We start from the raw sequence: 228258 nt of genomic DNA, 5'->3' as shown, positions 1-228258 counted from the left end.
GGTGACCGTTCTCGGCGTCGTCGTCTGCGCGTTAAAGTCGCCAAAACGCATGATCGGCCCCGCCACCAGATGCGGGAAGAAGGTCATGAACAGCCCATAGTCACGCAGATTTTTGGTGGGCGTGATGCGCTTCTTGTAAACGTCGACGATGTAGGAGATCGACTCAAACGTATAGAACGAGATGCCGAGCGGCAGCACGATGCCGAGGTCGATGGGCTTGTAGGTAACGCCGATGAGCGCCAGCCACTCGATTGCGGTGTTGGCAAAGAATTGCGCGTACTTGAAATAGCCGAGCAGCGACAGGCTCGCGATGATCGATGCCCAGAACCAGCGTCGCCGCGTGGTGTCGCTTGTCGCCGCATGGATGCGTTGCGCCGCCCACCAGTCGAACACCGTGGTGAAGGCCAGCAGAATCAGGAAAAACGGGTTCCACGAGCCGTAGAACACGCAGCTCGCGGCGAGCAGCAGGTTCTTGCGTCCGTTCCACGAACGCAGCAGAACATAGACGGGGAAGACGATCGCCAGAAAGACGGCGAAGGTGAGGGAGTCGAAGGTCATTGCGACTCAATGCTAATGTAGAGCGCATGCCCAGCTCCCGCCCGCAACAGCGCATTCCGGTGCTCACCTGGCACGGCTACAACGTCTTCGGCGACCGCTATGACAACAACGACCTGATCGCATTCGCCGCTGATCTGCGCGTGATCGATGACGCCGGTTTTGCGGTGGTGCCGCTGGTCGAGGTGGCGCGCTGGGTGCGCGGCGAGCGCAATGACTTCGCTGATCTCGCCGGTGGTGCGCGACCCGTAGTGGCGCTGTCGTGTGACGACGGCACCGACTACGACTGGCGCAATGTCATCCATCCCGAGCACGGCGCGCAGACCAGTTTTGCCGAATCGATACGCAGCTTTCAGCGCGAACGGCCAGGGCAGCAGCCGGCGCTTTCGCTCACCAGTTTTGTCATCGCCAGTCCGTCCGCGCGGCGCCAGATCGACCTCGGTGCGATGGCCGGGCAGGGCGCGCTGAACGATGACTGGTGGCAGGCGGCGAACGCCAGCGGCCTGATGCCGATCGAAAGCCACGGCTGGGACCACAATCACCCCACCGTGTCGCCGGTGGTGCAGCGCGAGCAGCGCAGCGGCGATTTTTTTGCGATTGATACCTTCGCCGAGTGCGACATGCATGTGCGGGCCGCAGCGAATTACATCGATTCGCGCGCGGGCCGGCGGCCGTCGCTGTTTGCCTACCCGTGGACGCAGGCGTCGGGGTACATGCGCTATCGCTACATGCCCACCGTCGCCGAGCCGCTCGGCACCATCGCCGCGTTCGGCGGCCAGAGCGACTACCTCACGCGCGACAGCGATCGCTGGTATTTGCCGCGATTTGTCTTCGGGCCAGACTGGAACAGCCGCGACAGCCTGCTGGCGTTGCTTGACGGCGCCTGCTGACTACAGGGCCTCGGCGCAGCTCGGCTCAGAAGGGCCCGAGCTTCATCGCCTCGGCAATGCGGCGCTGCTTGCCTTCTGCACTGATCGGCTTTTGCCAGATGGCGAACAGATAGGGCTCAGCGACTTTCTCAAAGCCGACGCGGCGATCCACCGCCTCCGCCTGCTTGTCACCGATGTAGCCCCAGATGGTGGCGCCATCGGCGAGCGCAGCGTGAGCGTGGCGCATCATGATCTCGGCGATACCGCCACGCTCGCGCACCCACGCACGCTGCAGCGGCGACAGCGCGCGATACACGCGATCGTCGGTGCAGAGCCCGCCGCAGAGATAGTCACCCTGCCATGCGGTGTAGTGCACGTAGCCAGCGCAGACGTCACCGGCCAAAGCGACGAAATGGCGCGGGAACTGCGGAATCTCCTGGCCGAATTTGCGGCGGAACAGTTGGGCGGCGATGGCCGGATCGTCAATTTCGACGATGCGGATGGTCCCGTCGAGCGCCGGGCGGTCGCGCATGGCGGCACGCGCCTGCTCGATGGCGGCGATCTGGGCTGGGTCTGGCGTGTCTTCGGCGGTCGCTTTTTCGCTACCGCCGCGCCGCTTCCACCAGTTGGCGAGTTGCTTCAGCATTGATCAGCTTTTCGCTGAAATGCCCATTCGGTGCGGGCGCAGATGGCAAAAAGACCAATTATCGACATTTGATGAAATGACCGCCTTAGCCCAACGCAGTTGCGGATTCGCCCAAAAAGCTGCTACTCCATTCGCGTCCACGTTTGCGTCCGCCCGAACAGTGGCGTGCCCATGTAGCCCCGCACTTCCAGCTTTTTGTTGTCGGCGCTGAGACTGAGGCGAACCCGGTACACCTTGCCGTTGGCGGCGTCGAGGATGTCGCCGCCCTCCCAGTGGCCTTCGCCTTTCTTGACGTTACGCATGATGGTGAGCCCGACTACCGGCTTGCCCTTGCGGTCGTCCGTGCACTCGTCGCACTTCGAGTCCTGCTTGGCCGGGTCGAGCAATTTTTCGATCTTGCCGGTGAATACGCCATTGGCCTCGGTGATGCGGATCACCGCCTTCTCCTTGCCGGTGGCATCGTCCACGGTCTTCCAGGCGCCGGTGGGCGTCTGGGCTGCCACAGTTGCCGCGGCGAGCAGACCAATCAGTGCGAAAAACAGTTTCATGCGTCCTCCTTGATCCGGGGCGGGCTTAGCCGCCGATGAAGTCGCGCTTGCCCAGCGGCACGCCGGCCTGGCGCAGCAGGTTGTACGCCGTAGTGGCGTGGAAGTAGAAGTTGGGCAACGCAAAACCGGTCAGGTACGGCAGCCCGACGAATTCGGCCGGCGCGCCGGCAATGGTGATGTTGATGGTGCGGTTCTCGGCGCCATCAAACTGCTCCGGCTTGAGTGTGGCGAGGAAGTCGCGCGTCTTCTGGCAACGCGCCTTGAGCTCGGCAAAGGTCTTCTCGGAATCTTCGTATTTCGGCACTTCGACGCCGGCCAGTCGCGCCGACGCGCCCTTGGCGAAATCTGCCGCGATCATGATCTGGCGCAACATCGGAAACATGTCGGGGTAAATCCGCATGCCGGTGAGCACCGTGTCGTCTATCTTCCGCTCTGCAGCATAGGCCGCGCCCTTGTCGAGAATGTTGATCAGGTTGCCGAGATAGCGATCAAACACCGGCACCGAGAGGGCGTACATCGAAATAGTCACAACAAATCCTTTGCGCAACGAGGGGGTAAAGCGTCAGCGATTGTAGGTGCGCATCCGCGCTCCGCAACCGTTTCGAACGCGATGTTGCGCACGGGGCATGGAGGAGCAATCATGGAGCGTCGCGATTTCCTGTCCGGGGGCATTGGTGCCGCCGGCGCGCTGGCTGGCCTGGCATCGGTCACCGCCGCAGCGCAGAACCTGCCGGCCGTCAACTGGCGCCTGGCGTCGAGCTTTCCGAAGTCACTCGACACCATCTACGGTGGCGCCGAACAGTTCGCCCGCATTGTTGATGCGGTGACGGGCGGCAAGTTCAAGGTATCGATCGTCGACAACGCCTCGATTGCGCCGGCAAAAACGGTGTTCGAGGCCGTGCAGAACGCCAATGTCGAATGTGCGCATACGGCGGGCTACTACTTCCTGAGCGTCAACAAGGCGCTCGCCTTCGACACCACCCTGCCGTTCGGCCTCAATCAGCGGCAGCACAACGCCTGGGTCTATCAGGGCGGCGGGCTCGAGCTGCTGCGCGAACTCTTCGCCCAGTACAACATGGTCAACTTCCCGATGGGCAACACCGGCGCCCAGATGGGTGGCTGGTACAACAAGGAAATCCGCACGCTTGACGACGTCAAGGGCCTGAAGATTCGCATCCCCGGCTTCGGTGGCGAAATCTGGAAGCGGCTCGGCGCCGAGCCCATGGCCCTGCCAGGCGGCGAAATCGCCGGCGCATTGAAGGACAAAAAAATCGATGCCGGCGAGTGGGTCGGGCCGTACGACGATGACAAGCTCGGCTTGCCGGCGGTGGCGCGTTTTTATTACTACCCGGCCTGGTGGGAGCCGTCCGCGGCACTGAGCCTGTATGTCAACAAGGCCGCCTATGACGGGCTGCCGGCCGCCTACAAGGAGGCCGTCAACGTCGCCAGCGGCTGGGTCAATCAGTGGATGATGGCTGCCTACGACACCCGCAACCCGGCCGCCTACAAGCGCATGATCGGCAGCGGCACACGCGTGCAATTGTTCCCCAACAACTTCATGATTGCCGCCTATCGCGGCGCCTTTGCCATCTACGACGCCGAGGCCGCTGGCAACCCGGCATTCAAGAAGATTTACGACCCGTGGAAACGGTTCCGCAGCGAGATCAACGAATGGCACAAGACGGCCGAGGCGGCGATGACCAATTTCCTCGGCAACTGGCGCGCGGAAGGCTGATAAACTGCGTTTTGAATCAGGAGAAGCGCGCGGGCTACCCGCTCTCGCGCTACCGTAGGCGTAATCCCCGGAAGATCGCTCAGGTACCGTACTGATTCACGGCGTCGGTTCGCAGGAATCGCTGCCGCACATCTGGAGAGCGAGGCAGCCAACACACTGGCGAGAGCCTCCGCCGAAGGGGCAAAACCGCCGCAAAACCGGCGGTTGAAACTCTCAGGCTAAAGGACAGATCCGGGACGTTACCTTCCACTCAGGAGCCACGTCCCGATGTCTGAGCCCGTTTCAGAGAAACTTCTCCGCACCCCGCTGTACGACCTGCATGTGAGCCTCGGCGCCCGCATGGTGCCCTTCGCTGGCTACGACATGCCGGTGCAATATCTGCTTGGCGTACTCAAGGAGCATCTGCACACCCGCGCCCACGCCGGGTTGTTCGACGTCTCGCACATGGGGCAGGTGGAGCTGCACGGGCCGGACGCCGCGAAAGCGCTGGAAACACTGGTGCCGGTGGACGTGCTCGGGATAGCGGCCGGCAAGCAGCGTTACGCGCTGTTCACCAACGAGCAGGGCGGCATCCTTGATGATCTGATGATCTTCAACACCGGCAGCTATCTGCACGTGGTGGTGAATGCCGCCTGCAAGGCGCAGGATATTGCGCATCTGCAAAAGCATATTGGCAATCGCTGCGACATCCGCGTGCGTGATGACCTTGCGCTGCTGGCGCTGCAGGGGCCAGGCGCGGAGGCTGCGTTGAAAGGCATCGCTGCCGGCGAAGTGCCGCAGACGTTCATGGCCGGTGGCCGTTTGAATCTGGCTGGCATCGATTGCCTCGTCACGCGCTCGGGCTATACCGGTGAGGACGGCTTTGAAATCAGCGTGCCGGCGGCACAGTGTGAAGCGCTGGCGAAGGCCTTGCTCGCGCAACCAAATGTGCAACCAATCGGCCTCGGCGCCCGCGATTCGCTGCGCCTTGAAGCGGGCCTCTGCCTCTATGGCCACGACCTCGACACCACGACCACGCCGGTCGAAGCCTCGCTCACCTGGGCAATGCAGAAGGTGCGTCGCACCGGCGGCGAGCGCGCCGGCGGATTCCCGGGCGCGGGCGTGATCCTCGGTCAACTCGACGACGCGACAAAGGTCAAGCGCAAGCGAGTGGGCCTCAAACCCGAAGGCCGCGCGCCGATCCGTGAAGGCGTGGAGCTGCAGGATGCTGCGGGCAACAAGATAGGCGTTGTCACCAGCGGCGGCTTCGGCCCCACGGTGAACGGGCCGGTCATCATGGCCTATGTCGATGCCGCACACGCCGCAGTCGGCAGCAAGATCAACGCGATGCTGCGCGGCACGCCGACGCCGGTGACGGTGGTGGCGATGCCTTTTGCGCCGCATGGGTACAAGCGCTGACGCGCTTGAGGACGAATGACCAATGACGAATGACGATAACCAGAGATAACCCAGCGACGATTCGAAGGTATTTGAGAGGCGTGCGCTTGCGTTTCGTCACTCGTCCTTCGTCTTTCGTCCTTTTTCTGAAAGAAAAACCATGACCACCCGCTACACCGAAGACCACGAATACATCAAGATGGACGGCGATATCGGCACCGTCGGCATCACCCATTTCGCGCAGGACAAGCTGGGCGATCTCGTTTACGTTGAGCAGCCGAAAGTCGGCCGCAAACTCGCCGCGAAGGAAGACGCCGCGATCATCGAGTCAGTCAAGGCGGCGGCCGAAGTGAAGTCCCCGGTCGATGGTGAAGTCATTGAAGTGAACGAGGCCGTCGTCGCCGATCCGTCGCTGGTCAACACCGATCCGGAAGGCGCTGGCTGGTTCTTCAAAATCAAGGTCAGCAACGCCGACGCCGTGGCCAAGCTGCACGACGAAGCCGCCTACAAGGCAATGATTGCCTGATTACCTGCAGGAGCGGCTCCGCCGCGACCCGGTGTCTACACCAATTGACGCTGGTCGCGGCCGAGCCGCTCCTGCAAAAACAAGATGACCATCTCCGTTCGCCCCCTCACTCCCACCGACCGCACCCAGTGGCAGCCGCTGTGGAAGGGTTATCTCGATTTCTACAAGACGTCAGTGCCGCCCGAGCAGTACGACCTGACGTGGTCGCGCTTCCATGATCCGGCGGAGCCGATGTTTGTGCTGGGCGCGTTCGAGGGCGAGACGATGCTCGGCATCGTGCACTACATCTTTCATCGGTCGTGCTGGACGGCCGGTCCGTACGTTTATCTGCAAGACCTGTTCACCAGCAGCGATGCGCGCGGCAAGGGCGTCGGCCGTGCGCTGATCGAGGCGGTGTACGCGGCCGCGAAAGCCGAGGGTGCAGCACGTGTGCATTGGCTGACGCACGAGACCAACGCGCGCGCGATGGTCCTCTACAACGATGTCGCTGATCGCAGTGGCTTCCTGCAGTATCGAAAAGTTTTGTGATCAAGCCGTTGGCGGCGACTTTATGACTTTCCCGTTCGTGGTGAGCCTGTCGAACCATGAACGCATTTAACTGAACGGTCGTTGTGGTTCGACAGGCTCACCACCAACGGCATGGATAAGCGCGATTCCTCATGTCTGATTTTCTCCCCCGCCACATCGGCCCCAATCGTGAAGAGCAGATGGACATGCTCGCTCAGGTCGGCGCAACCACGCTCGAAGACCTCGTCGCGCAGGTGGTGCCGTCGACCATCATCGGCGGCCGGCGGCTTGCCCTGCCGCAGGCACAGAGCGAGGTTGAGGCGCTGGCTGAACTGCGCGGCATTGCGCAGAAGAACCAGATCTTCAAGAGTTTCATTGGGCAGGGCTATGTCGGCACGGTGACGCCCGGCGTCATCCTGCGCAACATCCTTGAAAACCCGGCCTGGTACACCGCCTACACGCCGTACCAGCCCGAGATTTCGCAGGGCCGGCTGGAAGCGTTGCTCAACTACCAGACGATGATCTGCGACCTCACCGGCATGGACATCGCCAACTCGTCGCTGCTGGATGAGGGCACCGCCGCTGCCGAAGCGATGACGCTGGCCAAGCGGCAGGCGAAGTCAACCAGCAACACCATCATCGTTGCTGGCGACTGTCATCCGCAAACGATCGAAGTGCTGAAGCAGCGCGCCGAACCGCTTGGCATTGAAGTCAAGGTCGGCATGGCGCACCAGTTGATGATGGAGGGCGACTACTTCGCCGTGCTCGCGCAGTACCCCTCCACCAGCGGCCAGATTCACGACATGGGCCGCTACGCCGATTTTGTGCACGCGAAGGGCGCGCTGTTCATCTGCGCTGCCGATCCGCTGGCGCTGGTGCTGCTGAAGGCGCCGGGCGAGTGGGGCGCCGACATCGTGATCGGCTCGTCGCAACGATTCGGTGTGCCGATGGGTTACGGCGGTCCACACGCTGCCTTCATGGCTGTGCGCGATGCCTACAAGCGCAACATGCCGGGCCGTCTGGTCGGGGTGACGATTGACGCGCAGGGCAAGCCCGCGTACCGCCTGACCCTGCAGACCCGCGAGCAACATATTCGCCGCGAAAAGGCAACCAGCAACATTTGCACGGCGCAGGTGCTGCTCGCCGTAATGGCCAGCATGTACGCGGTCTATCACGGCCCCGAAGGCTTGCGCCGTATCGCCACCCGGGTGCACGGCCTTGCCACGCGTTTTGCCGCCGGCCTGAAAGCGATGGGCATCGCGCCGGCGGCGGGTCAGTTCTTCGACACCGTCACCTTCAAGAATGACGCGCATGCCGCGATCGTTACCACCGCGCGCAATGGTGGCATGAATCTGCGCCACTATGCGGAATGGGCAGCAGTCGGTGTCACCTTCGACGAGACGCACACCGACGCCGACGTTGATGCCGTGCTGTTTGCGATTTCAGCCGAGACCGGCATTCGCGCACCGATGTCGATTGACCCGGCACCATCGGCGATCCCGGACGCGCTCAAGCGCGAGAGCGCCATGCTCACCCATCCGGTGTTCAACACGCATCACAGCGAGACCGAGATGCTGCGCTATCTGCGCCGTCTGGCCGACAAGGACCTCGCGCTCGACCGCACCATGATCCCGCTGGGCTCGTGCACCATGAAGCTCAACGCCACCACCGAGATGATCCCGGTGACCTGGCCGGAGTTCGGCAACCTGCATCCGTTTGCGCCGGCCGAGCAGGCGAAGGGCTACGCCGAGCTCAACAAAAATCTCGAAGAGATGCTCTGCCGCATCACGGGCTTTGATGCCGTCACGCTGCAGCCGAACAGCGGAGCGCAGGGCGAATATGCGGGCCTGCTGGCGATCCGTGCCTATCACGCCAGCCGCAACGAGGCACACCGTAACGTCTGTCTGATCCCCTCCAGCGCGCACGGCACCAACCCAGCCAGCGCGCAGATGTGCGGCATGGACGTGGTGGTGACCAAGTGCGACGACAACGGCAACGTTGATGTCGCTGACCTGCGCGCCGCTGCGGAGAAACACTCCAGCAAACTTGCCGCGTTGATGATCACCTATCCGTCCACGCATGGTGTGTTCGAGGAGGCGATCAAGGAAATCTGCGCCATCGTGCATCTGCATGGCGGTCAGGTCTACATGGACGGCGCCAACCTCAACGCGCAGGTGGGCGTCACCTATCCGGCCGAGCTCGGCGCCGATGTCAGCCACATGAACCTGCACAAGACCTTCTGCATCCCGCACGGCGGCGGCGGGCCGGGCGTCGGGCCGATCGGTGTGCGCGCGCATCTGGCGCCCTTCCTGCCCGGTCGCGGCAAGGTTGGCCCGGTCAGCGCAGCGCCCTACGGCAGCGCCAGCATCCTGCCGATCCCGTACGCCTACATCCGCATGATGGGCGCCGATGGTTTGCGCGAAGCGACGGCAGTAGCGATCCTCAACGCCAACTACATCGCGAAAAAACTGGCGCCGCACTTCCCGATCCTCTACACCGGGCACGGCGGCTTTGTGGCGCATGAGTGCATCGTCGATGTGCGGCCGATCAAGGACGTGTGCGGCATCAGCAACATGGACGTCGCCAAGCGCCTGATGGACTACGGCTTCCATGCACCCACGGTGAGCTTCCCGGTGGCCGGCACGCTGATGATCGAGCCGACCGAGAGCGAACCGAAGGTCGAGCTCGACCGCTTCATCGACGCCATGATCGCCATCCGTGAGGAGATCCGCGCGGTCGAAACCGGTGTCTGGCCGAAGGATGACAACCCGCTGGTCAACGCGCCGCACACCACCGAGGTGCTGCTCACCGAGACCTGGAACCACGCCTACACCCGCGAGCAGGCGGCGTATCCGCTACCCGGCCTGCGCCAGAGCAAATACTGGCCACCGGTCGGACGTGTAGACGACGTTTACGGCGACCGCAACATCATGTGCACCTGCCCGCCGCTGGAGAGTTACGCGAGCGCGTAGGGGGGATGTAAAGAAAGTCTCTCCTGCATCGCAGGGGAGATGTCGGCGCCTCGCCGACAGAGGGGTTGGTGGCAGCGGCAGCGATGGTTAGTTCGGTGGCAAACCCCTCCGGCGCTGCGCACCACCTCCCCTACTGCGCAGGGGAGGCTTCCGCTCAGATAATCTTCACCGCCCGCCCGATGAACAAAATCGGGCCGGTGGGGCGATCCAGTGGCGAGCCGTTGTACGGTTCCAGCGTGATCTCGAAGAGTTGGTTGGGTTCCAGCGGCGGCAGCTTGTCTAGCGACACTTCTTTCGATTCGCCGGGGCGCACCAGACCCAGCGAGACGGGGCCTTTCCAGTCGTTGCCCTTGGTCCAGAACTGCAGCGACTTGTCGGCGGGCACGTCCACCTTGCCGAGCGGAATCAGCCGCGCCTGTTGCGAGTTCGTCCCGGCCTGCACCACCCAGCCCGGCGACTTGTCCTGCGGTCCGACCAGTACCACCATGTAGCCTGGCCCCGGTGGTTGCGCCAGCTTGCCGACCACCACGATGCCCATGAAGGCGGTGGCCGCGAAACCGGTCGCCGCGAGGCCACGCCACAGGCGCAGACTGTTCCACCAGCTACTCGCCGCTGCGGTGGGCATCGCCGCCGCAGGGCGCACGCCTTTGTCCGCTGCCACCTGTGCGGCAACGGATGTTTCAATGCGCGACCACAAGGCAGGCGACGGCTCCACCGGCGCTGCCAGCGCGTTAAGTGGCAGGAGCTTGTGTTGCCACTGCTCCACCGCAGTGCGCAGCGCAGCGTCGTTGCTCATGCGCGCCTCCACCTCGGCGCGGCGCGCAGCCGGGAGCGTGCCGAGCACGTATTCGCCGGCGAGGACGTGCAGGTCGTCGGCGTTCATGCCATGCACTCCCGGAGCGAGAGCAGGCCGCGGCGCACCCAGGCTTTCACACTGCCCAGCGGCGCATTGAGCCGTTGCGCGATTTCGCCATGTGAGCAGCCGTCAACATAGGCGAGCAGGATGCTGTTGCGCTTTGCCGTGTCAAGCCGTTCCAGGCATTCGTCAAGGCGGCCGAGATCGGCATTGATCTCAAAGGCCTCAGCCATCGGTGCTGCGTTGGCTACCGCTTCGGCTTCAATGGCCGCGATGGCGTCTTCGTCGGCTGACACTTCGCGGCCGCTGGTACGCACGGCCGAGAGCGCCTGATTGCGCACGATGCTGTGGATCCAGCCGCGCCCTTCGCCACGCGTGGCGTCAAAACTGGCGGCTTTGGTCCAGAGGTTCATGAAGGCGTCGTGCAGCACGTCCTCGGCGCGGGCGCGGTCACGCACGATGCGCAACGCCACACCGAGCAGACGGCGGCTTTCATGTTGGTAGATGCGATGCAGGGCCGCGCGATCACCCTTCGCGCAGTCCGCGAGGGCGGCTTCGTAATCAAACGTGGAGGAGGCGGCAGGCAAGGCGGGCGTGGTCCAGAAAATCGGAGCAGACGTTCGTCAGCGGATCGCGCCGCCCGTCGCGGAGGAGAGACGGCAGGCAGCGGCAAGCAAAGACGATGTTACCCGCGCTCTTCCCGGATCGCGCACCGCCGAGCCTGCCTTTGGTGGCAGCACGACCGGCGGGTGGCCATGCTCACCCGCGCGAACGGGTGAGTGATGCGGCTGGTCAGCGCGGCTTACATCGCCTTGTAGATGATGTAGTCCGCCTGGTACTTCACGATCTCTTTTTTGCCCTTGCTGGTGGCGTCACAAGCGGTTGCCGGCGCCACGCCGCCTTTGGTGGCCACGCGCTGGATGAAGGTCACGCCAGTCATGGCGCCGTTGCCGGTGGCCGGATTGGCCTTGACCAGCTGCAGCGGGATGTTGCCGGCGCTGGTGGGGGAAACCGCAACCTGCGTCGCCGTGACTTTCGAGCCGTCTGAGCTTTGCCAGGTGGCCGGCGGGCCGAAGTATTTGCCGACAGCCTTGCCGCTGCGATCATTCAGCACCGCATCGGGACCGACGAACACCCACTCAAACTGACCGGCGGCGTCTTTCTTGTCGCGGCATTCGTAGGTGATCTCGCCGACGCCGACGGTCTCCATTGCCACCTTGTTACCAGCGGGCACCTTCACGGCATCGGGCAGCATGGACTGGTCGAACGCGGCTTGCGCCATTGCGGACGGCGCCCCGGCAGCGAACAGCGCAGCGGCAACGGCGGACAAAAGCAATACGGGCGATTTGCGGGACATGACAGGACTCCTTGGATCAGTGTTCAGTGAATTGCAGATTGCGGGCCTCGCGCCGCATTCGTGCCGGCGCGGAGGTTCCTGCCTTCACTACGCCCGAGACCAGCGAATGGATGCAGCAATCGAGGGAATTTTTCTGTTCATTCATCTTTTCGTCATAACCCTTATTCCATAAGGGCTCAACGGGCACAAAGCACCAAAGTCGACTATCAGTAAAACAAGCCTTTAAGCCCAATTCAAATAAGCGTTTAACGAAAAAGCCAATGCGCGCCACCCCGGCGCCGGGCCAGTCAGACGCTGTCCTGTGGCGACAACGCAACGCTGGCGCACCTTGTTTTCTGCAAGAAAATTGCCAACGTCATGGCAATTCAAGTTGGCGATCACTATCCGCTGGTGCCTTATGCCAAAGCCATGCTTCCAACATTCTTAGGTCGGTAAGGGCAAAAATTTGATTTGATGAATGACAATGCGGCGGGGTAAGATAAATCCATAAGAACCGGAGCCCCGACGCCTGCTGGCGTCGGGGAAACAAGCGCGGACCGTCGCGCAAAGCACACGATCGAGGTATCCATCATGCTCAAACGAACCCTCACTGCGGCGCTCGCTGCCACCGGCCTGGTGCTCACTGGCGTCGCTAGTGCACAGCAAACGCTCACCTTCGCCGTCAACGAGGGCGTGACTTATCGCGGCAATGACAACGCCCGCCAGAACTACAAGCTGATTGCCGACGACCTGGCCAAGCAGCTCAAGGTGAAAGTCAACGTCGAGATCGTCACTGACTACGCCGCGCTGGAGAAGGGTCTCGCTGCCCGGGCGTATGACCTCGCCTTTGTCCATCCCACCCACATCGCGCTGGCGCCAGTCAAGCGTGGTGAGTACACGCTGGCGGCGGTGTCGAAGGCGCACACCGGCTACAAGGCCTCGTTCCTGTCGAAGGTGAATGCCCCGGCAGCCACGCCCGCCGATCTCGGCAAGACACTGGCCAGCGGCAGTAAACCGGTTGCCTCACCGGATGCCAACTCGATCACCGCGTGGCTGATCCGCGCGACGCTGCGCGACGCCGCAGCTGCCGCCAAGACCACCACGCCGCCGCTGAAGTACACCCGCTATCAGGAATCCATCCCCTATATGGTCGAAAACGGCTTCGTCGATGTCGGGGCCACTGCGTCCGAAGCGATCATCAGGGACTGGACGGCGGCGGGTGGCAAGGTCATCGCCTCGTCGCGCGCCGTGCCGATCAAGAACCTGATCGTCGCCAACTCGCTCGGTAAGGAGCAGCTCGACACCATTCGCAACTACTTTGTCGATATGGCCAACAGCGCCGATGGCCAGGCCAAGCTCGAAAAGATCGGCCTCAAGCAGGGCTTCATCACCTACGACCAGAACAACTACGTGGCCATCGCCGCCTGGCTAGGGCTCTGAACCTCCGCCCGGCCTGTCGTCAATCGTTACAGCAGCCGCACGCGCACCGTCTTGCCCTTGATTTTGGTCGAGGACAGGTGGCGCAGCGCGGCTTTCGCCACATCACGCTGAACGGCGACATAGGTTGAAAATTCGGCAATCGTGATCTTGCCGACCTTGTCGCCGCTGATACCCCCGTCGCCGGTGAGTGCGCCCAGCACGTCGCCAGCGCGAATCTTCTCCTTGCGCTCCACCTGAATCTGCAGCGTCGCCATCGGCGGCACCAGCGGTTCACTGCCCGCGGGGGTGAGCGTCGCCACGTCGGCCCACTCCATCTCGCGCCCCTGCTCGTCCTCGATGCGGGTCACGCGCAGCATCTCCTTCGCGCTGGCCAGGCTCAGCGCCCAGCCTTCGTGCTCCCCGCGGCCGGTGCGGCCGATGCGGTGAATGTGCTGCTCCGGCTCCTGTGTCACGTCAACATTGATCACCGCTTCGAGCTGCGCGATATCCAGCCCGCGTGCCGCCACATCGGTCGCCACCAGCACCGAGCATGAGCGGTTGGCGAACTGCACCAGCACCTGATCGCGATCCCGCTGTTCAAGCTCGCCGTGCAGTGCCAGCGCGCTGAACCCTTGCGCTTGCAGCGCCTCCACCAGATCACGACAGCGCTGCTTCGTATTGCAGAACGCCAGCGTGCTCACCGGCCGATAGTGCCGCAGCAATTTGCTTACGGTGTCGAGCCGCTCGGCATCGGTAATCTCGTAAAACCGCTGGCGAATCTTGTTGTGCTCGTGCTGCGCCTGAACAGTCACCCGCTGCGGATTTTTCATGAACTGCGCCGCCAGCTTCGCAATGCCGTCGGGGTAGGTCGCCGAAAACAGCAGCGTTTGCCGCTGCGTCGGCACCCGTCTGGCGACATAGGCGATGTCATCGTGAAAGCCCATGTCCAGCATGCGGTCCGCCTCATCGAGCACCAGCGTCTTCACGGCGCCCAGCTCCAGATTGCCGCGATCCAGCAAGTCCATGATGCGGCCCGGCGTGCCCACGGCGATATGCGCGCCATGCTCAAGGCTTGTGCGCTGGCCGCGCATCATCACGCCTCCCGCCAGCGTCAGGATCTTGACGTTGTCCTCGGCACGGGCCAGGCGCCGCAGTTCCTGCGTCACCTGTTCAGCCAGTTCACGGGTAGGGCAGAGCACCAGCGCCTGCACATCGAGGCGCGCGACGTCCAGTTTCGCCAGCAACGGGATGGCGAAGGCGGCCGTCTTGCCGCTGCCGGTTTTTGCCTGCGCGATGAGGTCTTTGCCGGCCAGTGCAAGCGGCAGTGCCGCCCGCTGGATGGGCGTCATGGTGCGATAGCCCAGGCGGTCGAGATTGGCGAGCATCGCCGCTGACAGCGGCAACGCGGCAAAGCCCTGATCGTCGGCGCCGGTGGCCGCGCCGTCTGCTGATATTTGCTTCATTGATGAATGTTATGTCTGATATGACGAGAGCCCACTTCCTACATGCCGCGACACAGTACAAAATGGAGGATGACAAAAAAATCAATATTCATCGCTCCCGCACAATTCGACAACGCCGACGCCGCCCTGGCCCAGGTCAAACTTATCTACAACGCCTCCATCGCGCACCTGCGCGAATCGTTGCAGGCATTCGTCGCCGGCGAAGACATCGGCAATCACGTCCGCGCCTGCTACCCGTTTGTCCGCGTGCACACGCGCACGGTGGCCCGCGCTGATTCACGGCTCTCCTACGGCTTCGTGCATGGCCCCGGCGTCTACGAAACGACGCTGACGCGGCCCGATCTCTACAGCCACTACTACCTTGAGCAATTCCGCCTGCTGCTGAAAAACCACGGCACCACGCTGGAAGTTGGAACCAGCGCGCAGCCAATCCCGGTGCACTTTTCGTTCGCCGAGAACGATCACGTTGAGGGCAATCTCAGTGCCGAGCGCCGGCAACTGATGCGCGACGTGTTCGACCTGCCCGACCTCTCGGTGATGGACGACGGCATCGCCAACGGCACTTATGAGCCACCGCACGGCGCCCACCAGCCGCTGTCGCTGTTCACCGGCCCGCGTGTGGATTACTCGCTGCACCGGCTGCGCCACTACACCGGCACCCTGCCCGAGTGGTTCCAGAACTTTGTGCTGTTCACCAACTACCAGTTCTACATCGACGAATTCGTGCGCATCGGCCATGAGTTGATGAACGACCCGAACAGCGAATACATCGCCTTCGTCGAGCCGGGCAACGTGGTCACCCGCCGCAAGGGCCTGCCGCCGGAAGCGATTGACGCACTGGGTGCGCCACCGCCGCGTCTGCCGCAGATGCCCGGCTATCACCTGCTGCGAGCCGATCACTCCGGCATTACGATGGTCAACATCGGCGTCGGCCCGGCCAACGCCAAGACCATCACCGATCACATCGCCGTGCTGCGCCCGCACGCCTGGCTGATGCTCGGTCACTGCGCCGGCCTGCGCAATTCGCAGTCGCTGGGCGACTACGTGCTCGCCCACGGCTACGTGCGCGAGGATCACGTGCTCGACGAAGAGCTGCCGCTCTGGGTGCCGATCCCGGCGCTCGCCGAAGTGCAGGTTGCGCTCGAAACCGCGGTCGCCGATGTCACCAAGCTCAAGGGCTACGAGCTGAAGCGTGTGCTGCGCACCGGTACCGTCGCCAGCACCGACAACCGCAACTGGGAGCTGCTGCCCTCGCGCGGCGCCGCTACCTCACCCGAGTTGCGCTTCTCGCAAAGCCGTGCCATCGCGCTTGACATGGAGAGCGCCACCATCGCCGCCAACGGCTTCCGCTTCCGGGTGCCCTACGGCACGCTGCTCTGCGTCAGCGACAAGCCGCTGCACGGCGAAATCAAGCTGCCCGGCATGGCCAACCACTTCTACCGCGAACGCGTCAACCAGCACCTGCTGATCGGCATTCGCGCCATCGAGCTGATGCGCCAGGCCGGCGCCGATCACCTGCACAGCCGCAAGCTGCGGAGCTTTGCTGAGGTGGCTTTCCAGTAGGCGAGGGCGCAGTAGCGCCCAACCCAACCCAGCCCGTTCGTGGTGAGCCCGTCAAACCATGAACCCATAAGAAGTCGTAGGGTGGGTTTCAACCCACCCAAATTGATACCAGCGAAGAGTGCTCGTGGCAACGTTGGCTGATCCCCACCACGCGCCGACAGCCATAGTCTCGGCCAACCACTTCTTACGACAAACTCGTGACGCGCCATCAAGCGATCTCGACTAAGCCCCGTTGTAAGCCCGCTCCAGCGCCGCCACATCCAGCTTCACCATCGTCATCATGGCGTCCATCACGGCCTTCACCTTCTTGGGGTCGTTATCGCGGATCAGCTCGGTAAATCGCCTCGGCACAATTTGCCACGAGAGGCCAAACGGGTCCTTGATCCAGCCGCACGCCGTGGGCGTTGCGCCTGCCTTCAGCAGCTTGTCCCAGTAGTCATCCACTTCCGCCTGATCCACGCAGTCCACGTAGAGCGATACACCCTCCGAGAAGCTGAAGTACGAACCGCCGTTGTAGCCCATGAAGCGCTGACCGCCGACGACGAACTCAGCAGAACTGATCGGGCCATCCGCACCCGTGCGGGCGACGTTGAGCACCGCCGAGCCCGGAAACGTCGCCGTGTAGAACTTGATCGCCGCTTCCAGCTGATCGTTGAACATCAGGAAGGGGGTTACTTTGTTCATGGGGGTTTTTTCTCTGTACATGCGACGATTGCGCTAGTGTGGAGGTCACCGGCGCTGTGCGGCTTTATCGCGCAGCGTCGGGTGGACCGCAGGGTTATGCGTCGCTTGTGCACCTACCTATCAGACGCAACTCTATGCCGGGCTGCCAGCAGAACAGCCAACGTAGCCTTGGCGTCGTCAAGCGCTCGGTGTGTCGGCACCGCTGCCCCTACGTGCTGCGCCAGCGTAGCCAGTTTGTACGAGGCAAGCGATGGCCAGGCCTGCCTCGCCAACGGCAGCGTGTCGTGGACTGGGTTGACGAACTTCACCCCGGTCTGACCCGCCGCCTTCTTGATGAACACTTGATCGAACGGTGCGTTGTGGAAAAAGACCGGATGCGTACCTACAAACGCTGCGAACGCCTTCATCGCATCAGCTGGTCGCTGACCTTCGCGGTCAATGGCATCCTGCGTGATTCCCGTTAACCGAGTAATTTCGGCTGGAACGAGCCGTGATGCACGCACTAGTGTCGAGAACTCGTCGGCTATGCCGCCTTCTGGTGTCACGAGTATGGCGGCGAACTCGATCACCTCATCGGTATTGGCGCTTAATCCGGTGGTTTCGAGGTCGGCCACGATAAACGGCTGGCGTGTTGCAGCCCAAGCCCCGTCTAGCATCGTGGCGAGTTCGGTCACGTAGGCCTGACGTTTGGCAACACGCTCTTGCGATTCCTTGAAGTAACCGATGTTTCGTCTGACTAGCTCGTTCAGCCACTCCTGCATTGTCCTCTGACGCAGGCCCAGAGATTTCGCGTTGTTGTTGGAACTGCGCAGTTCACTCCAGCAGTAGCGGGCCACGGCATTGCGCCGTATGTGCGGCCACCGTGCATCGAATGACTCATGTTCGGCAGGTTCGCCGAAGGCCTCGACAAGCCACTTTACGTCGGTCTTGGACAGCGATTCGATGCATTGGTAACCCATGGCCACGAAGTCAAGCTTGATCGGACGAAGTTCATTGATATCGACGAAGCGAGCCATGTAATGCGGCTGGGCACCTTCAAACTTCAGTGATGCCGAGAGATCCGCAACGACGCACATACAGTAAAGTGCCTTTAACAGTTCTGGGCATGGCTCTTTGGCTTTGCGGCGTTCCCGGATGAGCACGCGCAATTCCTTTGCTATCGCACCTGCGCTGTGCGGCCCCCACTCCTGCGCGGCTTGCAACTGTTCAAGCTTGGCGATTTCGACCGAGACGAAGGGAAGCACCCACGCATAAGCCTTTTCCGGGCTCTCGCGTCGTCGGCGTCTATGTGTGTCTTCATTCCACCACTGATCGGCGGCTTCGAGCACAGGTGGGTCGGTGGTTAGTACGAAGGCGTACTCGAGGACGCGCTCCGCGACCTCGGCATCCGATACCTGAACTGACGGGCCGGCCGGGCCTGTAATCGTGACAGTGATGCCCGCATCCATTCGTGACTGAACCACTGCTGCGGGAACAGTCACGGGAGTAGGCGTTGGGCCACCGGTGAGCTTTGAAAACAGCTTGTCGAACAGGCCCATACCGGCTGCATCTCCTCAAATTCGCGAATGCATTCGATTCGACGCATAACGCGCTTTATGCGCGCATCGCGCGTATAACTTTTTAATAGTGCATCTCGCGATTTGCACGTTCATGCGTCAAGTCATTGATTGTCTGTGGTGTTGCAAGTTATACCTCCGCGTGATCGGTATAACAACGCGCACATCCATCAAGTCCGCGTATGCCCACGGGGGGGTTCGTAGCCGGCAACGCCGAACGATCAGAAATCGGGCCGATGGGTTCGCGGTGGGGTCGCCCTGAGCAGTACGGTGGTGGAGCGCACGTACGGTAGAGTGGCTGGTATCAATTTGGGTGCGCTGAAAGCGCACCCTACGTTCGGCACGGATTCGTGGTTCGACAGGCTCACCACGAACGGCGTACAGCGTGATCACCACGAACAGTGACGCGCCGCGCTATGCTTCACAAAACACTTCCCGCGCCGCCCCATGCCTGCCACTACCGACCTCTGTGATGCCAACGAAGCCAAGCTTGCCGACGGCACGCTGCGTGTGCTGGCGCCCAACTTTCACCGCTACGGCAAGCACACGATGTTTGCTGGCCGGGTGAAGACCTTGAAGGTGTTTGAGGACAACTCGCTGGTGCGCACTGCGGTGGAGACTGCGGGCCACGGGCAGGTGTTGGTGGTGGACGGTGCGGCGTCGCTGCGCTGCGCGTTGCTCGGCGGCAATCTGGGCAAGCTGGCCGAGAAAAATGACTGGGCGGGTGTGGTGCTCAACGCACCGATCCGCGATGCCGACGAGATTGATGCCTGCGCGATTGGCGTGCGTGCGCTTGGCACCTGCCCGGTGAAGAGCAAAAAGACTGGCGCCGGTTCATTCGATGTGCCGCTGGCGTTTGGTGGCGTGACCGTCAAGCCCGGCGACTGGTGCTACGCCGACCGCGACGGCGTACTGTTTTCTGATGTGGAGCTGGCATGATTCCCACCCCTGATCGTCGCGCCAATGTGGTGGTGCCCATTGGTGACGCCACGCGCAACATGGTGGTGCACGACTGGGGCGACGAGCGCAATCCGCGCGTCGTGGTCTGCGTGCATGGCCTGTCGCGCAACGGTCGCGATTTCGATGTGGTCGCCCCGGCACTGGCGGACGGCTATCGCGTGCTGTGCCCCGACATTCCCGGTCGTGGCGAGAGCGACTGGTACGCCAGCGCGGCGGATTACACGATCCCGAACTACATCGCGGCGATCAACGCAATGTTCACGCAGTTGGGGGTGTCGCGCTACGACTGGATCGGCACCTCGATGGGCGGGCTGATCGGCATGGTGATGGCTGCCACCCCCCGCTCGAAGATGCGCCGCTTCGTCATCAACGACATCGGCCCGGTGATCGAGAAGGCAGCGCTCGACCGCATCGCCTCCTACGTCGGCCGGGTGCCCACCTTCCCAAGCTACATGGCGCTATTCGAGGCGGTGCAACCGATCAATTCCAGCTTCGGCCCGCTCAGCGACGAGCAGAAGCATCACATGGTGAAGACGGCTGTACACCAGCGCGCTGATGGCCAGTGGGAATTCAAGACCGACCCGAAGATTGGCGATGCCTTCCGCGATGGGCTCAAGCAGACGGCGATGGACATGTGGCCGCTGTGGGCCGCGGTCACGCAGCCGGTGCTGGTGTTGCGCGGCGCCGAGTCAGACTTGTTGAGCGCGGCGACCGTCGAGAAGATGCTGGCTGCGCATCACGGCGCCGGTCGCATCGCCGAGGCATTGACCATTGCCGACACCGGTCACGCGCCAATGATCATGGACGATCCGACGATTGCCGCGGTCAAGCGCTTTTTGCATGCGTCGCCGTGGGAGGCCGCATGAGTGCTGCGCCCGACACTCCGAGCGTCATCTCACTCGCACCGACCGACTTCACGGCGGACGAGATGTACTTTGTGTTGCGCGACGCCATCATCCCGCGCCCGATTGCCTGGGTGTCGAGCATCGACGCGCAGGGCAACACCAACATCGCTCCGTTTTCGTTTTTCAACGTCTGCTCGCCGACGCCACCCGTGCTGGGCTTCAGTTGCGGACCGCGTGGCGAGGATCGCAGTAATGATGCGTGGGCGCTGAAAGACACTTGGGCCAACATCCGCGAGACGCGCGAGTTCGTCATCAATCTGGTGCCGGAATCAATGGCCGACGAGATGGTGCGCACCAGCGACCCATTGCCGCCCGGCGCCAGCGAATTCGCGCATGCCGGTCTGATCCCTGTCGCCTCCACGAAGGTGAAGCCGCCGCGCGTGGCGGGTGTGCCGGTTGCCTACGAATGCGTGCTGCGCGAAGGCATCGCCCTTGGGCGTAGCACCTGGGTGATGGGCGACGTGGTGCAGGTGCATATTGATGCGCGCTGCTACGCGGGCGAGAAGCGTGGCTTCAAGCATCGCGTGGATGTGCTGTCGCAGGTTGATATGCGACCGTACGCCCGGCTGGGCAGCAATTTCTACGCACGTCTCCGCGAGATCGAGACGCTGCAGCGACGCGATGGAGGGCAGCGTGGCACGTAGTGTTTTGTGTGCTGCCCGCGCGCTGGCGGCCGGTGCAATTTTCACGTTGAGTGGAGTCAGTGTGGCAGCCGATATTGATGCGCTGTGGGACTACGCCAAACCAGCTGAAAGCGAAGCGCGCTTTCGTGAGGCGCTGAAGACCGAGACGGGCGACGCTGCGCTGGAGATCGAAACGCAGATCGCGCGCACCTTTAGCATGCGGCGCGATTTTGTGCGTGCCAATTCGACGCTGGATGCCGTCGCCGCCCGAACCTCGGGCAACACGGCGCCGCGCGTGCGTATCCGCTACCTGCTGGAGCGTGGCCGCACGCTCAACTCATCCGGTCAGTTCGAGAAGGCGAAGCCGCTGTTTTCGGATGCCTTTCAGTTGGCGCAGCGCGAGAACGAGGTGTTGCTCGCCATTGATGCGGCGCATATGTTTGGCTTCTCGAAGAACCTTGACGAAGCGATGTCATGGAACCAGGTCGCGATGCGCCTCGCGCTCGCGAGCGAGCTGCCGCGCGCGATCCGCTGGCGCGCGTCGATCGCCAACAACATGGGCTCGACTGAGCGGGATCGCGGCAATCTAGACGCTGCTGCCCGACACTTCGACGCGGCGCTAAAGGCACATCAGGCCAACGGCACGCCGCTGCAAGTGCGCATGGCGTGGTGGCAGGTGGCCAATGTGAAGCGTTTGCAAGGCAAGCTCGATGACGCGCTCGCCATCCAGCTGCGGCTGGAGCAGGAAATGCTCGCCGCGAAGGAGCCGGACGAATACGTTTACGAAGAGCTGGCCGCGTTGAACACGGCCCTGAAGCGACCCGATGAAGCGGCGAAGTACGCCGAAAAGCAGAACAGCTTGAAGCGGAAGCCCTGATCTGACGTGGTGGCCTTGCGACCGCCCGTAGACTCGATGCAACGAAGTGGAATCGAGGGCCGCCGTCAGCGACCCACAAATGCCTCGATTGCGCTGCGCTCCATCGAGGCTACGACTTTCACGGCCAATCAGGCCGCTGCGAGCAGCGCATCCCCATAGCGACCCAGATGCCAGTCGGCATCACCAAAAGTGACGCTGATCATGGTCAGGCGCTTGAAGTAGTGTGACGTGTTCAGTTCGTGCGTCACACCGATACCGCCATGCAATTGCACGGCGTTCTGCCCGACGTAGCGGCAGCCCTGGCTGATCAGCGTCTTTGCCGCTGAGATCGCTTTGGCCCGCGCGGCGGCATTTGTGTTGTCACAGGCTACCGCTGCTTCCATTGCCATCGAGCGCGACATTTCGACGTGCATCAGCATGTCCACCGCGCGGTGCTGCAGCGCCTGGTTCATGCCGATCACGCGCCCGAATTGCTTGCGCGTCTTCAGGTATTCGACGGTGATCTTGTGCAGCTCTGCCATCGCGCCCACGGCTTCTGCGCAGAGCGCAGCGCAGGCGACGTCGAGCGCGTAGTCAATCGCGGCGGCTGCCTGGCCGCGTTCGCCGATCAGCGCGTCTGCACCCACTTCGACGTTCGCAAATTCAATATCGGCACCCCGCTGCGCATCCTGCATCGGGTAAGCGAAGCGCTTGATGCCGCTTGCGCCTGCCGGCACCACGAACAATGACGGTCCGGCATCACCGGCCACCGTCGCCGACACCAGCAACTGATCCGCTGCATCGCCACCGAGCACCGAGACCTTCTTGCCGTTCAGTACGTAACCGTCACCTTTGGTCGTCGCCGCGAACGCGACGGCGTTGCGCTCATAGCGCTGGCCCGGCTCGGTGTGTGCAAAGGCGTACCGTGTTTCGCCGCTGGCGAGCCCTTCACTCAACGTGGCGCGTTGCGATTCGTTGCCCGCAGCCTTGATCAGTGCAGCGGGCAGGACGACGCAGCCGAGATAGGGCTCGACAACGAGACCGCGCCCGAGCTCTTCCATCACCAGCATGGTGTCGACGCCAGTGCCGCCGAGGCCACCGTCCGCCTCAGCGACCGGCAGTGCCATCAGGCCGATTTCGGCAAGCTGGTTCCAGTGTTTGCGTGACCATCCTTCGGCGGTCTTGATGATCTTCCAGCGATCGTCGAACGTGTAGTCGCGGTCGATGAATTTGGCGAGTGAATCCTTGAGCGCGTTTTGCTCGTCGGAGAGATTGAAGTCCATGTGTTTTCTCCTGTCGCCTTTGCCTTACAGCCCCAGAACCATTTGCGTAATGATGTTGCGCTGGATTTCGTTCGACCCACCGTAGATCGTGGTCTTGCGGAAGTTGAAGTAGTGACCCGAGGCGAAGCGGAACGCCTCGTCGGACAGCCACGGCACATCGGCCGCGCCATGCTCGCCCTCGCGCACATAGGGCAGCGCGGCCGGGCCGGCGGCCATCATGGTCAGCTCGGTCAGCGTCTGCTGGATCTCGGAGCCCTTGATCTTGAGCAGCGAGGCCTCGGGGCCCGGGGCGCGCTTCTCGGCCTCGGCGGCGAGCACGCGCAGCAGCGTGATTTCAAGTGCGCGCAAATCGATCTCGACCTGCGCCAGTTTGTCGCGGAAGCGCACGTCCTCAATCAGCGGGCGACCGTTGGATTTCGCCTGTTTGGCGACGTTCTGCAGGCGCTTGACGATGCGCTTGCAGCGGCCCACGCCGGCGATACCGGTGCGCTCGTGGCCGAGCAGGAACTTGGCGTAAGTCCAGCCCTTGTTCTCTTCGCCGACGCGATTGCTGACCGGTACCTTGACGTTGTCGAACCAGACTTCGTTCACCTCATGCTCCTGATCGAGCATGATGATGGGCCGCACCGTGATGCCGGGCGTCTTCATGTCGATCAGCAGGAACGAAATGCCTTCCTGCTGCCGGCCTTCGCTGGAGGTGCGCACCAGGCAGAAGATCCAGTCGGCGTATTGGCCCAGCGTGGTCCAGGTTTTCTGGCCGTTGACGATGTAGAAATCGCCCTCGCGCTCGGCCTTGCACTTGAGCGACGCGAGATCGGAGCCGGAGCCCGGCTCGCTGTAGCCCTGGCACCACCAGCTTTCGCCGGAGAGAATTTTCGGCAGGTGATAGTCCTGCTGTTCCTTGTTGCCGAACGCCATGATGACCGGAGACACCATGCGCAGCCCGAACGGAATCAGTTGCGGCGCGCCTTCGTCGGCGGTGACTTCGTCGAAGATGTGCTGCTGCGTGGAGTTCCAGCCGGTGCCGCCGAACTGCTTTGGCCAGCCGACGCCGACCCAGCCCTTCTTGTGCAGCGCACGATGCCAGCCAAGATAGTCTTCGCGTTCGAGACGGGAGCCTTCGAGCACTTTGCGGGCTACTTTTGGATCGAGGTTGGCGCGGGTAAATTCGCGTACCTCTTTTTCGAAAGCCTGTTGCTCCGGTGAATAATTCAAGTCCATACTTGCCTCAAAAATGATGGGCCGCTGTGCGGCTTCTCTATGATCTGTCCGTGTCCTTTGGCTTGCAGGCTAGTGTAAGCAATCTCCACCATGTCAATACCCGCTTTTTTAGAGAACAAACTCAGTTTGCCGGTGATCGCGGCACCGCTGTTCATCATCTCGCATCCACCGCTGACGCTGGCGCAATGCCTCGCCGGCGTCATCGGCGCCTTTCCCGCGCTGAACGCGCGCCCGAAGGAGCAGCTTGATGACTGGCTGGCCGAGCTGACCGAGAAGCTCGCCGCCGCGCAGGCGGCCGAGCCGAAGCGTCGTATCGCGCCCTACGCGGTGAACCAGATCGTGCATTCGAGCAATGACCGGCTTGATCACGACATGCAGCTTTGCGAAAAGTACAAGGCACCGATGCTGATTACTTCATTGCGCGCGCCCGGCGACGTGGTGAAGCAGGCGCATGCCTGGGGCGGTGTGGTGTTCCACGATGTGATCTCGATTCGCCACGCCGAAAAGGCGCTGGAGGCGGGCGTTGACGGGCTGATTCTCGTGTGCGCTGGCGCCGGCGGTCATGCGGGCATGCTGTCGCCATTTGCGCTGGTGCGTGAAGTGCGGCGCTTCTACGATGGCCCGATCGCGCTCTCGGGCGCAATCGCCCACGGCGCCAGCATCCTGGCGGCGCAGGCGATGGGCGCGGACTTCGCCTACATGGGCACCCGCTTCATCGCGACCGAAGAGGCGCGCGCTGTTGAGGGCTACAAGCAGATGATCGTCGATTCCACGGCGCAGGACATCGTCTACTCATCCTTGTTCACCGGCATTCACGGCAATTACCTGAAAGAGTCCGTCCGCAAGGCCGGGCTCGACCCCGACAATCTGCCCAGCGCTGACAAGACGGCGATGAACTTCGGGCAGGGCGCCGTGAAGGCATGGAAGGACATCTGGGGCTCAGGGCAGGGCGTGGGCCAGATGGACGACGTGCCGGCGACGGCTGTGCTCGTTGAGCGACTGAAAGCGGAGTACCGCGACGCCGTTGCCGCTACGCAGCAGAAGACGGCGGCGTTTGCGTAGCGGAAGCATCCGCGCGCCTGACCCTCTTTTTATCGAAAGCCTTATTCAATAAGGGATTAGCGCCAGAAAGTGTCAAAAGTCGGGTTTCCGCGTTTTGACCGCGTAAGCCCATTACAAATGAGGGTTTGAGCGAAAAGCTGATGAAGCCTACTGCTTCTTGTTGAGCGCCGCCCGCGCCATCGCGTCCACCCGCGCTGGCGCGATCAGCTTCAACCAGCGCCCGAGCTTGCCCTTGAAGCTCATCACCTCGTCGCGCTTGCGTGAACGCATCGCCGCCACGATCAGGCCGGCGCATTCCTCCACGCTCATCGCCTTGTCCTCACTCAGACCGGAACTGCCGGCCCGCTCACCGGCGGCATTCCAGCCGTTGCGCCGGATTTCGGTCGCGACCACACCCGGGTAGACGATGGTGACATCCACGCCCTGCGGCTGCAGCTCGGTTCGCAGCGCCTCGAAAAAGCCGGTCTGCGCGAACTTGGTGGCGCAATAGGTGGTGCGGCCCGGCACGCCCACCAGCCCGGCCAGACTGGCCACCGCGACGATCAGCCCTTTGCTCGCCTTCAGATGCGGCAGCGCAGCATGCGTTGGCCACACACTGCCCATCAGGTTGATGCGCATCAGGTTCTCGTAGACAGCGGTGTCGCTGATCTCGTCGAAGTTGGCGTGCATGGAGACGCCAGCGTTGTTTACCAGCGCGTCGATGCGCCCGAACTTTGCGACGGCCGCCGCGATCAGCGCCCGGCAGTCGGCCTCGATCGATACGTCCGTCGGCACGATCAGCGTGGTCGCGCCGAGTGCCTCACATTGACTGGCCACTGCCTGTAGCGCTTCACGTCGGCGCGCAGCAAGCACCAACTTTGGTTTTTCGCGTGCCAATTGGCGTGCCAGCTCGGCGCCAATGCCGTCAGAGGCGCCGGTAATCACGATGGTCTGGTTGGTGAATGACATGCCTGTCTCTGGTGGTTGACGGAGCGACTTCGACGGTTCAACGCTGCACTGGCGCCGCCTACGCGGTCAAGCTGAATATTTTGTGAACAACGTCAAAAGCGGCGGGAAGTTGATATATAAAACATCCATGGTCGCGTTGCACGGCGTTTCGCCTGACGCGATTTTTCTTTTTGCCGGGGGTAATCAGGATGTTTGAAAAGTTCGCGCGCGGCGCGGTGGTGGCTGGCATTTCAGTCGCCGCGCTATGGATGGGCGGCGCGGCCCATGCGGTGATGGCGCCAGAGCCAGATGCCGGTGCCAAGGGATCTGGCGCGCCCATGCGCATGCTGGATGCACGGGTCAACGCCAAGGATGCGTGGCAGCGCTCAATCGCTGCCCGCCCTGGCGCGGCGGCGGCACTGCAGGCGGCGCGCGGTAGCGCGACCAGCATCGCTGCGGCGATCGCTGACCAGCGACGCAGTACGCCGGGCCTGTCGATCAAGGTGTCCGGCGTTACCGGAGCGCCTTCGTCAATCGTCAATACCGCGGGGGCGCTGACCACCGCAGTCGCCGGCAAAGCCACGGAGAATGTCGTCCGTGACTATCTGCGTGGCCCGGCTGGCGCCATGCTTGGCTTGTCGTCCGCAGACGTTGATGATCTGCACGTGCTGGGCGACAGTGCGGGCGGCTACAGCGGCATGCGCATGTTGCGTGTCGAGCAGCGCGTCAATGGCCGGCCCGTATTCCAGAGCGAATCGCGCTTCCTGGTGGATCGTGATGGCCGCCTCAGCAAATATGTTGGCCTGATCGTGCCGCAGGCTCGCGCCATCACGCCGGCTGACCCAGTTGGCAAACTGAGCGCACCGGCGGCGGCATCGCGCCTGTTCGCCAGTCTTGGCAAGAGCATTCCCGATGCCGGCTTCGTTGCTGGCGCCACGGTGAATGATCGCGTTGAGTTGACCGCCAGCGACAGCTTCGTGGCCGGCCCGGTCAGCGCGCGTGAGGTTTACTTCCCGCTGGCTCCTGGCGTGCTGGTGCCGGCGTGGTCGCTGGTGGCATTTACCTCGGGCAAGGAGGACTGGTACTCGATTGTTGATGCGCAAACGGGTGATGTGCTCTGGCGCAAGAATATTCGTGCCTACGCATCGACGCATGAGGCGCGTTTCCGCGTGTACGTGCAGGCCGATGGCAAGACGCCGGCTGACAGTCCGGCGCCGCTGTCGCCGACCACTGCCACGCCTGGCTCCGGCTTGCAGGCCACCGGCATCGCGCCGACCATCGTCAACATGTCTGCCGTGCAGGATCTGCTCGCGAGCCCCAATGGCTGGATCGACGACTGCCCGGCCGGCGGCTGTACGGCGAACCAGACCCAGACGCTGGGCAATAACGTGCTGGCATGCCTGGACCGAACTGGCGGCGCCGACGTGAACGTTTGCGATACCGACGCGGCCAGCGTTCTTGACGGCAACGGGCGCCCCACCGGTAATCCCGACGCCAATGGCCGCAATCGCGATTTCCTTGGTACTGCGCCGCGGGACTTTCAGACCAACTTCCTGCCGCCGCCGCAGGGCGGCAATCCGGAGGCTGGACAGACGGCTACCGGCAGCGGCAACAACGGCACGCTGGCCATCGACCAGTATCGCCGCGGTGTCGTCACCCACCTGTTCTACCTGACCAACTGGTACCACGATCAGACTTTCCGTCTGGGCTTCGACGAAGCATCCGCCAACTTCCAGCAGACCAATTTCTCCGGAAACGGCGTCGGTGGAGACCGTGTGCTGGCCGACGCTCAGGATGGCGGCGGCACCAACAACGCCAACTTCGCGACGCCGCCGGATGGTCAATCAGGGCGCATGCAGATGTATCGCTTTACCGGGCCGACCATCGATCGTGACGGCAGTCTCGATGCCGAAATCGTTCTGCACGAACTGACGCACGGCCTGTCCAACCGCCTCGTGGGCAATGCGGCCGGCCTTAACTGGGATCCGGCCGGTGGCATGGGTGAGGGCTGGAGCGATTTCTATGCACTCTCGCTGCTCAACAACACCAGCACCGATGATCCAAATGGCAAGTACGCATCGGGCGCCTACGCCACCTACAAACTCGGCGGCCTGCTCGACAACTATCTTTATGGCATCCGCCGCTTCCCCTACTCGACCGACATCTCGGTCAATCCGCTGACCTGGGGTGATGTCGACGATGTCACCTACAACCAGAGCGGTGGCATCGCAGCGTCGCCACTGGGCTTCGAGCTCAATGGCGCGATGGAGGTGCACAACATCGGTGAAATCTGGGCCAATACCCTGTGGCAGATGCGCGCCAATATCATCGCCGACCCGGCGGGAGCCAACGGCGACGTACCCACGGGCAATCGCACGGCACTGCAACTGGTGACTGATGGACTGAAGGCGACGCCGATTGATCCATCGTTTACTGACGCCCGCGATGCACTGATCGACGCTGACTGCGCGACCAACGCGTGCGCCAATGAACGGTCGATCTGGCTGGCATTTTCCAAGCGCGGCTTGGGCTGGGGTGCGCGCACGCCGTACAACAAGGCGTTTGGATACCCGGCGTCATCGCACACGGCCGTTGCCGAGTCTTTCGCGATGCCCTACCTCTCGGTCAACGACGAGACCGTTGATGTTGTCGTGAATGACAGCGCGCCGGGCAACGCTGTCAATGGCGTTGTCGATCCGGGCGAAGCGGTGCGCCTGTCGGTCACGCTGTTCAATCCGTGGCGCAGGGCCTCGCAGGCAGCCAGCGCGATCACCTCGACCCTGACGACCGCGACACCAGGTGTCACCATTCATGCCGCGACATCGGCCTACCCGAATATCGCGGCTCAGGGCTCTGCCGCAAACACCACACCGTTTGTCATTTCGGTGTTGCCGTCGGTTGCAGCGGGTGCACCGCTCGACTTCACGCTGACCACAACGTCCAGCCTCGGCACCACGACGACGACTTTCCGTATGCGCGTCGGTACCCGGTCGGGAACGCTGCCCGTCGTCACCTACCAGTCCACGATTGCGCCGGCACTGGCCATTCCCGACAACCGTCCGCGTGGCGTGACCAATACGCTGACGGTTACTGATGACTACGAAATCGCTGATCTGGACTTCCGGGTTGACCAGATCACGCATACCTGGACGGGCGACGTGACCGTGATGCTGCGTTCGCCGGACGGCACCGGAACTGATCTGATCGGTTTGATCGGCGCATTGGCTGCCGATCGGGGCAACGGCGACAACATCGTGAATATGGTGATCGATGACAGCGTCGCGGCGACAGCTGCCAACGACATGGTGCAGGCAACCGCAGCTGCTGCACCGTTCACGAAAACGTGGCTACCGGTGTACAACGCGCCGTGGACCGTGCCGGGCCTGGGTGTTCCGCCGGATTCGATTGGCAGCCTGTCGCGCTTCAATGGGCGCAGCACCAAGGGCACCTGGACGACACTTGTATCTGACGGGGCTGCCGGTGACACCGGCACCATGGCCGGGTGGTCAATGCTGGTGACGCCGGTTCGCTTCGTGACAGCTGCAGTCATACCGTCGGTTGTCATGGCGGCGACCAAAACGGTCAGCGGCACCTTCCGTGTTGGTGGCACCGTTACCTACACGGTCACGCTGACCAACAGCGGCAACGGCGTTCAGGCTGACAACGCGGGCAACGAATTCACCGACACCTTGCCGTCGAGCCTGACTCTGGTCAGCGCCAGTGCGACCAGTGGAACGGCTACTACTGCTGGCAACACGGCGAACTGGAACGGCTCGCTGGCACCGCTGGGTGGCAGCGTGACGATCACCATCACCGCCACGGTGAATGCCGGTGCCCAGGGCACCACGGTCAGCAATCAGGGTACGGTGTCGTTTGATGCTGACGTCAATGGCAGCAACGAGTCGACGCTTCAGACCGATGATCCGGGTGTGGCGGGTGCGGCCAATCCGACCCAGTTTGTTGTGCAAAACGCCGCAGTGACAGCGACCAAGACGGTCGCCGGAACCTTCGCGCCGGGCTCGACTGTGACCTATACGGTGACGATCAGCAATACCGGCAGCGGTGCAACGGCGGATAACCCGGGCAATGAGTTCACCGATGTGCTGCCCGCCGGCCTGACGCTGGTCAGCGCCACCGCATCGAGCGGCACGGCAGTGGCAACCGTTGTCACCAATACCGTGACCTGGAACGGCGGCATCGCCGCTGGCGGCTCGGTCACCGTCACCATCACGGCGACTGTCACCGGCGCCGTGGGCGCGGTCATCTCCAATCAGGGGACCGTGTCTTTCGACGCCGATCTGAACGGCAGCAATGAGTCGACGGTTCAGACCGACGACCCGTCTGTTGCTGGGGCGGCGAATCCGACGACGTTCACCGTTCGTGGTGCCGTGGTGGCGGCGACCAAGACTGTCAGCAGCGGCCCCTACAAGCCGGGCTCGACCTTGACCTACACCATCACGCTGACCAATACCGGCAACGCGGCTACCACGGACAACCCGGGCAATGAAATGACCGATGTCCTGCCTTCAACGCTGGGCTTGCAAAGTGCGACTGCGACGGCTGGGATCGCAACGGCAACGGTGGCGACCAACACGGTCACCTGGAACGGTGCGATCGCGGCAGGTGGCTCGGTGACCATCACCATCCAGGCGTGGATCCTGCCGACGGCGGCCAACCTCGCGGTCTCCAATCAGGCGACGTTTGCTTATGACGCCGACCTCAATGGCACCAATGAGACCACCGGTTTGAGCGACGACCCGCGAGTGGCTGGCAGCGCGAACGCTACCGTGTTCCTCGCGGAAGCGCTACCGATGGTACCGACGGTGAACGACTCGATGCTGCTGCTGATTGCACTGGCGCTGGGCCTGTTCGGTGTCGGCACGGTGGTGCGTCAGCGTCGCGGTTAGTGAGTCGCTGATTGCCGGCGCCCACGCGGTGCCGGCCAAATAAAAAACGGGGCATTGCCCCGTTTTTTATTTTCGGCCCCGACGCTGGCGTTGCAGCCAGGCGGTGCCGGTCGGACTCAGCTGCGCCTATGACCCCCGGCTCGCGATCGCGTACAGTTGGTCTTTCAGATGCAGCCGCTGTTTCTTGAGCGTTTCCAGCGCGTCATCGCTGATCGGGGTAACCCCGGTTTCGCTCTTGGTGATCTCGGTATCCACGGCGTCGTGCTGGCCGAGCAGGTTGGCGAAGTGGTGATCGGTGGCTTTGAGCTTCGCGATGGCATCAGCAAGCTCGGGAAATTCGCGGTTGAGTGCGTGCGGTAGCAAGTCGGAACGCATGAAAAACATACCTCAGTAAGTGATCGCGCTTGCCATTGCCAGCGCGAGCGGTGGAGTAAACCGCAACCCAATCGTAGCAGTCGTCGTTGCCGTGATATTGACGTGCCGCAAGCGGGGGGCACGCACTCAGCGCGGTTTCAGATATCGGGCGTCGTCAAACGTCGACACCCACTGCGGCCGATAGACCACGCCAAGCGTCACGATCATCCCGGTCAGCATGGCCTCGCCAAAGCCAAGCTGGATCAGGTACGGGCCGTACTGCCCGAGTGCCTTGCCGACAGGGACGTCGCTCACTGCGGCGAACGCGAGCAGTGCAAGCAGGCCGGCACAAACAAGCGACAGGGCAGTGCCAAGGAACGCCACTACGAAGATGTAGATAAAAAAGTTCGGCGGCAACCAGCGCTCCGCAGCCCGCAACACGGCACCAGTCGTCAGAATCGCGCTTGCGCACAGGGTCAGCCACACCACCGCCAGATTGGCCCACTGGCCGCCATGAATGCCGATATGCACGGCCACCACCAGCGCGGCGCTGATCATTGCCAGCGGCACACCGAGCGTCAACGTCAGGCCGGCCATTCCCAGCAGATGGAAGGTAAAGTTGCCGGACACCGTTGCCTGCATGCTCCACAGCACGACAGCGGTAGCGATGCCGCCGTGCCACACGTGGGTCGGGAATCGTTCGGTCAGCTGTGTCCATTCCACGCGTCGCGCATGCAACAGCAGCAGCACCAGCGCCAGTGGCCATGCGAGTACGGCCCAAGTGTCAGGCAGGTCCAGCGCGCTCAAATCCATCGTCGCAGTTTATGCGGCGGTGTCGCACGGGCGTTGATGTCGGTCAGGTGACGCGCACGCGGTGTGCTGTTGGCATAGTTGCACAGCAATTCATGCCGACAGCATTACGCATGCGCTTTGCTGCGCTGCGGTGGCATTTTCATGCGACAGAAACTTCCGTTTTAGAAAAAAAGGTATGTACATCTCACGTGATTTGCGTTGAAATCGGCGCGAGCCGCAGATAACCAGAACAACGATCAATCGTGCTCGACCGCTGGCGGTTTCAGGGGCCAGGATGTATCGGAAAAAGCGAGGAGAGAAGTCATGTTGTCACGTACGCTTCGGTGCGCATTCGGCGCGCTGTCGGGGGTTGGGTTGCTGGCAGTTGCTGCCGCGCAGTCGCCCGGTGTAACCGCAGACGCACTGGTGCTTGGCCGCGTGTTGCCGCGCACTGGCGTGCTCGCCGGTGAATCAAAAATCTACGCCGAAGGCATGGATGTGCTGTTCGAGCGCATCAACAAGGCCGGTGGCATCAACGGGCGCAAGATCGTGGTCAAGGACTACGACGACGCCTACGCGCCCGACAAGGCTGCCGTGGCAGCTAAAACTGCGCTTGAATCCGATCAGGTATTGATGATGATTGGAGGATTGGGTACGGCGAATGGCCTGGCCATTGCCGCCGTCTCGGAGGCGAACAAGGCAGCGCTGGTCGGCACTACCACCGGTGCCGTCGCCTTCCGCGAGCCCGCTCGCCGCTATGTATTTCCGGTGTGGCCAAGCTACAGCGATGAGGTGAACCGCATGGTGGCCATTGGCGCCAAGATCGGCTGGGAAACCTATGCGGCGGTGTTCCAGGATGACGCCTTCGGCAAGGATGCGCTGGCCGGCCTGCAGGTCGGCGCAGCGAGGGAGCGCGCCAACGTGATCGCCACCATCCCGGTCGACCGCGCCGCGCCCGACCTCGGCGCCGCTGTCGCTGCTGTCAACAAGGCGCGGCCGAGTGTGGTGATGGTGTTTCTGCCACCGGGGCCGGCGACCAAATTCATCAGGACACTGAAGGAATCAGGCTACACCGGCGCCGTAGCGTCGCTCTCGATCAACGGCATTCCGGCGGTGATCAAGGGCATCGGTGACAAGAGCCGTGGACTCGCGGTGCCACGCGTATTGCCGCGTCCGAATGACTCGACCAACCTGCTGGCCGCTGAATTCATGAAAGTGATGAAAGAAGCGGGCAAGGCGGATCAGCAGCCCGGCCACTTCTCCGCCTTCGTGGTGGGCAAGATCACGGTTGAGGCACTCAAGCGCGCGGGCCGCAATGTCAATCGCGAAGCGGTGGTCGCCGCGCTGGAGAGCTTCGGCGAGCTGGACATCGGCAACTACACCATCGCCTACGGCCCGAACAGGCAGCGGCAGGGCGCAAGCCCGAGCCGCATCGAACTGCAGGTGGTCGGCAAGGGCGGCGGCTTCGTCTACTGACGAGGGCGCAGCGCAAGCCGGCAACGCTGGCGGTCAGGCCTGTGCCACCCGTGCGCGGGCGTCGCTGTCGAATGCGCCGATCCAGCGCGTGACTTTGCCATTCTTCACCTGGAAGTTGTGCAGCCAGTCTGACGTGAATTCCTTGCCGGTCTTCGCGTCAGCGGTGCGTTCCCAGCCAATCACCGTGCAGTGATCATCGCCGCCGAAAAATTCGCGCGGCTCGAACTCGCGGATCACGTCGTTGGCGGCGATCATGCCGAACCAGCGCCCCACGCCCTCCTTGCCCTTGAACGTGCCGGCGTAGTCCATGCCTTGCGGTCCGACCTGCGTCCACTCCACGTCGTCGCTGCACGCGTCAAGGATGCAGGGCACATCGCCGCGCCCGAACGCAGCATAGAGCTCCTGAATCAGTTGAACCGGGGTCTTGTCTGTAGCCATGAAAATGCCTCCCTGAGTGTGATGGATGAATTGCACAAATGTGCAGACTCGGCCATACGCGGCGGGGCGGTGATTGGTTTTGTGGAGGGCCGGATTGGGAACTACGGGGTGTGATCCGGAGGCGCGAATTGCCTTCGGCGGAAGTCACGGGAACCCGGACGCGCTTCGCTTCTCCGGGCTACTCCGGTATTCCCAGGTCCACGGACGACGCCCAATCAATCGTGAGCAGACCGTCGCGCACGAAACGGTGAAACGACGAATGCGGCCAGTCGGCCGGTCGTGCGGCGTGTCCATGTTTCACCGGGTTGTAGTGGATGTAATTGACGTGATTTTCAAGATCACGTTCATCGCGGATCGTGTGTTCCCAGAAGCGACGTTGCCAGACGGGCAATTCACCGTGATTGTTCGCGGCGAGATGCCGGTCACTCAGTGCGAGAGATCGCGAGAATCGTGCCTTGATCAATGCCCATGCCAATGAATAGTCGGCATCGCCAGCGGGCATCGTCCAGATTGCATGCAGATGGTCTGGCATGACACAAATGGCAACGGTTTCAATCTCCCGTTCGGCGACCACGGACCGGTAAGCGGCACGCAAAAGGTCAACGCGATCCACCAGCACCGCAGAACGCCGATCCGCCAACGTCACCGTGAAGAAGAATGTACCGCCAGGAACGTAATTGCGCCGATACATGACCATGCCGCAATCCTATCCCGTGATGCGGTAGCCTTGAGAAGCGAAGCGCGTCAAGGCATTTGTTCATCGAACCGTGGTGGTGAAGTGCCTTCGGCGGAGATCACGGGAACCCGGACGCGCTTCGCTTCTCCGGGCTACTTGCTAACGCGCTACTCGGGATCCCTGTGAAATTGCAGCGCAATCACTCTGTGCTCGAACGGTTCACCGGAGGCTGGAGAGGCGATGTCACGGCACACCACGAGAAAGTTGACAGTCTGACCCGGTTTGACCGTTCGATAGTCGACCACGTCCGAGCACTTGTTTACAACGACCCCCTTCGACAAGAGATCCACTCGTATCTCGGTGACGTCCCAGTCTTTCGTGTCTGTGTTTCGTACCGAACCGCGAACGGCGAAGTTAGGCACGTTAGGGACCACGGAAGTCTCTACAACGGCTCCGTCAGGGAGTGGTTTGGAAAAACTCATCGGGCGATGCGGTCTTTTTGACTCTTCACGAAACGCTTTCTCAACGACCCAAGCTGTGCCGGCGACGCCAACGACCAGAAAAATACCGGATACGAGCGACACAAATGCATTAACGATCAGCTGTTTCAAGAAGCCCTCCAATGCTGCCAAAAAACTCGGGCTCCCGCAGGAGCCCGATCTTGGTTATTTCTTCTTGTCGTCCTTGACTTCAGTGAAGTCCGCATCGACGACCTTCGCATCGTCGCCGGGCTTGCCGCCTCCGCCGCCTGAAGCACCTGCCGCTTCCGCGCCGCCGCCAGCCGCTGCACCCGCCGCTGCCTGTTCAGCCTGCGCCGCTGCGTACATCTTCTCGCCGAGTTTCTGCGAGACGGTGGACAGCGATTCGAGTTTGGCGTCGAGCGCTTCTTTCGTTGCGTTCTGATCCTTGAGCAGTTCCTCCGCTTCCTTGAGTGCCGCTTCGATCTTCGACTTTTCGTCGGCTTCGATCTTGTCGCCGTACTCGCCGAGCGATTTCTTCACGCTGTGGGCGAGCGTGTCGAGGTTGTTGCGCGACTGCACGAGCTCCAGACGCTTCTTGTCCTCGGCCTCGTTGGCCTTGGCGTCGTTGACCATGCGTTGAATTTCTTCTTCGCTCAGGCCGCTGTTGGCCTTGATGGTGATCTTGTTTTCCTTGCCGGTGCCCTTGTCCTTGGCGGACACATGCAGGATGCCGTTGGCGTCGATGTCGAACTGCACTTCAATCTGCGGCATGCCGCGCGGTGCCGGCGGAATGCCTTCGAGGTTGAACTGGCCCAGGCTCTTGTTGCCCGAGGACACTTCGCGCTCGCCCTGCAGAACGTGAATCGTCACCGCGCCCTGATTGTCGTCGGCGGTCGAGAAGACCTGCGATGCCTTGGTCGGGATCGTGGTGTTCTTCTGGATCAGCTTGGTCATCACGCCGCCCAGCGTCTCGATGCCGAGCGACAGCGGGGTCACGTCGAGCAGCAGCACGTCGGTGCGGTCACCGGCCAGCACGCTGCCCTGAATGGCGGCGCCCACGGCCACGGCTTCGTCCGGGTTCACGTCCTTGCGCGGCTCCTTGCCGAAGAACGCCTTCACCGCTTCGATTACCTTCGGCATGCGCGTCTGGCCGCCGACCAGGATCACGTCGTCGATCTTGTCGACGCTGACGCCCGCATCCTTGAGCGCGATACGGCACGGCTCGATCGTCTTGTTGATCAGGTCTTCCACCAGCGATTCAAGCTTGGCGCGCGTCACCTTCATCGTGAGATGCTTCGGGCCAGTCGCGTCCATAGCGATGTAGGGCTCGTTGATCTCCGATTGCTGGCTCGACGACAGTTCGATCTTGGTGCGTTCTGCTGCGGCCTTGATGCGTTGCAGCGCGATCGGGTCCTTGGTCAGGTCGATGCCGCTCTGCTTCTTGAACTCGTCGCAGAGGTAATCAACCAGGCGTTGATCGAAGTCTTCGCCGCCCAGGAAGGTGTCGCCGTTGGTGGCGAGCACTTCAAACTGCTTTTCGCCATCCACGTCGGCGATCTCGATGATCGACACGTCGAAGGTGCCGCCGCCAAGGTCATACACGGCGAACTTGCCGTCTTTCTTGACCTTGTCGATACCGAATGCGAGTGCGGCTGCCGTCGGCTCGTTGATGATGCGCTTGACCTCGAGGCCTGCGATGCGGCCGGCGTCCTTGGTCGCTTGACGCTGCGAGTCATTGAAGTAGGCCGGCACCGTGATCACGGCCTCGGTCACTTCATGGCCGAGGTAGTCCTCAGCGGTCTTCTTCATTTTGCGCAGCGTCTCGGCAGAAACGGCCGGCGGCGAGATCTTCTTGCCGCGAACTTCGACCCAGGCGTCGCCGTTGTCGTTTTTGACGATGGCGTAGGGCATCAGGCCGATGTCCTTCTGCACTTCCTTTTCTTCAAAGCGACGACCAATCAGGCGCTTTACCGCGTAGATCGTGGCCTTGGGATTGGTCACGGCTTGCCGTTTGGCCGGCGCGCCGACGGTGATCTCGCCGTCTTCCATGTAGGCGACGATGGACGGCGTGGTGCGCGCGCCCTCGCTGTTCTCGATGACTTTCGGCTGCCCGCCTTCAATGACGGCAACGCACGAGTTGGTGGTGCCGAGGTCGATACCAATGATCTTGCCCATGATGTGTTTCTCCGTGGAGAGTGTTGTTGTTATGTAAAGTTTGTTGCGGTTCGTTGACGTTCAAGTGGCGTTACCGAGGACGACGGGGCTTCGCCCCTAAGACGCCGCCGCGTCGCTTCGCTTGCGGCTAGGACGACGCGACTCGCGTTGCTCGTCGCTAGGACGCAAGGCTAGGTTGTGAGCGATCTTCTAAACAGGATCAGTTGTTTGCGTACGTTTTCGATCTGATTGTTGATTTCAGTAGCGTCACCGGTCATGTTCAGCCGGATTGACAGGTCAATTTGTGTTTCCAGTTCGGCGAGCGATCCCAACGCGATGCCCAGAAAATGCGCCAACTCGCCAGTGCTCGAACGGCCTGCGCCCTCGGCGATGTTGGACGGCACGGACACGGCGGCACGGCGAATCTGTGACGTCAGACCAAAACGCTCGTCCGCCGGGAAGCCGGCACTCAAGTCATAAACGGATTCGGCCAAATCCATCGCCGCCTTCCAGACCGGAAAGTCCCGATGGGAGCGACGCGGCGCATCAGCAGAGTTCACGCGGCAACCCCTCGCGTCCTAGCAGCGAGCAACGCGAGCCGCGTCGTCCTAGATGCAAGCGAAGCGAGCATCGTCGTCCTAGGCCTGCGCCGCAGGCGCAGCGCCGTCGTCCTTGGGTGCGGGCGCCGTCGCAACAGCCACCATCGCCGGCCGCAGCACGCGATCGGCGATCGTGTAACCCTTCTGGAAGACCTGCAGCACAGTGCCCGGTGCTTCGGTGGTCGATTCGATCTGGGTCATCGCCTGATGTACGTTCGGGTCAAACTTGGCTTTTTCGGCCTTGACCTCTTTCACCTTGGCGCGTTCGAAGGCGCTGACGAGGTTCTTGAGCGTCATGTCCACGCCCATCTTGATCTGTTCGGTGGTGCTTTGCTGGTCTTTCAGCACCATTTCCAGCGTGTCCTTCACCGCCAGCAGCGAGAAGGCGAAATCCTTGGCCGCAAAGTCGCGGGCATTGGCGATTTCCTGCGCGTTGCGCTTGCGCAGGTTCTCCATCTCGGCAAGATTGCGCAATTGCTGGTCTTTGAGCTGCTCTTTGAGGGCAGCGATTTCGTTCTCGGCGGCGGCGAGCTTTTCTTCGGGAGACGCCCAGGCGGGCGCTTCCTGCGCCACCGAGGCGTCGGCGGATTGTTCCGGGGCGGTGGATTGTTGTTCGTCTGGCGTAGCCATGATGTGGTCGTAACTTCGAATGACTGTTGGTCGATTAACAAGCAGCAGTTAGGGGGCGGTTTCCCTATTTCAAGTGCGGGTATCGCAAAACATCAACTTTTTGCACAAAGCCCATTTGCAAAGGGCATGAGGGCCGATTTCGCATAAAGTCGACATTATGCAATTCTGCCTACTTAGCCCATTGCCGACGCCATTTGCCAGAAAAGTTGATAGCCGACGTGAGTGACAGAATGCTGCTGGCTACCGATACCGCAGCCCGCGCGTCGCCGCCCGTTTCCGCGACTCGCGCCAGAAATTTCCGTCTTGGTCGCGGTGGGCTAGCCAACGGCGGTCGCGCAACGCAGAATCGCGCCCTGTTTTCCCGTCGCTCGCGACATTCTTTCCTTACCAGGAGCATTCATGAACTTTCGCCACTGGCTTACGACGCTTACCAGCGCCAGCCTGATCGCGGCAACGGCGGTATCTGCCCAGGCACAGCCCGCCAGGCAGTACCCCCTGCGTGACTTTTTCAAGAACCCCGAGCAGGGCTATTTCCGCCTCTCGCCCGATGGCAAGATGCTTGGTTTCATGCAGCCGTATGAGTCGCGCATGAACATCTTTGTGCAGCCGATCGACAAGGCGGGCAGCAAGGAAGGCGTCAAGCGCATCACCGCCGAGACGGCGCGTGACATCTCGAACTATTTCTTCAAGGGGCCGCAGCACGTCCTCTACACCAAGGATTTCGGTGGCGACGAGAACTTCCATGTGGTGATGGCCGACATCACCACCGGCAAGGTGCAGGACCTGACGCCGCATGAGGGCACCCAGGCCAGCATCCTCGACGCGCTTCCGGATGACGACGATCACATCCTCGTCACCCACAACAAGCGCGACAAGCGCCTGTTCGACGTCTACCGCATCAACATCAAGACCGGCGCTGAAACGCTGGTTGCCCAGAACCCCGGCAACATTACCGCGTGGAATACCGACCACGCCGGCAAGGTGCGCGCCGCTGGCGCGACCGACGGCGTCAACAAGACGCTGCTCTACCGTGAGACCGAAGCGGAGCCGTTCAAGCCGCTGCTGACCACCAACTTCCGCGAAGCGGTGGATATCGTGGGCTGGACGCCGGACAGCAAGCTGATGTACGTGGCCTCCAACCGTGGCCGCGACAAGGCGGCGCTGTTCGAGTTCGACCCGAAGACGGCGAAAGAAGGCAAGCTGATCTACGAAAACCCGAATGTGGACGTTGATTCGCTCGGCTGGTCGCGTGCGCGCAAGGTCATCACGCAGACGATGGTGAACTTTGAAAAAGCCGAACCCGTGTTCTTCGACAAGGAATCCGAGCGCGTCTACAAGGCGCTGAAGGCGAAGCGGCCGGGTTACCAGATCGGCGTGCAAAGCATGACCAAGGATGAAAACCTGCTGATCGTGGCCGCCAGCAACGATCGCACGCCGGGCACGCGCTACGTGTACGACGTGAAGGCCGACAAGCTGACCAAGCTGGCGGAGATCAACCCGGCCCTCGCCGAAGCCGATATGGCCGAAGTGAAGCCGATCAGCTACACGGCACGCGACGGCCTCACCATCCGCGGCTACCTGACGCTGCCGAAAGGCGTGCCGGCCAAGAACCTGCCGGTGATCGTCAACCCGCACGGCGGCCCGTGGTATCGCGACAGCTGGGGCTACAACGGTGAAATCCAGTTCCTCGCCAATCGTGGTTACGCTGTGCTGCAGATGAACTTCCGTGGCTCGGTGGGCTATGGCCGCAAATTCTGGGAAGCCTCGTTCAAGCAATGGGGCCTGGCCATGCAGGACGACATCACCGACGGCGTCAACTGGCTGATCAAGGAAGGCATTGCCGACCCGAAGCGCATCGCCATCTACGGCGCCAGCTACGGTGGCTACGCCACGCTGATGGGCGTTACCAAAACGCCTGATCTGTACGCTGCAGCGGTGGACTATGTGGGCGTCTCGAACATGTTCACTTTCATGAAGTCGATCCCGCCCTACTGGAAGCCGTTCCTCGAAATGATGACCGAAATGGTGGGCGACGCCGAGAAGGACAAGGCGCAACTCACCACCACGTCACCCGCGCTCAACGCGGAGCGCATCAAGACGCCGCTGTTCATTGCCCAAGGTGCGAAAGACCCGCGCGTGGTGAAAGCCGAGAGTGACCAGATGGTCGAGGCGCTCAAGAAGCGCGGCGTTGCCGTCGAATACATGGTCAAGGACAACGAAGGCCACGGCTTCCGTCTGCAGGAGAACCAGTTCGAATTCTACGAAGCGATGGAGAAATTCCTCGGCAAGCATCTGAAAGCCGCGAAGTAGGCGCGCGGCCCGCACAACCGTATTGCCAATCCTCGCCGGGCGGCTCGCCCGGCTTGTAGCCGCAGCCGGCGTTCGCCAAAGAACGCGATGGCTGCGGCTTTTTTTATCCGCGCAGGATGGCCTCGACAGTTCGTCCGGTGGCGAGCAGCTGGTGATCTGCTGCGTGACGACCGATCAATTGCAGGCCCACCGGCGCGGGACCGTGCGCGTGGCAGGGCAGGGTCAGCGCACAGCCGTCCATCATGTTCACCCAGGCCGTGTTGCGCAGGATGAGCTGGTTGCGGGCGAAGAACAAGGCGTCGTCAGCGAGCAGCGGCGCAATCGGCGGCGGTACGCAGGCAACCGTGGGGGCGATCATCGCGTCGAAGCCCGACAGCGCCTCGTGCATGCGATGCTTCCACAGGCGCAGCCAGGCAATTGCCTGCGACACCTCGGCGCGGGTGACGTCGGCGCCAAGCTGGATGCGGTGCCAGACGCGCGGATCGTAGCCCGCGCCATCCACGCCGATGTTGGCCGCATGCCAGTCGAAGGTTTCTGCCAGCCGACCCATTACTCGCTTGTCTGGAGGCAGATTGCCGGCAGCGAACAGATCCTCCAGCGCGTCACACCTTGCTTCGACGATGGTGACGCCAGCGTCACGCAGCTTTTGCATCGCCCGCTGACAAGCTGCGCTGACTTCGGCGTCAAGACCATTCCACAAGGTACCTGACGGACACAGCAGCCGTAACTGCTGCGCAGGTTTTTCCGGCATCGGGTTGAAGAACTCACCGGCCAGCACTGCGTCAATCCTTGCGCAGCAATCGACTGAATTGGCCAGCGGACCGACTGAATCGTGCAGGAACGACAGCGGTACAGCCCCATTCACTGGCACCCGGAACGCGGTGGGTTTGAAGCCGACCAAACCATTGAAGGCGGCAGGGATGCGCACGCTGCCGCCGGTGTCGGTGCCGAGTGCCGCAACGCACATGCCGTCGGCGACACTGACGCCCGCGCCGCTGGAAGAACCACCTGGCACGTGGCCGCCCGCGTCTTCGCGCTGCCAGCGGTTGCGCGGGGTGCCATAGTGCGGATTGATGCCGACGCCAGAAAACGCGAACTCGACCATGTTGGTGCGACCGAAGAGCACCGCGCCCGCGGCACGCAGGCGAGCCACTGCGGGCGCATCGGCGGTGGCCGGCGCGCGCGATCGCAACACCGTGGAGCCGGCGGTGGTCACTTCTCCGGCGACATCGAACAGATCCTTGATCGAAATCGTGATGCCTTCCAGCGCGCGTGGCCCGGCAGCGCCGCCGGCCAGAAAGCGCTCGTCTGCGTGCGTGGCTGCGACACGGATCGCTTCGTCGCTCAGTGCCAGAAATACGCGCACACCTTCGCCAGCCGGGTCAAGGGCGAGTTTGAGCTGCCGGCTGGCGAGAGCGGACGGTTGGTCGGTGCCAGCGGTAAAGGCTTGCTGCAAGTTGGCGATAGTGGTCATGATTGAGCGCGGTAACGTTTGCTTGCATTATGCGTTGCGGTCGCCGTACCGATACCGCTACATTGCGCCCATGAAAATGCTGAACCATTACCCGTATCGACTGATGCGCCGGCTGTTGTCCGCCACCGCGCTGCTGGTTGCCGTCATCGCGCACGGGGCGCCGCAAGTGATCGACCTCGACTGGAACGACACCGCGCGCGGTCGCAGTCTGCCACTTAAGGTACGCGTCCCCGACGGGGCCGACAAGGTACCGCTGGTGATCTTCTCGCACGGCTTGGGCGGCTCGCGTGAAGGCGGCAAAGCCTGGGGTGAGCACTGGGCGCAGCACGGCTATCTGGTCATTCATGTGCAGCATCCGGGCAGCGACGATTCGCTCTGGAAGGGCGCAGGCAGCGGTACACCGAAGCAGCGGCTGGCGCGCGGCGCGACGGCGGAGCAGATGCTCGGCCGCGTTGACGACATCCGATTCGTGCTCGATGAAATCACCCGCCAGCAGGCGAAGGCTGACGCGCCAGCGTGGACCAAACGGATCAATCTTGCCCGGGTCGCCATGACCGGCCACAGCTTTGGCGCCCGGACGACAATGGCACTGGCAGGCGAGCGCTTCCCGGGGCCGATCCGTTCACTCGCTGAACCCCGCATCTCGGCCTTCATCGCCTTTAGCCCGACCACGCAAGGCCTCAAGCGCACCTGGCCGGAACGCTACGGCAGTATGGCAGAGCCATTCCTGAGTGTGACCGGCAGCATTGACGGTGATGTGATGGGCACTGGCAGCACGGCCAGCAACCGCGCAGCAGTATTTGATGCGCAACCGGCGGGTAACAAATATCGTGTCGTCTTTGCAGAGGGCGACCATTCGGTGTTTGGTGGCGGCGATCTGCGCGACGCGATGTGGCTTGATCGGGTAACTGGGCAAGCCAACGATGCCACCCCGCCGGCCGTTGCCCGAATCATTCACGACAAGACGCGACTGGTCACACTCAAATTTCTCGATGCCTGGCTCAAAGAGGATGCTGCAGCGCGGCGATGGCTTCAGACCGACGCCGCTGCGGCTATAGGTGCCACCGGCGAATGGAGCGCGAAGTGAGCGTTCAGCCGCGCAGCAATGACGCGATGCGTCCCAGTGCGTCGGTCGTTTGCGCCGTGGCGAGCTGGATCAGATTCTCACGGTATTCGCGCGAAGCGCCAGCGTAGTAAGGCAGCCGCACCCGGAACAGATAGTCGGCATCGACGGCTTCCGCGTCGATGATGGCGCGGCGCTCGGCGTCGCGCTGCCGCCAGGACTCAGGTGCACGCTCCGGTGTGTCATCGAGGAATGCTGACACATCGACTGCGACGACACGAGTGGCGCCAAGTTGCCGCGCTATCCGGATTGGTACCGGTGAGACCATGTCGCCGTCTTCATACTCGACATTGCCGATCGTGGTTGGCAGGAACATCGATGGCAGAGCTGCCGAGGCACGCACGGCAGCGCCAGTATTGCCGCGGGTGAACGCCACCAGTTCTTTGCGGCCAACGGGTGCCGCAACAGCGCAGAAGCGGCGCGGCAGCCGTTCGATGACACGGTCGCCCACAGCGACGTTGATGAAGTTCTGCAGCGCGCGGCCAATGAAGCGATTGGGTCGCAGAAACGCCGGGTCGGCGATGTCGGTGACGCCGAGTGAGAGGGCGCGTCGCTCGATCTCGACGGCGGCTATCCGCGCAGCGTAAAGCGACCCGGCGATGGCGCCCGCGCTTGAGCCCACCACCAGTGCCGGCTCGATGCCGGCTGCCTCCAGCACCTTCAGTACGCCAATGTGTGCAAAGCCACGCGGACCACCGCTACCCAGCACCAGCGCGGTGCGGGGCCGGTCATCCGGCCACGCGATCGGGCCGGTGCCCGGCGTGGCAATTTCGTCGTAGCCAGTGCCGACTTCCGCGCAACCGGAAAGCAGCGCCGTCGCAGGCAATACCGCCGTTGCTCCAAGCACCGATGGCATCACCTGCAATATCCGCTGCAGCGCGCCGCGCCGGTCCATCAGGCGGTGGCTCCCAGCGCCCTCGCGCGAGCCGTCTGCGCCACGAGCTCGGTGGTATCGGGCGGCGCCTGCCACCAGCCTTGCATGTGGTTGATCGCCAGATCGGTCAGCATCTGAATCAGAGCCGGATGGTCGTTGAGCGCCGGGATGTAGTCGTAGGATTGGCCGCCGGCGTGCAGGAAAGTTTCCTTGCCCTCAATCGCGATTTCTTCCAGCGTTTCCAGACAGTCGGACGGGAAGCCGGGGCAGACGACATGGACCCGCTTGATGCCTTGCGCCGGCAGCGCCTGCAAGGTCGCGTCGGTGTACGGCTGCAACCACTCGGCGCGGCCGAAGCGCGACTGGAAGGTGAGTTGCCACTGTCCGTCGGTCAAGCCGAGCTCGCGGGCCAACAGACGCGCCGTCTTGTGGCAAAGGCAGTGGTATGGATCGCCCTTGGTCAAAGTAAATTTTGGGACGCCGTGAAAGCTCATGATCAGCTTGTCCGGCCGGCCGTGCTGCTTCCAGAAGCCATTGACACGGGCCGCCAGCGCCTTGATGTAGGCAGGATCGTCGTGCCAGCTTGCAATAGTGCGCAGCGCCGGCATCGATCGGTCCTGCATCAACGCCTTGAACACGGCGTCGCAGGCCGTTGCTGTGGTGCTCGCAGCGTATTGCGGATACATCGGCAGCAGCAGGATGCGATCACAACGGGCGGCCTTGAGCTTGGCCAGTGCGCTGGCGATCGACGGATTGCCGTAGCGCATGCCCACCTCAACTTGCACCAGATCTGGTGGCAAGCCTTGCCCCTTCAGGCGTTCGCCCAGCGATCCGCGCAGGTACTGTGCCTGCCGTTGTGTCCACACCATAAGCGGAGAGCCATCTGGCGTCCAGATACTCGCGTATTTCTTCGCGCTCTTTGCCGGACGGGTACGCAGGATGATGCCGTGCAGGATCAGCTTCCACAGCATGGGCGGTATTTCGACCACACGGCGATCACTCAGGAATTCGGCGAGATAGCGGCGTACCGCGGCCGGCGTGGGCGCATCCGGTGTGCCGAGATTGACCAGCAGGATGCCGATTCGCGGCGGTTGCCCGTGTGTAAATTGACTGTTTGCCATGACCGGCGATTGTAGGAGTGCCGCGCCTGCGGCGCGACCGCCCCGACTCCACGATTTTCAACCGGGATCGGCCGTTATCGACTGGATTCGCGAAAACATTATTTACAGGAGGGGGTTGCTTTGAAATTCTTGTCTGTTGCGCTTGCCAGCGCGTTACTTGCCGGGCCATTGATGGCGGAAACCGTGAACCGCTACGCTGTGGCGCATACCCGTCGTCGCGATGCCAATATGGTGATCGTCAAGATTCACCCGCGCTTCTTTGACGCATCGCTCAATCAACAGGAGCGCTGGTACACCGACATACAGCCTGCGTGCGCAGCGTCAAGCTGGCGGGGACGGTGGTGATCGTTAATGACGCCAATAACCGCGTTCGCTACTACGGCCCCAAGTCGTGGCACAACTTCCTTAGCACGATCGACATGAAGTGGGTCAATGCACGCGTCAACAAAGAGATGACCTGTCACTTCTAGGGCCGCATCAGGCCTGCATTGGCCGGCGAGCGGTGGCGCAGTATCAGCCGGCGTCGCCCATCTCGCGCTGCATGGCTGACGACAGCAGCTTGGCGGTGAGGTCAACAATCGGGATCACCCGATCGTAGGCCATGCGCGTTGGTCCGATCACACCGAGGGTGCCGATCACCTGGCCGTTGACCTGATACGGTGCCGTCACCAGCGAGAACTCGTCAAGCGGCACCACTTGCGATTCGCCACCAATGAAAATCTGCACGCCGTCCGCCTTGTTGGCCTGGTCGAACAGATGCAGCAGTTGGGTGCGTTGCTCGAAAAGATCGAACAGTTGCCGCAAACTGCCAACATTGCCAGCGAGATCCTGCGAGTGCAGCAGGCGCCGCTCTCCCGATACGATCAGGCTGTCGCTGGACTGCTGTGCCACCTCGGTGCCGGTTTCGACCGCCGTCGTCATCAGCACCACGATGTCTTCGCGCAGGCGCTTCAGCTCATCGGTGAGCCGCACCCGGACCTGATCCAGCGGCAGGCCGGCGAAGTGCTCGTTGAAAAAATTCGCCGCCTCGACCAGTTGCGCTGGTGAGTAAGGGCGATCAGTATTGAGGATGCGGTTCTGCACGTCGCCATCGGGTGCCACCAGCACCATGAGCAACCGCCGCTCGCCGAGGCGGACGAACTCGATATGGCGAAAGCCGGGTGTCTTGTGCGGTGCGGCCACCACGCCGGCGAACGACGACAGGTCGGACAGCATGCGCGCCGCAGCGCTGATCAGCTCCTGCGGTTGCTGCCCCTGAATCTGTGCTTCCGCGTCGCGCAGCTCAATCTGCTGCAGCGGCTGGGTCACCAGCAGCGTATCAACAAAGAAGCGGTAGCCGCGCGGTGTTGGCACCCGCCCGGCCGAAGTGTGTGGACTGGCGATGAAACCGAGCTCTTCGAGATCGGCCATCACATTGCGGATGGTCGCCGGCGACAGCTCAAGACCACTCTGCTTCGACAGCGTGCGCGAGCCTACGGGCTCGCCGTCGGCGATATAGCGCTCGACGAGCGCTTTCAGCAGGATTCGGGAGCGAGGGTCCAGCATATTGCCGATTGTAAGCAGTGCGCTGCGCGTCACCAGTGCCGTCAACACCCTGTGATTAAATCGGCGCATGCCTGCCGCCCTTGCCCCATGCTCTGTTGCGATCGCCGTACGGCCGTCGCAGCGTGACGGCACGCGCGAGACCAATCACGAGCTGCGCACCTGGGTGGATTCGATTGCCGATCTGCTGGCGGATAGCGGCTATCACCCGGTGGTGGAGCGGCGCAGTGCCGACGAAATCGGCGGTACCGGCCTGCCGGTGTTGACTGCTACGGAAATCGGCGCGCAGTGTGGCTTGGCCATTGTGCTCGGCGGTGACGGCACGCTCATTTCGGTGGCGCGTCAACTGGCGCCGTATGGCGTGCCTATCGTCGGCATCAATCATGGCCGCCTGGGCTTCCTGACCGATCTGAGTGAAGGCACCGTGCATGATCTGTTGCCGCGACTGCTCGCCGGTGAGTATCACGAGGAGGCGCGGGCGCTGATCAGTGCCGAAATTTCCACCGACGCCGGTGTTGAACACTTTGCCATGAACGATGTGGTGGTTAATCGTGGTACCACGGCGTCACTGGTGGACCTGGAGATCTCGCTCAATGAACGTTTCGCCTACGGTTTTCGCGCCGATGGCGTGATCGTGGCAACGCCTACCGGCTCCACCGCCTACGCGCTTTCCGCGGGTGGCCCGATTCTGGCGCCCACAGTCAACGCCTTCACCCTGGCACCGATCGCGCCGCACGCGCTGACCATGCGCCCGATTGTGGTCGCCGACGATTCGGTGATCCGCATCACGGTGGCGCGCGCCCGCGAGGCGGTGGCCAGTATCGATGGTCACCACAGCATGCCGCTCGCCGAAGGTGATTCAGTGCTGTTGCGCCGTGCCACAACCAACGTGCGGCTCTGGCACCCGCTGGAATACGACTATTACCACACGCTGCGTCACAAACTGGGCTGGACAGAAACGCCCGAGGGTCTGTCGCCGCGCAAGCGTTAGTTGCCGTGCTCAAGCAGCTCTCCATCCGCAACTTTGTCCTGATTGACCGCCTCGACGTTGAATTCGAGAGCGGCATGACCGCGCTGACCGGCGAAACCGGCGCCGGCAAATCAATCGTGCTTGATGCGCTCGGCCTGGCGCTCGGCGCCCGTGCAGAGAGTGCGATGGTGCGCAGCGGTGAGAAGCAGGCCGACATCACCGCAGAGTTTGATCTCTCGGCCAATGCCGCTGCACGCGAATGGCTGGCGGCGCAGGCGGAAAGCGACAGTGATCACGTGGTGCTGCGCCGGATCGTTGATGCGGCTGGCAAGAGCCGCGCCCAGATCAACGGCCGGCCCGCCTCGGTGACCGAGTTGCGTGAACTGGGTGCCACACTGCTCGAGTTGCACGCGCAGCATGAACATCAGGCACTGCTGCGCAGCACGACGCAACGGGAGCTGCTGGACCGCTTTGCTGATGCCGGTAGCGAGTTTCGCGCGGTGCAGGCGGCATGGCGCAACGCCCGTGATGCGCGGGAAGCGCTGACGCACGCAAAAAGCGCCGCCGATGCCATCGCCCGCGAGCGCGCGGCGCTCGAAACCGATCTGCAGGACTTGCGTGCGGCCCGGCCAAACGCCGAGGAATGGGCGGCGTTGACGCAGGAGCAGTCACGCCTGAGCCACAGCAAGGAATTGCTGCAGACGGTCGAATCCACCCGCGCCGCGATTGCCGACGACGATGGCGTGGCGGAGACGCTGGCGTCGCTGGCGGTCGCCCTCGCTGGTGCCGAACGCATCGACCCGACGCTCGGCGAGGCCCGGCAATTGGTCGAGTCGGCCAGTGTGCAGCTTGATGAAGCGGCGCAGTCGCTACGACATTACGCCGGAAAGCTGAACCTTGACCCCGATCGCTTGCAGGAGATCGAGACACGGTTGTCAGCGCTGTTCAATCTTGCGCGCAAGCTGCGGGTACGCCCCGATGAGCTGCAGGCGCACTGGCAGGCGATCGAGTCGAAGTTTGAGCAGCTGGCCGCGGCGCAGGATATCGCCGCACTCGAACGCGCCGCGCTGGCCGCAGACGGCGCTTTGACTGCCGCGGCGGCGACGCTCACGCAGAAGCGCGCCGCTGCTGCGCGTCGCCTGGCAGATGCAGCGACCGCCGAATTGCCGGATCTGGCGCTCGCCAACGCCGCTTTCGCCATCAACCTGATACCGCTGCCCGCCGTTGAATCGACCGGCGCAGAGGGCGTCGAGTTCGCCTTCCGCTCGCACACCAGCCTGCCCTTTGCCCCGCTCGCGAAAGTGGCGTCTGGTGGCGAGCTGGCCCGATTGTCGTTGGCGATTCTCGTCATCTGCGGCGACGCTGCGGCGATGCCGACGCTGGTGTTTGATGAAGTCGACGTCGGGGTCGGCGGCCGGGTGGCGGCGCAGGTCGGTCGCAAGCTGCAGACGCTGGCGACTGCGCGGCAGGTGCTATGCGTGACCCACATGCCACAGGTGGCCGCGCACGCCGATCACCACTGCACGGTGCTGCGCGACAACAGCGACAGCCCGACCACGCGCATTACGATCCTCGACCGCAAGGCCCGTCAAGCTGAGATCGCACGCATGCTGGCTGGCCATGAGGTCGGTACCGCCACCGAGAAAATGGCGAAGGAACTGTTAGACACTTCGCAACGTGTCCGCACGTGAAAGCGAAGCAGCTTGCTTTGACGATTCTCGCGACGGGTAGTGTCGGAACACTCTTGTTGCTTGGTCTCGAACGATTGGCCCATGCGTTGGAAGCGGTGCCACTGCGAGCCGTCAGCTTAGTCGTGCCGTTCTACTTGTTGTTCGCTGCGGTCGCGTGGAAGGTAATCGGTAGGCTCCAGCGGTTTTGGAAAGATCGCAAAACGAAGACTAGCGCCGCTTCTTCTTGCTGACCGCTTTGCCGGCCTTGTTCTTGCCGGCTTTGGCCCCCTTGCGGGCCGCTTGCGGCTTTGGAATCGCGAGCACTTCGCCGGTTTCCATCCAGGTCTTTACGCGCTGGGCATCGCCGATGCGCGAGAACTTGCCGACCGAATCGAGCAGCACCAGCACCACCGGGCGCTGCGCGATCTGCGCCAGCATCACCACGCAGCGGCCAGCCTCACGGATGAAGCCAGTCTTTTGCAGTGAGATGTCCCAACCGCCGGATTTCACCAGCGCATTCGAATTGTTGAAGTGCAGGGTCTTGCCGGTCGCCGGAATCTGCACGTATTCCTCAGGCTGGGTGCTGAATTCGCGGATCAGCGGATAACGCTGCGCGGCCTGCACCATCACCGCCAGATCACGCGCGGTCGATACGTTTTCCGGCGACAGGCCGGTGGTATCGACATAGCGGGTGTTGTTCATGCCCAGCGCCTTCGCCTTGGCATTCATGGCCGCGACCGCCGCGCTGAGGCCGCCCGGATAAAAACGGCCCAGCGAGCTGGCTGCGCGGTTCTCGGAAGACATCAGCGCCAGCCGCAACATTTCGCGGCGGGTGAGCTCACTGCCGATCGACAGCCGTGAGCGACTGGCCTTCAGGAAATCGAGGTCGTCGAGGTCAACTGTCAGCGTTTGATCGAGGTTTTGCTGCGCGTCGAGTACCACCATCGCGGTCATCAGCTTGGTGATGCTGGCGATCGGGGTGACGTTGTTGGCGTTCTTGGCAAAGATCGGGTCGCCGGTGCGGGCGTCAACGATCAGCGCAGCCTGTGACAGCAGATTCGGCCCCTGCGCGTGGACGGCGGACGTCAGCGCAGACACTGCTGACAGCGCAGCAATGGCAAAAAAGCGAACAAAAACAAGGCGACCGGTCATATTTTTCATAGGGCACATCAATTTTACGGGGTATTGGCCACGCCGTAAGCAATGAAATACCACTCTGCAAAATCTGCGCCGTCAGCGTTGCGCCGGCGCCACGCCTTGCGGACTTGCCTGTATCCCAGCGCCGGTGCGGCTCTCCGACCCAGGGATCAGTCGACCCGGGCGCCGCTTTCCTTCACGATGCGGGCGTATTTCGGCAGTTCCTTGCCGATGAAGGTCCGAAACTCCTCCGGCGTGCTGGCTGCCGGTTCGGCGCCGCTGGCCAGCCACTTCTCGCGCAGGTCCGGTGCTGAGAGCGCCTTGCCGATCTCGACTGACAGCCGTTTGACGACTTCCGGCGACGTACCGGCGGGCGCGAACACACCCCACCAGGTGAACACGTCGAAGTCCTTCACGCCAGCCTCGGCCATCGTCGGCAGGTCGGGCGCCAAGGCGCTACGCTTCGGCGTGGTCACGGCGAACGCTTTCAGCTTGCCAGCCTTGATCTGCGGCAGCGCAGAGGCCATGTTGTCGAACATCATCTGCACCTGGCCGCCCAGCAGGTCCGTCATCGCCGGGCCACCGCCCTTGTACGGCACGTGCGTCACCGGTGCGCCGGTCGCCAGCTTGAACAATTCGCAGGCGAGATGCCCGGCACTGCCGTTGCTGCCACTGGCACAGTTGACCTTGCCGCTGGCCTTGGCGGTGGCGATGATGCCCGCCACGTCGGCCGCCGGCAGCGCCTGCGGATTGGTCACCAGCACGTTGGGCGTGACCACCACCAGCGACACCGGCGCGAAGTCCTTCACTGCGTCGTAGGGCATCTTCGGGTACAGCGCCGGATTCACCGCGTGGGTGGACAGCGCGCCCATGCCGATCGTGTAGCCGTCCGGCGCCGCTTTGGCAATCGCGTCCATGCCGATATTGCCGCCAGCGCCGGGCCGGTTATCGACGACCACCGGTTGCCCGAGCTGCTCGGCGAGCTTTTGCGCCAAGCCGCGCGAGGTGGCGTCCACTGAGCCGCCGGCGGGAAAGGGCACCACCAGACGGATCGGCTTTGCCGGCCAGGCTGCAACCGGCTGCGCGTTGATCGGTTGTACAACGGTGGCCAGCGCAAGCGGTATCGCTAGCATGGCAACAAAGCGGCGACGTGGCCGCTGTGGCAGCGGGCGGGTGGCGGAAGAAAGCAGTCTGTTCATGGCCGGTTGGTCAGGTGGAGATGGCATCGGTCGTACATGATACGGAACGGGCATGTTGCTCGTCCGTGCAGTTTCGGTGCCGCTCAATCGGGTCCGGAATTGCGGGAACACCAGCACGTCAATTGTTGTCATACAAGCGCATAATCGCTGGCGTTTGAGGGGTTGCGCGAGCACGCGCGGGAATTCATGAAGAAAACGGTTTACGGCATTGTGGTGGCTGTGCTTGGCGCTGTACTGGGCGCCGGAGCGATGTTCCTTTTTGGTCTTGGCAAGCCGGCAACGCCAGCACCTGCGCCGCAAGCGGCCGCGCCGGCGCCCGCAGTGAAGTCGGGCGAGGGTGAAAAGAAGGCTGCCGACGGTGGCGCCAGCAAGGGCGCGGCGCCCGCAGGCGCCGCGGGTGGCGGTAGTGGCACGCCAGTGGAGCTCGGCAAGCCGGAAAAACTCAACTGGCCTAAGAGCGTGACGGCGGTGGGCAGCTTGCGCTCTGATGAATCGGTAATCGTGCGCGCCGAGCAGTCGGGCCGCATCACTGCGCTCAACTTCAAGGAAGGCCAGCCGGTGAAGGCAGGGCAGGTGCTGGTGCAACTGGACGATTCGCTGGCCCGCGCCGAGCTGGAGCAGGCGAAGGCCAACCAGAAGCTGGCCAAGGCGAAATTCGACCGCGCCGTCGAACTGCAACAGAAGAACTTCATCTCGGGGCAGGCGCGTGACGAAGCCGAGAACGCATTGCGCGTGGCGGATGCCACGGTATCGCTGGCCGAGGCAAAGCTGACCAAACTGGTGATCAAGTCACCCTTCTCCGGCACCGTCGGGCTGCGCTCGGCGAGCGTCGGCGACTATGTGAAGGATGGGCAAGACATCGTCAATCTGGAGAAGACCGACCCGATCAAGGTGGACTTCAAGGTGCCCGAGCTGTTCCAGTCCAAGATCAGTGTCGGGCAGGCGCTCTCGGTCTCGCTAGACGCCTTGCCGGGCAAGCCGTATTCCGGTCGCGTCTATGCGGTGAATCCGCAGCTTGATACTGCTGGCCGCGCAGTGGTGCTGCGGGCGCAGATGGACAATCACGGCGGTGCACTGAAGCCGGGCATGTTTGCCCGCGTGCGGCTGACGCTGGCCGACACTGGCGACACCGTGGTGGTGCCGGAGCAGTCGGTGGCGATGCAGGGCGAAGAGCAGATCATGTTCAAGGTGGTCGATGGCCGCGCCATGCGCACCAAGGTCGAAGTGGGCCAGCGCCGTGATGGCAAGGTGGAAATCGTCGAAGGCATCAGCGGCAGTGACACCATTGTCGTCGCCGGCTGGCAGCGCTTGCGTGATGGCGCCGCGGTGCGACCGGCGAGCGGTGGCAGCCCCGCCGCTGGCGGTGCCGATATGGCCAAGGCTGGTCAGGCGCCGAAGCCAGGTGCCGCGACACCCGCACCATCGGCGGCGCCCGCCACAGAAAAAAAGAGTTAGCGGCTTTTTGTTGAAAGCACTATTTCACGCGGGCTGAGAGCGCATTCTTGTGAAAGTCGATAATCGGCTTTTTCGACTGCTCAGCCCTTGTCAAATGGTCGTTACGTCGAAAAGCTGATCGTTTTCTGATCGCCGGGTTACGGCGATCCGGCGCCCTCCGCCGCAAGTCCCTGGAGTCGAAATCATGAACTTCTTCGATCTCTGTATCAAACGTCCGGTGCTCGCCACGGTGCTCTCGCTGGTGGTGGTGCTGCTCGGCCTCATCGGCTATCAGCGCTTGTCGGTGCGCGAATACCCGAAGATCGACGAGCCCATCGTCAGCGTCAGCACCGGCTACAAAGGCGCCTCGCCCGAGGTGATCGAGTCGCAGATCACCAAGACGCTGGAGGATTCGCTGTCCGGCATCGAAGGCGTCAATCTGATCACCTCGAACTCGCGCTCGGAGCGCAGCGATATCACTGTCAGCTTCAAGATCACCAAGGACCCGGACGTCGCCGCCGCCGAAGTGCGCGACAAGGTCGCCCGCGTACGCGCGCGCCTGCCTGAGGCTGCCGATGAGCCGGTGATCGCCAAGGTCGAGGCCGATTCATTCCCCGTGATGTGGTTTGCGCTGACGTCGGAGACGCACAATTCACTGCAACTCTCGGACGCGGTGAACCGCATCATCAAACCACGCCTGCTGGTGTTGCCTGGCGCGGCGGATCTGCGCATCTTCGGTGAACGCAAGACCTCGATGCGCATCAACATCGAGCCGACCAAGCTCGCGGCCTACCGGCTGACTGTGGCTGATGTCGAGAGCGCGCTGCGTGCACAGAACGTGGAAATTCCGGCCGGTCGCATCGAAAGCCGCCTGCGTGAGTTCAACGTGCTGGCGCAGACCGATCTGCAGACGCCGGAGGAATTCGGCGCCATCGTCGTCGCCCAGTCGGGTGGCTATCCGATCCGCATCCGCGATGTGGCGAAGGTTGAGGTGGGTGCCGCCGAAGAGCGCGGCTTCCAGCGCTTCATGGGCAAGACGGCGGTGGGCTTCGGCATCATCCGGCAATCCACCGGCAACCCGCTTGAGTTGTCGAAGGCCGCGATCGCCGAGATCCCGCGCATTCAGGAGTCGCTGCCCAAGGGCATGAAGATTGAGCTGAACTACGACAGCTCCGTGTTCATCGCGCAGTCGATCAAGGCAGTGTTCTCGACCATCGGTGAAGCGGTGGTGCTGGTCGCCATCGTCATCTTCTTCTTCCTGCGCAGCCTGCGCGCCACCATCATTCCGCTGATCACCATTCCGGTGGCGCTGACCGGTGCCTTCTTCATCATGTACGCGTTCGGTTTCACCATCAACACGCTGACGCTGCTGGCCATGGTGCTCGCGGTCGGGCTGGTGGTGGACGACGCCATTGTGGTGCTCGAAAACATCCATCGCCACATCGAGAATGGCATGGGGCGGCTGCAGGCGGCGCTGATCGGCACCCGCGAGATCGGCTTCGCGGTGGTCGCCATGACACTGACGCTGGCGGCCGTGTTCGCGCCGCTGGCCTTTGCGACGGGCCGTACCGGGCGGCTGTTCATCGAGTTTGCGCTGGCACTCGCGGGCGCCGTGGTGGTATCGGGCTTCGTGGCGCTGACGCTGTCGCCGATGATGTGCTCGATGTTGCTGACGCACCAGACCCGGCACTCAAAAATCTACAACTGGATCGAAGACGGTTTCAACGCGTTCACCCGCGGCTACAAGCGGTTGCTCAACGTGGCGCTCGACAACCGCCTGATCGTGGTTCTGGTGGCACTGATCGTTGCCGGCGCTGCCGGTCTGCTGTTCAAGATGACCAAGACGGAGCTGTCGCCGCTGGAAGATCGCGGCGTGATCTTCGGTTTCGTCTCGGCGCCGGAAGGCTCGACGTCCGACTATCTGATGAAGTATGTGCAGCAGATCGAAGGCATCTACAAGACGCTGCCAGAAACCAACGTCTACGGCGGCAACGGCGGCTTCCCGAACGTGGCGGACGGCACCGCGCTGCTGCGCCTGAAGGACTGGAACGACCGCAGCCGCTCGCAGGCCGATGTCGCCAAGGAGCTGATGCCGAAGTTCCAGGGTATTGCCGGCGTCCAGGCCTTCCCGTCGCAACCGGGTTCTCTCGGGCAGAGCCCACGCGCGAAGCCGATTGAATTTGTCATCCTCGCCGCGGTGCCGTACGAGCAGATGCAGAGCTTCGTGCGCGCCATGCAGAACGAGATGCAGAAGAATCCCGGCTTCCAGAATATCGATACCGATCTGCGCATGAACACGCCAGAGCTGCGCGTGCGCGTCAATCGCGACAAGGTGCTTGATGTCGGTGCCAACGTCGACGTCGTTGGCCGCACGCTGGAGACCATGCTCGGTGGCCGTCTGGTGACCCGCTTCAAACAGGATGGCGAGCAGTACGACGTTATCGTGCAGGTCGCCCGCGACGGTCGTGACACGCCGGAGCGCATCAGCGAGATCAACGTGCGTAACCGGGCTGGCGACATGGTGCCGCTGTCCAATCTGGTCACCGTGCGCGAGGGTGTCAGCCCGCGCGGCATCGCCCACTTCCAGCGGGTGCGCGCGGCGACGGTCAACGCTAACCTGGCGCCGGGATTCACCCAGGGTGAAGCGCTGGCCTACATGAACGAAGCCGCCAAGCGCGTGCTACCGTCCACGGTGCAGACCGATCTGTCCGGTCAGGCGCGCGAATTCCGCGACTCGTCGAGCGACATTTACTTCGTGTTCCTGCTGGCACTGGGCTTCATCTATCTGGTGCTGGCGGCGCAGTTCGAGAGCTTTGTCGATCCTTTCATCATCATGCTCACGGTGCCGCTGTCGATGACCGGCGCCTTGCTGGCCCTGCAGTTGACCGGCAATACGCTGAATATCTATTCGCAGATCGGTCTGATCACGCTGGTGGGCCTTATCACCAAGCACGGCATCCTGCTGGTCGAATTCGCCAATCAGTTGCGCGATCAGGGCCGGGGCATCCGCGAGGCGGTGGTTGAAGCCTGTGAGCTGCGTCTGCGGCCTATCCTGATGACCACCGGCGCCATGGTGCTTGGTGCCATCCCGCTCGCCCGCGCGGTCGGCGCCGGCGCCGAAAGCCGACAGGTGATTGGCTGGGTGATCGTTGGCGGGCTGATGCTGGGCACCGTGCTCACGCTGTTTGTGGTGCCGACGGCGTACACTCTCTTCGCTCGACAACAGAGGGGCGAGCGCGCACGGGAGGTGGCAAGAGCGGAACAGCTCGCCCAGCAGCCCGCGCATGTGGCCGGGGAGTAGTCCACTGACGGAGCTGGCATGAGCGTAGGCGTATCGATCAAACAACTGGAGCCCACTCACGGCGGTATCTACCGCGCGTTGATGCTCCGGGGGTACAGTGAACACGACACAGCGTTCACCTCCACGTTCGAGGAACGGGCCACCAAACCGATCGAATGGTGGTCAAAACGTCTCGCCGACCCGACCACGGCGACGCTGGGCGCATTCGACGCCGCCGATGCGCTGATCGGCACCGTACGTCTTGAGGCTTTCCAGCGCGTCCGCGAGCGTCACAAGGTCGCGTTGACGGCGATGTACGTGATGAAAGACTTCGCCAACGGTGGCATCGGTCGTCGCCTGGTCGATGAGGCGCTGGCGGCGGCGCGGCGCATGCATGGCATCGAGATCATCAACCTGACGGTGACGGCGGACAACTTGCCTGCGGTACGCCTGTACTCGCGGCAGGGCTTCCAGAGCTTTGGCCGTGAAACGCGCGCGGTGAAGACGGCGGGCGCCTATCTCGACAAGCTGCACATGTGGCGGCCGGTCAGCGCCGACTACATTCCCTGATCGGTCGCACAGGTGGTGGCTGCCCGGGTTCGGGCAGCGCTCTGGCCAAACGCTAGGCCGAAAGCACCTTCCACAGCAGTTGCGCGAGCAGTGCCTGCTGGTCTTCCGTCAGCGCGTGATTGACACGCTGTTCCAGTGCCGTGCTGAGCGCGGACGGATACGGCAGCACTTCCAGCGATTTGTCGGTCAAGGCAAACTTTGACGGCCGCTCGCCCAACTCACGCACCCAGCCCCGCCCCGCCAACCGGTTCATCAGCACGGTTGTTTGTGACGGAGAACGGTAAACCCGCCTGGAAATCTGGGAAATGGTCGGCTCACCCAGCGTGAATATCGCCGCCAGCGCCTGCCATTCGAGCATGCTCAACTGATGTCGCCACAGCACGCTGTCGAGCGCAACAAAACAGGCGTGACCAAAGCGGGCCAACGCCGGGCTCAGCGCCTGATCTTCAGGTGCGGCATTCTTTTCAGCTTCGCCCTTGCTGGCGCCGCGTGCACGCGGCGGACGCATCAGTGTTGGATCGCTGTCATCTGACATCATGCGGCCTTATATCACGGGCTCTGCAAACGGCGCCCGACTGGGCTTTGGCGATGAGACCGCCGGCTGCGGCGGCTACAGTGCAATGCTGCGACCACCATCGACATTGATCGTGTGGCCGGTCACAAAGTGCGCGTCACAGATCAGGTATTTCACCGCGTCCGCGATCTGCCCGACGCCACCTTCGCGACGGAGCGGCACCTGCGCCAGGATGCGCTCGCGCTCGACTGGCGAAATCTGGCCGTCATCCGGCCACTCAATCGGCCCTGGCGCCACCGCGTTCACCCGGACTGCCGGCGCGAGATCGCGCGCCAGCGCATGGGTGAGGCCGCGCAAACCGGCCTTGGCGACGTTGTAGACGACATAGTCCGGCATCGGTCGCTCGGTGTGGATATCGGTGATGTTGACGATGCTGCCGCCACTGGTTTTCAGATGCGGCGCGGCCGCCAGCGCCAGAAACAGCGGCGCCCGCAGATTGCTGCCCATCAGCGCCTCCCAGTCCTGCATCGCGATGTCCCCTATCGGCGTCGCGTAGTAGGTGGAGGCATTGTTGACCAGTGCATCAAGCCGACCGAAATGTTCGACCACGTGGGCAACAAGCGGCGCCAGTGCCGCTACCTCAAGCAGCTCCGCCGCAACGGTCAGTGCCGAGTTGGGCCGTATGGCGTTCAGTTGATCGGCCAGCGCGGTGGCCTCCGGCTGCGATGCGCGATAATGAATCGCAACCCGCCAGCCCTCGCGGTGCAGGCGTTGCACAATGGCGGCACCCACGCGTCGGCTGCCCCCCGTCACCAGCACTACCGGTTCATTGCCCGTCACGATGGCTACGCCTCACCCTGCCCTGCATCCGACCGAAGCCGGACTGCCACCACCTTCACCCGTCGCTGCCGAACACGGTGCGCGGGTGCTCGCCCATCTGCGTGCGCAAATCGCGCAGGCACCGGCAACGGGCAATGCAGAGCAGACAATTTCATTCGCCGATTTTATGCAGCAGGTGCTGTACGCGCCGGGCCTTGGTTACTACGCGGCGGGCGCCACCAAACTGGGCGGCGCGGGCGATTTCGTCACCGCACCCGAACTGTCATCCCTGTTCGGTGCCACCCTCGCCGACGCCTTCGCGCCGCTTGGTGACTGCGTCGTGATTGAGCTTGGTGCCGGCACCGGCAAGCTGGCGCGCGATTTTCTTGCAGCTGCGCCGTCGCAGACATATCGCATTCTCGAAGTGAGCGCCGACCTGCGCGAGCGCCAACGGCAAACGCTCAGCGGCCTGCCCGTCACCTGGCTCGACGCGCTCCCCAAGCGCATTGACGGCCTCGTGCTCGCCAACGAAGTACTCGATGCAGTCCCCTGTGAGGTGGTGCGCTTTGCCGATGACCACTACCAGCAGGCTCGCGTTACGATGATTGACGATCACTTCGAGTGGCGCTGGCAGCCGCTGCTGGACGGCGCGTTGCTGGCGGCGGCGAAGCATCGCGTGCCGCCGGTCGAGGGTTATCAGAGCGAGATCAATCTCGAAGCAGAAGCCTTGGTCGCGACGCTGGCATCCCGGCTGGGCGATGGCGCGCTCTGCTTCATCGACTACGGCTTTCCGCGCCGCGAGTATTACCTCGCCGAGCGCCGCAGCGGCACGCTGGCGTGCCATTATCAGCAGCGGGTGCATTTTGACCCGCTGATCCTCGCCGGATTGCAGGACGTCACGGCGCATGTGGATTTCACCGCGATGGCAGAAGCGGCGGTGGACGCCGGCGCCAGCGTGATCTGCTACGCGACACAAGCGCAGTTCCTGTTGCACGGCGGATTGCTGAACCGCTTGCAGGGAGCGCAATTCGCCAGTGAGGCGGCACACGCCAATGCCCTCAACGCCGTGCAAAAACTGGTCTCACCCGCCGAAATGGGAGAGCTGTTCAAGGTGCTGGTCGTCGGCAAGGGCGAGGCCGTCGAACGGCTCGCCTCGCTGGCTGCCGTGGATCAATGCTTCCGGTTGTGAGTACCAGTTCGCGAAAGTAATTGACTATTCGTCGAAACCCGCATTTGCTCTGGGCTCTAACCTATTTTTCGCTCAAAGTCGACTATCCGTAAAATATCGATACAAGCCCAATTCCGATGCGGATTTCACCAAAAAGCTGCTACTTGCCGAGCAACACCCGCCGTAGCCACGCATGACGGTCTTTTTTGGCTTCATCGTTGAGCAATTCGTCCGCTTCGAACATCTGGCGTGACTTCGGCTGCGAGGCGGCGCGGTACAGGTCCACCTGCTCCAGCGTCTGCACCCATTCGTCGTTGCTGGCGAACTGGAAGTGCAGCTTCGCTGGTGCCGCAAACATGATCCACTTTTCCGGGTCGAGCGGCTCGATGGAATTCAGGTAGGCGCCCCAAGCCTCCTTGTCGAAGGTCTCACGGAATTTCTTTGCCTTCGCCTGCTCGGTGACCTGCAGCCAGCCGCTCGGCTTGCCCGGCGGGCTCATCAGCAGCGCCGCGTCAACCCGCTTGTCCACTGCGGTCAGCAGCGCGCCGGCCCAGGCGCCAAAGCGATGGCCGACCACGGCGACGCGGTCGATGTTGAATTCCGGCCGCGTCGCCGCCCAGTCCAGCGCGCGGCGAGCGTCGATCACTGCGTTGCGGATGACATCGGCGTCGCCGGCGTTGTTGTTGGCGCGATGTACGTAAGGCTGTTTGAACGGTAGTTCAACCAGCAGCGAAGCGATGCCCATCATCGCCAGCGTTTCCGCCTCCTGCACAAACATGGCGCGCTTCACCTCGGCGCCCTCGCGATGCAGCCACAGCACCGTCGGGTGCTTCGCCTTGCCCGGCGGCGCAATGACCGTCATCTCCACTTCGCCACCGGTCGGGCGCGGCACTTTCCACTCGGTGATGGCGCAGCACTTCGGCTTCTGGAACACACCACCGGACAGCGCCGGAACATCGGTCGCCTTCGCGTAGTCGAAGATCACCGCCTGTGCGGCGGGCGCTTTCTCGGCGTTTGCCGTCATTGCGAAACTGGCTGTAACCAAAACGGCCGCAGCAACGAATAGCAGAGAATGGCGCATCACTGGTTGACGCATGTAAGGCTCTCCTTATGGGCGCGACTGATTGCCGGAAAGACAAGGATTGAACATGTTGATTCGTCGCCCCACCGATATTCTGCCTTCGGAAATCACTTCCGGGGACGCTTATCTCCATCGCCGCGAATGGCTCAAACAGGCCGCTTCGATGGGGCTGATTGCCGGTCTCCCGGTGCTTGCTGCGTGCGACGCGCAGGCGCAGGGCTCGCGCCTGGCGGGTGTGAAGGCAAACCCGGCCTACGCACCGGCCGATGAAAGGATCAACAAGGTTGAAGACTTCCGCAACTACTGCAACTTCTACGAATTCGGCACCGACAAGACTGATCCGCCGGTGATGGCCAAGGCGCTGAAGACGCGGCCGTGGACGGTTGCCGTCGAAGGCGAAGTGCTGAAGCCGAAGACTTTCGACATCGACGATCTGATGAAACTGGCGCCGCTGGAAGAGCGCATCTATCGCTTCCGCTGCGTCGAGGCGTGGTCGATGGTGGTGCCGTGGATCGGCTTCCCGTTGTCGGCACTGATCAATCAGGTGCAACCCAAGGGCAACGCCAAGTTCGTTGAGTTCGTTACGCTCGCGGACAAGGCACAGATGCCGGGCTTGCGCTCGTCGGTGCTGGACTGGCCGTATGTGGAAGGCCTGCGTCTTGACGAGGCCATGCACCCGCTGACGCTGCTCACCTTCGGTGCCTTTGGCGAAGTGCTGGCACCGCAGAACGGTGCGCCGCTGCGCATCACCATTCCATGGAAATACGGCTTCAAGGGCGGCAAGTCGATTGTGAAGATCCGCTTTGTCGAGAAGGAGCCGCGCACCGCCTGGGTCAAGGCAGGCCCCAGCGAGTATGGCTTCTACTCCAACGTCAACCCAACCGTCGATCACCCGCGCTGGAGTCAGGCAACCGAGCGGCGCCTCGGTGAATTCAGCAAGCGCAAGACGCTGATGTTCAACGGCTATGCCGATCAGGTGGCATCGCTGTATACCGGCATGGACCTGAAGAAGTTTTACTGACCGTGCTTGCGACCGTTGGCGTAGTGCAGCTACCGTTGGCGCTGGCCGGGCCCCGCTGGTCGCGGCCCGCTGGCGACACCGGGGACAAGGCGATGGAATACCACCATCAGCCTTTCCCCGGAAACCGTCATGCCAACCCACGCCCTGCCACCGAGTTATCTGCCACTGGCTTACGCTCATCTCGCCACCGTGCTGCCGGCATTCGTCATCGGCACATACCTGATGTTTGCACGCAAGGGCAACCCGCTGCATCGGCTGTTGGGAAAGGGGTACATGCTGCTGATGCTGGCCACAGCAGCGATCACGCTGCTCATGCCCGCCCAGGTCGGTCCCACCCTGCTCGGGCACTTTGGCTTCATTCACCTGTTCAGCGTTTCCGTCTTCATCACCGTGCCGAAGGCCTACTTCGCGGCGCGCCGGCACGATCGGCGGACGCATCTGGGCAACATGATCGGGCTCTACGTCGGCGGCCTGCTGATAGCGGGTTCGTTCGCCTTCATGCCGGGACGGCTGCTTAACCAATGGCTGCTTCACTGAGCGCGGCGGGTGCTGCTCAACGCTCCTGGCGCAACCCGGCCAACGCCACCGTCCAGCACGTCAAGTGGACACTGATCGCCGTCGGGCTGTTGCCGCTGCTGCGGCTGGTCGCCGGCTATTTTCTCGGCTGGCTCGGCGCCAACCCGATCGAATTCATCACCCGCTCCACCGGCACCTGGACGCTGGTCGGCCTTGCCATCACGCTGTCGATCACGCCGCTGCGCAAGCTGCTGAACTGGCCGTGGCTGCTGCGGCTGCGCCGCACAGCGGGGCTGCTGGCGTTCTTCTATGCCTGCCTGCACTTCACTACCTACATCTGGTTCGACCGCTTCTTCGACCTCGATGACATCCTGAAGGACATCGTCAAGCGGCCGTTCATCACGGTGGGCTTCGCCGCCTTCGTGCTGCTGGTGCCGCTGGCCGCCACCTCGAACAACGCCATCATCAAGCGCCTGGGTGCCCGCCTGTGGCAGCGCATTCACTACGCGGTGTATCTGATCGCAGTGCTGGCGGTGGTGCACTACTGGTGGCTGGTCAAGAAGGACATCACCCAGCCGGCGATCTATGCCGCCATCTTCTTCCTGTTATTGGCGTTGCGGCTCTTCTGGAAGCTGCGCGACGTGACTCAGGGCAGAAACGCTGGCGACAGCAAGCGCAGACCAATCGAGAACCAGCGCGCCTGATCGCCGCGGCCGATCCGGTTGCCGTAGGTGGTGTCGATCTGTACGCGCTCGGGCACGACCCAGAAGCGCAGTCCCAGTTGATAGAAAGAATCACGCGAAAGCTGGCCGAAAGCCTCCGTCACCAGCCCGACCCGCGGGTGCAACTGGGTCTCTGCCGCCAGCCCCCACGTCGCGCGGTCGGCACCGCTGGCGCCCTCACGCAACCAGCCGATGTTGGCATGCGCGGTCAACTGATCGTCACGCAGTGACAGGCTGAGCGGCAGATTGACGTAGTAGCCACTGGCCGCCGCACCGCCGGCAACGGCACGATGGCGGACGTGCCCGGCGCTCATGCTGGCGCCCCAGTCGTTGGTTTTGAGCGGTCGCAGCAACGCCTTGGCCTGCACCAGCAGATCACTGGCGCGCAGGCCATCCGGCTCGCGGAAATGACCACCGCCCGCCGTGAACTCGATCACGCCACCCACATTGCAGCCCGGCAGCGCCCACAACTCGGTGCGATCCTTCTCGCGCCGCAGCCACGACTCCACCTGGCAGGAGCGTTCATCGACGATACGGGCATCGTCGGTAATCATTGGACGGGCCGCCTCTGCCGCTGGCGATAGCAACAATGCGGCGAGCAGACCGGCAAGCACGGGGCGAAACAGAGTCATCTTTGTTTGATCGTTCGGTGCGGGGTGGCTGCGTCCGAGTGTACCCGCCGGTCGTGTCGGCTTTGCGGGCGGGCGGCGGTGGGCAGTGGTCATCAAGCCCGGCATGACGACCGGTTCGCCGCTGGCCCCAAGAGGGGTACACCATGCAGATTTCGCATGCACACTCGCCAGCGGGTGAGAAACTTTCTAGCATTCGCTGATCAGTCGCCATCCGCGACGCATTCTCTGCAGCAAGCTCATGAAGCGCGTACTTGTTCTCGGCGCCGGCATCCTCGGCGTCCACACCGCATGGTTTCTCCGCCAGCGCGGCTTTGAAGTCACCGTGGTTGACCGCCAGCCCGGCCCGGCGCTGGAAACCAGTTTTGCCAACGGCAGCCAGATCTCGGTCAGCCAGTCGGACCCCTGGGCCAGCCCGCATGCGCCGTTCAAGATTCTCAAATGGCTCGGCCAGGAGGACGCGCCGCTGCTGTTCCGCCTGAAGGCCGATATCAACCAGTGGCGCTGGGGCCTGCGCTTCCTCTATGAATGCCTGCCGAGCCGCGCCGAGCACAACACGTTGCAGGCCATGCGGCTCGCCGAGTACAGTCGCCGTACGCTGCAGATGATGCGTCGCGAGACCGGCATCCAGTACGACCATGCCGAGGCGGGGATCATGATGATCCACTCTGACCCGAAGAGCTTCAACGACGCAGCGGAAGCGGCACAACTGCTGATTCGCAACGGCGAACGTCGCGATGTGTTGTCGGTGGCCGAAGCGGTGAAAGTCGAACCCGCGCTCGCACACACCGCGCCGAGCCTCGCTGGCGCCATCTATGCGCCCAACGACGAATCGGGCGATGCCTACAAGTTCACCTCCGCACTGGCCGCACTGGCGGCCAAGCAGGGTGTACAGTTTCTCTATGGCACCACGATCAAGCGCATCGACCGCGTGGGCGGCGAAGTGTCGGGCGTTGTGGTCAGCGATGCCGAGGGGGAGCGTACGCTCAGCGGCGACGCCTATGTCGTCGCGCTCGGGTCCTACTCGCCGGCGCTGCTGTCCGGCGTCGGCGTTGACGCACTGGTTTACCCTGCCAAAGGCTACAGCGCCACGCTGCCCCTGCGCGCCGGCAGCAAGATTCCGGCACCGAAGGGCAGCATCACCGACGACGAGAAGAAAGTGGTGTTCACCACCATCGGTGAGCGGTTGCGCATCGCTGGAACGGCGGAACTGAACGGCTTCGACACGTCGCTGAACACGGTTCGCTGCGAAGCGCTCACTCGCCGCGCCAAGCATCACTTCCCTGATCTCTGCGAGTGGGACAAGGTGGAATACTGGACCGGGCTGCGCCCGGCGACGCCCTCCAATCTGCCCATCATCGGGCAGTCGAAGCTGAAAAATCTGTACCTCAATACCGGTCACGGGACGCTGGGCTGGACCGAAGGGCCGGGCTCGGCACGCGCACTGGCTGACATCATTGCCGGCGAGGTGCCGGAAGTGGACTATGCGTTCATTAACGCACCGGCTCGTAAAATCGCGGCTTCAGCGGCTACCTCCCACGCCTGAGTGAACGCCATCCCGTCTCTTCGTTCTTTCCGTCTTGCGGCTGCCGGTGCGGCTGCCCTGTCGGCTCTTGTTTTCGCGCAGACCAACGCCCCGGCCCCTGCACCGGCCGCTGCGGCGGCACCAGCGGCGGCCGAACCGGTCGCCGCACTGGTGGTCAACGCGGCCGCCTATCTGGTGGTGGAAGCGACCAGCGGCCAGGTGCTGGCTGAGTCCAACAAGCGGCAGCGGCGCGACCCGGCATCGCTCACCAAGCTGATGACGGCGTATCTGGTCTTCGATGCCCTGCACCAGAAGAAGCTGTCGCTGACGCAGCGCCTGCGGGTACCGGAACGGGCGTGGAAGGCCGAAGGTTCGCGCATGTTCATCGAACCCGGTGCACCGGTGACCACCGAGGACTTGCTGCGCGGTCTGATCATCCAGTCCGGCAACGATGCTGCGGTGGCCCTTGCCATCGCGGTGGCAGGCAACGAGGGCGAATTCATCGCGCGCATGAATCGCGAGGCCAAGCGGCTGGGCATGGATGACACGCAGTTCCTGAACCCGACCGGCCTGTCGCAGCAGGGACATTACTCAACGGCGCATGACCTCGCGGTGTTGTCGCTCGCACTGCTGCGCGACTTTCCGCAATACACCAGGTTCTACGCCGAGAAGAGCTTCACGCATGGCCGCATTACCCAGGAAAACCGTAACCGCCTGCTGTTTCTCGACCCGACGGTCGATGGTCTGAAGACCGGTCACACCGACAGCGCCGGCTGGTGCCTGATCGCCACCGTCAATCGTCCGCCGCGCAAGCTGCTGACCGTGCTGCTTGGCGCGCCCAGCGAGGCGTTGCGCGTGAGCGAGTCGCAGAAGCTGATCGAGTGGGCGTTTGCCGCCTACGAGGGCCGTCGCCTGCATGAAGCGGGCAAGCCGATCCAGCAGCTGACGGTGTGGAAATCCTCCGTCAACGAAATTCCGATTGGCTTTCGGGACGACGTGACTGCGGTGACCGATGCCGGCAAGGGCTGGGAGATCACCACCGAACTGACCATCCCGGAGCCGAAGATCGGACCGGTGCAGGCCGGCGATACGGTTGGTCTGCTCAAGGTCAAACGCGCTGGCAACCTGATTTACGAGCGTGATGTGGTGGCACTGGAATCTGCACCCGCCGCCCCCATGTGGAAGCGGATGTGGCACGCCGTGGTGCTCTGGTTCAAGGGAATGTTCAAGTGATTTTTCTGAATGGCGAGTGGATGCCGGTTGAGGACGCAAAGATCAGCGTGCTCGATCGTGGCTTCATCTTTGGTGATGGTGTCTATGAGTACGTGCCAGTCATCGACGGCAAACCGTATCGCCTCGACGGGCATCTGATTCGCCTTGACAACTCCTGCAAGGAAATCGGCCTCAAGAACCCCTACAGCAACGCGCGGTGGGCCGAGCTGGTGCTGGAGGCGGCACGTCGCAATGGCCCCGGAGATCAAGGCGTGTACTGGCAGATCACCCGCGGCGTGGCCAAGCGCGACCACAGCTTTCCGAAGGATATAGAGCCGACGGTGTTCATGATGTCGAACCCGTTGCCGAAGCTCACCGCAGAGCAGGTCGACAACGGCGTGCCGTGCTACACCTTCCCCGACAAGCGCTGGCATCGCTGCCACATCAAGAGCATTTCACTGCTCGGCAATGTGCTGGCCAAGCAGCACGCGACCGAGCACGGTGGCGCCGAGGTCGTGATGATCCGTGATGGCTTCATGACGGAGGCGTCAGCCTCGAACGTATTCTGCGTGTTCGGCGACACCATCGTTTCGCCGCCGAAGGACAACCACATTCTCGGTGGCATCACGCTGGACGGCGTGTTTGACCTGGCGAAGAAGAATGGATTGAAACTCGAAGTGCGTCCGGTGCCGGAGGCCGAGATGTGGGCGGCCGACGAACTGTGGCTATCGTCCTCCAGCAAGGGTGTGCTGGCGATCACCACGCTCGACGACAAACCAATCGGCAATGCTGCGCACAAGGGCAAACCAGGGCCGATGTTCAAAAAGATGTTCGCCCTGATGCAGGCAGACATGCGTGGGGCCTGAGCGATGACTGCACCCGCCACCCCGACGCCCGCCAATGCGGGCGAGACCAATTTTGTCTTCCCGACGGTCTATCCGCTGAAAGTCGCCGGCAAGAACGATGTTGCACTGGAAAGCACGGTCGTCGAGATCGTGCGCCGCCATGTAAACGATTTCGACGAAACGACGGTAACCGTACGCGAATCAAAGGGCGGCAAGTACCTCGCTGTCTCGGTGAGTTTCACGGCAACCTCGAAGGCGCAACTCGACGCGCTTTATCAGGACCTGACTGCGCACCCGGATATCGTCTGGGCGCTGTGATGCGGCGCGATCGGGCCATGGCTTTGTCGGCCGCGCCTTGCCGTACATTCGTACCGTCTGCGGCTTGCCTTCGCGCCCTGACCCGATCGCGCCGCATCAGACTTGCCCCCCTGCGATGAGCGCATGTTGATTCGCCGTCTCGGTCGTGCCGACTATCAGGCGACGTGGGATGCCATGCGTGCCTTCACCGACGCACGTACGCCCGCGACCGAAGACGAACTCTGGGTGTGCGAACACGCGCCGGTGTTCACCCAGGGTATCGCCGGCAAGGAGGAGCACTTGCTGCTCAATCCGACGGGCATCCCGGTGGTGAAGACCGATCGCGGCGGGCAGATCACCTATCACGGCCCCGGCCAGACGATGGTCTATGTGCTGCTCGACCTGCGCCGTGCCGGATACGGTGTGCGCGAACTGGTGCAGCGTATCGAGCGTGGTGTGATTGCAATGCTGGCCAGCCATGGCGTCACGGCTTATGGCAAACGCGATGCGCCGGGCGTCTACGTGCGTCCCGACAGCAACCGGCCGGAAGCCAAGATCGCCTCGCTCGGGCTCAAGGTGCGCAATGGCTGCACCTATCACGGGGTCGCCTTCAACGTGGCGATGGACCTGGCGCCGTTCGCCTGCATCAATCCCTGCGGTTACAGCGGGCTTGCGGTCACCGATCTGGCTACGCTCACGGGCACCGCGCCCGACTACGACGCGGTGTCAGTGGCGCTGGCCGGGGCGTTACAGCAGTCGTTGGCAACGAGTACAGCTTTTTCATGAAAAAGCCGTCTGCTTTGGGCTGGAGAAGCAATTCGCTGGAATGTCGACTTTGTTCGGTTTTCGCTTCCAAGCCCAGATAAATGGGCCTTTAACGAAAAAGTTGACTTGTCAGTCGCTCGTCATTCGACGGTGAGAAAATCACGCCATGGACTCGCAGCAAACTCCCGCCAGCACTGAAACTCTGCCCACCAACGCTCAGGGCGTCAAGCACAAGGGCGAAGGCAAGACCGCACGCATTCCGATCAAGGTGGTCAGCGCGCCGATGCTGCGCAAGCCCGAGTGGATTCGCGTCAAGGCGCCGACTGGTGAACACGCCGCACGCTTCGGCGAGATCAAGAAAATTTTGCGCGAACACAACCTCCATTCGGTGTGTGAGGAGGCGAGCTGTCCGAACATCGGCGAGTGCTTCGGCAAGGGCACCGCGACCTTCATGATCATGGGCGATATCTGCACCCGGCGCTGCCCGTTCTGCGATGTCGGTCATGGCCGCCCCAATCCGCTCGACGCCGACGAGCCGAAGAATCTCGCCAAGACCATCGCTGCGCTGAAGCTCAAATATGTGGTGATCACTAGCGTCGATCGCGACGACCTGCGCGATGGCGGTGCCGGTCACTTCGTCGATTGCATCCGTCAGGTGCGCGAGCAGTCACCACAAACGCAGATTGAAGTGCTGGTGCCCGACTTCCGCGGCCGCGTTGATCGCGCGCTGGCCATTCTTGAAGCGGCGCCGCCGGATGTGATGAACCACAATCTGGAAACCGTGCCACGTCTTTACAAGCAGGCGCGTCCGGGTTCCGACTACGCGCATTCGCTGGCGCTGCTGCGTGATTTCAAGGCGAAGATTCCGCAGGTGCCGACCAAGAGCGGCCTGATGGTGGGCCTTGGCGAGACTGACGACGAAATCCTCGCCGTCATGCGCGACATGCGTGAGCACAACATTGACATGCTCACCATCGGACAATATCTACAGCCGTCAAAAGATCACCTGCCAGTGCTGCGCTATGTGCACCCTGACACTTTCGCGATGTTCGAGCGCGAGGCCTACGCGATGGGCTTCAAGCACGCCGCCGTGGGCGCCATGGTCCGTTCGAGCTACCACGCAGACCGGCAGGCCGACGGCGTGACTGTCTAGGACTCGCCGGCCAGGTTGCGCGCAGCGTGACCCATGACGGTCAGGCAGTGACCGCGATGTGATCGGGCGCCAGCCCGGCGACCGCACGTTGATGCATGGCCACGTAGGCCGATTCAATGTGGCGGGTGAACCGGGCGATGTCGAACAACGGATGGCTATCCCGGTGGCGATGGAGCTTGTCGCGGATGCCTCGCAGTTGTGTGGCGTCGGTGGCCAGTTCGCGGGCACGGGCTTCATAGGCCGCGATCGAAGTGGTAACCAGCTCTGGCAAGCCAATCGCACCGAGCAGGCTGGCGGCGACACGGCTGGCAAAGGTGTCACCGCGACAGGTCAACACCGGCAGGCCCGACCACAGCGCATCGCTGGCGGTGGTATGCGCGTTGTAGTTGAAGGTATCGAGGAACAAATCGGCATGGCGGTGACGCCCAAAGTGCGTGGCCAGGGACGATAACCGCGGTGCGAAGCACAGGCGCGATGCATCGACGCCTCGCGCAGCAGTTTCCCGACGCAGATTGCGCTCAGCCACTTCGGTCGGCTGCAGCAGCCAGAGCACGCTGCCTTCGATTTGCTGCAACAGTCGCATCCAGATGTCGAATTCGACCGGCGTGATCTTGAACGAGTTGTTGAAACAACAAAAGACGAAGCCCTCGGCCGGCAGGCCGTGGTCCGTCCGACTGCCAGGGGCACCTGGCAGCTCCCGCTTGTCGTCGTTGGGCTGATAGGTGTAAGGCAGCGTGACGATCTTTTCGTCGTAGTAATCGCGATCGTCCGGCTCGATCAACACCGGGTCGGCAATGATGTAGTCGACGAACGGCGCACCAGCGGTGCCGGGATAGCCCAGATAGTTGGCCTGGACCGGAGCAATGCGGGCCGCCAGTACGCCATGGCGCGCCATATGAGTGTGTCCCATGAGATCGATCAGGATGTCGATCTCCAGCGATTGCAGTGCCGTGGCGATGGCCTCGTCACTATTGCCATGGAAGTCAAAAAAGCGGTCGAACGCGCGCTCCATGCGTGCCCGCCACTCGTCCTGTTGCGGCGGGCCGACGTAGACGCCCAGCACCTCGAAGCGGGCGCGGTCATGGTGCTCAATCAGGCCGGCGATCAGCTGCGACGTGGGATGGGTCCGAAAATCGGCTGAAAGGTAGGCGATACGCAGACGGTCGTGGCGATGGTTGGCGATCACCGGGCGGCGGTGATGACCGGCAAATTTTTCGCTGATGATCGCGCGCGCGCAGCGCTGCTGTTGCGCCATGGTGGAGCGCAGTGCGATCAACGGCAGCGGCTTGATGGCTTTGTCGCCACGATCCACTGCGGCCAGGATCTTCGCTTCATGCGACGCAAAGTCAGTCCAGTCGCAAGCGTGCATCTGCGCGTGCATGAGACCGCCAGCGAGCCAGGGCATGGCAGGATTCAACGCTTCGGCGCACCGATAACTCTCGATCGCGGCTTCGAAGCGGCGCAGCTCCACCAGAACCTCGGCGCGGTTGAAATGGGCTTCGGCGAGATCGGGATTGGCCGCCACTGCCCGCGCCCATGCCGCTTCGGCTTCGACGATGCGCCGCACCGCGACCAGCGCCTTGGCCAGGTTGTTGTGTGTTTCGGCGAGCGTCGGCGCGTACTCCGCTGCTGCTGCACAGTCGCGAATCGCTTCCTCGGTACGACCGCTTTCCAGCAGCAGCAGGCCACGGTTGGTGAGCGCGACGGCACTGTGCGGATCCTGTTCGATGGCGTGCGTGAAACACTGTCCGGCGGCGGCGTTGTCACCCTGTGCCTTGTAGACGAGGCCCAGATTATTGAGCGCCATCGGCTCCGCCGGGTTGCTCCGGAGCGCGCTAGAAATCTCAATGGCCGCCTCCGGCAGTTGCCCGCGCTGGTAGTGGCAGACCCCCAGATAGTGCCGCGCGGTGGCATGCTCAGGCGTATGAGTGAGCAGTTCGCGATACAAGCGCTCGGCGTCATCGATCTGTCCGGCCTGATGCAGCGCCATTGCACGCTCGAGGTCTGCGTGAGGTGGCAAAAGTGACGCCGGAGAGCTAGACCCTTGCACCGCGGCAGCGCCGCAGCAATGCTTGTAGCGCTTGCCGCTGCCACAGGGGCAGGGTGCCATGCGGGAGGGCGTAGCGGTCATGACGATCCGTGCGCTGCGAGCGGCTGCCTAGCGGTTGAGGCGCAGGCTGGAGGCAACCATGGCCCAGACGCTTTGTGCCTCGCCAGCGTACTGCTGCTCGGCCGACAGACGCAGCTCAAGGGTGCTACCGTTGACCTCGGCTGCGAAAAACGTCTCCAGCATTTCAACGGCGGGGCTGTCGGTGCGGGCAATGGTGGTGCCGATCATCGCAAAACCCTTGCCGGTGATCGCCCCCAATTTGCTCACATCCACGACTGAGGGCCGCCCGGACATGCCCGCGGCGATGGTTTTTCGCTGCTCCGCCTCAATGCCGGCCGCAGAGCGACTGCTGACCAGCGGCTGCAAGACCAGCTGCATGGCTGGACCGCCAGTCTTGCGCGTCTTGTGCTGGAAGTTGACGCGCAGGCGATCATCCTGATTCTGCTCCACGGTCGCTGCCAGGTAGCCGGGGATTTGAAATGTCAGCGCGTGGCTTTCGAAAGTGACCGCCAGTGGGCTGCTGCCAATGTCCGGCGTTGCCGGCGCGGCAGGTGACGACTTGCTCTCAGCCACACTGCCGTTGGCCGACGGTGAGGTGACTGGGGCAACTGGCGCCGACGGTAATGTCAGCGACTTTTGCACCATTGCACTGATCGCTTCAACGGCAGGCGAGCGCGTAGCAGCGACTTCGAGAAATTCCCAATACTCACCGTCGTGCAGGACGGAGGCAAAGCGCACGGTCGGGGAAGACGCCGAACCTTTGCCCGGCATGGCACTGCCGAGCGCCGGATAACTGCCGTAGCTGTCAAAGCGCGTCAACTTGTCATTGAAGGTGCTGCGCATGATGTTCTTCACGGCCGCGTCGTGCGTGCTCTGCAGCCATGCCATGCGTTGCACTAGGGTCTCCGGCGCGTCGCTGCTGGCGGCACGCGGACGGCGATTAACCCAAAGCTCCAGCTGCTGGCCATCCACCTTGCAGACGAGAGCATTGCTGGCTGGCTGACAGTCGGCGGGGGCTTCGAGGCTGGCGCCGTTGACCGTCACCGGGGCGGCTTGAAGCTGGGCGCCAGTGGCGAGCATGGTGAGGACTGAAACAGCGGCGAAAGAACCGCGCGGGAAGCTCATTGCGTTTGAACAGAACAGGATTGCCGGCTGCGAAGCGTAGCGCAATCGGTATTCGCCACCAGCGGGGACGTCCTGTGTCGCCGCTACAGCATGTCGCCGACGCGGGTGAGCAGGCGGTCGGTCCAGCGCGCCAGACTGGTCAGCGCCACGTCCGTTGCCGGGGCCGTGTAGCGCAGACTGTAAGGAGTCGGTAGCGGGTCCTCCACCAGCGACATCGGTGGCAGGGGATCATCAATGCGGCATTTGTGCACGTAGAGCGCGAGCGCGAAACATTGCAGGTCCGCCGCTGAGAACCGTGGATTGCGCAGCGTGCTGGCGAACAGATCCCGCCAGTGCCAGAACTGGGTGTCGGCGCTGGCTGCGGCCTCAACCGGCTTGAAGTCAACCGGGTTCTGCAGCCGCACCGAGAGCCAGCCGAGAATGATTTTCTGGTGCAGTTGCTCCTGTGAGCGGACCGGGAAATGGGCCAGGACTGCGCCGTCGATGTCTTGCGTGAGCGCGGTCTCGACACCGGCGGCGGTCTCACGGGTGAGGAAGTGATTGCCGTAGGCGATCTGCCAGGACGGATCGGCCAGCGAGCCGCGCGGCAGCACGACCTTGTGTTCCTCCTTGGGTTCTGTCTGGGCACGATGGCGGATGCGTGCGACCGGGTTGAGTTGCGCCGTGTCGTCTGCCGCAGTGACGATGTAGTTCTGCCAGCGCAGGCGTCCGCATTGACCCCGCGGAATCGCCGCCAGTGCGGCCTCCAGGGCCGGCCGGGACGCTACCTTGAGCAACTCATCGGCATCAAGCGGGAACACGAAATCGGCGCCAAGACGGGCGAACGCCGCCCGCGCCAGCTCGGTGGTGCGCAGCCCCTGCTGAAACGACAATGACTCGTCGCGCATCACCGTCAGCGGCAAACCCTCATGCTGCAAGGCGCGCAGGATGGCGGGCGTGTTGTCGGTTGACGAATGATCAAGCACGACCAGATGATCGAACAGCATCGCATGATGACGTACGAACGCTTCGACGATGTCGCCGTCGTTCTTGATCATGGTCACAGAAGCAAGTCTCATCACACGTGGCGGCGGCGCCGGACGCCGTGGTTGCGGAGACGCCAGTGTATGCGCCGGGTGGTGGTACGCCCGTGCGCGAGCCTAACGGTGGCTGCCGGTCATGAGCCCGTGTTTTCCGAGCCAGGCCAGCATCCTGGGCCACAACTCAATGCCTGTCTGCGCACGGAAGTAGCCCATGTGGCCGATCTGCTTCACCTTCAGTTCGCCCGGCGTGAAGTCGACCCGATCAACGGCGGTGCTGGTGTAGCCCTTGAAGAAGGCGTCGCGCGAACGCGGTGGCGCCCACAGGTCGTCAGTGCTGACGGCGGCCGCGATGGGGACGCGCACATCGGCAAAACGGTCAGTGATGGCGCGGGCGTCGGGATCGTCAAAAAAGTAGTGCGGCAAATGGCACCACTTCTTCCAGTCGCGGTAAGCGCCCATGGGGATGTCTTCGCCGAGGCCAAATTTGCTCATCGGCTGGTAGCCATAGATGCGGGTGACCACTGGTCCGACGACGTTCCACAGCGCCCAGGCGCGGTAGCGTTCCGGGCGCGGCATCCAGCCGTGCCAGCCAGCACCCACGCCGCAGACATAGGCGGCCTGCAGCTCGTTCGGATGCGGCAACTGGCCGATGGCGTGGCCGCCCAGGCTGTGCCCGACCAGCCAGACCTTGCCGCGGGCCAGCGCGTAGTCAACCGCAGCGGCCAGGTCATAGCGCGACCAGTCGGCGTATTCCATCTCGAAGCCCCGCAGCGAACCATGCTTCGAGTCGCCGATGCCGCGGTAATCGGTGGTGATCACGTTGATACCCTGCTGCTGGGCGTATTCGGCGAAGCGGCGATAGAAGCCCCGCGGAACTGCTGTCGCGCTCGCCATCACGATCCACTGGTCGCCCGGCGCGCCGAAGTGGGTGGCTGTCAGCCGGTAGCCGTCGGCGGCGGTGAGGTGCAGATCGGTGGTGCTCATGCGGTGGCAGTGTAGCGATCGCTAGACCGGTCGGTCTAGAGCGTATATTCTATTTGTGGCGTTGCCGCCGGAGTGGCGAAAACACTGCGCCGCGATGGACACCCGATGACCCGCCATGCTCCAGCCAGCGGCAGTACCGCCGCAGCAACGACGCCCGATACCCGCACCCGCATCCTGAAGGCCGCGCAGCAGTTGTTTCGCAAGCGCGGCTATCACGGTACCGGGCTTAACGACATCCTCGAGCTGGCGCAAGCACCGAAGGGCTCGATGTATCACCACTTCCCGGGCGGCAAGGAGCAGATCGGCGTATGCGTGATCCATGACCTGACTGACGGCCTGATTGCGCTCTTCACAGCGGGTCGCGCGCGCAGCGCCCACACCCTGCTGTCGCAGGTGGGCGAGCAACTGGTGACAGTGGCCGAGAAGACCAACTTCGAAATCTGTGCGCTGTACTCATCTTTCGTCGCCGAGCGGGCGGCATCGCCGCTGCTGGGCGAAGCGGTGTCGGCCGGTTACGGCCAGATGATCGACACGCTGGCAGCACGGCTGGTGCAGGACGGCATGCCCTCCCGTGTGGCCGCAGAAACCGCCCAGGTGGCCGTGGCCCTGCTCGAAGGCGGGTCACTGCTGGCTCAGGCACGACGCGATGCGGCGCTGTTCCGAACCGCAGTGAAGCAGGCCGCCGCGCTTTGCCGCGTGGAGCGCCCGCCGGCGAGCTGATCAGCCAACCGTCCGGCGTTATTCACGCATGCGCTGTAACCCGGTGTTAGGTCACCAGGTCATCGCGCCATCCGGCCGGCTTCGAACAGTTCGCCTATTGGGACCTGATGACCGCCAGCGGCACCAACGTGCGGGGCGCCGCGCAGGCGCAGCAGCGACAGTTCGAGGGCCTGCAGCGGGCCAATGCCACCGTGCAGCAGGGCCACGCCAGCTACAACGCTGGCTGGGCGCAGAACAGCGCGCGCCAATCGGCAGTGGTTGCCAACTACACCAATCAGGCCATCCGCAGCGTCAGCCCCTATGTCGACGGCAACGGTCAGCGGACCATGCTGCCGCACTCGTTGCCCCAGAGGCAGACCTGTCAGCAGGGTGGCTACACCTACGCGCGGGACGCCCAGGGCACCTGCCGGCGCTGGCAGGGCAACGGTTGGGCGAGGATGGATGCGTCACGCTAACGAGGCCGCCGCGCAATTCACCTTTTTACTGAAACGCCCAATTGACGTGGGCTCACAGGCCGAAAGTGGCTAAAGTCGACTATCTGGCAAATGGCCGACCTAGCCCTCTTTGAATGAGGCTTTCAGCGAAAAGTTGTGAGCCGTGACTTGACAGAAGCAGCGCCGTGATCGGCGCTACGCGACGCCCGCCACTTATTGGGCGGGTACGTTCGCCTTGGCGGTGGTGCCCGCCGCCTCGACCGTGGAGCGAACGACCGGCAGGCCTTTCACCTTGTTCAGCGCCTGCGAGAAGAGGAAGTCCTTGTCGTTGCCCCAGTCAAAACCCTTGAGCTTCTTCTGGTCTTCACGCACCTTGATCAGCTTGGCTTCCTGCGCGTCTTCGGAGGTGTCCTCTTCGGGCGCGGCATCCTTGGTCTCGTTCTTGCCGATCAGGTGGCGCGAAAGGTCCTTTTCGCGCTGCAGCTTCGGCGCAATGACGCCATCCCAGGTCAGCTGCTCAATCAGTACGTCCGGTTCGATACCGGTGCCCTGAATCGAGCGGCCGTTCGGTGTGTAGTAGCGCGAAGTCGTGAGCTTTACGCCGGTGGTCTGCGACAAGGGGATGATGTTCTGCACCGAGCCCTTGCCGAAGGTGGTCGTGCCCATGATGGTGGCACGCTTGTGATCCTGCAGTGCGCCGGCGACGATCTCGGAGGCTGACGCCGAGGCGCCGTTGGTCATCACCACCACCGGTACGGTCTTCAGGATCTCCGGCACGTTGGCGAGTGGATCGCCACCACGACGGGCATAGTAATCACGGCTGGCGAAAAATTTGGTCTTGCTGCCTTCCATGCGGCCTTCGGTGTACACCACCATCGCATCTTTCGGCAGAAACATGGCTGACAGCCCAACCGCCGCATCAAGCAGGCCGCCCGGGTTATTGCGCAGATCGAGCACCACACCCTTGAGCGGCGTCTGTGCATTCTGTTCGGTCAGCACCCTCGCGACATCGGCCACGGTAGTTTCATTGAACGTACGAACACGGATGAACGAGATGCCCGGCTCAACCATCTTCGCCTTGACACCCTGAATCTTGATCTGCTCGCGCACCAGTGCGAAGGTGTGCGTGGCCCGCTCATCCTTGCGGAACACTTCGAGTTTGACTTTGGTACCCGGCGAGCCGCGCATCATGTCGACCGCCTTGGTGGTGGTCAATCCGCGCGTGGTTTCGCCATCCACCTTGGTGATCAGATCGCCCGCGCGAATGCCTGCGCGGGCAGCCGGGGTCTCGTCGATCGGCGAGATCACCTTGATGAAGCCGTCTTCGGTACCAATCTCGATGCCGATGCCGCCGAACTTGCCGGTGGTCGTCGTGCGCAGGTCCTTGAACGCGGACTCATCGAGGAAGGTGGAATGCGGATCGAGGCTGGACACCATGCCACCGATCGCCTGCTCAATCAGCTTCTTGTCGCTGACCGGCTCCACGTAGTCATTCTTGACCCGCGAGTAAACCTCGGAGAAGGTGCGCAGCTCATCGAGCGGAATGGTTGATTTCGCATCGCGATTGGCGTCAACCGTGATGGCGAGCGACAGCGCGATACCCATCGTCGCACCAGCACCGACCCACGCCGCCTTTTGCCACATAGCACCCATGAATACACCTCTTTGTCCGTGCGGATGCCGTGAACCCGGCCCGCATTTGCCATATTAGACGATCAATCCCGTCATTGGTGCCGCAAACCCTCGCCAGTGGCGCTTTCAGGCCGACGTGTCGCCACGGCGAGACGCAACCGGCAAAAAATGGGCAGAAAAAAGGGCGACCTATCGGAGGATACGGTCGCCCTGAACGTCACCACGGATGAGCCGGGGGAAGCCCATCCTGGGAGGACAACGACACGGCAGCAGAGGGGTCAACTGCGTATCGTCTTGCCACAACCATAAGATGTGGCGCGGGCAGAAAAGTTCAACTGCTTTTCAGCAAAAAGTGGCGCGAAACGCATTGACCTCGTCGCGAGTGGGGATGCCATTGCGCCCGCCAAACCGCGTGCACTTGAGTGCGGCCACGTCGGTGGCAAACTGCAGCGCCTCCCGGAGCGGCTGCTTCTCGGCCAGCGCAAAGGCGAGCGCGCCATGCCAGGTGTCGCCGGCGCCCAGCGTGTCGATTGCATGCACCGGGCGTGCGGGGGTGAGCTGCAGGCGTTGACCGTCGAACCACCAGGTGCCGCGCTCGCCGAGGGTCACACCGCAGATCACGTTGCGGCCACCGAAGGCGCGCGGAATGGCGACGTCTGGCGCGCCGAACCCCAGACTTTTCAGCATCGGTTCGCTGAATACCGGATGTGTCGCCCGTTGCGCGATAGTGAGCACTTCTTCAGGGTCGCCCGCATCGGCGTCGAACACGCTTGGGATGGCGGCTGCCGCCGCCGCATCAAACAGGGCGATGGCGCCCGGTTTCCAGCGCGAATCGGCATGTACGGCGTCGGCGTGCTGCACTTCCCCAAGCGGAAGCCATGATGTGTCAGCCGGATAGCCTTGGGCCGGTGCTGAGCAGATCAGGCGCTCGCCGCGGTTGTCAACCAAGATCGCCGAGGTTTTCGAGCGCGCTCCGGGCAGGCGAAACACATGCGATACATCGACCCCTTCGCGCTCAAGCTGGCGCAAGATCTGGTCGCCGACATCGTCATCACCAACGCGGCCCCAGTACTGTGCCTCGCCACCCAGGCGCTTGACGGCAACGGCCGCATTGGCGGCCATGCCACCACCGGTGACGATGAATTCCAGTGCCCCGAATTTGGCCGGTGCCTCCGGAATGGTGTCGACACGAAAAATCTGGTCGAGCGTTGCGACACCGAGGCAGATGACACGGGGCTTGTGAGTCATTACGAGCGTCCGGTACTGCCAAAGCCACCGGCGCCGCGGTCACTGGCGGAAAACTCGGCCACTTCCTGAAACTGCACTTGCTGCACCGGCACGATCACCAGTTGCGCGATGCGCTCCTGCGGTTGAATGGTGAAAGCGGCACTGCCGGCAGCGTTGCGGTTCCAGCAGCTCACCATCAGTTCGCCCTGATAGTCGCTATCGATCAGCCCCACCAGATTGCCAAGCACAATGCCGTGCTTGTGACCCAAGCCTGACCGTGGCAGGATCAGCGCCGCATAACCAGGATCGGCGATGTGGATGGCGATGCCCGTCGGGATCAAGGTGGTGGCCCCGGGCGCGAGCTCAATCGCGGTATCGATGCAGGCACGCAGATCGAGACCGGCGGAGCCGGTCGTCGCGTAGGCTGGCAAATTCTGGCGCGCAGATTCGCGCAGTACCTTGAACTGAATCTTCATGAGCAGCGGAAAGACGATAGGGGGCTCGGTTCAGGACTTGAACATGCCCGGTTCGAGATTGTGCCGTTGTAGCAGCTTGTAGAACTCGGTACGGTTGCGCCCGGCCATCTGCGCGGCCTGTGCCGCGTTGCCGGCCGTGAGCTTGAGAATGCGCACCAGGTAGTCGCGCTCGAAGGTCTTGCGTGCCGCTTCGAAGGAGACCAGCGGCGCCGCACTGTCGTCAAGGCTGTGCCGGATCAGCGACAGCGGGATGACGTGCGTGGTGGACAGCGCCACGGCCTGCTCCAGCAGGTTTTCCAGTTGCCGCACATTGCCGGGCCACGGTGCCGCGACCAGCGCTGCCAGCGCGTCCGGCGCCAGTGTCGGCACGGTCTTGCGGTAGCGCGTGGCGATCTTTTTCAGGAAGTGATTGACCAGCAGCGGGATGTCCTCCCGCCGCTCTGCCAGCGACGGCAGCTTGAGCGCCACCACATTGAGCCGGTAGAACAAATCTTCACGGAAGGTGCGGTCGGCGCGCATCTGGTCGAGATTGCGGTGCGTTGCCGAGATGATGCGGACGTCCACGTTGACCGACTGGGTGGCACCCACCGGGCGCACAGCGCCCTCCTGCAGCACGCGAAGCAGCTTGGCCTGCAGCGACAGCGGCATGTCGCCGATTTCGTCGAGGAACAGGGTGCCGCCGTCAGCCGCCTGAAACAGCCCCTGCTGTGCGGTTGCCGCGCCGGTGAAGGCGCCCTTGGCATAGCCGAACAACTCGCTTTCCAGCAATTGCTCCGGGATGGCGGCACAGTTGATGGCCATGAATGGCTTGCCGGCGCGATTGCTGGCGGCATGAATCGCGCGAGCCAGCAGCTCCTTGCCGGTGCCGGATTCGCCCAGCACCAGCACCGAAGCCATCGAGTCGGCCACCAGCCGAGCCCGGCGCAGCAGGTCATCCATTTTGGCGCTGCGGGTCACGATTTCGGCGCGCCAGGCGTCATCGCTGCCGGCATGGGCTTCGCGCGATTCACCAGCGACGGCAACCGCTTGCGCCACTTTTTTCAGCAATTCCTGCGGGTCGAACGGCTTGGTCAGAAAGCCGAAGACCCCGCGCTGGGTGGCAGCCACCGCGTCGGGGATGGTGCCGTGCGCGGTCAGAATGATCACCGGCAGCGTCGGATGCTGGGCGTTGATCTGTTCAAAGAGCTGCATGCCGTCAATACCGGGCATGCGCAGGTCAGTGACGACCACCGCCGGGCGCGTGACGGCAATTTGCGCCAGCGCCGCTTCGCCACTTTCCGCCGTCTTGACACGATAGCCCGCTGCCGAAAGCCGCAGGCCAATCAGCTTCAGCAGATCGGGATCGTCGTCAACAAGAAGGATCTCTGCTGCCATCGCTCAGTTTCTCCGTCGCTCTCGATCGAGCAACTGCTTTTCGATTGCCTTCAGCGCATCCAGCTTTTGCTGCAAGGCGTCTGCCCGCTTCTGCTCGTCTCGCACCTGACGTGTGCGTTCGGCGATCTGCGCCAGCAATACGTCGGCGACCGGTCGCAATGGGTGGTTCGCCGCGAGCCCGCCATTCTTGGCCAGCAGCGGTTCCAGCAGGCCCTGCAGGCGCGCGTCGTCCCCGGCGCCCGGCCCGAGCAATGCGGACAGCCAGGCATAGCGCATGCGATTGACCGGTGTGCGCTCCTTGTTGAAGGCGTTTTGCGCAGCGTTGTATTCCTTGCGCAGATCGTCGGCGCTACCGCCCGTGGCACGCGCCATCTCCACCAGCAGCGCGAGGCTCTGCTCCTGATCATCCGGCAGTTTCACCGGCTCTGGCGCCGGCGGCGGCGGCGCCTGCTTCTCGACCTCAACATAAACCGGCACGTACACCGTCTGCGTCACCGCCGGCGGTGGCGACTTGGGCAACAGCGGAATGTCAGGCGCCGTGGCACAGCCCGCCAGCGCGACAATGGTCACGACACTTGCGGCGATGGGTGTTCGCCGTTCCCTAAACTGCAATTGAGTCTCCCTCGGTCAGCGTGAGCGGTGCGCCGCCACGCGTCAAATCCAGCGGCAGGCGAACCCGAAAGCGTCCGCCCGGCTTGCCTGGCTCCACGATAAACACGTGGCCCTGATGGGCAAGTACATATTCACGAACGATGGCGAGACCAAGACCGGAGCCCTTCACCTTGCCATTGGCACTGGCGTCACCACGATAAAACGATTCGAACACCCGTTCCTGCTCTTCCAGGGCGACGCCGGGGCCATCATCCTCGACATCGATCTGGGCCATGCCACCGTCGATGCTGCTGACGATCCGCACTTTGCCGCCGCGCGGCGTGTACTTGATGGCGTTCGACACCAGATTATCCAGCACCACGCGCAACTGCTCGCGATCGCCCTTGAGCGTGAGCGCTTCGCCCCGAACCTCGACTGAAATCGCACGCGACAGCATCTCCAGCCGATGCTCGCGTACGACCCGCTCGATGATCGGCTTCATCTCGACAGTTTCCAGCTTCAGCGGGGCCGCGCTTTTATGCTGCTGGTAGGACAGCAAGTCTTCGATCAACCGCTGCAGCGACACCGTGTTGTCGCGGATGATGCGCACCACGTCGGTCTGTTGCGTCGACATTTCTCCGACGATGCGGTCGTTGAGAAGTTCCGAACCTTCGCGCACTGCCGTCAGCGGCGTCTTCAGTTCGTGCGACACGTGGCGCAGAAAACGGCTCTGATGCGTCTCCAGTTCAAGCAGGCGGCGGCGCAGCCAGTCGAGCCGCTCGCCGAGTGAGCGCAGGTCGCGGGGGCCATTGATCGAGATGTCTTCATTGAATTCGCCACGTCCGAGCTTGCGGATGCTGCGGTCGATATTGCGCAGCGGTCGCGAAATCAGGATTGAAAAACCGATCGCCAGCAGCAGGGCAGTAGCGGCAGCAATACCCAGGAACCACGGCCAGTTTTCACGGGTTTTCGCGGCCATTTCACGCAGCGTCACCACTTCCCGCTCAGTGACACGACCCAGCATGGCCGCAGCCTGCGCCGCGCTGTCGGCGAGATCGGCAGCAGTCTCCGCCAGTCGCGGTCGCTCACTGGCGTCGGGCACGCCGTTGCGCAGCGCGGCAGCCAGCACTACGCGCTGCGTGCTGACCTGCTTGATGGCGGCGCGCTCGTCGTCCGCCAGCGGCAGGCTCTGGCTGCGAATCAAGGCTTGCTCAAGCTGGGCGTCGAGTTTGCGGTAGCCGTCGATCAGCGACGCGTCTTCGAGGACGATGGATTGCCGTACGGCGCGTTCGATCTTGCCGGTGACATCGCGCAGTTCGCGCGACGCTGAACTGGCGGCCTCCGCTTCCCGCACCGAAAGCTGCGAGCGCTTGGCCAGTGCGTCGAGGCCGAATGCCAGCTCGGCCAATGCCACCACCAGCGGCACGGCGGAAAGCACGAAGCACGCGAGGATGACGTTGGTCAGGGAGCGCGGGTAGTACACACCGGCATTTTAGGGCGCGCTGCAAGCATGGCCTTCAGGGCCACATGCCGGCGAGCGGCGCCGGCGTACGATTTGCTAGCCGTGGCGGATGACCACCGTCTTCATGACGCTGAAACCATACAGCGCCTCAAAGCCCTTTTCGCGCCCATAGCCAGACGATTTGACGCCGCCAAAGGGCAGCTCCACGCCGCCGCCCGCACCATAGTTGTTGATGAACACCTGGCCGCTTCTGATGGCGCGGGCCATGCGCAATCCTCGCCCGCCGTTTTCCGTCCACACGCCGGCGACCAGGCCATATTCGGTGCCGTTGGCGAGCCGGATGGCGTCTGCCTCATCCCGAAATGGCATTGCGGCCAGCACCGGGCCGAACACTTCATCGCAGGCCAGTGGCGCTTCCATCGGCACGTCGGCAATCAGCGTCGGCCTGGCGTAGAAGCCGGTGGCCGGGGATTCAGGCGCGATGCTGCCCTGGGCAATGCTGCGCATGGCGGACGCCTTGGCATCAGCAAGAAAACCCTCCACGCGCTGCAACTGGCTGGCACGGATGAGGGGACCGACATCAAAATCGAGCACGGCAGGGCCTACCTTCAGGGTGGCAATGCGAGCCCCCACCGCTTCGAGTACGCGCTCATAGGCGCTGGCCTCAACCAGCAGACGCGAGCCTGCGCTGCAGGTCTGTCCGGCGTTCTGGACAATGGCATTGACAATCACCGGCAGCGCGTCGTCGAGATTGGCGTCGGCAAACACGATCTGCGGGCTCTTGCCGCCCAGCTCCAGCGTCACCGGCACATGTCGTCTGGCGGCACTCTGTGCAATGAGGGTGCCGACGCGTGCCGATCCAGTGAACGAGATGTGATCAATACCTGCTGCATCGGCCAGTGCCTGCCCGGCTTCGTGGCCGTAGCCGGTGACAATGTTCAGGGCTCCATCCGGAAAGCCGCATTCAACCGCCAGCTCGGCGATGCGCAACAGCGACAGGCAGGCGTCCTCGGCAGGTTTCACCACGCATGCATTGCCGGCGGCGAGCGCACCACCCACCGAACGCCCGAATATTTGCATCGGGTAGTTCCACGGGATGATGTGTCCGGTGACACCGTGCGGCTCGTAGAAGCTCATCACTGCATAGCCGGGCGTATACGGAATGGTCTCGCCGTGCAGCTTGTCGCAGGCGCCCGCGTAGAACTCGAAGTAACGCGCCACCGCAGTGGCATCAGCTATTGCCTGCTTGACCGGCTTGCCGCAGTCACGCATTTCAAGATGTGCCAACTCGTCGTGATGTGCCAGTAGCGCGTCACTCAGCTTGCGCAGCAGGCGACCGCGTTCGACCGGTGCGAGGCGGCCCCATGTCCCGCCGTCAGCGGCCGCGCGGGCCGCGGCGACGGCACGGCGAATATCCTCCGAATTGCCGCGCGCGATGTGTGCAAACACCTGGCCGTCGCTGGGGTCGAGAACCGGAATGGTTTCGCCGCTGCTGCCAGCGACGCGGCGATTGCCGATGAAATGGGTGCTCATGGCTTGCGCGCTATTTGCCGACCGGTTTGAACATCCAGGCGAAGGTGTATTCGTCGGTGCGCGGGCTATAGCTCAGGTTCTTCTTCATCGCCCACACATTCATCTGGAAGTGCAGCGGAATGATGCCCTGATCGGCCATCGCAATTTCCGTCGCCCGCGCCAGCAGCGCCTCTCGCTTGGCGTCGTTGATGGTGACCAGTGCGTCTTCCAGCATTGCATCGAATTTGCTGTTCGAGTAGCGCCCGCGGTTGGCGTTACCCCAGCCTTTCTTCGCATCGAAAGTGCCAAGCAGAGGTCGCAGGCTGTCGGACATTTCACCCGAACCGGCCGACCAGCCCAGCAGCATCAGGCTGAATTCGAGTTTGGTTGCCCGGGTGAAGTAGACCGACGACGGCATCGCATCGACTTTCGTCGCGATACCGGCGCGACTCAGCATTTGCGCCACCGCTTGCGCGATCTGTTCATCGTTGACATAGCGATTGTTCGGCGCATGGATAGTGATGCCGAAGCCATCCGGATAACCAGCCTCGGCCAGCAATTTCTTCGCCTGCGCTGTGTCGAACTTGTCGGGCTTCAGGTTTTTAGACGTGCCGGGGTAGCCATCCGGCAGCGGTTGGCCGGCGGCGACGGCCTCGCCTTCCATCACGCGGCTGACGATGGCGTCGCGATTCAACGCCAGCGAAATCGCCTTGCGCACCCGGGCATCCTTGAGCGGATTTTTGGTCAACGGCTTGCCCTGCTTGTCGGTGACAAAGGGTGACACATCGCGATTGGAATCAAGGTGCAGGTAGATCAACCGGTTCGAGCCGACGCGGGCAAGAGAGAGGTTCTTGTCGTTCTTGAGCCGGGCCATGTCCGCCGTCGGCGCGTTTTCCAGCGCCTGGATGTCGCCTGACAACAAGGCGGCGACGCGGGCCGGGTCATTGGTCAGAATGCGCAGGGTCGCCTTCTCCCACGGAGTTTTGCCGCCCCACCAGGCATCGTTGCGGGCCAGTTCGAGGCGATCGCCCTTGGCAAAGCGGACCAGCTTGTACGGCCCGGTGCCGATGGCCGCCTTGCCGCTGTTGAAGTCATCGGTACTGGCGCTGGCAGCCGCTTTCTTGGAGACGATATAGACGGTTGACAGATCGTTGGGCAGCAGCGGATGCGGCTTCTCGGTCGTCATCACCAGTGTGTGGGCATCGATCGCCCTGATCGCCTTGATCGGCCGCACATAGGTGGAAAACGACGAGGGCGAATTGGGCACTTTCGGCACGCGGTCAAGGGTGAAGATCACGTCGTCGGCGGTGAAGTCACTGCCGTCATGCCACTTCACGCCTTTGCGCAGCTTGAATTCCCAGTTCAGGTCATCGACGGGCTTCCACGACAGTGCGAGACCGGGTTTGAGGCGTTGCTGTTCGTCCATCGCCACCAGGCGCTCGAACACGTGCGCTGCAGCTGAATTGTTCGGCCCGACGTTGTGATAGTGCGGATCGAACGCCGTGATGTCACCAGACAGTCCAATGGTGATCGATTGCGCAAATAGCGCGGCGCTGGCCGCTGCTGCGCCGCACAACACCATAATCCTGCGCAACCTTCCCGACACGATAGTTCTGTGTGAACGCATGAGACCCCCTGATCGTACGGCTGAAATGCAAAGCAACAGAATAACCGACCGCGCCGCCACACCCTGGCTCGCGCAGTAACGCAACGACACTCGCCGATGAACGCACGAATTGAAACTGCCTTTCCTGACATTCGCCCGTGGGCCGCAGGTCGCGCTGGCAACGAGCGTGACGAGGCTATTCCCCACGTGTGGACCTACACCGGTGTCGCGCCGGGGCCGCATGTGTGCGTGAATGCGCTGGTGCACGGCAATGAAGTCTGTGGCGCGATTGCGGGCGACTGGTTGCTCAGGGAGCTGGCAGCAGGGTTGCGTCCGGCACGCGGCGCACTATCTGTCGCGTTTGCCAACGTTGATGCCTATCACAGCTTCGACGCCGCGAAACCCTTTCAATCACGTTGCGTCGATGAGGACTTCAACCGCCTGTGGGATGTGGCTACGCTGAACGGCCCGCGCGACTCCCGGGAGCTGCGACGCGCCCGCGAACTGCGGCCGTTTTACGACACCGTCGATCACCTGCTTGACCTGCATTCGATGCTGGAGCCGGCACCGCCGATTGCGCTGGCTGGCGACACCGACAAGGGGTTGGCGCTGGCCCGGGCCGTTGGTACGCCGCAGCACATCCTGGTCGATTCCGGGCATGCCGCTGGCAAGCGGCTGCGCGACTACGCCGACTTCGGCGATCCGCTGCATCCGCGCAGCGCCTTGCTGGTGGAGTGCGGGCAACATTGGGAGGCCGCAGTCGGCGACGTTGCGCGTCATGTCACATTGCGTTTTCTGCGCCACTTCGAGGTTCTGGATGCGGCAGCGTTGGCGAAGCTCGCTTCAACGCTTGCATCTGTTGGTGAGTCGGTGCCCGTAGCGCAGCGCGTGATTGACATCGATGCCGTGGTGACCGTGGCCAACCCACAATTTCGATGGATCCGGCCGCTACTGGGGCTGGAGGTGTTTCCGTACGCAGGCACCTTGCTGGCCATGAATGGTGATGTTGAGGTGCGCACACCGCACGCCGATGCTGTCATGGTGATGCCGGTGCCGCAACCGAAGGTCGGACAGACTGCGGTGCGTATCGGTCGCTTCCGCGCCTGAATATTCGCGCTGACGGCCCCGCAGCGTTGCTATTCCAGAGGACGCTGATCGGCGGGATCAGGTCGATCCAGCCAGTAACGGCGGCGCACGTCGCGGTATTTGCTCGCGCTGGTGACGCCTTGCACCGAATCGAGCACGATTGCGCCATGCCAGTCGGTGCGCAGCACATCAATGTCGCGTTCGCGATAGCGCGCCAGCACTGCGTCGCGCGGATGACCGAAACGGTTGCGGTAGCCGGCGTTGATCAGCGCCAGCTTGGGTGCGACGGCGTCGATGAAAGCTGGTGTCGATGAGGTCAGGCTGCCGTGATGCGGCATCAGCAGCACGTCGCTGCGTAACATGGTGGACTGATCGGCGTAGCGCTCGACCAATGCCCGTTCGCTGAGTGCTTCGATATCGGCGGTCAGCAATGCGCTGAACTGTGCGCTGCTGACCTTGATGACACAGGAACGGTCATTCGTCTTCAGCTTTGCTTCGAGGTAGCTGTCCGCCTCCGGATGCAGCACCTCAAAGCGGACACCATCCCATTGCCAGGACTGCCCTCGGATGCAGGCAATCGGCGTCACCGAGCGTGAGCGGGCGACCGTCACGATATCGGCTTCGTTGAATACTGAGGTCAGCATCCAGTCCACCGGCAACATATTGAGCAGTGATCGCGCACCGCCGCTGTGGTCGATGTCGAGATGACTAACCACCAGCCCATGGATACGCCCGGCGCCGCTCCCGCGCAGATAAGGTGCAATCAGTCGCGAGCCGGCATCGGCGCTGTCGGTCCAGCGCGGCCCGGTGTCGTAGACCAGCGTGTGATTGGCAGTCTGAACGATGGCGGTGGTACCTTGCCCGATGTCGAGCGCCGTCAGACGAAACTCGCCTTCAGGAACCGCTGGCGGAACCACAGTGAAGAGCGGCAGACACCACAGCGCACCCAGCCACCGGTGCGGCCAGCCGCGTGGCGCCAGCATCACGACGCAGCCGGCAATCGCGAGGGCGACTGCCCACCACGGCGGCGCGTGCTGCATCCACAATGGGGCCGGCCAGGTCAACAACCACTGCAGGCCCTGCACCAGCCACAGCATGAGCTGGTGCGCGGCAAGCAGCAGGGCGTCCAGTGGAACTACCAGCCACAGCAAGGTCAGCGGCACTACCAGCAACGTCACCAGTGGAATGGCCACCGCGTTCGCCAGCGGCCCCACCAGCGACACCTGCTGGAACAGCGCCAGCGAGAGTGGCGCCAGGCCGAGCGTTACTGCCGCCTGCGTTGCCAGCACGGTATGCCACCAGGGTCGACCACCGACACGACCGACGGAGACGTACAGCAGGAAGGCCACAGCTCCGAACGAAAACCAGAAACCCACGGCGAGCACCGCCCACGGATCAATCGCCAGTACCACGGTTAGCGCCAGCACCAGAATCAGCCAAGGCGACAGCGTCCGTCGCAACATCAGGGCAAACGCCGCCGCGAGCAGCATGTAGCAGGTGCGTTGCGCGGGCACCTCGAAACCAGCGAGTGCGGCGTAGGCGACGGCGACTACGGCGGCGACCAGAGCAGCTGCCTGCTGTGCCGGCAGCCACGCCAGCAGTCGTGGTGAGCGGCGCCATCCGGCCATGGTGAGCCAGCCCATCCAGCCGGCGAACAGTGTCACGTGGGCGCCGCTGATCGAGAGCAGATGCGAGACCGCAGTGGCGTTGAACAATGACCAGTCTGCTTCGCTCACCGCGCGCTGGTCACCAATCGCCAGCGCGATCAGCACCCCGGCGTAGCGTTGCCCGGAAAGCGCCTGCTGCATGCGCTCGCGCAGCCGTTCACGCAAACGGTTGAGATGATCAATCGCCCGCCCGGCATTCGTTGCCAGCAGGCGATTCGGTTCGTCGTTGCGCACGCTACCGGTGGCGCGCAGGCTGTTTTCCAGCAGCCAGGCCTCGACATCGAATCCATTCGGATTGGCATAGCCATGCGGGCGCTTGAGACGAACCGTCAACTGCCAGCGCTCACCCGCGTGCAGTGTGGGCAATGGTTCGCTCTGCAGCTCACGCACGGTTGCCTTGTACCACCCCAGCGCGACTCGCGGCGGCACCACTGCAGTTGGCGTGAGTACGCGCTCGACCGCGAAGGCAAAACGTACACCCTGCTGGTCGGCCTGGGGCAGTTCGTCGATGACGCCGATCAGTTCAACGTCGCGGCCTTCCCATTCGCGCGGCAGTTCGCTGGCCATGCGCAGCTCGGCGCGCAGGCATGTGTAGCTGGCGCCAATGGCGATCGCGAGTATCAGCGCCACGAGCAACGGCGTCTGCGACTTGCGAAACAACAAGGCGATTGCCAACAGCGAAGCGCCGGAAAGCGTCACCACCGATACCCAGCGCGGTGGCAGTTCAGGCACCAGCTGCGCCAGCCCAACCGCGACGCAGCCCGTCAGCAAAACCAGCAGCGTGCGCATTGGCAATCCGGCCCGGCGATCTGCCGTCGCGGCGGCTATTCCGCCTGCCAGTGCCCCGACTTGCCGCCCAGCTTTTCGAGCAGACGGACATCGCTGATCGTCATGCCACGATCGACTGCCTTGCACATGTCGTAGATGGTGAGCAGGCCGACGCTGGCGGCGGTCAGTGCTTCCATCTCGACACCGGTGCGGCCAACGGTTTCTGCCGTCACGTCGATGCGCACGCCGTTGCGGGCGTTGTCGACCGCGAACTCCACGGCCACGCGCGTCAGCGGGATTGGATGTGCCAGCGGAATCAGGTCGGCGCATCGCTTGGCGCCCTGGATGGCGGCGAGGCGGGCGACGCCCAGTACGTCGCCTTTCTTGTGCGAACCGCTTTCGATCAGTGCCAGCGTGGCTGGCAGCATCGTGATGCGACCAGTCGCACGCGCGACGCGCTTTGTTTCTGCTTTGTTGCCAACGTCGACCATGTGCGCCTGGCCGGTCGCGTCGAAATGTGTAAGCGTTTGTAACGGTTCGGTCATGGCGCGCTCGAATTGCGGTCCGGTCAGGAACCGCTGGGGCATTTCAGCTATCTTAGCAACATGCGTTTCCCCTTCCCGGTTCTGGCCAAGCCTGTCGCAGCGGCTGTTGCACTGACCCTTTCATTGCCATTCGTGGCCACTGTCCTGCCTGCAGTTGCGCAGACCAATTTGCCCGAACTGGGCGACAGCTCGGGTGCTTTGGTGACTGGCCAGCAGGAGCGCAAGCTCGGCGCCGAAGCGATGCGCGAGATTCGCGCCAGCGGCGCCTGGCTGAATGACCCTGAAGTCAACGCTTATCTCAACGATCTCGGGCGTCGCATTCTCGATGCCAATCCGACCATTCGCGACAAGTTCGAGTTCTTTGCCATGGGTGACCCGGGGGTCAACGCCTTCGCCATGCCCGGTGGCTACATCGGCGTCAACCTCGGCCTGGTGCTGCTGACGCAGTCGGAGAGTGAGCTGGCCAGCGTGCTCTCGCACGAGATGGCGCACGTCACGCAGAAGCACTACGCGCGCATGATGGATGACCAGCGCAAGAACGCATGGATTGGCATTGCCGGGCTCGCTGGCGCCGTGCTGGCGGCGTCGAAAGGCAAGGGCGACGCCGCGCAGGGCGCCTTGCTGGGTACCCAGGCGGCGCAGGTGCAGAGCTACCTCAATTTTTCGCGTGACAACGAAAGGGAGGCAGACCGCATCGGCTTCCAATATCTCGCGCGCGCACAGTTCGACCCCGCCTCGATGGGCGTTTTCATGGAGCGGCTGCAGCGTTCCACCTCGCTCTCCGATACCGGCGTGGTGCCGGGTTACCTGCGTACCCACCCGGTGACCGTCGAGCGGATCGCCGACGCCCGTTCCCGCTCGGCCAACAGTGAATTCAAGCTGGCCCGCGAAAGCCTTGATTTCCATTATGTTCGTGCGCTGCTGCGCAGCTATGTGGGCGAGCCGAAAACGGCGGTGGCATTCTTCGAGTCCGCGCTGGAAGACCGCAAGTTCGCGTCGGAAGCGGCGACCCGCTACGGACTCGCGGCAGCGCTGCTGCGCGCGCGAGACTTCGAGCGCGCCAAGCGCGAGCTAGCCACGCTGGAGGCGGCGCGCGTGCATCATCCAATGATCGCCGCGATGCTTGGCCAGGTGCTGGTGCAGAACGAGGAAATTCCTGCTGCCGTACGCCACTACGAGCGCGCGATCGCCGAATTCCCCACCCACTGGCAGCTTCACTACGACCTGCCGGAAGTGCTGCTGCGGTCGAAAGAGCCCAAACGTGCGCTGACGTCGCTGGAGAAAAGTCTCGCCAAGCGGCCCGACGACGTGCAACTGCTGGAGCTCGCGGCGCGGGCGTCGGCCGAGGCCGGCTACAAGATGCGGCAGCACCGCTTCCTTGGCGAACAGTACGCCCGGCAGGGCAATCTGCGCGGCGCGATCGACCAGTTCGAGCTGGCATCGAAGGCTGGCGATGGCGACTATTACGAAGCGAGCTACGTCGAAGCCCGCGCTCGCGAGCTGAAGCGGGAAATGCAGGTCGCGCGACAGAACGAACGACGCGCTCTTTTTGAATGACTTTTCACTGGAAAGCCCATCAGCAATGGGCTCACGGGTGAAATTTGTGAAAAGTCGACTTTGGCAAGAAATCGCCCCAAGCCCAGACTGGATGGGCGAAAGCGCGCTGAGCTGACAAGAATCTGAGCAGAAGAACGCCGTATGTGGAACGCGGCGTAACGTAGGAAAACTATGGCTGACAACAAAAAGATGACCGGCGGGCGCTGGCTCGGGCTGGCCGCTCTGGTGGCCGTGCTTGCCGGTGGTGGCTGGTGGTGGAGCAAGTCGCAGGTTGACACCGGGGCTGACAAGGCTGGCGCTGACGGCAAGGCTGCAGCGGCTCCCGGCCAGGCCGGTCCGGGTGGTGCCGGCGGCCGGCGCAACATGCCGGTGCCGGCGGTGATCGATCAGGTCCGCGCTGGCGACGTGCCGGTGATGGTGACGGCGATTGGTACCGTGACGGCGCGCTCGACGGCCGCCGCGCGCGCCCGCGTTGACGGACTGCTGCAAAGCGTCTCCTTCCGCGAGGGGCAACTGGTACGTGCCGGTGACGTGATCGCACAGATCGACCCGCTGCCGTTTCAGGCGACGCTACAACAGGCGTTGGGCCAGTTGGCGAAGGATCAGGCGCAGCTCGACTCCGCCAAGCTCGACCTCGTGCGTTATCAGAAGCTGCTGGAGCAGGACAGCATTGCGCGGCAGCAGGTAGACGCCCAGGCGGCATTGGTGAAGCAGCTCGAAGGCACCCTGCAGGCCGACCGGGCGCAGGTCGCCACCGCCCAGCTCAACGTCGGCTACACGCAGGTGAAGGCGCCGATTACCGGCCGCACCGGGCTGCGTCAGGTCGATGCCGGCAATATGGTCCGTGCATCGGACACCAACGGCATCGTGATCATCACCGAAGTGCAACCGATCACCGCCGTCTTTGCGGTGCCGCAGGAGGTGCTGCCTTCGGTGCTGGCGCGGCTGAATGCGAAGACCGCCGAAGACCGTCTGAAAGTGCAGGCGATTGATCGCGACGGCCGCACGGTGCTTGATACCGGTGAGCTGCTCGCGGTGGACAACCAGATTGATGCCGCCACCGGTACTGTGAAACTGAAAGCCGTGTTCCCGAACAAGGCGAGCCGGCTGTTCCCCAATCAGTTCGTCAACGCGAAACTTGAGCTGGAGCAGCTCGACGGTGCGCTCACCGTGCCGCAAAGTGCTGTGCAGCGTGGCGCGCCGGGGACTTACGTCTACGTGGTGACGCCGGAGAAAACTGCCAGCCTGCGCAAGGTGCAGCTTGGCGTGACTTCGGGCGACCGGGTGGTCGTCACCAGCGGTTTGAAAGAGGGCGAAGCCATCGTCATTGATGGCGCAGACAAACTGCGCGATGGTGCTACGGTGACGACGGTGCAGGCGCCGCCGCCTGTACGCACTCGCCAGCGCGGTGACGGCAAACAGAGTGATGGCAAGGGCTCCGCGCCCGCGACCAGTGCCGCGACCTCAGCACCAGCTGCCTCAAGCGCAGGACCTGCTGCGGCGGCCAGCGGCGACGCGCCAAAAAAGTCCTGGGCTGATCTCAGCGATGTCGAAAAGGCGGAGCGTCGCAAGCAGCGGGAAGCGACGGGTGGCGCGCCAGGCAATACACCGCCAGCGGCAGCGCCGGCCAGTGCAGGGGCCACGGGTGACGCGCCGCGCAAAGCCTGGGCCGATCTGAGTGACGCCGAGAAGGCCGAGCGCCGCAAGCAGCGCGAGGCCGCTGGTGGTGCGCCAGGCGCCGGCAAACCCTGAGCGATAGCGGGCCAGAGCCAGCATGAATCCCTGCGAGCCGTTCATCCGGCGTCCCGTTGCCACCAGCCTCTTGATGCTGGCGGTGTTCATCATCGGCGTTATCGGTTACCGGCTATTGCCGCAATCCGCCTTGCCGCAGGTGGACTATCCGACCATCCAGATCACCACGCTCTATCCCGGCGCCAGCCCGGAGGTGATTGCATCGTCGATCACGGCGCCGCTGGAGAAGCAGTTTGGCCAGATGCCGGGGCTGGAACAGATGTGGTCCACCAGTTCCGGCGGCGCATCGGTCGTCACGTTGCGCTTCGCACTTGACTTGCGACTTGATGTTGCCGAGCAGCAGGTGCAGGCTGCGATCAACGCCGCAGCCACCCTGTTGCCGAGCGATCTGCCGGCACCACCGGTGTACAACAAGGTCAACCCGGCGGACGCGCCGATCCTCACGCTGGCACTGACCTCCGATACGCTGCCGCTGCCGCGGGTACAGGATCTCGCCGATACCCGCATCGCGCAGAAGCTTTCTCAGGTCAACGGGGTCGGCCTGGTTACGCTGTCTGGCGGCCAGAAACCCGCCGTGCGAATCCAGGTCAATCCGCGCGCTCTGACGCAGCTCGGTTTGTCGCTTGATGACATTCGCACCGCAGTCAGCAACCAGAACGTCAATCAGGCCAAAGGCAGCTTTGATGGTCCGTTGCGCGCCAGCACCATCGACGCCAATGACCAGTTGAAGGACGCCAGCGAATACGCGAAGCTGGTCATTGCCTACAAGAACGGGGCGCCGATCCGCATTCGTGACGTCGCGGCCGTGGTCGATGACGCCGAGAACATCCGGCTCGCGGCCTGGGCCACCTTTGATCGCGACGGCAAGCGCGTGCAGCAGCCCGGGATTGTGATCAACGTGCAGCGTCAGCCCGGTGCCAACGTGATCGAGACGGTCAATTCGATCAAGGCCATCCTGCCGCAACTGCGCGCCGCCCTGCCGGCGTCGGTCGAGCTGTCCACGCTGACCGACCGCACCATCACCATTCGCGCCTCGGTGCGCGACGTACAGTACGAGTTGATGCTCGCCGTCGCGCTGGTGGTGATGGTGATTTTCCTGTTCCTGCGCAGCATCCCGGCCACCATCATCCCCAGTGTCGCAGTGCCGTTGTCGCTGGTGGGAACGTTCGCGGTGATGTACGCGGTGGGCTTCTCGGTCAACAACCTGTCGCTGATGGCGCTCACCATCGCCGCTGGCTTCGTGGTCGACGATGCCATCGTGATGATCGAAAACATCGCGCGCCGCATTGAAGATGGCGAAGGGCCGTTCGAGGCTGCGATCAACGGCTCGAAGCAGATTGCCTTCACCATCATCTCGCTGACGGTATCGCTGCTGGCGGTGCTGATCCCGCTCCTGTTCATGCGTGACGTGGTGGGTCGCCTGTTCCGTGAATTTGCCATCACACTGGCCATCGCCATCATCATCTCGGCCTTCGTGTCGCTGACGCTGACGCCCATGATGTGCGCGCGGCTACTGAAGAGTGAGCACGAGCAGCACGAACCGCGCTGGCTCGCGGCGATCGGTCACGCCTTCGACCGCTTGCAGGCGAAGTACGCCGTCGCGCTGGACTGGGTACTGGCGCGGCAGGCATTGACGCTGATCGTCGCGGTCGCCACCGTTGCGGTGACTGTGCTGCTGGCCTGGTTCGTGCCCAAGGGTTTCTTCCCAGTGCAGGACACTGGCACTATCGCTGCCATCACCACGGCACCACAGAGCGTGTCGTTTGCGGCCATGAGCGAGAAGCAGCAGGCGGTGGTGAATGCGTTGATGGATGACCCGGCCGTGCGCAGCGTTTCCTCGATCATCGGAGTCGATGGCGTCAACAACACCATCAACAATGGTCGCCTGCAGATCGATCTGCAACCGCTGGAGAGCGGTCGTGTCCGCGCCACCGCGTTGATCGAGCGACTCAACGACCGGGTGCGCAACATCCCCGATATTGCAGTGTCGATGCAACCGGTACAGGACCTCACCATCGAGGATCGGGTCAGCCGTACGCAATACCAGTTCACGCTGGACAGCACTGACACCCAGGCGCTCGGTGAATGGACGCCGAAACTGGTCGAGCGCATGCAGCAGCTGCCGCAGATTACTGATGTTTCGACCGAGCTGCAGCGCAGTGGCTTGCAGGCCTACGTCGAGATTGACCGTGATGCCGCGTCGCGCGTGGGCGTGACGGTGGCCGCAATCAACAATGCGCTGTACAACGCCTTCGGCCAGCGGCTGATTTCGACCATCTTCACTCAGGCAAGCCAGTACCGTGTGGTGCTCGAAGCGCAGAAGCCGGTCACCGGATCCGGTAACCCGACCACCGGGCCAGAGATCATTGCGCAGATCTATGTGCCGGGCACCGTCGCTGGCGTCACCTCGCAGGTGCCGCTGTCCTCGATTGCCCGCGTGGCCGAACGCCCGGCCGAGTTGCAGGTCAACAAGCTGAACCAGTTCCCGGCCACCACGGTGTCGTTCAACGTAGCGAAGGGCGTTTCGCTCGGCGAAGCGGTGCAGGCGATTGAGGCGACCGAGCAGGCACTGGGCATGCCGGCCAGCATCCGCACACAGTTTCAGGGCGCGACACTGGCCTTCCGCGCCGCGCTTGCCAATCAGGTGTGGCTGATTCTCGCTGCCATCGCGACCATGTACATCGTGCTCGGTGTGCTCTACGAGAGCTACATCCATCCGATCACGATTCTGTCCACCCTGCCTTCGGCGGGCATTGGCGCGTTACTGGCGCTGATCGTATCGGGTAACGACCTCGGCGTGATCGCCATCATCGGTATCGTGCTGTTGATTGGTATCGTCAAGAAAAACGCCATCATGATGATCGACTTCGCGCTCGCGGCCGAACGTGACGAAGGCAAGGCGCCGCACGACGCCATCCGTCAGGCCTGTCTGCTGCGGTTGCGCCCGATCCTGATGACCACGATGGCGGCGTTACTGGGTGCCCTGCCGTTAATGCTGGGAAGTGGCATGGGCAGCGAGCTCAGGCATCCGCTGGGCTGGACGATGGTGGGTGGCCTGCTGGTGAGCCAGGTGCTGACGCTGTTCACCACACCGGTGATCTATCTGGCTTTTGACCGTCTCGCGCGCCGCTTCCGTCGCGAGGAACCGGTGCGAGTCGCCGCGGACCAGGTAGCACGGTAATGAATCTGTCTCGCCCCTTCATCGAACGCCCAGTTGCCACGACGTTGCTGACACTGGGCGTCGCGATCGCGGGTGCGCTGTCATTCCTGCTGATGCCGGTGGCACCGTTGCCGCAGGTGGAGTTTCCGGTCATCACGGTCACTGCCAACCTGCCCGGTGCCAGCCCGGAGACAATGGCGGCGACGGTGGCGACGCCGCTTGAACGCGCGCTGGGCACTATCGCCGGCGTCAACGAAATCACCTCATCAAGCTCACTGTCCTCAACCCGCGTCACGCTGCAGTTCGATCTCGGCAAGAACATCGACAGCGCGGCACGAGAGGTGCAGGCTGCGATCAACGCAGCACGGGTGACCTTGCCGAGCAGCCTGCCTGGCAACCCGGTTTACCGCAAGGCAAACCCGGCCGATTCGCCGGTGATGATCCTGTCGCTGACCTCGAAGTCGCTGACCCGCGGACAGATGTACGACGCGGCATCCACCGTACTGGCACAGCGCATTTCGCAGATCGAGGGCGTGGGCAACGTCAACGTCGGCGGTGGTGCGCTACCAGCGGTACGCGTTGCGCTCGATCTGCCCACGGTCGCCGCCACCGGGGTGTCGCTGGAAGAAGTGCGCGGAGCAATCGCCAACAACAACGTCAACCGGCCCAAGGGTGTGGTCGAAGTGGGCGACCGGCAGTGGCAGATTGGTGCCAATGATCAGGCCAAGAAGGCAGCGGAATATTTGCCGCTGGTGGTGAGCTGGAAGAACGGCGCTGCGCTGCGCCTCTCCGATATCGCGACTGTCACCGACAGCGTGCAGGACGCACGTAACATGGGCCTGACTGACGGCGAACCCTCGGTGCAGCTCATCATCTACCGGCAGCCGGGCGCCAACATTCTGGAGACCGTCGAACGCGTGAAGGACCTGCTGCCAAGGCTGCGCGCCACTATTCCTGATGCGATTGACATGGAAGTGGTGATGGAGCGCACCACCACCATCCGCGCGTCGCTGCGCGAGGTGGAACGGGCACTGGCAATCTCGATTGCGCTGGTGGTGATCGTGGTATTCGCCTTCCTGCGCAGCGGCCGCGCCACCATCATCCCGGCGATCTCGGTGCCGGTGTCGCTGCTGGGCACCTTCATCGCGATGTATCTGCTCGGCTACAGCCTGAACAACCTCTCGCTGATGGCATTGACCATCGCCACCGGTTTTGTCGTCGATGACGCCATTGTGGTGCTCGAAAACATCATGCGCTACATCGAGGAGGGCATGAAGCCGGTCGAGGCAGCGCTCATGGGCGCGAAGGAGGTAGGCTTCACGGTGCTGTCGATGAGCCTGTCGCTGATCGCGGTGTTCATCCCGATCCTCGCGATGGGCGGGATCATCGGGCGGCTGTTTCGCGAGTTTGCGGTGACGTTGTCGGTGGCAATTCTGGTGTCGCTGGTGGTTTCACTGACGGTGACGCCGATGCTCTGCGCGCGCTGGCTGCGGCGCGGCCGGCACGTGGCGGCAACGCACGACGACGGTTCACGCAAGCACGGCGGAGCGTTTGGCCTGATGCATCGCGGTTATGCCAAATCGCTGGGCTGGGCGCTCAATCATCCCGCCCTGCTGCTGATCGTGTTCGCCTTGACCATTGCCGCCAACGTCTGGCTCTACCGCGAAATTCCCAAGGGCTTCTTCCCGCAACAGGACACCGGCCTGATGATTGGTGGCATTCAGGCCGATCAGGCGACGTCGTTCCAGTCGATGAGCAGCAAGGTGTCGCAGTTTGTCGAAATTGTGAAGAAAGACCCGGCCGTAGCCCACGTCACCGCGTTCACCGGTGGCGGGCAGCGCAATTCGGGCTTAATGTTCGTGGTGCTGAAACCACTGAAGGAGCGCGCTGCAACGGCAGACGAAATCAGCAACCGGTTGCGGCCGAAGCTGGCGCAGGTGGCAGGTGCATCGCTGTTCCTGCAGTCGGCGCAGGACTTGCGCGCAGGTGGTCGATCCGGCAATGCGCAATACCAGTACACCTTGCAGTCGGACGATCTTGCGTTGCTCAGACAATGGGAGCCGGCGATCCGCGCCACGCTCAGCAATCTGACCGAGCTGACTGACGTCAACACCGACGCCCAGGACAAGGGCTTGCAAACCTCGCTGCTGCTGGATCGCGATGCGATGGCGCGCTTTGGCATCACGGTGCGCAATGTCGACGCCACACTGAACGACGCTTACGGGCAGCGCCAGATCGCCACCTTGTATGAGGCACTGAACCAGTATCGCGTGGTGATGGAGGCTGACGGCAAGTACCTGCAGGACGCCGAGTCGCTGAAAAATATTTACCTCACCGGCAGCGGCGGCAAGCAGATTCCGCTTTCACAGGTCGCCACCGTGTCACCCACCAACACGCCGCTGGCGGTGAACCATCAGGGCCAGTTTGCCGCGAGCACGGTGTCATTCAATCTCGCATCCGGGGTGTCGATCGGGCAGGCAACCGAGGCGATTGACACTGCGCTCGCCCGCATTGGCGTGCCCACCGGCATCACTGCGAGTTTTCAGGGCGGCGCCAAGATCTTCCAGCAGTCGTTGTCGAGCCAGCCACTGCTTATTCTCGCGGCGATCATCACCATCTATCTGGTGCTCGGCATGCTCTACGAGAGCCTCGTGCATCCGATCACCATCCTTTCCACTTTGCCTTCTGCGGGCGTCGGCGCGGTGCTGGCGCTGATGATGTTCAAGATGGAATTCAGCCTGATTGCATTGATCGGCGTGATCCTGTTGATAGGTATCGTGAAGAAAAACGCGATCATGATGATTGACGTCGCTATCGAGACCGAACGGCGGGAAGGGCTTGACCCGCGCGAGGCAATCTACCGCGCCTGCCTGCTGCGCTTCCGCCCGATCATGATGACCACCATCGCCGCGCTGTTCGGCGCCCTGCCGCTGGCGCTCGGCTCGGGTGATGGCGCCGAGTTGCGGCAGCCGCTGGGCGTATCGATCGTCGGCGGGCTGATCCTGTCGCAATTGCTGACGCTCTACACGACACCCGTGGTGTATCTCGCACTGGACCGCCTGCGCAACCGGGTGATGCGCAAGCCTACGCACCGGCCGCACGATACGGGCGTCGCAGTCAAACCTGCCCTTGAAGGAAACGATTGATGCAGCACACGATGAAGGTGCGTTCACTGCCAGCAGCCATTCGCGCCGCCCTGCTGGCGATTCCCGCGCTCGGGCTGCTGTCCGCCTGCGCGCCGCTAGGGCCCAACTACCTGCGCCCGGCGCCGTTGCCGAATGTCGTCAGCGAACAGGCTGCAGTTGCTGGTCCGCTGGCGCAATACAAGGAAGCGGCAAAGCTGCTGAAGCCGGCGACACCCGCAACCGGAACTACCGTTGCAAGCGACTGGTGGAAGGCGTTCGCCGATCCGAGGCTCGATGCGCTGATGACCGAGGTCGCGAACGGCAACCAGAACATCGCGCAGGCCGAGGCGCGTTACCGTCAGGCCACCGCGAGTCTGCAGCAGACGCAGGCGGGCCAGTGGCCAACCTTGAGCACCAATGCGTCGGCCGCGCGTTCGTCGCAAGCCACCACGGCGGGGCGCAGCACGGCGACTTCGCTCAGCACCAGCCTGGCGGCGAGCTGGGAGCTTGATCTCTGGGGGCGTGTCCGCCGCAGCATTGAGGCCGGTGACGCCAGTGCCGCCGCCAGCGCGGCAGACCTTGCTGCCACCACACTTAGCCTGCGGGCGCAACTGGCCACCAGCTACGGCAATCTGCGTTCGCTCGACGCCCAGCGCGCGCTGCTGGAGGATTCGGTCGAAGCCTACGAGCGCTCGCTGAAACTGACGCAGAACCGCTACGACGCCGGCGTCGTAGCGCGCTCCGATGTCGCGCAGGCGCAATTGCAGTTACTCAATGCCAGGGCGCAGTTGATTGACACGGACAACCAGCGCGCGGCGCTGGAGCACGCCATCGCGATCCTGCTCGGCCGCGTACCGTCCACATTCGCGCTGGAACGCAGCGAAACCTACGCCTTGAAACTACCCGCGGTGGCCGCATCGGTGCCCTCCGAGCTTTTGCGCAAGCGGCCGGACGTCATTGCCGCTGAACGGCGCGTCGCCGCCGCCAATGCGCAGATCGGTGTAACCGTCGCGGCCTACTATCCGTCGATTACTTTGTCCGGGTCGTTTGGTCAGCGCGGAGCCAATCTGTCGGACCTGCTGTCACTGCCCAACCGCTTCTGGTCGGTGGGGCCGGCGCTGGCGCTTTCGCTGTTCGATGGCGGCGCCCGCGATGCGGCAAAGGCGCAGGTGGTAGCGGCGTATGACCAGACGGTCGCCGCCTACCGGCAGACGGTGCTGACCGCCATCGGCGAAGTCGAGGACAACCTCGCTGCGCAGCGCATCCTCGCCGAGGAACTGGCGGTGCAGCAACAGGCCGTCAAGGCCGCGCAGGAATCACTGACCATCGCGCTGAATCAGTACAAGGCCGGCACCGTGAGCTATCTGAATGTGGTGACCGCGCAGACGGCTGAATACAGCGCCCGTCGCAGCGAACTCTCGCTGCGTGCCCAGCAGTTCACGGCCACGGTGGCGCTGTTGCGGGCACTCGGCAGCTAGCAGCCGGGCAGCGCGGCAATTTTCGGGAGCTGGCAAAACGCTGTTTCCCTGCGCCATGTCACGAAGCGGGCGTTGAATTCCCGCACAATCGGATCATGTAGCGCCAAGCCCATGCCGGGCAACATCGATTCAATCATGAATGGCAAGAAATTTTTTCTTCCGACCGCCCTGGTGGCGTCGGCTGTGTTGTTGGCACTCGCCGGATGGTGGTGGCTTGGCGACGACGGCGATGGTGCGCAGGTGAAGTATCGACTGACCAAGGTCGAGCGCGGCACAATCGTCTCGACGGTGGCCGCCAGCGGCACACTGAACGCAGTAAAGACCATCGCCGTCAGCTCGCAGATTTCCGGCCAGTTGAAGGATGTGCTGGTCGATTTCAACAGCAACGTGAAACCGGGGCAGGTACTGGCGCGCATTGATCCCGAGAGCTACCAGCTGCGGATCAGTCAGGCTCGCGCCGACCTTGATGCAGCGCGCAGCGCAGCGCTGGTGCAGCAGAACAGTGTGGCCGGCCAACGTATCGAGCTTGGCAAGGCGAAGATCGCACTGGCCGATGCCGATCGTGATTTGCAGCGCAAGAAGGATCTGGTCGGCAAAGGATTCATCAGCACCTCCGAGCTCGACAAGGGTGCAGCAGAACAGTGTGGCCGGCCAACGTATCGAGCTTGGCAAGGCGAAGATCGCACTGGCCGATGCCGATCGTGATTTGCAGCGCAAGAAGGATCTGGTCGGCAAAGGATTCATCAGCACCTCCGAGCTCGACAAGGCCGAGACGACATTCCGGACAGCGACCGAGCAGGTGGCGCTGGCCGAGCAGAGCATTCGCACGCAGGAGGCGCAGGTCGCGTCGGCACAGGCCAACGTGCGCCAGCGCGAAGTGGCGCTGCAGTCGGCTCAGGTTGACCTGGAGAAAACGACGATCCGCGCGCCGGTGGACGGTGTAGTCATCGCGCGCAAGGTGGAGCCGGGGCAGACGGTGGCAGCGAGTTTGTCGGCGCCGGATCTTTTCATCATTGCGCAGGATCTGCGTGCGATGCAGGTCGAGGCCTCGATTGACGAGGCAGACATCGGACGGCTCAAGGTGGGCCAACGTGCCAGCTTCACAGTGGATGCCTTCCCTCGCCGCAACTTCAGCGGCAGCATCACCCAGATCCGCAAGGCGGCGCAGGTGATCCAGAACGTGGTGACTTACGTCGTCACCATCTCGGCGGACAACCCCGACCTCGCGCTGGTGCCGGGCATGACGGCGAATACGCGCATCACGGTAGACCGTCGTGACAATGTGCTCAAGATTGCCAACGCGGCTCTGCGTTTCAAGCCGGCGGACGAGGGCCGAAGTGCTGGCAAGGGGCCGGCAACCGGCGGTCGCGACAGTGCCGTCGCGGCAATGTCGATGGGTCATGCTTACGTGTTGCCTGGCGACGGCAAACCGCAGCCGGTGGAGGTGCGAACCGGACTCAGTGACGGTACCTGGAGCGAAATGCTCAGCGGTGCTCTGAAAGAGGGTGACGAGGTGATCGTCGGCACCCAGGACACGCGCAACGGGGCCAAAGTCGCGCCGGCGGCCGGGCCGCGCATGCCGTTTTAGGCAGCGCCAGAGTGCATGCCGTGCGCAAGGCTTTGATCGAAACCGAGGGGCTCAGCAAAACCTATGTGATGGGTGAGGAAGAGGTGCGCGCACTGCGTGATCTCACAGTCACCATCTGCGAAGGTGAGTGCGTGGCCGTGATGGGACCCTCCGGATCGGGCAAATCGACCTTCATGAATCTGGTCGGCTGCCTGGACCGTGCCAGCGCCGGGCGCTACCGACTGCATGGCGAACCCGTCAGCGAGATGGACGCTGACGATCTGGCCGCTGCGCGCAACCGCATGATTGGCTTTGTCTTCCAGAATTTCAACCTGTTGCCTCGCACCAGTGCTACCGAGAACGTCGAGCTGCCGTTGATGTACGCCGGGGTGCCGCCGAAGGAACGGCGCGAGCGTGCACTTGCCGCGCTGGCACAGGTGGGGCTGGCAAGTCGCGCCGATCACTGGCCGACGCAGCTTTCCGGCGGTCAGCAGCAGCGCGTGGCAATCGCACGCGCTATCGTCAACCGGCCACGGCTGATCCTCGCCGACGAGCCGACCGGGGCGCTCGATACCCGCACCAGTCTGGAGATCATGGCACTGTTCCAGTCGCTCAACGCGAAGGGCATGGCCGTGGTGCTGGTCACGCACGAAAGTGATGTGGCGACCTTTGCATCAAGGTTGCTGTTGTTTCGTGATGGCCGGCTGGTGGGCGATCAGCCACAGACGCCGCGTGATGCCACTGCCGAGATTGCGGCGTTTGACGCCAGGGTTGCAGCATGAACTTTGTTACCACCCTGCGCGTTGCACTGCGCGCGCTACGAACCAACCTGCTGCGCAGCATACTGACCATGCTGGGCATCATCATTGGTGTCGGCGCCGTGATCGCCATGATTGCGGTCGGTGCCGGCGCGCAGGAACGGGTGGCGGACCAGATTCGGGGCCTTGGCTCGAACCTGATCATCGTGATGTCGGGCAATCTGACCTCGGGCGGCGTGCGCATGGGCGGCGGCAGTGGCTGGACGCTGACCGAAGACGATGCTGCAGCACTGGCAGCGGAGATACCGGGCGTGGTCGCGGCACCGATGCTGCGCGGCGGCGCACAGATCGTTTTCGGCAACGCCAACTGGTCAACCACTGTCTACGGCACCACGCAGGACTATCTCGACGCCCGCGGCTGGGCGCTGACGGTCGGTCGCAGCTTCGAGACGGCAGAAATGACAAGTGCATCAAAAGTGGCGCTGATCGGTGACACCGTAGCGCGCCAGCTGTTCGCCGACGCCAATCCGGTTGGGCAAACCATCCGCATCAAGAAAGTGCCGTTCGAGGTGATTGGCCTGCTGGAGAAAAAGGGCCAGATCATGGCCGGGCAGGACCAGGACGATCTGATCCTGATCCCGATCTCGACTGCCCGCAAACGGGTGCTGGGCTCCGGCAATCAGGCCAAGCAGCGGGCGGTCGGATCGCTGGTGGTTTCGGTCGCTGATGGCTTCGATGCCGCGGCCACGCAACAGCAGATGGGCGAACTGCTGCGCCAGCGCCACCGGCTCGGCAACACGCAGGAGGATGACTTCAGCATCCGCAACCTGAGCGAAGTACTGCAGGCGCAGGAGGCGTCGTCAAGGGCGATGTCACTGCTGCTGGCAGCGATCGCCTCGGTGTCGCTGCTGGTGGGCGGCATCGGCATCATGAACATCATGCTGGTCAGCGTCACCGAGCGCACCCGCGAGATTGGTCTGCGCATGGCGGTGGGCGCCCGGCCGCGTGCGATCCTGAACCAGTTTCTGATTGAGGCGATGGTGGTGGCGCTGGTCGGCGGCCTGATTGGCATCGCAGTGGGCGTGATTGCCAGCTACACGATCGCTGCGATCGCAGGCTGGCGGGTGGCGCTGTCGCCGACCACTATCGCGCTGGCGGCAGGCTTTGCCGCGCTGGTCGGCATCTTCTTTGGGTACTACCCTGCCCGCAAGGCGTCGCGCCTGCTGCCGATCGAGGCATTACGATACGAATGACTTTTCTCTGAAACCCGCAATTGAATTGGGCTGGAAGCGCTAAACGGCAAGAAGTCGACTTCATGCTCAATTCAGGTATAAGCCCTGTTTGATAGCGGATTTCATCGAAAAGATGCTGCGGATCAGGGCAAAAAAAAGCCCGCGGAGAGCGCGGGCTGAGTCCTGAGAGACCTGATAAGACCGGAGGTGTATCGAGGGGGTGGTCTCAAAGGGGCACACCTAGAAGAGAAGTCGTCTGAAGTATGCAAATGTCATATTAGGGTTCCTGAACAGTCCTGTCAAGCACTTTTTTCGGGAAAACCCGTCGGATTGATCGGAAGCTTAGCCTTGTCTGCGCCCGCGTGGTGCTGGCGTCGCCAGAATGGCACAAAAAGGACATAAAAAAGCCCGGCCGGAGCCGGGCTGATAAGGCATGAGCATTCGTATCAACCGCGGCTCATCCGCGGCGCCCCAAGGTCGCTAGCCCCCGCGGCGCTGCCGAAATTTTTCACGCAGGTTCTCTGCGCGAGAGACGCGATCAAGGAGTTGACCCTTGACCAGTGCCTTTTGTTCCGCAGTCAGCATCTGGGTAAACCTGACCCATTCCGAAATAGCGACTTTGCGCTCGTTCGCGCTCAGTTCGCTGAATTCCTCGCGCATGTTGAGCAGGCGCTCAAAGTTGGGCTCCGGCCTGGCGAGCTCGGCCTTGGCAGCGTCCGCCGCGGCGGTGCGCGCCTTGCGGGCGGCGTCATTGGCCTTGACCGTCGCCTTCAGGGCCACGGTGTACTGCGCGTCCTGCGCCGGCGTCATGTTCAGCTTCGCTTTCACCGCCGCGAAGTAGTTGCCATAGGGTAATCCCACCGGCGGCATGCCCGGTGGTACCTGTGCCATGGCAGGCGTGGTCGCAGCGGCCAGCAGCAATGCGGCCAGCCAGCGACGGCAGTGTGCGGTCTGCCTGTGCAATGCATTCATTGAACCTCCTGTCCCGACTTTTGTTGTTGTGCAGGCCGCAATTGTCCCGCAATTGTCTGGCCGAAGCGCCATGACCGGCATGCAACCCATTTGTAAGCGCTTGTAAGCGCAACACACCGCACTTGCGCGGCTCTGGTATGTTTCCGCCATGAGTGGATCGCACCATATTCTCATCGTCGATGACGACCAGCGGCTGCGTGATTTGCTGCAGCGCTTTTTGACCGAACAGGGCTTTCGCGTGACCAGCCTGCCTGACGCGCGCGAACTGGCGCGGCGGCTGGAGCGCGATCCGCCGCACCTGATCGTGCTCGACTGGATGATGCCGCATGAGGACGGCATCGCGGTCTGCAAACGCCTGCGCGGTGGCGGTGACCGCACGCCAATCATCATGCTCACCGCCAAGGGTGAGGAGGACGAGCGCATCGACGGCCTCGACGCTGGCGCCGACGACTATCTGCCGAAACCGTTCAGCCCGCGCGAGCTGGTGGCGCGCATGCATGCGGTGCTGCGCCGCGTTGCCGAGGCAGCCCCCGGTGCGCCCCTGTCAACTGATCAGCCAGTCAGTTTTGGTGACTGCGAAGTCAACTTCGCCACCCGCACGCTCACTCGCGCCGGGGAAGTTCAGGATCTGACGACCAGCGAATTTGCGATGCTCAAAGTGTTCGTCACCCACCCGCATGAATCGCTGTCGAGGGAACGGCTGTCGATGCTGGCGCGCGGCAAGGAGCACGAAGTGTTCGACCGCGCGGTGGACGTGCAGGTGTCGCGCCTGCGCAAGCTGGTTGAGCCGGACGCTGGCAAGCCGCGCTACATCCAGACGGTGTGGGGGCGGGGTTATGTGTTCGTGCCGGATTGACCCATCGCGATGAGCAAGCTGGGCGCGATGCCGCGCAGCCTGTTCTGGCGGATGGTGGCGCTGCTGCTGGTGGCGCTGACCATTGCCGTGCTGGCGATGGTGCTGCTGTTCCGGCAGGACCGCGCCGGGCTGATCGCGCGCAACTTCTCCGAGGCCAAGATCGCGCAGATCGAGGCGTTGCGTAACGCGCTAAACAAAATGGCGGCTGAAGATCGCTCCGGGCGCCCGTTCATGGGGCTGCAGATGGTCGGCCGCGAGTACGGGGCGCTGCTGGTGCCGGTCGATCGCCGGCCCGAGATCGGACAGATGCCACGCGGTCCGGCGCTGCAGCCGCTGGTGGACAAACTGCAGGAGCAGCTGGGTCGGGACACCGAGGTGCGGCTCGGCATGCGCATGGACCAGCCGGTGGTGTGGATTCGCCTCAATGTCGGGCCGGAGGGCAATACGCGTGGCGTATGGGCCGGATTCCCGATCCGCAACGTCGATTCCGGCGAAGTGCCCACCCGCCTGTGGATCACGCTGGGCGCTGTGCTGCTGCTGCTGCTGGCCGGTACCTACTGGTTCGCCCGCCGCCTGGCGAAACCGCTGGCCGAGCTCGCCGACGCGGTGGACAAGGTGGCGGAAGGCAAGCGCCCCGATCCACTGCCCGTGGATGGCCCGGAGGAGATTTCTCGTGTCGCCCGCAACGTCAACCGCATGGCGGCCAATCTGGAGCAACTGGAGCGGGATCGCAGCACCATGCTGGCCGGCATTTCGCACGACATCCGCACCCCGCTCACACGGCTGCGTCTGGCCAGCGAAATCTCGGTCAACGACGTACAAAGCCGCGACGAGATGGCGGCCGACATTGACGAGATCGACCGCATCGTCACCCAGTTCCTCGACTTCGCGCGCGGCACGCCGAAAGAGGCGCCCGAGCAGGCCGATCTGCAGATCGTGCTCGGCGCCATCGCGCACAAGGCCGCGTCGCGCAATCTGCCGGTGACCTGGCAGCCGGGGCCGGAGGCCCTCGTTGTCAACGCCTATCCGGCGGCGTTTGAGCGCATGCTGATGAACCTGATTGAAAACGCGCACCGCTACGGCAAACCACCTGTCGAGCTGGCGGTTCGGCGCGACGGCGCGATGGTTGATATTGACGTGCTCGACGCTGGCGACGGCGTCAGCGCGGGCGATGTCGAACGCCTCAAGCAGCCCTTTGTGCGCGGTGACCATGCGCGCGGCGGCACGATGGGCGCCGGCCTCGGTCTAGCTATCGTGGAGCGGCTGGCGAAATGGCATGGCGGCAGCTTTGACCTGTTGCCACGGTCGGGCGGCGGGACTGTGGCGCGCGTGCGTTTGCCGCTGGCGAGCAGTGTGTAGCACCGGTTGGTCTTGTCAGCTTTGTCGCGAAAAGACGTTTGCATTGGGCTAACCGGCACAAAATGCCATAAGTCGACTTCAGGCGAAATACCCAGCAGAGCCAGTATCAATGAGCTTTTTGCTCAATAGTTGATAGCGCCGCGCCAGCGACACGAATGCCGCGCGTCCGCAACGGAATCAGGAGAACAGTGACAGCGGCGCGTATTTGCCGGCGAGCACTTTCTCGCTCTGCGCGCCGCTGAAGCCCCACCACTGCGTCAGCAGCGTGCTGTAGAGCGCCCGGTAGTCCGTTGTGAACAGCAGATTACCGTCACCGGAGAGCTGGGTCAGCGACGGGTGGCTGCCGTAGAGCCCGCCCTTGACGCCGCCGCCGATGACGAACTGTGTGTTGGCGGTGCCGTGGTCGGTGCCGTTGCTCTGGTTCTCTTTCGCGCGGCGACCGAACTCGCAATAGGTGACGATGGCCGTGTCCTGCCAGCGGCCGAGCTCGATGCTCGCCTGCCGGATCGCGTTGATGCCTTCGGCGAGCTGCTTGAGCAGGGTCTGCTGCGTTCCCGGTTGACCCTGATGGGTGTCGAACGAACCGAGCCCCACGCGCAGCGCGGCAACGCCCGGTGACGCGGCGACCACCTGCATCGCGGTCTTCACCTGCTGGCCGAAGGCGTGGGTTGGGAACTCGGTTTTCAGTGTCACCTTCGGGTCGATGTTGAGCGCCGCCGACTGCGCCTCGCCTTCCAGCCGCAGGATGTGCTGTAGCGCCTTGTTGCTGGCGCGGCCATGCGGGTCGGCGAGCTTCGCCTGCCGCACGAAGGCCTCGGTCGAAGCAATCGACAACGCCCGGCTGCCATTGGCCAGCGGCCCGAGGTCACCGCCGCCAACGGCGATACCGTCAGCGACGAAGGACTTCGGTGGCGCGACCGTGGCGAAGGCGCGCGCCAGCCAACCCTCGGCCAGATAGTCGTTCGCGTTCGACGCCGTGTCCCAGATCTCGATGGAGCGGAAGTGCGACAGATTGGGCTGCGGGTAGCCGAGTCCGGTCACGGCGGCCAGTTCTCCCTTTGCCCACATCGGCATCAGCAGGTCGAGCGCTGGATGCAGGCCGAATTTGTCATTCAGTTGCAGCACCTGATCGCGCTTGATGCCGATGGTTGGCCGCAGGGCGTAGTAGGCCGGGTCAGCGTAGGGCACAAAGGTGTTGAGGCCGTCGTTCGCGCCCTTCAGCTCGACCAGGATCAGCAGACGTTTGTAGAGGCTGGTCGCCGTCGTGGTCGGGCTCTGGGCGAATGCGCCCGGAGCTGCAAGAACGCCAACGCCAGCAGCGGCTGCGGCGCTCAGGGCGGCGATGAATTCACGTCGATTGATGGTCATGGCAGCCTCGCTACTTGAGTTGGTACATCGGATCGAGCGCTACCGTGCGCAGGCCCGCGAGCGTATGCGGCACCTCGCGTGGCGCCTGCACGGGCGGCCCGGCGAGCAGGGTGCGAACGATTTTGTCGTCGTCTCCACCACGTCCGCCTTGCATCGCAGCGGGCATCTGCCTGAACCACTCGTCCGCATTGAAGAAGTACTGGCCGCGCAACTGGTTGTTGACGCCGAACGGCGGCAGGCGGTCCGCCGCGCCACCGCGCACGGCGAGGCGCGTCTGCGCGCGCTGACGGCGCTCACCCATCATGTCGCGGTCAATGAGCGCAGCCGCAGGCTGGGCGACCATGTCCTGCTTGCCGGCCATGTCGTCGCCGGCCGCAAGCGTCGGCTTCAGCATCTCGTCAGCCCGGAACAGGCGGTTGAGGAAGCCTTTGCGGGCGAGCAGTGTCGTGGTGTTGAGCCAGGCTTCGCCACCAGGCCAGCCTTTGACATTGGGCGGACCGAACAGATCCTGTCCGAGCTGACGCAGGATGATCGCGAATGGCGCCGGATCTTCCACGGAGAAGCGGAACTGGCGCAGCGAGCCAATCACCAAATCCACCGGTGACTTCACCAGCGAGGCGCGATTGGCTGGCGACCAGAAGTCGTCAGACAGCAACATCGCGCGCATCAGTGGCTTGATCTCGTAGTTGCTGTCGCGCCATAGCGCAGCGAGCCGCTTGACCGCTGCAGGCGACAGCTCCGGCGACACAAACTCCTGCCACAGTTTGCCGACGATGAATTCGCCGGTACCAGGCTGGCGCAGCAGCAGCGTGACGATATCGTCGCCGTTGAGCCGGCCACGGGCACCGAACACCGTCTTTTCACCATCGTCGTGGATGCCGCGACGGAAGCGGAATTCACCAGTTTCCGGCTCAAGGCTCCAGCCGGTGAAGGCGCGGGCGACCTCCTTGATGTCCGCCTCGTTGTATTGCCCTTCGCCGAGGGTGAACAGCTCCATCAGTTCGCGGGCAAAGTTCTCGTTCGGCGCGCCCTTGCGGTTCTGGGCGCCATCGAGATAGACCAGCATCGCCGGGTCCTTGCTGATCTCACGCAGCAGCGCGCCGAAATTGCCGAGGGCGTAGCTGCGCAGCAGCACGTTTTGCCGGTACATCAACTGCGCCGAACGGACCTTTTGCTGTGAGGTAGCGAAGTGGTTGTGCCAGAAGAGCGTCATCTTCTCGGTGAGTGGGGTCGGTGTTGACAGCATTTCGGCCACCCACCAGGTGCGAATCTCCAGACCACGTTCGATCAGCTCACGGCGATTGGCCTGCATGCGCTGCTCCTGCGTCATGTCAGGGCGGTAAACGCGTTCGTATTTCGCGGTCCACGCCGGTGCCGGATAGGCCGCGTGTCGCCTTGTCTCCGCCAGCAGACGGTCAACGGCTTCGGCGCGAGTCAGACGGGTATAGTTTTCGATGTCGGCCGTTTGCGCCGCGAAGCTGGTGCGACTGAGCAGATGGCGTGCATCGTCGAATCCCATCGGGCTATCGTCGCGCGCCGTCTGCGCCGTTGCCACGCTCGCGGCAAGCAGCAGAGCCACGATGCAGATCAGCAGCCAGCCGAGAGCGGCGATGAGAGTGGTGTTCTGGCGACGGGTGGACATGGGCTGTGCTCCGGGAGTCGGCGCCGTCCTGAGACAGCGCGGAAAGGTACGCCGCAATCGTACTGTCGCAACGGGCGATTGCTACGGCTGCGCGACGGCAAGTGTGTAAGGACTTGTTACGCCTGGCGCGGGTTTGCCGTTGACACGCGACTGCTGATCGAGCGTGAGCTGGTGAAAGGGGGGATGCGCGTAAGGCCGATGAACGGCAGCCGATGGCCGTTTGTCTGGTCGTCGTAAGGTGTTGTCCAGCCACTGCCCAGTACCTGCCGGAAAACTCCTGTCGTCGATTTGAGACGCTGTTTTATCAATTAAATCAATGACTTGCTGAAAGCGCGCTGATTGTCTGTCGCAGGGTGCCGACAGATTCATTGGGTTTTCTGCGAAAAACTGTGGCGTGCCAGCGAAATTTGCCAACTCATGTCGCATAAGTCATTGATACAGCGTCTATTTATTTGAATGGCACGGAAGCCGCTAATGAGCAACCGTCACAGTGAGGTTAGTCATGGATATGTTTGCACCCAGTACCTATGAGTTCGCTCTGAACAGAGCTCAGGAGCCCGTTGCTCCCGCATCCGGCGCATCAGCCGAAGACGGTGAGAGCAAGGCGCTTCGCGAGCTCGCGGCGCTGGGTGACCGCGTATCTGCGGCACGTCTTGTTGTCTGACCACGCGGGGGTGTTTTCCTCCCCCGGTCGCCCCCGCGTGTATTTCTCGTGATCCCCTCGGAGCCCGCTTTGCGGGCTCTTTTTTTGGCTAGGGCCTGTTCACCTTATTTTCGCGAGATGCGTTGCCACGAGACGGCGATGGATGCAAGGAGCACTGCGCCGGCCGTGGTGGTTCCACGGCCAAGCAGGGCGACGCGGCAGACGCGCCGTCTCGTGGCAACCCGAAGGGGCGTGTCGCACGGAGCACGCAAAAGCGGCGCCCGGTGTTGTTGCGAAGGCCTTGCGACAAGCTTGTCGCTTCGCTCCGTGCCCGCACCACGGCGGCCTTCGCGCCTAACCGTGCATCGAAAATACGACCGCTGCACTCGCGAAAATAAGGTGAACAGACCCTAATCAGTCCTCGAGGATGAAGGTCACCTTCATGTTGACGCGGTACTCGACGATCTTGCCCTTCCTGATGATCACCTTCTGATCCTGCACCCAGGCACCCTCGACGTTCTTCAACGTCTTGCAGGCGCGATCAACGCCAGTATTCAGGGCATCCTCAAAGCTCTTTTTCGATGATGCGGTGATCTCGGTGACACGAGCGACGCTCATAAAGCCTCCTGTCGTTGGCGGCGCGGGAATGCCCCGCGTCTGCCGCGGTTCTACCTCCGGACGGCAACAACGTCAATCGCCATTCACCTGAAAAGACATGCGACAGCAACACAACCGGAGTTATCCGGTGTGCACACAACTGCTAATGGAGAATGGGCGGGGCTAGAGGCCGAAGACCGCGTCGAGCCGGACAAAGCCGGTCTGACCATCGCGGTGGCGCACCTGTGCCCAGGCGCCTGCATTGGGCGGCTGCGGGGTGACGAGCTGCAGCAGCACGCCCTGCTCGGCACGGAACACAATGGGGCTGGCGGCATCGGCGGCCGCCTGTACATCGGCCACCGGCACCTTGACCTGCACGTTGCTGCGGTCGGCGAGCGCCTTGCGCTCCAGCCAGACCAGCGTGCCGGTCGCATCGCGAACCTTGACCCAGCCCTCGATGCTCACCAGGACCTCTACTGGCGTACCACGGCTGTACAGGAATTGCCGTGTCGCCTTGGCCGACGGACCTTCGTAACCGACCGTCGCGTTGTCGACGGTCTGACGGAAGTCGGCATGCGCCACTGCGGCAGCCGCGCTCAGGCCAAACGCGAGAACGAGCGGCAAGAGCTGGCGCGGACTGGTCACGATTGTTCGCCCGGAGGTGACTACTGCTTGGTTGCCGCTGCAGCCTGTTCGAGCTGCTGCTGGACGCGGGCCTGGTAGATCGCTTCGAAGTTGATTGGCTGCAGATAGATCGCCGGGTAGCCCATGCGCTGCACGGCGTCAGAGATCAGCTCGCGGGCGTACGGGAAGATGATGTTGGCGCAGTGCACGGCCAGCAGCGGTTGCAGTTCGGGTTCCGGAATGTTGCGGATCTGGAAGATGCCGCCCATCGCTGCCTCGACCAGGAACATCGTCTTGTCGGCGATGGTGGCGGTGACCGTCACCTTGACCGAGACGTTGTGGAAGCCGTCTTCAATGGTGGACTGGTCCTGCTCAAGGCCGATCTCCACGGTGGGCGATTCACGCCACAGGTAGCTCTGCGGCGCGTTCGGATTTTCGACCGACAGGTCCTTCAGGTAGATCTTTTCGATCGAGAAGTGCGGAGCGTTTGGATCTTGTTGTTGTGCGGGCGCGTCGGCCATGATGTGCTTTCAGAAAACGAGGTTTAACCCGACATTCTAGCCGGGCGCAAAGACGCGGGACAGGTCACGTTATGGCGACTTCAGGCGGCAAGCAATGGATCGAGACCACCGGCGCGGTCGAGCGCCGAAAGGTCGTCGAAACCGCCGACGTGGGTTTCGCCAATGTAGATTTGCGGTACGGTGCGGCGGCCAGTCTTCTCGATCATGGCTTCACGCAGCCCCGGTTGCAGATCCACGCGGATTTTCTCGATGTCGGCCACACCCTTGGCCTTGAGCAACCGCTCCGCCTGGATGCAGTAGGGGCAGACCCCCGTTGAATACATGATCACTTTTGCCATAGCTGCTTACACCTTCTCGACGGGCAGCCCCGCTTCGGACCATGCCTTGAAGCCACCGTTGAGATTGAAAAGTTGGGTGTAACCCGCAGCTTTCAAGGTGCTGCCTGCCATCACCGATCGCTGGCCGCGGGCGCAATAGACGACCAGCGGCTTGTCCTTGTCGCAGCCCAGCGAATCGGCGCGGTCTTTCAGTTGCGACAGCGGCACGTGAATGGCGCCCACGATCTTGCCGGCGTCCATCTCGCGCGTCTCGCGGACGTCAAGCACGGATGCCCCCTCGCGGTTGATCAAGTGGGTCAGACGCACGTTGCCGACTTCGGTCATGCCCGAAGCCCGGCGCTGCACCAGCGGAAACAGCAGCATCGCGCCCGACATGAACATGATCAGCACGAGCATCCAGTTGTTGTAGAGAAATTGCATCGAAAACCTGACGTGTAGCGACAGTTGAATTGACGCGGCGCACAACGGCCGCGTCGGGGAAGCCTAAAATTTTAGGTGTTTCGCCATTCCGGACCACCATGAGCCCGACGACCGCCCCCACCGTGCACCCCGTCATCCTGCTGATTCTGGACGGCTTTGGCTACCGTGAGCCAGCGGCGGACAACGCCATCTCGCTCGCCCGCAAGCCCACCTGGGATGCCTTGTGGAGCAACTGCCCGCACGGCCTGATCGACGCCTCGGAGCACCATGTTGGCCTGCCGGACGGGCAATTCGGCAATTCCGAGGTCGGCCACCTCAACCTGGGCGCTGGCCGGGTGGTCTATCAGGACCTCACCCGCGTTGACCACGCCATCGAAACCGGCGAATTCACGCAAAACGCCGCGCTGGTAGGCGCCTGCGACGCGGCCGTACAGTCCGGTGGCAAGGTACACGTGATTGGCTTGCTGTCGCCCGGCGGCGTGCATTCGCATGAACGCCACATTCACGCCTTTGTGCGCATGGCCGCGGCGCGCAACGTGCCGTCGATTGCCGTGCATGCGATCCTTGATGGTCGCGACATGCCGCCAAAAAGCGCAGCGCCGTCTATCGAAGCGATGCAGGCGGTGTGTGCTGAAACGGGTGCCCGCATCGCTACCGTCAGCGGGCGCTTCTACGCAATGGATCGTGACAAGCGCTGGGAACGTGTCGAGCCTGCCTATCACGCACTGGTCGAGGCTGCCGCAACGCATCATGCCCCTACCGCGAAGGCTGCGCTTGATGCTGCCTACGCCCGCGACGAGAGCGACGAATTTGTGCGGCCCACCGTCATCAGCCACGGCGCGCCGATCAAGGATGGCGATGTCGTGGTGTTCATGAATTTCCGCGCTGATCGCGCACGCGAAATGACCACCGCGCTGACCGACGAGTCGTTCACCGGATTTGCCCGGCGCATGCCCAAACTTGCGCGCTTCGTCTGCCTGTCGCACTATGGCGACGCTTATGCGCATCTGGCCACGGCGTTCCGCAACGACCCCATTGTTAACGGGCTGGGTGAGGTGCTGGCGGCGAGCCATCTCAAACAACTGCGGATTGCCGAGACGGAAAAATACGCTCATGTGACTTACTTCTTCTCCGGCGGACGCGAGCAGACCTATCCAGGTGAAGATCGCGTGCTGGTGCCGTCACCCAAGGTTGAAACCTACGACCTGAAACCAGAAATGAGCGCCCCGGAAGTTACCGACAAGCTGGTCGCAGCGATCGAATCGAAGCAATACGCCGCGATCATCTGCAACTACGCCAACGGCGACATGGTCGGCCATACCGGTGTGCTCGACGCCGCCGTCAAGGCGGTGGAAACACTCGATGCCTGCCTCGCGCGGGTGCTTGCTGCAGCGCGGGCGACGGGCGCGCAGGTGTTGATCACGGCCGACCACGGCAATTGTGAACAGATGTTTGATCCAGCGTCGAATCAGGCGCACACCCAGCACACCACCGACAAGGTGCCACTGGTGTATGTCGGCCCGGAGCCAGCCAACGTGCGCGATGGCGGTGCGCTGCGCGACATTGCGCCGACCTTGCTGGCCATGATGGGGTTGCCGCAACCCGCTGAGATGACCGGGCGCAGCCTGCTCGTCGCGTAACCTCGCGATACGTCACAACACATCGCCGGCAGCGCTTGGCGGTGATAGGATGCGCGCGCCGACCTTTCGCTGCGCCGACAATCACCGCCAATGACTGAGCCTACCGACGCGTTTCCCGATGCGCTGCCGACCGGCACGCGCCTCGGTGATTTTGTGACGACCGGGGTCATCGGCGCGGGAGGCTTTGGCACTGTTTACCTGGCACGCGAGGAGAGCCTCGATCGCATCGTCGCGATCAAGGAGTACCTGCCCAGCGCCATTGCTGCGCGTGGTGCCACGCAGGCCGTGTTGCCGCGCTCGCAGAGCCAGCGCGACGGCTTTGTTGCCGGCCTGCACAGCTTCATGCGCGAAGCGCGGTTGCAGGCGCAGTTCTCGCACCCGGCACTGCTCGAGGTCTATCGCGTCTGGGAGCAGAACGGCACCGCTTACATGGCGATGCGCTATTACCCCGGCACTTCATTGCGCGAAATGCGCAAACTGCCGGAAGCGGCTGCAGGATACGACGAGGCGCAGATTCAGGCGTACCTGCTGCCTGTCTGCGACGCAGTGCGCGAGCTGCATCAGCAGAACATCCTGCATCGCGATGTGTCGCCAGACAACATCCTCATCATGCCGAACGGCGCGCCGGTGCTGCTTGATTTCGGCGCGGCGCGATCGGTCGTGGCGGGCGCCACCCAGTCGCTGACCACGGTGCTCAAACCCGGTTACGCGCCGATTGAACAATATGCCGACGACGGCTCACTGGAGCAGGGACCGTGGACTGATGTCTATGGTCTTGGCGCGGTGATGTACTTCCTGGCGATGGGTACGCCGCCACCGCAGGCCGTCAACCGCATGGTGTTTGACAGCCTCAAGAGCTTCGACGAGACGACTCGCGGACGCTATTCAGAGACCTTTGTTGCTGCGGTCAAGCAGGCGCTGGCGGTGCGGCCCGAGAACCGCTTGCGCAGCGTCGATGCCTTGTGCGATGCACTTGGGTGGTCGCTGCGGGCGCCGATCCCACCACTGCAGACTTACTTTGCGCCAGTGGCTGACCCTGTGGTTACGGCGGAGCCTGCTCCACCAGCCGCGATAACCGCGCGTCCTGCGACGGTGGCGCAGACATCGTCGTCAGTGGCGGATGGCGCCATCGCCAAGCCATTAGCGGTGGAGCCTGCTCCCGAGGCTGTGACCGCAACAACGCGGATGGACCGCCCGCGTCGCCCGTACTGGGTCATCGTAGTCGTGCTGTTGGCCGCTTCGGCTGCGGCGATTGCTCTTCTGACGCGCAAACCGGGCAGCGACAGTAACGTCGGTCAGGGGGCACCAGTCATCGCCCCGACCACGACGGCGTCACCAGCCGCAACGACCCCGAAGGCAAGTGCTCTGCCAACCAGCGAGCCCACCACGCAAGGCCACGGCATCTCTACGCCTTCATCCCCAGCCGCTACGTTGCCCGACAAGGCTGCAAAGACTGCTGTGCCCCCTGCGCCAGCGGTTTCTCCCGCTCCAACCGCCGCTGTTGAGTCCACCACCCGGCCGACTGTGCCGACAAGTTCAGCCACACCGGCGCGCAAGGGCAACGCGGAGAGCAAGCCGGCGCCAGGTGCCCGCCCGCCGGCCGCTACCGACGCGGAAGGCGAAAGCCCGGTGGCGTCGCCCTCACCCTCGCGCCCGGCGCGTGACGCCGATTGCGACCGCCTGCTGACCAAGCTATCCTTGGGCACGGTGGCGTTGACCGAGGCTGAACACGCCCGTCTGCGTGCCTGCCGCTGACACTGTCCGAACACGAGGGAGATTCCCGTGCGCCGTAACAAGATGTTCACCATCGCAGCGCTTCCTGCTGTTCTGCTTGCTGTAACCCTGCTGCTGTCCGGTTGCCAGACGCCACCACCGCCGGGTCCCAAGCCATTGCCGCCAATCGAGACGCGCTATCACGCCGACACTGCGAGCGCCGTAGCGTTCCTGGCGCGCACCGTCGTCGAGCAGCTGGTGAACACGCCACGCCCCGACCAGCCGACCGTTCCGGTTGAGGAATTCTTCAACGCGCAGTCCGCCGAAATCACCACTTCCGGGCGCGCTTTGCAGCGGCAGTTGGCCGACGCACTGACGCAAACGATGGCGCCGCTTCGCTTCGTGCCGCTCGACATCACCAGCGCCAACACTGCGCAATGGGCATTGCTTGCCAGTCACACCACGCCGGCGGCCGGTGAGACCACACAACCGGGGAAATGGGTTCGCCTGCAGGTGGCGATGGTGGAATCGAGCACCGGTCGCGTGCTGACCCGCGTGCGCACCTATCTCGATGCGGCACAGTTCAATGCCGAGCCGACAGCGTTCTTCAAGGATGCGCCCATGTACTTTACCGACAAGCGCCACCAGGAGCGCGTGGGGGCTGTGGGCGGTCAGGGGCGGGTGATTGATGGCGAGTTACTGCTGCAGTCCGCCGTTTCGGATGCTATTGCTGCCTATGAAGCAGGGCGCTATGACGACGCCGAGCGAGCCTTCGTGCGCGCCAAGGCAATGTCGAAGGATCACCCGGCCGCGTTGACCGGCCTGTATCAAACCTACTGGAAGCAGGGGCGCACGGCCGAAGCCGAGCAGGCCTTTGCCGAGCTGGTCGCTGCCAGCCTCGACGCCGGCAGCCTGTCGGTGAAATTGCTGTTCAAGGTGGGCGCCACGACGTTTGTCGATAGCGGTGATTTGCCAACGCAGTACCGTCTTTGGCTCAAGTCCATCGGGCAGGTGGTGTCCAGCAAGGAACGTTGCGTCGACGTGACCGGTCACGCCAGCAAGTCTGGCGCGGCGGACTACAACGAGCGCTTGTCGCAGCAGCGCGCCGAGAGCATCGTGGTGCTGATTGCGCAAACCTCCCGCGATGCCCGCGCCCGATTCAAGGCGGCTGGGCGCGGGTTTCAGGACACCATCGTCGGTACCGGCGCCAATGACGCCACCGATGCCATCGACCGCCGCGTGGAGTTCCGCGTGCGTAGTTGCACATAGCAGCGCCTGCGTCGCTGCGCGCGGCATGCCGCGCTGATGAGAAAATAGGCGCATGTCTTACGTCATGCACCTCTCGGGCCTTGAGCCTCTGGCGATCGGCCCTGATTCCCTCTTTGTCAACGTCGGCGAACGCACCAATGTCACCGGTTCGCGGGCTTTTGCCCGGCTGATCCTCAACGACGACTATGCCGGCGCTGTGGAAGTGGCGCGGCAACAGGTTGCCAACGGCGCGCAGATCATCGACGTCAACATGGACGAGGCCATGCTCGACAGCAAGGCCGCGATGGTGAAGTTTCTGAACATCATCGCGACCGAGCCTGATATCTCGCGGGTGCCAGTGATGATCGATTCGTCGAAGTGGGACGTGATCGAGGCTGGGCTCAAGTGCGTGCAGGGCAAGAGCGTTGTCAACTCCATTTCGCTGAAGGAAGGCGAGGAAAACTTCGTTCGTCAGGCACGTCTGCTTCGCCGCTACGGTGCGGCCGCCGTGGTCATGGCGTTTGATGAGAAGGGGCAGGCCGACACCTATCAGCGCAAGACCGAAATCTGCGCGCGTGCCTACCAGCTGCTGGTGGAGACCGTCGGTTTTCCGGCCGAGGACATCATCTTCGACCCCAATGTGTTCGCGCTCGCCACCGGCCTCGAAGAGCACAGCAACTACGGCGTCGACTTTATCGAGGCGGTGCGCTGGATTCACCAGAACCTGCCAGGCGCCAAAACATCGGGTGGTATCTCCAACATGTCGTTCAGCTTCCGCGGCAACGATCATGTCCGCGAGGCGATGCACACCGTCTTCCTCTATCACGCGATCCGGGCCGGGCTGACGATGGGCATCGTCAACGCCGGGCAGATTGGCATCTACGACGAGCTGGAGCCCGCCCTGCGCGAACACTGCGAGGACGTAATCCTCAACCGCCGGCCGGATGCCACCGAACGCATGCTGGCCTTCGCCGAGACGGTGAAGGGCGGCGGCAAGGCCAAGGTCGAAGACCTCGGCTGGCGCGAACTCCCCGTCAACGAGCGCCTCAAGCATGCGCTGGTGAAGGGCATCAATACCTTTATCGTCGAGGACACCGAGGAATCACGACTGAGTTTCGAGCGGCCGCTGCAGGTGATCGAAGGCCCGTTGATGGACGGCATGAACGTCGTGGGTGATCTGTTCGGTCAGGGCAAGATGTTCCTGCCGCAGGTCGTGAAGTCGGCCCGCGTGATGAAGCAGGCGGTGGCGCACCTGGTGCCTTTCATCGAGGAAGAAAAACGCCTGCTCGGTACCGAAGCCAAGACCAAGGGCAAGATCGTGCTGGCCACCGTCAAGGGTGACGTCCACGACATTGGCAAGAACATCGTGGGCGTGGTGCTTCAGTGCAACAACTACGAGGTCATCGATCTCGGGGTCATGGTGCCGTGCGACAAGATACTTGCCGCCGCGAAGGATTCCGGCGCCAACATCATCGGATTGTCAGGGTTGATCACGCCGTCGCTTGAAGAGATGGCCTATGTTGCCAGGGAGATGGACCGGCTTGACTTCCATGTACCGCTGCTGATCGGTGGTGCCACCACCTCGCGTACGCACACGGCGGTGAAGATTGCGCCGAACTACAAAAATCCGGTGGTGCATGTGGTCGATGCCTCGCGCGCGGTGGGCGTGGCCACGGCGCTGCTGAGTGATGACATGAAGGCCGGTTTTGTTGCCGAAACGGCGGCGGACTACGCTGTCATTCGCGAACGCCACGCCAGCAAGAAGGCGGTGCCGCTGCTTGAACTCGAGGTTGCACGGGCTAACCGCTTCTTCCCGTTTGCGGGCGAATACCAGCACTACACGCCACCGACACCACAACATCTCGGCGTGCACCAACTGCGCGACTACCCGCTGGCGGCGCTGGTGCCCTACATCGACTGGACGCCTTTTTTCATCGTCTGGGATCTGGCGGGCAACTATCCGAAGATTCTCAATGATGAAATCGTCGGCGACGAGGCGCAGAAAGTGTTCCGCGATGGGCAGGCGATGCTCAAGCGCATCGTGCAGGAAAAATGGCTTACCGCGAATGCGTCCTATGGTCTGTTGCCGGCGCAGAGCGACGGCGACGACATCATTGTGTTCGCCGATGGCGCCCACACACAGGTCGCCATGCGCTTTCACACACTGCGTCAACAGGCTGCGAAAGAAGCCGGGCGGCCCAACTTCGCGCTGGCCGATTTCATCGCACCGAAAGACAGCGGTCATGCCGACTACCTCGGACTCTTCGCCGTGACCGCCGGTCTCGGTGGCGACGCTCGCCTCGCGGCCTTCGAGAAGGCAGGCGACGACTACAACGCGATCATGTTCAAGGCGCTTGCAGATCGCCTCGCCGAGGCGTTCGGCGAGCACCTGCACGAGCGCGTGCGCAAGGAGTTCTGGGGCTATGCGCATGACGAACACCTCGACAACGAGGCGCTGATCCGCGAGAAGTATCGCGGCATCCGCCCGGCGCCGGGCTACCCGGCATGCCCCGATCATCGCGAGAAAGTCGATCTCTTCCGGGTACTTGACGCGGCGGCAATCGGCATGGGGCTGACCGAGAGTTACGCCATGACGCCGCCGGCAAGTGTCAGCGGTTTCTACTTTGCCCATCCAGCTGCGCAGTACTTCACCGTTGGCAAGATTGGCGACGACCAGTTTGCCGATCTGGCACGGCGGCGTGGTGAAGACGTCGAGGCGCAGACGCGTGCGCTGAACACGCTGGTGTAGACGCTTTCACCCGTCATCAGGTAACGGATCGGGGTGCGACCGTCGCTGGTGCAGATTTTGGGCGCAGGCAGGAATCAAGGATACAAATCCGCTCCCGATGAGCAGAAAATTCCCGCTCTGACGTTTTGGTAGTCACAGCGTACTTTGCGGGAATCACGTGCGGGAACTCTGGTCACAGGCCTTCCGGGAATTTGAAAAACTGTCGGCACTCACAGCCACGGAGGCTGATGCCCGTTTGCGCGAACTGCAGGAAGAGCAGCCCGAGCTTGCGAAGCTGGTCGAGCGCATTCGCTCGCAACCTGCGATCAGCCTGCAACCCATTCCCTGGGCCGGTCACGACGGTAACGCTGCTGCCCCCGGCACGTCGGGGGCCAGGCTCGGTGCCTACACGCTGATCCGCGAGATTGGCCGCGGTGGCAGTGGCAGCGTCTGGCTGGGCGAACGTGCGGATGGGCTCTATCACGGTCAGGTTGCAATCAAGCTGTTGAGTGCGCCGCTGCTGCACGATGTTTCCAATCGGCAGCGCTTCGCCCGCGAAGGCGAACTGCTGGCGCGGCTGTCACACCCCAACATCGCGCGCCTGCTGGACGCAGGGACCTCCGACGAAGGCGCGCGTTACCTGGTACTGGAATATGTTGACGGCGTTGCGCTCGGCGAGTACTGCGCCAGTGAAGGCTTGGGCATCGAGGCCACCATCAAACTGTTCTGCCAGGCAGTGGATGCTGTCGCCTATTCGCACGCGCAGTTGATCCTGCATCGCGACATCAAGCCGGGCAACATGCTGGTGACCGCCAGCGGCGAGCTGAAACTGCTCGACTTCGGGCTCGGCAAACTGCTGCATGAGGACGAGGAGCCGCTGGTGGTCGCGGCCGATGTCACCCGCATGCTGGGCATCGGTTACACGCCGCGTTATGCCTCGCCCGAACAGATGCGCGGCAGCGGCATGACCACGGCCAGCGATGTCTATTCGCTCGGCGTCACGCTGTATGAGCTGCTCACCGGCGCGCCGTTTGAAAGCCGCGAGAACTACACCCGCCCCTCGGAGCGGCTGGCGACCTCGACGACGCGCAGCACCTGGTCTCGCCGTGTACGGGGCGACATCGACAGCATCATCGCCAAGGCAGTGAGCGAAGCGCCGGAGGAGCGCTATGTCAACGCCGCCGCACTCGGTGACGATCTGCGCCGCTTCCTCAATCACGAACCGGTGACCGCGCAGCCAGATACCACCCTCTATCGCGCCGGCAAGTTTGTGCGACGGCACCGGCTGGCAGTGGGCGCCAGTCTGCTCACCACGCTGGCGGTGATCGCGGCGTTGTCGCTGTCAGTGGTGCAGACCATCGAAGCGACGCGCCAAAAGGAGCGCGCCGAGCAGGAGGCAAAACTGCGCGGCCAGATGACGGACTTTGTGACACATTTGCTGTCGCAGTACGCGCCCAGCGACAAGCCAATCACGACTGCGGAACTACTCAAGATTGGCATTCAGAAGGTGCCCACGGTATTTGCTGACGATCCCGTCACGGCCTCCCGCATGACGCAGCGCCTGGCAGAACATCTGATGACTGTGCGAGGTCACGGCGAGGACGCACTGGCGGCGCAAATGCAGGCAATCGAGCAGGCCAGAAAGGCTGGCGATGATGCACAACTGGTCGATGCAACATCGTTTCTCGCCGACATCCAGATTCGTCTTGCAAAGACTGATGATGCAAGCAGGTCGTTGAAAGAAGCTGCAGATCTGCTGCAAAGAATTCCGAACAGGCACCCCCGCCGCAGTGAACTGGAAGACAACCTTCTGCAGGATCAGGCGATGGTGGCGACGATCACCGGTGATGCGCCTTTGGCCAGTAAAACTGCGGATGCATTGGTCGCCCGCCGCAACCGCTTCGCGTCGGCGTCGGTGGCGGACGAAATCGCAGCATGGAACCGTATCTCGCTCGCCTACAACACTGCCATGCGCTACTCGGATGCGCTGGCAGCCCATGACAAGTCGTGGCCACTTTTTCGCAGTGCCGCGCTGACTGATGGTCAGGAAGCCATTTCCGACCACGTGACGCGGCTGACGTCGCTACTGGATGCACGCGATCCGGGATCGGCCGTGCGCTTCATTGAAGAACAGATCAAGCCCAACAGCAAAGTCCCGCTGCAACAACTGCCGAACCAATTGTTGTCACGCATCATTCGCAGCTATGCGACCCACGGAGATGTGGCTCGGGCTCGCGAATTGCTCGAAGCCCGATTGGCGAGTCTTGACCGGTCCAAACCGGTGCCGCTCAGCATTGCGTTGGCTCACTTTGAGTTGTGCATGGTGCAGGGCGATGCGACATGCACGTCAAAGCTGGAAGCAGAGGCTGCCCGCAATTTCGAAGTTGCGCACCGGGCGCCACAGCTGGTCGTCGGCCGGCACTGGGTGACGGCGAGCAGCGCCCGTGCAGCGGGGCAGGCCGACAGGGCCATGCGGGCGATAGAAACCGGCGTTCGCGAGATTGCTGCAAACGTTTCCGCGCCAAGCCCCTACTACGCGCCGCTGCTGCTCGAACGCAGTCGCCTGCAGCTGGCGGCCGGCGATGCCGCTTTGGGGCGGAAAAGTGCGCGCGACGCGCTTGACTATCTGCAGCGGCATCAGCGATACGATCCGCTACGGTGCTTGTGGCGTGGCGATCTTTTGCTGGTCATCGCGCAGGCAGCAAATACGCTGGGAGCCAGCGACGAATCCGCTGTAGCGCGTCGCGAAGCGGAACAGATATTTCGCAACGTGCTCACCACCGCAGCCGCAGACACTCGTCTGCAACGATAGCGACGCGTTCCCGGGCGTTGTCACCGGCGCACGGCGTCAGCCGTCGCATCCCCTGAGCAAGTTCTCGCCAGCAATGCGTTTGCACCAATAGCTCTGCGCGAATCGGGCAGCGTGCAGCCGTCTCGGACTTCTCGATATGACTTTTGGATGAAAGCCTTATTCAAATTGGGCTTGCTGCCCGATTGGCATGGAAGTCGATATTGTGCTTTTTTGGCTCTTAGCCCATATCCAATAAGGATTTCATTAAAAAGATGATGATCAGTCGCCGCACCCCTGAACAACATTTCGACGGTGCCGGCCGAGTCCCGCGTGCGACGTCGATGGTTGGCCGCCTCGTACGAATCCTGCTTTCAACGGCGTTTGCCGGCATTACGTGGGGCGCCGTTGCCGCCATCCCGGCCGCCGAAAGGCAAGTGCTGCTTGATCTCTACAGTGCCACCAATGGCGCCGGCTGGACTGGCGTCACGCCAGCCTGGACGGGCGCCGCTGGCAGCGAATGCGCGTGGGGCGGCGTGACCTGCGATGCCGGGCAGACGACGGTGCTGGAGATCAACCTGAGCGTACGCAATCTCGTTGGCACGCTGCCCACGTCAATCAATCAGCTCGGCAACCTGCGCAGTTTCATTGCCGACGGCAACCGGCTCACCGGCGGCATCCCGACGCTCACCGGCATGACGGCATTGCAGACGCTTAATCTGAGCCGCAATCAGCTTGATGGCAACATCGGCTCGTGGAGCGGTTTGACATCGCTGCAGACTGTGTTGGCGAGCAACAATCGCCTGACCGGCAGCGTTCCTGCGCTTACCGGGCTGGCGGCACTGCGCACCGTGGCGCTCAACAACAATCGTTTGTCGGGCAGCATTCCGGTACTTGCCGGACTCGGCAATCTGCAACGCGTCGATCTGTCGAGCAATCAACTGAGCGGCAATATCCCGACACTGACCGGACTGGCGCAACTGCAAACCCTGTCGCTACAGAACAACCGACTGAGTGGCGCCTTGCCGTCGCTCGCAGGGCTGAGCGGTCTGGGTGGTATCGACGTCGGCAACAACCTGCTGACCGGCACCATCCCGGCGGTGCCGTCGCCGAACAACCTTACCGCCAACAACTCGCGTCTGTGCCCGAATGCGCTGACCGTGAGCAGCGATGCGGCGTGGGACACCGCGACGGGTGTTGCGCCGTGGTCGCGTGATTGCAGCGTCAATTACACCGTCACACCAGTGGCAGCGCCGAATGGCGAAATATTCCCCGGTACGCCGCAGCTCGCCGGTGTCAACGGTGGCGCCAGTTTCGCCATCGTGCCGAATGCGGGCTACGGTGTGGTGGTCGGTGGCAACTGCCCGGCGGGGCAATGGGTGGGCACCAGCTACACGATCGTGTTCATCAACGCCAACTGCAACGTGGCGCCGGTGTTTGACAACACCATGTTCGCGGTGACCATCAGTAGCACCGGTCCGGGCACGGTCACGCCGATCGGGTTGCGAGCGATCCTGTTCGGCAGCTATGTGAGCTTCACCGCAGTGCCGGATCCGGGCTATCGCGCCAGCGCGCAGACCACCTGCGGCGTCAACGGTTTTACCTTCGGCGGCAACCAGTTCACCACCGCCAGCCCGGTGACGGCGGACTGTTCGATCACCGTCAGCTTCACCGCCATCACGCCGCAGTTCACGATCACGCCGATCGCGGGCGCGCATGGCCGCATTTCGCCGGCCGCGCCGTTCCAGATTGCACAGGGCGGACGTACCGAGCTGACGGTGACGCCGGACGCGGGTTACGTGATTGCCAGCGTCACCGGCTGCGCCGGCACGCTGAGCAGCAGTGGCAAGTACGTGACCGGGGTGGTGAACGCGAACTGCTCGGTGACCGCGACCTTCGCGCTGGCAACTGCGGTGGCGGTGCCGACTGGCGGGTCGTTAGCGGCGCTGATGCTGACGCTGCTGCTTGTTGTTGCAGCCTGGCACCAGCGTCGCCGGCACCGTTAGGCAGAGATCGTGGCGCGCCGCGTCGGCAAGCGTACGAGCGCTTACTGCGCCGCGAGATCAGGACTCAGCACCGCGCCGCACTGGCTGCTCAGGTAGCGCTGGATCGCTGGCCAGTCGCTGCGGGTTGCACCGGCCGGAAAGGTAATCCCGGCGATGACTGCCGGGCCTCGGATGCCCAGCATCAGACGCGTCGCGATCAGCCCGTCAACCGTGGCCAGCATGCGGCCATCGCCGTCGATATCGAGCGCGCATTGCTGCGCGCCGTTGTCACCCAGCAGCAGTCGCGTCACGCAGAAGAAACTGATGCTGCCCTGGGTGCACTTGCCGGTGAGCAGCAGCCGGTATTCAGTCCGATAGTTCGATGATCCGCTCACGGTGGCCGACACCTGCAATGCGCTGGCATTGGCGCGATCATCCGCAAGGATTGGTGGCAGCAGAATGCGGCCGGCGCCATTCAGCACACTGTCGAACGATACGTCGAGCCCGCCGTCGGCATGGAAGCGTGCGGCGCAGAACTGGTACACCAAGCCGCTCAGGCACTGACCGGTGATGATGAACTTGCCGTCAGTCTGAAACAGCACGCCGGTAGCGAAGTCGTCACCGGTGCCGACAGGCTGCGCGAAGCCGTTGAAGCCGGTACCGTAGAAAATCATCCTGCGGCCACTGCCCTGTTCGAGCCGGGTGCCGCAGAAGTCGTAGTTGCTGCCATTCCAGCACGACCCGACGATGTAGATCATGCCATCGGGACGTATCGCCACAGTCGAGGCGAAGTCGTTGCTCGAACCGGACGTGATTGGCATGAGGACTTTGCCATTGCCATTGAGCGTGACGATGTTGTCGCCGCCGTCAAAGAAGAGGTCGAAACGACCGTCGGCTGCCATCAGCCGCACCGCGCAGAAATCCACTGCGGTGGCGCCGTTCTGACAGGAGCCAACGACGATGATCTTGCCGTCGGCCTGCAGCGTCATCGCCGACGCCGCGTTGTGGCCACCGCCGACCGCCAGCGCAAATCTGCCGTGGCCAGCACCGGCACCAGTGCCCGCAGCGTCGGGGCCGTTGAAGCTGCTGTCGAAGCTGCCGCTGGCGTTCAACCGGGCCAGACAGAACAGGGAAACGCCCGTCGGGCTGCAGGTACCGGCGACCAGGATCTTGCCGTCCGGCTGCAGCGCCAGCGCAACCAGCGACTCCGGCCCGCTACCAGCGACGCCGAAGCTGAAGCGGCCCTGGCCGTTGCCCTCGCCGGTGCCGGCGGCGTCAGGGCCATTGAAACTGGTATCGAGGCTGCCATCGCCTTGCAGGCGTGCGAGGCAAAACTTGTTGACCGCTCCCACGGTACAGGTTCCGGCCACGATGATTCGGCCATCAGGTTGTACGGCCACGGCGACGGCGCCGTCGTTGCCATCGCCGATCGGCAGCAGGAACTTGCCGCCAGCGTTGCCCTGCGGTCCGACGAAAGTGGTGTCGAGTGCGCCGTTGGCAGTCAGGCGGGCAATGCAGAAGTCGCTGTCGATGCCGTTATGGCAACCGCCGACGATGATGATTTTGCCGTCCTGCTGCACGGCCAAGGCTCTTGCCTCCTGCGCCGCCGAGTTGTTGAAGTTGAAGGCGTAACGCCCCACGCCTGCCGCGAACGAAGTGTCAGTGCTGCCAGCAATGGCGTACGCAGCACCCGCTGCCAGCGCAAGCAGTGCGGCGAATGACTGGCGCGCAACGGTGAATGGCGACGTGGATCGCCGCAGGTATCTGGTTGGCATTGGAACGGCTCCCAATTTGAGGTTCAGACAGACGGGCAGCAAACGTCGTGGTGTCTGCGCCATTTGAAAGAACGTCAAAACGGTACCGATTTGCTCATCGCGCGGCGCACGATGGCCAGCCGCTAGCGTGCGCCAGGCTCCAGTACGTCGGCCAGAAAGGCGCGCGCCTTCTGCCAGTCGCGGGTGGCGGTGGCCATTGAGATGCCGAGCTGCTCGGCGCATTCTTCCAGCGTGAAACCGGCGAAGTAGCGCAGTTCGACGAGATCGTGTGCGCGCTGGTCGATCTCTTTCAGCTCGTGCAGGGCGCGATCAACGGCAAGGATGCGGTCGTTGTCCAGCGTCGGGGCCGCGAGCTCACCGGCCAGCGTGAGGCTGACATCAATGCCGTCGCGCTTGTCGGTCTGCCGTGCCCGCACATAGTCGATCACCACGCTGCGCATGGCACGGGCGGCGTAGCTGAAGAACGCCTCGCGCGAGAGCGTGGAGCCGAGCTTCGCCATGCGCGCAAAGCTCTCGTGTACCAGCACGGTGGCCGGGAGGTCGGTCAGATTTGACTGGCTGCGCAACTGGCTGCGCGCCACCCGCTTGAGCTCGGCATATACCGCCTGATAGGCGGCAGCCGGATCGGCGGCATCAAAGTTGAAAACGGGCGGAGCGGGATCGTTCAAGGGCAACCTGTTGGCCCGTGATCGGGCGGTGAAATGAGCAATTCTGACGGCGTCCCGCGTTTGCAGTGACAAGGATGCAAACAAAGGCGCAAGTGAATGGACATTGGCATGGACGTTACCGCGAAGCGCGGCGCGCCATCACTGCAGCAAGCGGTGAAAAAGCATAACGGCTTTTTGCTGAAACGACCACGACATTGGGCACGGGAGCCTGTTTTGAAAAAACCCGACTTCAAGCATTTTGGCGCTGACATCCCAATACAAATGGCACTTTACGAAGAAAGCTGTTGCCGCCTGCGCGTGCTGGTGGTTGCAGATTTTTCCGATGCCGAATACGAGCGCTGCACGCTGCTGGTGATGGAAAACCTTGCGCTGGTCGCCACTCCCTGCGCGCCGGAGGTCGGGTCGCAATTTGCCTATCAGCGTCGCCGCGATGTTCACTGTCACGGCATGGCGCGGCTGGTGCGTGATGGCGTGGCGTGAGCAAGAACTGCCGCCGTTCACGTTGTTGTCCGGCATGAATCAGAAAAACTGCTTTTGGCGACGGTGGGCGCGCGTTGCCTGCATGGTCGCCATGCTCGACGTGTCGCTGATCACCATCCCTGGTGTCGCGCATGCGGCGCCTGCCGACTATGACGCCAGTTTCGGCGGCGGCGTCTCGCGCTGGTTCTTGAGCCTCAGCGGCCAGTTGAGTCAGGCGCAGGCGATTGTCAGCCAGCCCGATGGCAAGGTACTGTTTGCCGGCGGCTGCCGCGGCATCTCGGTGCAGAAGACCGCGTTTTGCGTGATGCGGCTGCTCGGCAACGGTCAGGCCGACACGAGCTTTGGCAGCGCCGGCCTCACCGTGACCCACGTTACGCCCGGCTTCGGCAGCGACATTCCGCAGGCCATGCTGCTGCAGCCTGACGGCAAGGTGGTCGTCGCCGGCACCTGCAACAGCGACACCGGCGGCTACGACTTCTGTGTGGTGCGATACCTCGCCAACGGCACGCCCGATACCGCGTTTGGCAACGCCGGCCGCGTGCTGACGGCGCTCTCGGCCGGCACTGGCTCTGATCTGGCGCACGCCGTTGCGCTAGACCCCGCCGGCAACATCGTCGTCGCCGGTCAGTGTGGCGCGCCGAGCAACTCTTGTCTGGCCAGCTACGATGCAGTCACGGGCGCGCCGCGGCCCACGTTCGGCACCGGCGGCATTCAAGTTTTCCGGATGTCGGGCGATCCGGCGGCACAGGAGTCGATCAATGCGCTGGCGACTGACCGCTTCGGCCGTCTGCACACGGCCGGTAGTTGCCACCCCAACCTCGATACCGCGCTCGACTTCTGCGTCGCGCGCTTGGGCGCAGCAGGCGCGCTCGACACCAATTTCGGACCAGGCACGGGCTGGGTATCAACGAGTTTCGCTGCCGACAAACTGGACGACGCCGCCAATGCCTTGCTGGTGCAACCGGATGGCAAGCTGCTCGCTGCCGGTAGCTGCCGCATCTCACCCAATGTGTATGGCCTGTGCCTGGCCCGCTACTTAGGTAACGGCAGCCCCGACACGACTTTTGATGCGGCGTTCGCTGCCAGCGGCAAGGTGGTGACCGCGCCCGCAACCCATCCCGTCAGTGCGATCCGCTCGCTGGTGCTGCAACCTGATGGCCGCATCGTCGCCGCCGGCATTTGCCAGAAAGTCACGCCAGCGGCCGACGCCGACATCTGCGTTGCCCGTTATCTGCCCGAGGGGCAGACGGATGCCTCCTTTGGCAGCAACGGCGTCGCGATCATTTATCCGACGTCACCGAGCGCCACCCTGCAGGAGGCGGCGTTCGCGCTGGCCATGCAGCCGGGCGGACGCCTGCTGGTCGCAGCAGCCTGTGGCAACACCGGAACCTTGAGCGCCGACGCCTGCGTAATCGCGCTGGCCGGTGGCCCGCTTGGCTATCGCCGCTGCAGCCTCGACCTCGATGGCGACGGTGTCGCCCGCGCTGACACCGATGCGCTGCTGTTCACCCGCCTGATGTTCGGCGTCAGCAGCAACGCTGCTGTGCAGGGCATCAACTTTCCGCCGGCGGCAGTGCGCAATAGCGCAGCGCTCATTCGTCGCCACGCCATCGAACAGTGTGGCTTCGGCGTCGCACCCTAGCGCCGCGAGGACATTGCGATGATGAAACCAACCACGCGTTCCCGTTCCCCGCTATTGCTACACCTGTTGCAAACGCTCACCGGGCTGGTAGTCGCTTTCAGCGGCGCCGTCGCACTGGCTCTGCCCGGCGAGCTGGACACCACATTCGGTACCGGCGGGCGAGTGATCGACACGCTGGGCTACGACATCGTCAGCGTGCGTGCGATGGTGCGGCAACCCGACGGCAGGCTGGTGATCGCTGCTGCCTGTACGCTCAATCTGTCGCAACCGTTTTTTTGCGTTGCGCGTTTCAACGCCAACGGCAGTCTTGACTTGCCGTTCGGCAACAGCGGCCGCGTGCGTATCAGTCCGACCAATGGCGGCGGCTACGCGATACCGAACGCCATCGCGATTGAGCCGACAGGCAATCTCGTGGTCGCCGGGCAGTGCGAAATGCCTGCCACCGGCGCCGACTTCTGCATGGTGCGCCTCGACAGCTTTGGCACCCTTGATGGCGGTTTTGGCCTGAGCGGTTGGGTTACCACCTCGGTCAGCCCTGCCAATGCTGACAGCGCCAATGCCATCGTGCTCGAACCGGGCGGACGCATCATCCTGGGCGGACCTTGCGACTATGCGACGGTGACCGGCGTCAACTTCTGCCTCGCCCGCTACGAGCGCGACGGCAAACTTGACCGCAGTTTCGGCAACAACGGTCTCACCTTCACCAGCTACGTTGCCAGCACACCAGGCGGCCAGAGTGACGTGCTGACTGGACTGATCAAGCTCGGCGACGGAAGGCTGCTGGCCGGCGGCCACTGCGACACCATGACCGCAACGGGCGTTGACCTTTGCCTGATGCGCTTCAGCGCCGATGGTGTACTCGACACCAGCTTCGGCACCGGCGGCAAGGCCTCGTTCGCTGTCGGCCCGGGCAACGCGGCCGACTACGCCTACGCGATGGCACTGCAACCGGACGGCAAGGTGCTGCTCGGCGGTAGTTGCTACGCGCAGGCGGCGACCGGTTTCGACTTCTGCCTGATCCGCGTTGATCCGGCGACGGCGACGCTCGATACCACTTTCAACGGAACCGGCAAGCTGACGCTTCCAATGGGCTTTGGCGCGCTCGACGACGTCGTGCGCAGCATCGTGGTGCAGCCTGATGGCCGCATCATCGCCGCCGGCAGTTGCGGTATGGGCAACGCGACCACGGCGGAGGATTTCTGCTGGGTCCGGTTGCTGCCGGAGGGGCAACAGGATCGCGCCATCGCTGGCAACACCGACGGGACTGGTGTCATTGCCACTGCGTTTGGTAGCGGTGCCAGCAACGATCGCGCTTACGCCATGCTGCTGCAACCGGACGGCAATCTGGTGCTCGCGGGTGGTTGCCAGCGCAACGTGGGTGGCATGCTGGAGAGTGCCTGTCTGGCGCGTTATCAGGGCGGGCCGTTTGGCTACACGGCATGTACCCCCGACCTTGACGGCGACGGGCAATATCACCCGCTGATTGATGGCCTGCTGCTGACGCGAATCCTGCTCGGCTTCAACGATTCGCGGGCACTGAGCGGCATCCGGCTCAGCCCCGGCGCTACGCGCAACAACTGGAACCTGATTGCCAGCCATCTGGCGCGCCACTGCGGTGTGCGCGGGCTGTTCTGGACCGAATTGAGCCTATAGGCAGGACTTCTCTGATGAAACGGGGCTGTTCAAGCCCCGCTTCGGCGTTGTAGCATTACTACCTGTGCACCCGCCCGTCGCGCCAACAGCGCAAACCAACGGGCCTGTCCCCGCACCAGAAAGGACGCCGCGATGCAAACCACGATTTCCCGCTCCCAACTCGTTCGCGCCTGTGCAAACAGCGGCGTGACCGGCGTCGTGATGGCAGGGCTCGGGGTTCCAGCCTCGCCACTGTTGTCCGTCCCGGGAATTTATTTCCCGAAACACCCGCGTTGACTCGACGATCATTCGGAGCACTTCGCAAGGGCCGCACCGTTCCCGCCTTCGGCAGGATTTGCGAGCACCGCACGCTTTGTCTGGTCCGGAGCAGGCAGACGCTTCCTAGCGCCTGATTCGCTCCCGTTTCAACCTCCGCTGGTTGTTGTCATTGCCGCTGTTGCGCCGGTGTCCGGCGCCAGTTGCTATTTTCGTCTCCATTGCCGCGGGTCACTGTTGCCCAGGGCCCCCAAGTTTTCCGGAGTTTGCGATGCAAACCATTTTGAGTTTCTTGTCCAGTCTGTCTGAACGAATAGGAGAGGCGCTGCGTTCGATGCTGCGGCTGCCCTCGCTGCCGGCCGGCGATCTGCTGCACGACCGCAACTATCGCCGCATCTTCGCCTCGGTCATCATCACCCACTTCGGCGCCCAGATCACCATGCTGGCGCTGCCGCTCACGGCGGCCACGGTGCTCAATGCCACCCCCACCCAGATGGGCTTTCTGATGGCGGCCGAGATCGTGCCCTTCGTGCTGTTGTCGCTGCCTGCGGGCGTGTGGCTGGACCGCGTGCGCAAGCTGCCGGTCTACGTGGTTGGCGAATCGGTGTTCGCGCTCGCGCTCGCCACGGTGCCGATTGCGGCGTGGACCGGCGTGCTGTCGATGACCTGGCTCTATGTGGTGGGCTTTGTGCTTGGCTGCGTGCACGTGTTTGGCGGCACAGCCGCGCAGATCGTGCTGACGCAGATCGTGTCACGCGAACGACTGGTTGAGGCGCACAGCAAGAACGCGCTCGCTGTCTCCGGCTCGGAGATCGCTGGCCCCGGGCTGGCGGGAGCGCTGATCAAACTGCTTGGCGCGCCGATTGCGATTGCATTCGATGCGTTGCTGATTGCCGGGTCGGTGCTGCTGTTGCGCGGCATTCGCGTTGACGAGTCGCTGGCAGATCGCCCGGCGGCGACCTTCATGCGGCAGCTGCGTGATGGCCTGCGCTTTGTGTTCCGCACGCGGATGCTGTGGATGCTCGCGCTGTTCGTGGGCTGCTGGCAGTTGCTGCATCACATGGCTAGCGTGGTGCAGATTCTGGTGGCGACGCGCGAGCTGGGCATGACGGCGCAGGCGATCGGCATGTGTTACGTCGGCATGGGCGTGGGCACCATCCTCGCCAGCGTGTATGGCAAACGGGTCAGCGAACGTGTTGGCCCCGGCCCCACCATCGTGGCAGGCTTCGCGGTGAGTGCGGTGGGCTGGCTGGCGCTGGCGGTAGCGCCGGCGAGCGTGTTTGGCGTGGTGCTGTTCGGCTTCATGCTGACCTGCTTCTCCGGCGGCGCGACGCTGATCTTCGTGAACTTCCTGTCGCTCCGGCAGGCGGTCACGCCTGAGCCGTTGCTCGGCCGCATGACCAGCACCATGCGCTGGCTGATCCTGATCGGTGCCGGTCCCGGTGCGCTGATCGGTGGCTACGTGGGCGAACACATCGGCCTGCGTGCGTCGCTAGCGATGGCCGGTCTGAGCGCGGTGGTTTTGACAATTTTCGCGTGGCGCAGCACGGTGATGATGGGGACACGCAGTCTGCCCAAGCCGGCCTCGCTACCAATTCAGGGTTGATTGCATGTTTCAGGTATTCGAAAAACTCGTCAGCACCTATCCGGCTGAAGTACCGGCGGTACCGCCAAAGTCGTTGTGGTCGTTTCTGTGGTCCTGCACCAAGGGGTTGCGGCCGTACATGGCAGCAGTCACCGTCACCGCCGGCGTCATCGGCCTGATCGAGGCGCTGCTGTTCGCGATGATGGGCAAGCTGGTCGACTGGCTGGCGAAAACCGAACCGGCGCAGCTCTGGGACAAGCATGCGGGCGGGTTGATCCTGTTGTTCAGCCTGCTGGCGATCAGCCCGATCATGGTGTCGGCCTTCGCCTTTGTGAAGCACCAGACCATCATGGGCAACTTCCCGATGCGGCTGCGCTGGAACTTTCACCGCATGATGCTCGGACAGAGCATGAGCTTCTACCAGAATGAATTTGCCGGTCGCGTCGCCACCAAGGTGATGCAGACCGCGCTGGCGGTGCGTGATGTCTGGATGATCCTCGCCGACGTGATGGTGTTTGTGATCATCTACTTCGTCACCATGGTGATTGGTGCCGGCGGCTTCGACTGGCGCATCGCGCTGCCCTTCATCGCCTGGGTGATTGCCTATGGTGGCGCCTGCTGGTATTTCGTGCCTCGCCTGGCGAAGATTTCGCAGGCGCAGGCCGATGCCCGTTCGCTGATGACCGGCCGCATCACTGACGCCTACACCAACATCGCCACCGTCAAGCTGTTCTCGCACGCGCAGCGCGAAGCAGGTTACGCCAAGAACGCGATGCAGGAGTTCATGTCGACGGTGTACAAGCAGTGGCGCTACATCACTGCCTACGACATGGCGCACCATGTGCTGATCATCCTGCTCACCATGTCCACCGTCGGGGTGACGATCTGGTTATGGTCTGATGGCGCGGTGGGCGTCGGCGCCGTTGCGGCGGCGACCGCGATGACTCTGCGCCTCAACGGCATGTCGAACTGGATCATGTGGGAGCTTGCTGGTCTGTTTGAGCACATCGGCACCGTACGTGACGGCCTCGATACGCTGTCGAAACAGCAGACTGTGGTGGACGCTCCGACGGCCAAGCCGCTCACTGTGACGCGCGGCGAGATCCGCTTTGAGAACGTGACCTTCAGCTACGCACAGGATCGTCGCGAAAAATCTGCAGGCGACGCAACGACGGAGGCCACAAGACCACAGACGCTGAAGCCGATTTTCGAGAATCTGTCGCTCACCATCCAGCCCGGTGAAAAGATCGGCCTGGTCGGTCGTTCCGGCGCCGGCAAATCGACCATCGTGAACCTGCTGCTGCGCTTCTACGACATCGACAGCGGCCGCATCCTGATCGATGGCACCGACATCGCCACGGTGACACAGGACAGCCTGCGCAGCAATATCGGCATGGTCACGCAGGACACGTCACTGTTGCACCGTTCGGTACGCGACAACATTGTCTATGGCAGACCAGACGCTACTGATGAGGACATGGTGCACGCCGCGAAGCGTGCCGAGGCGCACGACTTCGTGCAGCGTCTGACCGACCCGAAAGGCCGCACGGCGTACGATGCTCACGTCGGTGAGCGCGGCGTCAAGCTGTCCGGTGGGCAGCGTCAGCGCATTGCCATTGCGCGAGTGATGCTGAAGGATGCGCCCATCCTGCTGCTAGATGAGGCGACCAGCGCCCTCGATTCCGAAGTTGAAGCGGCGATCCAGCAAAGCCTCTATCGACTGATGGAAGGCAAGACGGTGGTGGCCATCGCGCACCGACTGTCAACGATCGCCGCGATGGACCGCCTGATCGTGCTCGACGAAGGCCGTATCGTCGAAGAGGGGGATCACAAGTCCTTGCTGGCGAAAGACGGGCTCTACGCGCGCCTGTGGGCGCATCAGAGCGGTGGCTTTCTCGGCGAGAACTAGGGCCTGTTCATACTATTTTCGCGAGTGCGGCGATCCTGTTTTCGATGCACGGTTAGGCGCGAAGGCCGCCGTGGTGCGGGCACCACAAGGCATTCGCAACAACACCGGGCGCGAAAACAGGATACGCCCCGGAGGGTTGCAACGATACGGCGCGTCTGCCGCGTCGCCCTGCTTGGCCGTGGAACAACCACGGCCTTCGCAGGGCTCCTTGCACCCATCGCCGTCTCGTTGCAACGCATCTCTCGAAAATAGTGTGAACAGGCCCTAGCGCCAGCGCGGCGTTCAGATGCCTTCGATCAGCACCACAGTCCGCCGTGCGGACTGCTGACTGATCTTGAGCACTTCCTGATACTCGGGCGAATCGTAGAAGCGATTGGCGGTTGCCACATCAGGGAATTTCACCAGCACCAGCCGCGTCGGGGACCACAGCGCGGTCTCCTTGAGCGTCAAGGCGCCGCCGCGCGCCAGGTACTCGCCGCCGTATTGCTCGACCAGCGGCTTGGCTTTCAGCTTGTACTGCTCATAGAGCTCCGGATTGTCGAGCAGGGTGTCTACAACGAGATAGGCGGCCATGATTGTTTTGTGGCTTGGTGAATGAGATAGGGGAGTGTAGGGCGAGCAACAGGCAGCAACACTGCTGTTTCATCGGCAACTACCAGTATGCCTCCGTCGTTATCTGCCCAGGCGTTCGGCGGCGATGTTTGCGCAGACCTTTGCTTTCGAGGGTGACCATGGTGTCGGTGACCATTTGCGGGTTGCCGCAGAGCATGCAATGGGAGTTTTCAGGCGTGAGGGTGATGCCAACCCGGGCTTCCAGTCTGCCATCGGCAATGGCGGCGGGGATGCGGCCAGAAAGCGCGTCAGGCGCCGCCTCACGCGACACGAAGGGGACGTAGGTCAAGGCACCGTTGTGTTTCTGCGACAGCAATTCAAACGCGCTGCGATAGGCAAGCTCGGCAGCGTAGCGGACGGCGTGGACGACCACGATACGGCGGAATTTCTGCCACGGTGCGGCGGTGTGCAGGATCGACATGAACGGCCCGATGCCGGTGCCGGTGGCGAGGCACCAGAGCACCTCGGCATCAGGCACCTCCGGCATCGAGAAGAAGCCGTTGGCTCTCGGCCCGATGCAGATGGCGTCGCCCACCCGCAGCTGATGCAGCGCGGGGGACACGATGCCGCCCACAGCCTGCGGCACCAGGGTCAGAAGAATCTCGTGGGGGTGCTGGTCGGGCGCGTTGACCATCGAATAGGGCCGCATGGCGACCTCAGCGCCGCGTGCTCCGGGCAATATCAACCCGGCACGACAGTACTGGCCGGCGACGAACGGGTCCAGCGGGGCGTCGAAGCGCAGCGAAAACAGGGAATCGGTGTAATCCACGCGACCGACAATGCGGCCTTCGATAAACTTCTCGCTCACGACATCCCCGATCCTCTGCCCAGGACGTATTTTACGTGGCTGTTACCACGCTGTTCTTTGACCTCGACGGTACCGTTTCCAACAATTTTGACGGTATTGCGCGCTGCCTGAATTACGCGCTGGAAAAGCTTGGCTTTCCGCAACTGGCCGACAGCGAGGTGATGCCGTTTGTCGGGCCGCCGTTCCGCGAGTCCCTGCCGCGTGCTTTTCCCGGTATCGACACCGAAGCGGCGCTGCACTATTACCGCCACCGCTACGAGCACACCGGCTGGGCCGAGAATAGCCTCTACGAAGGCATGGGCGACGCCATTCGCCAGCTCCACCTGCAGGGTTTCACCATTGCGCTGTGCACCAGCAAGCCGCGGGTGTTTGCCGAGAAGATCATCGATCACTTCGATCTCACCCGCTACTTCGACGGCATCCATGGGCCCGAGTTCGACGGGCGCTTCGATCACAAGACCGATCTGCTCGCCCATCTGATTGGCCACTACAAGGTGGCGCCGGTCAATGCAGTGATGATCGGTGATCGCGACAAGGATGTCGAGGCCGCCTTGCACGTAGGGGCGCATTCGCTGGGCGTACTCTGGGGATTTGGCAGCCATGACGAGTTGCACAACGCCGGCGCGCGGCGCATCATTGACTCCCCGGCGCAACTGATCCACACCGTACACTCCATCGCCTGATCGTCCGGCGTCGTGCGCCGTGCCGCACCGGATGATCATCGTTACAGGAGGTCCCGATGGAAGTCATTCACACCGTAGCCGAACTGCGCAAGTATCTGCAGGGCGTGCCGAACAACGTGTTCGTGCCGACCATGGGCAATTTGCACGAGGGCCATCTGCGCCTGGTCGAGGAAGCAGCGCCGCGCGGTGCCTGCACTGTCGTCAGCATCTTTGTGAACCGCCTTCAGTTCGGGCCCCGCGAGGACTTTGACCGCTACCCGCGCACGCTGGCGGATGACTGCAGGAAGCTGGAAAGTATCGACTGCGACGTGGTCTTTGCACCTGACGAACAGGAGCTCTACCCGGAACCGCAGACCTACACCGTGCAGCCGTCCGGCATTGAGGACATCCTGGAAGGTGCCGTGCGTCCGGGGCACTTTCGCGGTGTTGCCACCGTCGTGCTGAAGCTCTTCAACATGGTGCAGCCGCATGCCGCGGTGTTCGGCAAGAAGGACTACCAGCAGTGTCTGGTGCTGCAGACGATGGCGCGGCAACTGGCGCTGCCGGTCGAGATCATCCTTGCCGAGACGGTGCGCGCGGAGGACGGCCTCGCACTGTCGTCGCGCAACCAGTATCTGTCTGCCGCTGAGCGCGCAGAGGCACCTCGACTCTATCGCGTGCTGCAGGAAGTGCGCGACGCGGTGCGCACCGGCACACACTCATGGGCGACGATCGAGGCCGAGGCGATGACCGAGCTCGAACGCCACGGCTGGCGCCCGGACTACATCACCGTGCGCCGCCGTGCCGATCTGCTGCCGCCAAAAGACGAGGACCGCGAACTGGTCATTCTGGGCGCCGCGCGGCTGGGCACGCCTCGTCTGCTCGATAACCTCGAACTGACGCTCTGAGCGCATTGCAGCGTAGTGACTACCGACGGCGGGCAACGGCCGTTTTAACCATCAGCTTTTCCATGGACGCTCGCCGGCAAAGGGCCGAAAGCCGGAATAGCGCCAAAGTCGACTTTTAAACTATATTGCGCCGGGCCCTTATTCAACAAGGGTTTCAGCAAAAAGCCGTGAACGAACTCCGGTTACGCGTACCAGCGCGGCCACGCACCCGTGCGTACCGCGTAGTCGAGCGCGACGCCGACAAAGACCGCCATCCCGAACAGGTTGTTGCCGCGGAAGGCAGCGAAGCAGCGCATGCGGTCGCGATCGCGGATCAGCCAGAGATGATGCAGCGCCAGCGTCGCGGCGAGGGTGAGGCCGAAGTAGTAAATCGGGCCGAGGCCGGCGGCGTTGCCGATCAGCACCATCATGGCAATGAATGCGGCGTAGCAACAGGCGACCGCCAGCACGTCAAAGCGCCCGAAAAAGAGCGCCGAGGTACGGATGCCGATGCGGATGTCGTCGTCGCGATCCACCATCGCGTACTCGGTGTCGAACGCCAGCACCCAGAAAAAGTTGGCCAGCATCAGCCATGCCGCGATCAACGGCACCTCGCCGCGCACCGCCGCAAACGCCATCGGAATGCCCATGCTGAACGCGACCCCCAGGATGGCCTGCGGGATCGAGAAGAAGCGCTTGGTGAACGGGTAGATGGCGGCGATTGCCAGCGCCGGCAGCGCCCAGAAACGTGCCGGCCAGTTGAGCGGGATCAGCAGCAGCGCGGCAGCCAGTGCGCACGCCGCGCCCACCCAAAGCGCCTCGCGTCCGCTGATCTCGCCGGCGGCCAGCGGCCGCATCGCCGTGCGCTTCACGGCGCCGTCAAACTCGCGGTCGGCCCAGTCGTTGATCGCGCAGCCGGCCGAGCGCATGAGGATGGTGCCCAGCACGAAGACGGCGACCAGTCGCACGTCGGGTGCGCCACGCGTGGCGATCCACAGCCCCCACAGCGTTGGCCACATCAACAGCATGAAGCCCACCGGCTTGTCGAGGCGGATCAGGCGCTCGTAGGCGTCGAGTTTGGTCTTGATCTGGCCGAGGCTCAATGTGGTCATGATCGGTCGGGTTTGTTCACAGCAGCGTTCGCTGCAGCGCGGCGGCAGGCTTCATCTGGCGCAGGAAGTGGGCGGGCGTCGGATAGGCCAGGCGCAGACGCAGCTCGCGTTTCATGCGGGCGTTGTCGATGCGGCGCGACTCGCTCATGAATGAATAGAGCATCGGTGACACCTCGCGGATCAGTTGCGCGCGCGGCAGCCTGCGCGGGCGTGGCAGGGCCACGGCATCGGCCACCTGGTCGAAGTATTGCCCCATCAGCAGCTCGCTGTCATCCACCACATTGATGACACGCCGGCTGCGGCCACGAAAGATGGCGAGCCAGGTGGCGCGCGCCAGATCCTCGGCGTGGATGTGGTTGCTGTAAACATCGTCTTCCATCGCCAGCGCCGGCGTGCCAGCGCGCAGACGCTCTACCGGCAGCCGGTCGGCCGCGTAGATGCCGGGTGCCCGCAGGATGGCAACACGTTGTGAGCGGGCAGCACGAATGCGGGCTTCGGCGGCGACGCGGCGTCTGGCGCGGGGACTCGCAGGGCGGGCGCGACGGGTTTCGTCAATCAGCTCACCGGCACAATCGCCATAGATGCCGGTGGTGCTGATGTAGACGCTGTGCAAGGCATGCCGGTGATGGCGCAACCGTCTCGCGGCAATGACCCGGCTGGCGGCGGCATCGTCTTCGGCATGCCGGCGGCGCTGAGCGCGCGCGCGGGCGCGGTTGCCCGCGTCCGGCGGCGGCCACCTGGAAACGGCGGCCAGCCAGCGTCGCATGCGCGGATCGTCGTTGCCGTCGTTTGGCGGCGGCGCCAGCATCAGCACGGCTGCGGCGCTGCGGCCGAGCGCGCCGGCACGACGCAGACCCGGCCGGAAATCGAGATCGCCATCGACCGGTAAAATTCCGTCTTCCCGCAAGGTTCGGGCGGTTTCCGCACTACGTGCGAGACCCAGCCAGCGGATCGCGTCGCTGGCGCCGGGGCGCGAATTGACGCTGGCCACCAGCCGCCGCGCCACATCGCCCGCGCCAACGATCAATATCCTCAGCCTTCGTCTTTTCACCGTTTTCCTGCGTACAACGCGTTCCGTTTCATGCCCCAAGTCACCCTCGAGCCCGGCGGCCACGTCTTCTCCTGCGACGCCGATGAGACTATTTTGACAGCAGCGCTGCGGGCTGGCCTGTTGATCCCCTACGGTTGCAAGAACGGCGCCTGCGGCTCGTGCAAGGGGCGGGTGCTCGATGGCGAAGTGGAACACGGTCCGCATCAGGCCACCACGCTGCCGGAGCTGGAGCGCACCCAGGGCCGCGCGCTGTTCTGTGTGGCCAGGCCAAAGGGTGATGTGACCATCGAAGCGCGCGATGTGCGCAAGGCGGGCGACATCGTGCTGAAAACCCTGCCGTGCCGCATCGAGCAGCTCGAACGGGTGGCTGACGACGTGATGATCCTGCGCTTCAAGCTGCCAGCGAATGAACGCCTGCAATACCGCGCGGGGCAATACATCGAGTTTCTGCTGAAAGATGGCAAGCGGCGCAGCTTCTCGATGGCCAACGCCCCGCACGACGATGCGCTGATCGAACTGCACATCCGTCACCTGCCCGGCGGCCTGTTCACCGATCGCGTGTTCGGCGTCTCGACACCAGCGCTGAAAGTGCGCGACATCCTGCGTTTTGAAGGCGCACACGGTGGCTTCTATCTGCGGGACGACAGTGACAAGCCAATCATTCTGCTCGCCAGCGGTACCGGCTTCGCGCCAATCAAGGCGATCGTCGAACACATGATCCACACCGGCAACGAGCGTCCGGTCACGCTCTACTGGGGCGGTCGGCGGCCGAAAGATCTGTATCTGCATGAGCTCGCCAGAGGCTGGGTCGCGCAGCACCCGCAACAATTCCGCTATGTGCCGGTGGTCAGTGATGCGCTACCCGAAGACCACTGGCCCGGCCGCACCGGCTTTGTTCATCGCGCGGTGATGGCGGACTATCCCGACCTGTCCGGCCATCAGGTCTACGCCTGCGGCGCGCCAGTGGTGGTGGATTCAGCACGAGCTGATTTCACGACGCAATGCAATTTGCCTGAAGCCGACTTTTTCGCTGATAGTTTCGTCGTTGCCGCGGCCACCGGCAGCTGAGCAACGCTCAGCGTTGCTGCTGTTTGTTCTCGTACATCACGGCGTCTGCATCACGTAGCGCCTGCTTGAACGCGTTCAGATCAGGAGCGGGTATGGGCGCATGCCCGACCGCGACCGATGGTGCCAGGTACTCGTCGTTGGCAGATAGCAACGCCTGACTCGTTTGCACGAAGGTTGACGCGACATCGCTCAGCACGTTGTCGACCTGGATGGCGGGCGGCAGCAGCAAAACGAATTCATCACCTCCGAAGCGAGCGACCAGCGCGGACGCTGGCAATCGCTGTCGGCAGCACTCAACCAGAGCCTGCAATACGCGATCACCGACCTCGTGGCCGAGCGAATCATTGATTCGTTTGAATCCGTTGGCATCAAGGACGGCAATCGTCGCACCAGGCTGATGCTCCTGCATCCAGCGCGGTAACGCGGCGTAAAGTCCTCGCCGACTGAGAGCGCCAGTCAGCGCGTCGCGGTAAACGAGTTCGCGCACCTGTGCGGCGCGCATGGCATTCACGCTCATCACCATTGCAGCGACACTGGCGAGCAATACGACGCTGCCAAGCAGGTAGGTCGCCACGTTGACCGGTGTCGGTGTCAGCGCGGTGGCGATTTCGGTGCGGCGCAAGGCGTCAATGCCGCGGGCGAGCATCAGCAGCGCGAAGAACAAAAGCGGCACAGCACCAAAGCGCGCTGCCGCCCGAAGATGTGGCTGCTGTTGCCGGAGAAACTCGGTGCCGGCCAACAGGCAGGCGAACGCCATCAACAGCGAGAACCCAAAAACACGCCAGCGTGGGATCGGCCAGAGATAAACCACGGCCAGATTCCACATCAGAGCGACAAACATGGTCACCAGCAATGTGGTGGTACCCGTGGTGACGCCACGGAACGCGCGCGCGCCATGCCAGGCAAGCATTACAGCCGTGATCATCAGCGTGTTGCCAACCGCGCGCGTGAGCAGGTCGGGCAGCACGTCCTGCAGCGAATTAAGGCCGATGCCGCTTGCCAGCGACGCTGCGCTGAGCACCCACGCGTTGATACCGGCCATGGTGTCGCCATCGCGCCGCGCAGCCCACAACACGGCAGTGAGTGCGAAACCCGAAATTGATAGCGTTAGCCCAATCGAACGAGGATCAAGCGTTTCCAAGGGATGGACGTGCGGGCGCCGGATCAACAGAGGCATGCACTGTAGCATTATCGAAACAATCTGACTTTGACATCCCCACACTTTCGGCAGCAACAACGCTGTCGGCACGACTGGCGGGAGTTGGTGACTACACGTATGGCACTCGATACCTGGCTCGCGTTTTTTGCGGCCTCCTGGATCATCTCGTTCTCGCCCGGCTCGGGTGCGATTTACGCGATGAGTTGCGGTCTGAATCACGGCTTCCGTCGTGGCTTCATTGGTACGTTCGGCCTGATCGCAGGCATCATGACGGCGCTGGCCGTGGTGGCGGTGGGCCTTGGTGCAGTGCTCAGCACGTCAACGCATGCCTTCACTGCACTCAAGTGGCTGGGTGTGGCCTATCTGGTGTATCTTGGCCTCAAGCAATGGCGCGCGGCACCGGTGCCGATGGCCGCCGTCGATCGCGATGCACCCAATGTCAACGCACGGACGCTGATGGTGAAAGGCTGGGCGGTAAACGCCACCAATCCGAAGGGCCTCGTGTTCATGATGGCGGTGATGCCGCAGTTCATTGACGGTCATGCCTCGCTGTGGTCGCAGTATCTGGCGATTGCGGCCACCATGGCCTGCACCGACTTTGTTGCGATGGCGATCTACACCGCGTTCGCCGCTCGGGTACTGGCGTTTTTCCGATCGGAAGCGCAGATCCGGTTCCTGAACCGGCTGTTCGGCGGGCTGTTCGTTGCGGCAGCGACAGCGCTGGCCACCTTCAAGCGGGCGAGCGCCTAGCCCTGCTCTACGTTCGGCTCAACGCAGCGACACGTCGGCGTAGCAGGCCTCAGCCTTGCCGCCCAGACTGTCGGTGTCAGTCATCAGGCCGACACCTTCGATCTCGCCGGGCTCCTCGCCCGGAAAGGCGCGCCGGAAATCAGCCCGAACATCACGGCTGAACGACTGCCAGTCTGCCAGGCCGTCGGGCCCGCGCTTGACGACCAGCTTCTTGATGCGGCTGGTGTTGGAATTGGGCAGGATGGTTTCGGGTTCGGTCTTCGCATCCCATATGTACTGGATTGCGGCGTAAGGCAGCTCGAGCCCGCCCAGCGCTCGTGCGAGGCTCATGGTGGCGCGCTCAGCGGCGTCGAGTTTGCTGCGGTCGCCCTTGAACGAGACCACCACACGCGCCGGCGCATCGTCCTTGCCGATCGCCGACGGATCAGCATCGGGAATGGCCGCCGGGATGAACCAGCGCCAGGATAGCGTTGACCGATCGGCGAAGGCGGAAGGCACGGGCGCCACCCAGAACGACCAGGCCGCGTTCGAGATGGCATGAATGCAGGGCACGCCTGCCATTGAGCCCGTGTTGTAGGCCGTTGGCGTCTTGAAACGGATGTTGACCGCATGCCAGGGTGCCACCGCGGCGTCATTCGGCAATGCAAAGCGATCGGTGCTGTCCACCGGGGGCTCGACGACTGGCGCCGGCATCTGAGTGCACGCGCTGACCAGCAGCAGTATCAGTGTCGCAGACAGTAAAGGCCGCAAGCGGCGTGATCGCAAGTCTTGACTGAGCACAGATTCCCCCGAAGCTACGCCACCACTTATCGCGCTGTTTTACCTGACTGAGGACGCCTTGGCGCGAAAAATTTCCACATTGGATTCAGCAGGCGCTGATGGCGTACTGACCCAGCACCGCAGCGAGCTCCTCTGCAACGACGGCGGAACCAGCAATCACCTGATTGCTCGTCAGAAAGTCATTGCCGCCGGTGAAGTCGCACACCACGCCACCGGCCTCCGTCACCAGCAACGCCCCGGCGGCCGCGTCCCAGGCACTGAGGCTCATCACGAAGAAGCCATCAAGCCGGCCCGCTGCCACCTGTGCGAGATCCAGCGCGGCTGCGCCGGTGCGGCGGATGCTGCCGGCACGGCGGGCAACGTCAAGCCACGCTGGCAGCACCCGCTCGAAGCTCTTGCTTGCCGCTGATGGCAGCACAGAGCCGATCAGGCCGCTGGCAAGTGCGTGTTCGCAATTGACTGCGAGGCGCACGGGTGGCTGGTCAACCCTGTGCAGCCAGGCGCCGAAACCCTTGCCGGCGCAGAACACCTCGCCACTGACCGGATTGGCGATGACCCCAGCCTGCACCTCGCCGTCAACCTCAACCGCAATCGAGGTGGCGACGTAAGGGAAACCATGCACAAAGTTGAAGGTGCCATCGAGCGGGTCGACGATCCAGCGCACATTGTTTGCTGGCACATCGCCGAGGACACGCTCGCCCCCTTCTTCGCCGAGCAGCACGTCGCCCGGAAAGTCCGCCGCGATGCGGGCTGCCATCATCGTCTCCACTTCGCGGTCGGTATCGGTCGCGAAGTCGTTGGCCGATTTTTCACTGAGCGTATGCCGTCGCGCGGCGAACGCGCGGCGAATCATGACCGACGCTTCGTCGGCCAATGTCATCGCGAGTTGCAGGCGTGGATTCATGTGGCGACAATAGCGCAAACCATTTGCAGGAGGAATCGCTGTGTCCCATATCTCGATCAAGCGCGCTCACCATTCAACCGTGGCCGACGCCAGAAAGACGGCCGACAAGGTGGCAGCCAAACTGGCCAAGGACTATGACCTGCGCTCGAACTGGGATGGCGATGTGCTGCACTTTGACCGTAGCGGTCTGCACGGCACGCTGGCCGTCAGCGCGAAAGACATTCAGGTGGACGTGAAGCTCGGCTTGCTGATGGCGGCGTTCAAGGGCCCGATCCAGTCGGCGATGGAGACGCAACTGGACGGATTGATCAAGCCGGCGCCCGCTGCCGCAAAGTCGGCAGCGGCAAAGCCTGCGGGCAAAGCGAAGAAGTAAATTGTCTTGGCGCTGGCAGCCTGCTAGGACGCCAGCGCGAACGACTCCGCCCGCGCCCGCTTCCAGTAGTACTCGAACACCTGATGGCCGGATGCTTCTTGTAGCAGTGAACCGGGCTTGAGGAATTTGTACAGCGTCGCCAGCGACGTGACCTCGGTTGAGCTGATGCGGCGAATGATGTGTTCGGGCCGCAACTGATCGGGGTGCGTGAGCCCCGCCGCCGCCAGCAACTCGGACAGTGCATGCAGCGTGCTCTTGTGGAACTCGTTCACACGCTCGGCCTTGCTTGGCACCACCAGCGCGCGTTGCCGCAATGGGTCCTGGGTGGTGACGCCGGTCGGGCAGGTGCCGGTGTGGCAGCTCTGCGCCTGAATGCAGCCGAGCGCGAACATGAAGCCGCGAGCCGAATTGCACCAGTCGGCACCCATCGCCAACGTTTTGGCAATATCGAAGGCGGACACGATCTTGCCACTCGCGCCAAGCTTCACGCGATCACGCACGCCAATGCCGACCAGCGTGTTGTGCACCAGCATCAGGCCTTCGCGCAGCGGCACGCCAACGTGGTCGGTGAACTCCACCGGCGCCGCGCCAGTGCCGCCTTCGGAGCCGTCAACCACGATGAAATCGGGCGTCAATCCCGTCTTTACCATCGCCTTGGCAATCGCGAAGAACTCCCACGGATGACCGATCGCGAGCTTCATGCCGGCCGGTTTGCCGCCGGACAGCTCGCGCATCTTCGCGATGAACTCGAGCAGTTCGACCGGATTCGAGAACACGCTGTGCTTCGCCGGCGACACGCAGTCAACTCCCACTGGCACGCCGCGCGCCTCGGCAATCTCGGCCGTCACCTTCGGCCCCGGCAGCACGCCGCCGTGGCCGGGCTTGGCGCCCTGCGAAAGCTTCAGCTCCACCATCTTCACTTGCGGATCCTGCGCCTGCTCGGCGAAGCGAACGGGATCGAACTTGCCGTCTGCGGTGCGGCAGCCGAAGTAGCCGCTGCCCAGTTCCCAGATGAGATCGCCGCCCATCTCGCGGTGATAGCGCGAGATCGATCCTTCGCCAGTGTCGTGGGCAAAGCCGCCCATCTTCGCGCCCTGATTCAGCGCGCGGATCGCGTTGGCCGAAAGCGCGCCAAAACTCATCGCCGAGACGTTGAACACCGAGGCGGAGTAAGGCTGTTTGCTCGTTTCGCCGATAGTCCGGCGAAAGTCCGGTGTCGAGGGGGCGGCGGGTGACACCGAATGATTGATCCACTCGTAGCCAGGTTCGTAGACATCAAGCTGGGTGCCGAAGGGCCGTTTGTCCGATTCCTTCTTGGCCCGCTGATAGACGAGCGAGCGGGAAGCACGCGAAAACGGTGAGGATTCGTTGTCGCTCTCGATGAAGTATTGCCGGATCTCTGGCCGGATGTACTCGAAGAAGAAACGGAAGTGCGACAGGATCGGGTAATTGCGCCGGATCGCCTGCCTGGTTTGCGTCACGTCGATGAAGCCCACGAGCGACAGGAACCCGCTGATCGTGATCAGTGGCCAGGTCACCCAGGGCGCGCGAAACACAAACTCCAGAACCAGGCTGCCGATGAACACGGCGACGGCAATCGCGAAGGCGTAGTAGCGGGAGGGCATGATGGCGACCGGCGGGAAGCGAAACGTGAAGGCTACGTGATTCGCTGGGCTTCGTCACCCGGTTTGCGTGGCGTCGCGGTTGTGACCGCTACGAACGGCGCAGGAAGTCTTGGAGAGCTAGAGCGCCAGCAACTCGAAATCCACCTGTGAAGGGATGCCAGGTGCGACTACCATGCTGCGTTCGTCGCAGTCGATGATGACCCCGAAGATGCTTTCCACCCGCAGCTCCGGCGGTGATGCCGGATCGGGGTGGCGGCAGATGGCGCCATATCTGGCGTCGGTACCGGTGGCAACGCCGTCGCCCGATTCGTCGCGCAGCAGGATCGCCAGATGCACGTCATCGATCAGGTCCGGCCAGTCTGCGATGTGCCGATCAGCGCATTGCAGACGTGGCTCGGTGGTCAGCATCTGTGTCAGCGGTGCCTGCCTTTCGGCGAGCCGAGAATCGCAGAAGTGATTGGTGTGCGCTACCACACCGTGATCGGGTGACAGCGCAACGGCGCCGCTGGGGCTGTACTCAAGCGACGTGACATGGCCGCTAGGGTCGCCGAGAATGGCATTGGATGACGCAGCAAACTTGAGCGAGCGCGCGAGCGCAACCACCGACTTCACGTCGGCGCAGTCAAGCGCCATGCGCTGGAAGATGTGTACCGGGATGCCCAGGCCTTCGCGGTCGTCGGTGGCGCGCAGGATGTTGAGCCCGACACCCACGCCGTGCTCATTGACCCCAATCTTGGCGACGATGCCAGCCTCGGTCAGCGTCACATAGTCGGGCCAGCCGTCGCGATGCACCCGCAGCGCGATCACGTTCTGCCGCTGGAAGCCGACCCAGTCCCAGTTCTGCGCGACGCGCGTGTGACCGTCGGCGCAGCGCGTGCCCGCCACGGCCACGCTGGTGCATTCGCCAATGTCGAACAGACCCATCGCGGCATTGCGGGCTTTGGCGACGTCGCTGTGGGCGTATTCCATGCCCAGGAATGACGGCGGCAGGATTTCGGTGCGGCAGTTGAGCGCGAGGATCTCGTTGACCTTCAGCCCGCTGCCGGCGGCGAGGCCTTCAATTTCTTCAATGATGCCGCCGCCACAACCTTCAATGATGTCGCGGAACTCTGCCGCTCGCTGCTGTGCTGTCGTCCAGTCAATACCGCAACTGGCGAACATCGCCGCATAGCAGCGGACCGAGCCGCCGATCTGGGTGCGGGCCGCGCGTCCGCAGGCCATGCCCCGCGCAAACGGCTCGCCGTCAAGCTCTAGTACTGGAAACATCGCTCTCGGTCTGTCTTGTTGTCGTTGTCGGGATGCAGCTACCCTAGCGTTGCCGTGTCGGCGCCCTCTGCGTGGCTACACTGCTGGAATGAAGCGGATTCTTATCACAGGGGCAACGCGCGGCATAGGTTACGCCACGGCGAAGCGACTGCTGGCGCGTAACGACGAACGGCAGGCAACAGCCGCAGAAAAGCTGCATGTGCTCGCCCTCGGGCGGGATTTCACGCGGTTTGATCTGGATGGCGGCGATGCCGGCGTGCGCTGCGAACGGGTACCATTTGACCTGCGTGCCATTGACGATATCGCTGCGCTCTGCCAACGGCTCGGGCCAATCGACGTGCTGGTGAACAACGCAGCCATGCTCACCGCGCAGCCGTTCGGGCAGTACTCCCCGAAAGACCGACGCGATCTGATCGCCACCAACATCGAAGCACCGGCCGAGCTGATCCGCTGCCTGGTGCCGCCGATGATTGCCGGCAACGGCGATCCGGTGCGCGGCCGTGTCATCAATATCGCCTCGGTGGCCGGATTTGGCGGGCACCCGGACGTTTGGTACGGCGCCAGCAAGGGCGCCATCCTCAATATGACCAAGAGCCTGGCCAAACTCTATGGGCCGCAGGGTGTGCTGATCAATGCGGTGGCGCCGGGGCCGACCAAAACGGCCATGTTTGACCAGCTGCCGCAGTCGCGCATTGACGAGTTCAACCGGCTGGTGTTCGCGCGCCGTTTCGCCGAACCCGACGAGATTGCCAAAGTGATCGAATGGCTCGCGCTCGACGCACCGGAGTACGTCAACGGCGCCTGCATCGACGCCGCGAGCGGCGGCTACCTGCGCTAGCGGTTACACCGGCGGGCGCTTGCGCGTGTTCAGGCGAGGCTCTTCGTCATCGCGTCGAGCATCACTTCGGGCGGCTGGGCGCCAGACAGTGCCAGCTTCTGGTTGAAGATCAGGAACGGCACGCCACTGATGCCCTGACGACGAACGCTGGCGTCAAGTGCGGCGATCTGCTCCAGCGTGGAGGGTTCCGACAGCACCGCCCGCGTTGCCTCTGCATCCAGACCGCATTCAGCCGCGATCGCCACCAGCACATCGATATCGCCGACAAAGCGGCCATCGACAAAGTAAGCCTTGAACAGTCGCTCGACGATGGCATCGGCATGGCCGCCGCCTTCGATGCTTTGTGCATAGGCGATGAGGGCGTGCGCCATCAGCGTGTTCGGCTGTCGCTGGATGCCGTCGAAGTTGAGCGCGAGCCCGGCGTTGCGGCCGGCTGCGCTGACCCGTGCGTAAATTTCCGCCGCTCGCTGCGGGCCGCCGAATTTGGCCTCCAGATAGGCCTTGCGGTCGGTGCCTTCGGGCGGCAGGTCCGGGTTCAACTGAAACGGATGCCAGCGGATGGTGATTTCAATGTCGGCGTGTGCCGCACGGAACTGCGTGATTGCCGCCTCGACGTGGCGCTTGCCGATGTAGCACCACGGGCAGACGACGTCGGAAACGATGTCAATGTTGAGCGGGGAAGTCGTTGCGGTAGCGGTCATGATGCAGTCAAAGTGAAGGTGGCAAAGGGCAGTCAGGCGCGGGTGAGCCGTCGGGTGAGGCCGCGCCAGACGATTTCCAGCGGACCATGGCGGTGACCGCGGGCAAACCACTGGGCGATGCCGGCAGAAAGCACTTGCCAGACCAGCAAGGCGATCGCCACACAGGTCGCTCGCCCAACGTCACCGTGCCAGCCGAACAGGCTGTCATTGAAGAGCAGGGCGAACAGCAGGGATTGTCCGATGAACTGGGTCAGCGGCGCCCGGCCGCTGGCGATCGCGAGTGTTCGCAGCAGCGATGGTTGCGCCCGCGCCAAGTGCGTTGCCAGCGCCAACCATGCCCAGATCGCACCAACGCTGACTGGCACCGCCGCCAGTGTCATCAGCGCGAGACCGAGGTCGTGATTGCTGCGCGCCGCCCAGCCACCGTGGCCGGCGGCGATGATTTCAAGGATCGAACCCCCGGCGAGCAGAGTGGCGCCAGCGACATGCCAGGGCAGTCGTGACCGGGCGCCGGCGGTTGGCGCGGGGCGGAGGAAGGTCACCAGAGCACCAGAGCGCGCTGCCCACATGCCGAACAGCACATGCGCCCAGAGATCGGGGGCTAGTGTCTGCGCCAGTCCGCGTTCGAGAAATTCGCCGGGATGCATCGCCAGTGCCACCCGCAGGGTTGACTGCGCAAACGAGGACGGCACCTCCGGCAGCAGACTCGGTGGTCCGGCCCACAGCCACATCATGGCCCCGGCAGCACCGTAGAAGATCGCCGCCAGCGCATAGGCGGCGATGGCCCAGCGGCGCAGGCGCTGTGCCGACGCACCCGCCAGCGCAACGACGCAGAGTCCGACGATGGCATAAGTGGAGAGCACATCGCCCGGCCACAGCAACAGGCCATGACAAACGCCAATCAGCAGCAACGCCCACAGCCGTGGCCGCAAACGGCGAACTTTGCGCGGCTCCGCCAGTTGCTGCCACTGCCAGGCGAGACCGACACCAAACAGGAAAGCCAACAACGGATAGCAACGGTGGATAAACAGCATCGCCACCGCGTACTCGGCGACGACATCGACCGCGGTGTGAGCCATGTCGAGCGCGTGCACCGACGACCATACCTGCGCAAACGCCAGCACGTTCACCACGCCTACACCGAGCAGAGCGAGGCCGCGGGCGATGTCGATGGCAAGCAGCCGTTCACCCGTCGGGGCGTCCGTTGCGGTACCCGTCTGCACTGTTGGGCTGGCTAGCGGCTCTTCGGAAAAAACCCTATCCGAACGGGGCTCTAATGCCATTTCGCCGCAAAGTCGACTATCAGCATTTTCATGATCTGAGCCCAATGGCAACGGGCATTTCTGGGAAAAGCTGCTGGCATGGGCCGTTCACGCAGGATCGAATTGCGCGCGAAGTTCGGCGGCGGCAGCGGCAAGATTGGCACCGGTCAAGGTCGTGATTGCGATCTGTGGTGACTGATCGAGCCGTGTGTAGTTGCGCCGGATTGCCGTGGTGTAGAGCGGGTCGTAGTGGTCAACCATCAATGACGCAAACAGCGCATCGGTATCACGGCGATCCGCCATCTGCTGCCAGGCCAGCAGTTGCTTTGCTCCCCGCAGCTCCTTCAGCGGCTGCAGCTTCTCCATCAGCGCCTGCGGATCGCTGACGAAATGTGCGTATTCGGTTGCGATGTGCGCCACGCGGGCGGCCAGCGGCACCTCAAGCCAGACGCACTCACCCACGCTCATCTGCTCGCGCATCGCGTCGGGCATTTGCACCAGACCGATCTTCTTGCTTTCCGATTCAACGAACACCGGTCGCGCCGGGTCCAGCGTGCGCAGGGCGTTCCACAGCAGCGTGTCAAAGCGCTTTTGCGATGGCTGTGGTGTGTCGCGCGCCCCCAGCAGCGAGCCGCGATGATTGGCCAGCCCCTCCAGATCAATCACCTGTGCCCCGGCATCGGCCAATGCAGTCAGCAGCGCGGTCTTGCCTGTGCCTGTGCAGCCGCAGATAGTGACATAGCGGAAGCGCTGCGCCAGTTGCGGCAGCTCGGCGTTCACCCGCGCCCGGAACGCCTTGTAGCCGCCGGCAAGCTGTCGGGCATCGAATCCGATCTCGCGCAACAGCCAGGTCAGCGTGCCGGAGCGCTTGCCGCCGCGCCAGCAATAGACCAGCGGCGCCCAGTCCTTCGGCATGCCGGCGAAATGCTTCTCGATCATGTCGGCCACGTTGCGCACCACCAGCGGCGCCCCGACCCGCTTGGCAGCGAACGGTGACTCCACTTTATTAACGGTGCCGACGCGTGCGCGCTCTTCGTTGTTGAGCACCGGATGGTTGATGGCGCCGGGCAGAAAGTCCTCGGCGTACTCACCCTCCGAGCGGGCGTCGATGATGGTGGCGCCAGCGGTCAGCCAGCGGTCGATGTCGGTGGCAGCGACCAGATCGGGGCGGACGCTCATTTCAGCAGCTTCGCCAGCGCTGGCCACACGGTGTCGAGCAGCTCCGGCTGCGCAGCAGCCGTGGGATGGATCTTGTCGGCCTGAAATTTCGAGAGGTCGGTGCCGATGCGGTCAAGGAAGAACGGCACCAGCCCGCCGCCCACCGCCTTTGCTACCTCGGCATACATCGCTTCAAACTGCGTGGTGTAGCTCGGACCGAAGTTCGGCGGCATGCGCATGCCGACCACCAGCACTTTGGCGCCGGAGGCTTTGGCCAGCTCTGCCATCTTCAGCAGATTGGCCTTCGCCGCTGCCACTGGCGATCCACGAAGGCCATCGTTGCCACCGAGCTCAATCACTACCAGCGTCGGCTTGTGCTTGACCAGCAGCGCGGGCAGCCGGGCAAGGCCACCGGCCGTGGTGTCGCCACTGATGCTGGCATTGATCACCTGTGCTGCGATTTTTTCGCGGGCCAGCTTTTTAGTCAGCAGATCGACCCAACCTTCGCCAGCGGACAAGCCATAGCCCGCCGACAATGAATCGCCGACCACCAGAATCTGCGCCGGTTTTGCCGCAACCGGATTGGCCGTCGCCAGCACGGCAAGTGTTGCCAGCAGCCATGCCGCGAGCCGGCGCAGCGCGCGCTGCACGGGCGACTGGAACCAGAAAGCCATCTGTTCTGTCATCATCACAACCATTCTAGGGATACCCACCGGGCCTGCCCGCCCCGCCAGATTGGCAGTTGGGGGCAGCACCGCGTTTCACCATATGACCGCCACCCTGACGCCTTCGCCAGTTGCCAACACTTTGTCGTCCCAGCCCCCGGCCATTCGTGCCGACGCGCTCACCCGCGTGGTGCCGCTGGGTGACCGCCAGCTCACCATCCTCGAGGGCGTGTCGCTCGACGTGGCCGCTGGTGAAACGCTGGCCATCGTTGGCGCCTCCGGCTCGGGCAAGACCACCTTGCTGGGCCTGCTCGCGGGCCTCGACCGCCCCAACAGTGGCAGCGTGGCCTGGCACGGCGAGGCGGTCAGCTCGCTCAGCGAGGATGCGCTGGCGAAACGCCGGCAGGGTGCGATCGGCTTCGTGTTCCAGTCATTCCAGTTGCTGCCGGCGCTGACGGCGCTGGAGAATGTGATGCTGCCGCTCGAGCTGGCCGGCGCCCGCGACGCCGAGAAGCGTGCTGCCGACTGGCTCGCCCGCGTGGGCCTGGGCGAACGCGTCGATCATCTTCCGAAGCAGCTCTCCGGCGGCGAGCAGCAGCGCGTCGCCATTGCGCGAGCCTTCGTCGCCGATCCGAAAATCGTCTTTGCCGATGAGCCAACCGGCAATCTCGATACTGACACCGGTGCCGAGATCGTTGAGCTGATGTTCTCGCTCAACCGCGAACAGGGCACCACCCTGGTGCTGGTGACGCATGATCCCGAGCTGGCAGCACGCTGCGGCCACGTGGTGCGGCTGGCCCGTGGCAAGGTGGTTTCGTGAATCTCGTCCTGCGTTTCGTGCGCCGCGAGCTGCGCTCGACCGAGGCACGCATTCTGGTGCTGGCACTCGCGGTGGCGGTGGCCAGCGTGGGTGCGGTGGCCATGTTCGCCGACCGCGTCAAGGGTGCGTTCGCCAACCAGGCCAACGTGCTGCTCGGGGCGGACGCGATGATTTCTGGCGATCGCCCACTGCCTGAGACTTTCGCGCAGACGGCCGCTGCGATGGGCCTAAAGGTGACCGAGTCGTCCCGCTTCGGCAGCATGATCAGTGCCGCGGCCAAGGACGCAGCTTCAGCAACGGCAAGACAATCAGTGCTCGCTGATGTCAAGGCAGTCGCCGCACCGTATCCCTTGCGCGGCACACTGGAGGCGCGCGACGCGAGGGGTGAACGGGTGCCGCTGGTCGCGCAGGTCAAGCCGGGCGAAGTGTTTGTTGATGAACGGCTGGCGTCGCGGCTGGGCGTCAAGGCGGGCGATGTGCTCGAAGTGGGCAAGAACACGCCACGCATTGCGCAGGTGTTCGCCGAGGAGCCGGAGGTTGCCGGCAACTTTCTCTCGGCGGCGCCGAAGGTGTTGATGTCCAGCGCCGACGTGGCTGCCAGCGAACTGCTTGGCCCCGGCAGCCGCGCCACTTACCGACTGCAGGTGGCTGGCGAGCGCGCGCAGGAATTCGCCGCTGCCATCAAGCCGAAACTCGGGCCCGGCCAGCGGCTGGAGACGATCCGCGAATTGCGGCCGGAAGTGCGCTCCACACTGGAACGCTCCGAGCAGTTTCTCGGGCTTGCAGCGTCGTTTGCGGTCTTCCTCGCGGTGGTAGCCATCGTGCTGGCACTGCGCCGTTACCTCAAACGCGAGCTCGACACCGCAACGCTGTTTCGCACACTGGGTGCCGGTCAGCGGCAGACGCTGATGCACTTCGTCGGGCAATTCTTCGTGCTGGCGCTGATCGCCTGCGTACTTGGGGTGCTGCTCGCCTTCGCGGCGCAGGCGGCGCTGGCGTGGGCGGTGCGCGGTCTGTTCGCGTCCGCTCTGCCGGCGGCGGGCTGGTTGCCGCTGGCCAAGGCTTTTGCCACCGGCCTGGTGCTGCTGCTCGGCTTCGCCATTCCGCCGCTGGTGGCACTGGCGGCGACGCCACCGGTGCGTGCATTGCGCCGCGACATGCCGACCGTTGGTAGTGGTGGCGTGCTCGCCGCCGTGCTCGGTGCCGTGGCGGTGCTGGCGGTGGTGCTGATGCAGTCGCAGGACTGGCAGACTGGTGCCATCTTTGTTGGCGGTCTGGTGGCACTGGTGGGCGTCGCAACGCTGCTGGCGGCGCTGCTGCTCTGGTGCATTCGCCGGCTGGTGCGCAGCGGTCGCATGGCGCGGCTCGGCGGGCCGCAGAGCTGGGCCTATGGCCTTGCCAACCTTGATCGGCGGCGCCTCTCCACGGCGTTGCAGATTGCCTGTCTCGGCCTGGGAGTGATGACGCTGATCACCGTCGGTTTTGTGCGTACAGACTTGTTCAGCGCATGGCAAAAGTCACTGCCGCCCGATGCGCCGAATCGCTTCCTGATTAATATCCAGCAGGACCAGATCGAGACTATCCAGTCGCTGGTGCCGAAGACCGCCAACGGCAAGCCGGTCGCGGTGTACCCGATGGTTCGTGGTCGCCTCGTCGCCGTGAACGGCAAGACGGTAACGGCCAAAGACTTTCCGGACGAACGCGCCAAACGGCTGGTCGACCGCGAGTTCAACCTGTCGGCGTCGGCGAGTTTGCCGCCAGCGAACAAAATCATCGCGGGCGACTATTACGGCGCCAATGATCGCGGTGTGATGTCCATTGAGGAAGGCATCGCCACCACACTCAACCTCAAGCTGGAGGATCGCGTCACGTTCGACGTCGCCGGCGAGCAGGTCGAAGTGCGCATCACCAGCCTGCGCAAGGTGGACTGGGACAGTTTCCGCGTCAACTTTTTCGCGCTGATCCCGGAGGCGACGCTCGCACCCTTGCCGAAGAGCTACATCACGGCATTCCACCTGCCGGAGCGCGACACGCAGACGCTGGCGTCCGTTGTCAACGCCGCCCCCAACGTGCTCGCCATCGATGTGTCGGAGATGATGGCGCGGGTGCGCAGCATCGTCGATCAGGTGGCGCGCGCGCTGGAGTTCGTGTTTGCCTTCACGCTGCTGGCGGGATTGCTGACGCTCTACACCGCCGTGATCGCCACCCAGGACGAGCGGCGTTACGACACCGCGCTGATCCGCACGCTGGGCGGCACCCGCAGCCAGATCCGCAGCTCGCTGATCGCCGAGTTCACCACGCTGGGTGGTGCCGCAGGGCTGCTCGGCGTTGCCGGCTCGGTGGTGCTGACCTGGGCACTGGCGTCGCGCATTCTGAAGATTGATTTCATTGCCTCGCCGACGGTGTGGATCGTCGGCTTCGCGCTCGCCACCGGGCTTACACTGCTGGCCGGCTGGCTTGGCACCCGCAGCGTGCTCACCACGCCGCCGATTCAGGTATTGCGCGAGGGTTGATGGAACTGCAACGCATCCGCAGGCAGATTGCCGCCACGCAGGTTTGGCGCGGCACGCCGCTGGGCGAGGCGGGCGACATGTCCACCCACGAGCGGCGGCAGGCGCACGCCGTGCTCGGGCGTACCATTCGCCCGGCTGGCGTGCTGATCCTTCTCGTCGAACGCGATGACGCGCTCAACGTTGTGCTGACGCAACGTACCGCGCATCTGCACGATCACGCCGGTCAGATCAGCTTCCCCGGTGGCCGTCAGGACGCAGAGGACGCCGATATCGTCGCCACCGCGCTGCGCGAATCGACCGAGGAAATCGGCACTGATTCTTCGCGCATTGAGGTCGTGGGCACGTTGCCGAACTATGTGACGGTCACTGCCTACGAGGTGACGCCAGTGGTTGCCACGTCGGCGCCGCAGCAATATCGCGTCGATCCCTTCGAGGTGGCAGACGTATTCGAAGTGCCACTTGCCCACGTGCTCGATGACCGTAACTGGCGGCGTGACAACTTCATGCGTGATGGCAAACGGCGCGAATACTGGGCGGTGCCGTGGCGCGAGCGCTACATCTGGGGCGCCACTGCCGGCATGCTGCGCACCTTCCGCGAAGTGCTGCTGCACGGAACACAGAATGACTGAAGCAGAGAGCGCCACAACGGCGCAACAGACCCCGTACGAACTGTTCGGCGGTGACACCGGAGTCCGCGCGCTGGTCGATGCCTTTTACGACCACATGGATCTCGACGAGGCGTATCAGGGTATTCGCAAGCTACATCCGCACACGCTGGACAGCTCGCGCGACAAACTCTACTGGTTCCTGAGCGGCTGGCTTGGTGGCCCGAGCCTCTACATCGAACGCTTTGGGCATCCACGGCTGCGCGCCCGCCATCTGCCGTTCCCGATTGGAGAAGCCGAGCGCGATGCCTGGCTCGCCTGCATGCGCGACGCGCTGCGCGACCGCGAGATTGACGCAGCGCTGTCGGAATGGCTGATGAGCCAGTTGTTTGGTACGGCCGACTGGATGCGCAACAAGGCCGGTTGAGTTTGCCGGTTACTGACGCAGTCGCTACAGCGCCACCCAAAGCGCACCGAACGCGAACAGCACAAAAGCCACGCCGGCGATGATCACGCAGCGGTGCGCGCGATGCCAGTCGCGCTCAATCGTGTGCACATTTGATTCGCGGCTCGCGTGTGAAAGCAGCACCAGCGCCAGCACCGAGAAAGCGACCGCCAGCAACGCCATGCCGCCCACGATGAAGCGCACCGCCGTGTTGCTGCCATCGGGTCGCAGGCCATGCGTGGCGCCGACGAAAGCCATCACGCCAAGCAATGCTGCCGAGGCCAGCACGCTGGCGACCATGATGGTGTTGCGCATGCTCTGCACGACTACGATGTCTCGTGCCTCAACCTTGTTGTGATGCGGCATCATGCATCCGCTTCTTGACTGTCGACTGCACGAGTCTGCCACCAGCGCGCGAGCAGCATGCCCGCCGCCATCGCACCAATAAAACAGGCCACGTCGAGCCCGCCAATCAGCAGCGAGGCCACCGCCGGCCCCGGACAGTAACCGGACAAACCCCAACCCACGCCAAACAGCGCCGCGCCGCCAACCAGACGGCCATCGATATCGCGCCGCGTCGGCAGCGCGATCGGATCGCCTGACCACGACATTTCGCGCGTACCAACACGGGCAAAGGTGATCAGCGACACCAGCAGCGCGCCACCCATCACGAAGGCAAGACTTGGGTCCCAGCGACCGCTGCCGATGCCGCCCACGTCGAGAAAACCCTGCACCTTGCGCGGGTCCATCATGCCGCCGAGGGCGAGGCCGGCAGCGAAGACCACGCCCGCCAGCGCCGCGATCAGCAATGGGCGCACTGAAGTCGATTGCGGCTTCATTGCATCGCCCTCACGATGGCCACGGTCACTGCGCCGGCGATCATGAAAGTCAGCGTTGCCACCAGTGATCGCAGCGAGCGCCGTCCAAGGCCGCACACGCCGTGGCCGCTGGTGCAGCCACCACTCACCACCGTGCCAAAGCCAACCAGCAGACCAGCCACGATCAACAAGGGTGTCGAGGTCACTGTCACGCTGGGCACGTTGAACAGGCGGGCAAACAGCAGGCCACCGCCGATCAGGCCGGCGAGAAAGGCGATGCGCCAAGTGCCTGCGCGCGGCTGGGCGATCGCTGCGGCCATGATGCCGCTGATGCCGGCAACGCGGCCGAGGCCGATGAGCAGCAACCACACCGCCGCGCCAATCAGCAGGCCGCCGGCAAAGGAGAAAATGTAAGGGTGCATAATGATTTCAACGACGGATCAGTAATCGTATGCCATCGCGGCAGCTGCGCTGCAGCACATACGATCATACTGAACGCCGACCGGCGGCGCGTCTTCCGCAAACAGTTATCGCCATGCAACCGATCCAGCTCTTCGACCCCGAATCCTCCACGTTCACCTATCTGCTGGTTGATCCGCATAGCGGGGACGCGGTCATCATCGACCCGGTCGATCACCAGCTGGAGCGTGACCTTGCCGCGATCCGCGATCAGAACGCCCGCCTGCTGTGGACGATCGAGACGCATGCTCACGCCGACCACATCACTTCGGCCGCGCAACTGATCGAACACACTGGCGCACAGGCGGCCACACCCGCCGGCTGCGGCATCCAGCCTGCCGCCCGGCAATTGCAGGATGGCGACGTGATCAATTTCGGTGGCGAGACATTGACTGCGATTCACACGCCCGGCCATACCGCGGGCAGCATGTCGTTCCTGTGGCGCGATCATGTCTTCACCGGCGACACGCTGCTGATCGACGGTTGCGGGCGAACCGATTTCCAGTCCGGGTCGGCCGACGCGCTCTACACCAGCATTACCGAACGCCTGTTCACGCTGCCGCCCGAGACCACGGTGTGGCCTGGCCACGACTACAAGGGGCGCACGAAAAGCTCGATCGGGCATGAGCGGGCGCACAACAGCCGCCTGGCGCATCGTAGCCGTGCTGACTTCATCGCGCTGATGGATGCGCTGCATCTGCCCAAGCCGCGGCGCATCGACGAGGCAGTGCCGGCCAACCTGCAGCTCGGCGTGCAGCATCACGCCGGCGCTGACGACAGTGAAGCGCCGCGCGTTGCGGCTGGTTACGCGGGCGACGTGACGCCGGAGCTGGCCTGGCGCTGGTGGCAATCCGGCAAGGGCGTTGTGGTGGACATCCGCACCAACGCCGAGCGCGAATGGGTTGGCTTTGTCCCGGACGCACCGGCGGTGGCATGGAAGCAGTGGCCGGGGATGGCGATGAACCCGGATTTCGATGCGCAGATTCAGGCGCTGTCGGCAGCGCACGGCGGCAAGCCGCTGCTGATGCTGTGCCGCTCCGGCGTGCGCTCGATTGCATCGGCGAAGCGCGCCACCGAACTGGGACTGACCGCCTACAACATCCTCGAAGGCTTCGAGGGCGACCCGGACAGCGCTGCCCATCGCAGTACCCGCGGCGGCTGGCGCCACCGTGGCCTGCCGTGGCGGCAGAACTGACAGGCGGCAGTCAGCGCGTCAGCGGCAACAAGAAGATCGCCACGTTGGCGGCCCAGGCCAGCGCCCACACCCGCGAGCGCCACTGTTGCCGGCCGGTGACGTAACACCAGATGTAGGCGCAGCGCAGCACGATGAACGCCACCGCGAGCGCGTTCGGCAGCGTGCCGATCACGCCGAGCATGTGGCAAACGATCACCGCCGCAGCGAAGAAGGGGAATGCTTCCCAGCTGTTCTCCTGTGCCGCATGTGCCCAGCGCGGAAAGCCTTCCTGCTTCGCGATCCAGTCGCGCGGGCTGCGGTTGTCGTAGCCGCCGTCGCGATGCGAGACCTTGAAGCCGCGCCACTTTGACAGGCCAGCGCAGACCAGCGGCAGGATGGCGGCGAGCAGGATGCAGAAGAGGGCGATGGTCATGGTCGGTGTCAGTCTCGAAAGTAATCAGCTTTTCACTGGAAAGCCCGTTTCATCTGGGCTTTAGTGGGTGAAATCGACAAAGTTGACTTTAACCACTTTTAAGGTCAGAGCCGTGATCGAATAAGGATCGCAGCAAAAAGCTGATGGCTACAGCCCGAGCGCGGCAATGCCAGCCTTGGCGATCTGCACGTCCTCACTGGACTTCACACCCGAGACGCCGACCGCGCCGACGCAGACGCCATCGACCATGATCGGCACCCCGCCTTCGAGCGGCGTCACCGGATCAACGGCAAGGAATGAAAAACGGCCTTCGTTGACCATCTTCTCGTAAATCGCAGTCTCGCGACGGCCGATCGCGGCAGTGACCGCCTTTTTCGGGCCGATCCACGACGACACCGGCGCCGCACCGTCGAGCCGCTGCAGCCACAGCAGATGGCCGCCGTCGTCCACCACCGAGATGGTCACTGCCCAGTTGTTCTTCACCGCTTCGGCTTCGGCGGCTGCCGCGATTTTCTTGACGTCGTCGAGGGTGAGGACGGGCTTGCTTTTCATTCGATCGGTACTTTCTTCAGTTTCATCAGGCCGGCGTATTTGAGCTGCAACTGCTCTCGCGTCTCGATGTGCGCCGGGTTCACGGGGATGCAATCGACCGGACACACCTCGCGACACTGCGGCGTGTCAAAGTGTCCCACGCATTCAGTGCACTTGGCCGGGTCGATCTCATAGATTTCGGCGCCGAGACTGATCGCGTCGTTCGGGCACTCCGGCTCGCAAACGTCGCAATTGATGCATTCATCGGTGATCAGCAGCGCCATGCCGGCATTTTATGGCCGGTATGGCGTCCGCTTCGGTGCCGGCCGTTATGACCGTTATCGGTGGGATCAGCCGGCTACAGGTTCACCGCCCACGACAGCTTGGCAAAGACCTCAGTGGCGATGTGGCTGGCGCTGCCGGTTGCCCGCTGGTTGCTTTGTGTCACCCCGAGGTTGAACTCACGACCGAGCCCGCGCTTGTGCGAGTAGACCAGCGAGATTGCCTGCGTTTGCGATCGCGGTGTCACCGTGAACGAATACATCGCCGGGTTGCGCTTGGACAGCGTGTGCTGTGCGATGAGCCGCAACGTGTCCTGCGCCGTGATGTAGCCCACCCCGACCAGTTGCAGCACACGTTCATGCAGGCGCCAGCTGCCGCGATCGAGGTCGTTCAGGCGGAAGTCGCTCGCCTTCCATTCCAGCTCGACGCGTTCGTGCGGACGGGTGTTGAAGTTGAGGCCGGTGTAGAGCAGGCGCGCCAGGGTGTCGGTGGCAACATCAACGCTGCGGCCGGCCTCGACCTCGACGAACGCGTAATGCAGACGTTGGCCGGGGTTGCCTTCAGCGCGAGCGTACAGCGTCGGCACGTGATGCCACTGCCCGCCTTCGGTCACGCGGGAATAGTTGAACCAGCGCGGCTGCAGGCTCCACTCCGAATTGCGCGCACCGTTCATGTAGAGCTGCGGCGTGATCCAGCGCGACAGGGCTGCACCGGAACTGGCGCGGGTCTCACCGCCAAAAGCGCCAGCGCAGACATTGTTGAAAAAGGCCTCATGCTTGCTGCAGCGCCATGCCTCAAACTTGGCCCATTCGTAGCCGTTCTGCGTGGTGATCGAGTTGTCGCTGCGGAACTTCGGTGAGACTTTGCTCAGACCAAGCCAGCCGTGATAGACACCGTTGTCGTACAGGGCGTCGACAAACGCCGCATGGCCATCGCCCTTGCTGCCCAGCACACGGTCATCGGTCTGGCTGGCCGAAAACTGTGCCCGCAGCCGTGAATCGTCGTTCGGCTTGTACTGGCCATCTACCGCTGCGGTTCGGTTGCTGCGGCCGTCGTCGTAGGTGCGATCAGAAAACAGTGCGCCAACGCTGCCAGTGCCGCCGCCCGCGCCGTAGGGCACGCGCACCCGCGCCAGCGTAGCCTGCGAGGCGCCCTGTTCGCGGGCGTCGGAGTAGTAGGTGCCGGGCAGGATGACGAAACCGCCACCACGATCCTTCACTGTCAGCACGGCCGCATCGGCGCTCTCGCTGCGATAAGTGGCACGCGCGCCCCACAGCGGGTCGGTGATCGAACGGGTGTAGATCAGGCCGAACGGCTGCGAATAGAGATCGCTGCCTTCCAGGAAGAACGGCCGCTTCTCCTGCACCGACAGCGCGAACCGCGTGTTGCCCTTCAATTGCGGTGTGTCCAGCTCAAGCTGCGAGAAATCCGGCCGCAGCGTGGCATCGATGACCCATTCCGGGCTCGGCCGCCACTTGATGTCGGCGCCGGCGCTGAATTTCGTTTCGCGGGTCGTCGTGTCACCCACCTTGCTCTGGCTGGAATTGACTGCGGCGTAGGGCGTGACAGTCAGCCCGGACGCTTTGGGCAGACTGGCAAGCCCGGTCAGTTCCTCAGCAACACATAGAAAGCAGGATGGATCGCGTCCGAGCGGCACGTTGGTGGTGCGGATCCGGGTGTCGCGCGGCTGATTGCGGAAGACGATAAAGGTCAGCTTCTCCGGCGCCGGGTGTGGCAGCCTGAGCGATGCCCACGGGATGCGGAACTCGGCGCTCCAGCCGTCCGCCAGACGCGCCGGCACCGCCTCAAAATCAAAGTCGGGCGAGAAGTCCTCTTCGGTATTGTCCTCGTTCCAGATGCCATCGGCGAGCACGCCACGGGGATTGACCCGAAAGAACTGCGCAAATTTCCGCGCACCGGTGGGGTCGATCCAGACGATCAGATTGTCCTGATTGCCAAACACCTTGTCGCGGCGGACGAACGGCGCGTAGATGTGCGACGGGTCGGGGTCGTAGGCCCGAATGCCGACGTACAGCGCATCGTGGTCATACAGCATGCGCACCTCGGTGCGGTCGCGCGCCGGCTGCTTTTCGCGCGGCATGTTCTCGATGAAGTTGGCCGAGACCGGCGCGCGCTGCCAGTCGGCCTCGTCGAGCTTGCCATCCAGTTTGATCTTGTCAGTGGCAGGAATTGCCTGCAGCGCCAGCGCCGAGTGCGCAGCCAGCAGAGCAACGACGGCAACAGCCACAGCGCGCCACCCGGCGCGGGAACAGGTTTGATTTTTCATTGCGACAGAACAGGGTGATCAGCGGCTAACCGCTGGTCAATCAATGGATTTGCGCCGGGCGAACGCCGGGATCGCAAAGGCTAGGGTCGGCCGTGCGGCGGGACAAGCCATCTGCGACGAAGCGCGGAATGGCAGGCCGAACCGGTAGCGGTCAACCGTGCGTCACTGATGGCGTGACGCGAGCTATTTAGAAAGCAAACACCATGGGAATCCTCCCGTCTGTCGTCAATGTCGAAGCTGCACCCAGCCTTCCAGCAATGGGCGAGCCGCGAGTGTAGTGGAGATTTGCACAGCTGCGAAGCGCTCAGGCGCCTTCGGCCTTGCGCTCCGCGACCTTGCGCTTCAGTGTTTCGGCAACGAAGGGGTGCACGAAGCGCTCGAAATCGCCACCGAAGTAGGCCACTTCGCGCACGATGGTGGCCGAGATGAACATGTACTTTTCTGATGGCGTCAGAAACACCACCTCGATGCTCGGGTCCATGCCGCGGTTCATGCCTGCCATCTGGAACTCGTACTCGAAGTCGCTGACCGCGCGCAGGCCACGCAGAATGATGCTGGCGTTTTGCGAGCGCACAAAATCCAGCAGCAGCGACGAGAAACGCTCGACGCGCACATTGGGCAGCTCTTTGGTGACTTCGCGCGCCATTTCCACGCGCTCATCGGCCGAGAACCACGGCCCCTTGCGCTTTGAGTCCGCGATGCCGACAACGACTTCGCCGAACAGCCGCGACGCCCGGCGCACCAGATCCTCATGCCCCTTGGTCATGGGGTCAAAAGTTCCGGGATAAACACATCTCAGCATGGCGATCCTCCGCGTTGGCGCTACCCGCTCGCCTGATTGCGGGGCTCTGCGGTCCCGGCGACGTGCGGCGTGAACAGATGATAGTGCACCATGCCGGCGCGATCATGACGGCTGCGGTTGAAGCCAGGCAATTCACGGCCAGTGAGTTCTTTGGCGAATTCGCAATAGATCAGGACCTCCGGCGCGGCCACCCGCAGCACCAGAGGTGCCAGGCGCTGCCACCAGTCCTGCGCGAAGGGTGGATCGAGAAAGACGACGTCGAACTTCTCTGGCGTTGATGCCAGGAATGCAAAGGCGTCGCCATTGACCAGCTTCAGGTTCGGCAGATCGAGCAATTTCTGGTTCTGGGCGATGGCTTGCGCTGCGGCGCGAGACGATTCGATGGCAACCACCTGCGTCGCGCCGCGTGACGCAGCCTCGAAGGCCAGCGCGCCGGAGCCGGAGAACACATCAAGACAGCGCCGCCCGGTCAAGTCCTGTCCGAGCCAGTTGAACAGGGTCTCGCGCACACGGTCGGGGGTCGGGCGGAAGCCGGTGACGCCCTGCATATCCGGGAAGCGCACGATACGCCGCTTGTGGCTGCCGCCAATGATGCGGACCTGATTCTTGTAGTTCATCTTGTGTTGTCGCCAGTGGCGTAGTTATGCCGGCAAAGTGCCGGTGCAAGGGCGATACAGCCACGCCACCTAAAATGCAATTGTCTCGAATCCCGCCAGAAAGCGCTCCATGTGGGGCTTGTTCAAGAAGAAACCGCAACCCGACGCCAGTGTTGCGCCAGCACCGGCAGCAGTTGACGCCCCGGCAACAACAATGCCAGCGACGGAATCGGCGCTGGCGGCAGTGGTTGCACCGGTCGAAAAGAAAGGCTGGCTGGACAAGCTCAAATCCGGCCTCACCGCGACGCGCGACAAGCTCGGCCTCAAGGTGCTGTTCGCCGGCAAGCTTGACGAAGACACACTGGAGCAACTCGAAGCCCAACTGCTGATGGCGGACTGTGGCATGGCGGCGACGCAGCATCTGCTCGACGATCTGCGCAAGCGCTGGAAGCTGGCCGGCGGTCAGGGCGATCCGCGCGCCATGCTGGTGGATGCCTTGACCGATCTGCTGCAGCCGCTCGAGCAGCCGTTCGCGGTGGCGAGAGAATCTCCCTTCGTCATCATGATCGCCGGCGTCAATGGTGCCGGCAAAACGACCAGCATCGGCAAGCTTGCCAAATACCTGCAGCAGCAGGGTGCGAGCGTGCTGCTGGCAGCGGGTGACACCTTCCGCGCTGCGGCACGCGAGCAGCTCGCGATCTGGGGCGAGCGCAACAACGTCACCGTGATCCAGCAGGCTGGTGGTGATCCGGCAGCGGTGATGTTCGACGCCGTCACTGCCGGCAAGGCGCGCGGTACCGATGTGGTGATGTGCGACACGGCGGGCCGCCTGCCGACACAGCTGCACCTGATGGACGAGTTGAAGAAGGCGAAGCGGGTGATCGGCAAGGCGATGGACAGCGCGCCGCACGAAGTGTTGCTGGTGCTCGACGGCACCACTGGCCAGAACGCACTGGCTCAGGTCAAGGCCTTCGACGATGCACTTGGGCTCAGCGGCCTCATCATGACCAAGCTTGATGGCAGCGCCAAGGGCGGCGTGATCTGCGCCATCGCCAAAGAGCGGCCAATTGCGCTGCGCTTCATCGGCGTTGGTGAAGGCATCGACGATCTGCAGCCATTCGTGGCGCGCGAGTTTGCCGAGGCGCTGGTTTAGCGCCCAGCTCGTCGAAGCAAACCGTTCAGCCTTGCGCGAGGATGGCGCTGACTTGGGTGCGCCGTGACTGTGCCGGGTCGGCGGCGATCCATGCTGCGACTTCGGCGTCGTAGCTCGGGTGTTTGGCGATTAGCCGTTCGGCGCCCGCCTTCATCAGCGCCTGCGTGGCCTCGCTGAACGACACGCCACCCTCGTGGGCAACATAGGCGTTAGGACACAACACATTGCGAAAGCCCGCCACTGCGGCGCGCATGCAGAAGTCGTTTTCTTCGCCGTAGCCGCGCGGAAAGCTCTCCACATCGAACGGCCCGACCTTAGCACGGCAAGCTGCGGCGATCAGCATGCAGAAGCCAACACCAGTGGGCAGGTCAATGGCCGCTGCCGGTGATTGCCGCAGCGCGCGGGCGATGCGTTCGCGCTCCGCGTGCTCGGGTATTGGCCACGCGCGAGTGAAGTCCGGGAACGAGCAGATCGTTGCGTTATTGGAGAACGGCGTGATGGTGCCGATCAAGGCGTCGTCCGCAAGGCACTCGAGCATGGCATCAAGCCAGCCGTCGGTCACCAGCGTGTCGGAATTAAGCAGACAGAGCGGCTCGTCGGCACGAGCGGCGATGAAGGCCTGATTGACGTTCCAGGTGAAGCCGCGGTTAATGGCGTTGTGTCGCACCTGGGTGTCGGCGTGCGCGAGCGCGTAGCGGTCGAGCAGCGGGCGGATACGCTCATCGGGCGAGGCGTCGTTGATCAGCAGCGTGCGGAACTGCGTCTTGACCTGAGCTGATGCCAGCGCGTCGAGGCAGCGGCTGACGCTGTCAAAACCGTTGTAGACGGGAACACAAACCAGCACGCTCACCGCATCAACTCTTTGACAAGGAGCTTATCCGTGCTGGGCTCGGAGTGCGAAAGTGGCAATACTCGACTTTTAACGAAAATAGCACTCAAGCCCGGTTCAAAAGCCATTCTCAACCAAAAGCTGCTGGCCCGCGAACGCGTTACGGTGACTCATCAACCGAGCCGTTTTCCGCTGCCGGCGTCAAACAGATGCACCCGCGCGGCATCCGGTTTCAGCCACACGGTGTCGCCGCTCTTCACCGCCACACGGTCGCGCAGCACGATCTGCACTTCGTGGTGATCGGTACCTGCGACAAGCTTGTCGCCACCAACCACACGGGCCACCACCATGGTGTCGGCGCCAGTCGGCTCCACCACGTCCACCGTGGCCTTGAGCCCGTCGCCCTCGTTGCCGAAGCTCAAATGCTCCGGGCGGATACCGTAGGTCACCTCGGCAGTGCCGCTGTTGCCCGCAGGCAGGCGGGTGCTACCAACGGTGGCGGTGCCGTCGCCGTTCAATTTGCCGCGCAGGAAGTTCATCGCCGGCGAGCCGATAAAGCCTGCGACAAAAGTGTTCTGCGGCCGGTCATAAAGCTCCAGCGGTGCGCCGATCTGCTCCACGCGGCCGTCCTTCAGCACCACGATCTTGTCGGCCATTGTCATCGCCTCGATCTGGTCGTGGGTGACGTAAATGCTGGTGACTTTCAGGCGCTGGTGCAGCGCCTTGATCTCCGTGCGCATCTGCACGCGCAGCTTGGCGTCGAGGTTCGACAGCGGTTCGTCAAACAAAAACACCTGCGGCTTGCGCACGATGGCGCGGCCCATCGCCACGCGCTGGCGCTGGCCGCCCGAGAGCTGCTTGGGCAGACGATCAAGATATGGCGTCAGGCCAAGAATCTCCGCCGCCTGATTGACGCGCTCGGCGATTTCTGCAGATGGGCGCTTGGCCAGCATCAGCGAGAAACCCATGTTGTCACGCACCGTCATGTGCGGGTACAGCGCGTAGCTCTGGAACACCATCGCCACATCGCGCTCTTTCGGCGGCAGCTCGTTCACTGCCCGCTCGCCAATCGCTACCGTGCCGCCGGAAATTTCCTCCAGCCCGGCGACCATGCGCAGCAGCGTTGATTTGCCGCAGCCGGACGGACCGACCAGCACGCAAAACTCGCCATCGTTGATGCTGATGTCCACGCCATGCACGACCTTCGTGCTGCCGTAGTTCTTTACAACCTGGGATAACGTGACTGATGCCATGTTGCCGCTGCTCCTCCAAGCGTTGCCGCGAGTGTAGCGGCAGCAGGCTGTCAGTCTGCTCGGGCGTAAAACGCCACCACCGGCACCGGAAAACTACATCACACTACTGCCGCGACAGCACTCAGCATCAACCGGCCAGTGCAGCCTCGACTGCCTTCACCAGCACCGGTGATTGCGGCTCGACGTCGCTCGGAAAGGCGGTCACGCCACCCTTGCGGTCGATCAGGTATTTGTGGAAGTTCCACTGCGGTGCCTTGCCGGTTTTGGCGATGAGGCTGGCGAATAGCGGGTGCTTGCCGATCGGCACTTCGAGTTTCTCAAACATCGGAAAGCTCACGCCGAAGTTCGCCTTGCAGAACTCGGCGATCTCCTTGTTCGACCCACGCTCCTGCGCACCGAAGTCGTTGGCCGGGATGCCGAGCACCACCAGTCCCTTGCCCTGATAGCGCTTGTACAACGCCTCCAGCCCTTCGTACTGCGGGGTGTAGCCGCATTTGCTGGCCACATTGACCACCAGCACCACCTTGCCGGCGTATTGCGACAGCTGCACCGGTTTGCCGGGCAGTAGTGGGTTGAGGGTGTGCTGCAACAGATCGTTGCCGCTGGCTGCGCCTGCCAGCATCGAGAGGGCAAGCGCGCAGGTGAGTTCGAACATTTTTTTCATGGCGACATCCTCGCAGCGTGACTGCGCACCAAAGGAAATTGGGTGCTGTCCACCAATGCTGCAAGCCTGTGATTTTCGTCAAATTGTGAACGAATACAAGGCCGATACTGACGTAAATGCGGTCATGTCTCCGGTGATCGCGCGAACGGAGATCGATATGTTTGAACGTATGAGCAATGCAGGTACGGTACCGATGCCCATCCTGTCCGTGATCGTCACTGCTTCGGCTGCAATGGCAACGGCGATGCTGCCGGCAGCCGTCAGCGCCCAGCCTGTGGCGCAGAAATTTGTCGAATCGCCACCGGGCACAGTAAGCGTTTTCCAGCGCAAGACATCCGGCAGTTTTGGCAATCAGGAGGATCGCGTCACCTACAACCATGGCCGCACGACGTGGCAGGGCAAGCCGGCGGTGCTGATCGAATCGCCACAGGTGCCGGCGCAGGTGCACGACATGGAAACCGGCGCCCAGATCGCCAGCCTGACGCGTGACGGCAAACCGGCAGTGACCTACGATCCGGGGCTCGGCTATCGCTATCCATTCAAGGTGGGCGACGCCTGGAGCTCAACGCATCAGGTCACCAACCATGCCAGCGGCAAGACCACGCCAATCACCGTGAACTACAAAGTCGAGGCATACGACAGCATCACGGTTCCAGCGGGAAAGTTCAACGCCTACCTGGTGGTGGCTACCGACTCGCTCGGCGAGACCCAGCGGGTGTGGACTGCGCCAGCGGACGGTGTTCGCGTCGTCAAACGCGTCGTCGAACGGTCGGCGTCACATCCCCAAGGCGCCGGTCGTGTCGAAGGTGAAATGGTGGTGCGTACGCTCGGAAAGTAGTGGGCGATGCAGCCGCGGCCCCGGCCTCGTCGGCGACGCCGGTAAACTTGCGGCCTTCGCGCGCTGCGCTCACCCCATTTTCCGTTCGTATGCAATCCATCAAACGCATTCCGGTGGCTCCGGTACTTTCGCTGCTGCTGGGCAGCTTGCTGGCTGTCGCCGGCAGTCAGGCACAAACACCGGCGCCGCGCAAGGCAGCGCCGGCGAAAGCGGCCCCTGCCGCAGCCCCCGCCAAAGCCGACAAGATCATGTCGATCGACGAGCTGCGCGTCTGCATGAAGCTGCAGCAGACCAATGAAAAGAACGGCGAGGAAATTCAGGCCGCACAGGACGCCTTCAAGCGCGATCAGGCGGCCGTGAAGACCGAGCAGGGCGAAGTCAGCAAAGCCAACGAAGCACTGCGCGCCCGCATGACTGCGCTGACCGCAGAACGTGATTCATTGTCAGCCGCAGTGACTGATCTCAACACCAAAATCCAGACCGCCAAGAAGGAAGAAGAAAAAACCGCCCTGGAGCCTGAGCGCGTCAAACTGAACGAGCGCAACAAGGCATTTGAAAAGAGCTTGGACGAGTTCAATGCAGAACAGAAAGCGTTGCGCGACCGCGTCGACAAGCTCAACGCCAGCATCGACGGCATCAACCAGCGCAGCCACAACGTCAACGACCGCGTGGAGCCGCACAAGCAGTCCGTCGCCCAGTGGCGCGAACAGTGCGGCAATCGCCGTTATCGCGAGGAAGACGAGATCGTGATCAAGAAGGAGCTGGCAGCGGCCAAGTAGCGCAGCTACGGCGCGGGTTTCAATTCACAGCTTGTGAACAGGCGCGCCGCCAGCAGCAAGTTGGTGTCGCACTTCCAGCGCACCACGCCGGCCGGATTGTTGTCCGGCACATCCGGGATCAGGCGGAAGCGCGTGGTCGCGCTGCCGCCGCTTCCGCCCCGGAAATATGCGGCGATCGTGCCCTGTTCGATGGCAAGCCGCAGCAAGCCACCGTCTGCATAGCGCTCTGGCGCCGATAGCCCAACCTGTGCGTTGCCAGCAGGCATGCGGCCTTCCGTCTGCATGAATTCAGCGACTGCCGCCTTGAACTGTGATGCCGCCGACATCGCATTCATCAGGTCGCGCCGCAACTGCTGCTCTTCAGCGTTCGGCGTTGCCGCAGCGATCTGCGCTTTCATTTCGCCGATGGCTCGCGTGTTGGCGTCCACCCGCTCCGCCAGCTTCGCCACGTCGTCGTTCGTCGCCCGATTGGCTTCAGCGGCAGCTTTGACGGCATCCTGGGTACGCTCGTCGACCGCAGCGATTTGCTTCGCATGCTCTCGCGTCAGCGCTTCCAGTCCGGCGGACTTCTGTTCGGTCGCCGCGATACGCGCCGCGTTCGCCGCCACATCGGCGTTGGTGGCGTCGATGCGCGTGTTTGTTTCGGTGCGTACCTTCTCGATCGCGGGGCGCGTAAAGCCGAACCACTGCGTGAAGTGACCGACTACAGCAATGGTTGCTGCAATGATGAAGATTGGGAGCAGACGTGGCATACGGCATTCATAGCGCATGCCCGTACTCAACGATGTTTGGGTTACGTGCCTGCCGTGGGTATTGGCGAACGCGCGACGTGCGCATGGCCGCGACGTGCGACAGCCTGTTAGTCGCGGAAAAATGGCTCCACTGTGCCCTTGACCTTGATGGTCAGCGGATTGCCCTTGCGGTCGCGTGTCTTGCCAACAGGCACTTTTACCCAGCCCTCGCTGATGCAGTACTCCTCGACATCCCGGCGCTCAACGCCGTTCAACCGCACACCGATGTCACGCCGGAAGTACTCCGGGTTGTGATGCGGGCTTTTCGGATCGATTGACAGGCGATCGGGCAGGGCGGGTAGCGTGGTGTCGGTCATCGGTGAGGCAACAAATCGGTGTCAGGGCTGGTAGTTTCGCAGAATCCAGTCGGGCGAATCGTATGCTGGCCTACTTGCCGTCCCAGGCCGCGCGTGTGGCCGCTTTCTTGAACGTCTCGCGGTTGGCGTCGGTGGGCGGCGGCTCGCTGTCGCCGAAGATCGCGCGCATCCAGTGCCCGTCGGTCGGGTTCGGGAACACGATGTAGCGACGGCCATACTCGTTGCGATCCGACTCCATCAGCTTGATGCGCTCGTCGACGTCCTTCGTGTAGTACTTGTGGCGGAAGTCGTTCAGCGAATCGCCAAGAAAAACCACGATGTCGTGCGTCTTCGCAATCTCGTCCTGCCGGTTCTGCTTGTTCGATGTGTCGCGCAGCACCGTCACATGCTTGGTGTCCACATTGGGCAGTTTGGCGATACGCAGATGATCCATCGCGTAGTCGAAGGTCTTGTCGCCCTGATCGCGCGAGGTGACGTAGAACACTTCTACGCCACTTGTGGCGCAGAAATCGAAGAACTCGCGCGCCCCCGGCGCCAGCATCATCTGGTTCTTGGGAATCCACTCGTCCCAGATCGGGTCGTCGAAGAAATCCATGTTGCGGTTGATCAGGTGGCCCCAGTAAGCCAGCGGCAAGAGGATGGTGTCGTCTACATCGCTCACCACCGCGAGCGGGCGGTCGCCGGGCTTGCGCTTCGCCAGCCCCAGCTCCACCTGCATGCGCGCCACGTTGTAGCCCTGGTGATAAAGCGCGCGGTACTCGGCGGCCGTCTGCTTCCACGCCACCGCTGCGATCAGCAGGTTGTCCACGCCGGTCCCGCGCGGGCCTGTCGTATTGGGAGCGGGCGGTGCTGCCGGTGCAGCAGACGCGGCGGGCGCTGGCGCCTGTGCGAAGGTGGTGAACGACAGCGCTGCGGTGAGCGCCGCCAGCGCGCGCAACGCAAAGCGCGGCGACCTGATGCCGGGTAGGGCCATGAAATCCTCCGTTGAACAAGCAATCAATGTATCAACGGCCCGGGCGCGGCGACCGGCGCGTTTCGTTTCAGGTCAGGCAGGCGCGCGAAAGGAGTGCGGTGCGGCGGTCAGTCTATGAGCAGCACCGACACAATGCCCACGAGCACGCCAGCAAGTGCTGAGAAAAGCATTGTGGGCACCAGGTACACCAGATAGCGCCACAGGCTTCCCCATAGCGACACCGCGAACGCCCGCTGCGCTGCCAGTACGGTCCAGGCCATTGCCACCAGCATCGCCGGAAAGTACGCCATCGGCAGGTTCAGCACATACACCGGCAACAGAATCAGGCAGCTTGCCGCAGTGGCATGCAGCAGGAACACGAAATGTGCGGCGTAGGTGAGGCCGCGCCCCGCGTAGAGCATCCAGTTCACCAGTGCCATGAATGGCACCAGCAGGGCGAACAACGCAGAGTATTGCTTGGTGATTGCCTCGCTGGTCCGTTGTTGCAACTTGGCCGATTCCACCGCGTCGAGATTTTTGGCGCGCGCCTTCACGCGCTCGCGTAGCCAATCGGGCAGGTGACTGCCGAGCGCACGGCCGGCCTCACGTGCAGCGCTCGGCGGTTTGCCAGCGTCGTTGCCATCCACCGCTTTCACGTCCTGAGTCTTGGCATCAGGTCGCGCAAACATCGCCGAAGATTCCACTTCAAACGGGGGCCGCCCCGTCCATCCGCGAATCGTGTTGTTCACCGTGATCGCAGCGACCAGCACAAAAACGCAGAGCAAGTACACGCGCACCGGATGCACATAGCGCATGCGCTGCCCGCTGATGAACGCCCGCGTCAGCTCGCCGGGGCGCCGCAGCAGCGTCCACAACGTCTCAAACACCTTGCCCGAGGGCGACAGCGCACTGCGCAGCAAATCACCCGCGATCTCCATCGTCGTCGGCATGGCAGGGCCGTGCTTTTGTCCGCACGAGGAGCAATACTGCCCGATGAATTGGGTGTTGCAGTTCAGGCAGGCGAGCTGCGCTGCGGGGGCGTCGGACATGGGTCAGTCAATTGGAGGAAATGGGAGCAGGATTTTGGCTGAACTGTGCGCAGCAACCACGATGGATGGCGTGATTGTGACCACGCCCCATCAAGACAAACCAGAACTATCGGCCGCGAAGAGCTTCTACGTCCGCGAGATCTTTGCTGCGACCGGTGGCGAGTTTGTTGCGAATGAGATCGTCAACCGAAATGACCGGCAACCGCAACCCGTTGCCAGCGTCGAAGACCACCCGGTGTTCGAACGCGTCGGCAAACGTGACGCCGTCGATAGCAGTCAACAAGTCAATTCTTGCCGGCGGATATCCAAGCTGGATCATCGCCTGTGGCTCCATGAAATCTTGAGCGGCGATGCCGAGCGACGCGAATCCGAAGTCATCAAGGGCTTTGACAAGCCGGAAAATATTGGTCGACTCGGGCCTGACCCACAGATCAAGGTCGCCCGTGTAACGGGGGCGTCCATGCGCGGCCAGCGCGTGCGCGCCGACAACGAGGAACTCAACCCCGTTTGAGCGTAGTAACTCGATAAACTCTCTGAAGTCTTTGTTCAGCAAGCGGCAAAGCCTCCATCACCGGCCGGCGCAATTCCTCAACCGCAGCCAGCCGCTCCGCAACAGGGCGCGACAGCCAGTACGCGACATCACGAACATCGTCGTTCGCATCATGCAGAGTGGTTTTGCGGACAACTTTTGCGATGGCCATGCTGCATTGTCTCAGTGGCAGGCGACGGTGGCAACCGGTTCGGCGCGTCGTGATGGCGGTCGCCCCGGTTGGTCTGACGTCCTGACATTGATGTCAGCAACCTCGCATCACTTGCAGAGAAGGCCCTAGGGAAAAATCCTGCCCACGACATCCGCAAACGCCGGGTTGTCGGATTCGACGTGCCCGGTGGCGAATGAGGTTTCGATCAGGGTGAGCCCTGCGTATCGCCGTGCGTCGAGACGCAGAAAGAGGTCGTGCACGTAGGTTGCGTTGGTGCCTGTCCCAGCGGTCGCGCGCACCAGCACCAGCGTCACCGGAATCGTACGCCCGCGCGTGGCGTCAAACATCTGCTGTTCGAGCGTATTGATGGCATCGGGCTGCTGCCAGAACGCACCCTCGGTGGAGAGAAAGTGCGAAAAGCTGAAGGTTGAGGTCGCCTCCAGAAATAGTGCCGTGGCGGCCAGATTGCCGCTGGTCGAAATGCCGGCCAGCATGCGCTTGCCCTGTACCGTGCGAAAGCGGGCATCGACGAGCGGAATCAGCTCGGTCGTCAGAAAGTCATGAAACGCCGTCGCGCCCGGAAAGTTGTAGTCAGTCAGCCGCCGGGCCGTGCCGCCGATGCCGACCAGAATGGCGTCGGTGCCCTTGCTTCGCAATGTCTCCCTGAAGTTGTCAAAGCGTGTGTTGATGCCGTCGAAGCGGGAGTCGCCGTCGAGGGCGTAGATGGTCGGGTAGGCAGCGCTGCTGGCGTCGTACGACGCGGGCAGATAGACGTCGATGTTGTAGGTGAAGCCCACTTTCTGTGACGGCACCGTCAGCGAGACCATGCGCCCAGCCGGCTGCGCCGCCTGCACGGGTGCCGCAGTCTCGCCGCCGCCGCCACAACCGGCAGCAAGCAGGGCGGCCGTCGTCGTTAGCGCGATCAATACTCGCCGGACAGTCAGAAGGCGTGGCATCGAAAATTCCCGGTCAACTTCGCAGAAGTCGCCGATCATTATCCCGGCTGCGCAGTGCCGCGACAAGCGGCATCTATCGTGCAACGCCGTAGCCGCGATGCAGCGAGGCGGAATCGAGGCATTTGTTCATCGGGCCGCGGTTGTCCTCGATTCCAATTCGTTGCATCGAGGCTACGCTGGCTAAGAGTACGCAAAAGAGGCCTCTCGGCGAACTATATCTCTTCAAAATGAAGCGAGTAATGCTGTCGACTCAGCTTCGCTTGGTAGAGCTTAGTGCATACAAAATGTCGACGCACTATTGATATCAGCTCATCACGATTTTGTGGATCAATCCTAGCGCCAAAATACACAGCGTCAAGTTCTTCCGGCAATAGTGGGTCAAGATCGAAACCAGACTGACGATTGGTCAGAAGGCTAAGTCCACGCCACTCTTGCTCATAGCTCCAATCGTCGCTTTTCGCCAACGCGAATCGCTCGAAAATCGCACTAGTGTCCAGTTCGGACTGGCCCGTGAGATGCCGGACGTATTCTGGCAGCGTTGCCACCAGCGGAAATTCAGATAGATATTTGACTTCCTTTACTGCGCATAGTGGCCGATCCAGGTCTGGCAAACACCTCAATCCAAGCACGCATCCCGTATGGTCATGTGCATAGTGCGCCCACATTAATAGGCTTTTATTGGTCTTGGAGACGCAGAACAACGCGAACTGCTCGCGCATCATTTCTAGCTGACGTTCAAGTAGTGGAATCGCCTTCGTGAATTGCTCAGCAGTTTCGGTGAGTGACTGCGACATGTACCTGCGAAATTCAGGCTCGGTTGCTCCGCGTTTGCGATTGTCCCGACTTTGCATGCAGAGAGCGAAAAGCGGATTGTTCATGTCGCCGACAGGCGTTTGTGCTCCGAAAGCAAGGCGCGACATTTCATCAAGAAGCGCGTTCGCGAATGATGCACCATCGAACGCGAACGATACATCTGCAGGCATGTCAAATGGATCGCTGAAGAGACGCGCGTTTGACCACTTCAAGGTTTTGTTCTTGAGCGTCGCAAGCGAAGCACCGATATTCAGGTACTTGAAAAAGACATGCTCCCTGCCTAGAGGGACAAACGGCACTTCGGGCATAGTGAATTCCGGCGCTTTTTCAATGACTCTCCCGCAACACCGGCGTCCCCGATTTCCCCACAAGGAAATCCAAATCCGCCCCCGTATCCGCCCCCAGCACGTGATCGATGTAGAGCTTCCAGTAGCCGCGATCAAGCGGCGGCTTGGGTGGCGTCCAGCCTTCCTTGCGGCGGGCCATGTCGGCGTCTGATACTTCCACGCTGAGCTTGCGGCCTGCGGTGTCGAGTGTGACCCAGTCGCCGGTCTGAACGAAGGCGAGGGGGCCGCCGGCGGCGGCTTCCGGCGAGGCGTGCAGCACGACGGTGCCATAGGCGGTGCCGCTCATGCGGGCGTCGCTCACGCGCACCATGTCGCTGATGCCCTTGCGCAGCACCTTCGGCGGCAGCGGCATGTTGCCCACCTCTGCCATGCCCGGATACCCTTTCGGGCCGCAGTTCTTGAGCACCATCACGCTGTTCTCGTCGATGTCGAGCGATTCATCGTTGATGCGCTCGTGCAGCTCTTCGATGGTTTCGAACACGACGGCCTTGCCGCGATGTTGCAGCAGTTTCGCCGTGGCGGCGCTTGGCTTGATCACGGCACCGTTCGGCGCGAGATTGCCGCGCAGGATGGTGATGCCGGCATTGGCCATGAACGGGTTGTCGAGCGTGCGGATCACGCTTTCGTCAAAGTTCTCGGCGTTCTGCACGTTCTCCCAGATCGTTTTGCCGTTGGCGGTGATCGCATCTTTATGCAGCGATTCGCCAATGGTCTTGAGCACGATGGGCAGGCCGCCCGCGTAGTAGAAATCTTCCATCAGGTGCTTGCCGCTGGGCTGGATGTCGACGATGTTGGGCATCGCAGAGCCAAGCTCGAAATCGTCCAGCTTCAGGTTCACGCCGATGCGCCCGGCAATCGCCAGTAGATGCACCACGGCATTGGTGCTGCCGCCAATCGCGGCCAGCGTCTTGATCGCGTTCTCAAATGCCTTGCGGGTGAGGATTTTCGAGAGCCGCATGTCCTCATGCACCATCTCGACGATGCGCCGCCCGGTGAGCTGCGCCAGGCGATAGCGCTGCGCGTCCACCGCCGGGATCGCGGCGTTACCCGGCAACGAGAGCCCAAGCGACTCCACCATCGAAGCCATCGTGCTCGCGGTGCCCATCGTCATGCAGTGGCCCTTGCTGCGATGCATGCCGGCTTCGGCGTCCATGAATTCCTCAATGCGCATGGTGCCGGCGCGCACTTTTTCGCTCATCTGCCACACGCCGGTGCCGCTGCCAAGCAGCTCCTTCTTGTAGCGCCCTTTCAGCATCGGCCCGCCGGAGAGGCCAATGGTCGGGATATCGCAGGACGAGGCACCCATCACCAGCGAGGGCGTCGTCTTGTCGCAACCCATGAGCAGCACCACGCCGTCAATCGGGTTGCCGCGAATGCTTTCCTCCACGTCCATGCTGACCAGATTGCGATAGAGCATCGCGGTGGGGCGCATCAGCACTTCGCCGGTGGACATCACCGGGAACTCCAGCGGCCAGCCGCCCGCCTCCCACACGCCTTTCTTCACGAAATCGGCGATCTCGCGGAAGTGCGCGTTGCAGGGGTTCAGCTCGCTCCAGGTGTTGCAGATGCCAATCACCGGGCGGCCATCAAACAGATCGTTCGGGTGGCCCTGATTTTTCATCCACGAGCGATGCGCAAAGCCATCCTTGTCGATCTTGCCGAACCATTGCTGGCTGCGGCGTTTGAATTTGCTGTCGTCGTCGCGGTTGGCCATGCTGAACTCCTTTTGGTGCGCTTGTTCTACTGGAGTTAAGGCTAGCACCCGATACTGTCTGTCGGCCCGTCGGCGCATACACTCTTGAAATCAACCATGGATGCCATTGCCATCGACCCCCTCCGCGCGCTCGACACGCAGGTGCTCGCGCGCGCCATGCAGAGCCGCGCGCAGCGCGGACTGCTATGGGCGCTGGGGATTTCATTGGCGATTCATCTGCTGCTCGGCGCCTTGCAGGTCGGTGGCGACAGTTTTGGCTGGCGCGCGCCCACCAATGCAGTCGCCTCGGACAGCAGCGCCCGTCTGACGGCGCGTCTGGAACCTGCGGCCGGGCAGGCCCCTGCCCAAGCGGAGCCTGCTGCCAGCGCGGCGCCGGCGCCCGGCAGTGCGCCAGCAGCCATGACCACGTTCAGCGTGACGGCGCCGCCGACCATCCCTCGCGCGGAGGAGCTTGATCCGCCGACGCCGAAGCAGGAATCACCCGCTCCCACTGTAGAGCTGCCGCAGCCCTCGCCGCCGGCCGTGAAGGTGGAGACCACGCCCACGCCGCCCGCCCCCGCGCCCGCTGCGCAGTCGCCAGAGCTGGTCACGTCGGCAACATCGGCACTGAAAGCGCCGCCGCCCGCTGCTGTTGAACCGGTCACGCCTGCACCCACGCCAGCTCCTGTTGTTGCCGCCCCGCCGCCGCGCCCGGAGGTCAAGGAAGCAGCGGCGGAACCCAAGGCCATCACGCCGCCACCGGTCACGCCACCGCCGGCCCCTGCGGCAACACCGGCTGAGCCTGCAGTAGCGACGCCGCCGACGCCCGCCCCTGCCCCTGCACGCGCGCTGCCCGACACGCCGAGCGCCCGTACACCCGCAGCAGTGGAAGCCGCACCGATCCAGCCTGTGGCACCGGTCACCGCCCCCGCTCTGACGCGACCGTTGCCAGTGCCGCCGCTGCCTGCCGCCGCGACACCACGGCCCACGCCAGCGCCCGCTGCGACGATTGCGCCAGCCGCGCCTGCCGCGGCGCCAGCGACGCAAGCATCAGCCGCACCTCCCGTAGCGACGCCAACACCACTTGCGCCGGCCGCACCCGCTGCGGCGGCGCCCAGCGCCACGCCGTCCGCGCCCGCGCCGACTACGGCGGCTCCGGTGTCGCCCGCAACCACGGCGCCGACGACTGCGGCTGCCCCCGCCGCCAGTGCGCCGGGTACGCCAGCCACCGCCGCACCCGTCAGCGCACCGTCGCTGGGTGCGTCGATCTTTCCGAACAATCGGCCGTCGTCGGTCACCGTCCCATCGCCTGTACCGCTGCCGGTGCCACCAGAAAAGCGCGAGGAAAAACCGCCCGCGTTTGACCTGCCACCGGGCAAGCCGGAAGGCTTCGACCCGTACAAGGCCAGAGCCAACGCCGCCCGTGACGCCGCACGCGATATTGATCGTCGTCTCTATCCGGTGCCGCCTTCGGTAGCGCCCTCGCTCACGGCGGATCAACGGCTGCGGCGCGATGCCGCACGCTCCTTCGACCCGCTGTGCAACCAGTCAGTCGATCAGGTGTTCCCCAATGCACCGAAAGCACCGCGCGACGACAAGCTCGATGAAAAGTGCCGGCCGTTGCGGCAGTAGGGCGCCATTTGCGTGCTTATCCCCGGAGATTTCATGAATCGCATTAGCAGCGCACTGCTGGTCTTCGCGCTTTCGCTCGGCGGTGTATTTGCATCGTGCCCGACCCATGGGCAGGCGGTGCGCGTCAATCCCGACGGCACCGGGCAGGCGCTGATCTACCCCTATTACACCGTTCGCAACGGTTGGGTGACGCTGATGTCCGTAGTGAATCACGATCTTGCACGGGCAAAGGCACTTCGTGTCCGCTTCGTAGAGGGGCGTAACGGTGCGACCGTTGCGTCGTTCAACCTGTTTCTCACTCCCGGCGACGTATGGACCGGGGCGGCGCTGCCTGGCGCTACCGACGCGGACCCGCCACTGCTTGTGTCCAACGACCAATCCTGCGCTGGCGGGTCGGTCGATCTGACCAGATCGCCCCGACTCCAGCTAGCCTTTACGAGCTCGAATTATCGAGGTGATACGGCGCTGCCTGCGTACCAGTCGATTGACCGTACTCGTGAGGGATTCATTGAGGTGATCGAGATTGGCTCTGTCAGCCGGGGAACCCGTCTCTTTGATCAGATCATCCGTCGTGGCAACTACAAGGAACTGCCGCCGCTTTGCAACACCGTTCGCGATGCGGATATGGTTCTCTACGGGGAGGAGCCACTGCAGCCGCCGACTGGTGGCGTTGCCGGCGGCGGTACGCTGATGAATCTTGCGGGCGGGATGAGTGCCGAGTACACCGCTGTTGCGCTGGATCATCTGTGGATCAATTCGCTCAACACGACGATCCGGATGACAACCAGCATCGATGCCTTGCCCAGCCTCGCCAGCGGCGACAACAAGGTCGCCGATGTTCACGTCGGCGGACAGCGGCGGCTGCTCACGTACGCCACCGCTGTCGATGCCGTGTCGGCGACGCTGATGAGCAACCAGTTGGCCGGCGAGTACGCCTACACCGAAGACGGCGTGATTAGCACCAGTTGGGTGTTCACTGCGCCAACCAGACGCTACTACATGCGAGGCGATGCAACGCGGCCGTTTGCCCGGCCATGGGACAGTGCATCGGCAAACGCCTGCGAGGGCGCTGAATTCGATATGTCGTTTGATCGCGAGGGGCTCGGGGGAACCTATGATGATTTTCCGACGCGACCGTTCATCCCGAATGAAGGGGTGTGTTTCCACGCCACGGTGTTGTCATTTGGAAGTCGGGGCAGCGATCTGCTGTTTGACTCAAAAAACTGGTACGGGGTTCGCTACCAGGGCGTGCAGGGCGGCGGACAACTGGTGCGCAACCCCGGCAAGGAAGGCGGTCATGGCCTGCTGAGGGTGTACAACGGGCTGGCCTTGCGGAATGGTGAAGGAAGAACGATTGCGGTCAATTCTGCCGGAGAAATAGCGTTCGATCGCGTTGGTCCCTTGACCCTGGCTGGGTTACCGCTGATTGGCACTGGCATCACTACGCTGAAATATTCTTCCGGCAATCCGCAACAGAACTATGCGAACGGTTTTCCGTTGACGTCGGGGCGCAGCATACAGACGCCCTAAAATACTCGTTTCCTCCCGCAACGCCGGATAAAGCCGCGCGCCCTGCACCATGCAAGATCACATTTCCGCCACTGTGGACGTCGCCGCTGCGTCTGCCACTTCCGTCAATTCCACCGCCACCGCGAAGAAGAAACTCTTCATCCGCACCTTTGGCTGCCAGATGAACGAGTACGACTCGGACAAGATGGCCGACATCCTTGATGCGGGTACCGCCGAGGGCTTCGAGAAGACCGATACGCCGGAGAACGCTGACGTGATCCTGTTCAACACCTGTTCGGTGCGCGAGAAGGCGCAGGAGAAGGTGTTTCACGATCTCGGTCGGGTAAAGGACCTTAAGAAGCTGAACCCGAATCTGGTGATCGGCGTCGGCGGCTGCGTGGCGTCGCAGGAAGGCGCCGCGATTGTCGAGCGGGCGCCGTTTGTCGATGTGGTATTCGGCCCGCAGACGCTGCACCGCCTGCCCGCGCTGATCGCGAAAAAGCGCCAGACCGGCCGCTCGCAGGTCGACATCTCGTTCCCCGAAATCGAAAAATTCGACAGCATGCCGCCCGCGCGCGTGGAAGCCGCCAGCGCGTTCGTGTCGATCATGGAAGGCTGCAGCAAATACTGCACCTTCTGCGTGGTACCGTACACACGCGGCGAGGAAGTATCGCGCCCGTTCGAGGATGTGCTGACCGAGATTGCCGAACTGGCGATCAAGGGCGTGAAGGAGATCACGCTGCTCGGGCAGAACGTGAATGCCTACCGCGGGAAGATGGGCGAGGGCGACGCGATTGCGGACTTCGCCACGCTGATTGAATACATCGACGAAATCCCTGGCATCGAGCGCATCCGCTACACCACCAGTCATCCGCGCGAGATGACACAGGCGCTGATCGATGTCTACGGCAAGGCGCCGAAGCTTGTCTCGCAATTGCATCTGCCGGTGCAGCACGGCTCGGATCGCATCCTGGCCGCGATGAAGCGCGGCTACACGGCGCTGGAGTTCAAGAGCGTTGTCCGGCGTCTGCGTGCGGTGCGCCCGAACCTGTCGCTGACCTCGGATTTCATCGTCGGCTTCCCGGGCGAGACGCAAAAGGATCACGACCTGACGATGAAGCTTATCGACGACGTGGCGTTCGATGGCGCTTTCAGTTTTGTCTATTCAGCGCGTCCGGGCACGCCGGCGGCCGATCTGGTTGACGACACGCCCGCTGCAGAAAAGTCCGCGCGTTTGAGCCAGCTGCAGAAGCGTATCGACGAGCTGTTTTTCGACTACAGCAAGGCCATGATTGGCCACACCGAACGTGTGCTGGTGGAGAGTCTGTCGCGCAAGAGCAGCACCGAACTCGCGGGCCGCACCGAAAACAACCGTGTGGTGAACTTCCCCGGCGGCCCCAACGGCGAACGCCTGATCGGGCAGTACGTCGACGTTCGCTTTACCGATGCCGCGCCGCACAGCCTGCGCGGTGAACTGTTGCAGGCGCGCGACTGACCGGTGCGTTGTAACTCCCATGTCATTGACATGAGGATTGTCTGGCTATAGCCTTACGGGCAGTGCGGACATGCGGCAACGCGGGACGCGGTTCATCCAAATAGTGGGGACATATGAAACTTTTTAACTCTTTCGCAATGGTGCTGGCATTGGCCAGCGCGAGTGCTTTTGCTGCGGGCGGCAATAGTGGCGAACCAGTGGGGCCAAGTACCCAGGCTGCTCCGGCCGTCTCTGCGGCGTTGGGTAGTCTCGATTACACGGGGTTTGCGGGCACCTGCTCGAACACCGGCTTTTCGACCACGGCTAACGCAAGCGCCAGCTTTCCGGGGACTGTTTCCATCACTGGTGCCACGCAGCTGAACGGTACGGCTTACGATACCTACGGGTTCAGCCTCCCGAGCCCGAGCGCCTTTGCAACCGGCTTTGGCCGCACCTTCACGGCACCGCTCGCATCCAGCACCTATACGTTCGTGTTTGTGTCGACGGTCAGTCTCGGCAGCGAGCCGCAGGGCGCCGCAACGATCACCATCAATTGCAACGCTGGCGCCTTCAGCGCGACGTCGGTATGGCAGGCTGCGCCGCCGGTGATTGTGCCGGTGGGTTCGCCCGCCCTGTACGGACTGATCGGCATGTTGCTGGTTGGCTTTGCAGGCATCGCACTGCGTCGCCGCTAACCAAATCGCGGCGCCCACGCGTCGCGACTTGTGCAAAAGCGCCCTGCGGGGCGCTTTTGTGTTTTTTGGCTACGACAACCGCAGCAGACCCTTTGCCTTTCAGGTTGCGGTTTCGGTCGTTCGTCGCAGTTTTCCTGCGGAACAGATCGACCCGCATAGCGACATCTACACTGGCGACCACGTACAGCAGCAGCTGGCTGCTGACAGATGGCTTTTCGCCGCTACAGGCGTATTCAACGGGCATCCAGGGTGAAAAGTGGCAAAGTCGACACTGACGCCAATGACACTCCAAGCCCGGCGAATACGAGCCTCGCGGTGAAAAGCTGAATCGGTCATTCCCGGAGTAGAACATGCCCTTTTCGACTCATTCGGTGGCGCTCGCTGGCGCCGCCCTGCTGCTTGCGTCGTGTGCCACCGCGCCAGCACCTGCGCCTGCACCCGCATCGTCCGTCGCCGCTGCCGCCGGTGCGACCAGCACGTCAACTGCCGCCGCGCCTGCTGCCGGGTCGGGCGCGCGACCTGCCGCCGCGCCCACGGCTACACCCGGAACACCACCACCACCGCGCCCGTTCGCCGACGTCATCAAGGATGCGAAGGAGCAGCCGGGCCTGTTCCCGCTGTGGAGCAAGGACGACAAGGTGTGGATTGAGCTGAAGCCCGAGCAGTTCGACCAGCTCTACTTTCTGCAGGCCAATCTGAGCCGTGGTGTGATGAGCGATTCGTCGGTGTCGATGGCGCGTGCCATGCTGCGCGGCAATATCGTCGCCTTCCGCAAGGTGGGCAACAACGTGCAACTGATCGCCCGCAACTTCAGCAATTACGCGAAGCCGGCAACGCCGATCGCGGTGGCCACGTCGGAAGGCACCAGCGACAGTCTGCTCGCCGCTGCGCCCGTCGCCAGTGCGCCGCATCCTGAGCGCAAGTCAGTGCTGGTGGAAGCCAATGCGCTGCTGCTCGGTGACATCCCGATGATCACCACCGCACTGGACACGACTTATCGTGCCGGCTACGCGCTGGATCGCCCGAATTCGTACTTCCGCGAGACGCAGTCGCGCGCCGACGCCACCACGTTTGACGTGACCGCGCACTTTGCCATCCCCAAGCTGCCCGTGCCCACGCCGACGCCGGTACCCAGCCCGGTGCCGCAACCGCGCCCGGTGAGTGGCGTGCCGGATGCGCGCAGCTTCTTCGTGGGCCTGTTCTACACGCTGTCAAAGCTGCCGGATGAGCCGATGCGTGCGCGCGCAGCCGACGGGCGGGTTGGCCACTTCAATCAGCGCATCTGGGACTTCAGCGACAACCAGGCCGCGTTTGCGCGCAAGTACGTGATCAATCGCTGGCGTCTGGAGAAGAAGGACCCGTCCGCCGCGCTGTCGGCGCCGAAGAAGCCGATCGTTTACTGGCTCGACAAGAACATTCCGCTCGAATATCGCGACACCGTGAAGGCGGGCGTGCTGGAGTGGAACAAGGCGTTCGAGAAGATTGGCTTCAAGGACGCGATCCGCGTCGAACAGCAGCCCGACGACGCCACCTGGAGCACCCATGAAACCGGCCGCGCTTCAGTGCGCTGGTTCGTCGATTACAACGATGGTGCGCTCGCGGTTGGCCCCTCGCGTGTGGACCCACGCACTGGCGAGATTCTCGACGCCGACATCACCATGGGCAATGGCTGGGTGACCTTGCCGCGTCGCCGCTCCGAGGCCCAGTATCCGCGCCCGATGCCAGCTGCAAACGCTGACGGCAGCGAGGCCGTGGCGACCTGGTTGCCGGGCGGTGCCGCCCGTACCCAGGCCTCGCGTTTGCCACGCGACCTCGGCGGTAGCGACGATGCCGCCTTTGAGCTCTGTTCCTACGGTCAATCGGCGATTGCCGAGGCCAGCTTCGCGCTGGATCTGCTGGCGCTGCGTGGCGGCGAAGCGCTGGACCCGAAAGAGGCCGAGCGCATCGTGCATGCCACGCTGAAAGACGTGACCACGCATGAGGTGGGCCACACGCTGGGCTTCCGCCACAACTTCCGCGCCTCGACCATCTACACCCAGGCGCAGATCAATGACCCGGCCTTCACCCGCGCCAACGGCATCGGCGGCTCGGTGATGGACTACAACGCCTTCAACGTTGCGCTCGACAAGGAACCGCAGGGCGAATACGTGATGAGCACGCTCGGGCCGTATGACTACTGGGCGGTGGAATACGCCTACAAGGAACTGCCGGCCGCCACCGAGAGCGCCGAGCTGCAGAAGATTGCCGCCCGCAGTAGTGAGCCGCTGCTCGCCTACGGCACTGACGAAGAAATTGCCGGCGATCTTGACGGCATGGACCCCGAGGTCAACCAGCGCGACGTCGGCGGCGATCCGCTCGAATTTGCGCGCCGTCGCGTGCAACTCTCGCGCGAGCTGTTCGACCGCCTGCAGGCGCGTGAGCTGAAGCCCGGCGAGGACTACGACATCCTCACCCGCAACTTCCAGAGCGGCTTGGCCCAGCTCGGGCTTGCCTTTGAGCTTGCGGGCAAGTTCGTTGGTGGCGTGGTCTATCGGCGCGATCAGGCCGGAAGCGGCCGTGCCCCGCTGGCGCCAGTAGCGGCTGACAAGCAGCGCGCCGCGTTGAAGCTGATCAACGACAACCTGTTCGCGGCCGACGGCTTCAACATCAAGCCCGAGTTTGCCAGCCGTCTGGTCGATAGCGCGCTGGAACGCGGCTTTACGCCGCCGCTGGATCGCTCGCTCGACGCCACCCTGCTTGGCTTGCAGACTGCCACCATGGATCGTCTGCTGTCGCCGCGCGTGGCGGAGCGCCTGCAGAATGCGCGCAACAAGGTTGCCAGCGGCACGCCGGTGCTCGGCCTGGACGAGCTCTACGGCAGCCTCACCCGCGCCGTCTGGGGCGAAGGTATCGCTACTGCGGACACCACGCCCGCGCGTCGTGCACTGCAGCGCGAACACGCGCGCCGGCTGGCGACCATCATCACCCGACCCGGCGTTGGCACGGCCGCTGGCGACGCCCGCGCGCTGCACCGCCTGACCGCCAAAACCCTCCTCGCCCGCGCCCAGCAAGCCAAAGGCAACAGCAAACTCGGCAACCAGACCCGCGCCCATCTCGACGAAATCATCGACACGCTGGACGCTGCGTTGAAAGCGCAAGCCTCGCGCACCGTCGGTTAGCGTACTGCCGCGCACTTGCTCCCGCCAATAAAAAAGCCACGACATCGTTGATGTCGTGGCAGCGGGGAGTAATCGAAATGTTCGCGCGGGGCCGGCCGGGCGCCGCGCAAACGGGGCTGCGGCTAGTGTGCGCGCAGCGGGCTCGGCGACGGGTCCAGCCAGTCGGCGGTTCGGCGCAAGCCGCGCACCACCGGGCAGACCACGGAGACGTAGACGGCGTGCGAGAAGGACTGCGTTTGCGCGTCCGCCGGTGCGGTCTCGACCGCCTGACCGATACGCAACGTAGCGGCGTCGGATGTAGCTTCCACCACGACCTGCCCGTGATTGCAGGGGATTGTGATGCGCTCGCCGGGGGCGACGAAAAAGTCCTGGGCACTGCCGGAGACGGTGACCCAGAGCGCCCCGGACAGCGCTTCGATCGAATTCACCTGCGCCGCCTGCAGTGCCAGCGCGCGGCCCTTGCCGAGCGTCCAGTCTTGCGTTGCGAGAGGGAATTGAAGGCTGTTCATGACTGTACTCCTTGCGGTCTGAAAGGAAACAAAACCTGTTTCCAGGATCGTATTTAAGAGGGATAATTCGGCGCCGTCCAACGAATTGATTGCAGTCGAGTCTGCGCAAAGCGCATGCATAACCTTCCCATGCTTTCCAGCAACCCGCGCAGCCGCCCTCTGACACTGGCCGGCTTGCGTGGCTTTGAGTCCGCCGCGCGCAATCTGAGTCTGACCAAAGCCGCGCAGGAGTTGAGCCTCACCCAGTCTGCCGTCAGCCGCCAGGTGCAGGGGCTGGAGGACGAGCTCGGCGTGCCGCTGTTCGTGCGCAAGGCGCGCGAGATCGCGCTGACGCCTGCGGGACGGGAGTTCCTGCCGCTGGTGCAACGGGTGCTGGCCGAGCTGGATGGCGGGGTCGATCGTCTGCGCCGCGATGTCAATTCGCCGCGGGTATCGGTGACTACCTTCGCGTCGTTTGCGTCGCTGTGGCTGATCCCGCGCTTGCCCGGCTTTCGTGCGCTGCGGCCGAACGCCGATCTCGACATCGGCGCTACTGACCGTGTGATTGATCTGGCGGTGAACGACATCGACGTCGCGATCCGCTACCTGCCGGCCGATGGCGCGCCGCCGGAAGCCACGCTGCTGATCGACGAGCTGCTGTTCCCGCTGGTGAGCCCGGACTACCTGCGCTCGGCGCAACCGCTGCGCTCGCTGGCCGATCTGAAGGCACACACGCTGATCGAATCCACCTACGGCGGTCGCGCCGAGTACCGCTCCACCTGGCCGGGCTTCTTCGAGGCGATCGGGCAGCCCGAGGTGAAGGGGCGCTCGAAGTTGAAGTTCGATTTCATCGCCCAGACTTTCCTCGCGGCACAAAGCGGGCAGGGGGTGGCGCTCGGGCGGACCTACGGCGCCGATGTGTTCATGTCGGGCGATCTGGTGCGTCCGCTGGATGTGGCAGTGGCCACTGGTGCCGGCTGCTACATGGTGGTCTCGGAGCGCTCGATGGCGCGCAGTGAGGTGCGCGCCTTCGTCGACTGGCTGCTGGGCGAGACGCGCAAATTCAACGCTGAACTCGACGCCTGGCTGAAACGCAGCGGCGCCGTCCCGGCAAAGCGGTCGTCGCGCAAGTAAGCGCGGCTGCCGGCGCCGCAATCGGCGGTTCGCCGTTCGGTCGGGAAATTCCGCACTCTGTCGCAGCGCGTCCAGCCGCCGGCAGGCGGCCATCGCACTGCCTCTACACTGCCATGTTGTCAACTGCGTTTCGGGTAGCAGCTTTTTGCTGGAACCGTTCACAGACCGGGGGTTGCGTTCGTTTTCGATCAATGTCGATATTGATCGAAATTTCGTTCTGAGCCCACGGCCGATGCGGATTTCACGATAAAGCTGATCCCGCCAATTCCGAGGACTCAATGAACTTCCGACTCCGCCTCCTGCCCGCCGCCCTGCTCGTCGCGGGCCTCGCCTCCTGCGCCACCGTCACGCCGCCAGCGTCGTCTTCGGCTGCGCCAGCCGCCGGCGCCGCTACAGCAGCGGCGACACCGGCTGCCAATGGTGACAGCAAAGCCGTAGCCCCTGCGCCCGGCGCCCGCCCGGCAGGCGCATCCGCTGCCGCTGGCGCGCCCGGCACGCCGCCGGCGCCGAAGCCGTTCGCCGACGTGATCAAGGACGCCAAGGAAGAAAAGGGCTTCTTCGCCACCTGGCGCAAGGACGACAAGGTGTGGATCGAGATCCCGGAAGCAATGTGGGAGCGCCCGTTCTTCTTCTCGGTCAACGTCACCCACAATATCGGTGACGCCGGCCTGTTCGGCAACCAGATGGGCGGCTTCCTCGCGGCCGGTCGCGGACAGTTCGTGGCCAGCTTCCGCAAATTTGGCCCCAACGGCGTGCAGCTCATTGCCCGCAACATCGCGCACACCGCCGCCAAGGATGCCCCGATCCGCCATGCGGTGGAACGCAGCTTCTCCGACAGCCTGATTGGCAGCGTCAGCGTTGCCAGTGCACCGCATCCCGAACGCAAGAGCGTGCTGATCGAAGCCAACGCGCTGTTCATCAACGACTTCCCGATGGCCGCGCAGCAACTGGAGCAGACGTTCCGGCAGTCGTATTCCTTCGACGACAAGAACTCGAGCATCGAGAAAGTGCGCAACAGCGAGACCGAGACCGGCTTCAACGTGCGCGCCCACTACCGTCTCGGCCGCGTCGCCCTGCCGCCGCCGACGCCGGCGCCGGGGCAGCCGCTGCCCAAGTACCCGAGCACACTGCCGGACATCCGCTCGCTGTTCATGGGCTACTACTACGGCTTCTCACAGTTGCCGCAGAGCCTCATGCGTCCGCGCGAGGCCGATCCGCGCGTCGGCTACTTCACCGCCAACGTGAACGACTTCAGCAACCCCGACAAGCGTGAGACGAAGAGCCGCTACATCATCCGCTGGCGTCTCGAGAAGAAGGACCCGACTGCAGCGCTGTCGGAGCCGAAGCAGCCCATCGTCTACTGGCTCGACAAGAACATCCCGACCGCCTACCGCAAGGCGGTGAGTGACGGCATTCTCGAATGGAACAAGGCTTACGAAAAGATTGGCTTCAAGAACGCCGTCGTCGTCAAGCAGCAGGGTGACGACGATGATTTCGACACCTCGGCCACGCGCTTTGCGTCGATCCGCTGGGTGGCTGGCAACGGCATCCAGTTCGGCGCCCGCGGCCCGAGCAAGGTGGACCCGCGCACCGGTGAAATCCTTGATGCCGACATCGAAATGAATGAGGACATCACCCGCCTCTACAGCGCACGAGTCAGCGAAGACCCGCCGCGCCCCGTTGGCAGCGCGCTGGCCTCCGGCCTGATCCGCAACTCCGGCGAACTGTGCGCCTATGCCGATAACAAGCTCTCGGAGGCTGCCTTCGCGCTGGACCTGCTGGTGGCCCGCGGTGACTTCGAATACGGCTCGCCACAGGCTGAATCGTGGATCATGGACGCGATCAAGGACATCACTGCCCATGAAGTGGGCCACACGCTCGGTCTGCGCCACAACTTCAAGGCCTCGATGGCAGTGACGCCGGAACAGTTGCGCGATCCGAAGTTCGGCGCTGAAGTGGGCGTGTCCGCTTCGGTGATGGACTACAACGCGCTCAACATCGCCACCAGGGACGAGCGTCAGGGCCAGTATTCGATGGTCACGGTCGGCCCGTACGACATCTGGGCCATCGAGTACGGCTACAAGGAAACCACGCCCGAGACCGAGAAGGCCGAGCTGGCGAAGACGCTCTCCCGCGCGCTGGAACCGCAGCACGCCTACGCCACCGACGAAGACGCCGGCTTCATGCCGATCGTCGAAGGTATTGACCCGGAAGTGAACCGCAGCGATTTGTCGAGCGATCCGCTTGGCTTCTACGAGAAGCGTTTCGCCGTCATCCGTGAGCTGTGGGATCGCGTACAGGCGAAAGAGCTGCCGGCTGGCACCAAGTACGAGCAGTTGCGCCGCAACTTCCAGCGCGGCTTCCTGCTGATGGGCCAGGTCAGTGAGCTGGCAGCGAAGTATGTCGGTGGCGTCACCGTGTTGCGCGATGTGGCTGGTAGTGGCCGGCAACCGCTGACCCCGGTGGACGCCGACAAGCAGCGCCGCGCACTGAATCTGCTGGCGAAAAACCTGTTCGCCGTGGACTCGTTCAAGTTCAAGCCGGAGTTCCTCGGCAAGCTGACCCCGGACTTTGACGCGCGTTGGGATTCAGTGTCTGAGGACGACGTCGGTATCCCGTCGGTGGCGCCGATTGATCAGTCGGTTGCTGGCCGCGTGTTCGCGTTGCAACGCGCAACGCTGGGCCAATTGATGCGCGACAGCGTGGCGGTACGGCTCGTGGTGGCACCGGAGAAACTGGCTGACAGCAGCAAGGCGCTCGGCTTGCCGGAACTCTATGGCACGCTGCAGAAGTCGATCTGGAGCGAACTCGGCAGCGGTGCCAGCATCAGCATGATGCGGCGCAACCTGCAACGCGAGCATGTGCGCCTGCTGGCGGAAGCGGTGTCGAAGCCGAGCCCCGCCGCACCGGCCGATGCACGCAGCCTGCGCCGCGAGTTCGCCGTCGATCTGCTGGCGCAACTGCGCAAGGCGGCGGCGAAGCCGGGCCTCTCGATCGAAAACCGCGCCCATCTGAACGAGTCGGTTGCGTTGCTCGACGGCGCATTGAAGGCGCAGATTGCCAAGGTGATTGGCTAGGCGGTTGCCTATGTCGGCGCTGAGTTGCGTTTTGCACGCGCCGGAGACACTTGGCACGAGGCGGCGGCTGGCCGTCGCCTCGCTAGCGATATTGTGCTTCGGCACAATCCCGGCGTACGCGGTTGACGCGCAGGCAGCGGTCGACCTGTCTGACTACTACATGTACATCTGCGGCGTGGATTTCAACATTTGCCCCTATGGTGTTGCGCATCGGACCGGGCCGCCCGTGGTCGTAGCGCCCGCATTGCCCAAGCCGGCCGCGAAGGTGACGAACGGCTACTTCTTCATTGAAGCCAGCAAATTTACGCCGAATCAGACGCATGTCTATCGGCCTTGGTACTTTGTACAGCCTGTTCCTTGCCGCATTGAGGCCACCACCCTCACGCGACCAGTAGTGCAGGGTACGGTAATTCGCGAGACGAACTACTGGCGTTGGGGCGGCGAGGGGTGTGGACCGAACTTCTTCATGACACCTAGCCCTGTGCGCTGGGTTCTCGACGACGAAATCACGCTCGGCGCCCCCATCCGCAAGCGTGCGCTGGACGGTGGCGAATTCGATGCATCACCCATGTCGGTTGTGCGGGCCGGGGCACCATGGGCAACGTACTTCTGGGGCTACAAGCTGGGACTCGTTGAGAGTCGGAGCGACTGGAACGATGCCAACCGCAGTAAGTTGCCTTCGGATTGGCCGGGCTTTCCACCATCAAGCGAGGACTTCAAACTCACCACCTTGCCACCGCCCTGGGTCGAAGGTGAAGTCACCGAGTACGTCAATACGGCAGACTTTCCCAGGCAGCCGGATGGGCAGTACTTCTACGCCGCCACCGACGCTGACCGCGCTGCACTCGACAGCATCGCCACCTGGCGGCGCACCGGCAACAGTTTCAAGCAGGGTGGCTACGTCAGCGTCTGCCGTTTCTATGGTGGCGCCAACGGCGGGCCGAACACCCACTTCTACAGCGCCAGCGACACCGAATGCAACTGGCTCAAGGGCGTGAGCTTCCTCGCCTACGAAGGCCAAACGTTTCGGGTGAACAAGCCACTGCCTTTGCCCGCCAGCGCACCCGCAGGCACACAACCTGGCTGCCCGGCCGGATCAAAACCGCTCTACCGGCTCTACAACAACGCCAGCGCACCGGGCAAAAACTACGTCTCGAACCATCGTTACGTGACCAGCCGCGCCACAGTAGACGCCGCTGTTGCCATCGGCTGGCTCGATGAGGGGGTGAGCATGTGTGTGCCGGAGTAGGGTGTGGCAGGGCAGGCGATACTGCCGGGCGATGACAATGAGAAAATCAGGCGGATGAAAGTCCGTCTGATTTTTTTTGTGCCGCTGTTGCTGCTGGTGGCCGCGGTTTCCCGTGCGCAATCGACGACGGTGGTCGTTGACGACAAGGGGCAGGCGGTGGAGAAGCCGCCGCTGCTCGCCGCCGCAACCGTTGCGGCAGTCACGGTGCCTGCGCCCGGCGGCCGAGCAGTTCGCCAAACTCTGCGCCAACACGCACGACCCCGCCGATTGCGGCAAGAAGATTGAGGCGACACAGCTCAGTCGCGGTGGCAGCCTGATAGGCAACGTCATCAAGCGCGATGGCAGCCTGCTCGCTGTCATGGTGCCTGGTGAGCCGCCATTTCTGTTCGAGGACAAACCGGGCGAGGCGGGGCCGAACTTCAGTTTCTACGGCTACTACGCAGCGTCGGATTCGGTGGTGCTGTACCGGGCTCAGGCCGACAAACTGGACTTTGTGCTGGTGCACCGTGAGACGAAGAGCACCACCGAGCTGCCGAACGAACCGTTTTTCAACAGCGATGGCCGCTACTTTGTAACCATCGACTTTTGCAAGGAAGGTTGCGAGAACCGGCTCGCGGTGTGGCGCTTCGAGCGTCGAGGTCCGGCGCGTGAACGCGTGTTTGCGCCGCGCACGCCGTGGACGGACGCTGGCGTGAGCTGGGGGGCGCCGCGCCGACTGATCGTCGACTACACCGAGAGCGGGCGCAACGCCTCAATCAATCTCGATCTGGGCGACCCGCGCTGGACGGTGTTGTTGCCGTAGGGCCTGCTTGGCAGGACGAAAGACGAATGACGAGTGACGAAATTACGATGATCGCCGAAGCGACGACGTCGGACGATGCGCTGCAGCATCGTCCGATCCGCAGTTTTGTGGTTCGCGCCGGTCGCATGTCGGCCAAGCAGGAGCGCGGTCTGACCGATGGCATGGCACGACACGGGGTTGCTTATGCGCCCGGCGTGATTGATTTCAGCGCTCTCTTTGGTCGCGTGGCACCGACGGTGCTGGAGATTGGCTTCGGGATGGGCATCACTACCGCCGACATCGCGGCTGCCCATCCGGAAATCAACTATCTCGCCGTCGAGGTGCATCCGCCTGGTGTGGGCAACCTTTGTAATCTGCTTGACGACAGGCAGATCCGCAACGTGCGGGTGATCCAGCACGATGCGGTGGAGGTGCTCAACCACATGATCGCACCGTCGTCGCTGGCGGGCGCGCATATTTACTTTCCAGATCCCTGGCACAAGAAACGGCACAACAAGCGCCGGCTGGTGCAGCCGCCGCTGGTTGCGCTGCTGGCGTCACGGCTTGCAGCAGGGGGCTATCTGCATCTCGCCACCGATTGGGTGCCGTACGCTGAACAGATGCTGGAGGTGCTGACCGCCGAACCGTTGCTGGTCAACACGGCGACCGACTATGCGCCGCGCCCGGAATGGCGGCCAGAGACCAAATTTGAGCGTCGCGGGCTCAAGCTCGGCCATGAAGTACGCGATCTGTTGTTCCGCCGGCAAGCTGCCGGCGACTGACTGCGTTATCGGCGGAAATCCTCAGCGCTGCGTGGCGCCGACGCAGGATTGAGTGGCGCGGTCACCTGCGGCAGGCCGGCAAACGCGGCATCCGGCGGGAACTCGCGTGCGCGCGCGATCACCCAGGCTGCGCGTTCATGCTCGCCGGCGCGTTGCAGTGCTCGTGCCCAGGCTGTGAGCAGCCGCTCGTCGAGCACATTGCGGATCGGCCGCGCGAACCACTCAAGCGGCGCCCGATCCCCCGCCAGCATGATCGCGGCGTAGTCACCGTACTGACCGTAGAGCGGGCTGGCGCGGGCAGCGGCAACGGCGTCAGCGCGCGCGCCTTGATCGTTGCCGGTGAAATGAATGGCCGACGCCTTGCTGTATTCGTGCACGCTCCAGCCTGTTGCGATCAACAGCAGCGTCGCCATGGACGCGATCAACCGCGCCGACGTCAATCTGGCGGCGGGCGCTGTGTTAGTGGTCGACGCTGCAGGCGCCGGCGGCGTTGCTGCCAGGTCGCGGGCAAGTGTTGCCAGCACAAATGCAGTGGGCATCAGAAAGTAGCTGAACCAGAGCGGGTATTCGAACAGGCTGTGTGTACCGATGCTGAGCAGCAGCAGGGCGGCAACGCCGATGCGGGCCTGCCCTGCGTTTGCGGACATTGCGCGCTGGACCCGTGCCGGCCAAAGTGCGACGATGACCAGCGTTGCAGCAGCGACTGTTACCGGGATACCGAGCTCTACGGCCAGATGCAAGGGCAGCGAGTGGGCATGATCGAATACGTCGGGAGCCCGGTCCGCGAATGGCGTCAGCGTCCATACAAAGTTGAGCTGCGCCCAGCCGACGCCCGCCCATGGATGCTGCATGATCAAGCCCAGCGTTTGCTGCCACAGCGCCAGACGCTGGGCGAGTGAAGCATCAGCGGTGTCGCGGCTGAACGCATGTTGTGCCGCCCAGCCGAGCAACGCCAGCAGCAGTATCACCAGTACGCCGGCGAGCCACGGCTGCCGGTGCCACTTGCCGTTACTTCGGCCATTGGCATCGTGTCTGTGGCGTGAACGCAGCCAGACGAACGCACCGATCATCGCGACCGCGACGAGACTGATGATTCCAGCCCGCGAGCCGCTGGCGAGCACGGCAAGCGTGAGCGTCGCGCAGGCTGAGAACCACAACAACGGCCAACGGCGCAGCAGACTGGTCGCGGCGACAAGGCCCCATACCATCAGCGTTGCCAGTTGATTGGGCTGGCGCAGATTGCCGCCGGCGCGCTCGTGGGGGCCGGCAAGCGAAGCGATCAAACGGTCATCGGCCCATGCCGGCGCGGCAGTCTGCACCAGCGCCACCAGCGCGTTGAGCAGTGCTGCGATCAGCAGACCGGCGAGCAGCCAGGACCAGGCACGGGCCAAGGTATGGTCGTCGAGGCGGAAAAGCACCACCCATGAGAGCAAAGCTGCGAGCGACAAATTGACTGCAATCGGCGCAGCAAGGAACCACGGGGTGACGCCGAGCAATGCATGGGCGAGCAGTGTCGCCAACAGCAACGCCCATACCAGTGACGCGGCGGCGCCCGGCAGCGTCAACTGCCGCCCACTGTTGCCAGAATGCAACGCGGCGATCAGCACCACCACCGCCCACAGGCCGCAGGACAGGGCCTGACTGACGAATGCTGGCTGCGGTGGCCGTTGCCAAGCCCAAACCAGGGGCAAAGCAACTGTCAGCAGTATCAGCAGCGAGAGCATGCGCTCACTTGTTTGCCTGGCGGCGGGATCGGTCTTGCCGCCAACAGTGGCTATTTGGCCAGAACCCTTTGCTTTAATGGGCTGAGAGCGTGTTTTACTTGATTGTCGACTCATGAAGAAAACAGCCGTCAGCCCTTACGCAGAAATCGTTTGCGCCAAAAGCTGTTACGACCAAGTAGCCTCGCCTACCGCCAAACATCGATGCAAAAATTGTCTCTGATTGGCGACACAACTGAATCTCAGTGAATGTGTGCGCTTGCTAACTTCGCGCAATGTCAGTTGCAGACAGAGGCGAGTCCTGTCACAATTTTGCAAACAGACAGGATTTTTCGTGCAAATCATTCTACGGGGGCTCGTCCGGAGGGTAGTGGTCGCTGCGTTGCTGGCGATGTCTGCTCACGCCTTCGCCGGACCGATAGGCTACTCGGTTCGTAGCGACGTTGACCGCAAGCTCTACCGTATCGATATGGCGACTGGTGTTGCCACCGACATCGGCGTTACCGGCTTCAGCAAGATTGAAGGCCTCGCCATCAGCACTACCGGCGAAATTTATGGCGTCAATCCATCGACTGCGCAATTGGTCAAATGCTCGGCCATTACCGGCGCCTGTGCGGCAGTGGGTACGCTCACCGGCCTGCCGCAACTGCAGGTCAATGCCGGACTGACGTTCGCCAGCAACGGCTCGCTGTACCTGGCAATGAACGCAGTTGTCTACCGCATTGATCCGGCTACGGCGGCCACTGCTGCGCTTGGCGGCTCCGGGCCTGCGCTGTCAGGGCTGGCCGGAGTAGCTCCGACCGCTACCTGCCCGTCGGGCTTGTTTGGCATGGGTGGCAACGGCGACCGCGGCAAGTTTTACTGCATCAATACCAATACAGGCGCGGCAACGCTGCTGGGTTCGTTAGGCACTTCGCCGCTGGACGTGGGGCTCGACGGCGATCCAGCCACTGGGGCGGTGTGGGGCATCAGCAACGATGAACCGGGGCAGGTTTTTGCGGTGGATCCAGTCTCACTGTCGGTGAGCAACGTCAACACGGTGACGCTCGCAGGCAAGGCGATCGGTGGTTTTGAAAGCCTGGCGATTGCCCGCACAGGTACCGCTGCAGTGGGCGACCCGGTCATAGAACCAGCCGCTGCTGCAATCCCTGATATTCCGACACTGGGCCAATGGCCGTTAATGCTGCTGGCGTTGTTGCTGCCGCTGGCAGCGCTGGCTGTCACTCGGGCGCCAGTCACAAATTCACTTCGCCGGCACCGCTAGCAGGCAAACAGTTCGGCCAGCGCCGCGCCCGGCTCCGGTGCGCGCATGAACGCTTCCCCGACCAGGTAGGCATGTACACCACGCGAACGCATGTGCGTCACGTCGTCACGCGTCAGGATGCCGCTCTCGGTGATGACACGTTTGCCAACCGGAATGCGGGTCAATAGGTCAGTCGTCGTCGCCAGCGACACGTTGAACGTGCGCAGGTCGCGGTTGTTGATGCCGATGAGTGGTGTTTGCAGCGTGAGCGCTGCGTCGAGTTCCGCAGCGTCGTGTGATTCGACCAGCACCGCCAGGCCAAGCTCGATTGCGAGCGCCTCCAGCGCCAGCATCTGGTTCCACTCCAGCGCGCCGACGATCAGAAGGATGCAGTCCGCGCCCATCGCAGCGGCCTCGTACACCTGATACGCATCGACGATAAAGTCCTTGCGGATCACCGGCAGGCTGCAAGCGGCGCGCGCTTCGCGTAGATACGTTTCGCTGCCCTGAAAGTATGAACGATCCGTGAGCACGGAAAGACAGGCGGCACCGCCGGTTTCGTAGCTCCTCGCAAGCTCGGCAGGAACGAAGCGCTCGCGCAGCACCCCTTTGCTGGGGCTGGCCTTCTTGATCTCCGCGATCACGCCGCTCCGACCGGAGGCGATCTTTGCTTCTATCGCTGCGGCGAAATCGCGGATATCCCCGGTGCGCTGCCGCGCCTCGGCTTCGGCGCGGATCGCCGACAGCGGCTTCAGGCGCATCGCAGCAGCGATCTCCTCGTGCTTGGTCGCGGTGATCTTGTTGAGGATGTCACTCATGGTTCCGTCCGTCGTGCTGGTCAAGCGCCAAATGGCTTGCTCTTGAACGATTGTGTGAGCGATGCCAGCTCATCGACTTTCTTGCGCGCGGCGCCACTGGCGATGGTGGCGCGCGCCAGCTCGATGCCGTCGCGCAACGTCTTCGCGATGTTCGCCGTGTAAAGCGCAGCACCCGCGTTGAGCAACACCACGTTCTGCGCCGGACCGGGCTCGCCCGATAACGCACCGAGCAGCATCGTCATTGATTCTTCCGGCGTATTGACGCGCAGATTGCGGGTTGCACTCATCGTGAATCCAAAGTCTTCCGGATGGATCTCATACTCGGTAATCTTGCCGTCCTTGAGCTCACCGACCAGCGTGCCAGCGCCCAGCGAGATCTCGTCGAGCGAATCGCGGCCGTGCACCACCATCACGTGCTGCGCGCCGAGACGCTCCATCACGCGAACCTGAATACCGACCAGATCGGTGTGAAACACACCCATCATGGTGTTTGGTGCGCTGGCCGGGTTGGTGAGCGGACCAAGGATGTTGAAGATCGTCTTCACGCCCAGCTCACGGCGGATTGGCGCCACTGCCTTCATTGCCAGATGATGATTCGGCGCAAACATGAAACCGACGCCAACCTCGCGGATGCACTGCGCAATCTGATCGGGGATCAGCATGATGTTGACGCCAAGTGATTCCAGCACGTCGGCTGCACCACTCTTTGACGACACGCCGCGATTGCCGTGTTTGGCGACTTTAGCGCCAGCCGCCGCAGCAACGAACATCGAAGCCGTGGAAATGTTGAAGGTGTGCGACAGATCGCCACCCGTACCGACGATGTCGATCAGGTTGGGTTCGTTGTCGATTGGTACTTTGGTCGACAGCTCGCGCATCACCATCGCCGCAGCGGTGATTTCACCGATGGTTTCCTTCTTGACGCGCAATCCCATGAGGAAGGCAGCAGCCTGCGCCGGCGAGAATTCACCCGCCATGAGCTTGCGCATGAGCGAAAGCATCTCATCATGAAAAATCTCGCGATGTTCGATGGTGCGCTGGAGGGCTTCGTTGATTGAAATGGGCATGATGGTGACCTACAGATTCAAAAAATTGCGCAACAGATCATGACCGTGTTCGGTGATGATCGACTCGGGGTGAAACTGCACGCCCCATACGGGCAACGTCTTGTGTCGCACGCCCATGATCTCGCCGTCGTCGCTTTCAGCAGTAACCGAAAGTACGTCTGGCAGCGTCGCACGTTCGATCACGAGAGAGTGATAGCGCACCACGGTGTAAGGGCTCGGGATCCCGGCGAAACAATCCTGCCGGTTGTGCGTGATGGTTGAGGTTTTGCCGTGCATCACGCGCTGGGCGCGAATGATGTTGCCACCGAACGCAGCGCCGATGCTCTGGTGGCCGAGGCAGACGCCGAGAATCGGCACCTTGCCGGCAAACGCCTTGATCAGCGGCACCGAAATGCCCGCCTCGTTGGGGGTGCAGGGGCCAGGCGACACGACGATGCGTTCGGGTTGCTTCGCTGCGACACCCGCGAGGTCAATGGCGTCGTTGCGCACCACCTCGACCTCGGCGCCGAGCTCGCCCAAGTACTGCGCAAGGTTGTAGGTAAAGCTGTCGTAGTTGTCGATGAGCAGGATCATCGCGCTGCTCCCTGGAAGTAATCCTTGACGGCTGCGACGAACGCATCGATGTCGTCACGCGAGACGTCAAGGTGAGTCACCAGCCGTGCCGCATAGACGCCCTGCATCAACATGCCGCGTTGTTTCAGAAATTCTTCCAGCGGTTCGGCGTGCGCATCAGGGACATTCAGGAACACCACGTTGGTTGCCTGCGCAGTGACGGTGAGCGCGCTCACCTCGCCGAGCCCGGCGGCGAGCCGCGCTGCATTGGCGTGATCGTCCGCCAGACGTTCGACGTTGTTCTCCAGCGCGTAGATGCAGGCGGCCGCCAGATAGCCCGACTGACGCATGCCACCGCCGAGCATTTTCCTCCAGCGCGCTGCCCGCTCAATGAACGCAGCGTCTCCCACCAGCACGGCACCGACCGGCGCACCGAGCCCCTTCGAGATGCAAAGGGAGGCGGAATCGAATGGCGCCAGCAGTTCGGCAATGCTGAGCCCGCTGGCAACGGCCGCGTTGAATGCGCGGGCGCCGTCAAGGTGAACATTGAGTCCCTTGCTGCGCGCAAACGTGGCGGCGTCAATGACGTACTGCTGCGGTAACACACGGCCGCCCCAGGTGTTTTCCAGCGCGAGCAGTCGGGTACGCGCAAAGTGGGTACCAAGGCCGGGGCCAAAAGGCTTGATGGCCGCGGCGATCTTGTCGATCGGGATCGTGCCATCGGACGCCTGTTCGATCGGTTGCGGCTGGATGCTGCCGAGCACTGCGGCGCCACCGCCTTCCCAGCGATAGGTGTGCGCCATCTGGCCAACGATGTACTCATCGCCACGCTCGCAGTGCGACATCAGCGCTGCGAGATTGCTCTGCGTCCCCGAGGGAAAGAACAACGCTGCCGGCTTTTGCGTCATCTCCGCCATCAGGGCCTGCAGGCGGTTGACGGTCGGGTCATCACCCCAGACGTCATCTCCCACTTCGGCCACGCTCATCGCGGTAAGCATGCCGGGCGTGGGGCGGGTGACGGTGTCGCTGCGCAGATCAATCACTTTGTTCATGCGGCACTCCCATCCAGACCACGTTGCACCATCTCAGCCGCTCGCAGGACGGAGCGCACCTTCTGCAGGGTTTCTTCCCATTCCTTCGTCGGCACCGAGTCATGCACGATGCCCGCGCCAGCCTGGGCGTAGAGCTTGCCGTTCTGGATCACGGCAGTGCGGATGGCGATGCACATGTCCATGTCACCCTGATAACTCATATAGCCGACGGCACCGCCATAGATGTTGCGCTTTACTGGTTCAACTTCATGGATGATTTCGAGCGCGCGGATCTTCGGTGCACCCGACAGCGTGCCGGCCGGAAAGGTGGCGCGCAGCACGTCGATGTTATTGGTGCCGGGTTTGAGGGTTGCCTCGACGTTGCTCACAATGTGCATGACGTGCGAGTAACGCTCGATAATCATCTTGTCCTTGACCACCACGCTGCCAGTTTTCGCAATACGACCGACGTCATTGCGACCGAGGTCGATCAGCATTACATGCTCGGCCACTTCCTTCTCGTCGGAGAGCAGGTCTTCGGCCAGCGCGTCGTCTTCCTCGCGCGTGGCGCCACGCTTGCGGGTACCGGCGATCGGGCGAACGGTCACGGTCTCGCCTTCCTTGCGCACCAGAATCTCCGGCGAAGCCCCAACGACGTGGAAGTCGCCGAAGTTGTAGAAGAACATGTAGGGCGACGGGTTCAGCGTGCGCATCGCGCGGTATAGCGAGATCGGCGGCTCCGGGAAGTCCATCACCATGCGCTGTGACGGCACCACCTGCATGCAGTCACCGGCGGCGATGTAATCCTTGCAGACCTTCACTGCCGCTTCGTACGCGGCCTGCCCCATTTGCGATTCGGCATTGACCGCCGTTGTTGCGTGCTGCAACGGCAGTCTGGCCGGCTCACGCAATTTCGCGCGCAACTCAGCCAGCCGCTCGTTGCCGCGCTGGAAGGCATCCGGCTTCGCCGGGTCAGCGTAGACGATCAGCGAGATGGTGCCCGAGAGGTTGTCAACCACCGCCAGCTCTTCGGTCAGCAGCAACAGGATGTCTGGTACGCCAAGGTGATCCGGCTTGGGATGCTTCTGTGCGAACAGGCCGAGCCGTGGCTCGATAAAGTGCGCGGTTTCAAAGCCGAAGTAGCCCGTGAGCCCCCCCGCAAAGCGCGGCAAGCCGGGCACGGTGGCGACCTTGAATTGCGCCTGGAAGGCAGCGATGTAGTCCAGCGGATCGGCAACGGTCTGCTTGCTCGGCCCGAGTGGCGTGATGTGAGTCACCTCGTTGCCGCGCACCTCGATGCGGGTGCGGGTGCGCAGGCCGATGAAGCTGTAGCGGCCGAACCGCTCACCGCCCACCACCGATTCCAGCAGGAAGGTGTAGCGGTCGTTGGCGAGTTTGAGGTAAATCGATAGCGGTGTATCGAGATCAGCAAGCGTCTGTTCGACGAGCGGGATGCGGGTGAAGCCCTGCTGGGCGAGCTTCAGGAATTCTTGTTCGGTCATGGTGCAACATGCTCCGGAGGGGAGGGATCGCCGCTTTCGTTGCGGCATCCAGTATCAGAGTCGGGTTCTTGTTGTTGCGGCGTCCGGGGGCCGGACGCATGCGCTCGCAACCAGCGCAAAGCATTGTTGGCAGGCTAACGCCACCAACCTCCAGAGCTTTGCCACCAGGAACGGACCGACGGGAACATGTTGTGAGCTTTTCGCTTTCAGCGCTCGCTACTCGTCAATCGAGCAACGCAGCAATGTCCGTAAATGTATCCACGATTGCGTTTGCGCGCAAATCGGCAAGATTTTCGCCCTCGCTGTAGCCATAGGTCAGCAGCACCACCGGCGAGCCCGCCGCCTGCGCGGCGCGGCTGTCATTGCCGGAGTCACCGACCATCAGCATCTGCGCCGGATGCACGCGATGCTGCCCGGCAGACCAGAAAATCATGCCGGGGTCGGGCTTGTTGGTGGCCAGCATGTCGCCGCAGACGATGTGATCGAAGTACTGGGTCAGATTAAAGTGTTTGAGCAGCGCCTCGCTGTAGGTCGTCCATTTGTTGGTGACGACCGACAGCGGTAACCCGCGATCGCGAAATGCATTGAGCCCTTCCAGCACGCCGGGGTAAATCGACGTGCTGTCGGCAATGTGCTCAAAGTAGAACTGCCGGTAGAGCATCAGCGCATGCTCCAGCTCGGCATCACTCGGCTCGCGGCGCAGCGCGTGGCGCAGCGACTTGCCGACGTGGGCCATCAGGCCCTTGCCAACGAAGGTCTTGACCAGATCAATCGGCAGCGGCTCGTGGCCCATCTCGTCAAGCACCAGATTGACCGATGCGCAGAGATCGGGAATGGTGTCGAGCAGTGTGCCATCGAGATCGATGGCGATGGCTTTGATGTGGTGCAGACTCATGATGTTGTGTTTTGCAATCGGTGCGGTGTCAGGCTGGCTCGGGACTCACCATTTGCCGTAGTGTTGCACGACAGCTCGCCACAATGCCGCCCGCTCGTTGCCCATCGTTCCTTCTCCGACCTTGGCGTGCTCGCTGGCGGCAAGATGAACCATCACCAGACGGTGCGCGGGATCTACGAATATCGCCTGGCCGTGAATGCCCAGCAGCATGAAACGCCGCGCCCGCGAATTCTCCAGCCAGAAGTAGTTGCTGTACCCGTAGTACGACGACGGATTTCGTGGACGGAACGCCGCAGCGACGCGATGCCAGTCCGTGCTGTCGAGCAGGAATTCACGCGGAATGACCTGTTTGCCGGTGTCGGGCCGTTGACCGTCATTGGCAAGAACGATGCCCAGTCGCAAATAGTCACGAGGCAACGCGCGCACGCCGCCAGCGGCATTTTCCAGGCCGGCGCCGTCGAGGAACCAGGTTGCTGTACCCTCGGCCCCTATCGCCTGCCACAGCCGGGGCTCCAGATAACGGGCGAGACTCTCACGCGTCGCCGTCTGAAGCACCGCGCCGATCAGCGAAGTTTCAATGCTTGCGTAGTGGAATCGGGTGCCCTGTGGTGCCTCCCGAACGTTGAACGCTTTCGCACCGAGTACGACACCCACGCGATTGGCAGCCATCCGGAACTTCCCATGGTCGTCGCCTGGTTTGTACGTCTCCTCGTACTTCACCCCGGAGGCCATGTTCATGAGGTTTTGCAGCGTTGTCTCGCCGTAGGCCGTGCCGGTCAATTGCGGTAGGTAGGTTTGCGCCAGCGCATCGAAGCTCGGGATGAAGCCATCCGCTCTTGCCAACCCCATTCCCAGGCCGGTGATCGATTTGGCCATCGAATTCGAAAGAAAACGATGCTCGGCTGTCAATCCGAACTGATAGCGCTCAAACACGATTTCACCGTCTTTGGCGATCAGCAAAGCCATCACCGGATGACGCTGAAAATAGTCGTCAATCGAAAGCGACTTTCCTTGCAAATTCCATGTCAATGGCAGCGCTGTTCGCGGTGTCGCGAGAGGCATCGGTTGCGCGGACGGCTTCATTACATTCACCCGGACGCCTGGCCGGTCCTGCGAGTGCAGTGCGAGTTGCCAACGCTCCTCGGTCGTCAACGTGTGGCCGGCGACCGCATGATCACTGGTTGTTGCGCATCCGGCCAGCGCGGCGAAGATGAGCAACGTGCAAGCGTCGAACGCAGTTCTCATTCGCAGCCGCGCCGGAGCGTCTCGCGCAGAATCGTTCAAGGGCGCCGGGGCGGACATTTGCGATGGAACACTTGCGACGGCCGGTCAGTCGCGGCGTATCACGCGGATACGTGTGATGTCAGTGCGCTGCGCATATTGCGGATGGCAGCAGCGTAGTCGTTCGCACCGTAAATCGCGCTACCCGCCACAAAGGTATCGGCACCGGCCGCCGCAACTTTCGCGATGTTGTCGGCCTTGATGCCACCGTCGACTTCGAGCAGGATGGATTTACCGGACGCATCAATGCGCCGACGCACTTCGGCAACCTTTGGTAGCACGCCGTCGATGAATTTCTGCCCGCCGAAGCCGGGGTTCACGCTCATCAGCAGCACCAGATCAAGCTTGTCCAGCGTGTAGTCGAGGTAGGAAAGTGGCGTTGCCGGATTGAATACAAGGCCCGGCCGGCAACCGCAGTCGCGAATCAGCGCGATGGTGCGGTCGATATGCTCGCTCGCTTCCGGGTGGAAGCTGATGATGTTGGCGCCGGCCTTGGCGAATTCCGGGATGATGGCATCGACCGGCTTCACCATCAGGTGCACGTCGATCGGTGTTGTCCCCACGTGCGGCTTGATGGCGCTGCACACCATCGGGCCGATGGTCAGATTGGGAACGTAATGGTTGTCCATCACGTCGAAATGGATGAGGTCAGCACCCGCCGCGATCACGGCGCGCACTTCGTCGCCGAGGCGCGCGAAGTCGGCGGACAGGATGGACGGTGCGATCTGGTAGTTGCGAGACAATCTGAGATCCGATTGAGAGAGATACCGCCGCAGTGAACCGCTACAGCATCAAGGTTGATCCGACCCCATTTTACTTGGCCGATCAGAGCGATCCGGCCAACGATCAGTATGTCTTCGCGTATCACATTCGCATCGAGAACGTCGGCGAGGTGGCGGTGCAGTTGCTGTCACGGCACTGGGTCATCACTGATGCCGACGGCAAGGTTGAAGAAGTGCGCGGCGCCGGTGTCGTTGGCCAGCAGCCCAAGCTCGCACCCGGCGAGTCCTACGAGTACACCAGCGGATCGCAGTTCAAGACGCCGGTGGGGACGATGCAGGGCAGCTACCAGTTTGTGGCGGACGATGGCGTCAAGTTTGACGCGCCAATCCCGAAGTTCGTCCTGTCAGCGAAGCGGGTGCTGCACTGATCAGGTCTTCGGCGTCGTGTCAGAAGTGGGATTTTTGCCCGCTTCGGCGGCAGCTTTGGCATCGTGTTCAGCCAGCTTGCGGTGCCGTGAATCGCTACCGCGCACGACCCACCAGATGAGCGCAACAAACATGCCGCCGATGCCCAGCGTTTCCACCAGGAAAATCCAGAATCCGCTTTCGATCATGCCGAGATTTCCACGCTTTCCAGCCGTACCGTCGTGTGCCGCCATTGTAGGGACGCTCTGGCTGGCAGGATGTGCAACGCCACCGCCGGCACCGGTTCCGGCATCCGCTCCGGTACCGGTAGCTGCGACACCCGCGCCCACTCTCGCACCCGTTGCTGCTCCAGTGGCCCCACCCGTCGCCCCACCGGCGCCAGTTGTGGAACCCAAGGCCCGCTGGACACCCGCGCTGTTCGCCGACCTGCCTGGCTGGAAGGCCGATGATTTGCGGGATGTTCGTATTGCCTTCAGCGAAAACTGCAAAGGTCTGCGCAGCAAGCCGGAGTGGATCAGCGCCTGCTCCCGCTTTCCGTTCGACGGAACGGTTGCGAAGCAGCGCGAATTCATCGAGAGCGAATTCGTCCCCTACCAATTGACGCGTGCCGACGCCGAGGATCGTGGCCTGATCACCGGTTACTACGAACCGTTGCTGAAAGGGTCGCGCACCAGGACCGCGCGCTTTGGCGTGCCGCTGTATTCGCGCCCCGACGATTTGCTGGTCGTCGAGCTTGGCGATCTCTACCCGGAGCTAAGGGGCAAGCGGGTGCGTGGCCGTCTGATTGACACCCCCCAGGGCAAACGCGTGGTGCCTTACTTTGATCGCGCCCAGATCGACGTGAACGCGTTGACCGCCACGTCCAGCCTCAAGCCGCTCGCCTGGGTGGATGACGTTGTCGAGGCTTTCTTCCTGCAGATACAGGGCTCGGGACTGATCGAATTGGCGGACGGTTCGCGCATGCGTGTGGGCTATGCCGACCAGAACGGGCATCCGTTTCGCGGTGTCGGCCGCATTCTGGTGGATCGTGGCGAGCTCAAGCTCGAAGAAGCCAGCATGCAGGGCATCAAGGGCTGGATCGCGCGCAATCCGGACCGCGCGACGGCACTGCTGAATGAGAACGCGAGCTACGTGTTCTTCCGCGAGATTGACGCCAAACCCGCCGGGCCGCTCGGTTCGCTGGGCGTGCCGCTGACGGCGGAGCGATCAATTGCGGTTGACACGCGCTTCATCCCGCTGGGCATGCCAGTCTGGCTCGCGACCACTTGGCCAAATGCGCTGCTGCCGCTCAACCGCTTGATTTTTGCGCAGGACACTGGGGGCGCCATCCGTGGCGTGGTGCGTGCCGACTTCTACTGGGGCACCGGCCACAAGGCGGGTGAACAGGCCGGCCGCATGCGGCAGAACGCGAAAATCTGGGTGCTCTGGCCCAAGGGCACGGTGCCGCCGGCAACACCGTAGAAGCAGCTGGGCCGCGCCCGCGTCATGTTCAACACTTGATGCGTGCCGGTCAGGTCGCGGCACAGCCGCTCCTACAATCGGCGCATGAACACGCAGCGATTCACGAAATTCCTTGACTTCATGGACGCGCTGCTGGCGCGAACGTCAAGCGAGCCGGAAATTCTTGACCAGGGCGAGACGGCACTGAAGGCCCTGATTGCCCACGACGACTGGTTGCCCGCGGCGTACGCTGCGCCAAAGCCCGCCAAGTATCAGCAATACCTGCTCTACGCCGATCCAGCGCGCCGCTACAGCGTGCAGAGTTTCGTATGGGCACCGGGGCAGGGAACGCCGGTACATAACCACACGGTCTGGGGGCTGGTGGGCGTGCTGCGCGGTGAAGAGCGCTGCGAGGAATATCCGGTGCCCGGCGCCACGGCAATGCGCTGCGTGCACCAGCACCGATTGTCACGCGGCGGCGTGGACCGCGTATCGCCAACCATCGGTGACTGGCACGCAGTGAGCAATGCGCTTGCCGATGCGCCGTCAATCAGCATTCACGTCTACGGTGCAGACATCGGGCGCGTCACGCGCAGCGTGTGGGACACGGCGACACAGCAGGTGAAGCCTTTCGTGTCCGGCTACTCCAACGAAGCCCCCTGGATCGCCGCGCGATGAGTACCATCGAAGAGGGCGTGCTTCACCTCACCCGCAACGGCACCCACACGCACCTGACGCTCAACCGGCCGGACAAGGCCAACTCACTGGCGGCGCCGCTGGTGGTGGCGCTGCAGGCAGCGATCGACACCGCAAAACAGGACGGCACGACGGTGCTCACGCTGCGTGGTAACGGCCGCAACTTCTGCGGCGGCTTCGACCTGTCGAATCTCGACAACGAGAGCGACGACACACTGATCCCGCGCCTGATGGCGTTGGAGCGCATGCTGCAATCGCTTTACTACGCACCATTTGCCACCATTGCGCTGATCCACGGCGGCGCCTTCGGGGCTGGCTTCGATCTGGCCTGCGCCTGTGACTACCGGCTGGCGACCGCGGGTACGCGCTTTCGCATGCCGGGCTGGCGCATGGGGCTCGCCCTCGGTACTCGGCGCACGGCGCAGCGCGTGGGCGCCGAACGCGCCTTCGTGTTCCTGCGCGACGCGCTGGTGATCAACGCCGAGCAGGCACTGGCGCAGCAGTTCATCACCGAGATCGCCGATGAAGTGACCTGGTCGCGCCGCATTGACGAAATCGCCGCGACCAACGCCAAACTGCCGCCCAAGGCCTATGCGCAACTGAAGGCGATGCTGCAGACCAACACCGGTGAGGCAGACCTGCGCGACCTGCACGCGTCGCTGGTGGCGACGCCGCTGAAGCCGCGCATGCGGGCCTACGTCGCGTCACGCGAGTAACGGCTTTTTCTCGAAATCCGCATTCCAATTGGGCTTGAAACGCGAAAATAATAAAAGTCGATATTCGGGCAGAAAATAAAAAACGCCCGCATGCAGCGGGCGTTTCAGCTCGAAAACAGCTAAAGCTGTTGCCGATTACTGTTTGCGGAAGTCGTCGTGACAAGCCTTGCAGGTGCCGCCGACCGCGCCGAACTGCTTCTTGAAGCCAGCTTCGTCGCCCGCGCTGGCCAGCTGCGCCAGTTTGGCCATTTCTGTCTGCATGTTGTCGGCAGCTTTCTTGAAGTCAGCCGCTTTCGACCAGATTTCCGGCTTTGCCTTGGTGTTGCCAACGTTTTCGGTGCCGGCAACGAAGCCTTCCCACGGCATTTTCGACAGCGGCACCAGATAGCTGGTGGCGCGCACGGCGTCATCCTTGTTGAACGGCTTTTCGCCTTTGGCAACGGCGCCGAGCGGGCCGAAGTACCAGCCGATCAGCGCGAGCGCCGACTGGCGCTGCTTGACGAAGTTTTCCGGCTTCGGCTGCGCCATCGCGGTGGTGGCGAGAGCGACGGCGCCAGCGGCGATCGCGATTTTGGTCAGGGTTTTCATATGCACTCCAGATGTGGTTGGGGTTGGTTGTAAATCAGGACTTGAACAAGGCAGGCCAGTTGACGGCGATCGCCACGGCGGCAATCGCGATTGAAAGCAGGATGAATCCGAGCGGCATCGACGCCTTGCGTGAGGCTTCGGCTTCGCGGGCGAGCTCTGCGGGCAATTCCTTGCGGCCACTGAACATCGCGCGCACCAGATTTTCTTTCTTGACGAACAGGTGGAACAGCACGGCGGCAATGTGTACTCCCACCATGATCAGCAGCAGGTCACCAATCAGCCGATGCCGGCTCATCAGTTTGATCGAGGCTTCGTCGCTGATGTAGCGTGCCAGCGGGCCGGTAGTGGCAATCTCGTCGTTGCTGAACAGACCAAGCACCGCTTGGGTGGCCAGCAACAAGAGCAGCGCCAGCACCATCCAGCCACCCACCGGGTTGTGGCCGACGACGTATTCATGCGTCTTGCCCATCAAGCCTTTGGCAAACCGAAAGGCCCGCCCCGGACTGGACAGAAATGAGCCGTAGCGCGCGTATTCGCCACCGACAAATCCCCAGAGAATGCGGAACAGCACCAGCGCGAGGATCGCGTAGCCGCTCCACATATGCCATGCAATCGCATTGCCGCCCACCTTGCCCGTGATCACCGAGATGACGAACAGAGCAACCAGCGACCAGTGAAATACACGGACGAAACCGTCCCACACCGGTGCGGAAATGAGATCAGTGGCGGGTTTGGTCATCGTGCATGTTCCTTTTCAAAAGCATCCTGAAGCTGGCTCAGACTTTCGCGCAGGCGCTTCAGTTCACTGTCATCCAGTCGGCCAAAGGCCCGCTGCAGGTGTTGCAGATGGGCCGGGAACACTTCCTCGAAGAGCAGCGTCCCCTTGCGGGTGAGCGCCACGTGCGAGCGGCGCGCGTCATCGCAATCGGCCTTGCGGCTGATCAGGCCGCGCGCCTCCATGCGGTCGAGCACGCCCGTGAGCGTGCCCTTGGTTATCAGCGTCTTCTCGCCCAGTGCCTTGCAGCTCATGCCCGGCGTGTTGCCCAGGGTGGCGATGACGTCAAACTGCGACTCGGTCAACCCCATCTGCCTTACGTGGGCACCGGAGTAGCGCTCGAAAGCCTGCGTGCAACGGATGAGCTGGCGCAAGGTGTAGAGAAACTCCGGTTTCGGTTGGGCGCGATACATTAGTTCGCATTAGAACAATTTTTTGCAATCGCGGCAAGCACACTAGCCCGCGTCGATAATTGATCCATGACAAACAGTGTTCACGTCCTTCGCCCGGCGCTGTGGCTGGCTGGTCGCGCCGGCTGGCTCGTTCTGGCGGTTTTGGTCACGGGTGCTACCGTGGCGCGGGCGGCGTTGCCGGAGCCGATCGCCCAGGCGCTGCGCGAAGCCGGCGTGCCGCCGTCCGCCGCCAGCCTCTACGTGCGGGAGGTTGGTCGCGAGCAGCCGCTGCTGGCGCATCGGGCGACCACGCCGATGAATCCGGCGTCGACCATGAAGATCGTCACCACGCTGGTCGGGCTGGACGTCCTTGGCCCCGCCTACACCTGGCAGACCACCTTTGCCAGCAATGGCCGGCTGCAGGGTGGGGTGCTCAGTGGTGCACTTTATGTCAAGGGCAGTGGCGACCCGAAGCTCACCAGCGAGAGCCTGCAGGCCATCGTCACCGCGCTGCGTGCACGGGGCATTCGCGAGATCAATGGCGACCTGGTGATCGACCGCAGTCGTTTCGCCAAAGCGGTGCATGATCCGGCGGCGTTCGACGGGCTGCCGCTGCGCCCGTACAACGTCGGCCCCGATGCGCTGCTGTTCAACTTCAAGTCGGTGGGCTTTCGCTTCGCGCCGCTGCCGGATGGCACGGTGCGGGTGATCACCGACGGCGCGTCGCCCGATGGTCTGAGCATTGTCAACACACTACGCACCACAAGCGGTACCTGCCCGCAGGACTGGCGCTCGCGCATGGCGCCAAACTTTGATGATCGTGGCAACGCGGTCACCGCCACCTTTGCCGGCATCTATGCCACCGACTGCGGCGAGCGCGACTGGTACATAAGCCTTTACGACCACACCGGATTGTTCGCCGCCATGTTTGCGCGGCTTTGGCGCGACGCTGGCGGCACCTGGACAGGCGTGGCCCGCGAGGGCGCGCTGCCACGCAACGCACGCGTCCTGCACACGCATATCTCGCCGCCACTGGCGACGATGGTCACCGACATCAACAAGTTCAGCAACAACGTCATGGCCCGCCAGTTGCTGCTGACCATCGACGCCGAACTGAGCAAGCGCCCGGCGCAGGCCAAACGGGCCGGACGCAGCATTCGTGACTGGGCGAAGGCGCGCGGCTTCGATCTACCGGATCTGGTGATTGAAAATGGCTCGGGCCTGTCGCGCATCGAGCGGATCTCGGCGCAAAGCCTGGCCGGCATGCTCGAATATGGACTCACGTCGCCGTTCGCCAGCGATTTCCTGTCGTCGCTGCCACTGGCCGCGACGGACGGCACCCTGGCCAAACGCTTCGTCAACCAGCTGGCCGAGGGCAATGCCTATCTCAAGACCGGCACCCTGACCGGCGTGAAGGCACTGGCGGGTTATCTGCTGTTACCCGACGGGCGCCGCATGCTGTTCGTTGGCATCGTCAATCACGGCAATGCCGAGGCGGCGCAGAAGGCGCTGGATTCGGCGGTGGACTGGGTTTATCTCACCGAAGCCGCGAAATTGAAGGCACTGACCCGATAACAACGCCCTCGGACGGCGCCACGGCAAACAAAAACGCGCCAGCGGATCACCCGGTGGCGCGTTTTGGCGAAGTGTCAGCGGTCAGTTGACTTCGCGTTTGTCAGCCAGCCGCAGCCAGCCCTTGATGACACGATAGGCGTGCCAGATCCAGAGGATGCCGGCTGGAATCCAGGCGACCAGAAGTCCGATGCCGATGGTGAGCACGACGAAGACGCAAATCAGCGCGCCCCACAGCAGCGACCACCAGAAGGTGCGGATCAGCCAGCCGTAGTGCGACGCCAGATACGTCCCCGCTGCGTCATCGCGCTTGATGTAGGCAACGATCAGGCCGGCAACGGCGATCAGGCCGCCCGTCAACAGGCCCAGCGCGAAGAGCGCATAGGTGACGTGTGTGATCTGGACCGTTGATTCGCTGGGGGCGGTGCCGCCTGCGGTGGAGTTCGGCACAGAAGGGAAGTCAGACATTTCTTTTTCTCCCGGTAGGGGCGTGTGGTGTCGAGTCGCCGGCCGGGATCCCGGTCAGCATCGCTTGCCTGCAATATCGCTATGATTTCTCCCAATTGCAAGCGCCACCACCTGCCTGTGCGACAGGGGGCACTGGCGCACGACAGAACGAACAAGAGAACGACGGAGTGCAGCAGTATGTCAGCGCGAATACCGGATGAACAGGACGCCAACCGGATCGTCATTCTCGAAGGCTCACCACTCGGCACGCCGATGGCCAAGTCGTTCGCCACCATCGAAGAAGCCGAACCTTTCGTACTGACACGGGTGCGAGCCAACGCGCCGGTGAACCTGCGCGAGCGCATGGAAAAGGCGATCGCCGAGCGCATCGTCAGTGAAGATGGCATCGCCGCCGTGTCAGAAGTGATAGGCGGCAAGCTCGCCTTCCTGCGCGGGCTGGCCCAGTCGTACGCACCACGGGTCACCATTGTGCTTCGCCGCTGGGATGATGATGACGATGCGCGGCGCTAGGCGCGCTGCATCGCTGGCGGCGGTAGTCGCTGCCGTTGCACTCTCTGGTTGCGCCAGTTTCGATCCGCACAACGTCATCGGCCGTCATGTTCAGGCTGGCCCGGCCGCTGAAGGGACCGCCACCCCTGCAGTGCGCCAGGCCGCGATTGACGCGGTGTGGAACACGGTCAACGATCGCTATTACCGCGCAGACCTGAACGGCGTTGACTGGAAGGCCGCGCGGGAGAAATGGCAGCCGCGCGCGCTGGGCGCCGCCACCGATGACGAATTCTGGGAGCGGCTCGACCAGATGGCCGGTGAACTGGCTGATTCGCACACCCGTATCGAATCGCCGAAGCAGGTCGCGCGACGCAAGGCGTTTCAGGCGCTCTCGCTCGGCCTCAACGTGCGGCTGATTGACGGCGCGCTGGTGGTGCTGAGTGTGCACCCCGAGTCCGACGCCTACTGGGCTGGCGTGCGCTCTGGCATGAAGCTCACCCGCATCGCCGGGCGCGACGCGCTGACGCAGTGGCAGGACTGGCAGCAGTCGGCGCGGCGGTACTCGACCGTGCAAGCTGGCTGGCGTGCACCGCTGCGCAAGCTCAACGAAGCGGCGGCTGCACTGATCGAAAAGGCGAAAGCCGAGCGCCTCACCGAGCAGGGCCTCGCGCTGGAGTTCGAGCGCGTTGATGGCAGCCCACTCGCTGCTGCGCTGAAGCCACGCACACTCTCGACGCGTCCGCAGGTGACGCATCGCACACTGCCGTCGGGCATCGGCTACATCCGCCTCACCGCGTTCACCGAATCGTTGCGTGCTGGCCTGCTTGACGCCGTGACGGCGCTCAAGGACACGCCGGCGCTGATCATTGATCTGCGCGGCAACGGCGGCGGATCGGCGGCGATGGCCGAGGCACTGGTAGGCAGTTTCTTCAAGCAGAAGACGGTGATTGGCCGCGCCGCAACGCGCACCGGACAGCCGGTGACAGTGGCGTTCGGCGCCATCAAGCTCATCACCCTCGAGCGCGACGTGCCGGGCCGTGCCGACGCCTATGCCGGCAAGGTCGCCGTGCTGATGGACAGCGACAGCGCCAGCGCGTCGGAGGCCACAGCGGGCGCGCTGCAAAGCACCGGGCGCGCCATTGTCGTCGGCGAGACGTCCTGCGGCTGCCTGCTCGCCTACCTGGGCTATGCCGCGCTGCCCGGCGGTGGTGAGCTGGCGTACAGTGAAATCGGCTTCACCACGGTCAAGGGTGAGCGCATTGAAGGCAAAGGCGTGGTGCCGGACATCGCCGTAGAGCGAACGCTTGCCGACATCCGCGCGCAGCGTGACCGCACGCTGGAGGCGGCGCAAACAGCCCTGCTTACGACCGCGAAATAGCCAACGGCTTTTTGGCGAAAAGCCTATTCCAATTGGGCTAAAGCGTCGTTTTCGTCGATTGTCAACTTTCGCCGAAAATGCCCATCAAGCCCAGTTCGGTTGCGGTTTTCAGTAAAAAGCCATTGATGCCAAACCGGCATCACACGCGTCGTCGCCATTCGCTAGCATCGTCGGTCCAATACGCACTTTTTGCGCCCTGACCGCGCCTCCACCATGCAATTCGCCGACCGTCTCCAGAACGTTGAAACCTCCGCCATCCGCGAGCTGTTCAAACTGCTCGGCAAGCCCGGCATCATCAGCTTTGCGGGCGGCTTCCCTGACCCGGCACTGTTCGACGTGGAAGGCGTGCGCATGGCCACCGAGGCCGCGCTGGCCGACAACCCCGGCGCAGTGCTGCAATACGGTGCCACCGAAGGCTTCGGCCCGATGCGCGAAGCAGCCGCGGCCTTCATGCGCAACAAGGGCGCCAGCGTCACGCCGGAGCAGTTGATCATCACCACCGGCAGCCAGCAGGCGCTTGACCTGATCGGCAAGACCATGATCACGCCCGGCGACAAGGTGATCGTCGAGGCCCCGACCTTCCTGGCGACCATCCAGTGCTTCAAGCTTTATGGCGCCGAGCTGATCACCGCGCCGATCGACGCCGACGGCGTGCAGGCCGACAATCTGGAGCAACTGATCGACCAGCACAAACCAAAGTTCGTCTACCTGATCCCCACCTTCGGCAACCCGAGCGGTGCCATGCTCTCGCTCGAACGCCGCAAGCGCATCCTCGAAGTCGCTGCTCGCACGAAGACGCTGATCGTGGAGGACGATCCCTACGGCGAGCTTTACTTTGGCGCCCCGCCGCCACCCAGCATGCTGGCGCTCAGTGATGGCATCCCCGGCTCACGCGACTGGCTCGCCCACTGCGGCAGCATGAGCAAAATCCTCTCGCCGGGCCTGCGCGTGGGCTTTCTCATCGCGCCGCCGGAATTGCTGACCAAGGCCACCATGTGCAAACAGTTCAGCGACGCCCACACCAGCAACCTCACGCAAGCCACCGCCGCCAAGTATCTCGGCCTCGGCCGCCTCGAAGGCGCGCTGGCGAAAGTGCGCGCCACCTACGCCGAGCGCGCCCGCGTAATGGGCGAATGCCTCAAGCGCGAACTCGGCGATGCCATCGAATTCAACGCCCCGCATGGCGGCATGTTTGTCTGGGCACGGCTCACGGGTGGACGGAACGCCAACGAGTTTGCGCAGCGTGCGATTGAAAAGCTGGTGGCGTTCGTCCCCGGCGCGCCGTTCTACGCACGCGATCCCGATGTGTCCACACTACGCCTCTCGTTCGCGACGGCAGATCTGGCGAAGATTGAAGAGGGGATTGGGCGGTTGGCGAAGGCTTTGTAGCGCGTTCGCCACGGTGAGATCGTTGAACTAAACTGCGCCGATGAAACTCGTCGGCACGATTGAAAGTGTTGAGACCATTGCCAAAGGGCGTGGCATCCGCGAATATGCGCAATTGGTCACCCGCTTCGGCGGCAAGAACTGGGTCAAACGAAAGGGCATCGCTCTTGTCGAAATTGACAGTCAGACAGGCCGTGCCGAAGTGCACTGGTACGAATGCCACGGCATCGGCAAAGTCAAAATGAAAGTGAAACACTGGCTATGAAACATTACGCATTGTGTTTGAGCAACGATTTCGGCGCTGACTTTTCCGGCGACGACGTTTTGCCAGGCCTAGTCTACGAGACGCTCGGCGAAGAGCGTGGAGCCCTGCGAATCGTCGACGAATCGGGCGACGACTTTCTCTATCCCGCCAGCAACTTTCGCGTCCTCAGCGATGCCGATTCGCAATTGCTGGAGCGCAGCATGGCGGCGCTGGCAGCGTAGCGCGATGTGAGGCGTGAGAACCCGCACGAGGCGTATCGCATGTCCTGCCAGTCGACTGTTCCCGGCTATTTGGGTTGGTAGCTAACTAAATGACTGAGCTTCCAGACGAAGCTATAGCGGCGCTTGACCTTCGTCTAGCCAAGGGCGAGGTGTCTATGGACGAGTATCTGCAAATCAGGAAGGTGATTGAAGAGCCGCGCCCTAGCTCGCCGACCCATCCTCGTCATTCGATACAACCACTGGGCGAATACAAAGGATTCAAAGTATTTCCCGATTACTGGCAGTACGAAGATGATCGAATGCCAATCGCTGATATTGCATCTGTGTCGGTTGGACGATCAAAGTTAACTATCAATGGATTGGCGTCTGTCAATCATTCGTATGTTTGGGTGACTTTGATGTCTGGTCGAATGGTGAAATTCGATGAAAAGAAAGCACACTTTGGCGAGGAGCAGCATCAGTATCTGCTGAGATTCGGCAAAGCGCTGCAAGGAGCGTCCTACAAAATTCGTTTGCAGCGTCTGTGGGATCGACTCTCCCTTGAGGGACGCGTCAAGATCGGTACGCGTTCCAAAAATTCGTCGCAAGAGTGCTTTCTAAGTTCAGACGGGCAGCTTACGTGTGGTGCGATATCTCTTGACCTTAAGAAATGCAAAGCCGAAGGACAACTACACCTCGGAACACACTCGTTCAACACGCAATTTGGCTCCGAAATTTACGCCTCCTACTCGACGATACCGCTTAGAGAGCCGCCTTTCACGGCTTCGCTGGCAGTAACGACCAGCTTGGATACAGATATTGCTTTCACCACAGTTGATTGGTTGTCACGACCAGACAACGTCATTCGTTCCCCTCGCGAATAGTCACGCATAGTTGTTCTCTGAAATGTTCGACATTGGCCCATTCGTATTTCCCATATTTTCTGGCGTGTCGGAACAGGGTGTGTTTCGTGTTGACAAGTTCTTAGGTGCTGGATTTTGGATTGGGAAGCGGGGTCACTTTCTTACTTGCAAGCACGTTCTTGCGCAAATTGAGCCAAAACAAGTTGCCGCGATTGCCCGTCTTCCATTTTCTAGTTCGGCGCCATATTTGAGAATTGTCGAGACTGTTTCTAGTCGACGGTTTGATGTAGCAGTCGGGCGCGCATTCGTCAAAAGCGATGTTCCGGTTCTTCCGACTTACTCCGGCCCAATCGGCCTAGGCCTAGAGATACAAGCGTTTGGATTTGCTGACGCAGGCAAGGAGCCAGGACAATACTTTCTCGATCTACGCCTACTTCGTGGTCACGTGACAAGGTTGTGCCAAGATAGTTTGGGATTGGAAACGCCGTCGGTTATGGAGGTTTCATTTGGCAGTCCTAGTGGCTTTAGCGGTACGCCGCTTCTGGTTGATAGTGCGGTTGTTGGCATGCTCCACAACAACCTTGAGACAAAGATTGGACATCACTCAATTTTGGATGTGACCGAGAATGGCAATCGATACAAAGAAGATGCCTATCGCGTCTACGAGTATGGGGCCGCGCACATGATGCATGAGCTTTCTGACTTTATTGAAGACGCCTGCAACAGCTTAGGTAAGAACTGAATGTTTGAGTGCCGTCGCTTTATGCGGCGACGATGCCTATGCCGACTCTCAAATACCTAACCCACTACCCCGAACCTCTTCAAGCGCAAGTTCGCACTCTGATCGCTGAGAATCGCCTGGGCGAGATGCTGCAGAAGCGTTACCCCGAACCGAACACGGTGCGCACGGATAAGGCGTTACAGGAGTTCACGCTTTCGCTGAAAGCGCAGCACATGAAGAGTGCGGTCACGCCCGCCAAAGTGATTTTCGACAATCACCTGCAGGTGGTGAAGCATGCGTTAGGTACGCATACTCAGGTATCGCGTGTGCATGGCTCGAAGCTGGTGGCGAAGCGTGAGATTCGCATTGCCAGTGTGTTCATTGACGCGCCAGCGGCGTTTCTGCAGATGATCGTAGTGCACGAGCTTGCACATCTGAAGCAGCGCGAGCATGACAAAGCGTTCTACCAACTGTGCCATCACATGGCGCCGGACTACGCGCAGCTTGAGTTCGACCTGCGCCTCTACCTGACGCATCTTGATCTGACGAAGCGCCAGATCGCGGAGTGATCAGTTCGCCAACGCGCGATGGTCGTAGCTGACTACTCGCGTAAGGCGCCATCCGCCGCCCAAGCGAAGAGGGGTTGGTTCAGCCGCAGATTATTTTGAACGCGTCACTTGCTGCAATTCCTCCCGAATAATCGTCCGCAAATTCGCGGCCAAATGCTCCCCCTCGACAGCGCGTCGTAGTGCGTCATTGATCAGTGTCTGATAGCCGCGCTCGCCGGCTGTCGCCTTGAAGTGCTCAATGATGGGCGTATCGAGCATGATGCTGATGCGCTGCTTGCCGACGCGTGCGCGGACGGCGTCCTGCCATTCACTGCGCGTCGCTGCCTTGCCGCCTACGCGAAATTTGGCGCGGTCGAAGTGCGCTTGCGTCAGCGGCGGCGCGTCGTCAGAAGTAGCCAACGTTTTGGTAGTAGAGGTTCGTTTCATTGCTGTCTGCCTTGCGCATTGAAATGATGCGAATGCTGGTTTCGGATTCGACGTGCACGACGAGCACCACCAGTGATTCAAGCAAACCAATGCCGATCATGCGCTGTTCGCCATATTCATGACGGTCGTCCTCAAACAAAACCATTGGCGCGTCGAAGACCCGTACTGCATCTACGAAATCAAGGCCGTGCTTGGCGATATTTGCCAAGGGCTTTGCCTAGTCCCAGATGAAATTCATGCAATGCAGTATACATATAAAAATGCATACTTAGCGGGCCGAAAACAATTTCCAGTTAGTGGCAAAGCAACGTGAAATTCATGCAACCGGCATATTGACGCCTGACGCTTCATCCATCTAAAAGAACAAGCCTGAGCGCGTTTTCACGCTGTACGACGGCGGGCTCGTTTACTTACCTTCACGGAGACCCGCATGCATCCCATGCCCCATCGCCTGGCGTCGCGCCGGGCTGCGCAGACGGCCGTTGGCGCGCTGTTTGCCCTGCTAGTTCAACTGGCGCTGAGTGCCATTGCGTTTGCCCAATCGCCTGCGCCAGCACCGGCCCCCAACAGCAAGGAGGCCGCGCAGAAGATCTTTGCCGATGCAATGGCGGCGGCAAAGACCGGGCCGGCGGAGGTGCCGCTGGCGTCGCAGGGCACGCTCAAGTTGCCGGCGAACTATCTGTTTATCCCGCAGCCGCATGCCACTCAGGTGTTGAACGCGATGGGCAATCCGGGCAAGGACCCACGCTTGCAGGGGCTGGTGTTCCCGGTGGAGCGGGATAGCTGGTTCATGACTATCCGCTTCGAATCCTCCGGCTACGTGAAGGACGACGACGCCAAGGACTGGAACGCCGACGATCTGCTCAAGAGCTATCGCGAGGGCACCGAAGAAGCGAACAAGGAGCGCACCAAGATGGGTGTGCCGGCGCTGGAGATTCTCGGCTGGGCGGAGAAGCCGGCGTATGACGCGGCAACGCATCGGCTGGTGTGGGCGATGTCGTCGAAGGAGCGCGGCGCGCCGGCCACCGATGGCCAGGGCGTCAACTACAACACCTATGCACTGGGCCGCGAGGGTTACTTCAGTCTGAATCTGGTGACCGACCTCGCCGATCTGCCCAAGCACAAGACGCATGCATCGACGATGCTCACCTCACTCGAATTCGACAGCGGCAAGCGCTACGCTGATTTCAACGCGTCGACCGATCGCGTTGCTGAATATGGCCTCGCGGCGCTGGTCGCCGGCGCGGCGGCGAAGAAGCTCGGGTTCTTCGCGATCGTTGCCGCCTTTCTTGCCAAGTTTGCCAAGGTTGGGCTGCTGGCACTCGCTGCGTTCGGTGGCGGTCTTTGGAAGCTCTTTGGTGGCAAGAAGAAAGAGGCGGCGCCCGCAGCTGACATGCGTGATGCGGCCGTGGTGCCCACGGCTGAACCCCTGCGCGCGCAGGTGGCCGATGCGCCACCGCCATCGGCGACGCCGGCCGCCACACCACCACCCACACCCGGCATTGATTTCGGCTCGCCCGACAAGAAATAGCCAATACCTGCTCGCCAGCCCGCACGATGACCAAGCTCCTGCTCCTGCTCTTTTCCGGCCTCAAGTTCGGAAAGATTTTCACCACCGGCGGCACCATGCTGATCTCGGTGGTGGCCTACGCTTTCATTTTTGGCTGGGGCTATGCGGTCGGCTTTGTGCTGCTGATGTTCGTGCATGAGATGGGTCACTACTTCGCGGCGCGGCATCGCGGGCTCAACGTCGGCGCGCCGACGTTCATCCCGTTTCTCGGTGCATGGATTGAGCTAAAGGACCAGCCGCACAGCGCGGAGACCGAGGCCTTCGTCGGTCTCGGTGGTCCGCTGATTGGTACGGTTGGCGCGCTGGTCGTCTATTTTCTGGCGCGCAGTTACGACAGCACGCTGCTGCTGGCGGTGGCGTACTCGGGCTTCTTTCTCAACCTGTTCAACATGATCCCGCTGTCACCGTTCGACGGCGGACGCATCACGGCGGTGCTGTCGCCGCGCATCTGGTTTCTCGGCGTGCCGGTGCTGGTGGGTTTGTTTGTCTGGCGACCGAGCCCGATGCTTATCCTGATCGCGCTGATGGCGGCGCCGCAGCTCTGGAAGGCGTGGAAGTACCGCAGCGACAGTGAAGAGGCGCAAACCTACTACGCAGTCTCTGGCGCCACGCGGCTGGAATACGCCACCTATTACATCGTGCTGCTCGCCTTCCTCGCCGTCATGACGCATGACGTGCACGAGATGGTGCAGGCGGCGCGCGTGGCGAAAGGCTTCTGATCGCGCTGTCTGGCGAACGATTACGGCAGTGCGCGATGGTCGTAGCTGACCACACGGGTGATTCGCCACTCGCCGCCCTTGTTCTGCCAGATGTGCAGAAAGCGTCCGCTGCCGGCGCAGCGTGCCGCGCCGACGGGGCAGAAGTGATGGGTTCCGGAATACACGGCGCCCCAGTTGCCAATCGGCCACACTTCCAGTGAACCGGCAACCAGCTTGCGGCTGAACTTGCCGCAGACATTGGCCTTCACGTCGGCGATGAACTGCTCACGGCCCCACGTCACGCCGCTGTTGTCATGGTAGAACTCAAGCGCCGGGTCGAAGAAGTTCGCCAGCTTGTCCAGCTCGCAGCGGTTGAAGGCCTCGAACAGTTCGTGGTCCAGCGTCTCGATGCGGTCACGCAAAGTCACAGTCGGGGCTAGCGCTACTGAGGGAACAGGTTGCGCGTGCGTACGCGATGATGTGCTGATGGCAGTAAAAATGGCAACCGCGATGGCGATGTATGCGCCGCGGCGCGGTGAGCAGAATGGCAGCATGTCGTGAACCCCGGATTGGTAGATCACGCATCATCGCCAACGCGCTGCCCGCTGTCGATGGTCGGCTGACGGGTCGCAGGCCCGGGGCGTTGAGTCGCGGGTATTCACGGCAACACCTGGCTGCACTATGCTCTATAGCCATGCAACGCGTCGCGCATGCTCCCAACCTCGCCATCGCCACGCTATGGCTGGATGCGCTGGCCAGCGATGGCATCGAGGCCACGGTGCAGCGGCAGTACCTCGGCGGCGGCATTGGTGAGTTGCCGCCGCATCAGTGTCTGCCGGAAATCTGGGTCAGCGACGATGCGCAAGCAACGCGCGCCAGGGGCCTGCTGCACGATCTGCAAAACCTGCCGCAGCGGCATTGGGCTTGCCGAGCCTGCCATGAGATTGTCGAGGGCGGCTTTGAATCCTGCTGGAACTGCGGCGCGCCGATGCCGCCGCTCTGACGCGTGTCGAGTTGCCGGGTCAGTCGTCGAGCCCGGTGATCGGCCAGCGGCGCTCGGCGCCTGCTGCGCCAGCGTTTAGCGCGTTGAACACCGCGATCGCACCGTAGGCATCATTGGCAGCGTAAACCTGCTGGCCGCTGGACAACGTCGGCAGTGACCAGTTCGACGTGCTCATCCGCTTTGACTTGCTGAACTGCTGCCCGAGCACAATTGCGACCGCCGTCTTCACGCCGATCTCATTGCGGTAGCCCTCCTGCCGGAACCAGGTGGTGAGATCGAGCACGGCGCGCAGCGGCGCGCCAAGGCGGGCGCGGATGTGGCTGCGGTCTGACTTCAGGCCGAAGCCGACCTTCACTGTCGTGGTGCTGCCCAGCAGTGAGGCGATCGCAGCGCGCGATGCAGGGTTGTTCACCTGAAACAGCCAGGCCCGCTCGCTGGTGGCAAATTGCACGACGTGCGGCCCGGTTGAAGCTTCGCCCTTATGGAAGGTCGGCTTTGATTCGGTGTCGAAGCCCACGTAGCCGTGCCGCGAAATTTCGGCAGCGGCTTGCCCACACTCATCCTCTGTCGCCGGCACGTGAATGCGCTCCAGCGTGAGCGGGGTGAACGGTGGCAGCGCAGCAATATGCTCGGCATCAGGTGGGAGGGGGCGTGGACGCATGTTCCTGCTGGGTTCGGCGGTCAGGGCATCAACAGCTGGATGAACGCCTCGATGTCCGGCGCGGTGCTTCGTACGGGATTTGAACCCAGCGCCCCGGCAATCAACGCGTTGCCACGCAGGCCGAGCAGGTAGCGCAGTATCAGCAGGCCATCGGTGCCGACACGATACTGGCCATCGCCATCAACATCGAGCGCGGGACGGATGTTGTCGAGACGAGTCTTGACCGCTGCCGGATCGGTGATGGTGGCGTCGTTGGAGAGCGCATCGCCCGTCAGCGCACCGCCGGAGAAGCCAGCGAGATAGCGGGCGATCAGCAGACCATCGGTCGCACCGTCGTAGAGATTGGTGGGCGTGCTCTTGTCGACGTTGAGGGTGGCCCCAGGGGCGCCGTCGTAGGCTGCCTTGATGTCGATGCGACCCCAGCCAAACGTGTTGTTGGGCACCGTGGTGGCGACATTGCCGCAGTTCACGGACGCAGCACGCCGCACCGCAGTCCGCATCAGCACTCGCTTGATCGCGTCGGGATTGCCAATCAGATCAGGTCGTGCCGACAGGAGCAGCGCAGCCGCTCCTGCGACGTGCGGTCCCGCCATCGATGTGCCACTTGATGAGCCATAACTGCTGTCGGACGTTCGCGTACTTGACCGAACCGATACGCCCGGGGCCGAGACGTCCGGCTTCATGCGGCCGCTACCGTCCACGGTGACGGGGCCACGACTTGAGAAAGACGCGATGGCGTCGGTGGTGCTGGCGCCGTCAGTGGCGCCAACGGACAACACGACATCGTAGATCGCTGCCGGGTCCAGCACGGACGAGCACGCCGAGCCGTCATTGCCGGCGCTTACCACCACAAGAATGCCGGCCGCATTGACGCTTTCGACCACCGTCTTCAACACGTTGACGTCGGTGCAGCCCTCCGATGGCGGACATCCCCATGAATTGTTGATCACGTGTGGCGCTTTTGCCGGATCGGGGTTGTTGCCAGCAAGATCGGTCGGCGCAATGAACCACTGGAAACACTCGGCATAGGTGGCTGGCGTGCCGTTACCCTGATCCATATTGCGGCAGCCAATCCACTTGGCGCCAGGCGCGACGCCCACCTGATTGCTGCCGCCGTCATCACCGACCATCGTGCCCATCGTGTGGGTGCCGTGCCCCTGGTCATCGCACGGAGTGACCGAATTGGCGCCGCAGGAGCCGCCACCGGAGTGAATGGCGTCGTGCCAGTGGTAATTGTGATTGGCAGTGCTGCCGTTCCAGCCGCGATACTTGCCCTTGAGGGCTGTGTGGGTCCAGCGATAGCCGGTGTCCTGACCGCCGATGACGATGCCCTGCCCGGTGAATCCGGCCGTCCACATTTCGTTGGCCCGAATCTTGGTGACGCCCGTCTCGACTGCCGATATTGCAGTCGGCGCCGCGGCGGGGCGTTCCAGTACCAGCTGTTCCCGCGCCGGTTGCGACAGCTTGACGCTTGGATTGGCGGCAAGGCGCTTGACGTCCGGCCGGTTGGCCAGCGCCTCAGCGGTGGCGGCATCGGCATGCACCAGAATCATGTTGGCGACCCAGAACGGCTGGTGCTGGACGCCACGTGTTGCCAGCCAGCCCCGAAGATCGGCCTGTGTTGCGTCGGCGTGCTCGCGCAGCGTCTCGTACACATAGCGACCACGCGCGGTCTTGTCGGTTATCGTCGCCGCCTGCGAAAGATCGGCCTGCAACGGCATCTGCACCAGTACCGGCACGGTCGCCGCCGTAGCGAGTTCTTTAAGGACCCACGCGTCGGCCTTGCTGGCCAGTCGTGCCGATGCGGTGAACGGGACCGCCGCGTGCGCTGCGGTGGCACTAACCAGCGCTGCGGCGACAAGGATACGAAGGGGCATGGGATAGCTCACGCAAAAAGTGTTGAATGGCAGGTGATGGAAGCGTTGCGAATTGTTGCGCGCTCAGTCAGTCGAGCACATCACCGGCCGGGTTGTCGCCAAAGTCGGGCCGCGCCAGGTAGCGCAGTACGCGCTCGGCAGCGGCGTCGATACTCAGCAATTGTCCGCTACTGTGGTACTCCACAAACCGTGCATGATCCGGGAACGCGTCGGCATCGGCGCTGCGCAGATGGGTCTGCATGTCGGTATCGATGATGCCCGGCGCCAGCGAACAGACTCGGGCGCCGTTCGCTTGTGAGCTTTCTTCCAGCGCGAGGCAACGTGTGTAGTGATCCATGCCGGCCTTCGCTGCGCTGTACAGCGATTGCGATGCCATCGCGCGGCGGCCATTGCCGGACGAAATGTTGAGCACCCTTCTGGCGGCGGACCAGCCAGCGGTGGCGCGCAGAAATGCCGCCGTGAGCTGCATCGGCGCCTCCAGCCCGACGCGCAGCACGCTGGCGATGTCAGCACTGCTGGCGTCGGCGAGCGGTGCGATGCGCGGCAGCACGGCGGCGTTGTTGATCAACGTGACCGATGCGTAGGTGTCGGCGTCAAGACTGACCAGCCAGTCGTGCAGGCGCGCCGCAACGGCAGCGCCGCCATCACCAAGATCGGCAGTCCATTGCTCGAGCGTGCACTGGGGCGTGCTGCCAGCGAGCAAGCCGAGCTCGTCGTTACGGTGCCTTGCGATGCAAAGCAGTGAATGACCGGCCATCAACAGTTGCCGTGCCATGCCGAGGCCAAGGCCGCGGGAGGCGCCAGTGAGAATGTATAGGTGCTGCTTCATGCCGGCATCTTAGCGTCCGCTTGTGCAGCTGACAAAAGAAGAGTGCGCACTCGAATCGGCAACGACACAATCGGCGTCGATTCGGTGCCGCCACTGCGCCAGTTGCGCCGCGCGGGGCTGTGCCGGTGCCATCACCACATTTCGGGAGGAACCATGAAATATCAGTGTGCACATCGCTGGGCATTCAGCGCGTGGGGCGGGCAGCTGGCTGAGCAGGAGGACGCACTGGCGCCGGCGGTTGGTCACGAGGTGACTGTGAGGGTGACGCACTGCGGAATGTGTCATTCCGACCTGCACCTGCAGGCCGGCGGCTTCGACATGGGCGGCGGCAAACTGTCGTCGTTCGAACGTGCAGGCATCAAGCTGCCGGTCACAATGGGGCATGAGATCGTCGGTGAAGTGGTGGAGATCGGCCACGAAGTTTCAGGCGTTGCTGTTGGCACACAAGTTGTGGTCTACCCGTGGCTTGGCTGCGGGGAGTGCACCACCTGCCAGAGCGGCGACGAACATTTGTGCGTGAAGGCCGCGCGCAATATGGGCTTCCACGAGCCGGGTGGTTATGCCGATACGGCGCGGGTGCCGCATGAAAAGTATCTGGTGCCCATCGGCAGCTTGGATCCGGCGCGGGCGGCGACTTTTGCCTGCGCCGGTATTACTGCGCTGTCGGCCATCCGCAAGTTGCCCTCAGCGGCGGCCGATGGCTGGATCGCGGTGATTGGTTGTGGCGGTGTCGGCATGACCGGCGTCGCCTTGTTGAGTGCGACATCGACGGCAAAGATCGTGGCGATTGACCCTGATCCTGCCAAGCGCGAATCGGCGCTTGCCCACGGTGCCGCGCTGGCATTCGACCCCGGTGCGGCGGATGCGCTGAAAACCATCAACAAGGCCTGCGGATTCAATGTGTCGGGTGTGATCGACTTTGTTGGCTCGGAAGCCAGCTCGACGCTCGCCGTCAATCTGGTCCGGCGCGCTGGAACGGTGGTGATCGTCGGCCTGTTCGGCGGCGAGTTCAAAATGCCGCTGCCGATGTTTGCCTTGAAGTCGATTTCGATCATCGGCTCCTACGTCGGTGGTCTCAATGAGCTGCGCGAGCTGGTGGCGCTGGCGCAGAAGAAGACGCTGCCGGAGATCCCCCTCGACCGGCGGCCGCTGGCGACCGTCAACGAGGCGCTGGATGACCTTACGCATGGCCGCGTGGTGGGCCGGGTAGTATTGCAGCCGTAGTTTTCGGTGGCCGACCTTCGCAAGGTAGGGATAACGTATTGAAAGTGAAAGTACGGTCACGACGACGTTTTCTTGGCGCGCTGCTGGCGGCGCCGCTGCTGCCCAGCTGTGGGCGCAAACGCGTTAGCGGGCGTCGTGTTGCGGCCGGCGCTACCGTGCTCGCGCTGGGCGATTCGCTCACCTTCGGCACCGGGGCGTCGCCCGAGACCAGTTATCCCACCGTGCTGGCGCGGCTGACTGGCTGGAACGTGATTAACGCTGGTGTCCCCGGCGACACTTCTGCACAGGCGCTCGCACGCCTGCCTGCGCTGCTGCAGGAACACGCACCGCAACTGGTGCTGGTGGGAATCGGTGGCAACGACTTTCTGCGTCGCATCAGCGATGCCACTACGCGCGCGAATATCCAGCGTACCTGCGAACAGGTGCTGGTCAGCGGCGCGCAGGTGATGCTGATTGCGGTGCCGGCATTGAGCGCAGCGGCGGTGATTGCTGGATCACTGTCCGATCATCCGCTCTACGAGGAGATCGCTGATTCGCTGCGCCTGCCGCTACATGCGAAGGGCTGGTCCACGGTGCTGGCCAATGCGGCACTGCGCTCTGACCAGATTCACGCCAACGCGCAGGGCTATGAAGCATTTGCCCGCAGCCTTGCCGACGCGGCGCGGGCGGCGCAGTTGCTGTGACTTTCAGGCAGCGCGTTTGCCGCCGCCGGAGCTGATCACAGTCTGCATCAGCAGCGCCAACTCGGTGCCGGTCACGATGCGGAGGCTGTTCTTCGCGGCAAATTGCCGGGCGGCGTCGCTGGGTGCGTTCAGCGCAATGTAGATGCCCTGCCCGACGTCGTCGCCCGCTGGCGAGGCGAGTGCGGCGGACAGTTCGCGCAGGGGTTCCACGCCGTGATTGGCGGCCTTCCAGCGCCGGTGGCTGACGAGGGCGCTGCGCGAGCCCTTGCTGATGATCCAGTCCGCGCCGCTGCCTTTGAAGCGTGTCACGGTGTAGCCGTCAGCGACGTAGGCGCGCTCAAGCGCGGCGACGAAATCGCGGCCCGGCAGCGCGGCTAGCGCCTGTAATGTGGCGTCGATTTTGGCCGGGCTGGGCGCCTGCCACTGCCGCCACGCCGCGATGGCCCCGATCACTGCGAACGGCAGGCCCGACACCGCACCGACGGCTGCATAGCGGGCGGGGAACAGGCTGTAGCAGGCAAAACCAACGGCTGCGGCGACGGCAAAACTGATCCACCACGGCGAGCGGAGCAGCACCGCGAACAGCGAGCGGTCGGACATCTTGAAGGACGGAAGCGAAAACTGCACGGGCGGGCATCCAGCGGATCGGGAGCGTGTTTGTAGCA

At 63.0% G+C, this 228258-nt stretch carries 212 protein-coding genes, 1 pseudogene and 2 riboswitches (1 of these 215 cut by a window edge); of the genes and pseudogenes, 102 read left to right on the top strand and 111 right to left on the bottom strand.

The window, feature by feature from the left end; translation table 11 throughout:
* Positions 1 to 558: the 5' end (the start) of an MBOAT family O-acyltransferase gene (locus tag FKL89_RS18960; RefSeq protein WP_156864280.1), read on the bottom strand. The gene continues 867 nt to the left of window position 1, outside the view; only the first 558 of its 1425 coding nucleotides appear in the window; it begins with the start codon at positions 556 to 558; its stop codon lies off the left edge, out of view.
* A gap of 26 nt (positions 559 to 584) precedes the next feature.
* Between FKL89_RS18960 and FKL89_RS18955 the strand changes: the two genes are divergently transcribed.
* The gene (locus FKL89_RS18955; protein WP_156864279.1) at positions 585 to 1445 is read left to right on the top strand and encodes a polysaccharide deacetylase family protein; all 861 of its coding nucleotides are present in this window, start codon (positions 585 to 587) and stop codon (positions 1443 to 1445) included.
* A 25-nt stretch (positions 1446 to 1470) separates the two neighbouring features.
* Here FKL89_RS18955 and FKL89_RS18950 read toward each other — a convergent pair whose 3' ends face one another.
* The 3 genes from FKL89_RS18950 to FKL89_RS18940 all read right to left on the bottom strand — a co-directional run bounded on the left by FKL89_RS18950 (position 1471) and on the right by FKL89_RS18940 (position 3147).
* Positions 1471 to 2070, bottom strand: coding sequence for a hypothetical protein (locus FKL89_RS18950; protein ID WP_156864278.1), 600 nt, complete (start codon positions 2068 to 2070; stop codon positions 1471 to 1473).
* Positions 2071 to 2192: 122 nt separating this feature from the next.
* The gene (locus tag FKL89_RS18945) at positions 2193 to 2618 is read right to left on the bottom strand and encodes a DUF2147 domain-containing protein (RefSeq protein WP_156864277.1); all 426 of its coding nucleotides are present in this window, start codon (positions 2616 to 2618) and stop codon (positions 2193 to 2195) included.
* 25 nt (positions 2619 to 2643) lie between these two features.
* Positions 2644 to 3147, bottom strand: coding sequence for a DUF1993 domain-containing protein (locus FKL89_RS18940; RefSeq protein WP_156864276.1), 504 nt, complete (start codon positions 3145 to 3147; stop codon positions 2644 to 2646).
* Between the two features lie 111 nt (positions 3148 to 3258).
* On the opposite strand from FKL89_RS18940, the gene FKL89_RS18935 reads away from it, so the two are divergent.
* The 5 genes from FKL89_RS18935 (at position 3259) to gcvP (ending at position 9735) form a co-directional block, all read left to right on the top strand.
* Complete coding sequence (locus FKL89_RS18935; RefSeq protein WP_156864275.1) at positions 3259 to 4353, top strand: TRAP transporter substrate-binding protein; 1095 nt, start codon at positions 3259 to 3261, stop codon at positions 4351 to 4353.
* A 7-nt stretch (positions 4354 to 4360) separates the two neighbouring features.
* A riboswitch (glycine riboswitch) is annotated at positions 4361 to 4457 on the top strand.
* An 18-nt stretch (positions 4458 to 4475) separates the two neighbouring features.
* A riboswitch (glycine riboswitch) is annotated at positions 4476 to 4592 on the top strand.
* Between the two features lie 28 nt (positions 4593 to 4620).
* Positions 4621 to 5751: a glycine cleavage system aminomethyltransferase GcvT gene (gene gcvT / locus FKL89_RS18930; protein ID WP_156864274.1), complete on the top strand. Its 1131-nt coding sequence runs from the start codon at positions 4621 to 4623 to the stop codon at positions 5749 to 5751.
* A gap of 139 nt (positions 5752 to 5890) precedes the next feature.
* On the top strand, positions 5891 to 6256 hold the full coding sequence (gene gcvH, locus FKL89_RS18925; protein WP_156864273.1) for a glycine cleavage system protein GcvH: 366 nt from the start codon (positions 5891 to 5893) through the stop codon (positions 6254 to 6256).
* An 84-nt stretch (positions 6257 to 6340) separates the two neighbouring features.
* Positions 6341 to 6784, top strand: coding sequence for a GNAT family N-acetyltransferase (locus FKL89_RS18920; RefSeq protein WP_156864272.1), 444 nt, complete (start codon positions 6341 to 6343; stop codon positions 6782 to 6784).
* A gap of 131 nt (positions 6785 to 6915) precedes the next feature.
* Complete coding sequence (gene gcvP, locus FKL89_RS18915) at positions 6916 to 9735, top strand: aminomethyl-transferring glycine dehydrogenase (protein WP_156864271.1); 2820 nt, start codon at positions 6916 to 6918, stop codon at positions 9733 to 9735.
* Between the two features lie 154 nt (positions 9736 to 9889).
* Here the strand turns inward: gcvP and FKL89_RS18910 are convergent, their stop codons facing one another.
* From FKL89_RS18910 to FKL89_RS18900, 3 genes are all read right to left on the bottom strand, one after another.
* Complete coding sequence (locus FKL89_RS18910; protein WP_156864270.1) at positions 9890 to 10618, bottom strand: anti-sigma factor; 729 nt, start codon at positions 10616 to 10618, stop codon at positions 9890 to 9892.
* Positions 10615 to 11178, bottom strand: a complete 564-nt coding sequence (locus tag FKL89_RS18905; RefSeq protein ID WP_156864269.1) for a sigma-70 family RNA polymerase sigma factor — start codon at positions 11176 to 11178, stop codon at positions 10615 to 10617. Before FKL89_RS18905 ends, FKL89_RS18910 begins: the two co-directional genes overlap by 4 nt.
* Before the next feature lie 215 nt (positions 11179 to 11393).
* Complete coding sequence (locus FKL89_RS18900) at positions 11394 to 11948, bottom strand: DUF3455 domain-containing protein (protein ID WP_156864268.1); 555 nt, start codon at positions 11946 to 11948, stop codon at positions 11394 to 11396.
* A 570-nt stretch (positions 11949 to 12518) separates the two neighbouring features.
* On the opposite strand from FKL89_RS18900, the gene FKL89_RS18895 reads away from it, so the two are divergent.
* Positions 12519 to 13367 (top strand): phosphate/phosphite/phosphonate ABC transporter substrate-binding protein, encoded by an 849-nt coding sequence (locus FKL89_RS18895; RefSeq protein WP_156864267.1) that lies wholly within the window; start codon positions 12519 to 12521, stop codon positions 13365 to 13367.
* A gap of 26 nt (positions 13368 to 13393) precedes the next feature.
* On the opposite strand, the gene dbpA is transcribed toward FKL89_RS18895, so the two are convergent.
* Positions 13394 to 14809 carry an ATP-dependent RNA helicase DbpA gene (gene dbpA / locus FKL89_RS18890; protein WP_156864266.1) on the bottom strand — a complete coding sequence of 472 codons (1416 nt, stop codon included), beginning with the start codon at positions 14807 to 14809 and terminating at the stop codon, positions 13394 to 13396.
* A 69-nt stretch (positions 14810 to 14878) separates the two neighbouring features.
* Between dbpA and FKL89_RS18885 the strand changes: the two genes are divergently transcribed.
* A complete protein-coding gene (locus tag FKL89_RS18885; RefSeq protein WP_156864265.1) occupies positions 14879 to 16372 on the top strand; it encodes an AMP nucleosidase in 1494 nt (497 codons plus the stop codon).
* 222 nt (positions 16373 to 16594) lie between these two features.
* Here FKL89_RS18885 and FKL89_RS18880 read toward each other — a convergent pair whose 3' ends face one another.
* Entirely contained in the window at positions 16595 to 17056 is a 462-nt protein-coding gene (locus FKL89_RS18880) for a VOC family protein (RefSeq protein WP_156864264.1), read from the bottom strand.
* A 113-nt stretch (positions 17057 to 17169) separates the two neighbouring features.
* On the bottom strand, positions 17170 to 18594 hold the full coding sequence (locus FKL89_RS20435) for a 3'-5' exonuclease (protein WP_238363434.1): 1425 nt from the start codon (positions 18592 to 18594) through the stop codon (positions 17170 to 17172).
* A gap of 465 nt (positions 18595 to 19059) precedes the next feature.
* Between FKL89_RS20435 and rraA the strand changes: the two genes are divergently transcribed.
* Genes rraA through FKL89_RS18855 form a run of 4 tightly spaced genes read left to right on the top strand, consistent with a single transcriptional unit; the run spans position 19060 to position 21977 of the window.
* Positions 19060 to 19551 (top strand): ribonuclease E activity regulator RraA, encoded by a 492-nt coding sequence (gene rraA / locus FKL89_RS18870; RefSeq protein ID WP_156864263.1) that lies wholly within the window; start codon positions 19060 to 19062, stop codon positions 19549 to 19551.
* Positions 19548 to 20438: an alpha/beta fold hydrolase gene (locus FKL89_RS18865; protein ID WP_156864262.1), complete on the top strand. Its 891-nt coding sequence runs from the start codon at positions 19548 to 19550 to the stop codon at positions 20436 to 20438. The genes rraA and FKL89_RS18865 overlap by 4 nt, the downstream gene beginning before the upstream one ends.
* Entirely contained in the window at positions 20435 to 21121 is a 687-nt protein-coding gene (locus FKL89_RS18860) for a flavin reductase family protein (protein WP_156864261.1), read from the top strand. The genes FKL89_RS18865 and FKL89_RS18860 overlap by 4 nt, the downstream gene beginning before the upstream one ends.
* Positions 21111 to 21977 carry a tetratricopeptide repeat protein gene (locus FKL89_RS18855; protein WP_156864260.1) on the top strand — a complete coding sequence of 289 codons (867 nt, stop codon included), beginning with the start codon at positions 21111 to 21113 and terminating at the stop codon, positions 21975 to 21977. Before FKL89_RS18860 ends, FKL89_RS18855 begins: the two co-directional genes overlap by 11 nt.
* 128 nt (positions 21978 to 22105) lie before the next feature.
* Here the strand turns inward: FKL89_RS18855 and FKL89_RS18850 are convergent, their stop codons facing one another.
* Complete coding sequence (locus FKL89_RS18850) at positions 22106 to 23239, bottom strand: acyl-CoA dehydrogenase family protein (RefSeq protein ID WP_156864259.1); 1134 nt, start codon at positions 23237 to 23239, stop codon at positions 22106 to 22108.
* Positions 23240 to 23263: 24 nt separating this feature from the next.
* The gene (locus tag FKL89_RS18845) at positions 23264 to 24460 is read right to left on the bottom strand and encodes an acyl-CoA dehydrogenase family protein (protein ID WP_156864258.1); all 1197 of its coding nucleotides are present in this window, start codon (positions 24458 to 24460) and stop codon (positions 23264 to 23266) included.
* 90 nt (positions 24461 to 24550) lie between these two features.
* Here FKL89_RS18845 and FKL89_RS18840 point away from each other — a divergent pair, with 90 nt between their 5' ends.
* Positions 24551 to 25522, top strand: a complete 972-nt coding sequence (locus FKL89_RS18840) for an NAD(P)H-dependent flavin oxidoreductase (protein ID WP_156864257.1) — start codon at positions 24551 to 24553, stop codon at positions 25520 to 25522.
* A gap of 147 nt (positions 25523 to 25669) precedes the next feature.
* Here the strand turns inward: FKL89_RS18840 and FKL89_RS18835 are convergent, their stop codons facing one another.
* Positions 25670 to 26470, bottom strand: coding sequence for an SDR family oxidoreductase (locus tag FKL89_RS18835; RefSeq protein WP_156864256.1), 801 nt, complete (start codon positions 26468 to 26470; stop codon positions 25670 to 25672).
* A 188-nt stretch (positions 26471 to 26658) separates the two neighbouring features.
* On the opposite strand from FKL89_RS18835, the gene FKL89_RS18830 reads away from it, so the two are divergent.
* Positions 26659 to 31356 carry a M36 family metallopeptidase gene (locus FKL89_RS18830; RefSeq protein ID WP_156864255.1) on the top strand — a complete coding sequence of 1566 codons (4698 nt, stop codon included), beginning with the start codon at positions 26659 to 26661 and terminating at the stop codon, positions 31354 to 31356.
* 126 nt (positions 31357 to 31482) lie between these two features.
* Here the strand turns inward: FKL89_RS18830 and FKL89_RS18825 are convergent, their stop codons facing one another.
* Both FKL89_RS18825 and FKL89_RS18820 read right to left on the bottom strand, forming a co-directional pair.
* Positions 31483 to 31731 (bottom strand): HP1242/YdcH family protein, encoded by a 249-nt coding sequence (locus FKL89_RS18825; protein WP_156864254.1) that lies wholly within the window; start codon positions 31729 to 31731, stop codon positions 31483 to 31485.
* 126 nt (positions 31732 to 31857) lie between these two features.
* On the bottom strand, positions 31858 to 32523 hold the full coding sequence (locus FKL89_RS18820; RefSeq protein WP_156864253.1) for an energy-coupling factor ABC transporter permease: 666 nt from the start codon (positions 32521 to 32523) through the stop codon (positions 31858 to 31860).
* Between the two features lie 303 nt (positions 32524 to 32826).
* Between FKL89_RS18820 and FKL89_RS18815 the strand changes: the two genes are divergently transcribed.
* Positions 32827 to 33978, top strand: coding sequence for an ABC transporter substrate-binding protein (locus tag FKL89_RS18815; protein ID WP_156864252.1), 1152 nt, complete (start codon positions 32827 to 32829; stop codon positions 33976 to 33978).
* A 33-nt stretch (positions 33979 to 34011) separates the two neighbouring features.
* Here the strand turns inward: FKL89_RS18815 and FKL89_RS18810 are convergent, their stop codons facing one another.
* The 6 genes from FKL89_RS18810 to grpE all read right to left on the bottom strand — a co-directional run bounded on the left by FKL89_RS18810 (position 34012) and on the right by grpE (position 38936).
* Complete coding sequence (locus tag FKL89_RS18810) at positions 34012 to 34416, bottom strand: nuclear transport factor 2 family protein (RefSeq protein ID WP_156864251.1); 405 nt, start codon at positions 34414 to 34416, stop codon at positions 34012 to 34014.
* Between the two features lie 178 nt (positions 34417 to 34594).
* Positions 34595 to 35113: an REP-associated tyrosine transposase gene (locus FKL89_RS18805; protein WP_156864250.1), complete on the bottom strand. Its 519-nt coding sequence runs from the start codon at positions 35111 to 35113 to the stop codon at positions 34595 to 34597.
* A 146-nt stretch (positions 35114 to 35259) separates the two neighbouring features.
* Entirely contained in the window at positions 35260 to 35703 is a 444-nt protein-coding gene (locus tag FKL89_RS18800) for an FxLYD domain-containing protein (protein ID WP_156864249.1), read from the bottom strand.
* 54 nt (positions 35704 to 35757) lie between these two features.
* A complete protein-coding gene (gene dnaK / locus FKL89_RS18795) occupies positions 35758 to 37728 on the bottom strand; it encodes a molecular chaperone DnaK (RefSeq protein WP_156864248.1) in 1971 nt (656 codons plus the stop codon).
* A 170-nt stretch (positions 37729 to 37898) separates the two neighbouring features.
* Positions 37899 to 38267 (bottom strand): four helix bundle protein, encoded by a 369-nt coding sequence (locus FKL89_RS18790; RefSeq protein WP_238363433.1) that lies wholly within the window; start codon positions 38265 to 38267, stop codon positions 37899 to 37901.
* A gap of 78 nt (positions 38268 to 38345) precedes the next feature.
* The gene (grpE, locus tag FKL89_RS18785) at positions 38346 to 38936 is read right to left on the bottom strand and encodes a nucleotide exchange factor GrpE (protein WP_156864246.1); all 591 of its coding nucleotides are present in this window, start codon (positions 38934 to 38936) and stop codon (positions 38346 to 38348) included.
* A gap of 399 nt (positions 38937 to 39335) precedes the next feature.
* Between grpE and FKL89_RS18780 the strand changes: the two genes are divergently transcribed.
* Positions 39336 to 41246, top strand: a complete 1911-nt coding sequence (locus tag FKL89_RS18780; RefSeq protein WP_156864245.1) for a S9 family peptidase — start codon at positions 39336 to 39338, stop codon at positions 41244 to 41246.
* 103 nt (positions 41247 to 41349) lie between these two features.
* Here the strand turns inward: FKL89_RS18780 and FKL89_RS18775 are convergent, their stop codons facing one another.
* A complete protein-coding gene (locus FKL89_RS18775; RefSeq protein WP_156864244.1) occupies positions 41350 to 42720 on the bottom strand; it encodes an amidase in 1371 nt (456 codons plus the stop codon).
* A gap of 70 nt (positions 42721 to 42790) precedes the next feature.
* On the opposite strand from FKL89_RS18775, the gene FKL89_RS18770 reads away from it, so the two are divergent.
* Complete coding sequence (locus tag FKL89_RS18770; protein WP_162527591.1) at positions 42791 to 43807, top strand: alpha/beta hydrolase family protein; 1017 nt, start codon at positions 42791 to 42793, stop codon at positions 43805 to 43807.
* A gap of 4 nt (positions 43808 to 43811) precedes the next feature.
* Here FKL89_RS18770 and FKL89_RS18765 read toward each other — a convergent pair whose 3' ends face one another.
* Both FKL89_RS18765 and hemH read right to left on the bottom strand, forming a co-directional pair.
* Complete coding sequence (locus FKL89_RS18765) at positions 43812 to 44738, bottom strand: patatin-like phospholipase family protein (RefSeq protein WP_156864242.1); 927 nt, start codon at positions 44736 to 44738, stop codon at positions 43812 to 43814.
* Positions 44738 to 45838, bottom strand: a complete 1101-nt coding sequence (gene hemH / locus FKL89_RS18760) for a ferrochelatase (RefSeq protein ID WP_156864241.1) — start codon at positions 45836 to 45838, stop codon at positions 44738 to 44740. Before hemH ends, FKL89_RS18765 begins: the two co-directional genes overlap by 1 nt.
* Positions 45839 to 45958: 120 nt before the next feature.
* Here hemH and FKL89_RS18755 point away from each other — a divergent pair, with 120 nt between their 5' ends.
* Positions 45959 to 46183 (top strand): hypothetical protein, encoded by a 225-nt coding sequence (locus tag FKL89_RS18755; RefSeq protein ID WP_156864240.1) that lies wholly within the window; start codon positions 45959 to 45961, stop codon positions 46181 to 46183.
* Positions 46180 to 46308 carry a hypothetical protein gene (locus FKL89_RS20485; protein WP_272953706.1) on the top strand — a complete coding sequence of 43 codons (129 nt, stop codon included), beginning with the start codon at positions 46180 to 46182 and terminating at the stop codon, positions 46306 to 46308. The genes FKL89_RS18755 and FKL89_RS20485 overlap by 4 nt, the downstream gene beginning before the upstream one ends.
* Positions 46309 to 46351: 43 nt before the next feature.
* Here the strand turns inward: FKL89_RS20485 and hrcA are convergent, their stop codons facing one another.
* Positions 46352 to 47383, bottom strand: a complete 1032-nt coding sequence (hrcA, locus tag FKL89_RS18745) for a heat-inducible transcriptional repressor HrcA (RefSeq protein WP_181955208.1) — start codon at positions 47381 to 47383, stop codon at positions 46352 to 46354.
* 67 nt (positions 47384 to 47450) lie between these two features.
* Here hrcA and FKL89_RS18740 point away from each other — a divergent pair, with 67 nt between their 5' ends.
* Both FKL89_RS18740 and recN read left to right on the top strand, forming a co-directional pair.
* Entirely contained in the window at positions 47451 to 48371 is a 921-nt protein-coding gene (locus tag FKL89_RS18740; RefSeq protein ID WP_156864238.1) for an NAD(+)/NADH kinase, read from the top strand.
* A gap of 5 nt (positions 48372 to 48376) precedes the next feature.
* Complete coding sequence (recN, locus tag FKL89_RS18735) at positions 48377 to 50041, top strand: DNA repair protein RecN (protein WP_162527590.1); 1665 nt, start codon at positions 48377 to 48379, stop codon at positions 50039 to 50041.
* A 207-nt stretch (positions 50042 to 50248) separates the two neighbouring features.
* On the opposite strand, the gene pbpG is transcribed toward recN, so the two are convergent.
* Complete coding sequence (pbpG, locus tag FKL89_RS18730; protein ID WP_238363432.1) at positions 50249 to 51235, bottom strand: D-alanyl-D-alanine endopeptidase; 987 nt, start codon at positions 51233 to 51235, stop codon at positions 50249 to 50251.
* Positions 51236 to 51327: 92 nt separating this feature from the next.
* Positions 51328 to 52290 (bottom strand): Bug family tripartite tricarboxylate transporter substrate binding protein, encoded by a 963-nt coding sequence (locus FKL89_RS18725; RefSeq protein WP_156864794.1) that lies wholly within the window; start codon positions 52288 to 52290, stop codon positions 51328 to 51330.
* Between the two features lie 252 nt (positions 52291 to 52542).
* Between FKL89_RS18725 and FKL89_RS18720 the strand changes: the two genes are divergently transcribed.
* From FKL89_RS18720 to FKL89_RS18710, 3 genes are all read left to right on the top strand, one after another.
* Entirely contained in the window at positions 52543 to 53811 is a 1269-nt protein-coding gene (locus tag FKL89_RS18720; RefSeq protein ID WP_156864236.1) for an efflux RND transporter periplasmic adaptor subunit, read from the top strand.
* A 184-nt stretch (positions 53812 to 53995) separates the two neighbouring features.
* Positions 53996 to 57091, top strand: a complete 3096-nt coding sequence (locus FKL89_RS18715; RefSeq protein WP_156864235.1) for an efflux RND transporter permease subunit — start codon at positions 53996 to 53998, stop codon at positions 57089 to 57091.
* 18 nt (positions 57092 to 57109) lie between these two features.
* Complete coding sequence (locus FKL89_RS18710) at positions 57110 to 57640, top strand: GNAT family N-acetyltransferase (RefSeq protein ID WP_156864234.1); 531 nt, start codon at positions 57110 to 57112, stop codon at positions 57638 to 57640.
* 52 nt (positions 57641 to 57692) lie between these two features.
* Here the strand turns inward: FKL89_RS18710 and FKL89_RS18705 are convergent, their stop codons facing one another.
* Positions 57693 to 58178 (bottom strand): MarR family winged helix-turn-helix transcriptional regulator, encoded by a 486-nt coding sequence (locus tag FKL89_RS18705; protein WP_156864233.1) that lies wholly within the window; start codon positions 58176 to 58178, stop codon positions 57693 to 57695.
* Positions 58179 to 58250: 72 nt separating this feature from the next.
* Complete coding sequence (locus tag FKL89_RS18700; protein ID WP_238363625.1) at positions 58251 to 58997, bottom strand: pteridine reductase; 747 nt, start codon at positions 58995 to 58997, stop codon at positions 58251 to 58253.
* Here FKL89_RS18700 and FKL89_RS18695 point away from each other — a divergent pair.
* Positions 58996 to 60162, top strand: a complete 1167-nt coding sequence (locus FKL89_RS18695) for a class I SAM-dependent methyltransferase (protein WP_156864232.1) — start codon at positions 58996 to 58998, stop codon at positions 60160 to 60162. The two genes, FKL89_RS18700 and FKL89_RS18695, sit on opposite strands and share 2 nt — an antisense overlap.
* Before the next feature lie 139 nt (positions 60163 to 60301).
* Here FKL89_RS18695 and FKL89_RS18690 read toward each other — a convergent pair whose 3' ends face one another.
* Positions 60302 to 61165 (bottom strand): alpha/beta hydrolase family protein, encoded by an 864-nt coding sequence (locus FKL89_RS18690; protein WP_156864231.1) that lies wholly within the window; start codon positions 61163 to 61165, stop codon positions 60302 to 60304.
* A gap of 124 nt (positions 61166 to 61289) precedes the next feature.
* Between FKL89_RS18690 and msrP the strand changes: the two genes are divergently transcribed.
* The 3 genes from msrP (at position 61290) to FKL89_RS18675 (ending at position 63463) form a co-directional block, all read left to right on the top strand.
* Positions 61290 to 62243 (top strand): protein-methionine-sulfoxide reductase catalytic subunit MsrP, encoded by a 954-nt coding sequence (msrP, locus tag FKL89_RS18685; RefSeq protein WP_170293824.1) that lies wholly within the window; start codon positions 61290 to 61292, stop codon positions 62241 to 62243.
* 129 nt (positions 62244 to 62372) lie between these two features.
* Positions 62373 to 62780, top strand: coding sequence for a DUF2306 domain-containing protein (locus tag FKL89_RS18680; protein ID WP_156864230.1), 408 nt, complete (start codon positions 62373 to 62375; stop codon positions 62778 to 62780).
* The gene (locus FKL89_RS18675; protein WP_156864229.1) at positions 62765 to 63463 is read left to right on the top strand and encodes a protein-methionine-sulfoxide reductase heme-binding subunit MsrQ; all 699 of its coding nucleotides are present in this window, start codon (positions 62765 to 62767) and stop codon (positions 63461 to 63463) included. Before FKL89_RS18680 ends, FKL89_RS18675 begins: the two co-directional genes overlap by 16 nt.
* On the opposite strand, the gene FKL89_RS18670 is transcribed toward FKL89_RS18675, so the two are convergent.
* On the bottom strand, positions 63406 to 64113 hold the full coding sequence (locus FKL89_RS18670) for a hypothetical protein (protein ID WP_156864228.1): 708 nt from the start codon (positions 64111 to 64113) through the stop codon (positions 63406 to 63408). The genes FKL89_RS18675 and FKL89_RS18670 overlap by 58 nt on opposite strands.
* A gap of 238 nt (positions 64114 to 64351) precedes the next feature.
* On the opposite strand from FKL89_RS18670, the gene FKL89_RS18665 reads away from it, so the two are divergent.
* The 6 genes from FKL89_RS18665 (at position 64352) to lipA (ending at position 69907) form a co-directional block, all read left to right on the top strand.
* Positions 64352 to 65656, top strand: a complete 1305-nt coding sequence (locus FKL89_RS18665; RefSeq protein WP_156864227.1) for a D-amino acid dehydrogenase — start codon at positions 64352 to 64354, stop codon at positions 65654 to 65656.
* The gene (locus FKL89_RS18660) at positions 65657 to 66868 is read left to right on the top strand and encodes a D-alanyl-D-alanine carboxypeptidase family protein (protein ID WP_156864226.1); all 1212 of its coding nucleotides are present in this window, start codon (positions 65657 to 65659) and stop codon (positions 66866 to 66868) included.
* Positions 66865 to 67713: a D-amino acid aminotransferase gene (locus FKL89_RS18655; protein WP_238363430.1), complete on the top strand. Its 849-nt coding sequence runs from the start codon at positions 66865 to 66867 to the stop codon at positions 67711 to 67713. The genes FKL89_RS18660 and FKL89_RS18655 overlap by 4 nt, the downstream gene beginning before the upstream one ends.
* 3 nt (positions 67714 to 67716) lie before the next feature.
* Positions 67717 to 68010, top strand: coding sequence for a YbeD family protein (locus tag FKL89_RS18650; RefSeq protein WP_156864225.1), 294 nt, complete (start codon positions 67717 to 67719; stop codon positions 68008 to 68010).
* A 123-nt stretch (positions 68011 to 68133) separates the two neighbouring features.
* Complete coding sequence (lipB, locus tag FKL89_RS18645) at positions 68134 to 68775, top strand: lipoyl(octanoyl) transferase LipB (protein ID WP_156864224.1); 642 nt, start codon at positions 68134 to 68136, stop codon at positions 68773 to 68775.
* Between the two features lie 145 nt (positions 68776 to 68920).
* Entirely contained in the window at positions 68921 to 69907 is a 987-nt protein-coding gene (lipA, locus tag FKL89_RS18640; protein ID WP_156864223.1) for a lipoyl synthase, read from the top strand.
* 40 nt (positions 69908 to 69947) lie between these two features.
* Here lipA and FKL89_RS18635 read toward each other — a convergent pair whose 3' ends face one another.
* The 4 genes from FKL89_RS18635 to FKL89_RS18620 all read right to left on the bottom strand — a co-directional run bounded on the left by FKL89_RS18635 (position 69948) and on the right by FKL89_RS18620 (position 75148).
* Positions 69948 to 72017 (bottom strand): O-linked N-acetylglucosamine transferase family protein, encoded by a 2070-nt coding sequence (locus FKL89_RS18635; protein WP_272953742.1) that lies wholly within the window; start codon positions 72015 to 72017, stop codon positions 69948 to 69950.
* A gap of 48 nt (positions 72018 to 72065) precedes the next feature.
* Positions 72066 to 73142 carry a hypothetical protein gene (locus FKL89_RS18630; protein ID WP_156864221.1) on the bottom strand — a complete coding sequence of 359 codons (1077 nt, stop codon included), beginning with the start codon at positions 73140 to 73142 and terminating at the stop codon, positions 72066 to 72068.
* Between the two features lie 83 nt (positions 73143 to 73225).
* A complete protein-coding gene (locus FKL89_RS18625) occupies positions 73226 to 74179 on the bottom strand; it encodes a glycosyltransferase family 2 protein (RefSeq protein ID WP_162527589.1) in 954 nt (317 codons plus the stop codon).
* A 102-nt stretch (positions 74180 to 74281) separates the two neighbouring features.
* Positions 74282 to 75148: an alpha/beta hydrolase family protein gene (locus tag FKL89_RS18620; RefSeq protein WP_156864219.1), complete on the bottom strand. Its 867-nt coding sequence runs from the start codon at positions 75146 to 75148 to the stop codon at positions 74282 to 74284.
* Positions 75149 to 75253: 105 nt separating this feature from the next.
* Here FKL89_RS18620 and FKL89_RS18615 point away from each other — a divergent pair, with 105 nt between their 5' ends.
* Both FKL89_RS18615 and FKL89_RS18610 read left to right on the top strand, forming a co-directional pair.
* On the top strand, positions 75254 to 75868 hold the full coding sequence (locus FKL89_RS18615; RefSeq protein WP_156864218.1) for a TetR/AcrR family transcriptional regulator: 615 nt from the start codon (positions 75254 to 75256) through the stop codon (positions 75866 to 75868).
* 107 nt (positions 75869 to 75975) lie between these two features.
* Positions 75976 to 76323, top strand: a complete 348-nt coding sequence (locus FKL89_RS18610) for a hypothetical protein (RefSeq protein WP_156864217.1) — start codon at positions 75976 to 75978, stop codon at positions 76321 to 76323.
* 192 nt (positions 76324 to 76515) lie between these two features.
* Here FKL89_RS18610 and FKL89_RS18605 read toward each other — a convergent pair whose 3' ends face one another.
* The 8 genes from FKL89_RS18605 to FKL89_RS18570 form a co-directional block, all read right to left on the bottom strand.
* The gene (locus FKL89_RS18605; protein WP_156864216.1) at positions 76516 to 77955 is read right to left on the bottom strand and encodes a S41 family peptidase; all 1440 of its coding nucleotides are present in this window, start codon (positions 77953 to 77955) and stop codon (positions 76516 to 76518) included.
* Between the two features lie 321 nt (positions 77956 to 78276).
* Positions 78277 to 79182, bottom strand: coding sequence for a PfkB family carbohydrate kinase (locus tag FKL89_RS18600; RefSeq protein WP_156864215.1), 906 nt, complete (start codon positions 79180 to 79182; stop codon positions 78277 to 78279).
* Positions 79182 to 79637, bottom strand: a complete 456-nt coding sequence (gene dut, locus FKL89_RS18595) for a dUTP diphosphatase (RefSeq protein WP_156864214.1) — start codon at positions 79635 to 79637, stop codon at positions 79182 to 79184. Before dut ends, FKL89_RS18600 begins: the two co-directional genes overlap by 1 nt.
* Positions 79638 to 79667: 30 nt before the next feature.
* On the bottom strand, positions 79668 to 81011 hold the full coding sequence (locus tag FKL89_RS18590) for a sigma 54-interacting transcriptional regulator (protein ID WP_156864213.1): 1344 nt from the start codon (positions 81009 to 81011) through the stop codon (positions 79668 to 79670).
* A gap of 3 nt (positions 81012 to 81014) precedes the next feature.
* A complete protein-coding gene (locus FKL89_RS18585; protein WP_156864212.1) occupies positions 81015 to 81581 on the bottom strand; it encodes a hypothetical protein in 567 nt (188 codons plus the stop codon).
* 31 nt (positions 81582 to 81612) lie between these two features.
* The gene (locus tag FKL89_RS18580; protein WP_156864211.1) at positions 81613 to 83085 is read right to left on the bottom strand and encodes a sensor histidine kinase; all 1473 of its coding nucleotides are present in this window, start codon (positions 83083 to 83085) and stop codon (positions 81613 to 81615) included.
* 75 nt (positions 83086 to 83160) lie between these two features.
* Positions 83161 to 84597 (bottom strand): aldehyde dehydrogenase family protein, encoded by a 1437-nt coding sequence (locus FKL89_RS18575; protein ID WP_156864210.1) that lies wholly within the window; start codon positions 84595 to 84597, stop codon positions 83161 to 83163.
* Positions 84598 to 84607: 10 nt separating this feature from the next.
* On the bottom strand, positions 84608 to 86158 hold the full coding sequence (locus FKL89_RS18570; protein ID WP_420361150.1) for an ABC transporter substrate-binding protein: 1551 nt from the start codon (positions 86156 to 86158) through the stop codon (positions 84608 to 84610).
* 141 nt (positions 86159 to 86299) lie between these two features.
* Here FKL89_RS18570 and FKL89_RS18565 point away from each other — a divergent pair, with 141 nt between their 5' ends.
* Entirely contained in the window at positions 86300 to 87289 is a 990-nt protein-coding gene (locus FKL89_RS18565) for a M14 family metallopeptidase (RefSeq protein WP_156864208.1), read from the top strand.
* A gap of 29 nt (positions 87290 to 87318) precedes the next feature.
* Here the strand turns inward: FKL89_RS18565 and FKL89_RS18560 are convergent, their stop codons facing one another.
* Both FKL89_RS18560 and moaC read right to left on the bottom strand, forming a co-directional pair.
* Positions 87319 to 89724: a DNA internalization-related competence protein ComEC/Rec2 gene (locus FKL89_RS18560; protein WP_156864207.1), complete on the bottom strand. Its 2406-nt coding sequence runs from the start codon at positions 89722 to 89724 to the stop codon at positions 87319 to 87321.
* Between the two features lie 35 nt (positions 89725 to 89759).
* Positions 89760 to 90248, bottom strand: coding sequence for a cyclic pyranopterin monophosphate synthase MoaC (gene moaC / locus FKL89_RS18555; protein ID WP_156864206.1), 489 nt, complete (start codon positions 90246 to 90248; stop codon positions 89760 to 89762).
* 60 nt (positions 90249 to 90308) lie between these two features.
* On the opposite strand from moaC, the gene FKL89_RS18550 reads away from it, so the two are divergent.
* The 9 genes from FKL89_RS18550 (at position 90309) to FKL89_RS18510 (ending at position 104898) form a co-directional block, all read left to right on the top strand.
* Positions 90309 to 91805, top strand: coding sequence for a M48 family metalloprotease (locus FKL89_RS18550; protein ID WP_156864205.1), 1497 nt, complete (start codon positions 90309 to 90311; stop codon positions 91803 to 91805).
* A 171-nt stretch (positions 91806 to 91976) separates the two neighbouring features.
* On the top strand, positions 91977 to 93557 hold the full coding sequence (locus tag FKL89_RS18545) for an efflux RND transporter periplasmic adaptor subunit (protein WP_156864204.1): 1581 nt from the start codon (positions 91977 to 91979) through the stop codon (positions 93555 to 93557).
* A gap of 22 nt (positions 93558 to 93579) precedes the next feature.
* A complete protein-coding gene (locus FKL89_RS18540) occupies positions 93580 to 96738 on the top strand; it encodes an MdtB/MuxB family multidrug efflux RND transporter permease subunit (protein WP_156864203.1) in 3159 nt (1052 codons plus the stop codon).
* The gene (locus tag FKL89_RS18535) at positions 96738 to 99863 is read left to right on the top strand and encodes a multidrug efflux RND transporter permease subunit (RefSeq protein ID WP_156864202.1); all 3126 of its coding nucleotides are present in this window, start codon (positions 96738 to 96740) and stop codon (positions 99861 to 99863) included. The genes FKL89_RS18540 and FKL89_RS18535 overlap by 1 nt, the downstream gene beginning before the upstream one ends.
* On the top strand, positions 99863 to 101320 hold the full coding sequence (locus FKL89_RS18530; RefSeq protein ID WP_156864201.1) for an efflux transporter outer membrane subunit: 1458 nt from the start codon (positions 99863 to 99865) through the stop codon (positions 101318 to 101320). The genes FKL89_RS18535 and FKL89_RS18530 overlap by 1 nt, the downstream gene beginning before the upstream one ends.
* Positions 101321 to 101455: 135 nt before the next feature.
* Positions 101456 to 102025: an efflux RND transporter periplasmic adaptor subunit gene (locus FKL89_RS18525; RefSeq protein ID WP_238363428.1), complete on the top strand. Its 570-nt coding sequence runs from the start codon at positions 101456 to 101458 to the stop codon at positions 102023 to 102025.
* Positions 101964 to 102908: an efflux RND transporter periplasmic adaptor subunit gene (locus FKL89_RS18520; protein WP_162527587.1), complete on the top strand. Its 945-nt coding sequence runs from the start codon at positions 101964 to 101966 to the stop codon at positions 102906 to 102908. The genes FKL89_RS18525 and FKL89_RS18520 overlap by 62 nt, the downstream gene beginning before the upstream one ends.
* 68 nt (positions 102909 to 102976) lie before the next feature.
* On the top strand, positions 102977 to 103669 hold the full coding sequence (locus tag FKL89_RS18515) for an ABC transporter ATP-binding protein (protein ID WP_156864790.1): 693 nt from the start codon (positions 102977 to 102979) through the stop codon (positions 103667 to 103669).
* Positions 103666 to 104898, top strand: a complete 1233-nt coding sequence (locus tag FKL89_RS18510) for an ABC transporter permease (RefSeq protein ID WP_156864198.1) — start codon at positions 103666 to 103668, stop codon at positions 104896 to 104898. Before FKL89_RS18515 ends, FKL89_RS18510 begins: the two co-directional genes overlap by 4 nt.
* A gap of 459 nt (positions 104899 to 105357) precedes the next feature.
* Here the strand turns inward: FKL89_RS18510 and FKL89_RS18505 are convergent, their stop codons facing one another.
* Entirely contained in the window at positions 105358 to 105849 is a 492-nt protein-coding gene (locus FKL89_RS18505; RefSeq protein WP_156864197.1) for a hypothetical protein, read from the bottom strand.
* A gap of 148 nt (positions 105850 to 105997) precedes the next feature.
* Here FKL89_RS18505 and ompR point away from each other — a divergent pair, with 148 nt between their 5' ends.
* Positions 105998 to 106705, top strand: a complete 708-nt coding sequence (gene ompR / locus FKL89_RS18500) for an osmolarity response regulator transcription factor OmpR (RefSeq protein ID WP_156864196.1) — start codon at positions 105998 to 106000, stop codon at positions 106703 to 106705.
* 9 nt (positions 106706 to 106714) lie between these two features.
* Entirely contained in the window at positions 106715 to 108064 is a 1350-nt protein-coding gene (locus FKL89_RS18495) for an ATP-binding protein (protein WP_156864195.1), read from the top strand.
* A 177-nt stretch (positions 108065 to 108241) separates the two neighbouring features.
* On the opposite strand, the gene FKL89_RS18490 is transcribed toward FKL89_RS18495, so the two are convergent.
* The 7 genes from FKL89_RS18490 to FKL89_RS18460 form a co-directional block, all read right to left on the bottom strand.
* Positions 108242 to 109426 carry a DUF1501 domain-containing protein gene (locus FKL89_RS18490; RefSeq protein ID WP_156864789.1) on the bottom strand — a complete coding sequence of 395 codons (1185 nt, stop codon included), beginning with the start codon at positions 109424 to 109426 and terminating at the stop codon, positions 108242 to 108244.
* A 16-nt stretch (positions 109427 to 109442) separates the two neighbouring features.
* Complete coding sequence (locus FKL89_RS18485; protein ID WP_156864194.1) at positions 109443 to 111074, bottom strand: DUF1800 domain-containing protein; 1632 nt, start codon at positions 111072 to 111074, stop codon at positions 109443 to 109445.
* A 1057-nt stretch (positions 111075 to 112131) separates the two neighbouring features.
* Positions 112132 to 112335: a dodecin family protein gene (locus tag FKL89_RS18480; protein WP_156864193.1), complete on the bottom strand. Its 204-nt coding sequence runs from the start codon at positions 112333 to 112335 to the stop codon at positions 112132 to 112134.
* A 162-nt stretch (positions 112336 to 112497) separates the two neighbouring features.
* Positions 112498 to 112959 carry an SH3 domain-containing protein gene (locus tag FKL89_RS18475; protein ID WP_156864192.1) on the bottom strand — a complete coding sequence of 154 codons (462 nt, stop codon included), beginning with the start codon at positions 112957 to 112959 and terminating at the stop codon, positions 112498 to 112500.
* 20 nt (positions 112960 to 112979) lie between these two features.
* Positions 112980 to 113459 (bottom strand): protein-export chaperone SecB, encoded by a 480-nt coding sequence (gene secB / locus FKL89_RS18470; RefSeq protein WP_156864191.1) that lies wholly within the window; start codon positions 113457 to 113459, stop codon positions 112980 to 112982.
* An 80-nt stretch (positions 113460 to 113539) separates the two neighbouring features.
* The gene (grxC, locus tag FKL89_RS18465) at positions 113540 to 113797 is read right to left on the bottom strand and encodes a glutaredoxin 3 (protein WP_156864190.1); all 258 of its coding nucleotides are present in this window, start codon (positions 113795 to 113797) and stop codon (positions 113540 to 113542) included.
* A 6-nt stretch (positions 113798 to 113803) separates the two neighbouring features.
* Positions 113804 to 114217: a rhodanese-like domain-containing protein gene (locus FKL89_RS18460; protein WP_156864189.1), complete on the bottom strand. Its 414-nt coding sequence runs from the start codon at positions 114215 to 114217 to the stop codon at positions 113804 to 113806.
* Between the two features lie 98 nt (positions 114218 to 114315).
* Here FKL89_RS18460 and gpmI point away from each other — a divergent pair, with 98 nt between their 5' ends.
* The 6 genes from gpmI to FKL89_RS18430 all read left to right on the top strand — a co-directional run bounded on the left by gpmI (position 114316) and on the right by FKL89_RS18430 (position 126340).
* Positions 114316 to 115857, top strand: a complete 1542-nt coding sequence (gpmI, locus tag FKL89_RS18455; RefSeq protein WP_156864188.1) for a 2,3-bisphosphoglycerate-independent phosphoglycerate mutase — start codon at positions 114316 to 114318, stop codon at positions 115855 to 115857.
* 90 nt (positions 115858 to 115947) lie between these two features.
* On the top strand, positions 115948 to 117612 hold the full coding sequence (locus FKL89_RS18450) for a serine/threonine protein kinase (protein ID WP_156864187.1): 1665 nt from the start codon (positions 115948 to 115950) through the stop codon (positions 117610 to 117612).
* A gap of 27 nt (positions 117613 to 117639) precedes the next feature.
* Positions 117640 to 118839: an OmpA family protein gene (locus FKL89_RS18445; RefSeq protein WP_156864186.1), complete on the top strand. Its 1200-nt coding sequence runs from the start codon at positions 117640 to 117642 to the stop codon at positions 118837 to 118839.
* 52 nt (positions 118840 to 118891) lie between these two features.
* Positions 118892 to 121567 carry a methionine synthase gene (gene metH / locus FKL89_RS18440; RefSeq protein WP_156864185.1) on the top strand — a complete coding sequence of 892 codons (2676 nt, stop codon included), beginning with the start codon at positions 118892 to 118894 and terminating at the stop codon, positions 121565 to 121567.
* 157 nt (positions 121568 to 121724) lie between these two features.
* Positions 121725 to 124358, top strand: coding sequence for a serine/threonine protein kinase (locus FKL89_RS18435; RefSeq protein WP_156864184.1), 2634 nt, complete (start codon positions 121725 to 121727; stop codon positions 124356 to 124358).
* Between the two features lie 251 nt (positions 124359 to 124609).
* Complete coding sequence (locus FKL89_RS18430) at positions 124610 to 126340, top strand: InlB B-repeat-containing protein (RefSeq protein WP_156864183.1); 1731 nt, start codon at positions 124610 to 124612, stop codon at positions 126338 to 126340.
* 41 nt (positions 126341 to 126381) lie between these two features.
* On the opposite strand, the gene FKL89_RS18425 is transcribed toward FKL89_RS18430, so the two are convergent.
* Together FKL89_RS18425 and FKL89_RS18420 are read right to left on the bottom strand one after the other, a co-directional pair.
* On the bottom strand, positions 126382 to 128094 hold the full coding sequence (locus FKL89_RS18425; RefSeq protein WP_162527585.1) for a delta-60 repeat domain-containing protein: 1713 nt from the start codon (positions 128092 to 128094) through the stop codon (positions 126382 to 126384).
* A gap of 122 nt (positions 128095 to 128216) precedes the next feature.
* The gene (locus FKL89_RS18420) at positions 128217 to 128762 is read right to left on the bottom strand and encodes an ECF-type sigma factor (RefSeq protein WP_162527584.1); all 546 of its coding nucleotides are present in this window, start codon (positions 128760 to 128762) and stop codon (positions 128217 to 128219) included.
* Positions 128763 to 128858: 96 nt separating this feature from the next.
* On the opposite strand from FKL89_RS18420, the gene FKL89_RS18415 reads away from it, so the two are divergent.
* From FKL89_RS18415 to FKL89_RS18395, 5 genes are all read left to right on the top strand, one after another.
* Entirely contained in the window at positions 128859 to 129242 is a 384-nt protein-coding gene (locus FKL89_RS18415) for a hypothetical protein (RefSeq protein WP_156864180.1), read from the top strand.
* Positions 129193 to 130884: an NHL repeat-containing protein gene (locus FKL89_RS18410; RefSeq protein ID WP_156864179.1), complete on the top strand. Its 1692-nt coding sequence runs from the start codon at positions 129193 to 129195 to the stop codon at positions 130882 to 130884. Before FKL89_RS18415 ends, FKL89_RS18410 begins: the two co-directional genes overlap by 50 nt.
* Before the next feature lie 18 nt (positions 130885 to 130902).
* Positions 130903 to 132537: a hypothetical protein gene (locus tag FKL89_RS18405; RefSeq protein WP_156864178.1), complete on the top strand. Its 1635-nt coding sequence runs from the start codon at positions 130903 to 130905 to the stop codon at positions 132535 to 132537.
* A gap of 526 nt (positions 132538 to 133063) precedes the next feature.
* The gene (locus FKL89_RS18400; protein WP_238363427.1) at positions 133064 to 134398 is read left to right on the top strand and encodes an MFS transporter; all 1335 of its coding nucleotides are present in this window, start codon (positions 133064 to 133066) and stop codon (positions 134396 to 134398) included.
* Positions 134399 to 134402: 4 nt separating this feature from the next.
* Positions 134403 to 136286 carry an ABC transporter ATP-binding protein gene (locus tag FKL89_RS18395; RefSeq protein ID WP_156864177.1) on the top strand — a complete coding sequence of 628 codons (1884 nt, stop codon included), beginning with the start codon at positions 134403 to 134405 and terminating at the stop codon, positions 136284 to 136286.
* A gap of 282 nt (positions 136287 to 136568) precedes the next feature.
* On the opposite strand, the gene FKL89_RS18390 is transcribed toward FKL89_RS18395, so the two are convergent.
* Both FKL89_RS18390 and FKL89_RS18385 read right to left on the bottom strand, forming a co-directional pair.
* On the bottom strand, positions 136569 to 136859 hold the full coding sequence (locus FKL89_RS18390; protein WP_156864176.1) for a DUF1330 domain-containing protein: 291 nt from the start codon (positions 136857 to 136859) through the stop codon (positions 136569 to 136571).
* Between the two features lie 79 nt (positions 136860 to 136938).
* Complete coding sequence (locus FKL89_RS18385; RefSeq protein ID WP_238363426.1) at positions 136939 to 137706, bottom strand: ferredoxin--NADP reductase; 768 nt, start codon at positions 137704 to 137706, stop codon at positions 136939 to 136941.
* 35 nt (positions 137707 to 137741) lie between these two features.
* Between FKL89_RS18385 and FKL89_RS18380 the strand changes: the two genes are divergently transcribed.
* Complete coding sequence (locus FKL89_RS18380; protein WP_156864175.1) at positions 137742 to 138389, top strand: HAD hydrolase-like protein; 648 nt, start codon at positions 137742 to 137744, stop codon at positions 138387 to 138389.
* Between the two features lie 56 nt (positions 138390 to 138445).
* On the top strand, positions 138446 to 139276 hold the full coding sequence (gene panC, locus FKL89_RS18375) for a pantoate--beta-alanine ligase (RefSeq protein WP_156864174.1): 831 nt from the start codon (positions 138446 to 138448) through the stop codon (positions 139274 to 139276).
* 182 nt (positions 139277 to 139458) lie between these two features.
* On the opposite strand, the gene ubiA is transcribed toward panC, so the two are convergent.
* The gene (ubiA, locus tag FKL89_RS18370) at positions 139459 to 140367 is read right to left on the bottom strand and encodes a 4-hydroxybenzoate octaprenyltransferase (RefSeq protein WP_156864173.1); all 909 of its coding nucleotides are present in this window, start codon (positions 140365 to 140367) and stop codon (positions 139459 to 139461) included.
* Positions 140368 to 140383: 16 nt separating this feature from the next.
* Positions 140384 to 141394: a Rossmann-fold NAD(P)-binding domain-containing protein gene (locus FKL89_RS18365; protein ID WP_238363425.1), complete on the bottom strand. Its 1011-nt coding sequence runs from the start codon at positions 141392 to 141394 to the stop codon at positions 140384 to 140386.
* 54 nt (positions 141395 to 141448) lie between these two features.
* Between FKL89_RS18365 and FKL89_RS18360 the strand changes: the two genes are divergently transcribed.
* Positions 141449 to 142486, top strand: coding sequence for a CDP-6-deoxy-delta-3,4-glucoseen reductase (locus tag FKL89_RS18360; protein ID WP_156864172.1), 1038 nt, complete (start codon positions 141449 to 141451; stop codon positions 142484 to 142486).
* Positions 142487 to 142493: 7 nt separating this feature from the next.
* Here the strand turns inward: FKL89_RS18360 and FKL89_RS18355 are convergent, their stop codons facing one another.
* A complete protein-coding gene (locus FKL89_RS18355; RefSeq protein WP_162527582.1) occupies positions 142494 to 143528 on the bottom strand; it encodes a GGDEF domain-containing protein in 1035 nt (344 codons plus the stop codon).
* A 234-nt stretch (positions 143529 to 143762) separates the two neighbouring features.
* Here FKL89_RS18355 and FKL89_RS18350 point away from each other — a divergent pair, with 234 nt between their 5' ends.
* Positions 143763 to 144395: a LysE family transporter gene (locus FKL89_RS18350; protein ID WP_156864785.1), complete on the top strand. Its 633-nt coding sequence runs from the start codon at positions 143763 to 143765 to the stop codon at positions 144393 to 144395.
* Positions 144396 to 144413: 18 nt separating this feature from the next.
* Here the strand turns inward: FKL89_RS18350 and FKL89_RS18345 are convergent, their stop codons facing one another.
* Both FKL89_RS18345 and FKL89_RS18340 read right to left on the bottom strand, forming a co-directional pair.
* Entirely contained in the window at positions 144414 to 145088 is a 675-nt protein-coding gene (locus tag FKL89_RS18345) for a DUF3047 domain-containing protein (RefSeq protein WP_162527581.1), read from the bottom strand.
* A 172-nt stretch (positions 145089 to 145260) separates the two neighbouring features.
* Positions 145261 to 146079, bottom strand: a complete 819-nt coding sequence (locus tag FKL89_RS18340) for an inositol monophosphatase family protein (protein WP_156864169.1) — start codon at positions 146077 to 146079, stop codon at positions 145261 to 145263.
* 40 nt (positions 146080 to 146119) lie between these two features.
* Here FKL89_RS18340 and FKL89_RS18335 point away from each other — a divergent pair, with 40 nt between their 5' ends.
* Complete coding sequence (locus FKL89_RS18335) at positions 146120 to 146452, top strand: polyhydroxyalkanoic acid system family protein (protein ID WP_272953705.1); 333 nt, start codon at positions 146120 to 146122, stop codon at positions 146450 to 146452.
* A 23-nt stretch (positions 146453 to 146475) separates the two neighbouring features.
* Here the strand turns inward: FKL89_RS18335 and FKL89_RS18330 are convergent, their stop codons facing one another.
* Positions 146476 to 148077 carry an FMN-binding glutamate synthase family protein gene (locus FKL89_RS18330; RefSeq protein ID WP_156864167.1) on the bottom strand — a complete coding sequence of 534 codons (1602 nt, stop codon included), beginning with the start codon at positions 148075 to 148077 and terminating at the stop codon, positions 146476 to 146478.
* A 117-nt stretch (positions 148078 to 148194) separates the two neighbouring features.
* A complete protein-coding gene (locus tag FKL89_RS18325) occupies positions 148195 to 149343 on the bottom strand; it encodes a C45 family autoproteolytic acyltransferase/hydrolase (RefSeq protein ID WP_156864166.1) in 1149 nt (382 codons plus the stop codon).
* Between the two features lie 88 nt (positions 149344 to 149431).
* Between FKL89_RS18325 and FKL89_RS18320 the strand changes: the two genes are divergently transcribed.
* A complete protein-coding gene (locus tag FKL89_RS18320; protein WP_162527579.1) occupies positions 149432 to 150181 on the top strand; it encodes an SDR family NAD(P)-dependent oxidoreductase in 750 nt (249 codons plus the stop codon).
* A gap of 29 nt (positions 150182 to 150210) precedes the next feature.
* Here FKL89_RS18320 and FKL89_RS18315 read toward each other — a convergent pair whose 3' ends face one another.
* From FKL89_RS18315 to FKL89_RS18300, 4 genes are all read right to left on the bottom strand, one after another.
* Positions 150211 to 150882, bottom strand: a complete 672-nt coding sequence (locus FKL89_RS18315) for a DsbA family oxidoreductase (protein WP_156864164.1) — start codon at positions 150880 to 150882, stop codon at positions 150211 to 150213.
* A 32-nt stretch (positions 150883 to 150914) separates the two neighbouring features.
* The gene (locus tag FKL89_RS18310; protein ID WP_162527578.1) at positions 150915 to 152105 is read right to left on the bottom strand and encodes a DUF418 domain-containing protein; all 1191 of its coding nucleotides are present in this window, start codon (positions 152103 to 152105) and stop codon (positions 150915 to 150917) included.
* Between the two features lie 147 nt (positions 152106 to 152252).
* Positions 152253 to 153323, bottom strand: coding sequence for a tRNA 2-selenouridine(34) synthase MnmH (gene mnmH, locus FKL89_RS18305; RefSeq protein WP_156864162.1), 1071 nt, complete (start codon positions 153321 to 153323; stop codon positions 152253 to 152255).
* Positions 153320 to 153988 (bottom strand): arylesterase, encoded by a 669-nt coding sequence (locus FKL89_RS18300; protein WP_420361149.1) that lies wholly within the window; start codon positions 153986 to 153988, stop codon positions 153320 to 153322. The genes mnmH and FKL89_RS18300 overlap by 4 nt, the downstream gene beginning before the upstream one ends.
* A gap of 82 nt (positions 153989 to 154070) precedes the next feature.
* On the opposite strand from FKL89_RS18300, the gene FKL89_RS18295 reads away from it, so the two are divergent.
* Genes FKL89_RS18295 through FKL89_RS18280 form a run of 4 tightly spaced genes read left to right on the top strand, consistent with a single transcriptional unit; the run spans position 154071 to position 158332 of the window.
* Positions 154071 to 154787 (top strand): ABC transporter ATP-binding protein, encoded by a 717-nt coding sequence (locus tag FKL89_RS18295; RefSeq protein WP_156864161.1) that lies wholly within the window; start codon positions 154071 to 154073, stop codon positions 154785 to 154787.
* Positions 154784 to 157300, top strand: coding sequence for an ABC transporter permease (locus FKL89_RS18290; protein WP_156864160.1), 2517 nt, complete (start codon positions 154784 to 154786; stop codon positions 157298 to 157300). Before FKL89_RS18295 ends, FKL89_RS18290 begins: the two co-directional genes overlap by 4 nt.
* Positions 157300 to 157929 (top strand): CoA pyrophosphatase, encoded by a 630-nt coding sequence (locus FKL89_RS18285; RefSeq protein WP_156864159.1) that lies wholly within the window; start codon positions 157300 to 157302, stop codon positions 157927 to 157929. Before FKL89_RS18290 ends, FKL89_RS18285 begins: the two co-directional genes overlap by 1 nt.
* On the top strand, positions 157922 to 158332 hold the full coding sequence (locus tag FKL89_RS18280) for a group II truncated hemoglobin (RefSeq protein WP_156864158.1): 411 nt from the start codon (positions 157922 to 157924) through the stop codon (positions 158330 to 158332). The genes FKL89_RS18285 and FKL89_RS18280 overlap by 8 nt, the downstream gene beginning before the upstream one ends.
* A gap of 24 nt (positions 158333 to 158356) precedes the next feature.
* Here the strand turns inward: FKL89_RS18280 and FKL89_RS18275 are convergent, their stop codons facing one another.
* Genes FKL89_RS18275 through FKL89_RS18265 form a run of 3 tightly spaced genes read right to left on the bottom strand, consistent with a single transcriptional unit; the run spans position 158357 to position 159590 of the window.
* Positions 158357 to 158719: a hypothetical protein gene (locus FKL89_RS18275; RefSeq protein ID WP_156864157.1), complete on the bottom strand. Its 363-nt coding sequence runs from the start codon at positions 158717 to 158719 to the stop codon at positions 158357 to 158359.
* Complete coding sequence (locus FKL89_RS18270; RefSeq protein WP_156864156.1) at positions 158716 to 159189, bottom strand: DUF6691 family protein; 474 nt, start codon at positions 159187 to 159189, stop codon at positions 158716 to 158718. Before FKL89_RS18270 ends, FKL89_RS18275 begins: the two co-directional genes overlap by 4 nt.
* A complete protein-coding gene (locus tag FKL89_RS18265; RefSeq protein WP_156864155.1) occupies positions 159186 to 159590 on the bottom strand; it encodes a YeeE/YedE family protein in 405 nt (134 codons plus the stop codon). Before FKL89_RS18265 ends, FKL89_RS18270 begins: the two co-directional genes overlap by 4 nt.
* A 113-nt stretch (positions 159591 to 159703) precedes the next feature.
* On the opposite strand from FKL89_RS18265, the pseudogene FKL89_RS20520 reads away from it, so the two are divergent.
* A pseudogene (locus FKL89_RS20520) lies at positions 159704 to 160384 on the top strand (MBL fold metallo-hydrolase); the annotation flags it as partial.
* Positions 160385 to 160832: 448 nt separating this feature from the next.
* Here FKL89_RS20520 and FKL89_RS18255 read toward each other — a convergent pair.
* From FKL89_RS18255 to rsmD, 6 genes are all read right to left on the bottom strand, one after another.
* Positions 160833 to 161234, bottom strand: coding sequence for an MAPEG family protein (locus FKL89_RS18255; RefSeq protein WP_156864153.1), 402 nt, complete (start codon positions 161232 to 161234; stop codon positions 160833 to 160835).
* Positions 161235 to 161381: 147 nt separating this feature from the next.
* Positions 161382 to 161786: a GlcG/HbpS family heme-binding protein gene (locus tag FKL89_RS18250; RefSeq protein ID WP_156864152.1), complete on the bottom strand. Its 405-nt coding sequence runs from the start codon at positions 161784 to 161786 to the stop codon at positions 161382 to 161384.
* Complete coding sequence (locus FKL89_RS18245; RefSeq protein ID WP_156864151.1) at positions 161783 to 162049, bottom strand: YfhL family 4Fe-4S dicluster ferredoxin; 267 nt, start codon at positions 162047 to 162049, stop codon at positions 161783 to 161785. Before FKL89_RS18245 ends, FKL89_RS18250 begins: the two co-directional genes overlap by 4 nt.
* A gap of 74 nt (positions 162050 to 162123) precedes the next feature.
* On the bottom strand, positions 162124 to 164334 hold the full coding sequence (locus FKL89_RS18240) for a carbohydrate binding family 9 domain-containing protein (RefSeq protein WP_156864150.1): 2211 nt from the start codon (positions 164332 to 164334) through the stop codon (positions 162124 to 162126).
* A 304-nt stretch (positions 164335 to 164638) separates the two neighbouring features.
* The gene (gene coaD / locus FKL89_RS18235; protein ID WP_156864149.1) at positions 164639 to 165136 is read right to left on the bottom strand and encodes a pantetheine-phosphate adenylyltransferase; all 498 of its coding nucleotides are present in this window, start codon (positions 165134 to 165136) and stop codon (positions 164639 to 164641) included.
* A 20-nt stretch (positions 165137 to 165156) separates the two neighbouring features.
* Positions 165157 to 165753: a 16S rRNA (guanine(966)-N(2))-methyltransferase RsmD gene (gene rsmD, locus FKL89_RS18230; protein WP_156864148.1), complete on the bottom strand. Its 597-nt coding sequence runs from the start codon at positions 165751 to 165753 to the stop codon at positions 165157 to 165159.
* A gap of 109 nt (positions 165754 to 165862) precedes the next feature.
* Here rsmD and ftsY point away from each other — a divergent pair, with 109 nt between their 5' ends.
* Positions 165863 to 166885, top strand: coding sequence for a signal recognition particle-docking protein FtsY (ftsY, locus tag FKL89_RS18225; RefSeq protein ID WP_156864147.1), 1023 nt, complete (start codon positions 165863 to 165865; stop codon positions 166883 to 166885).
* A 25-nt stretch (positions 166886 to 166910) separates the two neighbouring features.
* On the opposite strand, the gene FKL89_RS18220 is transcribed toward ftsY, so the two are convergent.
* From FKL89_RS18220 to FKL89_RS18210, 3 genes are all read right to left on the bottom strand, one after another.
* Positions 166911 to 167735 carry a glycosyltransferase family 2 protein gene (locus tag FKL89_RS18220; protein WP_156864146.1) on the bottom strand — a complete coding sequence of 275 codons (825 nt, stop codon included), beginning with the start codon at positions 167733 to 167735 and terminating at the stop codon, positions 166911 to 166913.
* Positions 167736 to 167887: 152 nt separating this feature from the next.
* A complete protein-coding gene (locus FKL89_RS18215; RefSeq protein WP_156864145.1) occupies positions 167888 to 168967 on the bottom strand; it encodes an ABC transporter ATP-binding protein in 1080 nt (359 codons plus the stop codon).
* Positions 168968 to 169094: 127 nt separating this feature from the next.
* Positions 169095 to 169631 (bottom strand): glutathione peroxidase, encoded by a 537-nt coding sequence (locus tag FKL89_RS18210; protein ID WP_156864144.1) that lies wholly within the window; start codon positions 169629 to 169631, stop codon positions 169095 to 169097.
* 157 nt (positions 169632 to 169788) lie between these two features.
* Between FKL89_RS18210 and FKL89_RS18205 the strand changes: the two genes are divergently transcribed.
* Both FKL89_RS18205 and FKL89_RS18200 read left to right on the top strand, forming a co-directional pair.
* Complete coding sequence (locus FKL89_RS18205; RefSeq protein ID WP_156864143.1) at positions 169789 to 170469, top strand: hypothetical protein; 681 nt, start codon at positions 169789 to 169791, stop codon at positions 170467 to 170469.
* An 89-nt stretch (positions 170470 to 170558) separates the two neighbouring features.
* Complete coding sequence (locus tag FKL89_RS18200; protein WP_156864142.1) at positions 170559 to 171248, top strand: hypothetical protein; 690 nt, start codon at positions 170559 to 170561, stop codon at positions 171246 to 171248.
* A gap of 5 nt (positions 171249 to 171253) precedes the next feature.
* Here the strand turns inward: FKL89_RS18200 and FKL89_RS18195 are convergent, their stop codons facing one another.
* The 9 genes from FKL89_RS18195 to FKL89_RS18155 all read right to left on the bottom strand — a co-directional run bounded on the left by FKL89_RS18195 (position 171254) and on the right by FKL89_RS18155 (position 178888).
* Positions 171254 to 172000, bottom strand: a complete 747-nt coding sequence (locus FKL89_RS18195) for a pilin (protein ID WP_162527577.1) — start codon at positions 171998 to 172000, stop codon at positions 171254 to 171256.
* 107 nt (positions 172001 to 172107) lie between these two features.
* Complete coding sequence (locus FKL89_RS18190) at positions 172108 to 172356, bottom strand: DUF3297 family protein (RefSeq protein ID WP_156864140.1); 249 nt, start codon at positions 172354 to 172356, stop codon at positions 172108 to 172110.
* A gap of 70 nt (positions 172357 to 172426) precedes the next feature.
* Positions 172427 to 173329 carry a 5'-nucleotidase, lipoprotein e(P4) family gene (locus FKL89_RS18185; RefSeq protein ID WP_156864139.1) on the bottom strand — a complete coding sequence of 301 codons (903 nt, stop codon included), beginning with the start codon at positions 173327 to 173329 and terminating at the stop codon, positions 172427 to 172429.
* Between the two features lie 107 nt (positions 173330 to 173436).
* Complete coding sequence (locus FKL89_RS18180) at positions 173437 to 174357, bottom strand: DUF3667 domain-containing protein (protein WP_156864138.1); 921 nt, start codon at positions 174355 to 174357, stop codon at positions 173437 to 173439.
* 106 nt (positions 174358 to 174463) lie between these two features.
* On the bottom strand, positions 174464 to 174910 hold the full coding sequence (locus FKL89_RS18175) for a DUF6036 family nucleotidyltransferase (protein ID WP_156864137.1): 447 nt from the start codon (positions 174908 to 174910) through the stop codon (positions 174464 to 174466).
* Positions 174855 to 175058 (bottom strand): hypothetical protein, encoded by a 204-nt coding sequence (locus FKL89_RS18170; protein ID WP_156864136.1) that lies wholly within the window; start codon positions 175056 to 175058, stop codon positions 174855 to 174857. The genes FKL89_RS18175 and FKL89_RS18170 overlap by 56 nt, the downstream gene beginning before the upstream one ends.
* Positions 175059 to 175183: 125 nt before the next feature.
* Entirely contained in the window at positions 175184 to 176014 is an 831-nt protein-coding gene (locus tag FKL89_RS18165) for an alpha/beta hydrolase (protein WP_162527576.1), read from the bottom strand.
* 212 nt (positions 176015 to 176226) lie between these two features.
* Positions 176227 to 177135 carry a DUF2971 domain-containing protein gene (locus FKL89_RS18160; protein WP_156864134.1) on the bottom strand — a complete coding sequence of 303 codons (909 nt, stop codon included), beginning with the start codon at positions 177133 to 177135 and terminating at the stop codon, positions 176227 to 176229.
* Between the two features lie 19 nt (positions 177136 to 177154).
* Positions 177155 to 178888, bottom strand: coding sequence for an IlvD/Edd family dehydratase (locus FKL89_RS18155; protein ID WP_156864133.1), 1734 nt, complete (start codon positions 178886 to 178888; stop codon positions 177155 to 177157).
* 96 nt (positions 178889 to 178984) lie between these two features.
* On the opposite strand from FKL89_RS18155, the gene FKL89_RS18150 reads away from it, so the two are divergent.
* From FKL89_RS18150 to FKL89_RS18130, 5 genes are all read left to right on the top strand, one after another.
* Positions 178985 to 180499, top strand: a complete 1515-nt coding sequence (locus FKL89_RS18150; protein WP_156864132.1) for a hypothetical protein — start codon at positions 178985 to 178987, stop codon at positions 180497 to 180499.
* Between the two features lie 33 nt (positions 180500 to 180532).
* Positions 180533 to 182029: a hypothetical protein gene (locus FKL89_RS18145; RefSeq protein WP_156864131.1), complete on the top strand. Its 1497-nt coding sequence runs from the start codon at positions 180533 to 180535 to the stop codon at positions 182027 to 182029.
* A gap of 49 nt (positions 182030 to 182078) precedes the next feature.
* Positions 182079 to 183503: a tRNA (N6-isopentenyl adenosine(37)-C2)-methylthiotransferase MiaB gene (gene miaB / locus FKL89_RS18140; protein WP_156864130.1), complete on the top strand. Its 1425-nt coding sequence runs from the start codon at positions 182079 to 182081 to the stop codon at positions 183501 to 183503.
* Between the two features lie 113 nt (positions 183504 to 183616).
* Positions 183617 to 184177, top strand: coding sequence for a hypothetical protein (locus FKL89_RS18135; protein WP_156864129.1), 561 nt, complete (start codon positions 183617 to 183619; stop codon positions 184175 to 184177).
* A gap of 350 nt (positions 184178 to 184527) precedes the next feature.
* Positions 184528 to 187335, top strand: a complete 2808-nt coding sequence (locus FKL89_RS18130; protein ID WP_156864128.1) for a zinc-dependent metalloprotease — start codon at positions 184528 to 184530, stop codon at positions 187333 to 187335.
* A 122-nt stretch (positions 187336 to 187457) separates the two neighbouring features.
* Here the strand turns inward: FKL89_RS18130 and FKL89_RS18125 are convergent, their stop codons facing one another.
* On the bottom strand, positions 187458 to 187844 hold the full coding sequence (locus FKL89_RS18125; protein ID WP_162527575.1) for a DUF2917 domain-containing protein: 387 nt from the start codon (positions 187842 to 187844) through the stop codon (positions 187458 to 187460).
* A 129-nt stretch (positions 187845 to 187973) separates the two neighbouring features.
* On the opposite strand from FKL89_RS18125, the gene FKL89_RS18120 reads away from it, so the two are divergent.
* From FKL89_RS18120 to trmB, 5 genes are all read left to right on the top strand, one after another.
* Complete coding sequence (locus FKL89_RS18120; RefSeq protein ID WP_238363423.1) at positions 187974 to 188957, top strand: LysR substrate-binding domain-containing protein; 984 nt, start codon at positions 187974 to 187976, stop codon at positions 188955 to 188957.
* Positions 188958 to 189235: 278 nt separating this feature from the next.
* On the top strand, positions 189236 to 192034 hold the full coding sequence (locus FKL89_RS18115) for a zinc-dependent metalloprotease (RefSeq protein ID WP_156864125.1): 2799 nt from the start codon (positions 189236 to 189238) through the stop codon (positions 192032 to 192034).
* Between the two features lie 10 nt (positions 192035 to 192044).
* Complete coding sequence (locus tag FKL89_RS18110; RefSeq protein ID WP_156864124.1) at positions 192045 to 193283, top strand: hypothetical protein; 1239 nt, start codon at positions 192045 to 192047, stop codon at positions 193281 to 193283.
* A 190-nt stretch (positions 193284 to 193473) separates the two neighbouring features.
* On the top strand, positions 193474 to 194085 hold the full coding sequence (locus FKL89_RS18105) for a hypothetical protein (RefSeq protein WP_156864123.1): 612 nt from the start codon (positions 193474 to 193476) through the stop codon (positions 194083 to 194085).
* A gap of 26 nt (positions 194086 to 194111) precedes the next feature.
* Entirely contained in the window at positions 194112 to 194846 is a 735-nt protein-coding gene (trmB, locus tag FKL89_RS18100; protein WP_156864122.1) for a tRNA (guanosine(46)-N7)-methyltransferase TrmB, read from the top strand.
* A 5-nt stretch (positions 194847 to 194851) separates the two neighbouring features.
* Here the strand turns inward: trmB and FKL89_RS18095 are convergent, their stop codons facing one another.
* Complete coding sequence (locus tag FKL89_RS18095; protein ID WP_162527574.1) at positions 194852 to 196570, bottom strand: PglL family O-oligosaccharyltransferase; 1719 nt, start codon at positions 196568 to 196570, stop codon at positions 194852 to 194854.
* Positions 196571 to 196901: 331 nt separating this feature from the next.
* Between FKL89_RS18095 and FKL89_RS18090 the strand changes: the two genes are divergently transcribed.
* Positions 196902 to 197831 (top strand): NHL repeat-containing protein, encoded by a 930-nt coding sequence (locus tag FKL89_RS18090; RefSeq protein WP_156864120.1) that lies wholly within the window; start codon positions 196902 to 196904, stop codon positions 197829 to 197831.
* On the opposite strand, the gene trpC is transcribed toward FKL89_RS18090, so the two are convergent.
* The 8 genes from trpC to rpe all read right to left on the bottom strand — a co-directional run bounded on the left by trpC (position 197828) and on the right by rpe (position 205699).
* On the bottom strand, positions 197828 to 198628 hold the full coding sequence (trpC, locus tag FKL89_RS18085; protein ID WP_156864119.1) for an indole-3-glycerol phosphate synthase TrpC: 801 nt from the start codon (positions 198626 to 198628) through the stop codon (positions 197828 to 197830). The genes FKL89_RS18090 and trpC overlap by 4 nt on opposite strands.
* Before the next feature lie 20 nt (positions 198629 to 198648).
* On the bottom strand, positions 198649 to 199695 hold the full coding sequence (gene trpD / locus FKL89_RS18080) for an anthranilate phosphoribosyltransferase (RefSeq protein WP_156864118.1): 1047 nt from the start codon (positions 199693 to 199695) through the stop codon (positions 198649 to 198651).
* A gap of 9 nt (positions 199696 to 199704) precedes the next feature.
* A complete protein-coding gene (locus FKL89_RS18075; protein WP_156864117.1) occupies positions 199705 to 200268 on the bottom strand; it encodes an anthranilate synthase component II in 564 nt (187 codons plus the stop codon).
* The gene (gene ltaE, locus FKL89_RS18070) at positions 200265 to 201290 is read right to left on the bottom strand and encodes a low-specificity L-threonine aldolase (protein ID WP_156864783.1); all 1026 of its coding nucleotides are present in this window, start codon (positions 201288 to 201290) and stop codon (positions 200265 to 200267) included. Before ltaE ends, FKL89_RS18075 begins: the two co-directional genes overlap by 4 nt.
* A 5-nt stretch (positions 201291 to 201295) precedes the next feature.
* Positions 201296 to 202780, bottom strand: coding sequence for an anthranilate synthase component I (gene trpE / locus FKL89_RS18065; RefSeq protein WP_156864116.1), 1485 nt, complete (start codon positions 202778 to 202780; stop codon positions 201296 to 201298).
* Positions 202781 to 203003: 223 nt separating this feature from the next.
* Positions 203004 to 203675, bottom strand: a complete 672-nt coding sequence (locus FKL89_RS18060; RefSeq protein WP_156864115.1) for a phosphoglycolate phosphatase — start codon at positions 203673 to 203675, stop codon at positions 203004 to 203006.
* 45 nt (positions 203676 to 203720) lie between these two features.
* Positions 203721 to 204920: a serine hydrolase domain-containing protein gene (locus FKL89_RS18055; RefSeq protein WP_238363422.1), complete on the bottom strand. Its 1200-nt coding sequence runs from the start codon at positions 204918 to 204920 to the stop codon at positions 203721 to 203723.
* A 98-nt stretch (positions 204921 to 205018) separates the two neighbouring features.
* Positions 205019 to 205699, bottom strand: a complete 681-nt coding sequence (rpe, locus tag FKL89_RS18050; RefSeq protein ID WP_156864113.1) for a ribulose-phosphate 3-epimerase — start codon at positions 205697 to 205699, stop codon at positions 205019 to 205021.
* Between the two features lie 32 nt (positions 205700 to 205731).
* On the opposite strand from rpe, the gene apaG reads away from it, so the two are divergent.
* Positions 205732 to 206106 carry a Co2+/Mg2+ efflux protein ApaG gene (apaG, locus tag FKL89_RS18045; RefSeq protein WP_156864112.1) on the top strand — a complete coding sequence of 125 codons (375 nt, stop codon included), beginning with the start codon at positions 205732 to 205734 and terminating at the stop codon, positions 206104 to 206106.
* On the opposite strand, the gene FKL89_RS18040 is transcribed toward apaG, so the two are convergent.
* Positions 206107 to 206292, bottom strand: coding sequence for a hypothetical protein (locus FKL89_RS18040; RefSeq protein ID WP_156864111.1), 186 nt, complete (start codon positions 206290 to 206292; stop codon positions 206107 to 206109).
* Between the two features lie 196 nt (positions 206293 to 206488).
* On the opposite strand from FKL89_RS18040, the gene mltA reads away from it, so the two are divergent.
* The 3 genes from mltA (at position 206489) to FKL89_RS18025 (ending at position 208956) form a co-directional block, all read left to right on the top strand.
* Positions 206489 to 207565 (top strand): murein transglycosylase A, encoded by a 1077-nt coding sequence (gene mltA / locus FKL89_RS18035; protein ID WP_238363421.1) that lies wholly within the window; start codon positions 206489 to 206491, stop codon positions 207563 to 207565.
* 84 nt (positions 207566 to 207649) lie between these two features.
* Positions 207650 to 208222, top strand: a complete 573-nt coding sequence (locus tag FKL89_RS18030) for a cysteine dioxygenase family protein (RefSeq protein WP_156864109.1) — start codon at positions 207650 to 207652, stop codon at positions 208220 to 208222.
* Positions 208219 to 208956, top strand: a complete 738-nt coding sequence (locus FKL89_RS18025) for an enoyl-CoA hydratase/isomerase family protein (protein ID WP_156864108.1) — start codon at positions 208219 to 208221, stop codon at positions 208954 to 208956. The genes FKL89_RS18030 and FKL89_RS18025 overlap by 4 nt, the downstream gene beginning before the upstream one ends.
* A gap of 135 nt (positions 208957 to 209091) precedes the next feature.
* Here FKL89_RS18025 and FKL89_RS18020 read toward each other — a convergent pair whose 3' ends face one another.
* The 3 genes from FKL89_RS18020 to FKL89_RS18010 are packed head-to-tail and all read right to left on the bottom strand — an operon-like array spanning position 209092 to position 210732.
* On the bottom strand, positions 209092 to 209544 hold the full coding sequence (locus FKL89_RS18020) for a c-type cytochrome (RefSeq protein WP_156864107.1): 453 nt from the start codon (positions 209542 to 209544) through the stop codon (positions 209092 to 209094).
* Positions 209545 to 209578: 34 nt separating this feature from the next.
* Positions 209579 to 210283 carry a cytochrome b/b6 domain-containing protein gene (locus tag FKL89_RS18015; RefSeq protein WP_156864106.1) on the bottom strand — a complete coding sequence of 235 codons (705 nt, stop codon included), beginning with the start codon at positions 210281 to 210283 and terminating at the stop codon, positions 209579 to 209581.
* A complete protein-coding gene (locus FKL89_RS18010; protein ID WP_156864105.1) occupies positions 210280 to 210732 on the bottom strand; it encodes a MarR family winged helix-turn-helix transcriptional regulator in 453 nt (150 codons plus the stop codon). The genes FKL89_RS18015 and FKL89_RS18010 overlap by 4 nt, the downstream gene beginning before the upstream one ends.
* A 66-nt stretch (positions 210733 to 210798) precedes the next feature.
* On the opposite strand from FKL89_RS18010, the gene dacB reads away from it, so the two are divergent.
* Entirely contained in the window at positions 210799 to 212286 is a 1488-nt protein-coding gene (gene dacB, locus FKL89_RS18005) for a D-alanyl-D-alanine carboxypeptidase/D-alanyl-D-alanine endopeptidase (protein WP_156864104.1), read from the top strand.
* Positions 212287 to 212367: 81 nt separating this feature from the next.
* On the opposite strand, the gene FKL89_RS18000 is transcribed toward dacB, so the two are convergent.
* Entirely contained in the window at positions 212368 to 212751 is a 384-nt protein-coding gene (locus tag FKL89_RS18000) for a DUF4870 family protein (RefSeq protein WP_156864103.1), read from the bottom strand.
* Positions 212752 to 212928: 177 nt separating this feature from the next.
* On the opposite strand from FKL89_RS18000, the gene FKL89_RS17995 reads away from it, so the two are divergent.
* The 8 genes from FKL89_RS17995 to FKL89_RS17960 all read left to right on the top strand — a co-directional run bounded on the left by FKL89_RS17995 (position 212929) and on the right by FKL89_RS17960 (position 218622).
* The gene (locus tag FKL89_RS17995; RefSeq protein ID WP_156864102.1) at positions 212929 to 213261 is read left to right on the top strand and encodes a hypothetical protein; all 333 of its coding nucleotides are present in this window, start codon (positions 212929 to 212931) and stop codon (positions 213259 to 213261) included.
* Complete coding sequence (locus tag FKL89_RS17990) at positions 213248 to 214618, top strand: S41 family peptidase (protein ID WP_162527572.1); 1371 nt, start codon at positions 213248 to 213250, stop codon at positions 214616 to 214618. Before FKL89_RS17995 ends, FKL89_RS17990 begins: the two co-directional genes overlap by 14 nt.
* A gap of 213 nt (positions 214619 to 214831) precedes the next feature.
* Positions 214832 to 216007, top strand: coding sequence for an aminotransferase-like domain-containing protein (locus FKL89_RS17985; RefSeq protein ID WP_156864100.1), 1176 nt, complete (start codon positions 214832 to 214834; stop codon positions 216005 to 216007).
* Between the two features lie 40 nt (positions 216008 to 216047).
* A complete protein-coding gene (locus FKL89_RS17980) occupies positions 216048 to 216269 on the top strand; it encodes a hypothetical protein (protein WP_156864099.1) in 222 nt (73 codons plus the stop codon).
* Complete coding sequence (locus FKL89_RS17975) at positions 216266 to 216490, top strand: hypothetical protein (RefSeq protein WP_156864098.1); 225 nt, start codon at positions 216266 to 216268, stop codon at positions 216488 to 216490. The genes FKL89_RS17980 and FKL89_RS17975 overlap by 4 nt, the downstream gene beginning before the upstream one ends.
* 89 nt (positions 216491 to 216579) lie before the next feature.
* Positions 216580 to 217353: an SHOCT domain-containing protein gene (locus FKL89_RS17970; RefSeq protein WP_156864097.1), complete on the top strand. Its 774-nt coding sequence runs from the start codon at positions 216580 to 216582 to the stop codon at positions 217351 to 217353.
* Between the two features lie 22 nt (positions 217354 to 217375).
* Positions 217376 to 218074 carry a S1 family peptidase gene (locus tag FKL89_RS17965; protein WP_156864096.1) on the top strand — a complete coding sequence of 233 codons (699 nt, stop codon included), beginning with the start codon at positions 217376 to 217378 and terminating at the stop codon, positions 218072 to 218074.
* A 38-nt stretch (positions 218075 to 218112) separates the two neighbouring features.
* Positions 218113 to 218622 carry a YgjP-like metallopeptidase domain-containing protein gene (locus FKL89_RS17960; RefSeq protein ID WP_156864095.1) on the top strand — a complete coding sequence of 170 codons (510 nt, stop codon included), beginning with the start codon at positions 218113 to 218115 and terminating at the stop codon, positions 218620 to 218622.
* Between the two features lie 90 nt (positions 218623 to 218712).
* Here FKL89_RS17960 and FKL89_RS17955 read toward each other — a convergent pair whose 3' ends face one another.
* Together FKL89_RS17955 and FKL89_RS17950 are read right to left on the bottom strand one after the other, a co-directional pair.
* Positions 218713 to 219021, bottom strand: a complete 309-nt coding sequence (locus FKL89_RS17955; RefSeq protein ID WP_238363420.1) for a BrnA antitoxin family protein — start codon at positions 219019 to 219021, stop codon at positions 218713 to 218715.
* Positions 219008 to 219256: a BrnT family toxin gene (locus FKL89_RS17950; protein ID WP_238363419.1), complete on the bottom strand. Its 249-nt coding sequence runs from the start codon at positions 219254 to 219256 to the stop codon at positions 219008 to 219010. The genes FKL89_RS17955 and FKL89_RS17950 overlap by 14 nt, the downstream gene beginning before the upstream one ends.
* A gap of 231 nt (positions 219257 to 219487) precedes the next feature.
* On the opposite strand from FKL89_RS17950, the gene FKL89_RS17945 reads away from it, so the two are divergent.
* Both FKL89_RS17945 and FKL89_RS17940 read left to right on the top strand, forming a co-directional pair.
* Positions 219488 to 220579: a DUF2167 domain-containing protein gene (locus FKL89_RS17945; RefSeq protein WP_156864782.1), complete on the top strand. Its 1092-nt coding sequence runs from the start codon at positions 219488 to 219490 to the stop codon at positions 220577 to 220579.
* 26 nt (positions 220580 to 220605) lie between these two features.
* Positions 220606 to 221337 (top strand): site-2 protease family protein, encoded by a 732-nt coding sequence (locus tag FKL89_RS17940; RefSeq protein ID WP_156864093.1) that lies wholly within the window; start codon positions 220606 to 220608, stop codon positions 221335 to 221337.
* 20 nt (positions 221338 to 221357) lie between these two features.
* On the opposite strand, the gene FKL89_RS17935 is transcribed toward FKL89_RS17940, so the two are convergent.
* Entirely contained in the window at positions 221358 to 221897 is a 540-nt protein-coding gene (locus FKL89_RS17935; RefSeq protein WP_156864092.1) for a nuclear transport factor 2 family protein, read from the bottom strand.
* Positions 221898 to 222010: 113 nt separating this feature from the next.
* Between FKL89_RS17935 and FKL89_RS17930 the strand changes: the two genes are divergently transcribed.
* Positions 222011 to 222319, top strand: coding sequence for a putative signal transducing protein (locus FKL89_RS17930; RefSeq protein ID WP_156864091.1), 309 nt, complete (start codon positions 222011 to 222013; stop codon positions 222317 to 222319).
* Between the two features lie 19 nt (positions 222320 to 222338).
* Here FKL89_RS17930 and FKL89_RS17925 read toward each other — a convergent pair whose 3' ends face one another.
* From FKL89_RS17925 to FKL89_RS17915, 3 genes are all read right to left on the bottom strand, one after another.
* The gene (locus tag FKL89_RS17925; RefSeq protein WP_156864090.1) at positions 222339 to 222980 is read right to left on the bottom strand and encodes a 3'-5' exonuclease; all 642 of its coding nucleotides are present in this window, start codon (positions 222978 to 222980) and stop codon (positions 222339 to 222341) included.
* A gap of 20 nt (positions 222981 to 223000) precedes the next feature.
* Positions 223001 to 224857, bottom strand: coding sequence for a S8 family serine peptidase (locus FKL89_RS17920; RefSeq protein WP_156864089.1), 1857 nt, complete (start codon positions 224855 to 224857; stop codon positions 223001 to 223003).
* Positions 224858 to 224924: 67 nt separating this feature from the next.
* Positions 224925 to 225686: an SDR family NAD(P)-dependent oxidoreductase gene (locus FKL89_RS17915; RefSeq protein ID WP_156864088.1), complete on the bottom strand. Its 762-nt coding sequence runs from the start codon at positions 225684 to 225686 to the stop codon at positions 224925 to 224927.
* On the opposite strand from FKL89_RS17915, the gene FKL89_RS17910 reads away from it, so the two are divergent.
* Positions 225675 to 226910, top strand: a complete 1236-nt coding sequence (locus FKL89_RS17910) for an alcohol dehydrogenase (RefSeq protein WP_238363417.1) — start codon at positions 225675 to 225677, stop codon at positions 226908 to 226910. The two genes, FKL89_RS17915 and FKL89_RS17910, sit on opposite strands and share 12 nt — an antisense overlap.
* A 44-nt stretch (positions 226911 to 226954) precedes the next feature.
* Positions 226955 to 227593 carry a GDSL-type esterase/lipase family protein gene (locus FKL89_RS17905; RefSeq protein ID WP_156864780.1) on the top strand — a complete coding sequence of 213 codons (639 nt, stop codon included), beginning with the start codon at positions 226955 to 226957 and terminating at the stop codon, positions 227591 to 227593.
* 3 nt (positions 227594 to 227596) lie between these two features.
* Here the strand turns inward: FKL89_RS17905 and FKL89_RS17900 are convergent, their stop codons facing one another.
* Positions 227597 to 228220 carry a restriction endonuclease gene (locus tag FKL89_RS17900; RefSeq protein ID WP_238363416.1) on the bottom strand — a complete coding sequence of 208 codons (624 nt, stop codon included), beginning with the start codon at positions 228218 to 228220 and terminating at the stop codon, positions 227597 to 227599.
* Between the last annotated feature and the right edge of the window lie 38 nt (positions 228221 to 228258).

The sequence above is a fragment of the Casimicrobium huifangae genome (assembly GCF_009746125.1).
Lineage (GTDB): Bacteria > Pseudomonadota > Gammaproteobacteria > Burkholderiales > Casimicrobiaceae > Casimicrobium > Casimicrobium huifangae.
This window is presented reverse-complemented; position numbering and strand designations above follow the sequence as displayed.

What these genes read in the sequence shown, in the direction of transcription:
- trpE (WP_156864116.1), bottom strand. Translation starts at nt 202,780, where the DNA reads ATGACCGAACAAGAATTCCTGAAGCTCGCCCAGCAGGGCTTCACCCGC.
- FKL89_RS18865 (WP_156864262.1), top strand. Translation starts at nt 19,548, where the DNA reads ATGATTCCCACCCCTGATCGTCGCGCCAATGTGGTGGTGCCCATTGGT.
- trpC (WP_156864119.1), bottom strand. Translation starts at nt 198,628, where the DNA reads ATGAGTGACATCCTCAACAAGATCACCGCGACCAAGCACGAGGAGATC.
- FKL89_RS18710 (WP_156864234.1), top strand. Translation starts at nt 57,110, where the DNA reads ATGAGCGTAGGCGTATCGATCAAACAACTGGAGCCCACTCACGGCGGT.
- FKL89_RS17945 (WP_156864782.1), top strand. Translation starts at nt 219,488, where the DNA reads ATGCCCCATCGCCTGGCGTCGCGCCGGGCTGCGCAGACGGCCGTTGGC.
- FKL89_RS18060 (WP_156864115.1), bottom strand. Translation starts at nt 203,675, where the DNA reads ATGAGTCTGCACCACATCAAAGCCATCGCCATCGATCTCGATGGCACA.
- FKL89_RS18145 (WP_156864131.1), top strand. Translation starts at nt 180,533, where the DNA reads ATGAATCGCATTAGCAGCGCACTGCTGGTCTTCGCGCTTTCGCTCGGC.
- FKL89_RS18575 (WP_156864210.1), bottom strand. Translation starts at nt 84,597, where the DNA reads ATGAGCACCCATTTCATCGGCAATCGCCGCGTCGCTGGCAGCAGCGGC.
- FKL89_RS18620 (WP_156864219.1), bottom strand. Translation starts at nt 75,148, where the DNA reads ATGAGCACCACCGATCTGCACCTCACCGCCGCCGACGGCTACCGGCTG.
- FKL89_RS18705 (WP_156864233.1), bottom strand. Translation starts at nt 58,178, where the DNA reads ATGATGTCAGATGACAGCGATCCAACACTGATGCGTCCGCCGCGTGCA.
- dut (WP_156864214.1), bottom strand. Translation starts at nt 79,637, where the DNA reads ATGAAGATTCAGTTCAAGGTACTGCGCGAATCTGCGCGCCAGAATTTG.
- FKL89_RS18695 (WP_156864232.1), top strand. Translation starts at nt 58,996, where the DNA reads ATGGCTACGCCTCACCCTGCCCTGCATCCGACCGAAGCCGGACTGCCA.
- FKL89_RS18390 (WP_156864176.1), bottom strand. Translation starts at nt 136,859, where the DNA reads ATGGCCGCCTATCTCGTTGTAGACACCCTGCTCGACAATCCGGAGCTC.
- FKL89_RS18955 (WP_156864279.1), top strand. Translation starts at nt 585, where the DNA reads ATGCCCAGCTCCCGCCCGCAACAGCGCATTCCGGTGCTCACCTGGCAC.
- FKL89_RS18155 (WP_156864133.1), bottom strand. Translation starts at nt 178,888, where the DNA reads ATGGCCAACCGCGACGACGACAGCAAATTCAAACGCCGCAGCCAGCAA.
- FKL89_RS17920 (WP_156864089.1), bottom strand. Translation starts at nt 224,857, where the DNA reads ATGCCCCTTCGTATCCTTGTCGCCGCAGCGCTGGTTAGTGCCACCGCA.
- FKL89_RS18190 (WP_156864140.1), bottom strand. Translation starts at nt 172,356, where the DNA reads ATGACCGACACCACGCTACCCGCCCTGCCCGATCGCCTGTCAATCGAT.
- FKL89_RS18630 (WP_156864221.1), bottom strand. Translation starts at nt 73,142, where the DNA reads ATGAGCTTCCCGCGCGGTTCTTTCGCCGCTGTTTCAGTCCTCACCATG.
- FKL89_RS20435 (WP_238363434.1), bottom strand. Translation starts at nt 18,594, where the DNA reads ATGGGCCTGTTCGACAAGCTGTTTTCAAAGCTCACCGGTGGCCCAACG.
- FKL89_RS18945 (WP_156864277.1), bottom strand. Translation starts at nt 2,618, where the DNA reads ATGAAACTGTTTTTCGCACTGATTGGTCTGCTCGCCGCGGCAACTGTG.
- FKL89_RS18545 (WP_156864204.1), top strand. Translation starts at nt 91,977, where the DNA reads ATGGCTGACAACAAAAAGATGACCGGCGGGCGCTGGCTCGGGCTGGCC.
- FKL89_RS18495 (WP_156864195.1), top strand. Translation starts at nt 106,715, where the DNA reads ATGAGCAAGCTGGGCGCGATGCCGCGCAGCCTGTTCTGGCGGATGGTG.
- FKL89_RS18805 (WP_156864250.1), bottom strand. Translation starts at nt 35,113, where the DNA reads ATGGTCATGTATCGGCGCAATTACGTTCCTGGCGGTACATTCTTCTTC.
- ftsY (WP_156864147.1), top strand. Translation starts at nt 165,863, where the DNA reads ATGTGGGGCTTGTTCAAGAAGAAACCGCAACCCGACGCCAGTGTTGCG.
- FKL89_RS18150 (WP_156864132.1), top strand. Translation starts at nt 178,985, where the DNA reads ATGGATGCCATTGCCATCGACCCCCTCCGCGCGCTCGACACGCAGGTG.
- FKL89_RS18395 (WP_156864177.1), top strand. Translation starts at nt 134,403, where the DNA reads ATGTTTCAGGTATTCGAAAAACTCGTCAGCACCTATCCGGCTGAAGTA.
- FKL89_RS18540 (WP_156864203.1), top strand. Translation starts at nt 93,580, where the DNA reads ATGAATCCCTGCGAGCCGTTCATCCGGCGTCCCGTTGCCACCAGCCTC.
- FKL89_RS18485 (WP_156864194.1), bottom strand. Translation starts at nt 111,074, where the DNA reads ATGTCCACCCGTCGCCAGAACACCACTCTCATCGCCGCTCTCGGCTGG.
- gcvH (WP_156864273.1), top strand. Translation starts at nt 5,891, where the DNA reads ATGACCACCCGCTACACCGAAGACCACGAATACATCAAGATGGACGGC.
- FKL89_RS18840 (WP_156864257.1), top strand. Translation starts at nt 24,551, where the DNA reads ATGTCAATACCCGCTTTTTTAGAGAACAAACTCAGTTTGCCGGTGATC.
- FKL89_RS18250 (WP_156864152.1), bottom strand. Translation starts at nt 161,786, where the DNA reads ATGAAAAGCAAGCCCGTCCTCACCCTCGACGACGTCAAGAAAATCGCG.
- FKL89_RS17970 (WP_156864097.1), top strand. Translation starts at nt 216,580, where the DNA reads ATGACTGAGCTTCCAGACGAAGCTATAGCGGCGCTTGACCTTCGTCTA.
- FKL89_RS18625 (WP_162527589.1), bottom strand. Translation starts at nt 74,179, where the DNA reads ATGATCAAGAACGACGGCGACATCGTCGAAGCGTTCGTACGTCATCAT.
- FKL89_RS18835 (WP_156864256.1), bottom strand. Translation starts at nt 26,470, where the DNA reads ATGTCATTCACCAACCAGACCATCGTGATTACCGGCGCCTCTGACGGC.
- FKL89_RS18280 (WP_156864158.1), top strand. Translation starts at nt 157,922, where the DNA reads ATGACTGAAGCAGAGAGCGCCACAACGGCGCAACAGACCCCGTACGAA.
- FKL89_RS17960 (WP_156864095.1), top strand. Translation starts at nt 218,113, where the DNA reads ATGCCGACTCTCAAATACCTAACCCACTACCCCGAACCTCTTCAAGCG.
- rsmD (WP_156864148.1), bottom strand. Translation starts at nt 165,753, where the DNA reads ATGAACTACAAGAATCAGGTCCGCATCATTGGCGGCAGCCACAAGCGG.
- FKL89_RS18680 (WP_156864230.1), top strand. Translation starts at nt 62,373, where the DNA reads ATGCCAACCCACGCCCTGCCACCGAGTTATCTGCCACTGGCTTACGCT.
- FKL89_RS18025 (WP_156864108.1), top strand. Translation starts at nt 208,219, where the DNA reads ATGAGTACCATCGAAGAGGGCGTGCTTCACCTCACCCGCAACGGCACC.
- FKL89_RS18770 (WP_162527591.1), top strand. Translation starts at nt 42,791, where the DNA reads ATGAAAATGCTGAACCATTACCCGTATCGACTGATGCGCCGGCTGTTG.
- FKL89_RS18285 (WP_156864159.1), top strand. Translation starts at nt 157,300, where the DNA reads ATGGAACTGCAACGCATCCGCAGGCAGATTGCCGCCACGCAGGTTTGG.
- coaD (WP_156864149.1), bottom strand. Translation starts at nt 165,136, where the DNA reads ATGCTGAGATGTGTTTATCCCGGAACTTTTGACCCCATGACCAAGGGG.
- FKL89_RS18825 (WP_156864254.1), bottom strand. Translation starts at nt 31,731, where the DNA reads ATGCGTTCCGACTTGCTACCGCACGCACTCAACCGCGAATTTCCCGAG.
- FKL89_RS18615 (WP_156864218.1), top strand. Translation starts at nt 75,254, where the DNA reads ATGACCCGCCATGCTCCAGCCAGCGGCAGTACCGCCGCAGCAACGACG.
- FKL89_RS18765 (WP_156864242.1), bottom strand. Translation starts at nt 44,738, where the DNA reads ATGGACCGGCGCGGCGCGCTGCAGCGGATATTGCAGGTGATGCCATCG.
- FKL89_RS18015 (WP_156864106.1), bottom strand. Translation starts at nt 210,283, where the DNA reads ATGACCAAACCCGCCACTGATCTCATTTCCGCACCGGTGTGGGACGGT.
- FKL89_RS18935 (WP_156864275.1), top strand. Translation starts at nt 3,259, where the DNA reads ATGGAGCGTCGCGATTTCCTGTCCGGGGGCATTGGTGCCGCCGGCGCG.
- FKL89_RS17940 (WP_156864093.1), top strand. Translation starts at nt 220,606, where the DNA reads ATGACCAAGCTCCTGCTCCTGCTCTTTTCCGGCCTCAAGTTCGGAAAG.
- FKL89_RS18830 (WP_156864255.1), top strand. Translation starts at nt 26,659, where the DNA reads ATGTTTGAAAAGTTCGCGCGCGGCGCGGTGGTGGCTGGCATTTCAGTC.
- gcvT (WP_156864274.1), top strand. Translation starts at nt 4,621, where the DNA reads ATGTCTGAGCCCGTTTCAGAGAAACTTCTCCGCACCCCGCTGTACGAC.
- FKL89_RS18270 (WP_156864156.1), bottom strand. Translation starts at nt 159,189, where the DNA reads ATGAAGCCGCAATCGACTTCAGTGCGCCCATTGCTGATCGCGGCGCTG.
- FKL89_RS18885 (WP_156864265.1), top strand. Translation starts at nt 14,879, where the DNA reads ATGACAAAAAAATCAATATTCATCGCTCCCGCACAATTCGACAACGCC.
- ubiA (WP_156864173.1), bottom strand. Translation starts at nt 140,367, where the DNA reads ATGACCACATTGAGCCTCGGCCAGATCAAGACCAAACTCGACGCCTAC.
- dnaK (WP_156864248.1), bottom strand. Translation starts at nt 37,728, where the DNA reads ATGGGCAAGATCATTGGTATCGACCTCGGCACCACCAACTCGTGCGTT.
- msrP (WP_170293824.1), top strand. Translation starts at nt 61,290, where the DNA reads ATGTTGATTCGTCGCCCCACCGATATTCTGCCTTCGGAAATCACTTCC.
- FKL89_RS18530 (WP_156864201.1), top strand. Translation starts at nt 99,863, where the DNA reads ATGCAGCACACGATGAAGGTGCGTTCACTGCCAGCAGCCATTCGCGCC.
- FKL89_RS18845 (WP_156864258.1), bottom strand. Translation starts at nt 24,460, where the DNA reads ATGGACTTGAATTATTCACCGGAGCAACAGGCTTTCGAAAAAGAGGTA.
- FKL89_RS18810 (WP_156864251.1), bottom strand. Translation starts at nt 34,416, where the DNA reads ATGGCTACAGACAAGACCCCGGTTCAACTGATTCAGGAGCTCTATGCT.
- FKL89_RS18460 (WP_156864189.1), bottom strand. Translation starts at nt 114,217, where the DNA reads ATGCAATTTCTCTACAACAACTGGATGCTCGTGCTGATCATGTTCATG.
- FKL89_RS18265 (WP_156864155.1), bottom strand. Translation starts at nt 159,590, where the DNA reads ATGCACCCTTACATTTTCTCCTTTGCCGGCGGCCTGCTGATTGGCGCG.
- FKL89_RS18325 (WP_156864166.1), bottom strand. Translation starts at nt 149,343, where the DNA reads ATGTTTCCAGTACTAGAGCTTGACGGCGAGCCGTTTGCGCGGGGCATG.
- ompR (WP_156864196.1), top strand. Translation starts at nt 105,998, where the DNA reads ATGAGTGGATCGCACCATATTCTCATCGTCGATGACGACCAGCGGCTG.
- FKL89_RS17965 (WP_156864096.1), top strand. Translation starts at nt 217,376, where the DNA reads ATGTTCGACATTGGCCCATTCGTATTTCCCATATTTTCTGGCGTGTCG.
- FKL89_RS18200 (WP_156864142.1), top strand. Translation starts at nt 170,559, where the DNA reads ATGCAATCCATCAAACGCATTCCGGTGGCTCCGGTACTTTCGCTGCTG.
- FKL89_RS17985 (WP_156864100.1), top strand. Translation starts at nt 214,832, where the DNA reads ATGCAATTCGCCGACCGTCTCCAGAACGTTGAAACCTCCGCCATCCGC.
- FKL89_RS18535 (WP_156864202.1), top strand. Translation starts at nt 96,738, where the DNA reads ATGAATCTGTCTCGCCCCTTCATCGAACGCCCAGTTGCCACGACGTTG.
- FKL89_RS18410 (WP_156864179.1), top strand. Translation starts at nt 129,193, where the DNA reads ATGTTCACTGTCACGGCATGGCGCGGCTGGTGCGTGATGGCGTGGCGT.
- FKL89_RS18600 (WP_156864215.1), bottom strand. Translation starts at nt 79,182, where the DNA reads ATGACTCACAAGCCCCGTGTCATCTGCCTCGGTGTCGCAACGCTCGAC.
- FKL89_RS18185 (WP_156864139.1), bottom strand. Translation starts at nt 173,329, where the DNA reads ATGGCCCTACCCGGCATCAGGTCGCCGCGCTTTGCGTTGCGCGCGCTG.
- moaC (WP_156864206.1), bottom strand. Translation starts at nt 90,248, where the DNA reads ATGACCGAACCGTTACAAACGCTTACACATTTCGACGCGACCGGCCAG.
- FKL89_RS18095 (WP_162527574.1), bottom strand. Translation starts at nt 196,570, where the DNA reads ATGCTCTCGCTGCTGATACTGCTGACAGTTGCTTTGCCCCTGGTTTGG.
- hemH (WP_156864241.1), bottom strand. Translation starts at nt 45,838, where the DNA reads ATGGCAAACAGTCAATTTACACACGGGCAACCGCCGCGAATCGGCATC.
- FKL89_RS18350 (WP_156864785.1), top strand. Translation starts at nt 143,763, where the DNA reads ATGGCACTCGATACCTGGCTCGCGTTTTTTGCGGCCTCCTGGATCATC.
- FKL89_RS18320 (WP_162527579.1), top strand. Translation starts at nt 149,432, where the DNA reads ATGAAGCGGATTCTTATCACAGGGGCAACGCGCGGCATAGGTTACGCC.
- FKL89_RS18425 (WP_162527585.1), bottom strand. Translation starts at nt 128,094, where the DNA reads ATGCCAACCAGATACCTGCGGCGATCCACGTCGCCATTCACCGTTGCG.
- FKL89_RS18120 (WP_238363423.1), top strand. Translation starts at nt 187,974, where the DNA reads ATGCTTTCCAGCAACCCGCGCAGCCGCCCTCTGACACTGGCCGGCTTG.
- FKL89_RS18400 (WP_238363427.1), top strand. Translation starts at nt 133,064, where the DNA reads ATGCAAACCATTTTGAGTTTCTTGTCCAGTCTGTCTGAACGAATAGGA.
- FKL89_RS18030 (WP_156864109.1), top strand. Translation starts at nt 207,650, where the DNA reads ATGAACACGCAGCGATTCACGAAATTCCTTGACTTCATGGACGCGCTG.
- FKL89_RS18110 (WP_156864124.1), top strand. Translation starts at nt 192,045, where the DNA reads ATGTCGGCGCTGAGTTGCGTTTTGCACGCGCCGGAGACACTTGGCACG.
- FKL89_RS18950 (WP_156864278.1), bottom strand. Translation starts at nt 2,070, where the DNA reads ATGCTGAAGCAACTCGCCAACTGGTGGAAGCGGCGCGGCGGTAGCGAA.
- hrcA (WP_181955208.1), bottom strand. Translation starts at nt 47,383, where the DNA reads ATGCTGGACCCTCGCTCCCGAATCCTGCTGAAAGCGCTCGTCGAGCGC.
- FKL89_RS18570 (WP_420361150.1), bottom strand. Translation starts at nt 86,158, where the DNA reads ATGGTGTTGTGCGGCGCAGCAGCGGCCAGCGCCGCGCTATTTGCGCAA.
- FKL89_RS18055 (WP_238363422.1), bottom strand. Translation starts at nt 204,920, where the DNA reads ATGAGAACTGCGTTCGACGCTTGCACGTTGCTCATCTTCGCCGCGCTG.
- grpE (WP_156864246.1), bottom strand. Translation starts at nt 38,936, where the DNA reads ATGGCTACGCCAGACGAACAACAATCCACCGCCCCGGAACAATCCGCC.
- FKL89_RS18910 (WP_156864270.1), bottom strand. Translation starts at nt 10,618, where the DNA reads ATGAACGCCGACGACCTGCACGTCCTCGCCGGCGAATACGTGCTCGGC.
- FKL89_RS18820 (WP_156864253.1), bottom strand. Translation starts at nt 32,523, where the DNA reads ATGGATTTGAGCGCGCTGGACCTGCCTGACACTTGGGCCGTACTCGCA.
- grxC (WP_156864190.1), bottom strand. Translation starts at nt 113,797, where the DNA reads ATGGCAAAAGTGATCATGTATTCAACGGGGGTCTGCCCCTACTGCATC.
- FKL89_RS18775 (WP_156864244.1), bottom strand. Translation starts at nt 42,720, where the DNA reads ATGACCACTATCGCCAACTTGCAGCAAGCCTTTACCGCTGGCACCGAC.
- FKL89_RS17925 (WP_156864090.1), bottom strand. Translation starts at nt 222,980, where the DNA reads ATGCGTCCACGCCCCCTCCCACCTGATGCCGAGCATATTGCTGCGCTG.
- FKL89_RS18075 (WP_156864117.1), bottom strand. Translation starts at nt 200,268, where the DNA reads ATGATCCTGCTCATCGACAACTACGACAGCTTTACCTACAACCTTGCG.
- FKL89_RS18430 (WP_156864183.1), top strand. Translation starts at nt 124,610, where the DNA reads ATGATGATCAGTCGCCGCACCCCTGAACAACATTTCGACGGTGCCGGC.
- FKL89_RS18125 (WP_162527575.1), bottom strand. Translation starts at nt 187,844, where the DNA reads ATGAACAGCCTTCAATTCCCTCTCGCAACGCAAGACTGGACGCTCGGC.
- FKL89_RS18000 (WP_156864103.1), bottom strand. Translation starts at nt 212,751, where the DNA reads ATGTCTGACTTCCCTTCTGTGCCGAACTCCACCGCAGGCGGCACCGCC.
- FKL89_RS18115 (WP_156864125.1), top strand. Translation starts at nt 189,236, where the DNA reads ATGAACTTCCGACTCCGCCTCCTGCCCGCCGCCCTGCTCGTCGCGGGC.
- FKL89_RS18550 (WP_156864205.1), top strand. Translation starts at nt 90,309, where the DNA reads ATGCGTTTCCCCTTCCCGGTTCTGGCCAAGCCTGTCGCAGCGGCTGTT.
- FKL89_RS18720 (WP_156864236.1), top strand. Translation starts at nt 52,543, where the DNA reads ATGAAGAAAACGGTTTACGGCATTGTGGTGGCTGTGCTTGGCGCTGTA.
- FKL89_RS18515 (WP_156864790.1), top strand. Translation starts at nt 102,977, where the DNA reads ATGGGTGAGGAAGAGGTGCGCGCACTGCGTGATCTCACAGTCACCATC.
- FKL89_RS18205 (WP_156864143.1), top strand. Translation starts at nt 169,789, where the DNA reads ATGTTTGAACGTATGAGCAATGCAGGTACGGTACCGATGCCCATCCTG.
- FKL89_RS18675 (WP_156864229.1), top strand. Translation starts at nt 62,765, where the DNA reads ATGGCTGCTTCACTGAGCGCGGCGGGTGCTGCTCAACGCTCCTGGCGC.
- FKL89_RS18670 (WP_156864228.1), bottom strand. Translation starts at nt 64,113, where the DNA reads ATGACTCTGTTTCGCCCCGTGCTTGCCGGTCTGCTCGCCGCATTGTTG.
- FKL89_RS18240 (WP_156864150.1), bottom strand. Translation starts at nt 164,334, where the DNA reads ATGAAAAATCAAACCTGTTCCCGCGCCGGGTGGCGCGCTGTGGCTGTT.
- FKL89_RS18900 (WP_156864268.1), bottom strand. Translation starts at nt 11,948, where the DNA reads ATGTCCCGCAAATCGCCCGTATTGCTTTTGTCCGCCGTTGCCGCTGCG.
- FKL89_RS18740 (WP_156864238.1), top strand. Translation starts at nt 47,451, where the DNA reads ATGCCTGCCGCCCTTGCCCCATGCTCTGTTGCGATCGCCGTACGGCCG.
- metH (WP_156864185.1), top strand. Translation starts at nt 118,892, where the DNA reads ATGTCTTACGTCATGCACCTCTCGGGCCTTGAGCCTCTGGCGATCGGC.
- mnmH (WP_156864162.1), bottom strand. Translation starts at nt 153,323, where the DNA reads ATGAGCGTCCGCCCCGATCTGGTCGCTGCCACCGACATCGACCGCTGG.
- FKL89_RS18355 (WP_162527582.1), bottom strand. Translation starts at nt 143,528, where the DNA reads ATGGCCGGTATCAACGCGTGGGTGCTCAGCGCAGCGTCGCTGGCAAGC.
- FKL89_RS18650 (WP_156864225.1), top strand. Translation starts at nt 67,717, where the DNA reads ATGACTGCACCCGCCACCCCGACGCCCGCCAATGCGGGCGAGACCAAT.
- FKL89_RS18330 (WP_156864167.1), bottom strand. Translation starts at nt 148,077, where the DNA reads ATGCCCTCCCGCTACTACGCCTTCGCGATTGCCGTCGCCGTGTTCATC.
- FKL89_RS18295 (WP_156864161.1), top strand. Translation starts at nt 154,071, where the DNA reads ATGACCGCCACCCTGACGCCTTCGCCAGTTGCCAACACTTTGTCGTCC.
- FKL89_RS18255 (WP_156864153.1), bottom strand. Translation starts at nt 161,234, where the DNA reads ATGACCATCGCCCTCTTCTGCATCCTGCTCGCCGCCATCCTGCCGCTG.
- FKL89_RS18605 (WP_156864216.1), bottom strand. Translation starts at nt 77,955, where the DNA reads ATGGGTGCTATGTGGCAAAAGGCGGCGTGGGTCGGTGCTGGTGCGACG.
- FKL89_RS18195 (WP_162527577.1), bottom strand. Translation starts at nt 172,000, where the DNA reads ATGCCACGTCTGCTCCCAATCTTCATCATTGCAGCAACCATTGCTGTA.
- FKL89_RS18815 (WP_156864252.1), top strand. Translation starts at nt 32,827, where the DNA reads ATGTTGTCACGTACGCTTCGGTGCGCATTCGGCGCGCTGTCGGGGGTT.
- FKL89_RS18860 (WP_156864261.1), top strand. Translation starts at nt 20,435, where the DNA reads ATGAGTGCTGCGCCCGACACTCCGAGCGTCATCTCACTCGCACCGACC.
- FKL89_RS18665 (WP_156864227.1), top strand. Translation starts at nt 64,352, where the DNA reads ATGAAGCGCGTACTTGTTCTCGGCGCCGGCATCCTCGGCGTCCACACC.
- FKL89_RS18690 (WP_156864231.1), bottom strand. Translation starts at nt 61,165, where the DNA reads ATGACGGCAAACGCCGAGAAAGCGCCCGCCGCACAGGCGGTGATCTTC.
- FKL89_RS17990 (WP_162527572.1), top strand. Translation starts at nt 213,248, where the DNA reads ATGCGCGGCGCTAGGCGCGCTGCATCGCTGGCGGCGGTAGTCGCTGCC.
- FKL89_RS18590 (WP_156864213.1), bottom strand. Translation starts at nt 81,011, where the DNA reads ATGGCAGCAGAGATCCTTCTTGTTGACGACGATCCCGATCTGCTGAAG.
- FKL89_RS18560 (WP_156864207.1), bottom strand. Translation starts at nt 89,724, where the DNA reads ATGCGCACGCTGCTGGTTTTGCTGACGGGCTGCGTCGCGGTTGGGCTG.
- FKL89_RS18525 (WP_238363428.1), top strand. Translation starts at nt 101,456, where the DNA reads ATGAATGGCAAGAAATTTTTTCTTCCGACCGCCCTGGTGGCGTCGGCT.
- FKL89_RS18880 (WP_156864264.1), bottom strand. Translation starts at nt 17,056, where the DNA reads ATGAACAAAGTAACCCCCTTCCTGATGTTCAACGATCAGCTGGAAGCG.
- rraA (WP_156864263.1), top strand. Translation starts at nt 19,060, where the DNA reads ATGCCTGCCACTACCGACCTCTGTGATGCCAACGAAGCCAAGCTTGCC.
- trmB (WP_156864122.1), top strand. Translation starts at nt 194,112, where the DNA reads ATGACGAGTGACGAAATTACGATGATCGCCGAAGCGACGACGTCGGAC.
- FKL89_RS18315 (WP_156864164.1), bottom strand. Translation starts at nt 150,882, where the DNA reads ATGACCGCTACCGCAACGACTTCCCCGCTCAACATTGACATCGTTTCC.
- FKL89_RS18180 (WP_156864138.1), bottom strand. Translation starts at nt 174,357, where the DNA reads ATGTCCGACGCCCCCGCAGCGCAGCTCGCCTGCCTGAACTGCAACACC.
- FKL89_RS18170 (WP_156864136.1), bottom strand. Translation starts at nt 175,058, where the DNA reads ATGGCCATCGCAAAAGTTGTCCGCAAAACCACTCTGCATGATGCGAAC.
- FKL89_RS18210 (WP_156864144.1), bottom strand. Translation starts at nt 169,631, where the DNA reads ATGAAAAAAATGTTCGAACTCACCTGCGCGCTTGCCCTCTCGATGCTG.
- FKL89_RS18275 (WP_156864157.1), bottom strand. Translation starts at nt 158,719, where the DNA reads ATGATGCCGCATCACAACAAGGTTGAGGCACGAGACATCGTAGTCGTG.
- panC (WP_156864174.1), top strand. Translation starts at nt 138,446, where the DNA reads ATGGAAGTCATTCACACCGTAGCCGAACTGCGCAAGTATCTGCAGGGC.
- FKL89_RS18505 (WP_156864197.1), bottom strand. Translation starts at nt 105,849, where the DNA reads ATGAATGCATTGCACAGGCAGACCGCACACTGCCGTCGCTGGCTGGCC.
- FKL89_RS18725 (WP_156864794.1), bottom strand. Translation starts at nt 52,290, where the DNA reads ATGCTAGCGATACCGCTTGCGCTGGCCACCGTTGTACAACCGATCAAC.
- FKL89_RS18130 (WP_156864128.1), top strand. Translation starts at nt 184,528, where the DNA reads ATGCCCTTTTCGACTCATTCGGTGGCGCTCGCTGGCGCCGCCCTGCTG.
- FKL89_RS18165 (WP_162527576.1), bottom strand. Translation starts at nt 176,014, where the DNA reads ATGCCACGCCTTCTGACTGTCCGGCGAGTATTGATCGCGCTAACGACG.
- FKL89_RS17930 (WP_156864091.1), top strand. Translation starts at nt 222,011, where the DNA reads ATGCAACGCGTCGCGCATGCTCCCAACCTCGCCATCGCCACGCTATGG.
- FKL89_RS18345 (WP_162527581.1), bottom strand. Translation starts at nt 145,088, where the DNA reads ATGCCGGCGCCAGTCGTCGAGCCCCCGGTGGACAGCACCGATCGCTTT.
- FKL89_RS18715 (WP_156864235.1), top strand. Translation starts at nt 53,996, where the DNA reads ATGAACTTCTTCGATCTCTGTATCAAACGTCCGGTGCTCGCCACGGTG.
- FKL89_RS18920 (WP_156864272.1), top strand. Translation starts at nt 6,341, where the DNA reads ATGACCATCTCCGTTCGCCCCCTCACTCCCACCGACCGCACCCAGTGG.
- lipA (WP_156864223.1), top strand. Translation starts at nt 68,921, where the DNA reads ATGGACTCGCAGCAAACTCCCGCCAGCACTGAAACTCTGCCCACCAAC.
- FKL89_RS18635 (WP_272953742.1), bottom strand. Translation starts at nt 72,017, where the DNA reads ATGGCACCCTGCCCCTGTGGCAGCGGCAAGCGCTACAAGCATTGCTGC.
- FKL89_RS18135 (WP_156864129.1), top strand. Translation starts at nt 183,617, where the DNA reads ATGAAACTTTTTAACTCTTTCGCAATGGTGCTGGCATTGGCCAGCGCG.
- FKL89_RS18510 (WP_156864198.1), top strand. Translation starts at nt 103,666, where the DNA reads ATGAACTTTGTTACCACCCTGCGCGTTGCACTGCGCGCGCTACGAACC.
- lipB (WP_156864224.1), top strand. Translation starts at nt 68,134, where the DNA reads ATGTTGATTCGCCGTCTCGGTCGTGCCGACTATCAGGCGACGTGGGAT.
- FKL89_RS18450 (WP_156864187.1), top strand. Translation starts at nt 115,948, where the DNA reads ATGACTGAGCCTACCGACGCGTTTCCCGATGCGCTGCCGACCGGCACG.
- FKL89_RS18415 (WP_156864180.1), top strand. Translation starts at nt 128,859, where the DNA reads ATGGACATTGGCATGGACGTTACCGCGAAGCGCGGCGCGCCATCACTG.
- FKL89_RS17995 (WP_156864102.1), top strand. Translation starts at nt 212,929, where the DNA reads ATGTCAGCGCGAATACCGGATGAACAGGACGCCAACCGGATCGTCATT.
- miaB (WP_156864130.1), top strand. Translation starts at nt 182,079, where the DNA reads ATGCAAGATCACATTTCCGCCACTGTGGACGTCGCCGCTGCGTCTGCC.
- FKL89_RS18405 (WP_156864178.1), top strand. Translation starts at nt 130,903, where the DNA reads ATGATGAAACCAACCACGCGTTCCCGTTCCCCGCTATTGCTACACCTG.
- FKL89_RS18480 (WP_156864193.1), bottom strand. Translation starts at nt 112,335, where the DNA reads ATGAGCGTCGCTCGTGTCACCGAGATCACCGCATCATCGAAAAAGAGC.
- FKL89_RS18360 (WP_156864172.1), top strand. Translation starts at nt 141,449, where the DNA reads ATGCCCCAAGTCACCCTCGAGCCCGGCGGCCACGTCTTCTCCTGCGAC.
- FKL89_RS18895 (WP_156864267.1), top strand. Translation starts at nt 12,519, where the DNA reads ATGCTCAAACGAACCCTCACTGCGGCGCTCGCTGCCACCGGCCTGGTG.
- FKL89_RS18040 (WP_156864111.1), bottom strand. Translation starts at nt 206,292, where the DNA reads ATGATCGAAAGCGGATTCTGGATTTTCCTGGTGGAAACGCTGGGCATC.
- FKL89_RS18340 (WP_156864169.1), bottom strand. Translation starts at nt 146,079, where the DNA reads ATGAATCCACGCCTGCAACTCGCGATGACATTGGCCGACGAAGCGTCG.
- gpmI (WP_156864188.1), top strand. Translation starts at nt 114,316, where the DNA reads ATGAGCCCGACGACCGCCCCCACCGTGCACCCCGTCATCCTGCTGATT.
- FKL89_RS18020 (WP_156864107.1), bottom strand. Translation starts at nt 209,544, where the DNA reads ATGAAAACCCTGACCAAAATCGCGATCGCCGCTGGCGCCGTCGCTCTC.
- FKL89_RS18160 (WP_156864134.1), bottom strand. Translation starts at nt 177,135, where the DNA reads ATGCCCGAAGTGCCGTTTGTCCCTCTAGGCAGGGAGCATGTCTTTTTC.
- FKL89_RS18245 (WP_156864151.1), bottom strand. Translation starts at nt 162,049, where the DNA reads ATGGCGCTGCTGATCACCGATGAATGCATCAATTGCGACGTTTGCGAG.
- dacB (WP_156864104.1), top strand. Translation starts at nt 210,799, where the DNA reads ATGACAAACAGTGTTCACGTCCTTCGCCCGGCGCTGTGGCTGGCTGGT.
- trpD (WP_156864118.1), bottom strand. Translation starts at nt 199,695, where the DNA reads ATGCCCATTTCAATCAACGAAGCCCTCCAGCGCACCATCGAACATCGC.
- FKL89_RS17975 (WP_156864098.1), top strand. Translation starts at nt 216,266, where the DNA reads ATGAAACATTACGCATTGTGTTTGAGCAACGATTTCGGCGCTGACTTT.
- FKL89_RS17980 (WP_156864099.1), top strand. Translation starts at nt 216,048, where the DNA reads ATGAAACTCGTCGGCACGATTGAAAGTGTTGAGACCATTGCCAAAGGG.
- FKL89_RS18850 (WP_156864259.1), bottom strand. Translation starts at nt 23,239, where the DNA reads ATGGACTTCAATCTCTCCGACGAGCAAAACGCGCTCAAGGATTCACTC.
- FKL89_RS18300 (WP_420361149.1), bottom strand. Translation starts at nt 153,988, where the DNA reads ATGACAGAACAGATGGCTTTCTGGTTCCAGTCGCCCGTGCAGCGCGCG.
- FKL89_RS18610 (WP_156864217.1), top strand. Translation starts at nt 75,976, where the DNA reads ATGACCGCCAGCGGCACCAACGTGCGGGGCGCCGCGCAGGCGCAGCAG.
- gcvP (WP_156864271.1), top strand. Translation starts at nt 6,916, where the DNA reads ATGTCTGATTTTCTCCCCCGCCACATCGGCCCCAATCGTGAAGAGCAG.
- secB (WP_156864191.1), bottom strand. Translation starts at nt 113,459, where the DNA reads ATGGCCGACGCGCCCGCACAACAACAAGATCCAAACGCTCCGCACTTC.
- FKL89_RS18780 (WP_156864245.1), top strand. Translation starts at nt 39,336, where the DNA reads ATGAACTTTCGCCACTGGCTTACGACGCTTACCAGCGCCAGCCTGATC.
- dbpA (WP_156864266.1), bottom strand. Translation starts at nt 14,809, where the DNA reads ATGAAGCAAATATCAGCAGACGGCGCGGCCACCGGCGCCGACGATCAG.
- FKL89_RS18565 (WP_156864208.1), top strand. Translation starts at nt 86,300, where the DNA reads ATGAACGCACGAATTGAAACTGCCTTTCCTGACATTCGCCCGTGGGCC.
- FKL89_RS17915 (WP_156864088.1), bottom strand. Translation starts at nt 225,686, where the DNA reads ATGAAGCAGCACCTATACATTCTCACTGGCGCCTCCCGCGGCCTTGGC.
- FKL89_RS18215 (WP_156864145.1), bottom strand. Translation starts at nt 168,967, where the DNA reads ATGGCATCAGTCACGTTATCCCAGGTTGTAAAGAACTACGGCAGCACG.
- FKL89_RS18010 (WP_156864105.1), bottom strand. Translation starts at nt 210,732, where the DNA reads ATGTATCGCGCCCAACCGAAACCGGAGTTTCTCTACACCTTGCGCCAG.